At 71.2% G+C, this 229,248-nt stretch carries 188 protein-coding genes, 4 pseudogenes, 1 CRISPR repeat array and 1 riboswitch (2 of these 194 running past the window's edge); of the genes and pseudogenes, 94 read left to right on the top strand and 98 right to left on the bottom strand.

What is annotated here, in order from left to right:
* The 8 genes from ACIO1C_RS14805 to ACIO1C_RS14770 form a co-directional block, all read right to left on the bottom strand.
* Positions 1-926, bottom strand: the 5' end (the start) of a protein-coding gene (locus tag ACIO1C_RS14805; RefSeq protein WP_401862873.1) for a hypothetical protein. Its footprint begins 997 nt before the window's first position; only the first 926 of its 1,923 coding nucleotides appear in the window; it begins with the start codon at positions 924-926; its stop codon lies beyond the left edge, outside the window.
* Between the two features lie 9 nt (positions 927-935).
* Positions 936-1,784, bottom strand: a complete 849-nt coding sequence (locus ACIO1C_RS14800; RefSeq protein ID WP_401862872.1) for a ribokinase — start codon at positions 1,782-1,784, stop codon at positions 936-938.
* Complete coding sequence (locus ACIO1C_RS14795; protein WP_401862869.1) at positions 1,781-2,659, bottom strand: carbohydrate ABC transporter permease; 879 nt, start codon at positions 2,657-2,659, stop codon at positions 1,781-1,783. The genes ACIO1C_RS14800 and ACIO1C_RS14795 overlap by 4 nt, the downstream gene beginning before the upstream one ends.
* Before the next feature lie 2 nt (positions 2,660-2,661).
* Positions 2,662-3,609, bottom strand: a complete 948-nt coding sequence (locus ACIO1C_RS14790) for a carbohydrate ABC transporter permease (protein ID WP_401862866.1) — start codon at positions 3,607-3,609, stop codon at positions 2,662-2,664.
* A gap of 65 nt (positions 3,610-3,674) precedes the next feature.
* Positions 3,675-5,036, bottom strand: coding sequence for an ABC transporter substrate-binding protein (locus tag ACIO1C_RS14785; RefSeq protein WP_401862864.1), 1,362 nt, complete (start codon positions 5,034-5,036; stop codon positions 3,675-3,677).
* Between the two features lie 33 nt (positions 5,037-5,069).
* Positions 5,070-6,074, bottom strand: a complete 1,005-nt coding sequence (locus tag ACIO1C_RS14780; RefSeq protein WP_401862861.1) for a nucleoside hydrolase — start codon at positions 6,072-6,074, stop codon at positions 5,070-5,072.
* Complete coding sequence (locus ACIO1C_RS14775) at positions 6,071-7,393, bottom strand: ADP-ribosylglycohydrolase family protein (protein ID WP_401862858.1); 1,323 nt, start codon at positions 7,391-7,393, stop codon at positions 6,071-6,073. Before ACIO1C_RS14775 ends, ACIO1C_RS14780 begins: the two co-directional genes overlap by 4 nt.
* Positions 7,394-7,407: 14 nt before the next feature.
* Positions 7,408-8,481: a LacI family DNA-binding transcriptional regulator gene (locus ACIO1C_RS14770; RefSeq protein WP_401862856.1), complete on the bottom strand. Its 1,074-nt coding sequence runs from the start codon at positions 8,479-8,481 to the stop codon at positions 7,408-7,410.
* Positions 8,482-8,765: 284 nt separating this feature from the next.
* Between ACIO1C_RS14770 and ACIO1C_RS14765 the strand changes: the two genes are divergently transcribed.
* Both ACIO1C_RS14765 and ACIO1C_RS14760 read left to right on the top strand, forming a co-directional pair.
* Entirely contained in the window at positions 8,766-9,674 is a 909-nt protein-coding gene (locus ACIO1C_RS14765; protein WP_401862854.1) for a LysR family transcriptional regulator, read from the top strand.
* 105 nt (positions 9,675-9,779) lie between these two features.
* Positions 9,780-12,944 carry a discoidin domain-containing protein gene (locus ACIO1C_RS14760; RefSeq protein ID WP_401862851.1) on the top strand — a complete coding sequence of 1,055 codons (3,165 nt, stop codon included), beginning with the start codon at positions 9,780-9,782 and terminating at the stop codon, positions 12,942-12,944.
* An 82-nt stretch (positions 12,945-13,026) separates the two neighbouring features.
* Here ACIO1C_RS14760 and ACIO1C_RS14755 read toward each other — a convergent pair whose 3' ends face one another.
* The 6 genes from ACIO1C_RS14755 to ACIO1C_RS14730 form a co-directional block, all read right to left on the bottom strand.
* Complete coding sequence (locus tag ACIO1C_RS14755; RefSeq protein WP_401862848.1) at positions 13,027-13,506, bottom strand: nuclear transport factor 2 family protein; 480 nt, start codon at positions 13,504-13,506, stop codon at positions 13,027-13,029.
* Positions 13,503-14,888 carry an FAD-binding oxidoreductase gene (locus ACIO1C_RS14750; RefSeq protein WP_401862845.1) on the bottom strand — a complete coding sequence of 462 codons (1,386 nt, stop codon included), beginning with the start codon at positions 14,886-14,888 and terminating at the stop codon, positions 13,503-13,505. The genes ACIO1C_RS14755 and ACIO1C_RS14750 overlap by 4 nt, the downstream gene beginning before the upstream one ends.
* Before the next feature lie 153 nt (positions 14,889-15,041).
* Positions 15,042-17,024, bottom strand: a complete 1,983-nt coding sequence (locus ACIO1C_RS14745; RefSeq protein ID WP_401862842.1) for a BTAD domain-containing putative transcriptional regulator — start codon at positions 17,022-17,024, stop codon at positions 15,042-15,044.
* 7 nt (positions 17,025-17,031) lie between these two features.
* Positions 17,032-18,561 (bottom strand): MFS transporter, encoded by a 1,530-nt coding sequence (locus tag ACIO1C_RS14740; RefSeq protein ID WP_401862840.1) that lies wholly within the window; start codon positions 18,559-18,561, stop codon positions 17,032-17,034.
* 112 nt (positions 18,562-18,673) lie between these two features.
* The gene (locus ACIO1C_RS14735) at positions 18,674-19,426 is read right to left on the bottom strand and encodes an SDR family NAD(P)-dependent oxidoreductase (RefSeq protein WP_401862838.1); all 753 of its coding nucleotides are present in this window, start codon (positions 19,424-19,426) and stop codon (positions 18,674-18,676) included.
* Positions 19,423-20,604, bottom strand: a complete 1,182-nt coding sequence (locus ACIO1C_RS14730) for an alkene reductase (protein WP_401862836.1) — start codon at positions 20,602-20,604, stop codon at positions 19,423-19,425. The genes ACIO1C_RS14735 and ACIO1C_RS14730 overlap by 4 nt, the downstream gene beginning before the upstream one ends.
* A 203-nt stretch (positions 20,605-20,807) precedes the next feature.
* On the opposite strand from ACIO1C_RS14730, the gene ACIO1C_RS14725 reads away from it, so the two are divergent.
* From ACIO1C_RS14725 to ACIO1C_RS14705, 5 genes are all read left to right on the top strand, one after another.
* Positions 20,808-21,374 carry a hypothetical protein gene (locus ACIO1C_RS14725; protein WP_401862833.1) on the top strand — a complete coding sequence of 189 codons (567 nt, stop codon included), beginning with the start codon at positions 20,808-20,810 and terminating at the stop codon, positions 21,372-21,374.
* Between the two features lie 268 nt (positions 21,375-21,642).
* The gene (locus ACIO1C_RS14720) at positions 21,643-23,007 is read left to right on the top strand and encodes an LLM class flavin-dependent oxidoreductase (RefSeq protein ID WP_401862831.1); all 1,365 of its coding nucleotides are present in this window, start codon (positions 21,643-21,645) and stop codon (positions 23,005-23,007) included.
* Between the two features lie 51 nt (positions 23,008-23,058).
* Entirely contained in the window at positions 23,059-23,958 is a 900-nt protein-coding gene (locus tag ACIO1C_RS14715) for an N-acyl homoserine lactonase family protein (RefSeq protein ID WP_401862828.1), read from the top strand.
* Positions 23,959-24,056: 98 nt separating this feature from the next.
* Positions 24,057-24,482, top strand: a complete 426-nt coding sequence (locus tag ACIO1C_RS14710; protein WP_401862825.1) for an SRPBCC family protein — start codon at positions 24,057-24,059, stop codon at positions 24,480-24,482.
* A 36-nt stretch (positions 24,483-24,518) separates the two neighbouring features.
* Positions 24,519-24,977, top strand: coding sequence for a MarR family winged helix-turn-helix transcriptional regulator (locus ACIO1C_RS14705; protein ID WP_401862822.1), 459 nt, complete (start codon positions 24,519-24,521; stop codon positions 24,975-24,977).
* 66 nt (positions 24,978-25,043) lie between these two features.
* Here the strand turns inward: ACIO1C_RS14705 and ACIO1C_RS14700 are convergent, their stop codons facing one another.
* The 3 genes from ACIO1C_RS14700 to ACIO1C_RS14690 form a co-directional block, all read right to left on the bottom strand.
* A complete protein-coding gene (locus ACIO1C_RS14700; protein ID WP_401862819.1) occupies positions 25,044-26,261 on the bottom strand; it encodes a phosphatidylserine/phosphatidylglycerophosphate/cardiolipin synthase family protein in 1,218 nt (405 codons plus the stop codon).
* Positions 26,262-26,421: 160 nt separating this feature from the next.
* Positions 26,422-27,612: an MFS transporter gene (locus ACIO1C_RS14695; RefSeq protein WP_401862816.1), complete on the bottom strand. Its 1,191-nt coding sequence runs from the start codon at positions 27,610-27,612 to the stop codon at positions 26,422-26,424.
* A gap of 38 nt (positions 27,613-27,650) precedes the next feature.
* Positions 27,651-28,994 (bottom strand): peptide ligase PGM1-related protein, encoded by a 1,344-nt coding sequence (locus ACIO1C_RS14690; RefSeq protein WP_401862813.1) that lies wholly within the window; start codon positions 28,992-28,994, stop codon positions 27,651-27,653.
* Between the two features lie 179 nt (positions 28,995-29,173).
* On the opposite strand from ACIO1C_RS14690, the gene ACIO1C_RS14685 reads away from it, so the two are divergent.
* From ACIO1C_RS14685 to ACIO1C_RS14665, 5 genes are all read left to right on the top strand, one after another.
* Positions 29,174-30,403: an NADP-dependent malic enzyme gene (locus ACIO1C_RS14685; RefSeq protein WP_401862811.1), complete on the top strand. Its 1,230-nt coding sequence runs from the start codon at positions 29,174-29,176 to the stop codon at positions 30,401-30,403.
* 30 nt (positions 30,404-30,433) lie between these two features.
* Positions 30,434-31,606, top strand: a complete 1,173-nt coding sequence (locus ACIO1C_RS14680) for a 3-deoxy-7-phosphoheptulonate synthase (protein WP_401862808.1) — start codon at positions 30,434-30,436, stop codon at positions 31,604-31,606.
* A 40-nt stretch (positions 31,607-31,646) separates the two neighbouring features.
* Positions 31,647-32,297, top strand: coding sequence for an isochorismatase family protein (locus tag ACIO1C_RS14675; RefSeq protein WP_401862805.1), 651 nt, complete (start codon positions 31,647-31,649; stop codon positions 32,295-32,297).
* Positions 32,294-34,174: an anthranilate synthase family protein gene (locus ACIO1C_RS14670; RefSeq protein ID WP_401862804.1), complete on the top strand. Its 1,881-nt coding sequence runs from the start codon at positions 32,294-32,296 to the stop codon at positions 34,172-34,174. The genes ACIO1C_RS14675 and ACIO1C_RS14670 overlap by 4 nt, the downstream gene beginning before the upstream one ends.
* A 191-nt stretch (positions 34,175-34,365) precedes the next feature.
* On the top strand, positions 34,366-36,891 hold the full coding sequence (locus ACIO1C_RS14665) for a LuxR C-terminal-related transcriptional regulator (RefSeq protein WP_401862801.1): 2,526 nt from the start codon (positions 34,366-34,368) through the stop codon (positions 36,889-36,891).
* A 73-nt stretch (positions 36,892-36,964) separates the two neighbouring features.
* Here the strand turns inward: ACIO1C_RS14665 and ACIO1C_RS14660 are convergent, their stop codons facing one another.
* Genes ACIO1C_RS14660 through ACIO1C_RS14640 form a run of 5 tightly spaced genes read right to left on the bottom strand, consistent with a single transcriptional unit; the run spans position 36,965 to position 43,082 of the window.
* Positions 36,965-38,509 (bottom strand): cellulose binding domain-containing protein, encoded by a 1,545-nt coding sequence (locus tag ACIO1C_RS14660; RefSeq protein ID WP_401862798.1) that lies wholly within the window; start codon positions 38,507-38,509, stop codon positions 36,965-36,967.
* On the bottom strand, positions 38,506-40,083 hold the full coding sequence (locus tag ACIO1C_RS14655; protein ID WP_401862795.1) for a beta-N-acetylhexosaminidase: 1,578 nt from the start codon (positions 40,081-40,083) through the stop codon (positions 38,506-38,508). Before ACIO1C_RS14655 ends, ACIO1C_RS14660 begins: the two co-directional genes overlap by 4 nt.
* A gap of 13 nt (positions 40,084-40,096) precedes the next feature.
* Positions 40,097-40,930: a carbohydrate ABC transporter permease gene (locus ACIO1C_RS14650; protein WP_401862793.1), complete on the bottom strand. Its 834-nt coding sequence runs from the start codon at positions 40,928-40,930 to the stop codon at positions 40,097-40,099.
* Positions 40,927-41,838, bottom strand: a complete 912-nt coding sequence (locus ACIO1C_RS14645) for a carbohydrate ABC transporter permease (RefSeq protein ID WP_401862791.1) — start codon at positions 41,836-41,838, stop codon at positions 40,927-40,929. The genes ACIO1C_RS14650 and ACIO1C_RS14645 overlap by 4 nt, the downstream gene beginning before the upstream one ends.
* Positions 41,835-43,082: an extracellular solute-binding protein gene (locus ACIO1C_RS14640; protein ID WP_401862789.1), complete on the bottom strand. Its 1,248-nt coding sequence runs from the start codon at positions 43,080-43,082 to the stop codon at positions 41,835-41,837. The genes ACIO1C_RS14645 and ACIO1C_RS14640 overlap by 4 nt, the downstream gene beginning before the upstream one ends.
* Before the next feature lie 239 nt (positions 43,083-43,321).
* Between ACIO1C_RS14640 and ACIO1C_RS14635 the strand changes: the two genes are divergently transcribed.
* On the top strand, positions 43,322-44,149 hold the full coding sequence (locus tag ACIO1C_RS14635) for a GntR family transcriptional regulator (RefSeq protein WP_401863204.1): 828 nt from the start codon (positions 43,322-43,324) through the stop codon (positions 44,147-44,149).
* A 47-nt stretch (positions 44,150-44,196) separates the two neighbouring features.
* Here the strand turns inward: ACIO1C_RS14635 and ACIO1C_RS14630 are convergent, their stop codons facing one another.
* The gene (locus ACIO1C_RS14630; RefSeq protein ID WP_401862786.1) at positions 44,197-46,851 is read right to left on the bottom strand and encodes a hypothetical protein; all 2,655 of its coding nucleotides are present in this window, start codon (positions 46,849-46,851) and stop codon (positions 44,197-44,199) included.
* Positions 46,848-48,290 (bottom strand): hypothetical protein, encoded by a 1,443-nt coding sequence (locus ACIO1C_RS14625; RefSeq protein WP_401862784.1) that lies wholly within the window; start codon positions 48,288-48,290, stop codon positions 46,848-46,850. Before ACIO1C_RS14625 ends, ACIO1C_RS14630 begins: the two co-directional genes overlap by 4 nt.
* A gap of 132 nt (positions 48,291-48,422) precedes the next feature.
* Here ACIO1C_RS14625 and ACIO1C_RS14620 point away from each other — a divergent pair, with 132 nt between their 5' ends.
* The 8 genes from ACIO1C_RS14620 (at position 48,423) to ACIO1C_RS14585 (ending at position 58,025) form a co-directional block, all read left to right on the top strand.
* Positions 48,423-49,049, top strand: coding sequence for a hypothetical protein (locus ACIO1C_RS14620; RefSeq protein WP_401862781.1), 627 nt, complete (start codon positions 48,423-48,425; stop codon positions 49,047-49,049).
* An 85-nt stretch (positions 49,050-49,134) separates the two neighbouring features.
* On the top strand, positions 49,135-51,387 hold the full coding sequence (locus ACIO1C_RS14615) for an ATP-binding protein (protein WP_401862779.1): 2,253 nt from the start codon (positions 49,135-49,137) through the stop codon (positions 51,385-51,387).
* Positions 51,388-51,621: 234 nt separating this feature from the next.
* Positions 51,622-52,953, top strand: coding sequence for a GTP cyclohydrolase, FolE2/MptA family (locus tag ACIO1C_RS14610; protein WP_401862777.1), 1,332 nt, complete (start codon positions 51,622-51,624; stop codon positions 52,951-52,953).
* A complete protein-coding gene (locus ACIO1C_RS14605; RefSeq protein WP_401862774.1) occupies positions 52,940-53,629 on the top strand; it encodes a TauD/TfdA family dioxygenase in 690 nt (229 codons plus the stop codon). Before ACIO1C_RS14610 ends, ACIO1C_RS14605 begins: the two co-directional genes overlap by 14 nt.
* Entirely contained in the window at positions 53,626-54,693 is a 1,068-nt protein-coding gene (locus tag ACIO1C_RS14600; protein WP_401862771.1) for a hypothetical protein, read from the top strand. The genes ACIO1C_RS14605 and ACIO1C_RS14600 overlap by 4 nt, the downstream gene beginning before the upstream one ends.
* The gene (locus ACIO1C_RS14595; RefSeq protein ID WP_401862768.1) at positions 54,680-56,278 is read left to right on the top strand and encodes an aminotransferase class III-fold pyridoxal phosphate-dependent enzyme; all 1,599 of its coding nucleotides are present in this window, start codon (positions 54,680-54,682) and stop codon (positions 56,276-56,278) included. The genes ACIO1C_RS14600 and ACIO1C_RS14595 overlap by 14 nt, the downstream gene beginning before the upstream one ends.
* Entirely contained in the window at positions 56,272-57,066 is a 795-nt protein-coding gene (locus tag ACIO1C_RS14590; protein ID WP_401862765.1) for an SDR family NAD(P)-dependent oxidoreductase, read from the top strand. The genes ACIO1C_RS14595 and ACIO1C_RS14590 overlap by 7 nt, the downstream gene beginning before the upstream one ends.
* A complete protein-coding gene (locus ACIO1C_RS14585) occupies positions 57,063-58,025 on the top strand; it encodes an S-4TM family putative pore-forming effector (RefSeq protein ID WP_401862762.1) in 963 nt (320 codons plus the stop codon). The genes ACIO1C_RS14590 and ACIO1C_RS14585 overlap by 4 nt, the downstream gene beginning before the upstream one ends.
* Positions 58,026-58,170: 145 nt before the next feature.
* Here ACIO1C_RS14585 and ACIO1C_RS14580 read toward each other — a convergent pair whose 3' ends face one another.
* Positions 58,171-59,355: a zinc-dependent alcohol dehydrogenase gene (locus ACIO1C_RS14580; RefSeq protein WP_401862759.1), complete on the bottom strand. Its 1,185-nt coding sequence runs from the start codon at positions 59,353-59,355 to the stop codon at positions 58,171-58,173.
* A 262-nt stretch (positions 59,356-59,617) separates the two neighbouring features.
* Here ACIO1C_RS14580 and ACIO1C_RS14575 point away from each other — a divergent pair, with 262 nt between their 5' ends.
* Positions 59,618-59,920, top strand: coding sequence for an ArsR/SmtB family transcription factor (locus ACIO1C_RS14575; RefSeq protein ID WP_401862756.1), 303 nt, complete (start codon positions 59,618-59,620; stop codon positions 59,918-59,920).
* On the top strand, positions 59,917-60,309 hold the full coding sequence (locus ACIO1C_RS14570) for a VOC family protein (protein ID WP_401862753.1): 393 nt from the start codon (positions 59,917-59,919) through the stop codon (positions 60,307-60,309). Before ACIO1C_RS14575 ends, ACIO1C_RS14570 begins: the two co-directional genes overlap by 4 nt.
* Positions 60,310-60,374: 65 nt before the next feature.
* Here the strand turns inward: ACIO1C_RS14570 and ACIO1C_RS14565 are convergent, their stop codons facing one another.
* Together ACIO1C_RS14565 and ACIO1C_RS14560 are read right to left on the bottom strand one after the other, a co-directional pair.
* Entirely contained in the window at positions 60,375-60,731 is a 357-nt protein-coding gene (locus ACIO1C_RS14565) for an STAS domain-containing protein (RefSeq protein WP_401862751.1), read from the bottom strand.
* The gene (locus ACIO1C_RS14560; protein WP_401862748.1) at positions 60,728-62,056 is read right to left on the bottom strand and encodes a PP2C family protein-serine/threonine phosphatase; all 1,329 of its coding nucleotides are present in this window, start codon (positions 62,054-62,056) and stop codon (positions 60,728-60,730) included. The genes ACIO1C_RS14565 and ACIO1C_RS14560 overlap by 4 nt, the downstream gene beginning before the upstream one ends.
* 226 nt (positions 62,057-62,282) lie before the next feature.
* Between ACIO1C_RS14560 and ACIO1C_RS14555 the strand changes: the two genes are divergently transcribed.
* The 3 genes from ACIO1C_RS14555 (at position 62,283) to ACIO1C_RS14545 (ending at position 68,063) form a co-directional block, all read left to right on the top strand.
* Positions 62,283-66,428: a SpoIIE family protein phosphatase gene (locus ACIO1C_RS14555; RefSeq protein ID WP_401862745.1), complete on the top strand. Its 4,146-nt coding sequence runs from the start codon at positions 62,283-62,285 to the stop codon at positions 66,426-66,428.
* On the top strand, positions 66,428-66,715 hold the full coding sequence (locus ACIO1C_RS14550) for an STAS domain-containing protein (RefSeq protein WP_161307310.1): 288 nt from the start codon (positions 66,428-66,430) through the stop codon (positions 66,713-66,715). Before ACIO1C_RS14555 ends, ACIO1C_RS14550 begins: the two co-directional genes overlap by 1 nt.
* A 127-nt stretch (positions 66,716-66,842) precedes the next feature.
* Positions 66,843-68,063 (top strand): metallophosphoesterase, encoded by a 1,221-nt coding sequence (locus ACIO1C_RS14545; RefSeq protein WP_401862742.1) that lies wholly within the window; start codon positions 66,843-66,845, stop codon positions 68,061-68,063.
* A gap of 71 nt (positions 68,064-68,134) precedes the next feature.
* Here ACIO1C_RS14545 and ACIO1C_RS14540 read toward each other — a convergent pair whose 3' ends face one another.
* Positions 68,135-68,545 (bottom strand): VOC family protein, encoded by a 411-nt coding sequence (locus tag ACIO1C_RS14540; RefSeq protein ID WP_401863201.1) that lies wholly within the window; start codon positions 68,543-68,545, stop codon positions 68,135-68,137.
* Between the two features lie 256 nt (positions 68,546-68,801).
* On the opposite strand from ACIO1C_RS14540, the gene ACIO1C_RS14535 reads away from it, so the two are divergent.
* The gene (locus ACIO1C_RS14535; RefSeq protein ID WP_401862739.1) at positions 68,802-70,019 is read left to right on the top strand and encodes a hypothetical protein; all 1,218 of its coding nucleotides are present in this window, start codon (positions 68,802-68,804) and stop codon (positions 70,017-70,019) included.
* A gap of 9 nt (positions 70,020-70,028) precedes the next feature.
* Here ACIO1C_RS14535 and ACIO1C_RS14530 read toward each other — a convergent pair whose 3' ends face one another.
* Positions 70,029-70,796 carry a class I SAM-dependent methyltransferase gene (locus ACIO1C_RS14530; protein WP_401862737.1) on the bottom strand — a complete coding sequence of 256 codons (768 nt, stop codon included), beginning with the start codon at positions 70,794-70,796 and terminating at the stop codon, positions 70,029-70,031.
* Between the two features lie 974 nt (positions 70,797-71,770).
* Positions 71,771-72,826: a LacI family DNA-binding transcriptional regulator gene (locus ACIO1C_RS14525; protein ID WP_401862735.1), complete on the bottom strand. Its 1,056-nt coding sequence runs from the start codon at positions 72,824-72,826 to the stop codon at positions 71,771-71,773.
* A gap of 1,368 nt (positions 72,827-74,194) precedes the next feature.
* On the opposite strand from ACIO1C_RS14525, the gene ACIO1C_RS14520 reads away from it, so the two are divergent.
* On the top strand, positions 74,195-74,638 hold the full coding sequence (locus tag ACIO1C_RS14520; RefSeq protein ID WP_401862732.1) for an SRPBCC family protein: 444 nt from the start codon (positions 74,195-74,197) through the stop codon (positions 74,636-74,638).
* A 78-nt stretch (positions 74,639-74,716) separates the two neighbouring features.
* Positions 74,717-75,406 carry an acyl-CoA dehydrogenase family protein gene (locus ACIO1C_RS14515; protein WP_401862729.1) on the top strand — a complete coding sequence of 230 codons (690 nt, stop codon included), beginning with the start codon at positions 74,717-74,719 and terminating at the stop codon, positions 75,404-75,406.
* 26 nt (positions 75,407-75,432) lie between these two features.
* Here the strand turns inward: ACIO1C_RS14515 and ACIO1C_RS14510 are convergent, their stop codons facing one another.
* The 6 genes from ACIO1C_RS14510 to ACIO1C_RS14485 form a co-directional block, all read right to left on the bottom strand.
* Positions 75,433-77,046 (bottom strand): glycoside hydrolase family 13 protein, encoded by a 1,614-nt coding sequence (locus tag ACIO1C_RS14510; RefSeq protein ID WP_401862727.1) that lies wholly within the window; start codon positions 77,044-77,046, stop codon positions 75,433-75,435.
* A 136-nt stretch (positions 77,047-77,182) separates the two neighbouring features.
* A complete protein-coding gene (locus tag ACIO1C_RS14505; RefSeq protein WP_401862724.1) occupies positions 77,183-79,726 on the bottom strand; it encodes a carbohydrate-binding protein in 2,544 nt (847 codons plus the stop codon).
* A 185-nt stretch (positions 79,727-79,911) separates the two neighbouring features.
* A complete protein-coding gene (locus tag ACIO1C_RS14500) occupies positions 79,912-80,796 on the bottom strand; it encodes a carbohydrate ABC transporter permease (protein ID WP_401862721.1) in 885 nt (294 codons plus the stop codon).
* An 11-nt stretch (positions 80,797-80,807) separates the two neighbouring features.
* Positions 80,808-81,752, bottom strand: coding sequence for a carbohydrate ABC transporter permease (locus ACIO1C_RS14495; protein WP_401862718.1), 945 nt, complete (start codon positions 81,750-81,752; stop codon positions 80,808-80,810).
* A 1-nt stretch (position 81,753) separates the two neighbouring features.
* The gene (locus tag ACIO1C_RS14490; protein WP_401862716.1) at positions 81,754-83,112 is read right to left on the bottom strand and encodes an ABC transporter substrate-binding protein; all 1,359 of its coding nucleotides are present in this window, start codon (positions 83,110-83,112) and stop codon (positions 81,754-81,756) included.
* Between the two features lie 119 nt (positions 83,113-83,231).
* Positions 83,232-84,251, bottom strand: a complete 1,020-nt coding sequence (locus ACIO1C_RS14485) for a LacI family DNA-binding transcriptional regulator (RefSeq protein WP_401862713.1) — start codon at positions 84,249-84,251, stop codon at positions 83,232-83,234.
* A 289-nt stretch (positions 84,252-84,540) separates the two neighbouring features.
* Here ACIO1C_RS14485 and ACIO1C_RS14480 point away from each other — a divergent pair, with 289 nt between their 5' ends.
* Complete coding sequence (locus tag ACIO1C_RS14480) at positions 84,541-85,401, top strand: hypothetical protein (protein ID WP_401862710.1); 861 nt, start codon at positions 84,541-84,543, stop codon at positions 85,399-85,401.
* Positions 85,402-85,663: 262 nt separating this feature from the next.
* Here the strand turns inward: ACIO1C_RS14480 and ACIO1C_RS14475 are convergent, their stop codons facing one another.
* The 6 genes from ACIO1C_RS14475 to ACIO1C_RS14450 all read right to left on the bottom strand — a co-directional run bounded on the left by ACIO1C_RS14475 (position 85,664) and on the right by ACIO1C_RS14450 (position 90,517).
* The gene (locus ACIO1C_RS14475) at positions 85,664-85,822 is read right to left on the bottom strand and encodes a hypothetical protein (RefSeq protein WP_401862707.1); all 159 of its coding nucleotides are present in this window, start codon (positions 85,820-85,822) and stop codon (positions 85,664-85,666) included.
* 199 nt (positions 85,823-86,021) lie between these two features.
* Entirely contained in the window at positions 86,022-86,747 is a 726-nt protein-coding gene (locus ACIO1C_RS14470) for a GNAT family N-acetyltransferase (RefSeq protein WP_401862706.1), read from the bottom strand.
* A 258-nt stretch (positions 86,748-87,005) separates the two neighbouring features.
* Positions 87,006-87,317, bottom strand: a complete 312-nt coding sequence (locus ACIO1C_RS14465; RefSeq protein ID WP_401862703.1) for a hypothetical protein — start codon at positions 87,315-87,317, stop codon at positions 87,006-87,008.
* A gap of 415 nt (positions 87,318-87,732) precedes the next feature.
* Positions 87,733-88,755, bottom strand: a complete 1,023-nt coding sequence (locus ACIO1C_RS14460) for a hypothetical protein (RefSeq protein WP_401862700.1) — start codon at positions 88,753-88,755, stop codon at positions 87,733-87,735.
* A gap of 645 nt (positions 88,756-89,400) precedes the next feature.
* Entirely contained in the window at positions 89,401-89,862 is a 462-nt protein-coding gene (locus ACIO1C_RS14455) for a hypothetical protein (protein WP_401862698.1), read from the bottom strand.
* Between the two features lie 427 nt (positions 89,863-90,289).
* Entirely contained in the window at positions 90,290-90,517 is a 228-nt protein-coding gene (locus ACIO1C_RS14450) for a hypothetical protein (protein WP_401862695.1), read from the bottom strand.
* Between the two features lie 228 nt (positions 90,518-90,745).
* Between ACIO1C_RS14450 and ACIO1C_RS14445 the strand changes: the two genes are divergently transcribed.
* From ACIO1C_RS14445 to ACIO1C_RS14435, 3 genes and pseudogenes are all read left to right on the top strand, one after another.
* Positions 90,746-91,510 carry a hypothetical protein gene (locus tag ACIO1C_RS14445; protein WP_401862692.1) on the top strand — a complete coding sequence of 255 codons (765 nt, stop codon included), beginning with the start codon at positions 90,746-90,748 and terminating at the stop codon, positions 91,508-91,510.
* Between the two features lie 77 nt (positions 91,511-91,587).
* Positions 91,588-91,773 (top strand): annotated as a pseudogene (locus ACIO1C_RS14440) (recombinase family protein); the annotation flags it as partial.
* A 100-nt stretch (positions 91,774-91,873) separates the two neighbouring features.
* Positions 91,874-92,056 carry a hypothetical protein gene (locus ACIO1C_RS14435; protein ID WP_401862689.1) on the top strand — a complete coding sequence of 61 codons (183 nt, stop codon included), beginning with the start codon at positions 91,874-91,876 and terminating at the stop codon, positions 92,054-92,056.
* Positions 92,057-92,607: 551 nt separating this feature from the next.
* Here the strand turns inward: ACIO1C_RS14435 and ACIO1C_RS14430 are convergent.
* The 3 genes and pseudogenes from ACIO1C_RS14430 to ACIO1C_RS14420 all read right to left on the bottom strand — a co-directional run bounded on the left by ACIO1C_RS14430 (position 92,608) and on the right by ACIO1C_RS14420 (position 95,056).
* A complete protein-coding gene (locus ACIO1C_RS14430) occupies positions 92,608-92,841 on the bottom strand; it encodes a hypothetical protein (protein WP_401862687.1) in 234 nt (77 codons plus the stop codon).
* Positions 92,842-92,956: 115 nt separating this feature from the next.
* A complete protein-coding gene (locus tag ACIO1C_RS14425) occupies positions 92,957-94,195 on the bottom strand; it encodes a PP2C family protein-serine/threonine phosphatase (RefSeq protein WP_401863198.1) in 1,239 nt (412 codons plus the stop codon).
* 256 nt (positions 94,196-94,451) lie between these two features.
* Positions 94,452-95,056: pseudogene (locus ACIO1C_RS14420) on the bottom strand (hemolysin III family protein).
* Between ACIO1C_RS14420 and ACIO1C_RS14415 the strand changes: the two are divergent.
* Both ACIO1C_RS14415 and ACIO1C_RS14410 read left to right on the top strand, forming a co-directional pair.
* Positions 95,002-95,463 carry an SUKH-4 family immunity protein gene (locus tag ACIO1C_RS14415; RefSeq protein ID WP_401863196.1) on the top strand — a complete coding sequence of 154 codons (462 nt, stop codon included), beginning with the start codon at positions 95,002-95,004 and terminating at the stop codon, positions 95,461-95,463. The pseudogene ACIO1C_RS14420 and the gene ACIO1C_RS14415 sit on opposite strands and share 55 nt — an antisense overlap.
* 807 nt (positions 95,464-96,270) lie before the next feature.
* Positions 96,271-97,213, top strand: a protein-coding gene (locus ACIO1C_RS14410; RefSeq protein WP_401862684.1) for an IS5 family transposase whose coding sequence is annotated in 2 segments (ribosomal slippage) — positions 96,271-96,615 and positions 96,617-97,213 — 942 coding nt in all. Because the reading frame shifts where the segments join, the coding sequence is not laid out codon by codon here.
* A 6-nt stretch (positions 97,214-97,219) separates the two neighbouring features.
* Here ACIO1C_RS14410 and ACIO1C_RS14405 read toward each other — a convergent pair.
* From ACIO1C_RS14405 to ACIO1C_RS14395, 3 genes are all read right to left on the bottom strand, one after another.
* Positions 97,220-97,516 carry a hypothetical protein gene (locus ACIO1C_RS14405; protein WP_401862683.1) on the bottom strand — a complete coding sequence of 99 codons (297 nt, stop codon included), beginning with the start codon at positions 97,514-97,516 and terminating at the stop codon, positions 97,220-97,222.
* A 41-nt stretch (positions 97,517-97,557) separates the two neighbouring features.
* Complete coding sequence (locus tag ACIO1C_RS14400; RefSeq protein WP_401862680.1) at positions 97,558-98,238, bottom strand: hypothetical protein; 681 nt, start codon at positions 98,236-98,238, stop codon at positions 97,558-97,560.
* Between the two features lie 203 nt (positions 98,239-98,441).
* Entirely contained in the window at positions 98,442-98,645 is a 204-nt protein-coding gene (locus ACIO1C_RS14395; protein WP_401862678.1) for an HD domain-containing protein, read from the bottom strand.
* 13 nt (positions 98,646-98,658) lie between these two features.
* Between ACIO1C_RS14395 and ACIO1C_RS14390 the strand changes: the two genes are divergently transcribed.
* Entirely contained in the window at positions 98,659-98,799 is a 141-nt protein-coding gene (locus ACIO1C_RS14390; protein ID WP_401862675.1) for a hypothetical protein, read from the top strand.
* 135 nt (positions 98,800-98,934) lie between these two features.
* Here the strand turns inward: ACIO1C_RS14390 and ACIO1C_RS14385 are convergent.
* From ACIO1C_RS14385 to dnaK, 10 genes and pseudogenes are all read right to left on the bottom strand, one after another.
* Positions 98,935-99,139: pseudogene (locus ACIO1C_RS14385) on the bottom strand (HD domain-containing protein); the annotation flags it as partial.
* A 300-nt stretch (positions 99,140-99,439) separates the two neighbouring features.
* Positions 99,440-100,014: direct repeats of the CRISPR family, unit length 29 nt; unit sequence GTCTTCCCCGCCAGCGCGGGGGTGTTCCG.
* Positions 100,015-101,184: 1,170 nt separating this feature from the next.
* Positions 101,185-101,625 carry a DUF1931 family protein gene (locus ACIO1C_RS14380; protein WP_401862673.1) on the bottom strand — a complete coding sequence of 147 codons (441 nt, stop codon included), beginning with the start codon at positions 101,623-101,625 and terminating at the stop codon, positions 101,185-101,187.
* Positions 101,626-101,670: 45 nt separating this feature from the next.
* Positions 101,671-103,350: an FAD-dependent oxidoreductase gene (locus tag ACIO1C_RS14375; protein WP_401862670.1), complete on the bottom strand. Its 1,680-nt coding sequence runs from the start codon at positions 103,348-103,350 to the stop codon at positions 101,671-101,673.
* 93 nt (positions 103,351-103,443) lie between these two features.
* A complete protein-coding gene (locus ACIO1C_RS14370) occupies positions 103,444-103,707 on the bottom strand; it encodes a UBP-type zinc finger domain-containing protein (RefSeq protein WP_401862667.1) in 264 nt (87 codons plus the stop codon).
* Complete coding sequence (gene trxA, locus ACIO1C_RS14365) at positions 103,707-104,237, bottom strand: thioredoxin (RefSeq protein ID WP_401862664.1); 531 nt, start codon at positions 104,235-104,237, stop codon at positions 103,707-103,709. The genes ACIO1C_RS14370 and trxA overlap by 1 nt, the downstream gene beginning before the upstream one ends.
* A complete protein-coding gene (gene clpB, locus ACIO1C_RS14360) occupies positions 104,237-106,861 on the bottom strand; it encodes an ATP-dependent chaperone ClpB (RefSeq protein ID WP_401862662.1) in 2,625 nt (874 codons plus the stop codon). The genes trxA and clpB overlap by 1 nt, the downstream gene beginning before the upstream one ends.
* Positions 106,852-107,241, bottom strand: coding sequence for a chaperone modulator CbpM (locus ACIO1C_RS14355; protein ID WP_401862659.1), 390 nt, complete (start codon positions 107,239-107,241; stop codon positions 106,852-106,854). The genes clpB and ACIO1C_RS14355 overlap by 10 nt, the downstream gene beginning before the upstream one ends.
* The gene (locus ACIO1C_RS14350) at positions 107,238-108,215 is read right to left on the bottom strand and encodes a DnaJ C-terminal domain-containing protein (protein ID WP_401862657.1); all 978 of its coding nucleotides are present in this window, start codon (positions 108,213-108,215) and stop codon (positions 107,238-107,240) included. Before ACIO1C_RS14350 ends, ACIO1C_RS14355 begins: the two co-directional genes overlap by 4 nt.
* A gap of 7 nt (positions 108,216-108,222) precedes the next feature.
* Entirely contained in the window at positions 108,223-108,798 is a 576-nt protein-coding gene (locus tag ACIO1C_RS14345; protein WP_401862655.1) for a nucleotide exchange factor GrpE, read from the bottom strand.
* Between the two features lie 9 nt (positions 108,799-108,807).
* The gene (dnaK, locus tag ACIO1C_RS14340; RefSeq protein WP_401862653.1) at positions 108,808-110,718 is read right to left on the bottom strand and encodes a molecular chaperone DnaK; all 1,911 of its coding nucleotides are present in this window, start codon (positions 110,716-110,718) and stop codon (positions 108,808-108,810) included.
* Between the two features lie 247 nt (positions 110,719-110,965).
* On the opposite strand from dnaK, the gene ACIO1C_RS14335 reads away from it, so the two are divergent.
* The 3 genes and pseudogenes from ACIO1C_RS14335 (at position 110,966) to uvrA (ending at position 116,035) form a co-directional block, all read left to right on the top strand.
* On the top strand, positions 110,966-112,828 hold the full coding sequence (locus ACIO1C_RS14335) for a PucR family transcriptional regulator (protein ID WP_401862651.1): 1,863 nt from the start codon (positions 110,966-110,968) through the stop codon (positions 112,826-112,828).
* A gap of 212 nt (positions 112,829-113,040) precedes the next feature.
* A pseudogene (locus ACIO1C_RS14330) lies at positions 113,041-113,490 on the top strand (transposase); the annotation flags it as partial.
* 76 nt (positions 113,491-113,566) lie between these two features.
* Positions 113,567-116,035 carry an excinuclease ABC subunit UvrA gene (gene uvrA, locus ACIO1C_RS14325; RefSeq protein WP_401863193.1) on the top strand — a complete coding sequence of 823 codons (2,469 nt, stop codon included), beginning with the start codon at positions 113,567-113,569 and terminating at the stop codon, positions 116,033-116,035.
* A gap of 256 nt (positions 116,036-116,291) precedes the next feature.
* Here uvrA and ACIO1C_RS14320 read toward each other — a convergent pair whose 3' ends face one another.
* The gene (locus ACIO1C_RS14320) at positions 116,292-116,714 is read right to left on the bottom strand and encodes a secondary thiamine-phosphate synthase enzyme YjbQ (RefSeq protein WP_401862648.1); all 423 of its coding nucleotides are present in this window, start codon (positions 116,712-116,714) and stop codon (positions 116,292-116,294) included.
* Positions 116,715-116,807: 93 nt separating this feature from the next.
* Here ACIO1C_RS14320 and ACIO1C_RS14315 point away from each other — a divergent pair, with 93 nt between their 5' ends.
* From ACIO1C_RS14315 to ACIO1C_RS14290, 6 genes are all read left to right on the top strand, one after another.
* The gene (locus tag ACIO1C_RS14315; RefSeq protein WP_343234701.1) at positions 116,808-116,891 is read left to right on the top strand and encodes a putative leader peptide; all 84 of its coding nucleotides are present in this window, start codon (positions 116,808-116,810) and stop codon (positions 116,889-116,891) included.
* A 152-nt stretch (positions 116,892-117,043) separates the two neighbouring features.
* A complete protein-coding gene (locus ACIO1C_RS14310) occupies positions 117,044-117,919 on the top strand; it encodes an ABC transporter permease (RefSeq protein ID WP_401862646.1) in 876 nt (291 codons plus the stop codon).
* Between the two features lie 5 nt (positions 117,920-117,924).
* On the top strand, positions 117,925-118,674 hold the full coding sequence (locus ACIO1C_RS14305) for an ABC transporter ATP-binding protein (protein ID WP_401862643.1): 750 nt from the start codon (positions 117,925-117,927) through the stop codon (positions 118,672-118,674).
* On the top strand, positions 118,664-119,710 hold the full coding sequence (locus tag ACIO1C_RS14300; protein WP_401862640.1) for an ABC transporter substrate-binding protein: 1,047 nt from the start codon (positions 118,664-118,666) through the stop codon (positions 119,708-119,710). Before ACIO1C_RS14305 ends, ACIO1C_RS14300 begins: the two co-directional genes overlap by 11 nt.
* Positions 119,710-120,885, top strand: coding sequence for an LLM class flavin-dependent oxidoreductase (locus ACIO1C_RS14295; protein ID WP_401862637.1), 1,176 nt, complete (start codon positions 119,710-119,712; stop codon positions 120,883-120,885). Before ACIO1C_RS14300 ends, ACIO1C_RS14295 begins: the two co-directional genes overlap by 1 nt.
* 39 nt (positions 120,886-120,924) lie before the next feature.
* A complete protein-coding gene (locus tag ACIO1C_RS14290; RefSeq protein ID WP_401862634.1) occupies positions 120,925-122,049 on the top strand; it encodes an NAD(P)-binding domain-containing protein in 1,125 nt (374 codons plus the stop codon).
* A gap of 19 nt (positions 122,050-122,068) precedes the next feature.
* On the opposite strand, the gene mltG is transcribed toward ACIO1C_RS14290, so the two are convergent.
* Positions 122,069-122,917, bottom strand: coding sequence for an endolytic transglycosylase MltG (mltG, locus tag ACIO1C_RS14285; RefSeq protein ID WP_401862632.1), 849 nt, complete (start codon positions 122,915-122,917; stop codon positions 122,069-122,071).
* Between the two features lie 76 nt (positions 122,918-122,993).
* The gene (locus ACIO1C_RS14280) at positions 122,994-124,871 is read right to left on the bottom strand and encodes an ABC transporter ATP-binding protein (protein WP_401862629.1); all 1,878 of its coding nucleotides are present in this window, start codon (positions 124,869-124,871) and stop codon (positions 122,994-122,996) included.
* An 89-nt stretch (positions 124,872-124,960) separates the two neighbouring features.
* On the opposite strand from ACIO1C_RS14280, the gene ACIO1C_RS14275 reads away from it, so the two are divergent.
* The 3 genes from ACIO1C_RS14275 to ACIO1C_RS14265 all read left to right on the top strand — a co-directional run bounded on the left by ACIO1C_RS14275 (position 124,961) and on the right by ACIO1C_RS14265 (position 129,130).
* Positions 124,961-125,404, top strand: a complete 444-nt coding sequence (locus ACIO1C_RS14275) for a MarR family winged helix-turn-helix transcriptional regulator (RefSeq protein WP_401862626.1) — start codon at positions 124,961-124,963, stop codon at positions 125,402-125,404.
* A gap of 121 nt (positions 125,405-125,525) precedes the next feature.
* A complete protein-coding gene (locus tag ACIO1C_RS14270) occupies positions 125,526-127,352 on the top strand; it encodes an ABC transporter transmembrane domain-containing protein (RefSeq protein ID WP_401862625.1) in 1,827 nt (608 codons plus the stop codon).
* On the top strand, positions 127,349-129,130 hold the full coding sequence (locus ACIO1C_RS14265; protein WP_401862622.1) for an ABC transporter ATP-binding protein: 1,782 nt from the start codon (positions 127,349-127,351) through the stop codon (positions 129,128-129,130). The genes ACIO1C_RS14270 and ACIO1C_RS14265 overlap by 4 nt, the downstream gene beginning before the upstream one ends.
* A 211-nt stretch (positions 129,131-129,341) precedes the next feature.
* Here ACIO1C_RS14265 and ACIO1C_RS14260 read toward each other — a convergent pair whose 3' ends face one another.
* On the bottom strand, positions 129,342-130,277 hold the full coding sequence (locus tag ACIO1C_RS14260) for an SDR family oxidoreductase (RefSeq protein ID WP_401862620.1): 936 nt from the start codon (positions 130,275-130,277) through the stop codon (positions 129,342-129,344).
* 112 nt (positions 130,278-130,389) lie between these two features.
* Between ACIO1C_RS14260 and ACIO1C_RS14255 the strand changes: the two genes are divergently transcribed.
* On the top strand, positions 130,390-130,956 hold the full coding sequence (locus tag ACIO1C_RS14255; protein WP_401862617.1) for a TetR family transcriptional regulator: 567 nt from the start codon (positions 130,390-130,392) through the stop codon (positions 130,954-130,956).
* Between the two features lie 562 nt (positions 130,957-131,518).
* Here ACIO1C_RS14255 and ACIO1C_RS14250 read toward each other — a convergent pair.
* Positions 131,519-132,310, bottom strand: coding sequence for a metal-dependent hydrolase (locus ACIO1C_RS14250; protein WP_401862615.1), 792 nt, complete (start codon positions 132,308-132,310; stop codon positions 131,519-131,521).
* A 120-nt stretch (positions 132,311-132,430) separates the two neighbouring features.
* Here ACIO1C_RS14250 and ACIO1C_RS14245 point away from each other — a divergent pair, with 120 nt between their 5' ends.
* Positions 132,431-134,956: a DEAD/DEAH box helicase gene (locus tag ACIO1C_RS14245; RefSeq protein WP_401862614.1), complete on the top strand. Its 2,526-nt coding sequence runs from the start codon at positions 132,431-132,433 to the stop codon at positions 134,954-134,956.
* Positions 134,957-134,994: 38 nt separating this feature from the next.
* Positions 134,995-135,873 (top strand): acyl-CoA thioesterase, encoded by an 879-nt coding sequence (locus tag ACIO1C_RS14240; protein WP_401862612.1) that lies wholly within the window; start codon positions 134,995-134,997, stop codon positions 135,871-135,873.
* A 22-nt stretch (positions 135,874-135,895) separates the two neighbouring features.
* Here ACIO1C_RS14240 and ACIO1C_RS14235 read toward each other — a convergent pair whose 3' ends face one another.
* Positions 135,896-136,144, bottom strand: a complete 249-nt coding sequence (locus ACIO1C_RS14235) for a DUF6011 domain-containing protein (protein ID WP_401862610.1) — start codon at positions 136,142-136,144, stop codon at positions 135,896-135,898.
* Between the two features lie 132 nt (positions 136,145-136,276).
* Here ACIO1C_RS14235 and ACIO1C_RS14230 point away from each other — a divergent pair, with 132 nt between their 5' ends.
* Positions 136,277-136,765 (top strand): glutathione peroxidase, encoded by a 489-nt coding sequence (locus ACIO1C_RS14230; protein WP_401862607.1) that lies wholly within the window; start codon positions 136,277-136,279, stop codon positions 136,763-136,765.
* A 73-nt stretch (positions 136,766-136,838) separates the two neighbouring features.
* Here ACIO1C_RS14230 and ACIO1C_RS14225 read toward each other — a convergent pair whose 3' ends face one another.
* A complete protein-coding gene (locus ACIO1C_RS14225) occupies positions 136,839-138,068 on the bottom strand; it encodes an acyl-CoA dehydrogenase family protein (RefSeq protein WP_401862604.1) in 1,230 nt (409 codons plus the stop codon).
* A gap of 167 nt (positions 138,069-138,235) precedes the next feature.
* On the opposite strand from ACIO1C_RS14225, the gene ACIO1C_RS14220 reads away from it, so the two are divergent.
* On the top strand, positions 138,236-138,880 hold the full coding sequence (locus ACIO1C_RS14220; RefSeq protein WP_401862601.1) for a TetR family transcriptional regulator: 645 nt from the start codon (positions 138,236-138,238) through the stop codon (positions 138,878-138,880).
* 69 nt (positions 138,881-138,949) lie between these two features.
* Here the strand turns inward: ACIO1C_RS14220 and def are convergent, their stop codons facing one another.
* Entirely contained in the window at positions 138,950-139,495 is a 546-nt protein-coding gene (gene def, locus ACIO1C_RS14215) for a peptide deformylase (RefSeq protein WP_401862598.1), read from the bottom strand.
* 116 nt (positions 139,496-139,611) lie between these two features.
* Between def and ACIO1C_RS14210 the strand changes: the two genes are divergently transcribed.
* The 7 genes from ACIO1C_RS14210 (at position 139,612) to ACIO1C_RS14180 (ending at position 145,087) form a co-directional block, all read left to right on the top strand.
* Positions 139,612-140,850, top strand: coding sequence for a MurT ligase domain-containing protein (locus tag ACIO1C_RS14210; RefSeq protein ID WP_167034684.1), 1,239 nt, complete (start codon positions 139,612-139,614; stop codon positions 140,848-140,850).
* 45 nt (positions 140,851-140,895) lie between these two features.
* Positions 140,896-141,624 (top strand): type 1 glutamine amidotransferase, encoded by a 729-nt coding sequence (locus ACIO1C_RS14205; RefSeq protein ID WP_401862595.1) that lies wholly within the window; start codon positions 140,896-140,898, stop codon positions 141,622-141,624.
* 197 nt (positions 141,625-141,821) lie between these two features.
* A complete protein-coding gene (locus tag ACIO1C_RS14200; RefSeq protein WP_161307468.1) occupies positions 141,822-142,847 on the top strand; it encodes a 6-phosphofructokinase in 1,026 nt (341 codons plus the stop codon).
* Between the two features lie 120 nt (positions 142,848-142,967).
* Positions 142,968-143,921 carry a cytochrome c oxidase assembly protein gene (locus tag ACIO1C_RS14195; protein ID WP_401862592.1) on the top strand — a complete coding sequence of 318 codons (954 nt, stop codon included), beginning with the start codon at positions 142,968-142,970 and terminating at the stop codon, positions 143,919-143,921.
* A 61-nt stretch (positions 143,922-143,982) separates the two neighbouring features.
* A complete protein-coding gene (locus tag ACIO1C_RS14190; RefSeq protein ID WP_401862589.1) occupies positions 143,983-144,138 on the top strand; it encodes a hypothetical protein in 156 nt (51 codons plus the stop codon).
* A 149-nt stretch (positions 144,139-144,287) separates the two neighbouring features.
* The gene (locus ACIO1C_RS14185; RefSeq protein ID WP_401862586.1) at positions 144,288-144,749 is read left to right on the top strand and encodes an SRPBCC family protein; all 462 of its coding nucleotides are present in this window, start codon (positions 144,288-144,290) and stop codon (positions 144,747-144,749) included.
* Positions 144,746-145,087 (top strand): ArsR/SmtB family transcription factor, encoded by a 342-nt coding sequence (locus ACIO1C_RS14180; RefSeq protein WP_401862583.1) that lies wholly within the window; start codon positions 144,746-144,748, stop codon positions 145,085-145,087. The genes ACIO1C_RS14185 and ACIO1C_RS14180 overlap by 4 nt, the downstream gene beginning before the upstream one ends.
* 91 nt (positions 145,088-145,178) lie before the next feature.
* On the opposite strand, the gene ACIO1C_RS14175 is transcribed toward ACIO1C_RS14180, so the two are convergent.
* Together ACIO1C_RS14175 and ACIO1C_RS14170 are read right to left on the bottom strand one after the other, a co-directional pair.
* Complete coding sequence (locus ACIO1C_RS14175) at positions 145,179-146,429, bottom strand: SPFH domain-containing protein (protein ID WP_401862581.1); 1,251 nt, start codon at positions 146,427-146,429, stop codon at positions 145,179-145,181.
* A 42-nt stretch (positions 146,430-146,471) separates the two neighbouring features.
* Entirely contained in the window at positions 146,472-146,693 is a 222-nt protein-coding gene (locus tag ACIO1C_RS14170) for a hypothetical protein (RefSeq protein WP_202532365.1), read from the bottom strand.
* A gap of 406 nt (positions 146,694-147,099) precedes the next feature.
* Here ACIO1C_RS14170 and ACIO1C_RS14165 point away from each other — a divergent pair, with 406 nt between their 5' ends.
* The 4 genes from ACIO1C_RS14165 (at position 147,100) to ACIO1C_RS14150 (ending at position 152,897) form a co-directional block, all read left to right on the top strand.
* Positions 147,100-148,761, top strand: a complete 1,662-nt coding sequence (locus tag ACIO1C_RS14165) for an ABC transporter ATP-binding protein (RefSeq protein ID WP_401862578.1) — start codon at positions 147,100-147,102, stop codon at positions 148,759-148,761.
* A 98-nt stretch (positions 148,762-148,859) separates the two neighbouring features.
* Positions 148,860-150,611 carry an ABC transporter ATP-binding protein gene (locus ACIO1C_RS14160; protein ID WP_401863191.1) on the top strand — a complete coding sequence of 584 codons (1,752 nt, stop codon included), beginning with the start codon at positions 148,860-148,862 and terminating at the stop codon, positions 150,609-150,611.
* A gap of 104 nt (positions 150,612-150,715) precedes the next feature.
* The gene (locus ACIO1C_RS14155) at positions 150,716-151,795 is read left to right on the top strand and encodes an iron-siderophore ABC transporter substrate-binding protein (protein WP_401862575.1); all 1,080 of its coding nucleotides are present in this window, start codon (positions 150,716-150,718) and stop codon (positions 151,793-151,795) included.
* A gap of 193 nt (positions 151,796-151,988) precedes the next feature.
* Positions 151,989-152,897 carry a TIGR03621 family F420-dependent LLM class oxidoreductase gene (locus tag ACIO1C_RS14150; protein ID WP_401863189.1) on the top strand — a complete coding sequence of 303 codons (909 nt, stop codon included), beginning with the start codon at positions 151,989-151,991 and terminating at the stop codon, positions 152,895-152,897.
* 101 nt (positions 152,898-152,998) lie between these two features.
* Here ACIO1C_RS14150 and ACIO1C_RS14145 read toward each other — a convergent pair whose 3' ends face one another.
* A complete protein-coding gene (locus ACIO1C_RS14145; protein ID WP_401862573.1) occupies positions 152,999-153,202 on the bottom strand; it encodes an MbtH family protein in 204 nt (67 codons plus the stop codon).
* A 26-nt stretch (positions 153,203-153,228) separates the two neighbouring features.
* Positions 153,229-172,497, bottom strand: coding sequence for an amino acid adenylation domain-containing protein (locus ACIO1C_RS14140; RefSeq protein WP_401862570.1), 19,269 nt, complete (start codon positions 172,495-172,497; stop codon positions 153,229-153,231).
* A gap of 175 nt (positions 172,498-172,672) precedes the next feature.
* Here ACIO1C_RS14140 and ACIO1C_RS14135 point away from each other — a divergent pair, with 175 nt between their 5' ends.
* From ACIO1C_RS14135 to ACIO1C_RS14120, 4 genes are all read left to right on the top strand, one after another.
* The gene (locus tag ACIO1C_RS14135) at positions 172,673-173,698 is read left to right on the top strand and encodes a FecCD family ABC transporter permease (RefSeq protein ID WP_401862567.1); all 1,026 of its coding nucleotides are present in this window, start codon (positions 172,673-172,675) and stop codon (positions 173,696-173,698) included.
* 2 nt (positions 173,699-173,700) lie between these two features.
* Positions 173,701-174,807, top strand: coding sequence for a FecCD family ABC transporter permease (locus tag ACIO1C_RS14130; RefSeq protein ID WP_401862564.1), 1,107 nt, complete (start codon positions 173,701-173,703; stop codon positions 174,805-174,807).
* A 4-nt stretch (positions 174,808-174,811) separates the two neighbouring features.
* Positions 174,812-175,711 carry an ABC transporter ATP-binding protein gene (locus tag ACIO1C_RS14125; protein ID WP_401862561.1) on the top strand — a complete coding sequence of 300 codons (900 nt, stop codon included), beginning with the start codon at positions 174,812-174,814 and terminating at the stop codon, positions 175,709-175,711.
* Positions 175,712-175,784: 73 nt separating this feature from the next.
* A complete protein-coding gene (locus tag ACIO1C_RS14120) occupies positions 175,785-176,060 on the top strand; it encodes a hypothetical protein (RefSeq protein WP_401862560.1) in 276 nt (91 codons plus the stop codon).
* 100 nt (positions 176,061-176,160) lie between these two features.
* Here ACIO1C_RS14120 and argB read toward each other — a convergent pair whose 3' ends face one another.
* Together argB and ACIO1C_RS14110 are read right to left on the bottom strand one after the other, a co-directional pair.
* Positions 176,161-177,030, bottom strand: coding sequence for an acetylglutamate kinase (gene argB, locus ACIO1C_RS14115; protein ID WP_401862557.1), 870 nt, complete (start codon positions 177,028-177,030; stop codon positions 176,161-176,163).
* On the bottom strand, positions 177,027-177,974 hold the full coding sequence (locus tag ACIO1C_RS14110) for a methionyl-tRNA formyltransferase (protein ID WP_401862555.1): 948 nt from the start codon (positions 177,972-177,974) through the stop codon (positions 177,027-177,029). The genes argB and ACIO1C_RS14110 overlap by 4 nt, the downstream gene beginning before the upstream one ends.
* A 76-nt stretch (positions 177,975-178,050) precedes the next feature.
* On the opposite strand from ACIO1C_RS14110, the gene ACIO1C_RS14105 reads away from it, so the two are divergent.
* Positions 178,051-179,415, top strand: a complete 1,365-nt coding sequence (locus tag ACIO1C_RS14105) for a lysine N(6)-hydroxylase/L-ornithine N(5)-oxygenase family protein (RefSeq protein WP_401862552.1) — start codon at positions 178,051-178,053, stop codon at positions 179,413-179,415.
* A 100-nt stretch (positions 179,416-179,515) separates the two neighbouring features.
* On the opposite strand, the gene ACIO1C_RS14100 is transcribed toward ACIO1C_RS14105, so the two are convergent.
* The 5 genes from ACIO1C_RS14100 to ACIO1C_RS14080 all read right to left on the bottom strand — a co-directional run bounded on the left by ACIO1C_RS14100 (position 179,516) and on the right by ACIO1C_RS14080 (position 185,745).
* Positions 179,516-180,697 carry a PP2C family protein-serine/threonine phosphatase gene (locus tag ACIO1C_RS14100; protein WP_401862549.1) on the bottom strand — a complete coding sequence of 394 codons (1,182 nt, stop codon included), beginning with the start codon at positions 180,695-180,697 and terminating at the stop codon, positions 179,516-179,518.
* A gap of 141 nt (positions 180,698-180,838) precedes the next feature.
* The gene (locus tag ACIO1C_RS14095; protein ID WP_401862546.1) at positions 180,839-181,510 is read right to left on the bottom strand and encodes a response regulator; all 672 of its coding nucleotides are present in this window, start codon (positions 181,508-181,510) and stop codon (positions 180,839-180,841) included.
* Positions 181,507-182,859: a histidine kinase gene (locus ACIO1C_RS14090; RefSeq protein WP_401863186.1), complete on the bottom strand. Its 1,353-nt coding sequence runs from the start codon at positions 182,857-182,859 to the stop codon at positions 181,507-181,509. Before ACIO1C_RS14090 ends, ACIO1C_RS14095 begins: the two co-directional genes overlap by 4 nt.
* A gap of 46 nt (positions 182,860-182,905) precedes the next feature.
* Positions 182,906-185,119, bottom strand: a complete 2,214-nt coding sequence (locus tag ACIO1C_RS14085) for an MMPL family transporter (RefSeq protein ID WP_401862544.1) — start codon at positions 185,117-185,119, stop codon at positions 182,906-182,908.
* Between the two features lie 260 nt (positions 185,120-185,379).
* A complete protein-coding gene (locus ACIO1C_RS14080; protein ID WP_401862542.1) occupies positions 185,380-185,745 on the bottom strand; it encodes a YybH family protein in 366 nt (121 codons plus the stop codon).
* Positions 185,746-185,849: 104 nt separating this feature from the next.
* Here ACIO1C_RS14080 and ACIO1C_RS14075 point away from each other — a divergent pair, with 104 nt between their 5' ends.
* The 6 genes from ACIO1C_RS14075 to ACIO1C_RS14050 all read left to right on the top strand — a co-directional run bounded on the left by ACIO1C_RS14075 (position 185,850) and on the right by ACIO1C_RS14050 (position 190,764).
* Positions 185,850-186,770: a LysR family transcriptional regulator gene (locus ACIO1C_RS14075; RefSeq protein ID WP_401862539.1), complete on the top strand. Its 921-nt coding sequence runs from the start codon at positions 185,850-185,852 to the stop codon at positions 186,768-186,770.
* Positions 186,767-187,339 (top strand): isochorismatase family protein, encoded by a 573-nt coding sequence (locus tag ACIO1C_RS14070; protein WP_401862536.1) that lies wholly within the window; start codon positions 186,767-186,769, stop codon positions 187,337-187,339. Before ACIO1C_RS14075 ends, ACIO1C_RS14070 begins: the two co-directional genes overlap by 4 nt.
* Positions 187,340-187,503: 164 nt before the next feature.
* Positions 187,504-188,103, top strand: a complete 600-nt coding sequence (locus ACIO1C_RS14065) for a hypothetical protein (protein WP_401862534.1) — start codon at positions 187,504-187,506, stop codon at positions 188,101-188,103.
* A 61-nt stretch (positions 188,104-188,164) separates the two neighbouring features.
* On the top strand, positions 188,165-188,794 hold the full coding sequence (locus tag ACIO1C_RS14060) for a class F sortase (RefSeq protein ID WP_401862531.1): 630 nt from the start codon (positions 188,165-188,167) through the stop codon (positions 188,792-188,794).
* 207 nt (positions 188,795-189,001) lie between these two features.
* On the top strand, positions 189,002-189,781 hold the full coding sequence (locus ACIO1C_RS14055) for an SDR family NAD(P)-dependent oxidoreductase (RefSeq protein WP_401862528.1): 780 nt from the start codon (positions 189,002-189,004) through the stop codon (positions 189,779-189,781).
* A 101-nt stretch (positions 189,782-189,882) separates the two neighbouring features.
* The gene (locus tag ACIO1C_RS14050) at positions 189,883-190,764 is read left to right on the top strand and encodes a LysR family transcriptional regulator (protein WP_401862526.1); all 882 of its coding nucleotides are present in this window, start codon (positions 189,883-189,885) and stop codon (positions 190,762-190,764) included.
* 30 nt (positions 190,765-190,794) lie between these two features.
* Here the strand turns inward: ACIO1C_RS14050 and ACIO1C_RS14045 are convergent, their stop codons facing one another.
* The 6 genes from ACIO1C_RS14045 to ACIO1C_RS14020 form a co-directional block, all read right to left on the bottom strand.
* Positions 190,795-191,709: a carbohydrate ABC transporter permease gene (locus tag ACIO1C_RS14045; protein WP_401862523.1), complete on the bottom strand. Its 915-nt coding sequence runs from the start codon at positions 191,707-191,709 to the stop codon at positions 190,795-190,797.
* Positions 191,706-192,632, bottom strand: coding sequence for a carbohydrate ABC transporter permease (locus ACIO1C_RS14040; RefSeq protein WP_401862521.1), 927 nt, complete (start codon positions 192,630-192,632; stop codon positions 191,706-191,708). The genes ACIO1C_RS14045 and ACIO1C_RS14040 overlap by 4 nt, the downstream gene beginning before the upstream one ends.
* Complete coding sequence (locus tag ACIO1C_RS14035) at positions 192,629-194,011, bottom strand: ABC transporter substrate-binding protein (protein ID WP_401862518.1); 1,383 nt, start codon at positions 194,009-194,011, stop codon at positions 192,629-192,631. The genes ACIO1C_RS14040 and ACIO1C_RS14035 overlap by 4 nt, the downstream gene beginning before the upstream one ends.
* 38 nt (positions 194,012-194,049) lie before the next feature.
* Positions 194,050-195,147 carry an enolase C-terminal domain-like protein gene (locus ACIO1C_RS14030; RefSeq protein ID WP_401862515.1) on the bottom strand — a complete coding sequence of 366 codons (1,098 nt, stop codon included), beginning with the start codon at positions 195,145-195,147 and terminating at the stop codon, positions 194,050-194,052.
* A 67-nt stretch (positions 195,148-195,214) separates the two neighbouring features.
* A complete protein-coding gene (locus ACIO1C_RS14025; protein WP_401862513.1) occupies positions 195,215-198,460 on the bottom strand; it encodes a discoidin domain-containing protein in 3,246 nt (1,081 codons plus the stop codon).
* 168 nt (positions 198,461-198,628) lie between these two features.
* Positions 198,629-199,459 carry a FadR/GntR family transcriptional regulator gene (locus ACIO1C_RS14020; RefSeq protein ID WP_401862510.1) on the bottom strand — a complete coding sequence of 277 codons (831 nt, stop codon included), beginning with the start codon at positions 199,457-199,459 and terminating at the stop codon, positions 198,629-198,631.
* A 270-nt stretch (positions 199,460-199,729) separates the two neighbouring features.
* On the opposite strand from ACIO1C_RS14020, the gene ACIO1C_RS14015 reads away from it, so the two are divergent.
* Complete coding sequence (locus ACIO1C_RS14015) at positions 199,730-200,068, top strand: L-rhamnose mutarotase (RefSeq protein ID WP_401862507.1); 339 nt, start codon at positions 199,730-199,732, stop codon at positions 200,066-200,068.
* 77 nt (positions 200,069-200,145) lie between these two features.
* A complete protein-coding gene (locus ACIO1C_RS14010; RefSeq protein WP_401862505.1) occupies positions 200,146-200,832 on the top strand; it encodes a formylglycine-generating enzyme family protein in 687 nt (228 codons plus the stop codon).
* Between the two features lie 45 nt (positions 200,833-200,877).
* On the opposite strand, the gene lpdA is transcribed toward ACIO1C_RS14010, so the two are convergent.
* Positions 200,878-202,290, bottom strand: a complete 1,413-nt coding sequence (lpdA, locus tag ACIO1C_RS14005) for a dihydrolipoyl dehydrogenase (protein ID WP_401862503.1) — start codon at positions 202,288-202,290, stop codon at positions 200,878-200,880.
* Positions 202,291-202,502: 212 nt separating this feature from the next.
* Here lpdA and ACIO1C_RS14000 point away from each other — a divergent pair, with 212 nt between their 5' ends.
* From ACIO1C_RS14000 to ACIO1C_RS13990, 3 genes are all read left to right on the top strand, one after another.
* Positions 202,503-203,225, top strand: coding sequence for a lysophospholipid acyltransferase family protein (locus ACIO1C_RS14000; RefSeq protein WP_401862501.1), 723 nt, complete (start codon positions 202,503-202,505; stop codon positions 203,223-203,225).
* A gap of 91 nt (positions 203,226-203,316) precedes the next feature.
* Positions 203,317-204,354 carry an NAD-dependent epimerase/dehydratase family protein gene (locus tag ACIO1C_RS13995; RefSeq protein ID WP_401863184.1) on the top strand — a complete coding sequence of 346 codons (1,038 nt, stop codon included), beginning with the start codon at positions 203,317-203,319 and terminating at the stop codon, positions 204,352-204,354.
* Positions 204,351-204,848 (top strand): YbaK/EbsC family protein, encoded by a 498-nt coding sequence (locus ACIO1C_RS13990; RefSeq protein WP_401862499.1) that lies wholly within the window; start codon positions 204,351-204,353, stop codon positions 204,846-204,848. Before ACIO1C_RS13995 ends, ACIO1C_RS13990 begins: the two co-directional genes overlap by 4 nt.
* Before the next feature lie 117 nt (positions 204,849-204,965).
* On the opposite strand, the gene ACIO1C_RS13985 is transcribed toward ACIO1C_RS13990, so the two are convergent.
* The 8 genes from ACIO1C_RS13985 to ACIO1C_RS13950 form a co-directional block, all read right to left on the bottom strand.
* Positions 204,966-206,555, bottom strand: coding sequence for an alpha/beta hydrolase (locus tag ACIO1C_RS13985; protein ID WP_401862497.1), 1,590 nt, complete (start codon positions 206,553-206,555; stop codon positions 204,966-204,968).
* 147 nt (positions 206,556-206,702) lie between these two features.
* Positions 206,703-207,461, bottom strand: a complete 759-nt coding sequence (locus ACIO1C_RS13980) for an urease accessory protein UreD (protein WP_401862494.1) — start codon at positions 207,459-207,461, stop codon at positions 206,703-206,705.
* A complete protein-coding gene (ureG, locus tag ACIO1C_RS13975) occupies positions 207,458-208,138 on the bottom strand; it encodes an urease accessory protein UreG (protein ID WP_401862492.1) in 681 nt (226 codons plus the stop codon). Before ureG ends, ACIO1C_RS13980 begins: the two co-directional genes overlap by 4 nt.
* A gap of 179 nt (positions 208,139-208,317) precedes the next feature.
* A complete protein-coding gene (locus tag ACIO1C_RS13970) occupies positions 208,318-208,992 on the bottom strand; it encodes an urease accessory protein UreF (protein ID WP_401862489.1) in 675 nt (224 codons plus the stop codon).
* A gap of 43 nt (positions 208,993-209,035) precedes the next feature.
* A complete protein-coding gene (locus ACIO1C_RS13965; RefSeq protein ID WP_401862486.1) occupies positions 209,036-210,757 on the bottom strand; it encodes an urease subunit alpha in 1,722 nt (573 codons plus the stop codon).
* Positions 210,750-211,061 carry an urease subunit beta gene (locus ACIO1C_RS13960; RefSeq protein WP_327237742.1) on the bottom strand — a complete coding sequence of 104 codons (312 nt, stop codon included), beginning with the start codon at positions 211,059-211,061 and terminating at the stop codon, positions 210,750-210,752. Before ACIO1C_RS13960 ends, ACIO1C_RS13965 begins: the two co-directional genes overlap by 8 nt.
* Positions 211,062-211,075: 14 nt before the next feature.
* Positions 211,076-211,378 carry an urease subunit gamma gene (locus ACIO1C_RS13955; RefSeq protein WP_401862483.1) on the bottom strand — a complete coding sequence of 101 codons (303 nt, stop codon included), beginning with the start codon at positions 211,376-211,378 and terminating at the stop codon, positions 211,076-211,078.
* A gap of 182 nt (positions 211,379-211,560) precedes the next feature.
* Positions 211,561-211,854: a type II toxin-antitoxin system Phd/YefM family antitoxin gene (locus tag ACIO1C_RS13950; RefSeq protein WP_401862480.1), complete on the bottom strand. Its 294-nt coding sequence runs from the start codon at positions 211,852-211,854 to the stop codon at positions 211,561-211,563.
* A 59-nt stretch (positions 211,855-211,913) separates the two neighbouring features.
* Here ACIO1C_RS13950 and ACIO1C_RS13945 point away from each other — a divergent pair, with 59 nt between their 5' ends.
* The 3 genes from ACIO1C_RS13945 to ACIO1C_RS13935 all read left to right on the top strand — a co-directional run bounded on the left by ACIO1C_RS13945 (position 211,914) and on the right by ACIO1C_RS13935 (position 213,861).
* Entirely contained in the window at positions 211,914-212,573 is a 660-nt protein-coding gene (locus ACIO1C_RS13945) for an ATP-dependent Clp protease proteolytic subunit (protein ID WP_401862477.1), read from the top strand.
* A gap of 7 nt (positions 212,574-212,580) precedes the next feature.
* Positions 212,581-212,889: a hypothetical protein gene (locus tag ACIO1C_RS13940; protein ID WP_401862474.1), complete on the top strand. Its 309-nt coding sequence runs from the start codon at positions 212,581-212,583 to the stop codon at positions 212,887-212,889.
* Positions 212,890-213,212: 323 nt separating this feature from the next.
* Positions 213,213-213,384: riboswitch (cyclic di-AMP (ydaO/yuaA leader) on the top strand.
* Positions 213,385-213,387: 3 nt separating this feature from the next.
* A complete protein-coding gene (locus ACIO1C_RS13935; RefSeq protein ID WP_401862471.1) occupies positions 213,388-213,861 on the top strand; it encodes a C40 family peptidase in 474 nt (157 codons plus the stop codon).
* Between the two features lie 81 nt (positions 213,862-213,942).
* Here ACIO1C_RS13935 and ACIO1C_RS13930 read toward each other — a convergent pair whose 3' ends face one another.
* Entirely contained in the window at positions 213,943-214,374 is a 432-nt protein-coding gene (locus ACIO1C_RS13930; protein ID WP_401862469.1) for an ATP-binding protein, read from the bottom strand.
* Between the two features lie 278 nt (positions 214,375-214,652).
* Positions 214,653-215,741, bottom strand: a complete 1,089-nt coding sequence (locus tag ACIO1C_RS13925; RefSeq protein WP_401863181.1) for an 8-amino-7-oxononanoate synthase — start codon at positions 215,739-215,741, stop codon at positions 214,653-214,655.
* A gap of 326 nt (positions 215,742-216,067) precedes the next feature.
* On the opposite strand from ACIO1C_RS13925, the gene bioB reads away from it, so the two are divergent.
* The 4 genes from bioB to ACIO1C_RS13905 are packed head-to-tail and all read left to right on the top strand — an operon-like array spanning position 216,068 to position 219,746.
* Complete coding sequence (gene bioB / locus ACIO1C_RS13920) at positions 216,068-217,243, top strand: biotin synthase BioB (protein WP_401862467.1); 1,176 nt, start codon at positions 216,068-216,070, stop codon at positions 217,241-217,243.
* Entirely contained in the window at positions 217,236-218,540 is a 1,305-nt protein-coding gene (locus ACIO1C_RS13915) for an adenosylmethionine--8-amino-7-oxononanoate transaminase (protein WP_401862465.1), read from the top strand. The genes bioB and ACIO1C_RS13915 overlap by 8 nt, the downstream gene beginning before the upstream one ends.
* A 1-nt stretch (position 218,541) precedes the next feature.
* Positions 218,542-219,390: a dethiobiotin synthase gene (bioD, locus tag ACIO1C_RS13910; RefSeq protein WP_401862462.1), complete on the top strand. Its 849-nt coding sequence runs from the start codon at positions 218,542-218,544 to the stop codon at positions 219,388-219,390.
* Positions 219,391-219,395: 5 nt separating this feature from the next.
* Positions 219,396-219,746 (top strand): VOC family protein, encoded by a 351-nt coding sequence (locus ACIO1C_RS13905; RefSeq protein WP_401862461.1) that lies wholly within the window; start codon positions 219,396-219,398, stop codon positions 219,744-219,746.
* Between the two features lie 73 nt (positions 219,747-219,819).
* Here ACIO1C_RS13905 and ACIO1C_RS13900 read toward each other — a convergent pair whose 3' ends face one another.
* A complete protein-coding gene (locus ACIO1C_RS13900; protein ID WP_401862458.1) occupies positions 219,820-220,305 on the bottom strand; it encodes an RrF2 family transcriptional regulator in 486 nt (161 codons plus the stop codon).
* A 155-nt stretch (positions 220,306-220,460) separates the two neighbouring features.
* Between ACIO1C_RS13900 and ACIO1C_RS13895 the strand changes: the two genes are divergently transcribed.
* The 7 genes from ACIO1C_RS13895 (at position 220,461) to mug (ending at position 227,218) form a co-directional block, all read left to right on the top strand.
* Positions 220,461-221,192, top strand: a complete 732-nt coding sequence (locus ACIO1C_RS13895) for an SDR family oxidoreductase (protein WP_401862456.1) — start codon at positions 220,461-220,463, stop codon at positions 221,190-221,192.
* A 53-nt stretch (positions 221,193-221,245) separates the two neighbouring features.
* Positions 221,246-221,665: a GNAT family N-acetyltransferase gene (locus tag ACIO1C_RS13890; RefSeq protein WP_401862454.1), complete on the top strand. Its 420-nt coding sequence runs from the start codon at positions 221,246-221,248 to the stop codon at positions 221,663-221,665.
* Between the two features lie 181 nt (positions 221,666-221,846).
* The gene (locus ACIO1C_RS13885; protein WP_401862451.1) at positions 221,847-223,256 is read left to right on the top strand and encodes a hemolysin family protein; all 1,410 of its coding nucleotides are present in this window, start codon (positions 221,847-221,849) and stop codon (positions 223,254-223,256) included.
* A complete protein-coding gene (locus ACIO1C_RS13880) occupies positions 223,253-224,266 on the top strand; it encodes a hemolysin family protein (protein ID WP_401862448.1) in 1,014 nt (337 codons plus the stop codon). The genes ACIO1C_RS13885 and ACIO1C_RS13880 overlap by 4 nt, the downstream gene beginning before the upstream one ends.
* Before the next feature lie 81 nt (positions 224,267-224,347).
* Positions 224,348-225,139, top strand: coding sequence for an SGNH/GDSL hydrolase family protein (locus ACIO1C_RS13875; RefSeq protein ID WP_401862445.1), 792 nt, complete (start codon positions 224,348-224,350; stop codon positions 225,137-225,139).
* Between the two features lie 59 nt (positions 225,140-225,198).
* Positions 225,199-226,641 (top strand): adenylosuccinate lyase, encoded by a 1,443-nt coding sequence (gene purB, locus ACIO1C_RS13870; RefSeq protein WP_401862442.1) that lies wholly within the window; start codon positions 225,199-225,201, stop codon positions 226,639-226,641.
* 19 nt (positions 226,642-226,660) lie between these two features.
* A complete protein-coding gene (mug, locus tag ACIO1C_RS13865; RefSeq protein WP_401862439.1) occupies positions 226,661-227,218 on the top strand; it encodes a G/U mismatch-specific DNA glycosylase in 558 nt (185 codons plus the stop codon).
* 22 nt (positions 227,219-227,240) lie between these two features.
* Here mug and ACIO1C_RS13860 read toward each other — a convergent pair whose 3' ends face one another.
* The 3 genes in view from ACIO1C_RS13860 to ACIO1C_RS13850 are tightly spaced (at most 58 nt apart) and all read right to left on the bottom strand, a layout consistent with a single transcriptional unit that may run on beyond the window.
* A complete protein-coding gene (locus tag ACIO1C_RS13860; RefSeq protein WP_401862436.1) occupies positions 227,241-227,651 on the bottom strand; it encodes a hypothetical protein in 411 nt (136 codons plus the stop codon).
* Positions 227,652-227,709: 58 nt separating this feature from the next.
* Positions 227,710-228,447, bottom strand: coding sequence for an ABC transporter permease (locus ACIO1C_RS13855; RefSeq protein ID WP_401862433.1), 738 nt, complete (start codon positions 228,445-228,447; stop codon positions 227,710-227,712).
* Positions 228,448-228,449: 2 nt separating this feature from the next.
* Positions 228,450-229,248, bottom strand: partial view of an ABC transporter ATP-binding protein gene (locus tag ACIO1C_RS13850; protein WP_401862430.1) — the 3' portion only. It continues 143 nt past the right edge of the window; the window shows 799 of its 942 coding nt (coding positions 144-942); its start codon lies off the right edge, out of view; it ends in the stop codon at positions 228,450-228,452.

The following is a 229,248-nucleotide window of genomic DNA, read 5'->3' as shown; positions in this document are numbered from 1 at the left end:
TGGTCGATCGTGATGTTGTTCTTGTCGTGGTCGAAGCCCTCGATCTCGACCGCGCCGCCGTCCGCTCCGTACGGGCTGTCGGTGGAACGGCAGTTGACGAACTGGTTGTAACTTACCTGGGCGTCGCTGTTGTTGATCGAGACACCGACGGCTCCGTAGGAGGTCTCGGTGCCGGAGTCCACGCCCCGGAAGGCGATCTTCAGGTCGTGGAACGAGTTGTGGTCGATCCGGGTGCTGGTGGCGTAGGTCTTGACCCCGATGCCGACCTGGGTGAACTCGTTGTCGTGGAGGTGCGCCGACGTGGCCGGGTCGGTGACCGCGATCGCGCCGCTGAGCTTGTACTTGGGGCCGGTGATGCCCTGTCCGTCCGCGTTGTCGAAGACAACACCGTTGGCGAACCGCAGCTGGGAGACGTCGATGTGCGTGCCCGCCAGCTGGAGCATGTTCCAGCCCGTGGGGTTGGACAGGGTCGGCGCGGCCCCGCTGCCGAACGCGGTGACGGTGATGGGGGCGGCGGCGGTGCCGGAGCCGTTCACGGTCGCGCTGCCGGTGAACGTCTGGCCCCGGCGCAGGGCGACCACGTCACCGGGTGACAGCGAGGCCGTGGTGACCCGGTTCAGTGTTTTCCAGGCGGTCGCGGTGGTGGTGCCCGCCGCGGTGTCGTTGCCGGACTGTGCGTCCAGGTAGTAGACCTTCCCGGTGCCCACGGGAGTGGGGTTGCCCGAGGTCTGGAGCCGGGCGCCGGTGGTCGGGGGCGGTACGGCCGCCGCCAGGGCCGGGGCCGGCGCGGCCTTCTTGGGAGGGGAGGTGGTGTCGGCGTGGGCCGGGACGGTCGCCGGGAAGGTGGCGAGAACGGCGACGACGAGACCTGCCGCGGTGTTCTGAAGGTGGCGTATACGGCGTGGTGCGTCGGCTCTGACGTGCACGCGATGCTCCTATCGGCTGGACCTTGGTGTCTGAATGGCCTGAGCTGCTGCCTGGGTTGCGTGGTGTGCGGCCTCGACCAGGCCGGTTCCGCGGGCGAGACGGGCCGCCGTGACGCCGGCGAACATGTCGCCCGCTCCCGTGGTGTCGGCCACCGCTGTGAGCCTCGGTGCGGGGAGGTGGGTCGTACGCCCGTTCTCCACGACGAGGGAACCGTCGGAGCCGAGGGTGATGATGACCGAAACACACTGCTTCGCAAGGATCTTCGCGGCGTCCGACGGTGTGTCGGTGGCCGTCAGGAAGTGTGCTTCGGTGAGATTTACCACGAGGGGGTCCGCCGCGGCAAGGACCTCTTCGGGCAGGGCCGCACTGGGGCTGGCGTTGAGCATCAGCCGTGCGCCGTGGGTGAGCGCCCACCGTGCCGTGGCCCCGGTGGTCGCGAGGGGGATCTCCTGCTGGGTGAGGACGACCTGGGGCGCGAGGACGTCGAGGGCGCGGGTGACGTCGTCCGGCAGCAGCAGGTAATTCGCCCCGGGCAGTACGGTGATGCTGTTCTCGCCGTCGGGCGTCACCGTGATCAGGGCGTGGCCGCTGGGTCCTTCCATGGCGAGGAACCGGGACGTGTCGACCCCGCGCCGTACCAGCTCGGCCTCCAGCAACCGCCCCGCGTCGTCGGATCCGCGGCGGCCGACGAACGACGTGGGTGTCACCGTGGCCGCCGCGGCGGCCTGGTTGAGGCCTTTTCCGCCGGGGTGCTGGAAGTAGCCGGTGCCGAGGACGGTTTCACCCGGGGCGGGGCGGCGCGGAGTGTGGGCGACGAGGTCGAGATTCGCGGATCCGACGACGGCTACGCGGGTCAATTCTTGCTCCCAGTGGTGGCGACCGATGCGACGAAGTAGCGCTGGAGACCGAGCAGGATCACCGCGGGAATGACCGCCAGCACCGCCGTCTCGGCGAAGACGCGGCCGTAGTCCGAACTGAACGCGGCGAAGGTCTTGGCGATGGCGACGGGCGCCACGTCATTGCCGTCGCTGGTGGTGACGAGGATGGGCCACAGATAGGCCTGCCACTGGAAGAGGAACAGGATGAGACCCGTACCGATGAGCGCCGGGCGTGTCAGGGGGAGGTAGATCCTGAGGAAGATGCGGGGCCACCCGGCCCCGTCCACCCGGGCGGCCTCGGCCAGCTCCGACGGGATGCCCAGGAAGAACTGACGGAGTGTGAAGATCGCCAGCCCGTTGCCGAGTCCGGGCAGGATCAGGGCGGGCATGTTGTTCGTGAGGCCCCAGTCGCTGAACGTGTGCGCCAGGGGGATGGCGATGGCCTCGAAGGGGACGAGGAAGCTCAGGACGACCATGCCGAAGACGATCTTCCGGCCCGGGAAGTCGACCACCGCCAGCGCGAAGGCGGCCATCGCCGAGATCACGATGCCGAGCACGACGGTCACCGCCGCGACGATCACACTGTTGGCGAGGTTGCGCAGGAAGCCGTTGTCGATCGCCGAGTGAAGGTTCTCAAGGGTCCAGTGAACGGGCCACAGCATGTGCCAGTTCATGGACGAGCTGTTGGCGAAGGTCTCCGTCGAGCTGCGGAACGTACTGGCGATGAGCCACAGGACCGGCAGCAGGAAGGCGAGCGCCACGACGAGGGCGACGGCGGTCAGGACAACGCGGCCGGTACGGCCGCGCTTCCGCGCCACGTACGCACCGGGGTTCGGAGGCGGGGTGCGGTTCATGATCAGCTCTCCTCGGCGCTGCGCAGCAGCCGGAACTGGACCGCGACGATGACGATCATCAGAACGAGCAGGACGAGGAGTTCCGCCGCGGCGGTGTGCGGGTCGGACAGCTCGAAGCTGTTGTGGAAGATGTCGTACATGAGGAAGTTCGACTTTCCTTGCGGTCCCCCGTCGGTCAGGATCTGCATGGGCGCGAACAGGACGAAGTTCGAGACGGTGTCGGCGACCAGGACGAACAGCAGGGGCCGGCGGAGCAGGGGAAGGGTCACCGACCAGAAGCGGCGCAGGGGGCCCGCCCCGTCGATCGCGGCCGCTTCGTAGTACACGGTCGGTATGTCGTTGAGCCCGGCGATGAGGAAGATCATCCAGTATCCGACGCCGATCCAGCTGGCGATGAGGATGATGCTCCCGAGGACCTGTCCCTGTCCGGTGAGGAAGGGCTGCTGGTGGATGCCGACGGAGGTGAGGGCCGCGTTGACGGGGCCGTCCGGGCGCAGTGCGATGCCCCACACCACCGCGGAACCGGTCATCGGGACCGCGGCGGGCAGGAAGACCAGGGTGCGCCAGATGCCGGTGGCGGGGAGGTTCTGGGTGAGGAGCACCGCGAGGGCCAGCGCCAGCGCGATCTGGAGCGGGTTCACGATGACGTTGAAGATCAGCGTCTGCTGCACCGAGGACCAGAAGGCGTGGGACGAGAACAGGGCGGTGAAGTTGTCCAGCCCCACATAGCGCGGCGGCAGTGTGCTGCCGGGCAGACTCGTGTGGGTGGCGTCGTTCACGGCCTGGATGACCGGGATCAGCCGGAGTACGACGATGAGCGCGAGCGCGGGGGTCAGGAAGATCGCCGCCGCGCTGAGGTTGCCCACGAACCTGCGCCGCTGAAGTGTGCCCTTGGGGAGCGGGGGCGGTTTCGCCGCGCCGCTCTCCGGATGGTGTGTTGTCAGTGTCATTGCGGGTTGTCCCTCTCGCCGGCCGGGGCTCCATCGGCTCGCCCCGGCCGGTCGGCTCGCATGGGTCAGCGGTACTTCGCCCACGCCTGATTGATCGTGCTGGTGGCCGACGACAGCGCGCTCTTCGCCGAGGCGCCGTTACTGATGTCGTCGAAGGTCTTGGACAGCGTGTCCTCGAACTCGACGTAGCCGGTGGTCCTGGCACGCAGGGTGGCCGTGTTGGCCAGTTCGTACTTGGTCAGGTCCACGGCGCCCGCCATGCGGGGGTCCTTGAAGATCTTCTCGTCGTAGAAGCTCGCCGTACCCGCGGTGTTGGAGGGCGGTACCGCCAGGCTCGGCATGTACTGGGCGAAGCCGCCCTTGTCGAGCCCCATGAACTTCATGAAGATCTCGGAGGCGACCGCCTTCTTGCTCGCGGGGTTCAGCCCGAGGGACCAGCCGCCGGTGGGGGTGACCGCCTTGCCGCCCTTGAAGTACGGGTACGCGGTGACGCCGAAGTCCAGCTTGGAGTTCGCGGCGAACTTGGGGCCCCACCAGGGGCCGCCCGGGAAGAACGCGACCTGGCCGGAGGCGAAGAGGTCGGGGGTCTGTGCCACCGGTACGCCGCGCGGGGAGATCTTGTCCTTGAACAGCGACCCGTACCAGTCCATCGACTTTTCCCAGCCCGCGGTCCGGAGCGCGGGGGTCAGGTTCTTGTCACCACTGGCGCCCGAGCCGCCGCCGAGACTCTCGGCCAGGGGCTGCAACTGGTAGTACCGGTTGACCTGGTCGAAGACCAGTCCGTACTTGGCGCCGGACTGCTGGGTCTTCTTGGCGTCGGCGGTGACCGCTTCCCAGGTCAGGCGGTCGTCGGGCTTCGCCGAGGGGAAGGCGACGCCGGCCTTCTTGAGCAGCGCCTTGTTGTAGTAGAGGAGCTGGCTCGACGTCTGGTACGGCATGGTGACGAGCTTTCCGTCACTGGTCGCGGCGTCCAGGGAAGCCTTGTCGACCTGTCCCGCCAGGCCGGGGAACGCCTTGGACAGATCGGTGAGCCAGCCACGTGCCTGGTACGCGTCGGTACGGGGCATGTCGACGTCGTACACGTCGAGGGTCGCGTCCTTGCGGCTCAGGCGGGTGCTGAGGACGCTGTTGAACTGGTCGAACGGAACCGCCTGGTAGTTGACGGTGATGTTCGGGTGTTCCTGGTGGAAGGCCGCGAGGACCGGCTTGATGTCGTCGGCCGCGTAGGCGGCGCCGGCGTAGTTGATGGTGACCGGCGTGGTCGGATCCTTGAGGCCGCCGGCCGCGGTGAGACCCGCGGGCTGCTGGGTGCCGCCGGAGGAATCACCACCGGATCCGCAGCCGGTGATCAGCAGGGCCACGGCGATCGCGCCGCCGACGAGTGGTGTGGTCGCCCGGAGGGGGCGGGTAAGGACGGGGAACTTCATGACGGTCCTCTCTGACGGTCATGGGGATCGCGGTCAATCGCCGGCAGGAGTACCGGTAAGGCGATCGAGGAAGAGGCGGCCGAAGCCAGGCACGTCGGTGTCGACGGCGACCGAGGCGTTGGGGGGTCCGGGGGGTGGGGCGAGGGCGAGTCCGCGGTCGGCCACGACCAGGCCCCGGGCCAGCTCGCTGGTGGTGTCGGTGACGACGTGCGCGTCGGCCCACGTACAGAGGGACGGGTCGAGGAACGCCGCCACCACGAGGGGATCGTGCAGGAAACACGCGTCCCGGTGTTCTTCGCGCAGCGGGAAGGCCCTGGACAGGAAGTCGATCCAGGCCAGCGCGCACTCGCCGGCCCAGCGGCCGAAGGAGTCCCCGCGCGACAGGACCGCGGCGTCGTCCCGGGTGAGCCGCACGCGGGAGGTCTGGTCGATGCCCACCATACGGAGCGGGGCGCCACTGGCCAGGACGATCGCGAGGGCCTCGGGGTCGACGTAGGCGTTGAAGTCGCCGACGACGGTGATGTTCTGGGCGTACCCGGTGGCGGAGCCCGCCATCATGATGATCTCCGCCACGTTCCCGGCGAATCCCGGGTCGAGGCGCAGCGCCAGCGCGAGGTTGGTCATGGGGCCGATGGCGACCACCGAGATCTCGCCGGGGTACGTGGCCACCAGCTCCACCAGGTACTCGGCGGCCGTGACGTCGCTCGTCGGTCCGATCCGGTCCTCCGCCGCCGTCCGGACCGGATGGTCTCCGGCCACGTCGTCGAACAGCGCCCGGACGGGAGCCATGTCGCGCAGCAGCGGACGGTCGGCGCCGCGCAGGACCGGCAGGTCAGGGTGGCCGAGGCGCTCGACGAGACGCCTCGCGACATCGACTCCCGTGTCGACGTCGACGTTGCCGTTGACGACGGTCAGCGCCTCGACGGTCAGTTCCGGCGAGCGCAGGGCGAGCGCGATGGCCAGGCCGTCGTCGATGTCGGATCCGGGTTCGCCCAGACCGGGGTCGGTGTCGATCACGATCCTGCGGGTGGCGGTCATGCGAGCACTTCCTGTTCGAAGGCGACACGGACGGCTTCTGTCCGTGCGGCGAGTTCGGCGACGGTGATCCGGTCGAAGCCCTGGACGGCGCTGCGGACCACTCCACCGGTCGGTTCCACCAGCCGGGCGGGGACGGCGCCGGGCCCGTGCAGGGCGCCGAACACACTGCCGACGGTGGCCGCGGTCGAGTCGGTGTCACGACCGGCGCCGACGGCGAGGGCGACCGTACGGACGAAGTCGCCCTCGCCCCACAACAGTGCCGCGGCGATGATGGCGGCGTTGTTGACGGTGTGGACCCAGTTGTAGCCGCCCAGCTCCTGGTCGATCCAGTCCTGCGCCGCCTGGGCGGTGGCACCCTCGTCGAACAGGCGCAGCACCCCGGCCTGGCTCGCGTGGAGCCGGGAGCGCGGGGGGACGACGGTGAGGGCGGCCCGCAGGGCGTCGGCCGGCTCGGTGACGACCAGGGCCTCGGCGACCAGTGCGGCCGACCACATCGCGCCGTAGATCCCGTTGGCGGTGTGGGACAGGACCGCGTCGGTCAGCGCCATCCTCGCCGCGGCACGTGGGTCGCCCGGCTGGACGTAGCCGTAGATGTCGGTACGGATCAGCGCACCGATCCACTCACGGTACGGGTTGTCGTGCGTGGCCGTCTCCGGTGTCCGGAGGCCGTGGATGAGGTTGCGGTACGCGGCGCGCTCGGCCGTGAAGGTCTGGGTGAAGGGGATGCGGTCGAGCCACTCGTGGCCGATGTCCTCCGTCGTGAGGCCGCGCCCGTACGTCTCCAGCAGGTGCAGGCCGAGGATCGTCCAGTCCAGGTCGTCGTCCCGGGGGACGGCGTCGAAGCGGCCGGCCGCCGCGAAGGGGGCTGATTCGTGCAGGTGGCTGACCCCGGCGGGCAGCTCGTCCAGCAGCGGGATGAAGCCGGTCTGGGGCCACTGACCGGTGGCCCGCAGGTAGATGCCGACCTCGTCCCGGGTCAGTCCCTCGACGGGCTTGCCCATCGTGTTGGCCACACACCGTCCCAGCCAGGCACCTGCCAGGCGGGTGGGGAGCTCTCCCCCGGCGACGGGCCGGGCGGGCGCCGTCGGCGGGGCGAGGGCCGCCCATATCTCCTCGGCGTCGGACGGTTCGTCGAAGTCCCAGCCCGGGGAGCGCCGCAGTGCGGCGAGCGCCTCCGCGAGGGAGGCCAGTTCCGCGAGGTCGTCGGCCGCGGCGGCCCGGCGGGCCGCGTCCAGCAGCTCTCCGGCCGCGTACCCCGAGGACAGAAGCTGTTCGGCTTCGTCGGGGACGAGATCGCGTGGGTCAAGTACGTCGTGCACGAGCGGTGAGCTCCTCAGGCAGATTCGCGATGAACGAGGTGGTGCTGGACCAGAACGCGGCGGGGCGTCTGGGACGGAGCGTCTATGCGGGCGAGCAGCAGCTCTCCCGCCACCCGCCCGATCTCCTGGGCCGGGACCCGCACGGTGGTCAGGGAGGGGCTGACGAGGCTGGCCGCGTCGATGTCGTCCACGCCCAGTACGGCGACGTCGGAGGGGACCGACAGGCCGAGCGCGCGGGCCGCGTCGAGCGCGCCGATCGCCATGAGGTCGTTGGCGCAGAACACCGCCGTGGGCCGTCGCTCCAGGTCCATCAGCTGGTGCATCGCCTTGGCCCCGGACTCCCGCGTCCAGTCCCCCACCGCCTCGGCGGCCCGCAGCGGCCGCAGGCCGTGGTCGCGCAGAGCCTGCCGGTAGCCGTCGAGGCGCGCGGAACCGGGAGCGACCCTGACGGGCCCGGAGATGATGCCCAGCGTCCGGTGGCCCTGACCGTGCAGGTAGGCGACCGCGTCGGCGGCGATCCTCTCGTCGTCGGAGGACACCACGTCGGTCGACGTCCCGTGCCGGGGTGAGCCGACCGTCACCACCCGTGCGCCCGAGGCGAGCAGGGGTTCCAGCAGCCGGTCCGGTACGTCGACGGCGGCCACGACCACTCCGTCGACACGGCGCTGAACGGCCTCGTTGAGGAAGGCCTCGATCGGTGGTGTGCCGGCGCCGACGTCGGCCAGCAGGACGACGTAGTCACGCCCGCCGACCGCTTGCTGGAGCCCCCGGGCGAGAGCGGGGTAGAACGGGTTGGTCAGGTCCTGGACGACCAGGGCGACGGTCTGGCTGCGGCGTCCCGACAGGCCGAGTGCGAAGAAGTTCTGCTGGAACCCCATCTCCTCGACCGCCCGTGTGACCTTGCGGCGTGTGGCCTCGGAGACGGGGCGCCGGCCGGACAGGACGTGCGAGACGGTCGTCTTGCTCACCCCGGCCCGGGCGGCGACGTCGGAGATGGTCGCGGGCCCCTTAGCGGGCCCCTTTGATCTCTCGCCCTCCAAACCGGTTTGCGTGGGGATCCCCGCAGGCGCACCGCCCGTCTCCGTCATCTGTGCTCCTTCGATGCAAACCGGTTTGCGTACGAGAGCAACAGTCATCCAGATCCGGCCAGGAAGTCAAGAGGTGTGCTGTCTGAAATTCGACAATCAGGCTCATCGCGCGGTGTCCGAGAAGCGCGCGGTGTCCGAGAAGGTGGCGAGGCTCATGCCGTTTCCCTTCCTCCGGTGGCATGGTGGGGCAAGCTCCCCCCTCTCTCACACGGTCACACCGCACCGTCATCACGGCCAGCGATGTCTCGTGATGGGCATCAGCAGCGTGTGTGATACTCAGGGTCATGGAGCTACGCCACCTCGAATACTTCCTCGCGGTCGCCGACACCGGCAGCTTCACCCGGGCCGCGCGGGCCCTGCACGTGGTCCAGTCGGGGGTGTCGGCCACCGTCAAGGCGCTGGAGCGGGAGCTGGGCTCCGCCCTGTTCGTCCGGAGCTCCCACGCCGTCACACCGACCGCCGCCGGACGGGCCTTCCTGCCCCGGGCCCGGGAAACAGTCAGCGCCGCGAGCGCGGCCAAGGACGCCGTGCACCGGACCCGGGGGACACTTCAGGGCGAGGTGACGGTCGGCACGCTGACCTCGATCGACGTCACCGATCTCCCGGAACTGCTGAGCGTCTTCCGGGACAGGCACCCCGCGGTCACCGTACGGCTCAGGGCGGCGTCGGCGGGGTCGGCCGGGCTGGCGCGGCAGTTGCGCGACGGGCAGCTCGACGTGGCCTTCCTGTCCCTGCCGGGACCGGCCCCGGTCGGCCTGGACACCCGGCTGCTCGCCACCGCGCCTCTCTTCCTGTACGTGCCCCGCACCCATCCCCTCGCCGGGACGGGCCGGGTGTCGCTGGCCCAGCTGGGCGAGTTCCCCTTCGTCGACTCCCCGCAGGGTTTCGGCAACCGCGTCCTGGTCGACCGGGCGTTCGCCGCCGTGGGGGTCGAGAGGGAAGTGACCCTGGAGGTCGCGGACATCGGCACCGCCGTGCACTACATCCGCGCGGGGCTCGGGATCGGATTCCTCAGCCGCTTCCTCGTCGGCGACCACTCGGGCCTGGACGTCCTGGAGGTCGCCGACCACGAACTGCGCTGGCAACTCACGGTCGCCACCGCCGCGAACCGGCGCCCCAGCGCGACGACGGAAGCGTTCCTGGACCTGCTCAGGGAGCGCAATCCGGCACCGCGGGAACTCACGGGCCGATAAGACCGCCGCGGTCCCGTGCCGGCCGGACTCCTTGACGTCCCGGCGAAGGGGTCTAAGAATGAGCGCGCTTGACAACGTTGTCGAAGCCTCGTGCCCAGGAGGTGCATGCGCGTGACCCCACGACCGGCCGAACTCAACAGGCGCCGTTTCGCCCAACTCGCCGGCCTGACCGCCGCATTGACCGCAGTGCCGCTCTCCCTCGCCGAGGCCGGACCCGCCATGGCGTCCGGTCATCACAGAAAGAAGTCCCACGCCGCGCCGCCGGACGAGGTCGCCGCCGCGTACCACAAGGCGCTGCTCACGCACACCCGCTGGTCCGAGACGCAGTGGGACGCGGCCAAGGGCTACTACACCGCCAAGGACTTCGGGTTCGCGGTGGTCCTCGGCCATGCCGTCCTGCTCACCCGGGGCACCTACGACGCCGCGGAGACGGGCGTCGACAAGGAGACCCTGCGCTCGCGCACCCTCGCCACCCTCACGCACTTCGCCGCGTCGAACCGCCTGACCGGCGGCTCCGAATGGGGACGTACCCTCTTCTTCGACACCACGTTCCAGCTGTACTTCGTGCTCGCCGCCCGGCTCCTGTGGGACCAGCTGGACGACACGACCCGTAGCAACATCGACACCATCGTCCGCGCCCAGGCCGAATACACCACCGCGCTCGGCTCGGCCAACGACCCCGCCTCGGGCGGCTGGACGCCCAACGGCCTCACCGGCGGCCACGTGGGCGACACGAAGCTGGAGGAGATGGGCGTCTACGCCCAGTCCCTCGCGCCGGGTCTCGCCTGGGCCTCCGACGACGCGCGGTACAAGGCCTGGAGCGACGCCTTCGGCCGGTGGAGCCGCAACGAGGCGGGCCTGCCCGCCGCGGACCGCGCCAATCCCGCCCTCGTGGACGGTGTCGCGGTCAGCGCGAACACGGCGCAGAACCTGTACGACACGTTCATCGTCGAGAACCACAACTCCTTCGGACCGCACTACCAGGAGGAGCTGTGGCGTACGTCGGGGCGTAACGCGGCCCACTTCATCACCGCCGGGCGTCCCCTCCCCCAGGTCCTCACCGCGCAGCCCAACGCGGGGCCGCTCTGGGACACACTGCTCACCGTCATGAGTGACGCGGGCGAACCGCTGATGCCCATGGTCAACGACCGCGAGCACCTGTACGGGCGTGACGTCATCCCGATCGCCTTCCTGGCCCAGGTGCTGGGGGACCGGGCAGCGGCCCGCTCCGAAGCCGCGCTCGCCGAGCGCCTGGCCGCGTACCAGGCGTACGCGCCGGCCTACCGGCTCACCAAGTTCTCCGGCGAACCCAAGTACGAGCCGGAGGCCCGCGCCGAGGTCGCCATCAGTTATCTGCTGCACGAGTGGCGGGCCGCGCACGGCACGGCGGTCCGTCCCCTCACCGACGCGGAGCTGTTCGCGCGGGCGAGCGGGGTGAAGGACTTCGGCACCGGGCCCGGGCTGGTGGCACACCAGTCCCCCGCGGCCTGGGCCGCGGCCGTCAGCAAGCAGGGCTTCCTCAAGTTCTGCTGGCAGCCGGCGCACGACGACTGGCTGTTCTCGCTGAGCGGCACCACGCCCATGTTCCTGCCGTCGGTCGCGGGCGGTACGACCACACGTTCCGTCGCCACGTACCGCGAGGTCCGGGACGGATTCGACGGCAGTGCCTCGGTGTTCACCCTGGGCACCGGCTTCGCCGGATTCACCACCCTGCCCACCGGTGACGTCGTCTACGCGTCCAGTGGGGTCGCGGCGGGCGAGGGGCACATCGAGGTGTGGAACCTGACGATGCCGGGCGTTGCCGGGCTGGACGGCAGCCGTACGTACACGACCGCCGAGGGCAGCGTCAGCGTCACGGCCAAGGACGCGGGCACCGCGCCGCCGTCCACGACGGGGCGTACCGACGACCTCACCTTCACCCGGGCGTCGTACCGTCACGTGCGGGTCCAGGGCATCAGCCCCGATCCCCGGTACGGATACTCGCTGTTCGCGGTCGAGATACGCGACGGCGAAGCCGGCACCGACCTCGCACGGAGCGGTACGGCCACGGCCTCCTCCGCCGACCCCGGCAAGGGCGCGCCCCTGGCCGTGGACGGCGATCTCACCACCCGCTGGGCGGTGTCGCTCGCCGACCGTCCGAAGGCGGACAGCTGGCTCGCCGTCGATCTGGGCGCGGAGCGGAGCTTCGACCGGGTCACCCTGCGCTGGGAGGCGGCGGCCGGGCGGGGTTACGTGGTCCAGGGCTCGGCGGACGGGAAGGCGTGGACCGATCTCGTCAGGTATCCGCGCCCCCACCTCACCAGCAAGGGCGGCTGGGTCGACGTCGACGGCCGGGCCGGCTTTGTCGTGCGGGGTGCGAAGAACCCTCTCACGGTCTCCGACGACATCCTCGTCCTGTCCGACGGACCGGCCGAGCCGGTTGTCATCGAGGGGTACGTGAAGAAGACGGTGGCCGACGTGAAGGCCGCCGCCGCCCGCCCGGCGCCGGTCTCCGCCAGTACGGCGGTCAGGGCGAGCGTCGCCGGAGGACACCTGAGCCTCTTCAACCTGTCCGCCGCCGCGGTGAAGACCACCGTGTCCGTGGCACAGGACACGCGTACGGTCCACCTGTACGCGGGGATCCAGACCGTCACGGCGACCGGCACCGACCATGTCGCCCAGCTCGCCGCCGCGTCGGCCGTGATCGCACCCGCCCGGTTCACCCTGCGGCCGGGCTCGGGCACACGCGTCCCGGTGGGCGTGCGCGCCGAGGTGGTCGACGCGGCGACGGTCGCGTTCTCGGGGCCGTCCTGCCAGCTCGTCCTGACCGCCGCGAGCGGCCAGGTCGTCCATGTCACCGTGCGGAGCGGGCGCACCGAGCGGGTGTCGGTGGCGGGCGTCACCGCCTATCCGCTCAACGACCTCGCGCTCGGGCGGATCACGTTCCCCACGGCCCCCCTGCCGTCCGGGATGTCCGATCCGGCGGCCGCGGTCGACGGTGACACCCACACCGCCTGGAACCCGGGCGCGGCGGGCCGGATGGTCGTGGACCTGGGCGCCGTGATCCCGGTCAGGGAGGTGCGGGTGGCGTGGACGAGCGGCCGGATCCCCACCTCCAAGGTGGAGTTCAGCACGGACGGGCTGACCTACACACCGGCGGGAACCCCGCGGGTCAGGAGCCGTACCGGCACACTGGCCACCTCGGCCGGCGCGCGCTATGTGGCGTTCGCCGTCCAAGGACGGGGTGCGAACGACGCCCGGGTGGTCTCGGTGTCCGTGCTCGGTTCGTGAACCACTGAGGCGTACGGCCCCGGGGTGGGCCCTCCCCGCGAACGGGAGGGCCCACCCCGGTGGCACTGCGTCGCGTGGACGGTCACTCGCCCAGGAGGACGGTCGGGTCGCCGGAGAACCACGCGCTGTCGATGGTGAGGCGCCTGATGCGCCAGATCTCGCCGTCGCGTACCAGGTCGGCGTCGTAACGGTTCATCATCAGCGCCTGGCGGGTGCGGTCCGGCTTGGGCCCGTCGCCGGGCGGGAAGTGCTGGGCCATCGCGTACGCCCGGGCGTTCGCGGTGTCGCCGTCCACGGTCGTACGGATGTTGCTGACCACATGGCTGGTGTCCAGGGGACCCACCGCGGGGATCAGCACCCCCACCACGGTCTCGCGCGGCGCCAGCACGGGGAAGTCCAGGCCGATCTTTCCCGTGGCGGGTGTCAGGTCGACCGTGGCGTCCTCGGTCAGCGAGGAGGTGAGCAGTTCGGCGTCGTTGAGGTCAAGCCCTGCCGTGTAGCGGTGCAGTGTGTCCGCGATGGCCGCGCGGTCGGCGAGGAGCTGGAGCGTGTGGTCGGTCATTCCGTGGCCTCCGAGGGCGGGATGTTGTGGTTGAGGCGGAACAGGTTGCGGGGGTCGTAGCGGCGCTTGACCTCGCGCAGGCGGCGGTAGGCGGCCTCGTCGTAGGAGGCACGCACGGCCGGTACGGAACTGTTGTGCGCGGCGATGAAGTTGAGATAGCGGCCGCCGGTCGACCAGGGGCGCACCTGGGCCAGCAGCGCGTCGGCGTAGGCGTCCTGGGCCCTGAGGTCGCCGGGTATGCCGATGGCCACGATCCACAGGGCGTACCGCGCGTTCCGGTTGCCGACGGCGTTGTCCGCCGGGCGGCCGAGCGCGCCGCCGAGGTGGCGCAGCTCGACGAACTGCACCGGGCAGTCCGCGTCCGGGCCTGCCGCCGCCAGGATCGCGTCGAGCGCGCCGGGCGTCAGCGCCGACAGCAGGGTCGTGTACTCCGAGAACGGCGCGGGGTCGACCGGGTCGGAGTGGATCCGGGCGAAGTCCTCGTACGGGATGAGACCGACGGTGTCCAGGAGGAGCGGGGCCGCCGCGCGCAGCGGCGCGAGCAGCCGCTCTCCGTCCTCTTCACCGCCCAGGTAGGAGATCCGGACGTGGAGGGTGAACTTCCCGGCCAGCAGCTCGGGGATCCCCGGCAGCGGTGGCAGCCGCAGCAGGGCGATGGAGGAGCTGAGGGCTTCGGGGGCGGTGGCGGTGAGGTCCGCGTAGGCGCGCAGGACCGCTTCCGTGTGGTCCCCGGAGAAGAACAGCCCGCCGGCCCACAGGTGGGTGACGGGGAACAGGGCGAACTCCATGGCCGTGACCACGCCGAAGTTGCTCTTGCCGCCCCGCAGGGCCCAGAAGAGGTCGGGTTCCGTGGTGGCGTCCGCGTGGCGCGGGGCGCCGTCCGCCGTGACGACGTCGATCGAGGTGACGTGGTCGCTCGCCCAGCCGTAGGTCCGGCCCATGGTCGGGCTGAGGCCGCCGCCGAGGGTGTAGCCGACGACCCCGACGAGCGGGGAGGAGCCGTTGAGGGGGGCGAGCCCGTGGGGGGTGGCCGCGTCGACCACCTGCTGCCAGGTGGCTCCCGCCGCGACCCGTACGGTACGGGCCCGCGGGTCGACGCTCACCTGGGCCATCCGGCCGGTGGTGATGAGGACGGCACCGTCGGCCGGGACGATCGCCTGGTGTCCGGTGGCCAGGACGGCGACCGGGAGGCCGTGTGCCGCCGCGAAGCGGACGGCGGCCTGGACGTCGGCGCTGTCCACCGCGCCCACCACCACGGCGGGACGGTGGGTAACGGCAAGGTTGTAGGGCGCGCACTCCTCGGCGAACCCGTCGTCCTCCGGCCCCAGGACGGGGCCGGTGACCTGGGCGACCAGTATGTCGCGCTTCGATGAACTCAGCATGGGGCCATACGACAGGAGGCCTGTCGACGTGGTGTCGACGAACCGCCGACGGACGGTCGATCGACGCCGTCACCGCTCCCGGATGGCGTCCTGGGGCGTGTCCGCGAAGGGGCGTCGTTCGCCCGCAGGGCGTTGCGGACACGCCCCCGGCGGTCAGCGGTCCCGCGTGGCGCCCTGGACGGTGACACCCTGCCCCGGCGGACCGCCGCGCCGGTACGTGTGCCGGTGCCGCTCCACCCGCTCCGGTACGAGCACCGGCGCCGCGTCCAGGAGGCCGGCGGCCTGGTCCCGTACCGCCCGTACGTCCGAGGTGGCGGCGGAGCCGTCCGCCGGATAGTGGCGCAGCAGGCGCCGGAGCGCCCGCGCGAGCTGTGCGCGGCCCAGGCCGGCCAGGGCCTGGCGCCGGGCGAAGGCCTTGACGAGGCCGAGGTAGTGGTAGCCGCCGGGCCCTGTCTCCACCACGTGCAGGTCCACCAGCGACTCCATCAGCGCCTTCGCCCGGTCGGCGGGCAGGTCGAGCAGGGCCGCGGCGGCGGCCGGGGAGAGCTGGTGGCAGTCGGGGAAGGCCGCGAGGTGGAAGGCGGCCCGCTGGCGGGTGTCCATACGCGCCTGGGCGTCCCGGAAGGGCCGGTCGACGATCGCGCAGTCCTCGTGCATGACCACCGGCTGTCGCAGGTCGTCCTCCAGCTGGGCGAGGATCTCGTCGATCGTCCAGGACGGCCGGGCGGCGAGCCGGGCCGCCGCCACCTCGACGGACAGCGGGTGGTGGGAGCAGGCGGCGACCAGCCGCTCGGCCGCCTCGCGCTCGGCGAACACCCGCCGGGGCCCGGAGATCGTGGCCAGCAGCTCCAGCGCCTCGTGCGGCGGGAGGACCCCGAGCCGGTGCCAGTGGACGCCCGGCAGGTCGATGATCCGGCGGCGGGCCGTCACCAGGACGGCGCATCCCGGTGAGGCCGGCAGGAGCGGGCGGACCTGCTCGGCCCCCTCGGCGCTGTCCAGGACCACCAGGAGTCTGCGGCCCGAGACCGCCGTACGCCATTGCGCGGCTCGTTCCTGGAGGGTGGCCGCCGGCCGCTCGACGCCGAGCGCGCGCAGGAACCGGCCCAGGACGTCGGCGGGATCCGCGGGGGTGTCGTCCCCTCCGAGGCCGGCGTAGAACTGGCCGTCGGGGAACCGGTCCCGCAGGAGGTGGGCGACCCGGACGGCGAGGGTGGTCTTGCCCGTGCCGCCAAGGCCGGTGATGCCGGCGACCGGCGTCCCTGACGTGTCGTGGAGCACCGCCGTCAGCTCCGCGATCTCCGCCGCGCGGCCGGTGAACGCCGAGAGGTCCGGGGGCAGTTGGGACGGGACCGGAGGGGGCGGGGCGGCTGTGGCCTGCCGCGCGGTCTGCCGCGTGTCCAGTGACGGATCGGTGTGCAGGATACGGCTGTGCAGCCGGGCGAGACCGGCACCGGGGTCGACGCCCAGCTCCTCCCGCAGGACCTTCCGGGCCTCGCGGTACGCGGCCAGGGCGTCGGCGCGGCGGCCGGAGCGGTAGAGGGACAGCATCAGCTGCTCGTGCAGGCGTTCGCGCAGCGGGTGCGCCGCGACGGCGGCACGGAGTTCGGCCGTCAGGCCCGGCCGCTCGCCGAGTTCGAGTTCGGCGGCGTGCAGCTCCTCCAGAGCGGCGAGGCGCCGCTCCTCCAGCCGGTCGCGTTCCGACTCGAAGAAGATCCCCCGTATCCCGGCCAGCGCCTGCCCGTGCCATGCGCCGAGGGCCTGTCGCAGACAGCGGGCCGCGCCCCCCGGATCGCCGTGGCGGCCGGCTTCGTACGCCTGTTCCGTCAGCCGCTGGAAGCCCGTCACGTCGAGGGTCGCGTCCCGCAGGGTCAGGACGTAGCCGTTGCTGGTCGACTCGATCGCCGCGGCGGCGCCGAGGAGCGGGCGCAGCCGGTAGACGTAGGTACGGACGGTCCCCCGCGCCCCGCGCGGTGCCCGCTCCCCCCACAGGACGTCGAGCGCCGTGTCCGTCTCGACCAGGCGCCCCTCGTGCAGGAGGAGAAGCGCCAGGAGTGCTCGCTGCTGCGGGGTGCCGAGGCCGACCTCCTCGTCGTCCCGCCAGGCCCGGACAGGGCCGAGAAGCTCGAAGCGCATCATCAGACCATTATCCGCCGCTCCGGCCGTTGCGGACGGTCTGTCTCCCGGAGCCCGGTCCGGGCGGTCCGGCCCCTCCGGGCGGTCCGGCCCCTCCGGGCGGTCCGGGCGGAGGGGCCGTGTCCCCCGGCGGTGGTACGGGCGGCGTGGCGGCCACGGCACGGGCCGACGCGCGTGCCCATGTGGTGGTCGACAGGAGGCCGAGGAGGAGCACCCCGGCCCCGTAACCGGCGTTGAGCCACCATCCGGTCCGGATGCCGCCGGTGCCCACGCCGCCGCTGCCGGCGAGAACGGCGCCGGCCACGGCGACGCCGAGGGTCGCTCCGACCTGGCGGCTGGTGGAGCTGATGCCGGTGGCGACGCCGATCCGCTCGCGCGGCATGCCGGCCACGGCGGCCTGCGAGATCGGCGCGCCGACGGCCGCGTTGCCGATCCCCATCACCGTGTAGCCGAGCAGCAGCCACCAGACAGGGGTGGTCGTGCCGACCACGGACAGCATGACGCCGGTGGCGCCGATGCCGGTTCCGGCGACGGCCAGGGGGATGCGGGGTCCTCGTACGGCCAGGACGCGTCCGCCGACCGGTCCGAGGACGATGCTGACCGCCGCGAGCGGGAGGACGAGGAGTCCGGAGGTGAAGGCGGAGTACCCGCGTTCCCGCTGGAGGTAGAGGCTGTTGAGGAAGAGGAAGGAACCGAGCGCCGCGAAGGAGAGCACGGCCATCAGGTTCGAGGCGGCGAAGGGGAAGCTGCGGAAGAAGCCCAGTTCGACGAGGGGCTCGGCGCGGCGCGGCTCGTACAGGAGAAGTCCGGTCAGACAGAGGGCCGCGACGGCGAACGCGGCCGTGATCGGCGCGGAGAGCCAGCCGAGCGTGGGGCCTTCGATGATGCCGATGGTGAGGGCCGCGAGGCCCGCGGTGACGAAGATCTGGCCGAGCGGGTCGAAGCGGCGGGGGAAGGGGGAGCGGGACTCGGGGATGTGGCGCCGCGCCAGGAGGATGGCGGCGAGCCCGATCGGAACGTTGATGAGGAAGATCCAGCGCCAGCCGAGCGGGGAGTCCACGAGTGTGCCGCCGACGATCGGCCCCAGCGCCAGGGAGAGGCCGATCACGCCGCCCCAGACGCCGAGAGCGCGGGCGCGCTCGGCGGGTTTGGTGTAGACGGTGCCGATGATCGCCATGGCGACGGGGTTCAGGGCCGCCGCGCCGAGTGCCTGCGCCACCCGGAAGACGATCAGCCAGCCCAGCGTCGGTGCCACGGCGCAGAGGGCGGAGCCGGCCACGAAAACGGAGAGTCCGAGGACGAAGATCCGCCGGCGCCCGAACCGGTCCGCCGTCGAGGACGCGAAGAGGAGGAAGGCCGCCAGGGTGACGGTGTAGGCGTCGACCACCCAGGACAGGCCGCTGGTGCCGGCGTGGAAGCGGGTGCCGATCGTGGGCAGGGCCACGTTCACGCCGGTCATGTCGATCCCGACGAGGAGGACGCTGGCACAGCACAGGGCCAGCAGCAGGTTCTTGCGCAGGGGAGTCACAGGGGTGGTCATCTCGGTCCTGTCGGTCCTGTCGGTCCTGTCGGTGCTGTCGGTCCTGACGGGTCTGCCGGTCCTGACGGGTCTGCCGGTCCTGACGGGTCTGCCGGTCCTGACGGGTCTGCCGTCAGATCTGCGCGTGGCCGCCGTCGACGAACAACTCGGCCCCGTTGACGAAGCTCGACGCCTCCGACGCCAGGAACACCGCCGCTGTGGCGATCTCCGCCGGGTCGGCGACCCGGCCGAGCGGGATCCTCGCCGCGAAGGAGTCGAGGAACTCCTCTTCCCGGCCCGCCTGGGCCAGCCCGAGGAGGCCCGGAGTCCTGGTCGGCCCCGGCGTCAGTACGTTGATCCGTATGCCACGTCCCCGCAGGTCGACCGCCCAACTGCGGGCGAGGCTCCGTACGGCGGCCTTGCTCGCGGCGTAGACGCTGAACCCCGGCCCGTCGACCTTGACCGAGGTGGTGGATCCGATCAGGATCACCGACGCGTCGCGCTCCATCAGCGGGAGACCCAGCTGCACGGTGAAGAGGAGGCCCTTGACGTTGGTGTCGAACGTGGCGTCGTACTGCTGCTCCGTGATCGTCCCCAGCGGCGCGCCGCCCCCGCCTCCCGCGTTGGCGACCAGGATGTCGAGCCTGCCCTCGCGGTCCTTGACGGTACGGAAGAGCGCCTCGATCGCGGACAGGTCGGCCGCGTCGGTGCGTACACCTGTGACACCCGGCCCGATCTCCGCCACCGCGGCGTCCAGTTCGGGCTGTCTGCGACCCGTGATGTACACGCGGGCGCCTTCCGCCACGAACGCGGCGGCGATGGCCCGCCCGATACCGGAGGATCCCCCGGTGACGACGGCGATTCTGCCTTCGAGCGATGCGGTCACAGCGATTCTCCGTGGTGTTCCGTGGTGGCGGCGGACGAGGTCACGGCCGGGGCGGCCAGGACACCCGCGGCCGGCGGGTAGTCGGTGTAGCCACGGGGGCCGCCCTGGTAGAACGTCTCGCGGTCGCCGTCGGCGAGCGGGAGACGGTGTTCGAAGCGTTTCGGCAGGTCGGGGTTGCTGATGAACAGCGCCGCGAAGGACACCAGGTCGGCGAGGCCCTCGCCGATGACGGCGTTGCCCGATTCCTGGTCGAGGCCGGCGTTCGCGATGAGCGTCCCCCGGTACAACGGCCGGAAGAGTCCCAGCGATTCGAGCCGCTGCTCCGCGGTCACCCGCACGTTGGGCTGCCGGGTCATCATCAGGTGCAGATAGGCCAGCGGGTGGTCGTTGAGGCGGGCGGCCACGTACTCGTGGACGGCCAGCACCTCGGGCGACGCCTCCGCCGACTCGCCCAGCACCTGGTGCGGGGCGAACTTGACGCCCACCCGACGCGGCCCCCAGACATCCACCACCGCCTCGATCACCTCGAACAGGAACCGTGCGCGGCCCTCGGCGGTGCCGCCGTAGTCGTCCGTACGGAGGTTGAGTGCGGGGTTCAGGAACTGGGCGATCAGATAGCCCCGTTGGGCGTGCAACTCCACGCCGTCGAACCCGGCCAGTTTCGCGTTGACCGCCGCCGACCGGTACTGCTCCACGACGTCCGCGATCTGCGACACGCTCAGCGCGCGGGGCGTGACGACGTGGGTGAGTCCGTTCGGCGTGAACACCTTGCCGCCCGGGTTGACCGCGGAAGGGGCGACCGGCAGGTGGCCCTGGTGGAAGTCAGGATGCGAGGCGGCTCCGGTGTGCGCGAGCTGGGCGAAGATGGCCCCGCCCTCGGCGTGCACCGCCGAGGTCACCTCGCCCCACGCACGAGCCTGTTCCTCGCTGTACATGCCGGGTACGTGCACCGCCCCGATCGCTCCCGCGCTGATCCAGGTGCCTTCCGACACGATCAGACCGGCGCCGGCGCGCTGCCGGTAGTACTCGCTGTGCAACTCCGTCGGGGCCAGCTCCGGATTCTCGGCCCGGGCCCGGGTCATCGGGGCCATGACCACGCGGTTGCGCAGGGTCAGGCCGTCGCCGAGATCGTACGGATCGAGCAGTGGCTGCTTCGCGGTGCGCAGCGGGAGGGACATCCCCGCCTCCTCGTCATGACAGATGGATCAGGCTGGTCCGTCCACTGTCGCCCGGACACACTCATCACGTCCAACGATCACTCGTGATGAGCATCAGCATCATCCGTGATGGGCCGGAGCCCCGAGAAGGCGCTACCGTCGCAAGTGAGGGGGAACGACCCACCCACCCACTTCACCCGTCCACGGGGAAGGAAGAACCTCACATGAGCGAGCACACGAACGAGAACAAGGTGCTGACCGATCTCGTCCTCTCGGACTCGACGGTCCACGCGACCATCAGTGCGCCCTTCGACCAGGTCGACCTCGCCGACTGGTTGGGGAATCTGTCGGACGACGAGTACCAACGCTGCGCGCCGGGCGAACACAAGGCCTGCGCGCACGGCATCACCGACGACGGCCGCCCGGAAACGCTGAATGTCGAGATGATCGGCACCACCCTGACCATCCAGCACGCCGTGCACGACGTCTTCGAGAAGCACCACCTCCGCCTGGTGTCACTTTCTGACGCGCTGACACCGAACGGCTGGACCACCTCGCAGGGCATCTGGGAACTCAGTGTCACGGACAACGGGGACGGCACCTGCCGGTTGAGCAACGGCATCCTCGCCCATCCGACCACGGAGGGGATGGAGTTCTACGAGGCGAACGGCATCACCTTCGAACAGGCCGCCACCGCACGCCAGGAGGCCTCGGACGCCCACAACCACCGGGAGACCCCGAACTACGCCGCCAGCATCGCGCGCAAGGCGCTGACCTCCCGGGGCGCCTGACCGCCGGCAGGGGCAGGGGCCGGCCGGTCCGTGTGTTCCGGCCGACCCGTGTGTGTCGGCAGCGCTGTGTGTGTCGGCAGTGTGAAATCTCGTGGTCGCCGCTCCCGGACCTCGAAGCGCTGTGGTCGGGCGCTGCCAACGCCCGCGCGCCGTAAACACACCGACTGACGCCGTGTGAGGCGTGTCACCGCCGTTCCCCACCGTCCGGAAAGGGGGCTACCGTCTGCCGCACACCCCCAACACCCCCTCAGCGACCGGGAAGTCTGCCGTGACCCAGCTCCTTTTCAACGCGTTTCTCATGAACACCGCGTCCCACTATCACCATGGCCAGTGGCGCCAGCCGGTCGCACGCCAGGCCGACTTCAACGACGTCGACGTGTGGATCGATCTCGCCAAGCGGCTGGAGGCGGGCCTGTTCGACGGCATCTTCTTCGCGGACCAGGTCGGCGTACAGGGCCCGGCGGACGGCGACTTCAGTGGGAACGTACGGGAAGGGCTGCACATACCCAGCAACGACCCGGCGGTCCTCCTGTCGGCGCTGGCCGTGCACACGGAGCACCTCGGTCTCGCCTTCACCAGCTCGATCGTCCAGGAGCATCCCTTCGACTTCGCGCGCAAGGTGTCCACGCTCGACCACATCTCCCGTGGCCGCGTCGCGTGGAACATCGTCACGAGCGCCGTCGAGAACACCGCGCGCAACTTCGGCCTCGACCACCTGCCGGAACGGGAGGAGCGCTACCGGTGGGCGGCGGAGTACGTCGACGTCGTCTACAAGCTGTGGGAGGGCTCCTGGGACGAGGGAGCGGTCCTGAAGGACCGGGAGCGGGGCATCTACTCGGACCCCGCGAAGGTCCACCGGATCCATCACGTCGGTGAGCGCTACCGCGTGCTCGGGCCGCACCTGCCCTCGCCGTCCCCGCAGCGCACACCGGTGCTCTTCCAGGCCGGCGCCTCGGGACCGGGCAAGGCGTTCGCCGCCAGGAACGCGGAGGCCGTCTTCATCGCCGCCCCCACGCCCGAGGTCGCCAGAGCCGTGATCGCGGAGACCCGCGCGCTCGCCGTCGAGGCGGGCCGGCGCGCCGAGGACATCAAGTTCTTCCAGGCGCTGACCTTCGTGATCGGCGACACCGAGGAAGAGGCCCGCGCGCAGGAGGCACACCTGGAGAGCTTCATCAGCCCCGGGGGCTATCTCATCCAGCTGAACTACGGGAACCGCCCGGACGGTACGCCGTACCCGCTCGACACCCCGCTCTCCGAGGTCAGGACCACCGGAAGCCAGGCCGTCCTGGACTGGACGCGTATGGGCGTCACCGAGGAGAACCCCGTGGTCGGCGACCTGGCGCGGATCCTGACGCGCCGTAACCGGGTGGTCGGTCCGCCCTCCCGGGTCGCCGACATCCTGGAGGAGTGGCAGGCCGCGGGCGTCGACGGCATCAACGTCACCAACTGGCACATCCCCGGTTCGTACCAGGAGGTCATCGACAAGCTCCTGCCGGAGCTGCGCCGCCGCGGCCTCGCCAAGACCGCCTACACCCCCGGCACCCTGCGCACGAAGCTCTTCGGCGCCGACGCCCACCTCAACGACCGGCACCCGGCCGCGGCCTACCGGGGAGCGTTCGCGACGGGCGCGTGAGAAGCGCCGACATTACTTGACACGACATACGTGTCGTGTCATCTTTCTTCTATGACGACTCACACGAACGCCGCCCCCGTCCAGCGCGTCTCCGTGGTCAGCACCGGTGAGGTGAGGATCCGCCCCGAGCACCGGGCCGCGACCCGCAAGCCGATGTACTGGTGGCTGGCCACCTCGCGGCGCTGGACCGAGCCGCTGCCGATCAATGTGTACGTGGTCGAACACCGCGACGGACTCGTGCTGTTCGACACCGGCCAGGACCGCGCCTCGGTGACCGACCCGGCCTACTTCCCCGGCGGCCCGGTCGGGCTGGTCTACAAGCGGCTCGCCCGCTTCGACATCGCCTCCCACCAGACCCTCACCGCCCGACTCGCCTCCATCGGGTACGACATCCGCGATGTCACCACCGCCGTCCTCTCCCATCTGCACCAGGACCACATCGGCGGTCTGCGCGAACTGACCCACGCCGAGATCGTCGTCAGCCGCCGCGAGTGGGAAACCCTGGACGAACCGGCCCCCGAACAAAAGGGATTGCTGCGCTCCCACATCCGGATCCCCGGCCTGCGCTGGAAGTACATCGATCCCCGGCCGCTCACCGATCCCGCCCTCGCCCCCTTCACCACCGGACACGACCTGTTCGGCGACGGCGGCATGGTTCTGCTGCCCACGCCCGGCCACACCCCGGGTTCCCTGTCGATGCTCGTCCGCGGGTCCCACCACCCGCCGCTGCTCATGGTCGGTGACGTCACGTACGACTCCGCCCTGCTCGAAGCGGGACACGTCCCGGGTGTGGGCGAGAAGAGGCGCCTCATGGACACCACCGCGATGATCAACGAGATGCGCCGGCGCAACCCCGGCCTGACCGTACTGGCCGCCCACGACCCCGGCGCCGCCGCCGCTCTCACCGCCGCCACCCACGGGACCCGGCTCGCCGAAGCGGCCCGAGCCTGAGCGAGCGCGGGCCCGGGCCCGCCCCCCGTACGCCTCCCCGACAGCCCCAACGGCCTGGACACAGCCCGGACACAGCCCGGACAAGAAAAGGACCTGACATGACCACCCAGCAAGCCACCCGTCTCCTCGGCGCCTCCCCCGCCCAGGTCCGCCACGCCCTCCTGGACCCCCTTGCCCTGCGCGACTGGAACCCGGCGTTCAAGCGCGTCGACGGGCCCGCCCGCGCCGCCACCGGAGTCCCGTACGCCCTCACCGTGATCGGCGGACTCACCGGGACCTGGCAGTACACCCGTATCGAAGAGCGGGAGATCGACTGCGCCTGGCAGGTCCCCGGCTTCCAGGAGACAGGCACCTGGCGCCTGCGGCCCCACCTCGACGGCACCCTGGTCACCCACGCGTTCACGCACGAAGGGCCGCTGGCCCGCGCGCTCGCCAAGGCGTACCGGGGCGTGGCCGAGCTGCGCCTGGACCGTCTCACCGAACGCTCGGCCCACCCGGGACTCCTCGCCGACGCGGCCGTATGAGCGAATCCGCCGTCACCGATCAGGGAGAATGCCGCCATGCCCGCCATGCGTCCCGCCGAGGAACTCCGCTACCTGATCCTGGCCGCCCAACGTGAAGGCAACCGGCTGCTCGGCCAGGCCCTCAAGCCCCTGGGGGTCACCACTTCCCAGGCAGAGGTCATCCGCGTCCTGGAAGAGCGCCAACCGCTCACCCTGAACGGTCTGGGCGAACTCCTGGTCTGCGAGAGCGGCAGCCCCAGCCGCCTCGTGGACCGGCTGGTCTCCGCCGGCCTGGTCACCCGCGAGTCAGCCGCGCACGACCGCCGCCACATCGAGATCGCGCTCACCCCGTCCGGCGCCCAACTGGCCCGCCAGGTCGCGGAGATCGAGGAAAGCCTCTACCGGTCCATCGACGCCCTGACCCACACGCACGACACCGGACAGCTCACGGATTTCCTCCGCGCCTTCGTGGCCGGCCTCCCCTCGGGCCAGGCCCTCGTCAACCGCATGGCGTGACGCCGGCCGGGTGTCACGCGGCACTGCCGCGCACACCTCGGACACCTCGGACACCGCTTCGGAGCCCTACAGGAAACGGCGGATGGGGGTGACGGCCGCCTCCCGCAGCCGCTGTGCGGTCGGGCGCCGCTTCCAGCGCCCCTTCTCGATCCGCTCGCTGACCGTCAGGTCCTCGTCGAAGTGGCCGTCCAGGGTGGCGGTGAAGTCCTCGTCCAGGACGGCGAGCATCACCTCTTCGTCGTGGTCGAGGGAGCGGCGGTTGAAGTTGGTCGAGCCGATCAGGGCGGCGATCCGGTCGACGGTGATGACCTTGGCGTGCATCATCGTCGGCTGGTACTCGAAGATCTTCACTCCGCAGGCGAGGAGGTCGTCGTAGTGGTTCTGGCCCGCGAGCTGGCAGACCCGCTTGTCGGTGTGGGGGCCGGGCAGCAGGATCTCCACCTCGACGCCGCGCCGGGCCGCCGCGCACAGCAGCTCGATGAAGTAGGTGTCGGGGGCGAAGTACGCGGTGGCCAGGCGGAACCGTTCCTGGGCCGACTCGATCATGACGCGCAGGAGGGTCTGCATGTCCTGCCAGCCGAAGCTAGCCGAACCGCGGACGACCTGGACCACGGCGTCCCCCTGCGGCTCGTGGCCGGTGAAGCGGTCGTGCGCGTCGAAGAGGGTGTCGTGGCATTCGGCCCAGTTCTGCGCGAAGGCCGCGGCGACGCCGTCGACCGCGGGGCCGCGTACCTGGACGTGGGTGTCGCGCCACTCGTTCGCGTTGTTCGCGTTGCCGCACCACTCCTCGGCGATTCCGACCCCGCCGGTGTAGGCGACGCGTTCGTCCACGACGAGCACCTTGCGGTGGCACCGGTGGTTCTGCTTCAGCGGCGAGAGGTACAGCGGCTTGCGGAACCACTCCACCTCCGCGCCCGCCGCCGCCATCAGATCGAGCAGATCCTTCTCGATCAGCCTGCTGCCGAAGCCGTCCAGCAGCAGCCGTACGCGCACCCCTTCGCGCGCCCGGTCCGCCAGGGCCGTCGCGAACCGGCGGGCTATCTCACCCCGCCAGTACACGAACGTCATCATGTCGATGGTGTACTCGGCGCCGCGGATGCTCTCCAGCATCGCCGCGAAGATCTCGTCCCCGTTGCGCAGCGGAAGCAGCGAGTTGCCTTCCGTGGCGGCGATCCCGATCAGCCGTTCCAGGCGGCGCCGCATCCGCTGCTTCCGCTCCGGTACGGATCCGGGCCGGTCGGGGACGTCCTGAACGGGTTCGAGTTCACTGCGTGCGCTTGTCATACGGTGCCGCCGTGCCGGGAAAGGCGACACCTCCGCGTTTCCGGCGACCGCTGAGGCGACTGCGAGCCGATGGGAAGGGGTGGCCGGCGCAGCTCGACCAACAGTCTGGCCGCGAACACGGTTCTCAAACCTGGCCGGGGGCCGCGCCATGGCCGTTCCGTCAGGGGCCGTGGTCCGCCTCGGCGAAGGCGGGCGACTCGGTGGAGGCCCGGGGGGCGGAGGGGCGTTCGGCGATGGCGCTGACAGCGGTGATGAGAAGGGTGATGGCGACACCGCCGAGGATCGCGACCGAAGGGGTCGCCAGATTCAGCGCCACGGCGGACAGGGACGCGGTGAGGCTGTAGCCCACCCCCTGGACCGCGTACATGACGGAGTACGCGGCGGCGTGGGCGTGTTCGGGCAGGCGTTCCCGGAGGCTGAGGTTGCGGGTGACCATGACACCGGACTGGAAGACGCCCGCCAGGAGAAGGCCGGCGGCGATGCCCGGCAGACCCGGCAGGAACGCGACCAGACAGACGCAGCCGGCGGTGACCGCGAGGAACACCAGGCTCTGGACCCGTACGGAGCCGGGCCAGTTCCGCAGGCCGTAGCAGAACGCGCCGGCGGCGCTGGCCAGCGCGAATCCGGCCAGCAGCGGTCCTGCCCACCCGACGGCGACGTCCCGGTCCTCGAGGAGGGCCGGCAGGACGAGTTCCGCCGTGGCCAGCATCGCCATGGCGGCGGCGCTGGTGAGGTAGACGGGCCAGCCGGACAGCAGGGTCCGCGTCATCGGCGCCGCGCCCCGCTCGGCGGGTTCGGGGGCCTGGGGTTCGGGGAGCCGCAGCAGGAGGAGCGAGCCGGCGGCGGCCAGCAGCGCGCCCAGGATCAGCGGGGCTCCGGGGTGCACCTGGAGGGAGAGGAGGACCACCAGGCCGGGCGCGGCGGCCCAGGTGATCTGGGTCAGGGTGGCCTCGGCGCTCAGTGCGCGTGGTACGGCGTCGTCGGCCACCAGCCGGGTCAGCATGACGCGGATGCCGCCGGGGCAGGCGGCCGGGGCCGCGCCGGCCAGGAAGGCGAGGCCGATCAGGACGGGGGACGGGGCGGACGCCGCGAGCGGCAGGGCGCAGAAGGCGAGGGCTCCCACCATCAGCCCGGCCGACAGCTGGGGCCTCATCCGGCCGCGGCCCAGGCGCGTCCCGAGCACGGGGGCGCCGACAACCTCTCCGAGGACGTACGCGGAGGCCAGGATCGCGCCCAGGGTGTAGCCCCCCTGGCTCTCCCGGCTCAGGAACACCACCGCCAGTGGTGCCATGGCCACCGGGGCCTTGCTGGCCAGTGCGACCAGCGCCCAGAGAAGGAGCTCACGGGTCATCAGGTCCCGGTAGCGGGGTTTTGCGACGGACAACTCGATCAGCCCTTCGCACAGAGGGGGGCGAGCAGGTCCTCGACGGCCTGTTCCAGTTCCTGGGCGTGCCCGGCGTCCCGCGCCACGACGCAGTACTCGCCGAAACCGCCCGACGCGCTGCTGTCGTCCACGGTGATCAGCACACCGGTGCGCGCGGCGGGGTCGTAGGCCAGGCCGTGGTCGGCGAGGGCATGGACGGTGACGGGGAAGGGCGGGAAGGTGCAGCGGCGCAGCTCGACCAGGATCCGCTCCTCGAAGTAGTCGTCGCCGACGACGCGTTCGCCGATGCGGTGGATGTGGGTGGAGCCGCCCGTACGGCAGTTGAACTCGTTGATGAGGATGTTCTGGGCGGGCGTGACGATGGCGTCGATGCTGACGATGCCGCGGTAGCCCATCGCGTGGATCGGGTGGCACAGGCGTCGTACGGCGTCCAGGAAGCCGGGGAAGGCCGGCAGTTCCGCCGAAGGGGCGGGCACGATCAGCCCGTTGAGCACGGGCTTCATCCGCATCTCCCCGTGGCCCGTGAACTCCGTGCCGTGCTCCTCGATCCGGACCTCGGCGTAGATCGGGGCGGAGTCCGGTACGTACTTCTCGATCACCACGCGGTTGCGTCCGCCGTCGGTGAGCCAGGACCAGCGCTCGGTCAGGTACGCGGTGAGGTCCGCGCGGCTCGTGGTCACCACGGCGCGCTGGGCGCCGAGCGGGTCGACACCGGGCACGGGGCTGACGATCTCGTTGCCGAATCCCGCGACGTGGAAGTCCTGCTTGAGGATGGCGGGATGGCCCTGGGAGAGCAGTCGTTCCCAGAGGTAGTCCTCGGCCTCCTCCCGGGTGGAGAACACTCCGCCGGGCGGCACGGGCGCGCCGGCGCCGCCGGCCAGGGCGCGGAAGGTGGCCTTGCTGTTCAGCAGCCGTCCGCCGCTCTGGTCGAGGAAGCCGAAGCCGGGAATCGTCTTGTCCAGGCCGAGCGTCCGGGTCAGTTCGGCCACGGAGCTGTCGAAGTGGAAGGGCAGGACGCGGTCGACGTCGTGCGTCTGTACGGCGTCCCCCAGGGCGGTGAGGAATCCCTCGTCGGTGAGCCGGTCCTGGGACAGCACCCCCTCTCCGAAGCGGCCGGGCGGCGGTACGAGCACCTGGACCGAGTCGCGGGGGATCCCCAGGGCAGCGGTGACATAGCGCAGGAATTCCTCGTGCACCGGCATGGGGAGGACGAGCACATCGCCCTCCTGGAGGCACCACGCCATCCGCTGCGCCTGATTCCCGACGTACAGCCGGTATTCCGGGTCGAGTAATTCGAGGTCGCCCACCATTTCCTCGGTTCGCTGATTGCTGATGATCAGTGTGGTCATTTCGGCGCTCGCTTTCCGTGCGGCTCGGGAATTTCGCCATTGTGTTGCCGCCGCTTCGGGAATACCACTACTCACGCGAGTAGAACCGGCGGCCAGCGCTCTTACCGGGTCGGGTAGTGCGGCCGGGACGAGCGTCCGGCTAGTGTCCAGGTGACCTTGCCGAGGAGAGGGATTTCACCATGACCGCTATCGGGGTCAACAGCCCTGTGACGGACGCCGAGGTGTTCGCAGCTCATGAAGGTGGAAAACTGAGCGTGGGTGTCACCACCGCATTCCACGACTCCCGTGCGCTGTCCATCGCCTATACCCCGGGCGTAGCGACGGTCAGTAAGGCGATCGCGAGGGAACCCGCTCTCGCGGACCGCTACACCTGGGCCGGCCGGCTGGTCGTCGTGGTCACCGACGGCACCGCGGTGCTCGGCCTGGGCGACGTGGGACCGGCCGCGGCCCTGCCCGTCATGGAGGGAAAGGCCGCCCTGCTCAAGGAGTTCGGCGGGCTGAACGCGATACCGCTGGTGCTGGACACCACCGACGTGGACGAGATCGTCGAGACGCTGGTGCGGCTGCGGCCGTCGTTCGGCGCGGTGAGCCTGGAGGACGTCGCGGCGCCCCGGTGCTTCGAGTTGGAGGACCGGCTGGTCCAGGCACTGGACTGCCCGGTGATGCACGACGACCAGCACGGTACGGCCATCGCGGTGCTGGCGGCGCTGCGCAGCGCCTGTACGGTGGTCGGCCGCGCCGTGACGCGGCAGCGCGTGGTCGTCTCCGGCGCCGGCGCGGCCGGGGTCGCCTGTGCCCGCATTCTGCTCGCGGCCGGTGTCACCGATGTCACCGTGCTCGATTCGCGCGGCATCCTTGTCCCCGGACGCGCCCACATGAATCCGGCGAAGACCGCGCTGGCCGCGGCCACGAATCCGCGCGGGCTGCGCGGCGGTCCCGCCGGGGCGCTGCGGGACGCCGATGTGTTCGTGGGGGTGTCCAGTGCCACGGTGCCGGAGGAACTGATCGCTTCGATGGCCCCCGGCGCGATCGTCTTCGCGCTCTCCAATCCCACACCGGAGATCCACCCGGAGGTGGCCGCGCGGTACGCGGCGGTGGTGGGGACGGGAGGCAGCGACCATCCCAACCAGATCATCAACACCCTGGCCTCACCGGGGATCTACCGCGGTGCGCTGGACGCGGGCGCCCGGTGGATCACGGAGGGGATGAAACTCGCCGCCGCCGGGGCGATCGCGGAGGTCGCCGCCGCCGATCTGGCCGCGGACCGCATCGTCCCGCACTCGCTCGACCCGAGGGTGATGCCCGCGGTCGCCTCCGCCGTGGCCCGGGCGGCCCTTGAGGACGGGGCGCTGGAGAAGGAACGTCCCGACGCGTGCCACCTGTCGCCCGGCACCTCGCTCTCGTACTGACCCCCCACACGCGGACGGAGCCTCGACGGCATGGCCTCAGTACAGGATGTGATCGCTTCACTGCCCGCCTTACAGCAGCCCGACTGGGCTGATCCCGAAGGGATCGAGCGGGTACGGAAAAGACTCCGGACCGCGCCGCCGCTGGTCCACGCGGAGGACGTGGCGGCCCTGCGGGACCATCTCGTGGTGGCCGCGGCGGGCGAGTTGCAGATCGTCCAGTCCGGCGACTGCGCGGAGGACTGGGCCGAGTGCACCCCTGACGACCTCGCCCGCAAGGCGGGTCTGCTGGACGTCCTGGCCGGCACCATGGCCATGGCCGCGCGCCGCCCCGTCCTGCGGGTGGGCCGGCTGGCCGGCCAGTTCGCCAAACCGCGCTCCAGGCCCACCGAGACCGTGGGCGGGGTGGAACTGCCGGTCTACCGCGGCCACATGGTGAACTCCCCCGAACCCGACGCCGAGCTGCGCCGCCCGGACCCCGCCCGCCTGCTGACCGGGTACCAGGCCTCCAAAGGTGTCATGGACCTGCTCGGATGGCGGGGCGGGCCCCACCGGTCATGGTCCGGCGCACCGGTGTGGACGAGCCATGAGGCGCTGCTGCTGGACTACGAACTGCCTCTGGTACGAAGGCAGCCGGACGGACGGCTGCTGCTCACCTCCACCCACTGGCCGTGGATCGGCGAGCGCACCCGGCAGATCGACGGCGCCCACGTGGCCCTGCTCGCCGCCGTGGCCAATCCGGTGGCCTGCAAGGTCGGCCCCGGCATGACCCCGGACGACCTGCTGGCGCTGTGCGAGCGGCTCGATCCCCGGCGCGAGCCGGGTCGGCTCACGCTGATCGCGCGGATGGGCGCCGGGGCCGTGGGCGACAGGCTGCCGCCGCTGGTGTCGGCCGTCGGCGCGGCGGGGCATCCCGTCGTGTGGCTGAGCGACCCGATGCACGGCAACACCGTGACCGGCCCCGGCGGCCTGAAGACCCGGCTGGTCACCCATGTCGCCCAGGAGGTCGAGGAGTTCCACTCCGCCGTGACGGGCGAGGGCGGGATCACGGGCGGACTGCATCTGGAGACCACACCGGACCCGGTGACCGAGTGTGTGGCCACGCGGGACGACCTCCAGGAGCTCGGCACCAAGTACACCAGCCTGTGCGACCCCCGCCTGAACCCGCGGCAGGCGGTCGCGATCGCCTCGGCCTGGCGCGGCTGACCGCCCGGGCCGGAGAGAGAAGAAGGACGAGAGACATCCGATGGCAAGTATTCCCCCCATCACGCCGTATCCGATGCCCGCGCAGGGCGAACTGCCCGCGAACACCGCCGACTGGACCGTGGACCCCGGCCGGGCGGTCCTGCTCCTCCACGACATGCAGCGTTTCTTCCTGCGGCCCTTCCCCGCGGGCGCGCCCGGTGACGACCTGGTGCGCAACGCGGCCTCGGTCCGCGACCGCTGCGCCGCGCTGGGCGTACCGGTCGCGTACACGGCACAGCCCGGCCGCATGACACCCGAACAGCGCGGTCTGCTCATGGACTTCTGGGGTCCGGGCATGCGCGCGGACACGGCGGACCGGGAAGTCGTCCGGGAGCTGGCGCCCGCCGCCGACGACTGGCTGCTGACCAAATGGCGCTACAGCGCGTTCTTCAAGACGGATCTCCTGGAACGGATGCGTGCCCGCGGGCGTGACCAGCTCATCATCTGCGGCGTGTACGCCCACGTCGGGGTGCTGATGACCGCCGTGGAGGCGTTCACCCACGACATCCAGCCCTTCCTGGTGGCCGACGCCGTCGCCGACTTCTCCGAGTCCCACCACCGGCTGGCGCTGGAGTACGCGGCCGGGCGCTGCGCTCTGGTCACCACCGCCAAGTCCCTGCTGGAAGGGCTCGGCGGAGGTGAGCCCGGATGACCGGGGATCTGCTGGCACAGGTGCTCCAGGGCCGGCCGTCCGCGTACGCGCTGCTCCACCGCCCCGAGAGCGCGGGTGACACCTTGGAGGTACTGCTCGGCGAGATGTCCACGGAGGACACGCTCGCGGAGATCCCCCTCCCGGACCCGGTGCCGCCCGTTACGGGGCGCCGGCACGACATGCTGGTGATCGTCCCCTACCGGCAGGTCGGGGAACGCGGATTCGCCGCCCCCGACGACGGCGCGCCGCTGCTCACCATGGCCGTCGCCGCCCAGGAGCGGCTGCCGCTGCGCGAGGCGCTGCGCCGGCTCCCCGACGACGCCGTCACCCTCACCGGCGGGCACTTCGAGCCGGACGACGAGCGCTACGCGGGCATGGTGCGCAGGGTCATCGACGAGGAGATCGGCCGGGGCGAGGGGGCCAACTTCGTCATCAGGCGTTCCTTCGTCGCCGACATCACCGGATACGGTCCGCACAGCGCCCTGTCGTTCTTCCGACGGCTGCTGGAGCGCGAATCAGGGGCGTACTGGACCTATCTGGTCCATACGGGGACCCGTACCTTCGTCGGCGCCAGTCCGGAGCGGCACATCAGTGTCCAGGACGGCACCGCCGTGATGAACCCGATCAGCGGCACGTACCGCTATCCCACCTCCGGACCCGCCCTGTCCGGGGTGATGGACTTCCTCGCCGACCGCAAGGAGTCGGACGAGCTGTACATGGTGGTGGACGAAGAGCTGAAGATGATGGCCCGGATCTGCGACACGGGCCTGCGGGTGGTGGGGCCCTATCTCAAGGAGATGGCCCGGCTGGCCCACACCGAGTACTTCATCGAGGGCCGCACCGGCCGTGACGTACGCGAGATCCTGCGCGAGACGCTGTTCGCGCCGACGGTGACCGGCAGCCCGCTGGAGAGCGCCGCCAAGGTGATCGCCCGGTACGAACCGGAAGGGCGCGGCTACTACAGCGGCGTGCTGGCCGTCATCGGCCGGGACGATCACGGCGACCGTACGCTCGACTCGGCCATCCTCATCCGTACCGCGGACATCGACGCCGCCGGGCGGCTCCGGGCGGGGGTGGGCGCCACGCTCGTACGCCACTCCGACCCGCGATCCGAGGTCGCCGAGACCCGGGCGAAGGCGGCGGGCCTGCTCAGCGCGCTCCAGCCCCTGGTGCCTGACCGCTTCGCCGACCATCCGGAGGTCCGCCGGGCGCTGGCACGGCGCAACGACACCATCGCCGGGTTCTGGCTGGGTGACGGCCGCGAACCCGGGCACGCGGTGCCGGGACTGGCCGGACGCAGGGTGCTGGTCGTCGACGCCGAGGACACCTTCACCTCGATGATCGACCATCAACTCCGGTCCATGGGACTCGCGGTGACGGTCCGGCGCTTCGACGAGCCGTACCGCTTCGACGAGTACGACCTGGTCGTCCTCGGCCCCGGGCCCGGCGACCCGCGCGACGGCGGCCATCCCAAGATCGCCCGGCTGCGGTGGGCGGTCGACACCCTGCTGCGGGAGCGGCGTCCCTTCCTCGCGGTCTGCCTCAGCCACCAGGTCCTGAGCACCCGCCTGGGCCTGGACGTGGCCCGCCGTACCGTACCGAACCAGGGGGTCCAGCAGGAGATCGACCTGTTCGGGCGCCGGGAACGGGTCGGCTTCTACAACACCTTCGCCGCCCACGCCGACGACGACACGATCGGCCATCCCCTGCTGGGCAGCGTGCGGTTCAGCCGGGACAAGGAGACCGGCGAGATCCACGCGATGCTCGGTCAGGGCTTCGCCTCCCTGCAATTCCATCCCGAATCCGTCCTCACCGAGGACGGCCTGCGCATCTTCGGCGGGTTCCTGACGGAGGTGCTGCGCGAACGCGTGGGGTGACCGTACGGCAGGTGTGACACGCCGCGGACCGGGTACCGGCCACCGTAACGGAACAAGACAATCTGGTGCGGCAGTGATGGACATCACCGCGCCCGGCCGCCGGGTGGGGCATCGTTGCGAACCGGTCCTTCGGTCCGGGCGGTCCCCAGTCGGCGGGCTCGCGTATCTCGGTGTCGTCAACGGGAGAGCACATGTCCGAAGCCGTCAGGTTGCACGGACGCGAGGACGAACAGCGGCGCCTGGGGGGCTTCCTCACCCGGGCCGGGAGCGACTCACCCGATGTCCTGGTCGTCGACGGACAGCCCGGTATCGGCAAGAGCCGGCTGCTGCACGAGGCGGCGCACCGCGCCCGGCAGCGGGGCCTGGCCGTCCGTCACCACTCCATGGCCGATCTCAGGGCACTCGTGTCCACCGGCATGGCGCACCGGCCGGGCTCCCCCGGCCACCACACGCTCATCGTCGTGGACGACGTGGAGACGCTCACCGCCGGAGAGTTGAACGCCCTGGTCCGTTTCACCCGGCGGGACCTGCCCGTGGCACCGGCCCTGCTGCTCGCCCGGGACGCGAAGACCCGGCGCGCGCCGTTCGAACAGCCCCTCCAGGCGGCCGGCGGTGCCCCCGTGGACCGGCTGGAGCTGGTCCCGCTGACCGGCGCGGCGGTGCGTGGCCTGGTCCGTGATCTCATCGGCGTACCGCCCAAGGCGGGGCTGCTGGACGTGGTGAACTGCGCCAACGGCAATCCCCGGCTGATCGTCGAGCTGGTCGAAGGCCTCACCGAGGAAGGGCGCATCGGCCCCGAGGGAGAGCTTCTGCGCCTCACTCCGGGGCGGCTCCCCATCCGCGTACAGGGCCTGATCCACGACCAGCTGCGCCAGTTGTCCAGGGAGTCGGTGCAACTGCTGCGTGTCGGTACGATCCTGGGCCGCACCTTTCCGCTGTCGGGGGCCGCGGTCATGCTGGGGACCGGTACCGCCGGGCTGCTCTCCGCCCTGGAGGAGACCGCGGCCGCCGGGCTGCTGACCTTCGCCGACGACGGGGTGAGCTTCCAGCACCCGCTGGTGTGGCGGGCCGTGTACGAGTCGATTCCCGAAGGCGTACGCGCCACCCTGCACCACGAGGCCCAGCGGCTCACCGTCCGGCCCGCCGCTCCCGTCGAGGACTTCGCCGAGCCGTTACGCCAGGAAGGGACGCCGGAGCGGTACGGCACGGGGGCGCCGGGCGGCACGAGGACGGTGGGAGCGGTCCGCACCCTCCTGCGGACCGGCCACGTCGAAGCGGCCGTCCTGCTCGTCCGCGGCGTCCTCGACCGGCGGCTCCCGGCGCACGAGGAGATGGTCTTCAAGCGCCTGATGACCGACATCCTGCTGAGCAGCGGACACGCGGGAGCCCTCTTCGCGGCCGGCCCACCCCGTGCGCAGACCGGCCCCTACCCGCTCACCCACCCGTTCACAGACGCCTGGGCCGATGCCGCGATCGGCCAACTGGCAGGTGCCGGCCCCGAGGCCGCGCGGGTGGCGGCGGCGGCTCTGTCCGGCCTGGAGTGGGCCGAGGGTCATACCGCGCAGGCCCTCCACTGGGGGCGCAGGGCCGTCGACCACCTTCCCACGCCCAGCGCGCCGGCCCGCCACGCCTACCACCGGCTGTCACTGGCGGCCAAACTCATCCCGCTGGGCGGCCTCCAGGAGGCGGAGAGCCTCCTTCGCCAGGTCCGGGGGGAGCAGTCGGCGGGCGAGGACCGCGCGGTGTTCCTCCTCTCCGCGGATCTCGTCGAGGCGGCGGCGCGTCTGCGGACCGGGGATCTCGACGCCGCCCGGCAGCGCGCGCGGGACGCCCTCGCCGTCGCGTCGGCCGGCAGGCTGCCCGGCCTGGCGGCCTGGGCGTCGGCCACCCTGTGCCGTACCGAACTGCTCGCGGGCGACACCGATGCGGCGGCCCTGCACCTCGCCCGCTGCCGGGAGCACGGGGACACCCTGGAGGCGGTCCCGCACCTGGCCCCGTACTGCCGGTGGCTCGACGTCCTGCTGCACGCCGCACGGAACGACGTCCGCGAGGCGGCCGGCCTGCTCACCACCTCCGCCGGGCACCTGCCGTCCCTGCGCCCTCTGCTGCTCGCGGAGCCGGGCGCGGCGGCCTGGTTCGTACGCTTCTCCCGCCGCGTCGCCGACCGCACGCTCGCCGACACGGCCCTCAAGGCCGTGGAATGGCTGGCGGCCGACAACCCGGACGCTCCCGCCGTCCAGTTGGCCGCCCTCCACGCCCGCAGCCTGTACGAATGTGTCCCGGACGGGATCGCGCGGGTCGCGGCGGAGCATCAGGACGCATGGGCCAGGACCTGCGCGGCCGAGGACCTGAAGGCGCTGCTGGACGAACGGCAGGTGGCCCAGGGGGCCCTGCCCGAGCCGTCCTCACCCCGGCAGGGCACGTGGATGGCACGGCACCATGTCGGCAGAATGACCGTCGTCGAGGCCGCGGACTACCGGCGGAGCCCCACTCCGGAGCCGGCCACCGACGCGCTGAAAGACATCGAGTGCACCATCGCCCGCCTTGTCATCGAGGGCTTGACGAACCGTCAGGTGGCGCAGCGCGTCCACCTGTCACCGCACACGGTCAACTACTACCTGCGGCGCATCTACGGAAAACTCGGCATCCGCTCCCGGATCGAGCTCGCCCGCCACCTCCACGACCACGGCTTCGGGTCGGCGTGCGAGGGCATGTGAGCGCGCGAACGGGGCAGGGAGCGAACGCCCGGCCGGCGTTCACCCCCTGCCCGACTGCCGCCCGGTCCGGCGGTCACTGAGTCCCGGGCACCGTGTCCTCGAAGACCTTGCCCGCCGCGCGGTACGCGCCGACCTTGGCGTTGACCTGAGCCGGTGTCAGCATCTGGTCCTTGACGTGCAGCACGTAGTCGACCTTCTGGTCGTAAGCCCGGGGCGTCGTGCTCGTCTGGCCCGCGAGGTCGATCAGCCACTGGTTGAAGTTGATCGACATGGGCCGCTCCGGCAGATAGCGGGCGTCGTGCGTGCCGAACGGCTGTCCGTCGACGTAGTAGGTGATCGCCGTGTTGTCGATGGTGACCACCAGATCGTGCCAGCCCGCGTAACTGGTGCGGGACTCGGAGTGCTGGTTGACCGCCTCCCAGGGATCGGGGCGGTAGGTCTCCCAGGAGGTGGTGTACAAGATGTTGGACGGCTCCTCCCAGCCACCATTGGGAAGGTACTCGAAGTCGTACTCGGCGTAGTCGTCCGCCATCGGCGCCTTGAGGTCGTTGATGGTGAAGAACGTCTGCACCAGACGGTCCCCGTCGGGCCCCGACCGCGGTGTGTCCGAGAACTTCACCCGTGCCGCGTACGTACCGTTCCTGAACTTCGTGGCCTTGGTGAGCACTTCGGTCTGTTCCGTCGTGGCGGCGGTGCCGGCCGTCGACGTCTCCAGGTTCATGACCGAGTTGGTCCCCTCCTTGGCGAAGGTGACGTTGTCGGCCGCCCAGGCCGCGCCCGGCACCCCGGGGCCGCCCGCGTTGGACCGTACGTTCCAGCCGTGGGCACCGATCAGCGGATCCGTGTACGAGGTGTAGGTGAAGTCGTCGAAGAGGGCCGCGCCGCCCGTGGCCGGGTCCGTCGGGGGGCCGGTCGGCGGGTCGGTCGGCGGGTCGGTCGGGCCGCCCGGGTCGTTGCCCGCCGGGGCCGTGCCCCAGACCGTGGTGCCGCCCACCGTCGCGGTCGCCCTGGTCCAGTCCCCGTACGTGGTCTGCGCGGGGCCGAAGGAGTAGTCGTCGCTCTGGTTGAGCGCCGCCCAGTTGGAGCGGTAGAAGCGCAGTTGCAGGTCTCCGGTGTCCGCCCCCGCGGCGAGGCTGCCCGCCCCCGCCGTGAAACCGATCTCCAGATAGCGGTCGGCGGTCGCGGTGGGGTGGGCGAGGGTGCCGAAGGTGCCGGTGACGTTCGCGCAGCCCTTCACCGCCCAGGAGCAGGCGAAGGTGTACGAGGCGCCGGCCTCGGCCCTGAAGTAGTAGCGCACCTTGACGCCGGTGAGCGCGACCGAGGAGCCGGAGGTGTTGACGACCTTGAACCAGGGCTCCGCCTGGTCGGATCCCGTCGAACTCTGGCGGTACCGCACCTTCACGGTCGGATCGGCCGCTCCGGCGGGGACCGCGGTCAGTGCCGCGCAGCCGAGTCCGGCCGCCACCACCAGGGCGACAGCGGTACGGAGACGTACGGCGGACCGCCCCGTGGCCGTGCGCCCGGCGGATCCACCTCGTTCGGTGGTGCCTGTCCCTCCGGCGGTGCCTGTCCCTTCGGTGGTCCGTGTTCCGTCGGTGGTGCTCTCTCGTCTGGTCATCGACCGGATTCCTCTCCTGGCGGGGGGATGTGCGGGGAGTGGCGCGGGCCGTGCGGGTCGTGCGGCGGTCGGTCCGGCACACCGAGCGTGTCGAGCCGGGTTCTGTGGTGGGCCAGCCGGCGCTGGAAGCCCGGCCAGTCGCGGTGGGCGGACCAGGCCGTCTCCGCGAGGGCGCAGAGCCGGGGGAAGGCCAGGTACTCGGCGTGGGCGGCCGTGGGGACGTACTCGCTCCACAGTTGCGCCTGGGTCCCGAGGACGCGGGCGGAAGCGGCCGCCTCCCAGGTGGCGGGCGCCGGGTCGAGGTCGTACACGTCCCGCAGGGTCACCGGGCCGCCCGGCTGTCCTGGCGGCTCCTCGGGCCGCCCGCTCTGCGGGTAGTCGAGGTACGTGGAGCGGTGGGGCGCCATGATGATGTCCTGGCCCCGTCCCGCCGCGACCAGGCCGTGCGCGGCGTCCCGCCACGGCAGGGCGGTGAAGCCGAGGGGCAGGTCGCGGCCGCTCTCCGTCCAGCCGAGGGGCGTGCGGCCCCGCTCCGCGAGGAAGCCGCCGATCCGGTCCATGAACCAGCGGTGCAGCTCGCCGGGGCCGCTGAGGCCTTCCCGCGCCGCCCTGCGCAGGGCCTCGCCGGACCGCTCCCACTCGACGATCGGGCACTCCTCGCCCCCGACGTGCACATACGGCGAGGGAAAGACGTCGGCGACCTCGTCCAGCACGGCACGGCAGAAGTCCAGGACCTCGTCGTGCACCCCGAGGATCGTGTCGCAGACCCCCCAGCGGTTCCACACCTCCAGCCGGCGCGAGGGGTCGTTGCCCAGTGCGGGATAGGCGGCGAGGGCGGCCCGTACGTGGCCGGGCATCTCGATCTCGGGGACGACCGTGATCCCGCGCGCGGCGGCGTAGGCGACCAGGCCCTCCAGCTCCTGCCGGGTGTAGGCCCCGCCGTGCGGCTCGCCGCCCACGGTGGTGAGGCGCGGATAGGCGGCGACGGGCATGCGCCAGCCCTGGTCGTCGGTGAGGTGCAGATGCAGCACGTTGAGTTTGTGCAGGGCGAGCAGGTCGACAAACCGGCGGAGGAAGGAGACGGGCCGGAAGCGCCTGGCCACGTCGAGCATGACGCCGCGCCAGGCGAAGCGCGCAACGTCGGTGATCTGCACGCACGGCAGCGTCCAGTCCGTGCCGCGTACGGGCTCCGCCGACAGGGCCTCGGGGGGCAGGAGTTGACGGACCGTCTGTACGGCGTTGAGCAGGCCGTCCGGGTGCGCGGCGCGCAGCAGCACGGCGTCGGCGCCGACCGTGAGGCCGTAGCCCTCCCGGCCGAGACCGGCGAGGGCGGGGTCGACCACCAGGACGACAGCGCCGTCCGCCGCCGCGGGCAGGGGCAGCCCGGTGGCGGGAGCGAGGAGGGTACGGAGCAGGTCCCCGGCGGCGATGGCGCCGGCGCCGGCCCGTATCGCGGTGTGCGCGTCGAGCGTGAACCTGCCGGGCAGGGTGGTCAGCTGGGACGGGCGGGGGATCAGGGGTGGTCCGCCCCGCCGGGTGGCGGGGTCGGCTGCGGGGTGCGCGGGTGCGGTCATCCGGTGTGTCTCCCTATCCCTTGACGGCGCCGCTGGTCATCCCGGCGGCGACCCGGCCCTGGAGGACCAGGAAGAGCAGCAGCACGGGCAGGGCGAAGAGAGTGGAGGCGGCCATGGTGGCGCCCCAGTCCGTGCCGAAGACGTTCGAGAAGGAGGACAGCCAGACGGGGAGGGTCCGGTCGTCCTGGTTCTTGATGATCAGCATGTTGGCGAAGGCGAACTCGTTCCAGGCGGTGATGAATCCGAAGAGCGAGGTGGCCAGCAGGCCGGGTGCGAGCAGCGGCAGGGTGACCCGGCGGAAGGCGACCGCCCGGGTGCATCCGTCGACCTGCGCGGCCTCTTCCAGTTCGACCGGTATGGCGGTGAGGAAACCCCGCAGGGTGACGATGGTGAAGGGCAGGGTGATCATGAAGTAGATCAGCGTCAGGGTGGACAGCCTGTCGAGCATGTCCGTGTCCCGGGCGATGACGTACATCGGGATCAACAGCGCTTCCCAGGGCGCCACTTGCGCGATGAACACCATGAGGATGAAGCCGCGGCGCCCCTTCCACCGCAGCCGCGCCACGGCGAACGCCGCACCGAGGGCCACGATCAGGGCGAGGACCACACAACTGACCGTGACGATGAGGCTGTTGCGCCAGAAGAGCCAGAAGCCGTCGGCCTCGAAGGCCTTGGTGAAGTGGTCGAGGGTCACCGAGGTGGGCAGGAAGACGGGGGTCTCGGACTGGATGTCCGCGGTGGGCTTGAAGGCGGTCAGCACCATCCAGTACACGGGGAAGGCGGACAGGACGAAGATCAGCAGGGCGGCGGCGTGGAGCGGGACGCGCCGGGCCCGGGACCGGCTCACAGTTCGGCCTCCTGACGGAACATCTGCCGGAAGTAGAGGACGAGCACGGCCAGGAGCAGCAGGACGGTGACGGTCGAGACCGCCGCGCCCAGGTCGTACCGGTGCAGGGACTGGGCGACGCGGTAGGCGTAGACGGGCAGGGTGGTGGTGGCGTCGCCGGGGCCGCCCTTGCTGATGGCCCAGATCTGGGCGAAGCAGCGGAAGACCCAGATGACTTCGAGGCAGAGCACCAGTCCGAAGATCGGGCGGAGGAGGGGCAGTGTCACGGAGCGGAAGATCCGTGCCGCGCCGGCGCCGTCGAGCCGCGCCGACTCGTACAGCTCCGCGGGGACGGTGAGCAGGGCGGCGTGCAGCGTGATGGCGGCGAACGGGACGGACTGCCAGACGACGACGATCACCAGGATGGTGAAGGTGGCGCGGCCGTCGGCGAACCAGGAGTAGTTCTCGTACGACGTGAAGCCGAGCCGTACCAGCAGCCAGTTGACCACTCCGAGCCGGGACGAGAAGAGCCACTGGAAGACGGTGGTGGTGGCGATGACGGGGCTGGCCCAGGCGAGCACCAGTCCGCTCAGCACCAACAGCCGCGCCCGGCGGCCGAGTTGCTGGAGCAGGAGGGCGACGAGCGTGGCCAGGACCATGATCAGGAAGACGTTGACGGCCGTCCACCAGAGAGTGCGGCGTACAACCTCCCAGAACTCGTCGTCCCCGAGGATGTCCCGGTAGTTGGAGAGACCCGCGAACGAGGCCCCGCCGCGGACGAGTTCCCCCATTCCGTACTGCTGGAAGGAGATGACGAGGTTGCGGACCAGCGGGTAGAGGAGCAGACCGGCCGCCCCGAGGACCGTGGGAGCGACGAGCAGATACGGCCAGAAGGCCCTGGGGAGGGCCCTCGGGAGAGCCCGGTTCATGAGCCGAGCGTCTTGGTGATGCTGTCGGACGCGTCCTCGGCCGCCCGCGCGGGGTCGGCTCCGGTCAGTACGGCGGTCATGTACTGCTTGATGGGATTGGTGGCCTCGACGGCGGCCCACTGCGACGAGTTGGGGGTCGCCCGCCCCCGCGCCGCGCCGGCCGCCATCGCCGCCGTGCCCTCGTCGCCCTGGACCGCCGAGGCGAGGGAGGTCCTGTTGGGTACGTAGCTCATGGTCCTCGCCATGTCCTTCTGCCAGGTGTCGCCGGTGAGGGCCTTGATCACCCGATAGGCGCCGTCCTGGTGGCCGGAGGCCTCGGGGACGACGAGGTCGGAGCCGCCGGTGAAGACGGATCCGGGGACGCCGGCGGTCCTGCCCGGCACCGGGAAGAAGCCGATCTTCCCCTTCAGCGCGGGATTGGCCTCCTCGACGATCTTCGCCCCGCCGGGGACGGAGATGATCTGCGCGACGCCCCCCTCGGCGAAGACCCCGGCCTGCGGCGGCTTGGCCTCGTCGGAGTCCTTGGGACCCTTGCCCAGCGCCTGGAGGCGACGGTAGAAGTCCATCCCGGCCAGGGCCTGCGGGGTCTCCAGGGCCCCCTTCCAGGTGTCGCCGGACCGGGTGGCGAGGTCCCCGCCCTGGTCCCAGATGAATCCGGCGAGGGTGTACCAGTTCTGCCCGGGGAGGTAAATGCCCTGGGTGGCGCCCTTGTTGAGCTTCGCCGTGGCGGCGAGCCAGGCGTCCTGGGTGGCGGGCGGCCCGGTGATCCCGGCGTCGGCGAAGAGGTCCTTGTTGTAGAGCACGACCCGGTTGGCCGCGTACCAGGGGATGCCGTACTGCTTGCCGTCGATCCTGCCGGGCTCGGCGAGACCGGGCAGCCAGTCGCCGCCGGAGAGGTCCCCGGTCCGGTCGGTGAGGTCCTTGACCCCGCCGCTGGCCGCGTACTGCGCGACCTGGGTGTTGCCCACCTCGATCACGTCGGGGGCGTCCTTGCTGGCGAGGGCCGCCGTGACCCTCTCGCCTATGCCGTCCCACTCCTGGATCTGGATGTCCAGGGCGAGGTTCTCGTGCCGCCGTTCGAAGTCCCGGGTGAAGCGGCCGAGGAAGTCGGAGGTGACGCTGTCCTTCATGATCCAGACAGTGAGCTTCTCGGGCCCCGCGGCGGTGTCGGAGGAAGAGCTGCAGGCGCTGAGCGCCATGGTCGTGGCGAGAGCTGCGATACCGGCGATGAAGCGGATCTTCACGGACCACCTCGATGAGAGATTTACCAATTGGTCAACTGGCAAGACGCGGTGACCAGAAGGTGGCATGGACCAATGAAGCCGTCAAGCCCGGAAACAAAGGATTCACTTGCGCCCGACGGCCACGGCAGCGGCTAGAATGGTGCAGAATGGCCCTTACCAGTTGCCCAGTAAGTTGCCCAGACAGTTAACCAGTGGGATCGATCGACGCAGGATCGACGCGAGCGAAAGAGGTCACCTCCATGGGGAGCGGTTCGTCGGGCGGGGTACTCAAGCGCGAGCGGGTCAGGGACCACCTGCTCGGCCTGATCGAGACGCGCCACGCGGGCGACGCGATCCCCTCCGAACGCACCCTCTGCGCAGAACTGGGCGTCTCCCGCCCGACGTTGCGCTCGGCCGTGGACGAACTCGTCGCCACCGGCCTGCTGGTACGTGAGCACGGCCGCGGCATGTTCGTCGCCCCGGCGAAGATCACCCAGGAACTCACCGCCGACGACACGGCGTTTGTCGTCCCCCGGGCCTCCGGCGCCTGGTCGAGCCGCATCCTGGAACGCAGCACCTCACAGGCCGGCGCCAGGATCGGACGCAAGCTCCGCGTCTCCCCGGCCGCCGAGCTGATCTACATCGCCCGCCTGCGGCTGGTGAACGGTGCCCCGATCGCGATCGAGCACCTGCACATCCCGGCCGGGCTGGCTCCCGGGCTGACACCGCAGGAGCTGGAGTCGGGCGAGCTCTACGACCACCTGCGGGAACACCACCAGGTGTACGTGCACGAGGCCACCCAGTCCATCGAACCCACCGTCGTCAACGAGGCCGAGGCCTCCGTCCTGGACGTTCCGGTCCTCTCCCCCGCCCTGCTCATCGAGCGGCTGACCCTGGACACCTCGGGCCGCCCCGTCGAATACGTGCATTCCCTCTACCGGGGCGACCGCTACCGGATCGTCTCCCGCCTGGCCCTCGGCACTTCGTCGCCGCACCCGCGCCCCCAGGGCCACCATCCCGGCATCCCCCCGGGCGACTTCGCACACGACGGCATCATCACGTCGTCCACGACGGGGGACGCCTACTGACGCCGCCCGGGAGGCTCGGGCGGACCTGACTCCACCCGTACGGATGGTCAGTCGCGGAAGGTGCCGATCGGGAGCAGCGGTGCCCAGTCCCGGAGGGGCCAGGTCCACATGCCCTGCTCGTTCATGATCGTTCCGGTGGCGCGGTGGACGGCCTCGCTCGCCGTCACCCCGGTGCCGTCCAGGGACGCGAGCACCCACTGCGCGAACTGGTCCCCCACCGGGGTGTCCCCGTACTCCCCCACCGTCGCCAGGATCTCGGTGGAGCCCCTGGCCAGGGCCAGGGTGGCGATACTGACGGGATCGGTCATGGCCTGGCCGGGGACGCCGGCTCCCCAGCAGGTGATCAGGTAGAGCCGTACGGGCGGAGTGGCGACCAGCACGTCGGAGGGGAGCAGCCAGGTCCCGGTGTCCAGTTCGAGGTAGTGACCCGGCCCCTCCGACAGCCGGCCGTGACACACCATCACGACCGTGTGTGCCCCGTCACCGAGGCTGCTCTTGGCCTGCCATGCCTCGGGCGGTGTCTCGAAGGTCCACCGGGGGTCCTCCCGCAGCGCGGTCATGTCGAGGCTCTCCATCACCGGGCTGCGCCAGAAGCAGGTCGGCCGGTCGACCGGACGGGCCGGACCGCGTCGGCGCAGAACGCGCTGGAGGACCAGCGAGGGGCAGACGACGTACTCGACCGCCTGGCCGAGGACCAGTCCGGTCCTGAGCGGGACGGCTCCCCACGGGATCAGCCACAGGTCCCCCACCGGCAGAAGGAGCAGCCGGGAGGCGCCGCCCCCGGCCATCGCCTCCCGCAACGGGTCGGGCAGCAGACCGGCCAGGGCCGTCAGCCCTTCGGGCCGCAGCTCACCGCGTTCCTGGCTGTCCTCCCGCAGGACGGCCAGGACCCTCAGGCACGCGGCGGACAGTTCGACGCTGTCGACGCGGACGGACCCGTCCTGGGCGCGCCAGAGGCGGTGCAGCAGCGCGTGGTCGACGGGATCACGCACCAGTTGGAGGGCGTGGCACCCGGCGGGCAGCATGGCCAGCAGATCGGCTCCGTCGTCGGCGGGCGGCAGATACACCGCCGCGAGCAGGTCGTCGACGGCCTCCTCGGCGGGTTCCCGCAGTCCGCCCCGCAGTCCCACCACGCCGAGCATGCGGTTGATCCGCTCCTGGCGCGAGATGCCCGGGGGGAGCCGCATCCCGCCCGTACCGCCCGGGCGGCTCTCCGCGATCCACCGTTCGTCGGCGCTGACCAGGACGTGCTGAAGGAGGGTCAGGTGGTCGGTCACGCCGGGAGGTATCGCCGCCTCGGCCAGCCCGGCCAGCCGCCGGCCGGCGAGGCCGTCGGCGACGACGGCGAAGGCCTCGGGGTTCCCCGCCGACACCGCGGCGCGCAGCGCCGACGCGTACACCCCGGCGAACCGGCCGCGGTACTCCTGCTGGGCCCCGGCGTCACGGTTCGCCGCGCGGTACTCCTCGATCGCGAAGACCGCGTCGACCCGGTCCCCCAGCGCCTCCTCCACCCGGCCCAGCCGCTCATGGCTCTCGGCGAGCTTCGCCAGCGCCGTGCACACTCCGAGGAGGTCGCCCTCCTCGCGGTAGGCGGCCACGGCCTCACCGAACAGCCCGACCGCCGCCGGCCAGTCCGCGCGGCTCCTGGCGAGCCGGGCGAGATTCTGCGCCGCGTGGGCCCTCGCGCCGCGCAGACCGCGGTCGACGGCGATGGAGTGCGCGGCGCGAAACTGGACCTCCGCCGCATCCGGGTCTCCGACGTCGAGCAGGATGTCGCCGAGGCCTTCCAGGACATTGGTCATCCCCACGGCGTCGTTGTCCTCGGCGAAGTCCTGCGCGGCCCTGACGAGCCAGTCCCGGGCGAGGTCGAGACGGCCGGCGCGGTGGTACAGCGCGCCGGCGCGCTGGGCGGCGTGCGCCTGACCGGTCAGGGTGCGCACCCGGCGGAACGACGCGTAGGCCCGCTCGTAGCCTTCGAGTGCCCGGGCCGTGTCGCCCGACCGTTCGTCGCACTCGGCCAGGCCCTGGACGGCACCGGCGAGGTAGACCTGATCGTCCAGGGCCCCGGCCAACTCGGACGCCCGCGCGAACAGCGCCCTGGCCCGTACGACCGAGTGGTGTGCCAGCGCCAGATGGCCCAGCGGGAGCAGTGCCCGCAGGGTGCCGAAGCGATAGCCGGCTCCCTCCGCGGCGCTCAGGGCGGCCTCGTACTCCTCGACCGCCCGCTCGACCTGGTTGCGGGCGCGGTGGACATCACCCAGCCCGACGCGTGCGTTGGCCACCGCGACGGCGTCGGAGCGGCTGTCGGCGAGCGACTCCCGGAACAGCTCCGCCGCCCGGTCGAAGTCCCCGGTGCGGACGGCGTCGTCCCCCTCGGTCTCGATGACGAGCAGCCGGTTCCATACCGCGAGGTCCGGTCCCGCCTCCACCGGTGGGGCAGGGACCGGTCCGGCCTCCGCCCGTTCCCCACCGGTGTGCGTACGTGCGGTGTCGAGGAGATGGCGGTAACGGCAGCGCAGGGCGATCGGGCCCGGCGAAGGCTCGGCGGCCAACGCCCGTACGGCTTCGGGGTCGCCGCCCCGCCAGGCCGTGAAGAGGGCGCCCGCCAGCCGGTGTGCGGTGATGTCACCCCGGTAGGAGTCGCCCGAACCTGTCGTGGACACGCGCGGCCGGTCGTGTGCGCCCTCCTCCTCGACGGTCACGCACCGTCCTCCGGAACCCGCCGGCCGTCGGCGGCGGGGCGTGGGCCTCCCAGCCTGCCCGGCAGGATGCCGTCCAGCCTCAGTCGCGTGTACGGGGGCGCCGCGTCGCGGGCCTGCCCGGACACCTCGGGGGCCGGGGCGGCCGGCTCCGTACCCGGGGCAGTGGCCGCCGTGCCGCGGGCGGCGGTGGCACCGAAGGGATTACGCAGCCGCAGCACCGGGCCGTCGCCGACGGGAACCTTCCGGCTCGTGAAGTGCTCCTTCGCCGCCCGGCACGCCAGCCGCACGAACCACCACCGCAGTTCCGGGCCCATGTCCTCGAAGGTCGTGAACCGCAGCGCGGTGGCGGCGAGGGCGAGCACGTACTGCTCGTGCCAGGCGTCGGACCAGTTCCTCTCCGCCACGGCGCGCAGGGTGGAGTGGAAGACCGCGTCGACCAGACCGGCCAGCAGCGGATCCTGGCGCGGGTGTCCGTCACGGTGGGCGCGGGGGATGTCGTCCAGCAGGGCCTCGCGCTGATCCGGCGACAGGCTCGGCCAGAAACGCGCGACCGCCGAGAGCAGAAGGGTGAGCTGATCCCTGGCCCGTGGGGCGGAGGCGGAGTACGTGGACAGATCGATGAGCCGGAAACTCTCCGGGTCGGCGCCGCGGTCGTCCACCAGCAGGAAGATGTTCCCGAGGTGCAGATCGCCGTGGCCGTGCCCCTCCAGCACCTGGATCTTCCGCTCCGGCAGCCGTGGGTGCCCCATGGCCAGCAACACGGGGTTGGGCATGGCCTCTTCGCCGTCCGCCGTGGTCACCCACGGGACGGAGCGGTCGTCCAGACCGAACGCCGTCGCCCAGCGGTCGACCGAGCCTTTCCCGCTCAGCGGATGGTGCAGTTCCCGGTGCGCGAAGGCCGCCACGGGCACCGGCGCCCCGGAGGTGCGGACGGTGGTGTTCCACTCGGTGGCGAGGCTGTGCGAGACCGCCTTGCAGAGCGCGACGAGCGCTTCGGCGTCGTCCGTCGGCGACAGCGTCGACGCGGGGCGCTGACGGTTCGTACCGCCCGCGACGTCCTGGAAGTAGACCGCCTTCGCGCCCCCCACCGGGACGGCCCCGAAACGGAGTTGGACCAGACGCCGCGCGGCGAAGCGGGGCGGCGCGTCCGCGACGGCGGCCCGGTGGGCCTTGATCTCCCGGCGATCGGCGGCGGGGACGATCTTGGCCACCAGGTTCCAGTCCCCCTCGGCCCGCGCGTAGGACCTCATGCCGCCCACGACGACGGAGAAGACGAGGGCGTCGGTGTAACCGGCCGCTTTCCAGGGGTCGTCGGGGAGGGTGACCGTACCCCCGTCGTCATCGGCCCAGAGCGTCAGCGCCTCGGCGACGTCCCGATGCCCCGGCCCGAGGAAGCCGGCCAGCGCGTCGGCACCGGGGTGAGGGGGAACCGCGGTCATGCCGCCTCCACGTCGTTCGGTTCGCGTCGTTCGGTCCGCACGGAGCGGTTTCAAGTCTGTCACGCCCGGCTCCCCCCGGCACGATCCGAGGGACACCGCCCTAAGCTCGGCGGACACGTGCGGAGGAGACCGATGACAAATGTTCCTGACGGCCGGCCGGCGGCGGCCGAGCCGGAGATCGCCGGACGCGAGGGGCTCTACGCCCGGATCCCGGTGGCGGGAAGAGACAGCAGGCTGGAGCTCCAGAGCGAGATCGAGTTCGGCAGGGCGACGGTGATCGCGCCGGACGCGTACACCCTGGACCAGTTCGCCGCCCAGGTCGACCGTGACCACTGGGACTACTCCTACGTCTGGTTCCCCTTCGACCTGCGGCCGTTGGAGCACGGGCACTACGAAAGCGTCCGGATCACCACGACGTTCGCCGAACCCGGCATCGTCGCCAAGTATCTGGCACCGTCGCCCGGCAGCAAGGACGTCGAGTTCGAGGGGCGGGCCACCGTCTGGGGACTGGGGATGCCGGCCATGAGCTGGGAGCTGGAACCCCCGGAGGGCAACGAGCGGCTGCGCCCCCAGGGACACCATGTCGTCTGTCTGCTCCAGCGGCCCAAGGCGGTGGAGCAGACGGACGTGGTGATCGAGGTGGCGGCGACCGTCGTGCGTACGGTGGTGGTGCGTCAGGTCCGCAAGGCGGCCACAAAAAAGCCCTGTCGCTACCGGCTCTCCTTCACCGAGGGCACCTTCGTCCGGCTGCCGGGCTGATGCCGGGAGGCGGGGATCACGAGGGCGGGCGTGGACCATGGGGTAAGCGGAAGTCGTCCGATCGTCCCCGGAGCAGGTGGTGGTGATGGACTCCCTCGCACGGCCCGGTGGCACGGCGCCCGAAGGGAACAGCTTCGGCGCCGAGTTACGCAGGATGCGCCAGGCCGCGGGCATGTCGCTCGGCCGGCTCGCGGCGGCGGCGAACTACAGCAAGAGCCAGCTCAGCAAGGTCGAGAACGGGGTGGCCCGCCCCCACCACGACCTCGCCCGCGCGTGCGATCTGGCGCTCGGTACGGGAGACGCCCTGCGGAAGTTGCTTCCCGGCCCACGGGAGGACGGCCGCAGGTCCCGGCCGCGCACCGAGGGTTTCTTCTCCGGGCTGCCACGGGAAACCCCCCATTTCACCGGGCGCGAAGCCGAGTTGACGAGGCTGGTCGAGCTGCTGGCGCCGCCGGTACGGCCGGGTCCCTCCCCCCGTATCTCCGTCCTGCACGGGATGCCCGGTGTCGGGAAGACGGCCCTGGCGGTACGGGCCGCCCATCGGCTCCGTCCGCTGTTCTCCGACGGGTGCATGTTCATCGATCTCCACGGCTACACACCGCAGATGCGTCCCGTCCCGGCCATGGACGCCCTGGACCGTTGTCTGCGCAGGCTCGGGGTGTCGGGCGAGCACATACCCCACCATGTCGACGACCGGGCGGGGTTGCTCCGGGACCGGCTGGCGAACCGGGACATGCTGCTGATCCTGGACAACGCTGCGGAGGCCGCCCAGGTCGAGCCGCTGCTGCCCGCCACCGCGGCCTGTGCCGTACTGATCACCAGCCGCAGCCGGCTGGTCGCGCTGGACGACGCCGACCGGGTCGGGGTGGACGCGCTGTCCGTGGACGACGCGATCACGCTCTTCCGCTCGGTCAATTCGACCGGGGTGTCCGATCCGACCGTCGGTCTGATCGTCCGGCGGTGCGGTCTGCTGCCCCTGACGATCCGGGTGGCCGCCGCCCGGTTCGCGGACCATCCCGACGCCGAGGTGGCCGCGTTCGCGGAACGGCTGGCCGCCGACGGCGCGAGCCGACTGAGCGAGCTCGACGACGGCGAGCGCGCGGTCCTGGACGTGTTCGAACCCTCCGTACGTACGCTGTCGCCCCCGGAGCGGGCCGCCTTCACCGCGCTGGCCCGGCATCCGGGCGCCGACTTCGACGTACCGGCCGTGGCCGCGATGACCGGTACCCCGCGTTCGGCCGCCGACGCGGCCCTCGACCGGCTCGCCGACGCGCACCTGCTCATGCGCGGCCCGGACAGACGGTTCCGGTTCCATGACCTCCTCCGTGAGTACGCCGTGGGCCTCTCGGCGTCCGGTGACCTCGAAGCGCCGCGCCGGCTGGCCGGCTTCTACGCCGCGACCGCCCGCCGGGCGGACCGCCGGATCGCGCCGCACCGCTATCACCCGCCGCCCGGCCCCGCGCGGCCCGACGGCGGCGGGCCGGAGATCGCCCTGGACACCAGGGACGCGGCGGTGCGCTGGATGACCACGGAGTTCGACAATCTGGTGGCCGTCTGCCGGCTGAGCGGTGAGCTGGGCCTCGACGAGCACTGCTGGCGGATCGCCCACGCCCTCCAGGGATTCTCCTTCCTCACCAAGACGTGGGACGCCTGGAGGTCGGCGCACTCGACCGGACTCGCGGCGGCGCGGCGGATCGGTGACGGCGAGGCGGAGGGGTATCTGCTCAACGGTCTCGGTCTCGTCCACCTCGAACGCCATGACGTGGACCGGGCGGTGGAGTCGTTCCGTACCGCGTACGCCCGGTTCGAGGCCCTCGGCGACGAGCGGGGACTGAGCAACACCACGGGGAACTGGGCCTGGGTGCACCACCATCGGGGCGACTACGAGGAGGCGCTGCGCGCGCACCACCGCGCCCTGCGGTTCCAGGCGCGGGCCGGAACGCCCGTCGCCGCGGCCGTCATCCTGCGGGGCATCGCCGTCGCCGAGGTGGGGCTGGGCCGGTTCGACGCCGCCGTCGGGCATCTCACCGAGGCCCTGCGCACCTTCGACGAGCACGATCTGCCCTTCGACCGGGCCATGGCGCTCAACTGCCTCGGGGAGACGCACCAGCACCGGGGGGAGCCACGACCGGCGGCGGCGGCGTACCGCACGGCCGTCAGGACCAGCCGGGCGTGCGGCAGCCGGTACGAACTGGCGCGTGCGCTGGAGGGGCTGGCTTCGGTGGCGGACGACCGGGATGCCGCCGTCGACTGTCTGGAGCAGGCCGTCTCGCTGTACGCGGAGCTGGGCGCCCCGGAGGTCTCGCGGGTCCGGCTGGCGCTCCGTACCGCGCCCTGACCGTTACTCCCTTACTCCCTGCCTTTGCCCCCGCAGGTGTGTTGTCGAGGCGGGGGTGTTCCGTAACGCCGATGTGTTCCGTAACGCCGGAGTGTTCCGTAACGCCGGAGTGTTCCGTGACTTCGGTGTTTCCCGGGCCCTCCGTTTCGTCAACGGGAAACGCGTTGTCGCACCTCCGAGGGGTTCGCAAGATGGGCTCACTGTCCCGCCCGTCTCGCAGGAAGCGGAGTTGTCATGTCATCCCCGTTCACCCGATCCACCGAGGCCGTCCCGGCCGCCCGGCCAGTGGTCCCGCACGGTCCGGCGGCCGCCCGTCGGCCACCGGGCGCACGGCTGCGCCACGATGTGGAGAGCCTTCTCGAAGAGACCGGCGAGGCGCTGCGGGACGAGGGCACGCCCTGCCACGTCCTGGACGCGCCGGGAACCGCCGATGACCCGGTGTTCCCGTGGACGCTGTTCCGCGCGGCCCTGGCGGCCTCGGCGGTCTGTGCCCTCCAGCGGGGGGAGTCCGCGGACGCCTGGGCCCGCCGGCAGAACCGACGGTGGGGCGCCCCCGGCGCCGTCGCGGCCGCGCTGGCGGCGGCGGAAACCGACCCGGAGGGCGTCTGGGAGGATCTGGCGGCCTTCCCCGTCGGCCAGGTCCTCCCCTCCGGTCAGGGGATGGGTGCCGTTCCGCACAGCCTCTCCGGGGATCCCCGCACCGACATACCGGCGGCGCCCGCGCGGTCGGAGTGCCCCACCTGGGCGGGCATCGGTGATCTCGACCTCGCGCTACGGCTCGCCCCGTACGCGGGCCGGTCGGTCGGCGCCTCCGCGAAGATCATGATCCTGCTGCCCGTCGGCCAGCGTGGGGCGCACATGAGCAGACTTCAGGAGGCCGTGATCTCCTGTGAGCAGGAGACCTTTCCCTCGGTCCTGGCCGGTGCCCGGCGGCTGGCCGTGGAGGTGCTGCGTACCCAGCCCGCCACCGCCGCGACGGTCGTGGTGCGCGGCCGGCGCAAACTCCCCACCGTCGCTCGTCACTCCGGCAGACCGTCCGCCGTTCTGGTCGATGTCGAGTCCGAGTCCCGTGTCACCGCGACGGGGGGTGACACGGCGAGCGTGTCGCTGACCGTGGGCATCATGACGGCGTGCCCGTGCACCCTGCGTTACTCCCGGCTGCGGGCGGAGGAGGCGGTGGGCACCGAGGCGGCGGACCGGCTCCCGCCGACGTTCAGCCACTCCCAGCCGGGCCGGCTGACCGTGACGGCCCGTGGTCCGCGTGCCCTCCTGCCCGCCGAATCCGTCCTGTTCGACGTGTGTGCCCAGGTGGCCCACCTGCGGGAAGCCGTGCTCAAACGTCCCGACGAGCACGATCTCGTCGAACGGTCCCACCGCAGGCCGCAGTTCACCGAGGATCTGTGCCGCGCCGCCGCGGCGGCCCTGGCTTCCCGGGTGGACGGCGACGTGCGGGTGCGTGTCACCACACGGCTGCTGGAGTCGATCCACCCCCACAGCGCGGAGGCCGAGGTCGAGGGCCCCGCCGCCTCGTTCTGGGAGGAGGGCGGACCGGATGCGGACCGCTGACCTGAGGTCCGCCGCCCGGGAGGTGACACTCCGGGGCTGGGCGGTCTTCCACGACGAGGACGTGGCCGCCGGTGACACGGCGGCGATGGACTCCCTCGCCCGTGCGTGCGGCAGACCGTCCGCGCGGGACGGGGGGCCGCTCTGGCCGGTGGCCCCCCGCGCCGCCACGGGCACCTTCTCGGTGACCAGTGCCGACACGGGACTGCACACCGACGCGCAGTACCACGAGCGGCCGGAGTCCCGTTTCCTGTTGTTCTGCGTCAGGCCGGCGTGGTGCGGAGGCGGTCTGAGCCGGCTGCTGCGCACCGCGGACCTGCTCGACGGCCTGTCGGAGGCCGGGCTCGACGAGAACGACCCGGCGCTGCTGGAACGCGGCGTCTGGCGCTGGCGTACTCCCGAGGTCTTCCGCGCCGCCGCACGTGCCCCGAGCGGCGCGCATGCGGTCATCGGCCGTCGCGGGAAGGTGCGTTGGCGGTACGACAACCTCGTCGCCACGGAGAGCGGCCTCGCCGGGACCGCCCGGCGGTTCCACCGCCACGTCGAGGACCACCCGGCCACCGAGACGGTGTCCCTCTCCGCCGGCGACGTGCTGTACTGCGACAACAGCCTTGTCCTGCACGGCAGAACCGCCTTCCGCGACCCCGGACGGCTGCTGTACCGGACACGGCTGTGGTGAGCCGCCGTACCGCGTTCTGGGAGGGGGCCGCGCAAGCGGCGGTGGACGTTCCCGCCGCCGGCGGCGAACGGGCCTCCTGGGTGACCCGGAATCTGGCCGAACTGGCGGTCATGATGGAGGTGGCCGACGGGCCGGTCGAGCTGCTCGACCTGGTCACCGGACAGTCGGACCTCCGGGGCGCCGATCCACGGTTCGCCACGCGGCTGCGCCTGCTGCGCGCACGCCGCGGTGAGGTGCCCGGCTGGTATCCGGAAGGCACACGGTTACGCGCGGAGCGGGGAACGCTCTCCCCCCGGTCCCGTGGCGCCTGCGAGATCCTGCTCCACTTCGCCGCGCGGCTGCACGGCGGCCCCGTGGGCACCACGACCGCGACGGGCGCGCGGGAGGAGGTGAGCGCTGTTGAGGGCGGTGGAGCGGCCGCCCTGGCGCGCCGGGCGCGGTGGCGGCCTCTGCCCTCCGCGGCGGGCGGTCACTCCGTCGTGGCGGTGGACGTGCCGGCGAGCGCGCTGTGGCGGGCGTGGATGACCCTGCCGGACCGGGGCATCGTCCGTGTGGTCGCCGACGAGCGCCTCAGCCGGGAGGACATGGACGTCTGGTGGGGTGTGCATGACGGCACCCATCTCGATCACCTGGCGTCCTTCGGCACCGCCGGCCTCACCCCCGTGGAGTTCGGCCGGGGTCTTCTGGTCACCGAGGCACTGGCCATGGCCGCCGAACTGCTCGCCGCCGCCGAGGCGTTGGCGGACGGTGAGGGCGCGGTCCAGGCGTCCGTACGCTCGGGGCTGGTCGAGCGGGTGGCGAGACTGCCCGTCGCCGTGAACCCGGCGCACGCCCTGCTCCCGGAGGGGACCGGTGCCGAGTTCGGCCGGCTGCCGACGCTGGCACTCGCCTACGTGGTGGGCCCCCTGCACCTGCTGGCCACCGGGTTCCGGCACGGCCTGATTCCCCGTCAGGTCGCGGACGGCTTCCGCGACCGCTGGCACCGGGCCGGGCAAGGCCACCCGGCCGTAAGGGCATTGATCGAGCAGACCGACGAATGGTGGGCACGTCATGACCGGTGTTGAGCGGCTGCTGTCCCTGAGCGGCGACAGCGGTGTCCGGGCACTTCTCGACGCGACGGCGGCCACCTCCTCGCCGCCCGGCGCGGTGGCGGTGAGCGGACTGGTCGCCGCCGTCGCCGCCGCCGTGGGCGAGGCGGGCGCCCCGGCGCCGGCCGCGTCCTTCCGCCGGCTGACGGACCGGGCCCTGCGGGTCGCGGACCGGGACACGGAACACTACTGGTCCTCCCCGCCCGCCCCGGAGGCGACGACGGACGGCCCCCGGGCGGTGGCGGGCGTGGCGGCGGCCGTCGCCGCGCTGGCGGGCTCGACGCGCACGGGCAATCGCACGGGCAATCGCGCGGACCTGGAAGCGGCCCGGCTGCTGGCGATCGGCGCGGCCGCGGCGGCCGAAGGCATCGCCGCGCGGAACGCGAAGGGCCGGGCCGGCGCGGACCCGGCGCCCCGGACCGGCCGGGTCCTCCTCGCGGCCGGATCCGTCGGCGCTCCGCCGATGCTCCGCGCCGAACGCGCGGCGGAGTGCCATGTCTTCGACGAACAGGGGCGCGACTGGTTCGACGCGACCTCGGGAATGTGGAACGTTCCCCTCGGGCACGGACACCCCGAGCCCGTCATCGGGCTGCTGCGGCAGAGTGCGGAACTCGCCGCGGTCAACCCGTTCCAGGCCGGCACCGCGATCGCCGACTCGGTCGCGGACACCCTGCTGCGCCTGCTGGGCCGGTCCGACGCCTTCGTGTTCTTCGGATCGTCGGGCTCCGAGGTCGTGGAGGCCGCGCTGCGGTTCGGGCTCGCGGCGCTGCCGGCGGACGCCCCGGTGTGGTCCCTGCCGTCGGCGTTCCACGGCTCGACCGCGGGGGCGGCGGGGCTCTCCGATCTCCCCCTGGTGTGGGGACCGCTGCCGGCCGCCGCCCGGCTGCCCCGGGCGGCGCCCGCGCACACGTGGTCGGCGCCCGGTCTGGCGTTCGTCGAGCCGGTACGCGCCGCCGACCGGTGTCTTCCGCTGACACCGGAGACCGTACGGGCGGTCCGCCGCTTCCAGCGGGCCGGCGGTCTCGTGGTCGTGGACGAGATCGCCGCGGGGCTCGGCCGGGCGGCATGGCCGACGGCGGGCAGCGCCCTCGGGCTCCGGGCCGACATCACCCTGCTCGGCAAAGGGCTCGGCAACGGCGCCGCCCCGGTCTCGGCGATGGTCGTCGAGCGGCGGGTCGCGGAGAAGGCGACGGCGTCCGGTCCCCTGGACTTCGGCCATACGCACTCGAACCACCCCGCCTCGCTGGGCGCCGCCGCGGCCTGTCTGCGGGTGCTGGGTTCGCTCGACCTCCCGGCCAGGACGGCCGCGCTGGACGGTGTCCTCGGCCGCGCCGGTATCGGGACCACGGGTGCGGGGTTCCTGCGCGCCGTGCACGGGCCGGCCCGGTCGCGGGCGGAGGTGATGACGGCGCTGCGCGGGGCCCGGCTGCTCTGCCACGTCCCCAGCATGGTCACGGCCGTCGGCCAGTTGGTCCTGGCGCCTCCCCTCACCGCGACCGGCGCCCAGCTGGACGATCTGGCGGACCGGGTACGGCGGGTCGCGGGCGCGCTGCGATGGTGAACCGACGGGTACTCGTGGTGGGCGCCTCGTCCGGCCTGGGCGCCGCGCTGGCCGTGCTCCACCGGAGGGCGGGGGACGAGGTGGCGGCGGTGGCCCGACGGGCCCACCGGCTGGACGAGTTGGAGCGGTACGGCGCGTCCGACGGGGCCGGCCGGTGGGAGTCCGTGGAGCTCGACCTGCTCGGTGAGGACGCGGTGGCTCTCCTGCGCGAGCGCTGGAACCGGTTCCGCGCGGGGCGGCCCGACGGCGTCCCGTCCCTGGTGTATCTGGTGGCCGCGACGGGCGACGACTCGGACCTCGCCGCGCTGGTCACGCTGAACTTCCGGCGGCCGGTGGAGCTGATCCGTACGCTGGCCGCCCCCGGCACCACGATCGTGGCGATCTCGTCGCTGGCCGCGGTGGTCCCGTTCCCCGGGCTGGCGGCCTACTGCGCGAGCAAGGCGGCGCTGGAGGCCTGGGTCACCGCCCACCGCGAGGACCACGACACCCCACTGGTCCTGGTACGGCCCGGGAAGTTCGACTCGGAATTCACGGGCGCCGCTTCGGGGTTGGACCCCGGCGCCCTGCCGTGGGAGACGGCCCGTCGTGTCATGACGGGAGCGGGGGGACGCTCCGCGCTGATCACCCTGGGCGGCCGGCGGGACCGTACGGCCGCACGGCTCGCTCCGGTGATCGGAGGCCGGCGGGCGAGACGCCTCGTACTGCCCGCGGCGCCGGCGGGCCGGTGGGGCCGAGCGATCCGTGGCGCGTGGACGGCCTGTTCCGGAAGGCGGGGGGTCCTCCGGTGAGCCGGCCCGTCACCGCCGGCACGGACATCCCGCGGGGAGTGCCGGGGCGGCCGATCCATGAGCGTCAGCTGGACGACGACATGCTGCGTCTGCAACGCGCCGCCGCCGCCAACCACCGGCAGGGGCAGCGGGTCGAGGCGGTACGGACGGCCGTCGCGACCGCCCTGTCCGTGGCCGGAGTTGTGGTCATGCTGACCGGCCGGGGCAGTACGGCGGTGTCGATCGCCGGGTTCCTGTGGTTCCTCGTCTCCTCCGTGATCCTCGGGCGGATCGCCTCGGCCACGGCGCTCCGGAGCGCCCTGCTCCAGGAGATGTTCGACACCACGCTCTTCCATCTGCCGTGGCGCACCACGGTGGCCGGCGCGCCCGTGCCCGACGCCGAGGTCCACCGGCTCGCGCACCGGCTCCGGCCCGGCGGCCCCGTGGACCGACGGATCACGGAAGGCTGGTACCACCCGACCGGTGGGGTCCACCATCCCTACGACGTGTTCATCGCCCAGGAACAGAATCTCGCCTGGGACGCGCGAATGCGCCGCCGCTACCACCGCCTGGTCCTCTCGGCCGCCCTCGGCTGGAGTCTGCTCGGCCTGCTCGCGGGCCTGGTCACGGGCGCGCCCCTGTCCGGCGTCCTCCTCGGATTCTTCGTGCCCTCGCTGGCGGCCTACCAGATCGCCCACGACATCTGGTCGACCCAGCAGCGCGTCACGGCCGAGCGCGGCCGGCTGGCCGAGATCGTCACCGCCGAACTGCGCACGGCACGCGCGCGCCGGATCCCGGGCCAGGAGTGGCACCGGGTGCGCGAGGTGGCCAGAGACGTCCAGGACGGGGTTCTGCGGACCCGCCTCGAAACGGCCCGGGTGCCGGAGTGGTTCTACCGCCGTTTCCGCGACAGCGACGAGCGCGACTTCACGGCCTCGGGAGAGGCGCACCGTCGCAGGCTCGCGGAGGGGGAGGGGTGACGGCCCCCTGGGCGGTCTGGCGACGAACATCGTCCCCGACCACGCGGGGGGGCTCACGGGAACGCGTTCGGCCCGCTCTTCCGGGCGTCTGTCATGGCGTCTCCGCGCGTCTCCTCGGGGAGCCGGGCGTCCCGAGGGGACGAACTCATGGGATGAGCAGCGTCTTGACCATGCCGTCCTTCTTTTCCTGGAAGGTCTTGTACGCCTGCTCCGCCTCTTCCAGGGGAAGCCGGTGCGTGGCGAAGTCGTCGACTCCCAGGGGGTCGTTCTCGTTCAGCAGCGGGAGGATGTCGTCCACCCAGCGTTTGACGTTCGCCTGGCCCATGCGCAGCTGGATCTGTTTGTCGAAGAGGGTCATCATCGGCACCGGGTCGACCGCTCCGCCGTAGACCCCGATGATGGAGATGGTCCCGCCGCGCCGTACCGCGTCCACGGCGATGGTGAAGGCGCCCATGTCGTCCAGTCCGGCGCGCTCCATCAGCTTCTGGCCCACGGCGTCGGGAAGAACGTTCGCGAGCTTCTGCGCGGCACCGGCGGCTCCGGCCCCGTGGGCCTCCATGCCGACCGCGTCGATGACGGCGTCGCTGCCCCGCCCGCCGGTGAGGCGCCGGATCTCGTCGGCCGCCCCGTCGCCGAACTCGTTGAGGTCGAGGGTGTGCACACCCCGCGCGCGTGCCCTGGCCAGCCGTTCGGGGACGAGGTCCACGCCGATGACCTGTCCCGCTCCGCGGTGCAGGGCGATCCGGGCGGCCATGTCCCCGATGGGGCCGAGTCCGAGGACGGTCACACTGCCGCCCGGCGGGATCGCCGCGTACTCGACGGCCTGCCATGCCGTCGGCAGGACGTCGGACAGGTAGACGAACCGGTCGTCCGGCGGGCCGTGTTCCACCTTGACGGGCAGCGTGTTCCCGAAGGGGACCCGCAGGAACTCCGCCTGGCCGCCCGGGACTTCTCCGTACAGTTGGGAGAAGCCGAAGAGTGCGGCTCCCGTGCCGCGCTCGTGCACCTGTGTCGTCTCGCACTGGGAGTGAAGCCCCTGGCCGCACATCCAGCAGGTGCCGCAGGAGACGTTGAACGGCACCACGACCCGGTCCCCCGCCGACAGCGCCGTGACCCCCGGGCCGACCTCCTCGACGATTCCCATCGGTTCGTGGCCCAGGATGTCGCCCGGTTCCAGGTAGGGCCCCAGGACCTCGTACAGATGCAGATCCGATCCGCAGATGCCGGTGGCCGTCACCCGGACCACGATGTCCGCCGGATCCTCGATCCGCGGATCGGGCACCGTCTCGACACTGACGTCGCCCTTGCCCTGCCAGGTCAAAGCCCTCATCACGCCTCCAAACGTTCCGGTCCCCCAGGCATACGGACGCATTTCCCCCGTCTCTTCCGGTATACGCGACCCCTGGGGGAACGGCGCGCGGAGTACGGGACCACCGCGGCGCCGCCGCCGGCCGGACCGGTCGCCGGGTGGGGTGCTGGAGCGGGCGAGCTGGGCCGTACCACCGCCCGGGTCGGGCCGGCCCGGACGCTCCAGAACCCGGATGTGACGGCATCGCTTGATAGGCAAGCGACAACTTGCCTATCCTGTGGTCGTGGCCGACGACCTGTTCAAAGCCCTGGCCGACTCCACCCGCCGCACCATCCTGGACGAGCTCGCGGAGAAGTCCGGACAGACACTGTTCGAGATCTGCTCGCGACTGAGCATGAAGCATCAACTCGGCATGTCGCGCCAGGCGGTCTCCCAGCACCTCGCCCTGCTGGAGGCCGCCGGGCTCGTCGAGACCAGGCGGGAGGGCCGCTACAAGTTCCACGACCTCAACACGGCCCCGCTGCGGCGGATCGCCGAGCGATGGCCCCTGCCCGACACCCCCGGACCGGAAGAGAGCACCCCGTGAAGATCCATCTGACCAGCGTCTTCGTCGACGACCAGGCCAAGGCCCTGCGTTTCTACACCGAGATCCTCGGCTTCGTGAAGAAGTACGACGTGCCGTTGGGCGGGGAGGACCGGTGGCTGACCGTCGTCTCGCCCGCCGAGCCCGGCGGCACCGAACTCCTCCTGGAGCCCGCCGGCCACCCGGCCGTCAAGCCCTACCGCGACGCGCTCGTCACGGACGGCATCCCGGTCCACCAGTTCGCCGTAGAGGACGTACAGGCGGAGTACGAGCGGCTGCGCGGCCTCGGCGTCGTCTTCACCCAGGAGCCCCTGGAGATGGGGCCCGTCACGACCGCCGTCTTCGACGACACCTGCGGCAACCTGATCCAGATCGCGACGCAGCCGGGCTAAGGGCCTGTCCGGCGGCCGACGCGGCCCACGCGTACGGGCGTCAGCGACCCCGCAGGTCCATACTCCTAGGCACGAAGGGCGTCGACAGCGTCTTCGAGGGTGGGCTGGAAGCTGAAGAGCTGGTCCAGGCCGACGATGCGGAAGACACGCGTCAGGTCGGCGTTCAGCCCGACGAGGACCAGCGGAGTACCGGCCTGCTGGGCGTGGTTGTAGGCGGCGACAAGAACGGTGAGGCCGGTGGAGTCGCAGTAGGTGAGACCCGTCAGGTCGATGATCACGGGAGCGTCGGAGCTGAAGGGGGCCTCGTCCACGACGTGGCTGAGCTCCCGGGCGGTGTGGTGGTCGAGTTCGCCCGTGACGGCCAGCACCGTGGCGCCCGCGGGGTGGGGTCGTCGGGTCGCGGTCAGAGTACGGTCGGTCACCTGTTCTCCTGTACGGGTCGGTCGTGGGTACCCAGGGGGACGGAAAGGGCGAGCAGCGCGGTGTCGTCGCTGACTCCCGTGCCCAGGTCGGTGAAGAGGGTGTGCAGCATCGCGAGCAGAGCGTCGGCCCCCTGGGCGGGATGCTCGGACAGGTGGCGGGCCAGTCCGTCCTCGCCGAGCATCGCGCCGCTCGCGGTGCGCGCCTCGCTGAGTCCGTCGGTGTACAGCAGCAGCGCGTCCCCGGGGGCGAGTCGGGTGGTGGTGCCCACGAAGTGCGGATCGGGCAGCAGTCCGATCAACTGGCCGCCCGTGGTGGAGATGGCCTCGACGGTGCCGTCCGCGCGCAGCGCCAGGGCCGGCGGGTGGCCGCCACCGGCCAGCGTGACGGCGAACGACCCGTCGGCCAGGGCGTCGAGCACGCCGAACACCGCGGTGCAGAACCGCGGGGTGCTGCCCTGGTACTCCCCCTTGAGGACGGTGTCGAGGTTCGCCAGGGCGGTGCACGGGTCGGGGTTGTAGATGGCCGCGGCGCGCAGGGTGTAACGGGTCAGCGACGTCAGGGCGGCGGCATCGGCCCCCTTGCCGCACACGTCACCGAGGAAGAACGCCCAGCGGCCGTCGTCGAGGGGGAAGAGGTCGTAGAAGTCGCCGCCGACCTCGTCGACGGAGGCGGGGTGATAGGCCGCCGCCGCGTCGAGGCCCGGAACAAGAGGTAAGGCCGGCGGCAGGAGAGTGCGCTGCAGGGTGCGCGCCAGCCGTTCGGCGTCGGTTCGCCGCTCGCGCTCGGCGGCGACGGTACGCAGCGTGGACAGGCGCACTTCCAGTTCGTCCATGACGAGTGCGGCGAGGTCCTGCAGTGCTTCGAGCTGACTGGAGGTGGGATGTCGCGGCCTGGTGTCAAGGACGTTGACCGTGCCGAGCCGGTGGCCGTCGGCGGTGGTGATCGCCGCGGCCGCGTAGAAGCGGATGGCCGGACGGCTCCGTACGAGAGGGTGCACGGTGGCCCGGGGGTCGGTCCGGGTGTCGCTGATGACGTAGGGCCCGCTGTGCAGGATGGCGGAGGCGCACAGGCCCGGGGCGCAGCTGGTCTCGCTCATGTCCTTCAGGCCGTGGGCGGCCTTGAACCACACCCGGTCGCTGTCCACGATCGTCACCGTGGCCATGGGTGCGTCGAAGATGCGCGCCGCCAGGGAGGCGATCTTGCCGAAGGCGCCGTCGGGCGCGCTGTCGAGGATCCGGTAGCGGCGCACAGCGGCGAGGCGTGCCCGCTCATCCGGCGAGGACTGTCCCGCGTCCGGATGGAAGGCGTCCTGGGTCGCCGTCATAGTGTCTCCCCCGCTGCCGGCAACCGGAACGCCGGCCCGAGGGCGGCTGGCTTATTCTACGGAACGCGTCCCATGAGCTACCCCGGGGTGGCTCGAAGCAGTCCCACGGCGAGCGGCACGCGGTCTGTGGCGTGCGGTCCGTGGCATGCGGTCCGTGGCATGCGCTCACCGGCACGCCGGAAGAGGCCGGCATGGAAGGGACTGACGTGAACGGAAAGGTGGAACAGTGACAGGTTCCGAGAACGCGGGGCTCGACGTGTCTCCCGCGGCAGGCGCCGCCGTGTTCACGGCCGATGAGGAGATCGGCCGCGATCTGGCCCGCGTGGACTGGGCGGCCGTACCGCTCGGGGATCCGGCCGGCTGGCCGCAGAGCCTTCAGACAGCGGTGAGCATCCTGCTGTCGTCGCGTTTTTCCATGTGGATGGCGTGGGGTGAGGACCTGACGTTCTTCTGCAACGCCGCGTACCGCCGTGACACCCTGGACCGCAAGTACCCCTGGGCGCTGGGGCGTCCGGCCAGTGAGGTGTGGGAGGAGATCTGGGACGACATCGGCCCCCGCATCCACACCGTTCTGAACACCGGCAAGGCGACCTGGGACGAGGCGCTGCTGTTGTTCCTGGAACGCTCCGGCTACACGGAGGAGAGCTATCACACGTTCTCCTACAGTCCTCTGCGCGACGACGCGGGACGTGTCGTCGGCATGCTGTGTGTGGTCATCGAGGAGACCGAACGGGTCATCGGCGAGCGCCGCATGGGCACGCTGCGCGATCTCGGCTCCGACCCGAGCGTGGTGCGCACCGAGCAGGAGATGCTCGACTTCACCAGCCGGCAACTGGAGGGCAACCGGCACGACCTGCCCTTCACGCTGACCTACCTCTTCGACGACGACGGCGGCGCGCACCTGACCGCGGCCACCGGAATCGCGCCGGGCCACCCTGCCGCCGCCGAAAGCCTCCTCCCCGCCGACGAGAGCGTCTGGCCGACGAACTCCGTCGCCGACGGGCAGTCCGTGGTGGTGCCGCTCGACGGCGACGCGTTCCCGGACCTGCCGACCGGGGCGTGGGACGAGCCGCCCGTCAAGGCGGTGGTGGTGCCGCTGCTGCAACAGGGCGGCGCACCGTACGGGTTCATGGTGGCCGGCCTGAACCGCTACCGGGCGTGGGACGACGACTACCGCGGATTCGTGGACCTGGTCGCCGGCCATGTCGCCACCGGAGTGGCCAGCGCCCGCAGCTACCAGGCGCAGCAGCGCAGGGCGGAGGAACTGGCGGAGCTGGACCGCGCGAAGACGACGTTCTTCTCCAACATCAGCCACGAGTTCCGTACCCCCCTCACCCTGATCACGGGCCCGGTCCAGGAACTGCGGAACCGGCTCTCCGGCGCGGACCCGGAGGTACGTGAGGAACTGGAGCTGATCCATCGCAACGGGCTGCGGCTGAGCAAGCTGGTCAACACCCTGCTGGACTTCTCCCGCCTTGAGGCGGGACGGATGCAGGCAAGCTACGAGCCGGTCGACCTGGCCGCGGTCACCGGGGAGTTGACCAGCGTCTTCCGTTCCGCCATCGACAGGGCCGGCCTCGACTTCCATGTCGACTGCGCGCCGCTGCCCGAGCCTGTCTACATAGACCGGAGCATGTGGGAGAAGGTGGTCCTGAACCTCCTCAGCAACGCGCTGAAGTTCACCTTCGACGGCTCGATCCGGGTCAGCGTGCACGCCGCGGACACCGCGGCGGAGGTGGTCGTCGTCGACACCGGGATCGGTGTCGCGGCCGAGGAGATGGACAGGCTGTTCGAGCGCTTCCACCGCATCGAGAAGGCCCGCTCCCGCTCGAACGAGGGCAGCGGTATCGGCCTGGCCCTGGTCAAGGAACTGGTGGGCCTGCACGGCGGTACGATCACCGCCGCGTCCACCGAGGGCGAGGGCACCCGCTTCACCATCCGCCTGCCGTTCGGATCCGCGCACCTGCCCGCCGACGCCCTCCTGCGGGAGAGCGGCACGGAGGCGATCCCCGTCGCCACCGACCCGTTCGTACAAGAGGCCCTGAGGTGGCTTCCCGGCGAACAGGCGCCACCGGTCCCCGCGGCGATGAACGAACCGGGGTCCGACCCGGGGGGCCCGGCCAAGGTACTCGTCGCCGACGACAACGCGGACATGCGCGAGTACCTCACCCGCCTGCTGCGCGGCGCCGGCTACACCGTCAGCACGGCGCGCGACGGCCGGCACGCCCTGGAGGCCATCCGCGCCGAAACCCCCGACCTGGTGGTCAGCGACGTCATGATGCCCCGCCTGGACGGCCTGGCCCTGGTCGAGGCGCTGCGGGGCGACTCGCGCACCGCCTCCGTACCGGTGCTGCTGCTGTCCGCCCGGGCCGGGCAGGAGGCGTCCATCGAGGGCCTCCAGGCCGGCGCCGACGACTACCTGGTCAAACCGTTCGCCGCCGCCGAACTCCTCGCCCGGGCCCGGGCGGCCATCCGGCTGGCGCGACTTCGCGGCCACCACGCCCGCTGGCGCACCGCGTTGATCGAGTCGCTCCAGGAAGCCTTCTTCGTCTGCGACGAGGACGGCGCCGTCATCGAGATCAACGCGGCGTTCACCGACATCCTCGGTTACGGACCCGAGGGGCTGCCCTACTCGCCCCTGCAACCGTGGTGGCCGAACGCCGACAGCGATCCCGAGGCCCACGAGAAGGTACGGAACGCCTTCGACCGGCTGGTCGGCAACCCGAAGGGCAGCTACACCGTCCCCCTCACCCACCGTGAGGGACACCGGATCTGGGTCAGCGCCACCTTCAACCAGGTCCAGGACCCCGACACCGGCCGCACCGTGATCGTCGGCACCTTCCGGGACGTCACGGCCGAGCACTACGCCATCCAGCGTGAAAGCGCCCTGGCCGCCCTGGGAACGTGCCTGTCCCGGGCCACCAGCCTGTCCGAGGCGCTGGCCGGCGCGCTGGACGAGCTGAAGAAGCGGTGGCGTGCCCAGGGGGTCATGGCCGCGGTCTTCGACCATGGCGACGAACCCACCATGACCGCCACCGCCCAGGGCGTCACCTGGCAGGACCTGCCCCCGAGCAGGCGCCAGGCGCTCGCGGGGCTGCGCCGGCACCCGGTGCTCGCCCCGGTGACCGAACCGTCGGGGGCGGGGGTCCTCCTGGAGCATCCCGACGGGCCGCTCGCCCTGTGGATCGACCTCGGGGAACAGCGGCCCTTCACCGGGGAGGACCAGCTCCTGCTGTCGCTGCTGGCCGGTCACCTCGCGCAGGGCCTGGCGCGTGCCCACCAGATCGACCAGCAGCGTGAGACCGCCATCGCCCTGCAGCGTGCCATCCTGGGCCCCTCCCACCTGCCCGACGGTTTCGCCGTCCGCTACGAGCCCGCCACCCGGCCCCTGGAGGTCGGGGGCGACTGGTACGACACCGTCCCCCTCCCCGACGGGCGTATCGGCATCGTCGTCGGCGACTGCGTCGGCCGCGGCCTGCAAGCCGCCACCGTCATGGGGCAGTTGCGCAGCGCCTGTCGCGCCCTGCTGTTGCAGGACGCCCGCCCGGCCCAGACGCTGATGGCCCTGGACCGGTTCGCCGCCGGCGTCCCGGGCGCGGTCTGCACCACCGTCTTCTGCGGGGTCCTCAATCCCGAGAGCGGGCAGCTGACCTACTCGAGCGCGGGACATCCGCCCGGCATCCTCGTCCAGCCCGACGGGACCACCCGCCTTTTGGAGGAGGGCCGTTCCCTGCCCCTCGCCGTCCGCCCCGGCACACCTCGTCCCGAAGGTACGTGCACCATCCGGGCCCGTTCGACCCTCCTGCTGTACACCGACGGGCTCGTCGAACGCCGCCGCCGTCCGCTCACCGCGGGCATCGACGAGGCGGGGCAGGCTCTCCGGGACGGCCGGAACACCGCCATCGACGACCTGGCCACCGACGTGATGGCCTCGCTCGCCCCGGCCGACGGCTACGACGACGACGTCGCCCTGCTGCTGTACCGCCACCCGGCCCCGCTGGAGATGTCCTTCCCCGCCGAATCCGCCCAGCTCGCCCCCGTCCGCAAGACCCTGCGCGGCTGGCTCGACCAGTGCGACCTTCCGCCCAACACCGTACAGAACGTCCTGGTGGCCGCCGGCGAGGCATGCGCCAACGCCATCGAGCACGGCCATCGCGACGCCCCTGGGGCCCCCGTGTACTTCCGTGCGGAGGCATTTGTCGACAACCTGCACCTGACCATCACCGACACGGGCCGCTGGAAGACTCCCCAGCCCGAGCTCAACGCCCACCGCGGTCGGGGCATGGGCCTCATGCACGCCCTGATGCACGACGTCACCATCACCTCCGGCCCGACCGGCACCACCGTCGACATGCACACGAGGATCGCCTGATGACCACACCTCTCACCCTCACCTCCGGCCGTCGGCCCGACGGCACGGCGCTGTTGACCGCGGTCGGCGAGATCGACCTGAGCAACACCGAAGTCCTCGCCTCCGCCCTCGACGGCACGAGCGGCCTCCTCGTCCTCGATCTGACCGGTGTCGAGTACCTCGACAGCGCGGGCCTCAGCGTGCTGTTCCCCCACGCCGACCGGATCGAGCTCATCGCCACCCCCCTCCTGAAACCCGTACTGACCATCTCCGGTCTCGCCGACGTCACCACCATCCACGACGCGTGACCGCGGGGGCCTTCCACGACGCGTGACCGCGGGGGCCACGCGTGACCGCGGGGGCCCTTCCACGACGGTGGACGATGGGCTCTCGAAGAGGCTCCGGCGGTTGAGGCCGGAGCAGAGAAGGGGAAACGTGACCGAGACCAGCGACACCCGATCCGCCACCGGTGAAGCGCGGGAAGCGTCACGGGGCCGGCTGTGGCGCCTGATGCGCCACCTCCCCCTGATCGCGCCCGTCCTGCTCTGGGCCGTGCCGTGCTGGGTCCTCCTGTACGCCGGTCAGCACTGGCCGCTGCCCGTCACCCTGACCAGCACCGCACTGTTCGCCCTCGGCCTGATCGGTATGCCGCTCGCCATGGCGCGCGGCCACGGCCGGCGCCAGCAGGACCGGGCGGCGATCGCCGGGGACACGCTGCTGGGCGGCAGCTGGGTCCTGTTCACCTGGTCCGTCCTTCTCGGCGTCCTCCTGCGGCTCGCCCTGACCGTGGCCGGTGCGGGTGACGGACAGGACCGGGCGCGCATCGTCACCTGGGCCGTCCTCGGCCTGTCCGCCGTGCTGCTCGCCTGGGGGTACGCCGAGGCCCGGCGCGTGCCGCGCGTGCGCCGACTCGACGTGCGACTCCCGCGTCTGGGAGCCGGGTTGGACGGCACCCGAGTGGTCCTGATCACCGACACCCACTACGGTCCGCTCGACCGCGCCCGTTGGTCGGCACGGGTCTGCGAAACGGTGAACACCCTGGAGGCCGACCTGGTCTGCCACACCGGCGACATCGCGGACGGCACGGCCGAACGCCGTCGCGCCCAGGCCGCCCCCCTGGGGACCGTGCGGGCGACCCGGGCCCGTGTCTACGTCACCGGCAACCACGAGTACTACAGCGAGGCCCAGGGCTGGGTCGACCTGATGGACGAACTGGGCTGGGAGCCGCTGCGCAACCGCCATCTGCTGCTCGAACGCGGCGGTGACACCCTCGTGGTCGCCGGCGTCGACGACGTCACCGCCGAGTCCTCCGGACTGGCGGGCCATCGCGCCCACCTCGCCGGCGCCCTCCAGGACGCCGACCCCGGCCTCCCCGTCCTCCTCCTGGCCCATCAGCCCAAGTTCGTCGACCGCGCCGCGGCCCACGGCGTCGACCTCCAGCTCTCCGGCCACACCCACGGCGGCCAGATCTGGCCCTTCCACTACCTGGTCCGCCTCGACCAGCCGGCCCTGGCCGGCCTGAGCCACCACGGCCCCCGCACGCTCCTGTACACCAGCCGAGGCACCGGCTTCTGGGGCCCGCCCTTCCGCGTCTTCGCCCCCAGCGAGATCACCCTGCTCGTACTCCGCTCCCCTCAGCGGTCCACCCCGGCCTGACGCGGCGGGCGGCCCGCGTTTGAGTGGTCGCGAGCGGTCGGCGAGCGCAGGACGGACTGACTGCGTGTGGCTCAGGCGTTGGACCACGCGCGCGTGCAGAGCACGAGCCGGTAACCGTCCGGGTCCTCGACGGTGATGCCCCAGGCGTTCCAGTACGGATTGGGAGACGGGACTCGCCTGCCGCCGTGTGTATCGAGACGCGTTACCAGTTCGTCGGGTACCGGCCCGTCGAGATAGATCACGAGCAGGTCTTCCACAGTGGGCTGCGGCTCGACGAACCCGGCGTCCCCGTGGACGAGTTCGAGATGCCAGGAGGCGTCGGGCCGGCCGACCATCAGCAGATCGTGCTCCCCGGGCGCATCGCCGCCCTCGGCCCGGTACAGCACGCTCAGCCCGAGACCTCGAACCCAGAATTCCTCCGCCGCAGCGAGGTCGCGCGACGGACGGGCGACGCGGATGTGGCTCTGACCGTCGGCGGGCACGGGCATCTCCTTCGTCATGGCATGTCTGGTGGCGTGCCAACGGTCACGGCGTCCTCCGTGACGGACCGTTTCGGTCAGCGTAGGTACGAGGCATTCTCGCCACATCGGTCGCGGGCCCATGCCTTTCGGCCCGAAGCCCGTACGACCGCGGACCTAGGCCGTCGACTCCAAGGGAACGGCTGCGCGGCCGCCCGACCCGTACGCGCCTCCGTGATCAGCACCGCGACCTCGCGCAGCCGCCACGGACGGCGTCTCGTTGGACGACCTGACCAAGCGCGCCGCCCTGGTGTCCGAGACGTTGCTGCTGTCGCACGGGCACGGCGGAACGCCGCACCGCGTCGGGTCGTCGATGTGGGCGCCGCCCGGCGCGAGCAACGGAGCGCAGGGGGACGGCATGGGATGGCGTTACTCGACGACCGAGTACGGAATCTACTGTCCCGACCTGGACCGGCTCGGCGGATGGATCCTGGACGCCGAGGATCTGCTGAGGGCCGGACCGGTCTGGTACATGCCCGAGTGCTGGACAACGAGCCAGTACATCCGCGGGACAGAGCAGCCGGATCCGCACCGCGCACCCCTGCCTACGGGCGTCATCGACTACCTCGTCCGGGACGGCAGGGCCGTGGACGCGTCCGGGGAACAGCCGCTGAAGAGCCAAGTCGTCCGGCCCGTCCTGCGGATGGACCTGCCCTTCGTCGAAGGCGTCGACCTCAAGACCTTCAGCAGGATCACGGTCGAGGAGTTCGATTCGTACACGGCCTTCCGCGACTTCCTGCGCCAGAGTCTCCTCGACATGGACGAATCCCTGAACGCCGTCCAGTCGGAGCGTGAACTCGTGAAACCGGGCCTGCACATCAAGGATCAGGTCCGCGGCATGCGGGCGGAGCTGCTCAAGGCCCGCAGGAAAGGAGCCGTGGCAGCGAGCGGTGCCCTGATCGGCTCGGTCGGAGCTGTCCTCGTGGCCGTGTACGGGCCCCGGCCCTGCAGGCCGCCATCGCGGCTGTCGGCGCGGGGGGCGGCCTGTGGGGGGTGGTCCACGCCCTGTCGGAGAACGAGGCCCGCCATATCCGCGGCGACAAGTGGTACTTCGTGTGGGTCCTGGACAAGAGCCGCCGATGCGACTGACAGCCTTGACGCGCAGTCCGGTCCGGCGGTCCGCGCTCCTCCGCGCTGCGGGCGGGCATCCCGCCGGTTACGGATTCATCCGGCTGGGGCCCCGTCGTCGTCGTTGGCTCTCGTCACGGGCTTCGTGCGGGTCGCCATTCCCGTGGTGCGGGGCTGGTTTTCGCAGTTGTTGCGATACCTCGCCCACGGCAGGAAGTCAGTGAGGTCGTCGGGGCTGAGCCGTCCTTACCGAATCGCGCTGATGCCCGCCACGGAGGGGCATACGCCTCGCTCATCAAGCGGCGGGAAGAGAGCCGGGGAACGCTACCGCACGGGCCCGGCTCAATACACATGCTGGCTTAGGCGATAGGGAGCATCTTCAAAGTCCCGCCTGCAAGGGGGGGAACTCCGTCGTACCGCGTCGCGCTACGAACACGAGCTCCCTGCCCGGCCGGTCGGGTGCGTCGCGTACATCCTCGACGGCGAAGCCGTGCTGCTGCAAGTCCTGCTCGATCTCTGTACGTTCGCGGAAGCGCAGTACCGATTCCGAGGTCAATACGTGCCCGTCCGCCGCGAACACGTGGGTACCCCGGAAGGTCACCAACGGCAGGCTCACGTCCGTCAGCTCGCCCCATGTCTCGACGTGGCCGACGCCCGGGATGTCCATCGCGCGGTAGGTGGTCTCGCGCGACCACTCCGCCCACTCCTCCCACACGCGTTGTGCCGGATCGCGTGTCTCAAAGACAAGAAGCCCGCCCGGACGCAACGCCCTGTACGCGCCGCGCAGCGTCGTACGCCACATGTGTGGGTCGGTGATCGCCTGCGCAACGTTCGCGGTCATCGTCACCAGATCGGTCCGCAGGGGCGGCAGGTCCCCGGCGTCGGCGTCGATCCAACGCACTCGCTCCGCGCCCGGCTTGCTACGCGCGACGTCGACCGACGCCCGCGCGGGATCGATTCCGGTGACCTCGATCCCGCGTTCGGCAAGCAGCAGCGCGAACACGCCCGTACCGCATCCGATGTCCAGCACGGACCGCGCCCCGCACTCCCGCGCTATGGCGAGATACGCATCGAGATCGCCGCGGTCGGGATTGAACAGGTCGTAAAGGGCGGCGAGGCGCGGATGCCCGAAAGCTGCGTCAACCATGGAGAAAGACAATCACACTCTCGCTCAGTCGGGGGCAGCGAACTGACATCGCTCTCGCACATCTGCGTCCCGCATTCGCTCGGATGGTTCCACGCCGCCTTCACCGACTGCCCCGGATCGACTCCGTACGACGGCGACCGTGCCCGTTCACCTGTCACTCGTCCGAGGAAATCACGGGGCGACCCGTCCCGGCGGCCACGGATGGTCCGATCTACGGACCCTCCTCGCGAACGGTCGAAGTCACCTCGCCTGAACGCGGATCGAGTTCCTCGGGATCCGGCGCATCAGCCAACTCGTTGGACGCTTCCTGGCCGCGAGGGACGAGTGGGGTCTGGGCGAGGACAAGGTCCACCGCTGTCCGGGCAGCACCGGCAGTCCAGCGTGGCGCTGCGAGCAAGACGGGAGGGCTCGGACACGTTGTGCCCCCCGCGTTACTGACGCTTCGTTGGCCATGCCCCTTTCGACCTCACGCACCTACTCCGAATTGACGCTACCCCGCGTACGCCTGGGTCCGTGTCTCCGCGATTCGTGCTGCGGCCGGAGACCGAATATGCGACTTCTTGACGGGCCGCCACCTGGCCAATCGGCAGGGAATCCGAATACAACGAGTTGCGGGCGCCTTCCGCTCCGGCTCGCCGAACGACGCGTCGGCCGGAGCAGTGCCCAGCATGTTCGCCCCCCAGCACCCACTGAGCGGTCCGGCCCCACCTCAAGGCCGGAACACTGAGCTGATGAAGGGAAGTTGTCGCGAGTCGCGGATATGCGGGCCCTCGACGTCGTGGGCCCGACCAGCCCCGTCCAGTTCGGCCAGGAGCACGCGATCCAGCTACTTGAAGACGTCGGCCCGCTGCCGGCGTTCTTGGCACCGCCAACAGTTCCGTGGGTCGCCGCTCAGCGATGACGTCGCATTCATGGTGCTCCGCTTCGGCTTGCCGGGACGAAGCCTCGCCGTTCGCAGGGGCCCGCCCTGCCGGTCAGCTCTCCGCAGTGTTTGCCGCGCTTTCTCGGACAATCAATTCGGGCGTGAGAAGGATGTGTTCCGGGTCTCGCTGCCGTTCCTCGATTCGGGCTGTCAGCAGTTGCACACAGGCGTGTCCGGCCTCCCGCAATGGTTGATGGAGACTGCTCAGGTTCGGCGAGACCAGCTCGGCGGCAGGAGAGTTGTCGAAACCGATGACGGCGACATCGCGACCGGGCACAAGGCCGCTGTCCTGCACCGCCTGGTAGCAGCCGAAGGCCAATGTGTCACTCGCGGCGACCACTGCGGTAACAGCCCCCGGGAAGAGTCCTCCGGCCGCTTCCCGTGCGGCGTCCACATCGTCCTCTGAGCTCACTCGCATCCCGCGCACGGGAAGTTGATGGCGCCGCATCGCATCCCGCCAACCCTGTTCCCGGTCGTCACCGACTCCAGATCCCCGAGGCCAGCCGAGGAAGGCGATTCTTCGGTGCCCGAGAGTGACCAGATGGTCGACGGCAGCTGCTGTTCCGTGAGCGCCATCCACGTCCACCCAGTCATCCTGGTCGCGAGCCGACCAGCGGCCGAAGGTGACGAACGGCGTGCCGCGCTTACGCAGCAGCTTCGGACGGTGGTCGCCCCGGCAGGTATTCGTCAGGATAAAAGCGTCGACGAACCGCTCACGGGACAGTTCGGCGTAGCGGTCCAACTCCCCGTTCCCACTGGTGGACTCAGTAAAGAGGAGTATGCCATATCCGGCATTTATAGCGGATTCTGACACCGCATGAAGGAAGTGCTCCGCGACGGGCCCGAAGACACCATAGGCGGACAGTTGAACTTCGAAACCGATGAGTCGGCTTGACTTGGTACGCAGTGAGCGCGCGGCCCGATGAGGCCGGTAGTCCAGCTCCTCGATCGACCTGCGGACACGCCGCAGAGTCTCTGGCGCAAGCAAATCCGGGGAATTCAGCGCATTGGACACCGTCTGGGGCGAGACACCCGAATGTCGGGCGACCGATGCTAAGGTCGCAGGCTCGCCGCCACGCCACCCGCCCACGTTGGAGTTGCGCGCCACTACTCCCCCTCCTCGCAATGCTGTTCACAGAAGAAACGAAGGTCCCTCAACAGCAGGAACATGAAGATCATTTTTTCGCATGATCCCAATGCGGCAGATCTCCGTCAAGCCGACCGGCTGCCCTGGGCCGGCCGAGGACACCGCGCGCTGCCTTGCTTGCGCCCGCTCGGCCCTCGTGTTTATTGATAGTTGGCGAAGTGGATCGGTAGTTGGCAGTAAGCCAATCCGTAAGCCGTCCGTCGTGTCGGCCTGAACCTATGGTCAGCAGGAGCCGGCTCACCCGCACGGTACGCCCTGCGACGTTACGGCCGAGACGGTCCACGGCCGAGGCCACCAGGCCGTCGTACGGCCCGCGCTCGTCACGGAGCCACGGGCCGGGTTTCGGCCCGGTGGCGGGACGGCGGTCTTGCTCAGCCCAGGAGACTCAGGCGGACCTGGCGGTTCGGATTGTCCCTGTTGGTGTCCACCAAACTCCGCTAAGGCAACCGTCAAGGTACCCGATCCGGCCTCTACACAGTGCGTCATCGGAAACATGTCACCCTGGACACAGGCGGCAAAACAGCAGGTCAGAGAGCTGTTCTGGTCTCGAACGAGGGCCAGCAGGTGCTCGGAGCGTCAAACGAGCGTCACGGCCGCAAGAAGGACCGATGCCTGCGCGTGCGTTCCAGGGTGGTCACTGCGGCCCAGCCCCCGGCATCCCCACTGCCTCGCCGATCTTCTTGGCGGTCTTCCCCATCCTCATCCCGTGTTGGGGGTAATGGACCGCTTCTCCCCAGTCATAGATGACAGGGCCGTTTTACGCGGCGCCCGAGGACGTTGCCGCAGGCGCCCCGCCCCCCCTCCTCACACGGCACCGACCAGAACATCCAAACAGCCCCCACTGACAATCACCCTGACCTGCAACGACGTTGCCATCCGCCTCCCCTCACCACCGGAGGCGTTAGGCTCAGCAGATGACGACCAGCAACCCGAAGCAGCAGGCCAAGGAATTGCAAAGCACCGCCTAAGCTGCAGGTCAGGAAGAGTCCTCCCCGCCAGCGCGGGGGTGTTCCGTTGACCTGCGCGACCAGGCCGGCGACGGGGGTGTCCTCCCCGCCAGCGCGGGGGTGTTCCGACGGTCTCGTTGTCGCCGCCGACACCCCGCCCGGCCCCGGTCCGATAACCGCCTGAGCCTGAGGGAGTGTTGTTCTCCGGCCGGTCTCTCTCAAGCCTTGCGACCAGTCCAGCGCATGATGGTGTGCCTCGTATCTTTCGACCTGGTGGACGAGGAAGCGCGCCCTGCCGGTGATGCGGGGGGCATTGAGCGGGTATCCGTTGACTTGCGATGACCGCCGCGAGAGCCGGTCCCCCTACAGACAGGTGCCCACCATGGTTCACGTCGTCCGCTCGATGACCGTCAACAGGCCGCTCGGCCCCGTGGTCGCCTACCTCGCCGACTTCTCCAACGCCCTGGAATGGGACCCGGGCACGCGTGAGTGCACGCGCCAGGACCACGGTCCGCTGCAGGTGGGCTCTCTCTGGCACAACGTCTCCGAGCTACGCGGCCGGCGCACCTCCTTGACCTACCGGCTCACCCGGATGGACTCGGACCGGCTGACGTTCGTGGGCAGCAACGACACAGCGACCTCCACCGACGACCTCACCTTCAAGGACCACGGCGCGGCAACCCTCGTGGTCTACGAGGCCACCGTTACGTTCAACGGTCTGGCCAAGCTCGCCGACCCCTTCATGCGCCGTGTATTCGAAGGCCTGGGGGACGAACTCGTTCGCTCCCTGCCAGCCGCGGTCGAAGCGCGCGTGACACCCGCCTGAGAGCCGCGCCCTCGGACCGCGGGCCCTCCTCACCATCCTCCCCAAGCACCGCCGGATTGCCGCGGGAAGCCGCAGGCCGTGCGGATCGAGGTCGTGCAGGCCGACCGCCGGCCTGCGGGCGGCGGGGTGTTCGCGCGAGAGCACCGCGTGATCCTCGGCGTCGCGAAGATCCTGCGTTTCGCGGCCAAGGAGCGGCAGCGGGAGTGGCTGCCCCGCAGTCGCGGCCGGCGAGTGCCTCCCTACGATCGCGGTCACCGAAACAGTCCTCCGGCAGGCACGTCCTGGGCATGGAGGACCACCGGAAGGCGCAGCCACCGCGACCACGTCATCAACGGGCGGAAGACCTTCGTCGGCAACAGCCACGCCGGCGATCTGCACGACGCCGCCGACCTCCTGGACCACGGTCTGCCCTGCGATCCCGAGCTGATCAACGCGAAATACGTGGGTTCGGTGGTGGCCCAGGAGTCCACTCGTACCGCCCTACTGCTCGCCGGCGCCCCGGGGCTCTGCCGCGCCCTGCCCTTCGGGCGCTCCCGGCGGGACGCGCAGCACATGGACGCCCCTGCCGGGACCGGCGACATCCGGATCGCCGCCTGGCGGAGGGGGCCCTCGGCATCGCCAAAAGCCCCCAGTGGTCGCAGCGGTTCGCCCACCTCCTCGCCCGGCCGGGCCCGCGCCCGGCGGCGACGGCGTCATGAACGGCGGGACTCCCCGCTCCGGGGTACCGGCGGACTGCTCCGGACCCTTTGTGGGTGCCCGCGCGGGTGAGGTGTGGTCTCCGCGCGGGCCGGGTGTCAGACGGTACGGAGCCAGACGCTGGTGTCGTTGGGCAGCTGATTGCCGTTCAGGGGGTGGGAGGCCAGCAGTACGGCGTGGTTGCCGGGCAGCTCGACCGGTGTGCCGGACAGGTTGACGAGGCAGGTGAAGTCCGTGCCGCGACGGTAGGCGAGGACGCCCTCGGGGGCGGGCAGCCACTGGATGGGGCCGTCGCCGAGGTCTTGGCGCTCTGCTCGCAGGGCGAGCGCGGCGCGGTAGAGGTTGAGCATGGAGGCGGGGTCGGGCTCCTGTGCCGCGACGCTGAGCCCGGCCCAGGCGGCGGGCTGGGGCAGCCACGGGCGGGCGGCGTCGTCGGGGCTGAAGCCGTAGGGGGCTTCGGTGCCGGACCAGGGCAGGGGGACGCGGCAGCCGTCGCGGCCGGGGTCCTTTCCACCGGTGCGGTGGTAGATGGGGTCGTCGCGGCGGTCGGCGGGAATGTCCTCGACCTCGGGGAGTCCGAGTTCCTCGCCCTGGTAGATGTAGACCGCGCCGGGCAGGGAGAGCGTGAGCAGGGCTGCGGCGCGGGCACGGCGCCGGCCGAGATCCTCGTCGACGATCGGGTTGTACTGGCGGATGCCGGCGGCGGTGCTGGTGTCGGGGCGGCCGTAGCGCGTGACGTGGCGGGTGACGTCGTGGTTGGACAGGACCCAGGTACTGGGGGCCGCGACCGTCGCGTGGATGCTGAGTGTCCGGTCGATGACGGTGCGGAGGGCGGAGGCGTCCCAAGCGCATCCGAGGAAGTCGAAGTTGAAGGCGGCGTGCAGCTCGTCGGCGCGGAGGTAGCGCGCGAAGCGTGCGGAGTCGGCCAGCCAGACCTCTCCGATCAGGGCCCGGGAGTCGGGGTAGGAGTCGGCGACGGCCCGCCAGCCCCGGTAGATGTCGTGGTTGATGTCGAGGTCGACGTAGGGGTGGGGGTCGGGCAGGCCGGAGTGGTCGAAGTCGGGCAGCTCGGGGTCCTTGCCGCACATGGCGGCGGAGTCGACGCGGATGCCGTCGACACCGCGGTCGAACCAGAAGCGCAGGATGTCCTCGTACTCGCTGTGGACGAGAGGGTTGCGCCAGTTGAGGTCGGGCTGCTCGGGAGCGAAGAGGTGGAGGTACCACTGGCCATCGGGCAACCGGGTCCAGGCGGGGCCGCCGAAGATGGACTGCCACTCGTTGGGGGGCAGCTCGCCGTTCTCGCCGCGGCCGTCGCGGAACCAGAAGAGGTCGCGCTCGGGTGAGCCGGGGGTGGCGGCGAGGGCCTTGAGGAACCACTCGTGCTCGTTGGAGACGTGGTTGGGGATGACGTCGACGATGATGCGGATGCCGCGCTCGTGTGCCTCGCCGATGAGGGCGTCGGCGTCGGCGAGGGTGCCGAAGCGGGGGTCGATCTGCCGGAAGTCGGTGACGTCGTAGCCGGCGTCGGCCATGGGGGTCAGGTACCAGGGCGAGAACCAGATGGCTTCGATGCCGAGCCCTTTGAGGTAGTCCAGGCGGTTCCGGACGCCGGTCAGGTCGCCGATACCGTCGCCGTTGCCGTCCGCGAAGCTGCGCGGGTAGACCTGGTAAATGGCTGCGTGACGCCACCAGTCGGTGGTGCGCGGGGTCATGGGACCTGCCTTCGTGAGTGTGGTGGAACGGGCGCGCGGGCCCGGCAGCGGGGTTGGGCCGGGCCGCGGGTCTGCGTGTCCGGTCGACCGCGGGCCCGGGCGGTCAGGAGGCAACCGGGCCCGCGGTCGGCCGTGGCTACCAGCCGGAGTTACCGGTTCCGCGCTGGATGGCGAATCCGCCGGTCATGTTCAGGGGCGCGCCGGCGGTGGAGGTGACCTTGGTGTTGGAGAAGCTTCCGCTGCCCGCGGCGTTGCCCTCGATGCCGTGGAGACCGGTCTGGTTGATGGTCAGGCCGTTCACGCGCAGGTCGGAGACCACCCGCTGCCAGCTGATGACGAGGCCGCTGTAGGTGGAGTCCTCGACCGTGTTGTTCGTCAGGACGACGGGCTGGGTGATGTCGTAGCGGTCGGCGTAGACCCACAGAGCGCCGAGCTTGCTGTTCCAGTTGACCTCCATGCTGCCGGTGCGGCGCAGGAGGTTGCCGGAGACGGTGGTGGTGCCGCTGAAGGGGTCGCCGAAGCGTGTGGAGACGGTGATGCCCGCGGCGGCCACGACGGTGTCGGAGATGAGGTTGTTCTCGACGCTGTTGCCGCTGCCGCCGTAGACGGCGGCGCCGTTGGCCAGGGTGGGGAGCTGGACGGTGTTGTTGCGGAAGGCGCTGTTGGTAACAGCCGCTCCGTCCGACCACATGGCCAGGGCGTCATCTCCGGTACCGCGGAGGCTGCTGTTGGAGATGACGGTGTTCCTTACCGCGCCGTGCAGGTTGACCCCGTCGGCGAAGGTGTTGCGGATGCGCAGGTCGCTGGCCTTCAGGCCGTCGGTGGGCGCGGAGATCCACAGGCCGACCTTGGTGTGCTGAATCCAGACGTTCTTGATCACCGATCCGGTGCCGAAGTCGCCCTCGACGCCGGCCTGGCCGGCCGCGTCGTCGCGGACGTTGTTCTGCCCGTCGATCATCAGGTTCTCGACGGTGCTGGTGCCGCCTTGGCCGAACAGTCCGCCCTTGAGGCCGGTGCCGCGCAGGACGGTGTACCAGACACCCGCGCCGCGCAGCTTCACGCCGCTGAGGTTGACGTGGTCGGAGATGTTGTAGGTGCCGGCGGGGAGGAACAGGCCCCTGCCCTGGCTCTTGGCCGTGTTCAGGGCGGTGTTCAGGGCGGCGGTGTCGTCCTGGTTGTCGTTGGGCGTGACACCCAGGGTGCCGGCGGAGACGTAACCGCTGGGCAGTGTGCCGGCCGCGCCGGTCTCTTCCGCCTCGATCAGGTCGATCGTGTAGGAGGCGGCGGTGTCTCCGGTGTCCTTCTGCAGCCGCAGGACTGTGCCCGCCGGCAGGGTGCGGCCGAAGGAGGCGCGGCTCTCGTCGAAGAAGCGGTGGGCCTGGCCCTCGCCCGGGTTGTTCGTGTACGGGTACGCGCCGTAGACCCAGGCGTAGCGGGAGGTCAGCTGGAGGTCGGGCAGGGCTGTGCCGTCCGCGTAGGCGCTCAGTGTGGCGTCGATGCCCCTGCCGTCGCCGCTGTTGGGCAGGGAGTAGCGCAGGTTGATGGCGTTGGCGGGCTTGGTGAGCTTGACCTCGACGTAGTCGCCGGCCTGGGTCAGGTTGACGGCCTTGCGGCCGGAGGCTTCCGAGGCGACGGTGAGGTAGGTGCGGTCGGGGCCGATGGACGAGCCCTTGAAGGTGCCGGACTCGGCCTCGTAGGTGGTGAAGGGCAAGGTGGCGCCCACGCCGCTGGGGGCCGGGGGGCCGGGGTCGGTGGGCGTGGTGGGGGTGTTCGCCTTGACGCTGTCGATGTTGACGTTGCCGCTGTCGTTGTTGGTGAAGGCCAGCGTGAGGGTGTTGGCGCCCTGGGTGAAGGTGACGGGCACGTCGATGGTCGCCCAGCTCGTCCAGCCGCTCGTGGCGGGGAGATTGACCCCCGAGGCGGTTCCGCCCGCCGTGAGGGTCAGCGTCTTGGCCGCGCCGTTGCCGTTGGCATAGCGGACGGTGACGGTTCCGGCACCGGCGTAGGCCGACTGCACGGTGGTGGTGAGGGACGCGCGGCCCCTGTTGGCGTCGGTCAGTCCGCCGACGTAGCCGGTGCCGGTGTAGCCGGCGTGCTCGTTCTCGACGATGGCGCCGCCCGCGAGGACGGCGCCCTCGGCCTCGGAGGAGCCCGGCTGCGTCGTGGTGTCGGGCGTGACGGCCGTGAGGCTGTCGACGTTGACGTTGCCGCTGTCGGCGGCGCCGAACTTCAGGGCGAGGGGGTTGGCTCCCTGGGTGAAGGCGACCGGCACGTCGATGGTCGCCCAGGTCGTCCAGCCGCTCGTCGCGGGCAGGGTGACCTGCTGGGAGGCGGTGCCGCGGACCAGGGTCAGTGTCTTGGCCGCGCCGTTGCCGTTGGCGTAGCGGATCTTCACCGACCCGTTGCCCGTATGCGTGGACTGCACGGTGTAGGCCGCGGTGGCGCCCCGGTTGGCGTCGGTGTAGCCGCCGACGTAACCGGTGCCGGTGTATCCCGAGTGCTCCGTCTCGACCCGGGCACCGCCCGTGAGGGTCGCGGTCTCGGCCTGAAGGAGGGCGGTGGCGGCGTGCGCCGGGAGGGGGGCGGCGATGCCGTAGGAGGCGGCGCCGGTGAGCGCGAGGAGGAGGGCCGCTGTCACGGCGGAGTTTCTGGGGCGCGGGTTGGCGTGGTGGATCGACACAGCGTTGTGTCCTTTCGGGGCAGGGGCGGCTCAGCCCTTGGGGGTGTACCGGCGGGGGCCGGCGGTGGGCGCCGCCGGGCAGGCGGAGGCCAGTCGGCGGTCGGGCGACCGGTGCGCGGGATTCGTGCGAGGAGGCGCCGGTCGGTCGGAGGGGATGTGCTTCTCGCCGGGCCGGGCGGGCTGGTTCAGCCCTTCAGGCTGCCCGCGGTCAGACCGGCGATGATGTGCCGCTGGAAGATCAGGAAGATGACCAGCAGGGGGACGGAGGCCATGACCATGCCGGCGAGGAGCTGGTTGGCGGGCATGAACTCGGCGAGACGGTTGAGGGCCACGGTGATGGGCTGGCGTGCAGGGTCGGGCAGGACCAGCAGGGGCCACAGGAAGTCCTTCCAGACCCCGACGACCGCGAAGATCGACACGACGGCCAGGACCGGCCGGGACAGCGGCAGGACGAGCGACCACAGGATCCGCACGGGGCCGGCGCCGTCCAGGCGGGCGGATTCCAACAGCTCGCCCGGGATCTGGTCGAAGAACCTCTTCAGGATGAAGATGTTGAAGGCGTTGGCGCAGGCCGGCAACCAGATCGCCCAGGGGGTATTGATCAGGTTGGCGTGGATGAGGGGAACGTCCGTGACCGTGAGGTAGGTCGGGACCAGGAGCGCCGAGACCGGCAGCATGAGCGTGGCCAGCATCATGCCCAGGACGACGTTGCCCAGTACCGGCCGCAGCCGGGACAGGGCGTAGGCGGCGGCGACGTCGACGATGACCTGGGTGAGCCAGGCGCCGACAGCGAGGAGCAGGGTGTTGAGGAAGTACTGGCCCAGGCCGACGTTGGTCCACGCCTCGCTGTAGGACTCCGGGTGCCAGCTCTGCGGCAGCAGCGTCGGGTTCGGGTCGGCGAGTTCCGCGGAGGACTTGAGGGCCCCGCTGGCCATCCAGTACAGCGGGAAGACGAACGCGAGGGTGAAGCCGACGACAGTCAGGACGAGGACGAACCGGTAGAGGAGCCGGCCCGCACGGCGGTTCATCTCAGTGGGGGCGATGAGGGTGCGTTCCGCAGGGGCGGACATGGTGGTTCCTTTCAGCCCTTGCTGCGGGTCAGCCGCAGGTAGACGGCGGCGAACAGGCCCAGGACGATGAAGAGCACGGTGCTCATCGCGCTGGCCATGCCGAAGTCGTTGTAGACGAACGCGTACCGGTACAGCAGCAGCAGGACGGTGACGGTGGCGTCGTTGGGGCCGCCGCCGGTGAGCACGTAGGGCTCGACGAACACCTGCATGGTGCCGATGATCTGCAACAGCAGGGTGATCATGAGGATGAACCGCGTCTGCGGGATGGTCACGTGCCACAGCCGCTGCCGGATGGAGGCGCCGTCGAGTTCGGCCGCCTCGTACAGTTCGCCCGGGATGGAGCCGAGGGCGGCGAGGTAGATCAGGGTGGTGGTGCCCATGTTCGCCCAGGTGGAGACCAGGACCAGGGAGACCATGGCGAGGTTCTCCGACTCCAGCCACTGCTGGGCCGGCAGGTGGAACATCTCCAAGACGTTGTTGAACAGGCCGGGGCCCGGGTCGTAGAACCAGCGCCACAGCAGCATGGTCACGATCGGTGGCAGCATTACCGGGAGGTAGACGGTCATCCGCAGGTAGGACCGGGCGTGCCGGAACTCGTTGAGGACGACCGCGGTGGCGAACGGGGCGACGAAGCCGAAGACGAGGGCGAGGAGCGTGAAGTAGCCGGTGTTCTTCCACGCGGTGGCGAACAGCGGGTCGTCGAAGAGGCGCTGGTAGTTCTCCCAGCCCACCCAGGTCGCCGGCCGGGCGAAGGTGACCTGCTGGAATCCCAGCAGGATGCCCCGCACGATCGGGTACCAGGAGAACAGGGCGAAGCAGATCAGCCCCGCGCCGAGGAACGCGTAGGCGGTGAGGTTCTCGCGGATGCGGCGCCGGAGCCTGCTGGGGTTGTCCACCGAGTACTTCTGCGGCTTGGCTGTGCGCTTGGGTGCCCTGGTCAGGGTCGGAGCCGCCATGTCACTTGACCGTAGCGAGGATGCCGTCGACCTTCTTGGCGGCATCCGCGAGCAGTTGGTCGATGTTCGAGTCCTTCTTGGTCAGTACCGCCTGCATCAGCCCGTCCAGGACGGTGTAGATCTGCTGGGCGTTCGGCGGCTCGACCTTCTGCTCCAGCTGGGCGTTGCGCTCGATGAAGGGCTTGTAGTTGCCCTGCGGGACGTTGGCGTACGTGCGGTGCGCGGCGTCCTGCTTGGCCGCGGCGCCACCGGTGAGGAGCCTGTCCAGCGGGAGGCCGATCGGGACGTCGTTGCTGGAGGCGCGCTTGTCCTCGAACTCGGTGCGGTCGGGGTTGAGATACTTCCACTGGAGCCACTCGATGCCGGCCTTGATCTTCTCCGGCGACGCCTTCGGATTGAACATGAAGCCGCTGCCGCCGCCCAGGGTGGCGTTGTCGTTCGGCATGCCGGCGACGCCGTAGTCCTCGTACTTGCGCTCGAACTGCTTGACGATGGTGGGGATGTTGTCCGGCCCGGCCATGTACATACCGAGCTTGCCGGCGCCCATCATCTTCTGCACGTCCTCGATCTGCAGGAGCTGACGCGTGCCCATGGTGTTGTCGGTCCAGCGCATGTCGTGCAGCATCTGGAGTGCCTTGCGGCCGGCGTCGCTGTTGAACGCGGCCTTCCAGCGGCCCTGCTCCTTGACGGCGATGTCGCCGCCCATGGAGTAGACCCAGGCGGTGTAGTGCCAGCCGCCCTGGTTGTTCTTGCTGTAGTCGGCGTAGCCGACGGTCCCGTCGCCCAGCGCCGAGATCTTCTTCGCGGCCGCCCGGACCTCGTCCCACGTGGTCGGCGGCTTGTCCGGGTCGAGGCCGGCCTTCTTGAACAGGGCGCGGTTGTACACCAGGCCGAGGGAGTACTGGCCGTTCGGCAGCCCGTACAGGCCGCCGTTGGGGCCGGTGAACACCTTCAGGTAGTCCTTCTTGATCTGGTCGTAGTACGGCATGTCCTTCACGTACTTGCTGATGTCGGCGCCCTGGCCGCGCTGTATCAGCCCCGAGGGGTCGGTGAAGTACACGTAGTAGACGTCCTCCAGCTGGCCACCGGCCAGTTTCGCGGAGAAGGTCTTGGGGTCCATCTGGCCCTCGCGGGCGTCGATCCTGATCTTGGGGTGCGCCTTCTCGAAAGCCTTGATGTCCTCCACGAAGTACTTGTGGTCCACAGGCTGCGTCTTGGGCGGCATGCCGTTCACCGTGATGGTGACGACGCCGTCTTTGCCGACTCCCGTGGTCTCGCTACTGCATGCGACGAGACCCGCGGAGAGGGCACAGGCGATGCCTGCGGCGATGAGCCGGCGGCGGCTCTGGATTCCAGCCATGAGAGGTCAGCCTTCCTGCGATACACCCGCGTCCGTGGGCCCCGTCGCCCACAGCTCCAGCGGACACGCAGAACGTAGAAGCCTGTCATGTAAGAAGTCAATGACTGTGCGCAAAACTTCTACTGGATTGCTCCGGCGGGCGGCCTGCCCGTGGAGCCGCGAAGGAGCAGCTGGGTCTGGAAAAGGGTCACGCCTGGGGCGATCTGCTGTCCTTGCATCTGTTGCGCGAGCGCCTCCACGGCCGCGTCCGCCATCCGCGCCACGGGCTGCTGACACGTGGTCAGCGGCGGGTCGACGGCCACCATGAACACCGAGTCGTCGAACCCCGTCACCGAGACATCACGGGGCACGTCCAGGCCCAGGCGGCGAACTCCACGAATCGCCCCCAGCGCCAGTTCGTCACTTCCGCAAACAATCGCGGTCGCCCCGTCCCGTACGAGCCTCACCGCGGCCGCAGCGCCCCCTTCCAGTGAGAACAGAGCGTGCCCGACCAGCGGCATCCAGTCCTGCGAGGGGACCTCGCGGGCCTTCCAGAAGGCCGCGAAGGCCGCGAGCTTGCGGGCGGACGGCACGTGCCCCGCCGGGCCGATCAGCAGCCCCACGCGCTGATGCCCCACCCAGGTCAGATGGGTGAGGGACTGGACGACGGCATCCGCGTCATCCGCACTGATCCGCACCGACCCCTCGTTCTCGTCGGCAGGGTTCACCAGCACCATCGGCACCTTGCGATCCCTCAGCGCCCTGCCCTGCTCCGGTCCGGCGTCGGCGTAGCTGGACCCGATGAAGACGATTCCGCCAATGTTCTGTTTCAGCAGCATCTTGATGTAGTTCGCCTCGGAAACCCCATCCGATGTGCGAGTGCACAGCACGGGTATGAGCCCCCGCTTGTTGAGGCGGCCGGCGATCGCCTCCGCGAAGGCGGGGAAGACCGGATTGCGCAGATCCGGCACCACCACGCCCACCAGCGGGCTCCGCTCGACCTCGGTCGCAGCGGGCCGCGGCAGACCCAGCACGTCCAGAGCCCTCAGCACCCGCTCCCGCGTCGCGGGGGCCACCGCCGGATTGCCGTTCAGCGCCCTACGGACCGTCCCCTCGCTGACGCCTGCGAACTCCGCGACATCGCTCAGCTTTTTCTTCATACGCGCACCGTACATTGAGAGCGCAAGAAATGATCAGAAAAATGCAAAGATTCTGCAATCGCAAGCCCGGACCGGAGGCGTCTCTCCGCACTCGACGATCTCCACCGCGAGGCCGCCGCCAGGCGGTCACCCCGGAGCAGCACCCGCACTGAAACGATCGGCAAGGCGGGGCCGACCACGCCCCGCCGCCTCCTGGGGATGCCGGGCTCTCACGGCACATGCGCGCACGGGCCCGCGTGGGATCACGGGAAACTTGGACCTCGTGGGACCAGTCACAGGACCGGGCGCAGTGGCCGAGGATGTGGTCGTACCCCCTGTCGGCCGGCTGGTGGTCCGCCGGGAGCTGTTCGACCGGCTGCGGGGTCCGGCTCAAGTCACCGTGGTGTCCGCGCCGCCCGGTAGCGGCACGAGTGTGTTGCTGCGGTCGTGGAGTGAGCGGGCCGCCCCGGCCGGGCGAGTGGCGTGGTCGGCGGTCGCGGGTGAGGAGCGGGACGGGCAGGGCTTCTGGCTGTCGGTCGTCGACGCGTCGCGGAGGACGGGGCCGGGCTCGGAGCTGGTGCAGGCGGTGTCGGCGGCCCCGGACTTGGACGGGTGGGCCCTGGTGGAGCGCCTGCTGAACGACCTGGCGCCGCTGGACGAGCGGGTATGGCTGGTTGTCGACAATGCGCACCAATGGGAGTCGGCGGTGCTGCGTCAGCTGGAGCTTCTTGTGCTGCGGGTTCCGCCGCTGCCGGCCTTCGTTCTGGCCTCCAGGCACGACGTGCCGCTGAGGCTGCCCCGGCTACGCCTTGAGGGTGGCCTCTGCGAAATCCGCGAAGGCGACCTGCGGTTCAGCTTGGCCGAGACACGGCAGCTGTTCACGACCGCCGGGCTGGATCTGCCGGAAGCGGCCATGCGTCTCTTGCACGAGCGCACGGAAGGGTGGGCGGCGGGTTTGCGGCTGGCGGCGCTGTCGCTGTCCGGCCGCCCGGACCCGGAGCGTTCCGCCCTGGATTTCTCCGGCAGCGAACGGACGGTCGCGGAGTATCTGCTGGCCGAGGTGCTGGGACGGCAGAACGAGCGGGTGCGGCGACTGCTGCTGCGTACCAGCGTGCTGGACCGGGTCAACGGGGAACTCGCCGACTGCTGGCCGGAGATGGCGGAGCCGTGAGCATGCTGCAGGATCTGGAGCGGCAGAACGCGTTCGTGTCGTCGCTCGACACGGCATACTCGTGGTTCCGGTACCACCAGATGTTCGTGGACCTCCTGCGACTGGAGCTACGCCGGACCACTCCTCAAGCCCGGCATCCTCCAGACCGCCGTCGACGCCGGCCAGGTCACCGCTGACGGCAACCTCGATGCCTTCGCCACCCTCACCGGGCTCCTGGACAGCTTCTCGCCCTACTTCGCCCTGACCAATTCCAACGCCTGACTCACGCGGAGTTGCAGTCGTCGCCGGGGTGGAGCCGACCCGTCGGATGGCGGCTCGATCCGGGTGACAACCCGGCCGCCAGCGAGCAGTACTTCGTGGTGGTGGAGGGCCGCACGGTGCTCTCGGCCCAGGCGGCCACCACCTCCTCCGGGGCGCTCATAACCTGCTGCCCTTCACCGCGGCCGCAGTATCCAGCCACGCGGTGAGCGCGGTCGTGGCGGCGGGGTCGGCCGAGGCGAGGGCGTCCAGGATGCCCTGGACGGTGTCGCTTCCTGCGCCTCAAGGAGTGGCGTGGTGTGGAGGAGAGGGGCGCGGATGAGGGCCCGCTCACCGGGATCTTCGGCGCAGACGGCAGAGGGTCAGCGGTGGGGGCGCCATCGGGTGAACACGCGCTCGTTCGGGCCCGCGTGGACCCCGAAGGGCAGGCCGATGGAATCGAGGGTGAAACCCTCGCCGGGGGCGAGGACTGTGTAACCGCACCGGGTGTAGAGGGGGCCCAGCTCGCGTTCGGTCGCGTACGAGCCGTACAGAAGAAAGTAGCCGAGTTGCTCATGAACCTGCCAGGCCATCCTGAGCAGGGCAGAGGCGATTCCCTGGCCGCGGGCGGCCTCGGCAACCGCCAGGCCGTGGATCTTGGCGACGGCCACGCCCAGAGTCAGGGCCCTCGGGGGGTCGTAGCCGCTGTCCAGTGCCTTGTTGATGATGCTCCCGGGGGCAGTGACGGACAGCACTCCGAGGACTTGGTCCTCGCCGTCGGCGGCAATCAAGGTCATGCTGATGCCGGACATCGACTCGGCCATGGACTGCGTGACGAACGAGCGGGCGGCGGCCTTGAAAAAGGCGTTGGTGGTGCCGCCCAGACCACCCAGGAGGATCGAAGCGGCCGTGCCGTCCTCGATGGCGGAGCGCAGGGCGGGGGTGAGGCGGACCCCGGCCATCCCCAGCAGAGCGTCAGCCGCATCCGTGTCCTGTGCTCGTGCGAGGCGGATGCGGGCACTCCCGGGGGTCGGCGGCCAGCCCTCGCGCAACCGGTCGGCGGACACCGGCGCGGGGCGCGCGCCCTTCTTCGTCGTGCGCTTGCCCATGGACAACCCCCTGGTGATCGAGTGCGGAGCATCGGTGGAGCGGCTGATAGCAAGAGAATCTTGTCCCTTTGCCGGGCGGCTCAGCGACCATCTCCGATCACAGCCATGATGAAGGCCTGCCGGCGCAGGCTCTGCGCCGGCGACAGGAAGGGCCGATTGCTGTGTCCGTACGTACCCGATCCTGCGGTGTGCGTGGTTCGGAACCTCCGGCGACAGCCCAGGATTTAGCTCGGGCAACGAACCACCGCGCGGAGACTGCTACTGGCAGTCCACCAAGTCGGACTTGAGGATGAACACCGCCTGGGGCCCGGAGTCGAGGTCGCCCGCGTACCACTCCCCGTTTTCCTGCTGGACGTCGAAACGGGTGTCCTCCGCGGTCGTTCCCTCGTAGTGCTCGTCGTCGGGCCAGCTGAAGTATTTGGTGCCCTCAGGTGCCGTGCAGGACGCGGGGAGGTCTTGGGAGTGGTGGGTTGCGGTGCGCGGGGCCGCGGTTGCGGCCGTCGTGCCAGCGAGCGTGAACGCGGCGGTGGCGGAAATGAGTGCCGCCAGGACGCGGGGTGTACGGGACAACGCCGTCTCCTTCTGGAACAGGTTCTGCCGACGTGCGCCGACAGGCAGAGCGATAGCCACATGAGCGGCACACACCCAGACCCATCCCATCGCTGAGAACCCATCACCGCCAGGAGAAAAACGTCCGAGCAGCCACTGACTCGGCGGACAGGAGTTCGATCCGCCCTGGCTCCGGAGAGATGTTCACGCCCGAAGTCGTCTCAGGAAACGGTCAGTCAGGGATGTTGAAGCACCAGGGTGCGGGCCCGGAGCGTGGCGTCGGCACCTGGTCGCCGCCGGTCAGGGCGGCGAAGTCGGTGTCGGGTAGCACGAGAGATTTCAGTGCCCAGGTCTGTGACCTGCGCACTGAAATGTTTCGTGCGATGTCGCACGGCGTCTCGGGTGCACCAGATACTTCAGTGCCCGGTGGACGAGGTCAGCGTTTTACGCGGTTGCGGACGGCCAGGACGGCGAGCGCCAGGAGGAGGGGCTCGGTCAGGCGGGAGGTCATCTCGATGTAGGTGCCGGCGGTGGTCAGGTCCTGGCCGGAGGAGCGGAAGACGACCGAGTTGAGGGTGACGTTCAGGGCCTTTTCGAAGCGCTTGCCGGCGAGCCGGTTCCCGGTGGGGTTGGCCGGATCGTCCTTGTCGATCTCGAAGGTCACCCGCCCGCCGCCAGCGGGTATGGTGCCGTTCGCTTCCTGCTTCGGATCGTCCTTGGGCAGTCCGAAGCCCATCAGTAGCACGATGGTGACGAGCAGGGCGGCGGCGAGCCAGCCCAACGCCCGGGAGGCGCGCAAACCGTAGCCGGACAGCAGCCAGTAGCCGTGCAGCAGTCCGCGTTCGGCACGGGTGGTGCCGGTGCGGTCGTGGCGCCGCATCTCCATCTCGCCGTAGTAGAAGTCCGCGGCGCCGGGTTCGTTCTTGCTGTCCTCGAACGATTTGCGCAGCGCCCGGTACACCGGGGCGAGCTGCGCCGGCCCGACGTGCCCGGCGCCAACCCCGCCCGCGTTCCAGCCCGGTACGGCAGTCGTCCGGCTCGCGCGCCAGTGGTGTTCCTCGGCGAGCGTGCGGCGCGGGGTGAACCGCACGAGGTGCCCGTCGCGGGGAGGGACGGTGTCGAAGGAGCAGGTGCCTTCCAGGCGGATCTGGTCGAGGTGCACGGTCCCGGTGAACACGCATTCCTCAAGTCCGACGTCGGCCAGGACCAGGTGGGCCGCGTCCACGCCGCGCAGCGAGGCGATGCGTACAGCGGCGTCGGACCCGCCTAAAACTGGATCCTCTGCCACCTGCCGGCCGTCGGAGAGCACAAACGGATCGGGCTCTGCCGCGATGGTGAGGGGGTATTCGAAGACCGCGTGGGCGAAGTCCACCGTGGTGTGGCGCAGGCGCAGCTCGGCCGTCGAGGACCAGCGGGTCCGCCGGCACTCCAGGCGGCGCGTGGCAAACGCAAGGGTCACCGGGCCGCCGAACACCGCCTCCGACAACAAGACCCGCCCGGCACATGCCAACGGCCCCAGGCTTAGGGCCTTCCCGAAGGTCGCCGACGTGAACCCGGCGTTGCCCGTGAAGGTTGCCGACTCAAACGTGGCGTCACCAAGGCGTCGGTCCCCGGTGGCAGGGTCGTAGAGGACAGCGAGAAGGGCGCCAAGGAGAGGTTCAGTGATGGTGGTGCCGCGGTGGTCGACATCGGCGCCGGGGGACAGGCTGGCCAGATAGGCGTTGCGGGCGGCAGCATCCAGGTGGGCGAGGCACTCGGAGTAGCCCGAGACGTGGATACCCCGGCAACCGACCGGGTCCTGCGGAGTGGCGCCGTGGCCGCAGTGCGGCCAAGCAGGCGGAGTTGGGGACGGCGTAGGACTCAGGTTCGGCATGCCTGAAGGACGACCGGCACGGGCCGATGGTTGCCCAATCCTCTCCACGCCCGGGGCCGCGCTGCGGAACTGAAGGACACACTGAAATGAATCGTGCGCTACTGAAAAATTCGGCGCTGTCCGACAGTCGGGGTGGGCCTGCTCGACGGCTTCGGGATACGCCTCGTGCTTGGAAAACGCCGGACGCCCCGCTCCTCCTGGCCGTGGAGGGCGGGGCACTGGCACGGCAGGTCAGGTCTGGCACTGGGACGTTGCGGCGCTGGACCAGTTGCTCCAGGCGCCTCCCGCCGGCCGGACGTGGACGCGGATCGTGATCTTCGCGTTGACGACGAAGCAGACGCGGGTGGAGCTGGCGATTTCGATGGGGCCGACGGTCGAGCGGCGCTGGACGAGGGTGCGACCGCTGCCCATCTTGGTCCAGTCGTCGCCGTCGCCGGCGACGTGGAGGAAGGCTTCGTATTCGACGGTGGCGGCGTGGGCACGCGTGTTGTTGATGACGGTGTGGGCCTTGATGTCGCGGAAGAAGATCTTTCCTTCCTTGAACCTCTCGGCGCTGATGCAGCCGTTGGCGGAGATGCTCTGGGTGGAGACGGAGCCGCCGCAGGCGACGGCGGCGGCATGGGCGTCGGCGGTGGGCAGGAGGACGACGAGGGCGGTGGCGGCGGTGAGGGCTGCTGTCTGTCGCAGGCGCACGGAGTGTCCTTGTCTGTGGGGGTTCTGAGGCTATCCAGGAACGGGTGGGAACGCGTTGTTTCCGCGAACGTGTCCTCGGGCCCACAGCAGCGCACCGCGCTCTCGCCTGCACCGTCGCCCAGTACGACGCCTCCCGTTCCCACCGCCTCATGAACGTGCCCCGGCCTTGGCCCTCGGCCTCTGCCTGATCGGGGGCCACGTCGGCCGCCGGCCGGGGCCGCCGCTGGCCGGTCGCCGCGGCTGCGGCTGCGGCTCCGGTGCGTGGCGCCGGCACCTGCTCGCCGCCGAGGGCCCAGACGCCCCCGGTCGCTCGGTGAACATCGCATATGCGGATGGTCTAGTCCAAACACCGCGTGACCTGGCCCTGTTCTCGTATAGCTACGGCCAGGTGGCGTGTAGCGCAGAGTAATGCTCTAGACCGCCGACCTCACGCGCCGGCAGGCGTACGGGTCGGCGTCTGCCCGTACAGGATCTTCTCGGCCGCGACCTGCTCGTCCACCCACACCTTTCCCTGGCCGTGACAGTCCTCGCACGTCTCCCAGCGGAGGTCGGGCATATCGGTGGCTTCGTCGAGCATGCCGTGGAGGACCTGCACGGAGCCGTCTCCGTCGCACTCGTCGCACTGGAACTCGTACTCGCCCTCAACCAACGCCATGACGCGCCCCCCTGACCAGCAACGGATGTGAGGGCTGTGATCCTATGCGCCCGACCCCGCCCTGAGCATCACTCTGCGCTACACGCCACCCGGCCGTAGCTATACGAGAACAGGGCCTCGCCCCTTGGGGACCACCGGGGCAGCCGTTGGCACCAACGGCTGCTTCGCGCCGACTGCCGATCGCGGTAAATCGGGGCTATACCCCCGGCTGGCGGCCATGATGACGGAATGCAGATTCAGCGCGCACTCCAGTACGCCCGGTGTGCCGCCGTCCTCGACAGCGATCCGGACGTGCCCAGCGAAGGCACGTACGACCAGGCCCTCACCAACGGCCTCGCGGCGATCGTCGCCCACGAGTGGCCGGGCGAGGAGGCCAACGCCAAGGGCCGAATGCACGCCGCGAACACCTTGCTCGATGTCATTGAGCAGCACGCGGTCGCACAGCCGGACGGCTCGCGCCTCATACCGTGGGTGAGATTCGACGGTTCCCCCGCCGGAACCCGTGTCGACGTGGCCGCGCTCCGCCACGGCGTAACCGAGACCCAGGGTGTACGCCACGCCCGAGGCACAGGAACCCTCGAACGTGCCCACGTCGATGCGCTCGTCGCCCTGGACGATCATCCCGCACTCCGTCGGATCGGCGAAGTGACGAGTGATGGCCAGTGGGTCAACGCGAAGATCGCCGATTCCTACGAGCAGCAGCGCGCCGAGGAGTACCTCATATTCATCGGCGATGAGGAAGCCGACGAGCGGGCTGAACGCGCACCCGATCGCCTTGAGCCGTACCACCCCAGGCACAACCCGGACAGGAATGGTACCGAGCTGGGCTACTGCCCGGTGTGTCACCGCGAAGCCTTCAAGCTTGACACCCCCGACGAGGAATACGGCATGAGCATCGGCGCATGTCTCGTGTGCTCGTACACACGCTCCCCCCAAGTGTCCTACTACCTGACGCTGACCGCCGAGATGGAGGCCACCTTCCCCACCGACTGAACCCGCCCGACAGCCGGTTTCCTACCGGCGGGTTACTTGTTCCCCGGTGTCTGGGCTAGGACTTCGGGGCCGACTACCTGCGCGAGGGCGACACCCTCGTCGTCCCGTCGCTGGACCGGCTCGGCCGCTCCATCCAGGACCTCATCGCGATCGGGTCCGGCCTGTGCAAGCGCCGCGTCGGCTTCACCTCGCTGCACGAGGCGCTCGACACCACCACTCCCGGCGGCCGGCTCGTCTTCCACGTCTTCGCTGCACTGGCGGAGTTCATCCGCGAACTCATCGTGCAGGGCACCAACGAGGGCCTGGGCGCCGCCCGCGCGCGGCGCCCGGCTCGGCCGCCCGCCGGTGATGACCGAGGAGCAGGTGCGTCACGCCCGCGACCTACTCGCCCGCCCGGAGAACACCGTCACCTCGATCGCGAAGCTCCTCGGCATCTCCCGCAACACCATCTACAACTACGTGCCCGAACTCAAGGGTGGTCGCCTCGCACTCGCTGGGGCGACGAGCACGCCGGAACTGCCCCAACCCGGCAGGTCAGAGGACTGATCACCGCCGTTTGCGGCTGGTGACAGCGTTCTTACCGGCACCCTAACTTCCTGCCGCGCAGGGACGTTAAACAACAAGCTGAGCCGAGACGGAAGCCGGACAGCGCCCGGGATGGAGATTTCTCCCCCTGGGCGCTGTCCGTTCGGGGCTGAATGTTGCAAGTAGCGAACCCGGCTAAGGAACGATGCACCGGTGGAGTCGACCGTGCCCGCTCACCTTCGGCGGCGTCGGCGCGCACGTACGGGCCACCTCGGCTTGGGCCGGCCCGTGGGGTACTGGCGGGAGCGGCGCCGGTCCGGCTTCGGCGGCGGATACAGCGCCGCGCACAGCCGGGACGCTTCGGCAAGCTGCTCCAAGCGCTCACGTCGCTGTGGCGAGAGGTACAGGGGAATCGGGGCAACCATCGAAGCCTCCGCGCTCGAGGAAAGTCGGCCTCCCGCACTCTCCATCCTCTCCATCCTCTCCGTCGGCCCCACGACGGAGCCACCAGGCACGTCCCGACCGCTGGCGCAGCGACTTCGTCGTCCGTCCCGCCTGACGGCCGCAGCGGATCACGGTTGAAGGCCCTGACCGGGGCCTTGGCCCGGCTGCTGGTGCTGCTGCTCGTGCTCCTGGCGGCGACGGTCGACCGGTTTGGCCGGGCCGGCGGCCGGGTGCGACACCTCCCGGTCCTCAAGGGCGCGGCGGCGGGCCTCGGCCGCGCGGGTGATGGCAGCGAGCCGGTCCAGGTGCTCCGGAGTGCGCAGCCACGTCGCCGGATCGGTCGTACGACCCTCCAGCGTCACGTCGGCCCACTTCCGATGCGAGGCGCGCGCGGTCGCCCCACACGTCTTGGAGCTGTCCCGGACGACCGGGATGCCGTGCAGTCGGGGCGGTTCTGCATCAGGTGGCTCGCCCGAGTCATTGCCCGGGGGCGGACCATCCCCTCCTTGACGGTTGTGAGGCGTCGGTGAGGTCGGCGCCGGTGGCGGCGTCCCGCTGGAGGTGGCCGGTGCCGTGCCAGTCCAGGCACATGACCGTCGCGTCGTCTTCCAGGTGACCCTGGCTGGCGCCGACGATCGCCCCGATGAGAGCCCGAGCGGCTTCACGGGGATGGAGCGCGCGTGTACCGACGATCAGGTCGGACAGGTCCAGGTTCGTGGCGTTGCGTTCGAGCATGCCGTCGGTCAGCATCACCAGCCGATCTCCCGGCCGCAGGTCGAGGGACTGCACCCGGTAGGTGTGCGGATACCGGACGCCGAAGGGCAGATCGACCTTCGGAACGATCTGCCGCACCTGGCCGTCGCGCATCAGCAGCGGCCAGGGGTGCCCGGCGTTGATGAACTCCGTTCCGCCGTCGAGCAGGCTGATCCGCAGCAGCTGGCCGGTGACATAGCCCTCGCGTCCGTGCTCCCGCATCGCCTGGTCGGCTTCGTCGGCCTGCTCCAGGAGGCTCGCGCCGGCCCGCCTCGCCCGGCGCAGGGCACCCACCACGAGGGTGGCCAGCAGCGCCGCCTGGACGTCATGACCCATGGCATCGGTGACGGACAGTTGGACGGCGTCCCGGTCGATCACGTAGTCGAAGGTGTCACCCCCGACATGGTCGGCGGGCTCCAGCGCCCCGGCGACCGCGAACTGCGCCGCCTCGCACGCCAGCGACGCCGGGAGCAGCCGGTGCTGGATCTCCGCAGCCAGGCTCAGCGGGCTGGTGCGCCGTCCCCACTGGTAGACGTCGGTGAAGGACCGGTTCGCGATGACGATGTACGCCAGCGCGTGCGCACTCTCACCGATCTCCCGCATCACCTGCTCATCCGGCGCCGCGGGCAGGAACAGCTCCAGGAGCCCGATGGCGTCGCCGCGGTTGGTCACCGGGGCGACGACCCGCACCAGCGCCCCGTGCCGGCTGTCCTCGACGGCCGGCTTCTGGGTGCGGATCACGTCGTCGTACACGGTGCCCCGCAGTGTGATGCGCCGGGCCGGCTCACCGGTCTCGACACTGCCCGCCGCCCCCAGCCGTACGACCGAACTGCCGGTGAAATCGGTGATCAGAAAGGACACCGACCTGGCCCCGAGCTGCTCCTTGAGTATCCGCGCGACCACGTCGAGCGACTCCACGGGGGCTGCGGCTTCTGCCGCCTCCAGGACTCCGGCCAGTGAGATCGCCGTGCGGTGGTTCCCGTTCCCGGAAAGGCGGGAGGCTCCTGCGCCGTTCCCGTCCGGCCCCGCTGCTGTCACGACGACTCCCCACTGATCCATGGCACTCAAGGCTTCACACGCTGGTGCCCGGCCCGGTACCAAACATCATGGTGCACCACGCATCCGGGCCCTACGACCACTCGGCCCGCCCGCTCTCTCGGACCGGGTGCGGTCAGAGCTGACTTCTGGCGCCCGGCGCTTCAAGAGGCGCGGGCGCCGGTCAGGTGGCGGCCAGGACGATGGCCGTGTAGTACGCGGCGAAGGCGGCGAGTGTGAAGGCGTGGAAGACTTCGTGGAACCCGAACCAGCGCGGCCAGGGGTCGGGGCGCTGCAGGCCGTAGGCGACAGCGCCCGCGGTGTAGAGCAGGCCACCGGCGATGACGAGAACGGCGACCGCAATGCCGCCAGTGCGTGCGAAGCCGGGCAGGTAGAACACCGCTGCCCAGCCCAGGGCGATGTATCGCAGGGTGTACAGCCAGCGCGGCGCCCCAATCCACCAGATCCGGAACGCGACACCGGCCGCGGCCCCGGTCCACACCAGAGACAGCAGCACCACCCGCTGGCGGCCGTTCAGCAGGAGCACCGCCAGAGGCGTGTAGTTCTGGCGATGATGAGGAAAGTGTTCGCGTGGTCCAGCCGGCGCAGGACCGCCTCCCCCCGCGGGCCCCAACTGCTTCGGTGATAGACCGCGCTCGTGCCGAACAGCAGCAGCGCCGAGGCCGCGTACGGGTGTCGTCTACTTCCCCCGATACAGCACCCCAACCAACCAGCTGGACGACCGCACCGCCCTCGTGCTGAGCAGCATCGGCCTCCCGGACACGGAATGGTTCATGTCCAAGGCCAGCCTGCGCGCCGACGACTCCATCAACCTCACCCAGTGGTACGGCGACAAGGGAACGGTGCCCAAGGAGTGCGCCGACTGGCTGGTCCTCGGCATGTTCGCCGACACCACGCTCGCACTCGCCCCGGACACCGGCACGGTCTACGCCCTCGGCGACGGCGAGACCGAGCTCCTCTACACGCCGATCCACCGTGACGTCGAATCGCTCGTCTACGCCCTGACCAAGTTCCAGATCCTTCAACAGGAACTGGAGGACCACGACGACGCGGACGCGGAAGACCGGATCGACACACTCCGCGCGGAGATCACCGAGTTCGATCCCCTGCCGTTTGAGGACGAGAACTCACAGTGGCACGTGACCTTCGAGGAAGTCATCGACGGCATCTGGTAACTGTTCGCTGACGGGAGCCGAGTCGAGCTCAATCCTCACGCACCCGGTGCTCCGCCGGCAGGCCGGAGCAGGGCCTAAATGGTTCCCGTCGCCCGGTCCCTCGAAATGGCCACGGCTACAGGGCAGTCAAGCCCCGCCGCAGCGCCGCCACCTGACGCACTTGCCCACCTGGGCATGAGCTCCTGTCACGACCACGACGCCCGCGCCAATCACCAGGAGAAGCGACTTCTCAGTCGCATCAGCCCGGGCCACGCCGTTCCGGGTCCGTGGGGGCTCCATCCCTTCAGATATGGTTCAAGCTCCTCCGTCGTGGGTTCACGTGTAGGAGGCATACCTGGGAGTCCAGCCAGAGGGTCTATCGACCGTGCGTATTCTCTTGCCCACTCCAACCAACGTCGCGCTGAGTCCAGTGCCGACTCGTCCGCGGTGGCCTGCAGTTCTCGGATACGGCGTTCCAGCGCCGTGCAATACGCGCTGAGAGCAGCTGCTTCTTGCCAGCCTCTCATTTCTTCATGCAGCGCCTGGGAAAGTTGCTCGCGAACAGCTTGTTCCTTCGCCACGTCCAAGGCCGTCTGCCAACGAGCCACGCGTTCTGCCCTGGCTCGCTGTTCGTCCCGCTGGCGCTGAGTGTCCTCCGCAGCTCGCGCCTCGATCTCCCCAAGGATCACGCCCAGAGCTTCTTCGAGTGTCCGGCTCTTCCGATCCCGCCAGCGACCGGGCCGGTCGGTCAGACCGTGCGCAAGTCCACGACTAGGAGCTGTCCGGGCGATCATGTGACTGGCTGTTCATCCGGTCGTTGTCCAGGGTATGGGTGGGGATCGGCGTGGTGAGCTGTCGGATGCCGAGTGGGAGCGGCTGCGGCCGTTCCTGCCGGTGAGCAATGGTCGGTGCGGGCGGTGGCGTGACCATCGTCAGGTGATCGACGGGATTCTGCACCGGGTGCGGACCGGGGTGCACTGGCGTGATCTCCCGGAGCGGTTCGGGCCCTGGAAAACCGTCTACGAACGCCACCGGCTGTGGTCGGCGGACGGTACCTGGGAACGTCTGCTGCAGCAGGTCCAGGCCGCGGCCGACGCGGCCGGAGAGATCGACTGGGATGTGTCGGTGGACTCCACCAGCGTGCGCGCCCACCAGCACGCGGCCGGCGCCCGGACGCTCCACCGCCTGTCCCGGGCAAGTCAAAGGGGGCCGAGGCCGTGGAACACCAGGCCGAATTGCCGTGGCAGAGTCTGGTCGCCCGGCTGGTGGAGGTGGTGCGGGAGGTGAGGGCCTGGGCCGCTCGCGGGGAGGCTTCACCAGCAAGATCCATCTGAGCGCCGACGGCCGCTGCCGCCCGCTGTCCCTGATCATCACGCCCGGACAGCGGGCCGGCTGCACCCAGTTCGCGCCGGTACTGGAGAAGATCCGGGTTCCCCGCCAGGGGATTGGTCGGCCCCGCAAGAAGCCGGACAGCGTCGCAGCCGACAAGGCATACAGCAACGGGCCCTGCCGTCAGTGCCTGCGGCAGCGCGGCATCCGGCACACCATCCCGGAGAAGGCCGACAGCCAGGCCGCCCGCCAGCGCAGAGGATCGCGCGGCGGGCGGCCACCTGGCTTCGACCGGGACCGGTACAAGAAGCGCAACACCGTCGAGCGGGCCATCAACAAGCTGAAGAACCACCGTGCAGTGGCCACTCGTTATGACAAGCGCGGCTACGTGTTCCTCGGTACCGTCGCGGCAGCATCCGTCGCCATCTGGCTTCGTACGTGACCGCGTTCAGCTCACCGAAGCACCCGGCGCCAGCGTCAGACCAGAGGCTGCGAGGAAGACTTCAAGGCTGGTGACGCCACTGTCGGTACCGTCGTCCCATTCGACCAGGAGCGCCGAGAGGCCCTCATCCCAGGTGTCCCGTGTGTCGATATCAGGGCCAGGATGCCGCTCAACGCAGCCTTCGCCGTGCCGGTACCGGAGGTACAAGTACTGCCCATCTGCCGTCCAGGCATCCCACTGCGAAGGATAGCCGGAACTCGTCTGCACCACCCTCACCAGCAGTCCGCCCTCAACGTCACTCATCCAGTGATGGTGACGCACCTTCACACCTTGGGCAATCGACTTCAGACCTCGATACAGACGCTCCAATCAGCTGTGATCGCCCGGACAGCTCCTAGACGAGCAGCGCGCTCCGGGTTCGTGGACTCCGGGAACTCCTGCCAGGCGGAAACCGTGTACGCGAAGCTGCTGACGGCGATGTCCACTCCGCCCTCGCGACGGGAAAGGAAGGAGCCCGTCTTCCGCACCTCATACCCTCGCCTTACCGCCTCAGCCGCCAGCCCCTGGAGCAGCAGAAGCGACCTGCGACGCAAAGCAGACGGCATCACCAGCCGGCTCTCGCTGTCTTTGAGCGCAGCCACCACCGGATGCAGACGTCCCAGCCATGAGGGGACCGGGACCGGCGCTCCTGCCGCCTTCGGCCGCTGATTCCGCGCGTTGGGGTGTGCGCCCTCCGCGAGGAACAGCTCCAGCCCCGGCCCGCTATCAGGGACCTTCTCGATGCGTTTACCCGCCGGCTCCAGGCCGTGGCGCTTCGCGTAGTCGATGACGCGCCGCCACTCCGCGACCTCGTCGGCATCCGGTTCGGCGATGCGGACGCGCCCCTCGACGACGAGCCGCTCGATCAGTTCCCGTGCCTTGGCCCGCCGGGCGCGCGCGATGGGCCGCTCGCTGTAGGGCGCCCGAGGTTCGGAAGGCACCGCCGGCTCAGCGCCTCGGACTTTCCCGGAGTCGTTGTCGATCATCAGGAGGCAACGATCCCGCATCCCAGCGGGCGAAGGCCAGCCACTTGACACCACGGGTCGAGGACCTTCGTGGACAGCGGGGTTCTCAGGTCGAGTCAAAACGAGGACTCCACGGACCCACGCGAACGTGCCTGAGCGGTCAGATCCTCATGTTGGGCGTCCCGCGGACCGCGTACTACGGTAGGCGCCCTGTTTGCTCGTCGTCATGGTCGGCAGTACGGTCCGGGATCACCCACACCAGGCCCGCCTCGTCGACCAGCCCGGGCGTGGCAGTCGAAGCCCGCACGAAATGATCTTCCGCAGTAACCACGGGCTCTCGGCCAGGGCTTCCAGTGGTACTCCTGGCTCGCCAGCCAGTCCGCCAAGATCACCAGGCCGGCGACCAGAAAAGCAACTTGGGGGTACACCTTCTCCGGCGCCGTGGGACACCCAGCAGACGGCGGGCACACCTACATCTTCCTCGCACAGTCGCCCCCACCCCCGCCCGCCAAGAACATCGTCGGCTCCGGAGTCACCTACCGGCCTGACCCGGTCAAGATCCACCGCCTTGAAACGCCGTGATGCCCGCCGCGAATCTGCGCCACCCGCACTCCCGGCTCGCTCACGGTGCCGACCGCGTACCCAAGCACCGCCAGCAGACCAAGTGAAGTGCATGGACGCCCGTTCATGCCGCGTACCGTCGACCTCACCGACATCATCCCGCAGAACCTGACTCACCTGCGCGTACGCCTCGGCCACGCACCGCTGGAAACCCGGCGTCAGCTTCCCAAGATCACGCAACCCAGCCCAGAACGCCATCAGAGGCCATGCTTCCCCCTGGATCCACTCCCAGACCCTCAGCGATCGCCGCCCGCTGGTTCGGCGCCAGAAAACGGTCCCAGAAATCCAATGCCACCACAGCGGTGTCCAGCAGGTGAAACAGCATCGGATACGGCACCAGAGAGGACGACCATCCCGCCTTGCCCCGCGAAGTCAAGTCCTCCACGTGCCCGGCCTGCCTGTTCACTCATCCCGTCCCCATCACTCCCTCACCTGGCACCGACGGGCACATCCAAACAGCCGCCATTGACAATCGCCGCGACCAGCGCCGATCCCGCCATCGCAACTACCCCACGGGCTACGATCAGCGGATGACGAGGGACGCCACAGAAGGCCGAGTCAAGGCATTGCAAAGCCCTCTATAAACCGCAGGTCAGAAAAAGTCTTCCCCGCCAGCGCGGGGGTGTTCCGAGCGTCAGCAGGGTCACGCTCTTGCCCGATCCGTCTTCCCCGCCAGCGCGGGGGTGTTCCGCAACTCCGTGCCAACGGCGTCTCGCTGGACATGTCTTCCCCGCCAGCGCGGGGGTGTTCCGGAGCCGTTCTGGCGGCCCCGTATGACGGCGGCGTCTTCCCCGCCAGCGCGGGGGTGTTCCGTTGCGTTCCGTTGTTGAGTCTTCGCGGCTCGCGTCTTCCCCGCCAGCGCGGGGGTGTTCCGGCGTGGTTCGCGGAGATGCTGACCGTGCCCCGGTCTTCCCCGCCAGCGCGGGGGTGTTCCGGAATTTCATCGAGCTTATTTCCTCGATCGTGTGTCTTCCCCGCCAGCGCGGGGGTGTTCCGCTGCCCCAGGGTGTCCGGGTACTTGGTCGCCAGTCTTCCCCGCCAGCGCGGGGGTGTTCGTTCCTGCCCGGTGATCCCGAGAGCGTGCGCGAGTCTTCCCCGTCGGTAGGGGGTGTTCCGACCACGAACGCATCACCTGCCCGTTGCCCCTTGTCTTCCCCGCCAAAAATAAGGGGGTGCTCCTGAGAACCCTCGAACCGTGTCCCAGGCCGAGCGGTTCACCCGGCCAGCGCGAGGTTGTTCTGCTCGCCAAACCTGCGGAGATCAAAGAAGAGGGTCCTCGATAACGAGACAGCACCAGCGCGCGGCACCCGTTCCCCCTACGGCTTTGGACCACCGCCTGGCACTGCGAAGTTCGAACAATCTTGCTCGATCGGATGCCATCTCCACGTACCCTGACCAGCGCTCCAGAACACCTGACGCTCCATCAGAACGAGCGTCAAGATACCTCTGGGAGCGTCATTTCAGCGTCAAGACATCGCCCTTAACGCACATAGGGAACGTCATGCGCACCCGCCCAAGCCGCAGGTCAGCGGCCCTTTGCGGCAGGTTCCAGGATCGCCACGCACTCCACGTGGTGCGTCATCGGAAAGATGTCGGCCTGAGCGAGTCGCGGAAAATACTCGGCGGCCTCGCGGACGGCGACGGGAATCCCGAGGACCGCTGGCCCCTGCTGGCCGAGCGTCTCAACGGCGGGGCCGAGAGGGTCGGAGCCAGTCAGGTGGACGTCGTGATGTTGTGCGAAGTTGTCGACTGGCGCCGACGGCCACAAGCAACTCGCCCGGGCAACAAGCGACTTGGGCCTTGATGCGGCGCCGCCCGCCCCTTCCCGGAGTGGCTTGGGAACCAGCCTGCTCCACCGTCGCGAGGTCCTCGGCCCTTGGGTGCGTCACAACCCAGACTTCGCCCAGGAAGCCCTACACGGGTTCGCCGTGACGAGCTTCGGTATCCCCAGGCTGCCGGCACCGCTCACTTTCGTTCTCTTCCACTTCACCCCGATGTCTGCCTGCGGCTACAAGTACGGCCCCTTCGTCGCCCTGGGTGGCGACGCCAACCATGCCCCCGCCTCGGACGCCCACCCGCCGCCCCACACCACCCGGATGAGGCCCTACGACATCGGCTCCCGCATGCACCTGCCGGACGGCGACTTCGTCCCCGGCCAGGAGCTGAAGCCGAACCGCGACGTCACCCGCAAACTCGCCCAGAACGGCTACGTTGACATCGCTTGGCACCTGCTGCGGCCCACGGCCACCGACGACCGCATCGACCAGGCATGGGTCTCCGGCGCTCCGGCCCCCGCCGTCTCGGACTTTCAGCTTCCTGACGAGCCCGCCGGAACGAATTCCTCGCTCAGATCAGGAGATCGAAGAGTTCGAAGGCCTCGTCCCACTGGTCGGTGGAGGGGTGGCGGGTGTCGTGGGCGATGGTTTTGAGAGCGCGGGCGAGGGCGACACTGAGGCCGCCGGCCAGGTCGGGCAGCCGCTGCTGGGTGTCCTCGGCGGCGTCCATGCCGAGGTCGGGGCGGGCGCCGAGCTGGTCGAGCAGGGGGCGCAGTTCGATGCCCTCCTCCAGCTTCTGGAAAGCGTGGATGCTCTCCTGAAGACCTTTTGTGACCGGGAGGTCCTGCGGCTCGATGATGTCCCGGTCGTTGGCCTTGGCATCGGCCCTGCCGATGAGGAAGAGGTCGTAGAGCTTGGAATCCACGAAGTTGTTGTAGCGCTTGAGGTCGTTCTTGTTGACGTCGAGGCCGGCGGCTGCCCGGAAGAAGCGCTCGAACTTGGTAACTCCCATGACGGGCATCTCATTTCACCTTCTCGCGTTGTGGATGGGCCGAGGTCATCGGATGGCTGGTGGTCCCACCTCCCCGAGGTGCTCGTGTGCCAGACGGGTGGCCATGGCGCCCTCACCCACTGCGGAGGCCACCCGCTTGACCGAGCCGCTGCGGATGTCGCCGACGGCGAAGACTCCCGGCAGGCCGGTCTCCAGCGCGAGCGGGGTGCGGGCCAGGGGCTCCCAGACGTCCGCTGTTACCTGGGCCACGTCCTGGCCGGTCGGAATGAAGCCGCGCCGGTCCAGGGTGACGGCGTCGGCGAGCCAGGAGGTGGCGGGACGCGCGCCGATGAAGACGAACAGGGCGCGGGCTGCCAGCACCTGCTGCTCGCGGGTGCGGTTGTCCTCGACGACAACGGATTCGACCCGGTCCTCGCCGGTCACCTCCCGGACTTCGGTATGCAGCCGGACATGGATCCGGGGGTGCCGCTCGATCCGGTCGATCAGGTAGCGGGACATGCTGTGTTCCAGGTCTCCGCCACGGACCAGAACATGGACGGCGGGCGATTCGCGCGCCAGGAACAGGGCTGCTTGGCCTGCGGAGTTGCCGCCGCCTACGACGGCCACCGTGTCAAGGCGGCAGGTTCGCGCCTCCCAGACGGTGGCGGCGTAGTGGACCCCGAGTCCTTCGAACCGCTCGACGCCGGGGGCGGTCAGCCGCCGGTAGCGGGCGCCGGTGGCCACCACGACGTTGGTCGCGGTGACCGTGCCGCCGTCGGCGAGTCGCACCACGCTGTTCCCGCCGCGGTGTTCGAGGCCGGCGGCCTCGGCGGGGACGTCGATCCGGGCGCCGAACCGGTTGGCCTGTACGACGGCGCGTTCGGCGAGCTCCATGCCGGAGATCCCGGCGGGGAAACCGAGGTAGTTCTCGATCCGGGAGGAGGTGCCGGCCTGGCCGCCGGTCGCCACGGCGTCCAGGACGACGGTGGAGAGTCCCTCGGAGGCGCCGTACACCGCGGCGGCCAGGCCACCGGGTCCCGCGCCGACCACCACCAGGTCGCAGACGGCCTTCGCGGCGGTCTCTGCCCGCAAACCGATGACCTGGGCGAGTTCGACGTTGGAGGGATTGCGCAGCACCCGGTAGTCGTGCCAGACAACGATCGGGGTCTCCTCGGGAGCGATACCAAGACGCGTCAGCAGCGCCTCGGCCTCGGTGTCCTTCTCCAGATCCGCCCAGCGGTGCGGAAGGCGGTTGCGGGCGGCGAACTCCAGCAGACGCCGAGTGTCGGAGGAGAAGGCGGAGCCGATGACGCGGAAGCCCGTGCCCGCGCCGGCCAGCATCGTACGGCGCAGCAGATAGGCCCGCAGGATCACGTCGCCGAGCGCGGGTTCGCGGCTGAGCAGGTCGCGCAGGGCGGCCGAACCCACGGCCAGTACCTCTCCGGGTCTGTTCACCACCGCGCTGACGAAGGCGGTCTGGCCCTCCAGTACGTTCAGTTCGCCGAGGAAGCTGCGCGGACCGTGCCACTGGACGACGTGCTCCTGGTCGTCGTGGCCTTCGACCACGGCCACCGTACCGCTGAGGACGACGAAGAACTCGTCACTGCGTTCGCCGGCCCGGAAGAGCTGTTCCCCCTCGCAGACCTGCCGTTTCTGTCCGCAGGATCTCAGGATCTCGATCTGGTCGTCCGTCAGCCGCGGGTAGGCACCGTCGTCGACGTCGGCCGTCGGGGTGAGGGTCGGCACGGTTCGCTCCCTTCGTCGGAAACAGACGCGGAGGCGGAGAGCACGGTTGGGAGGACAGCCGGAGCAGCGGCGCCGGAAAAGGCGCCGGCCTGCTCAGACCATCGCCTCGTGTACGAAACACCATCGCCAGTCCTCGCCGGGTTCGAACGACCGGACGATCGGGTGCCCGTCGGTCGCCGCGTGGGCGCGGGCGTGCCGCATCGGCGAGGAGTCGCAGCAGCCGACGTGGCCACAGGTCAGGCAGAGGCGCAGATGCAACCACGGAGTCCCCATGCGCAGGCAGTCCTCGCAGCCCTGCGGTGTTCTGGGCGCCACGGCCCGGATCATGGAAAGGTGCGGGTCGGGAAGAGTGGTCATCACGGCCTCCGGGAGGCGGGATCGGCTGGTCCGTGGGACGTCGACAGCGACTCGTCCACCCACTGGCGCAGCGCGTTCGCGGGCGCGGCGCCGGTCTGGCGGGCGACGGGCCTGCCGTGGTCGAGAACCAGCAGGGTGGGTACGGCCTGGACCTCGAACCGCCGTGCCAGGAGCGGGGACTTGTCGACGTCGACCTTCACGAGCTTGATCCGGCCGGCCAAGTCCTCGGCGACCTGTTCGAGAACTGGGCTCACCATGCGGCAGGGGCCGCACCAGGTGGCCCAGAGGTCGACCAGCACGGGCAGGCTCGCCTGCTCGGCGACCTCCCCGAAGTCGGCGTCGCCCGCTTCTGCGATCCACGGCAGCGGGGCCCGGCAGTTTCCGCAGCGCGGGCTGCCCTCCGCCGCGGCGGGTACGCGGTTGGTGCGGCCGCAGTTGGCGCAGGCGACCGTCCGCACCAAGGTCTCGGTGCCGTCGGCACTGCCGTCACGGCCGCCGCGGTAGGCGCGGCCTTCCGGAGAAGTACTCATCACGGCTCCTGCGGCTCGTCTTGGAGGGTGACGGTCAGTTCGCCGCCCGTGGCGTCGACCAGGATGGTCACGCCTTCGCGTGCCTCGCCGCTGAGCAGTGCGCGTCCGATCCTGGTCTCGACCTCGTGCGAGATGAAGCGGCGCAGCGGCCTGGCCCCGTATACGGGGTCGTAGCCCTCGGCGGCGATCAGGTGGCGGGCCGGCTCGGTGAGGACGAGCGTGATGCGCTGCTCGGAGAGGCGGTCGCGCAGCTCGTCGAGGAGCAGATCGACGATGCGCTCGATCTGCGCGATGCCGAGCGGGTGGAAGAGGACGATGTCGTCGACGCGGTTGAGGAACTCGGGGCGGAAATGGCCGTTGAGCTCGGTCATCACCTGCGCCCGCGCCTCGGGCTTGATCTCGCCGGCCTGGGTGGCGTCTTGGAGCAGGTACTGCGACCCGAGGTTGGAGGTCATGATGATCACGGTGTTGCGGAAGTCGACGGTGCGTCCTTGCGCGTCGGTGATCCTGCCGTCGTCCAGCACCTGGAGCAGCGTGTTGAAAACATCGCCGTGCGCCTTCTCGATCTCGTCGAACAGGACGACGGAGTACGGCTTGCGGCGCACCGCCTCCGTGAGCTGGCCGCCCTCCTCGTAGCCTACGTATCCGGGGGGCGCGCCGACCAGGCGGCTGACGGTGTGGCGTTCCTGGTACTCGCTCATGTCGAGGCGGATCATGTTGCTCTCGCTGTCGAACAGCGCTGCGGCCAGCGTCTTGGCCAGCTCGGTCTTCCCGACGCCCGTCGGGCCGAGGAAGATGAACGAGCCGATCGGCCGGCGCGGGTCGCGTACCCCGGAACGGGCCCGTATCACCGCGTCGGCGACGAGCTGGACGGCCTCGTCCTGGCCCACGACCCGCTCGCGCAGGATCTCGTCCAGTTTGAGCAGCTTCTGCCGTTCGCCCTCCTGAAGGCGGGTGACGGGGATGCCGGTCCACGCGGAGACGATCTCGGCGATCTCCTCGGCGGTCACCACCTCGCGCAACAGCCGACTCTCGCCCTGCTTGCCGGCGAGCTGTTCCTCCTCGGCTGCCAGCCGGCGCTCCAGCTCGCTGATGGTTCCGTAGCGCAGCTGGGCGGCCCGGTTGAGGTCGTAGTCGCGTTCGGCCTGCTCGGCCTCCTGCCGGGCGCGTTCGAGTTCCTGGCGCAGTTCCTGGACCTTGCGGATGGCCTGGCGCTCGGCCTCCCACTGGGCGTGCTTGGCGTCCACCTCACCGCGCAGGTCGGCCAGTTCACGCCGCAGGTCCTCCAGGCGGGCGCGGCTGGCCGGGTCGGTCTCCTGGTCCAGCGCGGCCTCCTCGATCTCCAGGCGGGTGGCCCGGCGGGTGAGTTCGTCGAGTTCGGCGGGCATGGAGTCGATCTCGGTCCGCAGCCGTGCGCAGGCCTCGTCGACCAGGTCGATGGCCTTGTCCGGGAGGAAGCGGTCGCTGATGTAGCGGTGGCTGAGGGTGGCGGCGGCGACCAGGGCGTTGTCCTGGATCTTGACGCCGTGGAAGATCTCCAGTCGCTCGCGGATGCCTCGCAGGATGGAGATGGCGTCCTCGACGGTCGGTTCGTCCACCTGGACGGTCTGGAAGCGGCGCTCCAGGGCGGCGTCGGACTCGATGTGTTTGCGGTACTCGTCCAGCGTGGTGGCGCCGATCATGTGCAGCTCGCCGCGGGCGAGCATCGGCTTGAGCATGTTGCCCGCGTCCATCGCGCCCTCGGCAGCGCCGGCCCCGACGACGGTGTGCAGCTCGTCCACGAACAGCAGGATGCGGCCCTCGGCGCCCTTGACCTCCGACAGAACGGCCTTGAGGCGTTCCTCGAACTCGCCGCGGTACTTGGCTCCGGCCACCAGCGACCCCATGTCGAGCGAGAACACCGTCTTGTCCCGCAGCCCTTCGGGCACGTCGCCGCGCACGATCCGCTGGGCCAGGCCCTCGACGATGGCGGTCTTGCCGACGCCCGGTTCGCCGATCAGGACGGGGTTGTTCTTGGTCTTGCGGCTGAGGATCTGGATCACCCGGCGGATCTCGGCGTCCCGGCCGATCACCGGGTCGAGGCGGCCGGTGCGGGCCTCGACGACGAGGTCGCGCCCGTACTTCTCCAGGGCCTCGTACGCTTCCTCAGGAGTGGCGGAGGTGACCCGCTGATTCCCGCGCACCGTGGTGAGGGCGGCGAGGAAGGAGTCCTTGGTGACGCCTTGTTCGCCGAGCCGCCGGCCGGTCGCGGTGGTCGAACCCTCGTCCACCAGGGCCAGCACCAGGTGCTCGGTGGAGACGTACTCGTCCTTGAGCCGTTTGGCCTCCTGCTCGGCGGTGTCGAGCAGCCGGGACAGCCGCTGGGTGACCATCACCTGGCCGGGGGCGGCGCCCGGACCGGTCGTGCGGGGCCGTTTGGCAAGATCGGCCTCGACTGCGGACCGCAGAGCGGCCGGGTCGGCGCCGGCGTCGGCCAGCAGACGGGTGGTCAGGCCATCCTGCTGATCGAGCAGAGCGAGTAGCAGGTGCTCCCCGTCGACCTCGGTCCGGCCCATCCGTACCGCGACGCTCTGCGCTTCCTGCAGCGCTTCCTGGGATTTCTGGGTGAGGCGGTTCATGTCCATGTTGTGGGCTCCTTGGCGGCTCGTTCGCTGTGCCGCAGTGCGATTTCCAGGCGTTCGATGCGGTTGAGCAAGTCCAGGACGACGCCGATAGCCGCGTAGTTGAGGCACAGTCCGGTCCGCAGCCGCTGCACTCGGGCGATGGCCGACGGCGCGCTCGGCCGGAACCACAGGCCGCCCCGGGCGTCACGCTCGGCGTCCACCAGCCCGAGGGCGACGAAGCGGCTGACGAGTTCGGGCGGCAATCCACTCCGGCCGGCCACTCCGGCCATGGAGAGCTGGTAGGGGCTGGGACCGGTCCGGTGGACCCGCACCAGGGGGTACGCAGCCGTGGTGCCGGGCTGTCCGGGGCCTTTGGCGGGAGAACGGTGTTCGGCTCTCATGTCTGCTTCCTCGGGTCGAAGGAGGAGACGGCGGACAGTTCCTCGAACAGCTCGCGTTCGCGCGGGCTGAGCGAGGGCGGCACCATCACCTGGATTTCGGCGTAGAGGTGACCGGGGGAACCTCTGGGGTGGGGCATCCCCTCGCCGCGCAGCCGCATCCGCCGGCCGGTGGAGGTACCGGGCGGCACATGCACCTTGACGGTCCCGCCCGGACCGGAGACCGGCACCGTCGCCCCCAGTGCGGCCTCCCAGTCGGTGACCGGCAGATCAACGTGGATGTCGCGCCCAACGAGCCGGTAGCGGGGATGGGGGGCGATGCGGACCACCAGATAGAGGTCCCCGGCGGAACCCGGGCCGCGGCCCCGGCCGCCCTCTCCCGCGAGCCGGATGCGCTGCCCGTCGACAACGCCGGCCGGGACGGTGACGTCGTAGCTGCGCTCCCCACCGGGCCCGCCAAGGGTGATCTTCCGCCGGCCGCCGCGGTACGCCTCCTCCACACTGAGCGTGAGTTCGGCCTCCTGGTCCGCGCCGGGGATCGGGCTGCCCCGCCCGGCGCCGCCCGCCCGGCCGCCGAACATGCCTCCGAAGAGATCTTCGAAGTCCACGCCAGAGGCATCGAAGTCGGTCTCCGTCCAGGTCCGGGCACCTGCCCGGTCGGCGCCTCGGGTGCCTCCGAAGGGACTGCCGCGGTACGCGCCGGCTCCGCCGCCGAAGCCCTGGCCGGCCGCGGCACGCTCGTCGTAGTCCTCCGGAATCTGCCGGAAGTCGGGGCCGAAGCGGTCGTAGCGGGACCGGGTGTCGGGGTCGGACAGCACGCTGTACGCCTCGTTGATCTGCTTGAAGCGTTCCTCTGCGGCCGGATCGCGGTTGACGTCCGGGTGGTAGCGGCGGGCCAGGGTACGGAACGCCTGCTGGATCTCGGCGGCGTCGGCGGTGCGGGGAACGCCCAGCACCTCGTAATAGTCCTCTGCCATGGCGGCCTCACTCCTGCTTGCGGCTGACCGCTACCGCGGCCGGCCGCAGCTGGTGACCGGGTTCGCCGTACCCGGGCCGCAGCACCTGGACGACGGTGCCCGGAGCGGTGTCCGGTTCATCCACCACGGACATCACCTCGTGCTGCTCGGGGTGGAAGGGGACGCCGGTCTCCTCGTAGCGGGGGTAGCCGAGGTTTCGGAGCACCTCGACGGCCTGGTCGCGTACCGCCCGGACTCCGCCGACGATCGCGCCGGGGTCGTCGGCGCCCGCGTGGGTGAGGGCCAGTTCGAGGTTGTCGACGACCGGGAGGAACGCCGCAGCCACCTTGGCCCGCTCGGCCTCCCGTTCCCGGGGAAGCTCACGGGCGTAGCGCTTACGGAGATTGTCGAGGTCGGCGAGGGCCCGTCGCCACCGGTCCTCCAGCTCTTCCACCTCGGGGCTGCGGCGTGCAGGTGCCGCCTCCTGCTCCCCGGCTTCGGGCCGCGGGGTCGTCCGCGGTGCGGGTGTCCGTTCGGGCGACGTCTGCTCGGACTCGGGCGGGGGGCGGTCCTCGGCGGGACGCGTCTGTTCGTGATCCGACATGTCGCCGCCTCAGCTCTTGTCGAAATCGGCGTCGATGACGTCGTCGTCGCCCCTCGGGGAGCCGCCCTCGGGACCCTGGCCGGGCGCCGCGCCGGGCTGGGCTTCACCCCCGGCTCCGCCCGGTCCGGCGGCGTGGGCTGCCAGCGCCGCGTGGATCTGCTGGAGTTCGGAGGTCAGGCTCCGGGACCGTTCCGCCGGCGCCTCCTCCTCGACGGCGGTACGCGCCTCGTCGACGAGCAGTTGGGCGCGGGCGCGCTCGTGCTCCGGTGCGGCGTCGCCGAGGTCGTCCAACCGGCGCTCCACCTGGTACGCGGCGGCGTCGAGCTCGTTGCGGGCGTCGACGGCCTCGCGCAGGGCCAGGTCGCCGGTGCGGTTGCTCTCGGCCTCGTTGATCATCCGCTCGACCTCGGACGGGTCGAGGTTGGAGCCCTCACTGATGGTGATCGACTGCTCGGCGCCGGTGTCCCGGTCCTTGGCGCTGACCTTGAGGATGCCGTTGGCGTCGATGTCGAAGGTGACCTCGATCTGGGTCTCCCCGCGCCGGGCCGGCCGCAGGTTCTCCAGCCGGAAGCGGCCCAGCACCCTGTTGTCGGCTGCCAGTTCGCGTTCGCCCTGGAGCACCACGATGTCCACGGCCGGCTGGTTGTCCTCAGCTGTGGAGAAGGTCTCGGACCGGCGAGCGGGGATGGTGGTGTTCCGCTCGATGATCTTGGTCATCACGCCGCCGGCCGTCTCGACGCCCAGCGACAGCGGGGTGACGTCCAGCAGCAGGACGTCCTTGACCTCGCCCTTGAGCACGCCGGCCTGGATGGCGGCGCCCAGCGCCACCACCTCGTCCGGGTTGACGCTCATGTTCGGGTCCTTGCCGCCGGTCATCCGGCGGACCAGGTTCTGCACGGCCGGGATGCGGGTCGAGCCGCCGACGAGGATGACCTCGTCGATGTCGTTGTCGGTGACCTTGGCGTCGCTCATCGCCGTTTTGACCGGGTCGAGGCAGCGCTCGACCAGGTCCGAGGTGATCTGCTCGAAGGTGGAGCGGCGGACCGTCTCGGTGAGATGCTTCGGCCCGGAGGCGTCCGCCGTGATGAACGGCAGGCTCACCTGGGTCTGGCTGACCGAACTCAGCTCGGTCTTCGCCTTTTCGGCTGCCTCGAACAGGCGCTGGAGAGCCTGCGGGTCCTTACGCAGGTCGATGCCCTCGACCTTCTGGAAGCCATCCGCCAAGTGGTCCACCAGCCGGCGGTCGAAGTCGTCGCCGCCCAGGTGGGAGTCGCCCGCGGTGGCGCGGACCTCCACCACGCCGTCGCCGACGTCCAGCAGACTGACGTCGAACGTGCCGCCGCCGAGGTCGAAGACCATGACCGTCTCATGGCCCTTCTTGTCCAGCCCGTAGGCCAGCGCCGCGGCTGTCGGTTCGTTGATGATCCGCAGGACTTCGAGGCCGGCGATCTTCCCGGCGTCCTTGGTGGCCTGGCGCTGGGCGTCGTTGAAGTACGCCGGTACGGTAATGACCGCCTCGGTCACCTTCTCGCCGAGCGACTTCCCGGCGTCGTCGGCGAGCTTGCGCAGCACCTGCGCGCTGATCTCCTCCGGCGCGTACTGCTTTCCGCTCACCTCGAAGCGGGCCACCCCGCCGGGCCCCTCGACCACGTCGAAGGAGACCGCCTTGGCCTCGTCGGAGATCTCGTCGTAGCGGCGTCCGATGAACCGCTTCGCGGAGGTGATGGTCCCTTTGGGATTGAGGATCGACTGCCGGCGCGCGAGCTGTCCGACCAACCGCTGGCCGTCGTCGGAGAAGGCGATCACCGACGGGGTCGTCCTGGCTCCCTCCGCATTCGGGACGACAGAGGGCTCACCACCCTCCCAGACCGCGATGACCGAGTTGGTGGTGCCGAGATCGATGCCTACTGCCTTCGCCATGAGAATCTCCTCCGTCGCGACGCGGGACCGGTCGGCGGGCTGCCAGGCGTACGGAGCCGGGGCGTACCGCACCTATGGGCAGCCTCGCCCGGTACTCCGCGCGCTTCCTCGCCCTGGCAGGACCAATCCGCGCTGACGTTCCGGCCCGCGAGGACGGGGACGCGACACGGTTCGCAGGTGAGACCCCGTGCCGAGCGGCGTAACGTGAAAGGTGGGAAGCCGCTGTCGAGCCGCGAATGGACCTGCGATGGACGCTGTTCCCTTTCCGACCGCCGGGCCCCTGCACCCGCAGTCGGGGGTCGCGCGACACGCATTGCTGCGGCTGGTCATGGTCATGCTCGACGGCGAGGACGAGCGCGAGGTGCTGTGGGGGGCCATGGCGGCGATCGCCGCCACCGGTCCTTTCACCGCCGAAGCGGCCTACACCGTGCACAACGGTCTGGCGCGGCGCTGTCCACCGCGCAAGGTTGCCGCCCCCGCCGTTGCCCGGCCGGGAAATACGGCGGCGCGGGAACCGGCGGTGGGCCCCACCCGCGAAGCTCCGGCCGAAGCAGCCGGCGCCGACGTGGTGGCCGCCGACCGGCTCGACCGGCGGATCGACGCTCTGGACGGCCGCAGCCGGCACCTGCACGAGCCGGGTGCGCCGTGGGCACGAGCCATCGCTCTGCGCTACCGGGACCACTGCCTCGGCTACCTCGTCGTCCGATCCCTGACCACGCCCTCGGCCGAGGAGACCGCCCTGACCGACCTGCTCGCACAGCAGACCGGGATCGCCCTCGCCTGGCTCACCGGGCACCTGGCAGAGCCGGCCCGCGTCGGGTCGGAGAGCATGCCGGGGATCGGGGACCTGCCACAGGCCGGGAACCTGCTGGGGACCGAGGGCGGCCCACCCACCCCAGGAGTCGGCGTGCCCGTCTCCGCTCTGGCCTCGCGGCTCGCCACCCAGAACGCGCTCTCCCGCGCCGCCGTCTCCGGCAGAGGCGAGCAGGGAATCCTGCAGGCCCTGCACGACCACACGGGATTCACGGCCTTCACCGAAGACCGCTTCGGCAACCCGCGGGCCTGGGCCGGTCCCCGCCGGGGCGAACCCCGGACAGGACAGAGCAGTGGACCGCGCCCGGAGTCGGACACCCGGCACAGGGACGCCCTGATACGCGGCGCGCGACGCTTGCCCGGCACCGTCCGGGACCGGGACCGGCTGATCGTCCCCATCGAGATGGCCGGCGATCTGCTCGGCGTGGTCGCGCTGGTCGACCCGGACCGGCGGGCGGCGGAAACGGACACCTCGGCGCTCGAACAGGCCGCGCTGGTGCTGGCTCCCCAGCTCGCGCACGAGTGCAGGCTGGCCGAGCTGGAACACCACCTGAGACGCGACCTGGTCGACCGGCTGATCTCAGGTGAGGCGACCGGCGACGTCTTCACCCAGGCGGCAACACTGGGCCACGACCTGCACCGGCCGCACCAGGTTGCCGTACTGGAATGGCCCGGCACGGCCGAGAGGGCCGCGCTCGGGGACGCGGTGGTGCGGGCGGCCGGGCGGCTGCGCCGGAACGTGCTCGTCGGGTCTCGTGGCGAGACCACGGTCGTCCTGGTGGCCGATGAGGACCGGCGTGATCCGGGAAGCGAGCTGCACCGGGCCCTCTCGGACGAACTCGGCACCGGGGCCGGGACGATCGGGGTCGGCGGCCACTGTGACGTCTTCACCGATCTGCCGCACTCCTACGACGAGGCGGTCCGCGCCCTCACCGTCCGCCGCCGGTCCCAGGACCCGTACGGCAGTACCGGCTTCGAGGAGCTGGGCCTGTGCCGCATGATGGGCACCGGCGACGGCGAACGGGAAGCCGACCGCTTCGTCCGCGAGTGGCTGGGCCGACTGCTGGACTACGACGACCGCCACCACACCGAGCTGGTGACGACGCTCTCGCGCTATCTGGAGAGCGGCGGCAGCTACGACACGACCTCGGAGACGCTCCTCATCCACCGCAGCACCGTCCGCTACCGCCTCCAGCGCATCCGCGAGATCACCGGGCACGACCTCAGTGACGTCGAGACCCGCCTCAACATGCACGTCGCCACCCGCATCCGCAACGGGCTCGACGCACCGCGCTGAGTCGATATCCGTGTCTGCCGTCCCCGCCGCAGGTGTTCGGGCAGTTGCGCCAGGGCGAGTCGGGCGGTCTCGATGTGGTCGGCGGCGGTGTGGGAGCCCGTGTTGCCTGGCCGCAGCAGCGTGGCCACTGCCCCCGGACCCCGATGGCCGTGGTTGATGAGCCGGGAGACAGTGAGGTCGGATGCCACCGGGCCGAACACGTCAGGCACGCCGACGGCACCGAGCGGCCCGGCGCCTGGGTCGCGGAGATCACCGACATGCCCGACCTGAGTACCTGGCCCAAGGGCATGCGGCTGATCGTGCGCGAGGAACGCCCGCACCCCGGCGCCCAGTTGCGCTTCACCGACCTCGACGGACTGTGGCTGACCTGCTTCGCGACCAACACCCAGGGCGGCGAGTTCGCCGACCTCGAACTGCGCCACCGACGGCGGGCCCGCTGCGAGGACCGCATCAGAAACGCCCGCGACACCGGCCTACGCGACCTGCCCTTCCACGACACCGCCCAGAACCGGATCCGGCTGGAGATCGTCTCCCTCGCACTCGACCTCCTCGCCTGGATGCCGACGCTCGCCCTGACCGGCCAGACCCGCCGACGGAAATCCAAGAAACTCCGCCTACGCCCGTTCTCCGCCGACGCCCAACTCGTGAACACCGGCCGCCGCCCGGACACTGGTGTGAGCGAGGCCCGGTGGCGGCGCCTGTCGCGCGGTTTCCAGCGTCATGAGGTAGTCAGGAGTGGTGGACAAGGACGCGACCGACCCCTTCGTACATGTCAGGGGCGCCAGTGAGAACAATCTGCGGAACATCGATCTCGACGTTCCGCGGGACGCGATGGTCGCCTTCACCGGCGTCTCCGGTTCGGGCAAGTCCTCGCTCGCGTTCGGCACGCTCTACGCGGAGGCCCAGCGGCGCTACTTCGAGTCCGTAGCACCGTACGCCCGAAGGCTGTTGCAACAGGTCGGCGCACCGCACGTGCAGGAAATCACCGGACTGCCACCGGCCGTGGCCCTGCAGCAGCGACGCGGGTCGCCCAGCTCGCGCTCGACGGTCGGCACCATCACCACACTGTCCAATCTGCTGCGCATGCTGTACTCCCGCGCCGGCACCTACCCGCCCCGAGCCGCACGGCTGGAGGCCGAGTCGTTCTCACCCAACACCGCGGCCGGCGCCTGCCCGGAGTGCCACGGGCTGGGCGTCGTGCACGACGTCGCCGAGGACCTGCTTGTCCCGGACCCCTCGCTGAGCATCCGCGAGGGGGCGATCGCCGCCTGGCCGGGCGCCTGGCAGGGCGCCAACCTGCGCAGTGTCGTCAACGGCCTGGGGATCGACATCGACCGACCGTGGCGAAGGCTCAGGAAGAAGGACCGGGACTGGCTGCTGTACACGGACGAGCAGCCCTCCGTGTACATCGAGCCGGAGGAGGACCGCGTCGACTACGGCTACCAGGGCACGTTCTGGAGCGCGCGCAAGCACGTCATGCACGTCCTCGCCGACTCCAAGAGCGACAAGACGCGCGAACGGGCGCTCCGGTTCGTCAGGAGTGTGCCCTGCCCCGAGTGTCACGGCAGCGGACTGCGGCCCGAGGCGCTCGCCGTGACCTTCGCCGGACGTTCCATCGCCGAGATCAACGCGATGCCGCTCCCCGAGGTCGTGGCGCTGCTGCGGCCCGTCGCGGGGCGGTCCGAGGTCGACGCCACCACGTCGACCGCCCGATCCGGGGAGACGACCGAGGTCGCAGTCCGAATCTGCGGCGACCTGGTCGAGCGGGTCGACGTACTGCTCGAACTGGGCCTTGGATATCTCAGCCTCGGGCGCCGCTCCACGACCCTGTCGCCCGGCGAGGCGCAGCGCCTGCGGATCGCCACCCAGCTGCGCTCGGGGCTGTTCGGCGTCGTCTACGTCCTCGACGAACCATCCGCGGGCCTGCACCCGGCCGACGCGGAACCGCTGCTGGACGTGCTGGACCGCCTCAAAGCGGCGGGCAACACACTGTTCGTCGTCGAGCACGACATGGACGTCGTACGGCGGGCGGACTGGGTGGTCGACATCGGCCCCGGCGCGGGCGAGGGCGGCGGACGCGTGCTGTACAGCGGCCCGGTCGCCGGTCTTGAGCAGGTCGGGGAGTCGGCCACGAGCCAGTACCTGTTCGGGCGCGCCCGGCCACTCGATCACCGCCCGCGCACACCGCACGGCTGGCTGCACCTGAGCGGCGTCTCCCGCCACAATCTGCACAACGTGTCCGTCGACGTACCGCTCTGCGTACTGACGGCGGTGACGGGCGTGTCCGGTTCCGGAAAGTCGACGCTGGTGACGCAGGTGCTCGCCGAGGTCGTCCGCGGCCACCTCGGACTCGTACCCGAGGAGCCCGACGAGGCGCAGCTGGAGGTCGACGTCCAGGACGCGTCGGGGGTCGAGTCGTTCGACCGGCTGGTCCGGGTCGACCAACGGCCCATCGGCCGAACTCCCCGGTCCAACCTGGCCACGTACACCGGGATGTTCGCCGCGGTGCGCAAACTGTACGCGGGGACGGACGAGGCCAGGGCTCGCGGCTACTCGGCCGGGCGGTTCTCCTTCAACGTGCCCGAAGGGCGGTGCGGGACCTGCCAGGGCGAAGGATTCGTCGCGGTGGAACTGCTGTTCCTGCCCGGCACCTACGCGCCGTGCCCGACCTGCCAGGGCGCCCGGTACAACGCCGAAACGCTGGAAGTCACCTATCGCGGCAAGAACATCGCGCAAGTGCTGGGGCTGTCCGTCGACGCCGCCGCCACGTTCCTGTCCGCCGTCCCGGCCGCCTCCCGCAGTCTGGAGACGTTGCGCGAGGTGGGACTGGGGTATTTGCGGCTGGGGCAGCCCGCGACGGAACTCAGCGGTGGTGAGGCGCAACGCATCAAACTGGCCACCGAACTGCAGCGAGCCCGCCGCGGGCACGCGCTCTACCTGCTCGACGAGCCGACGGCGGGACTGCACCCCTCGGACATCGCGCTGCTCCTGCGACAGCTGCACCGGCTCGTCGACGCCGGCAACACGGTCGTCCTCGTCGAGCACGACCTCGACACGATCGCCACCGCCGACTGGGTCATCGACCTCGGGCCGGGCGGCGGCGACGCGGGCGGGCGGGTGGTCGCGGCGGGCACGCCGGCCAACGTGGCGAAGGCCCGCCGCAGCGCCACCGCGCCCTATCTCGCGACCCGGCTCGCCCGCTCCTGACGACGGCGCGTCTGATCGTTGGTCTGGGTGCTGTTGACCGACGCGCAGTGGGCGCGGAGCGAGCCGTTACGGCCGGACCGGACGCCCAGGCGGGGTGGTCGGTGGCGGGATCACCGCGAGGTGTCGCTGGACTCCACAGGACCGTGAACGGGTAGCCGGAAGATAGCGGTGTTCTGCCTTACGAGTGGCGACTACACCACCGGCTTCGAACACGCAGGTTACGGAGAAAGCGCGGCCGCCCCCTGGGCGATCTTGCTCAGCCCAGGAAACTCAGGCGCACCTGGCGGTCCGGGTTGTCCCTGTTGGTGTCCACCAGGCAGATCGACTGCCAGGTGCCGAGTTCCAGGCGGCCGGCGATCACCGGGACGGTGGCGTGCGGGGGGACCAGGGCCGGGAGTACGTGGTCCCTGCCGTGGCCCGGGGTGCCGTGGCGGTGTTGCCAGCGGTTGTCCGCCGGGAGGAGCGTGTGCAGGGCCGCCAGCAGGTCGTCGTCGCTGCCCGCTCCCGTTTCGATGATCGCCACGCCCGCCGTGGCGTGCGGGACGAAGATGTTGAGCAGGCCGTCGCGGCCGGCCGCGGTGTCGTGGAGGAACCGTTCGCAGGCGGCCGTCAGGTCGGACACGGTCTCCTCCGGGCCGGTGCCGATGTTCAGGATCCTGGTGGTGAAGGCGTCTGGCATGGGTCCATCCTGCCCGCTCGCGCCCTGAGATCGCGCGTCCGCGTGCCGAGACACCATTGACCGCGTCCGGAGACGCTCGCTACGTTCGGCGCCATGTTGCGTTCAGCTCTGCTCACCACGCGCGGTCACATCGACCTGCTGCGGGTGGCTTCCGCCGCGTGTTGTCGCGGCTGCTGACCTTCTTCCTCCGTATCGCCGCTGACACTCGGTGCGGCGTCCTGTCCCGCCCGCGGCTCCGCTGACCCCGCACGTCGTCGTGCGTGGTCCTGTGCGGACGTCGGGGCGTTTTCCCGTACGGCCCTCTCCCCCCACCTGCCCGTGGAGCCGTCATGACCGTCGATCACGCCCCACCGGACATACCCGTCGTCCCGTCCGGGGAACGGCCCGCCGAGCTGGAGGCGGTCGTCCCCGCCGCCGGCCCGGGGAAACGTTCCTCCCTGCGCGCCGTCCCCCGCTGGCTGCGCAGGACCGTCGGGCCGCTGCTGCTCCTCGTCACCTGGCAGGTGCTCAGCTCGACCGGCGTCCTGCACCCCGACACCCTCGCCTCGCCCGGGACCGTCGCCCGGTCGGCCGGGGATCTGATCGCGGACGGCACCCTGCCGACCGCGATGGGCGTGTCGCTCCGGCGGGTCGCCGTCGGACTGCTGCTCGGTGGAGTCGCCGGGACCGCCCTCGCCCTCGCGTCCGGGCTCTCGCGGCTCGGCGAGGACCTGATCGACGCGACCGTACAGATGCTGCGGACCGTGCCGTTCATCGGGCTGATCCCGCTCCTCATCATCTGGCTGGGCATCGGCGAGGCGCCGAAGATCGCGCTCATCGCCCTCGGCGTCGCCTTTCACCTCTACCTGAACGTGTACGCCGGAATCCGGGGCGTCGACGAGCAACTCATCGAGGCCGGGCAGTCGTTGGGGCTCGGACGGTGGGGTCTCGTCCGGCACGTCATCCTGCCGGGCGCCCTGCCCGGCGCGATGACCGGACTGCGGTACTCGCTCGCCACCGCCTGGCTGGCCCTGGTCTTCGGTGAGTCCATCAACGCCGACGCCGGTATCGGCTTCCTGATGAACCAGGCCCGGGAGTTCTTCCGTACCGACGTGATCGTCGTCTGCCTGGTCGTCTACGCCTTCCTCGGCCTGCTCGCCGATGCCGTCGTCCGCACTCTCGAAAGGCTGTTGCTGCAATGGCGACCCACCTTCAAGGGCCAGTGAGCCGCGTGAGCGGCGACACCGCCGTGCGGGTCACGGGGCTGACCCGGGCCTTCGACAGCCGTCCGGTGATCGACAAGCTCGATCTCACCCTGCGCGCGGGCGAGTTCACGGCGCTCCTGGGCCGCAGCGGCTGCGGCAAGTCGACCCTGCTGCGGATACTGGCCGGGCTCGATCGCGACATCGAGGGGACCGTGCTCGTGCCCAAGCGGCGCGCGGTCGCGTTCCAGTCGCCGCGGCTGATGCCGTGGAAACGGGTCTGGCGCAATGTGCTGCTCGGTCTGGACGGCAGGCCCGGACGGGCCGTCGCCGAGGGCGCGTTGGAGGAGGTCGGGCTCGGGCACCGGTCCGGCGCCTGGCCCAAGACCCTGTCCGGCGGTGAGGCCCAGCGCGCCTCGCTGGCCAGGGCGCTCGTACGGGAGCCCGATCTGCTGCTCCTCGACGAACCGTTCGGCGCGCTCGACGCGCTCACCCGGATCAAGGCCCAGCAGTTGGTCGCCGAGTTGTGGCGGCGGCGCGGCTGCGCGGTGCTGCTCGTGACCCATGACGTGGAGGAGGCGCTGTTGCTCGCCGACCGTGCGCTCGTGATGCGTGACGGTGTGATCGCGTACGAGACGGAGGTCGGCCTGGACCGGCCGCGCTCCGTCGGTGATCCCGCCTTCGCCGCGCTGCGTTCGCGGCTGCTCACGGAGTTGGGCGTCGACGAACCGGCCGCCATCACAAGGACGAGCGATGCCGGGACGAGCAATGCCGCGTAAGCCGCGGGGGCCGGCCCTCGCCCTCCTCCCCGTCGCCGCCCTCGCCCTTCTCCTTTCCGCCTGCTCCTCCGCCGACGGCGGCGGCGGCGGCGGAAGCAACACCGACGGCAAGGGATCCGTGACCCTCAACGTCGGTGACCAGAAGGGGGGTTCGGAGGCCGTCCTGCGCGCCGCCGGTGAACTGGACGACCTCCCCTACCGCGTCGAGTGGTCCACGTTCACCTCGGGGCCGCCCATGCTCGAAGCCGTCAACGCCGGTGCCGTGGACATCGGGAGTGTCGGGAACACCCCGCCCGTCTTCGCCGCCGGCGCCAAGTCGAAGATCACCGTCGTGGCCGCCACCCACGGCGACTCGGCGGGCGAGGCCATCCTCGTCCCCAAGGACTCGCCGCTGAAGGAGACGAGTGACCTCAGGGGCAGGACGGTCGCGGTCGCCCAGGGCAGTTCGGCGCACTACCAGCTGATCGCCTCGCTCAGGAAGGCCGGTCTGACGCCGGACGACATCAAGGTCACGCTGTTGCAGCCGGCCGACGCGCTCGCCGCCTTCACCAGCGGCAAGATCGACGCGTGGGCGGTCTGGGACCCGTACACCTCACAGGTCCTGAGCGGCGGCAAGGGGCGGGTGCTGACCACCGGGCGCGGGGTGGTGAACGGCCTCAACTTCCAGGTCGCCGCCCCCGCCGCGCTCCAGGACAAGGAGAAGGAGCGGGCGATCGACGACTTCGTCACGCGGCTGCGCCGGGCGCAGGACTGGGTCTTCGAGCACCCCGAGGAGTGGGCGAAGGTCTGGGCGAAGGACACCGGACTGCCGTACGACGTGGCCCTCGACGCGGTGAAGCGGAGTTACGGCACCCGCGTGCCGGTCGCCCTTGACGAAGCCGCGATCGCCTCCGAGCAGCAGATCGCCGACAGCTTCGCCGATCTCGAGCTCATCCCGGGCCGCTTCGACTTCGCGGACTTCGTGGACGACCGCTTCAACGACACCCTGCCGCCGTCGACCTCCCCGGCGCGCAGCTACGGAAAGGCCCCCTCCTGATGAGCATCCATCTGCACTGGTTCCTGCCGACGGGCGGTGACGGCCGGACCCTCGTGGACCGTCACGCGTACACCGACGGAGGCATCACACGCTCCGGGAACACCGCCGTGACCGGGATCCGCGCGCCCGACATCGACTATCTGGCCCAGATCGCCAAGGCGGCCGAACGCCTGGGCTTCGAGGGCGTGTTGACGCCCACGGGCACCTGGTGCGAGGACGCCTGGCTGACGACGGTGGCGCTCTCCCAGCACACCGACCGGCTCAAGTTCCTGGTGGCGTTCCGGCCCGGGTTGATCTCCCCCGTGCTGGCGGCGCAGATGGCGTCCACGTACCAGCGCATCACCCGTGGCCGGCTGATGCTCAACGTGGTGACCGGCGGCGACTCCACCGAGCAGCGGCGCTTCGGCGACCACCTCGACCACGACCGGCGCTACGCGCGGACGGCGGAGTTCCTCCAGGTCGTACGGGGCGTGTGGGGCGGGCAGCCGTTCGACTTCGACGGGGAGCACTACCAGGTCAAGGGCGGGCTGACGGCACTGCCGCCCGACCCGCTGCCGCCGGTCTTCTTCGGCGGCTCGTCGTCGGCGGCGGGCCCGGTCGCCGCCGCGCACACGGACGTCTACCTGACCTGGGGCGAGCCCCCGGCGCAGGTGAAGGAGAAGATCAACTGGATCCGGGGGCTGGCCGAGGAGCAGGGCCGTACGGTCCGCTTCGGTATCCGGATGCACACCATCTCGCGGGACTCCGCGAAGGACGCGTGGGCCACGGCGAACCGGCTGCTGGACGACCTCGACCCGGAGACGGTCGCCGCCGCGCAGAAGGCGCTCGGCAAGAGCGAGTCCGTCGGCCAGCAGCGGATGCTCGCGCTGCACGGCGGCACGCGTGACCAGCTGGAGATCGCGCCGAACCTGTGGGCGGGGGTCGGGCTGGTACGGGGTGGGGCCGGGACCGCGCTGGTGGGCAGTCACGCCGATGTCGCCGACCGGATCGAGGAGTATCACGAGCTGGGGATCGAGCACTTCGTGCTGTCCGGCTACCCGCACCTGGAGGAGGCGTACTGGTTCGGGGAGGGAGTCACCCCGGAGCTGGCGCGGCGCGGGCTGCTCGCGGAGCTGGCGCCCCTGCCCGGCGCGGCGGCGGGCGGGGCGCCGCTGCTGGTGTCCGGGGGTCGCTGAGGCGGGAAGATCCCCCGCTCCCGGGCTGTTGGCACAGGCGTGAGCGACTTCGGCGTACGGGACATCGATGTGGTGGTCATAGGCGCCGGGCAGGCAGGTCTGTCCGGCGCCTACCATCTGCGCCGGTCGGGCCTGGAGCCCGACCGGGACTTCGTCGTGCTCGACCACGCCCCGCGGCCGGGCGGCGCGTGGCAGTTCCGGTGGCCGTCGCTCACGTACGGCAGGGTGCACGGCATGCACTCGCTGCCCGGCATGGAGCTGACCACGGCGGTGGCCGACGACCACCGGCCCTCCTCCGAGGTGATCGCCGCCTACTTCGCCGCGTACGAGAGCCGCTTCGATCTGCGGGTGCACCGGCCGGTGGATGTCTCGGCGGTACGCGAGGATTCTGCGGCACGCGAAGGTTCTGCGGCACGCGAGGGCGAAGCGGGGCGGCTGCGGGTCGAGACGTCCGAGGGCGTCTGGTCGGCGCGGGCCCTGATCAATGCCACCGGCACCTGGGACCGACCGTTCTGGCCCCGCTATCCGGGCCAGGAGACCTTCCGGGGACGGCAGTTGCACACGGCGGACTATCCGGGCCCCGGTGAGTTCGCCGGGCTGCGGGTGGTGGTAGTGGGTGGCGGCGCCTCCGGGACCCAGCATCTGATCGAGATCGCGAAGGTGGCGGCGGACACGACGTGGGTGACCCGGCGGCCGCCCGTCTACCGCGAGGGCCCGTTCGGCGAGGAGCAGGGCCGGGCGGCCGTCGCCCTCGTGGAGGAACGGGTCCGCCAGGGGCTTCCCCCGCAGAGTGTGGTGTCCGTGACCGGGCTGCCGGTGAACGAGGCGATCACGAAGGCGCGCGAGGAGGGGGTGCTGGACCGGCTGCCGATGTTCGACCGGATCACCCCGACCGGTGTGGCCTGGGACGACGGGCGGACGGTCGAGGCCGACGTGATCCTCTGGGCGACCGGCTTCCGGGCGGCCGTGGACCATCTGGCACCGCTGCGGCTGCGGGAGCCGGGCGGCGGCATCCGCGTCGAGGAGACCAGGGCCGTACGGGACGAGCGGGTCCATCTGGTGGGGTACGGGCCTTCGGCCTCGACGATCGGCGCGAACCGGGCGGGCCGGGCGGCCGTACGGGACATCAGGCGGCTCCTGGCGCGGGTGCCCGAGTCGGTCTGAGGATCCCGAGGACCGCCCCTCAGCCGGTACGACTGGCCGCCCGGCGGTTCTCGTTGAACTCCCGCACGTTCCGCCGCTGCTCGGCGAAGCTGTCCGTGAATCGGGTGTCCCCCGGTGACACGGTGACGAAGTAGAGCCAGTTCCCCCGCGTCGGGTGCACGGCCGCGTTCAGCGCCTCGTCCCCCGGGTTCCCGATCGGGGTCGGGGGCAGGCCCTTGCGTTCGTACGTGTTGTACGGGCTGTCGATGCCCGTGTCCTTGTACGTGGTGTCCAGGCTGCTGCGGTTGAGCGCGTAGTTGATGGTCGAGTCCATCTGGAGCGCCATGCCCCGGGCGAGCCGGTTGTGGATGACCCGGGCGACCTTGCCCATGTCGGGCGCCGTGGCGGCCTCCGCCTGCACGATGCTGGCGATGGTGACGGTCTGGTAGACGGTCACGTGGTTGAGCTGGGCGCCGGAACTGATGTGGTGGTCCCCCAGCCGCTGGTTCGCTGTGTTGACCATGAAGCTGAGCATGCTGGCCGGTGTGCTCTCCGAGTCCACCGGATAGGTCGCCGGGAAGAGGTAGCCCTCCGGGTTCTCCATCGCGTCGAGCGGGAGGTCGAGCGGCACGGACGCGGCCTTCTTGCGCGTGGTGCCGGCGGGCACGCCGAGGACGCGGTCGACAGAGGCGTACACCTGGCCGGTACGCCACCCCTCGGGAACGACGAGCGTGGCCGGTCCTGGGCCGTCGGACCCCCGCTCGACCAGGACGGGCACCAGCACCGCGACGGCGATGACCAGGACGGCGCCCATCATGAGGACCAGCCGGCCCCGGCGGGTCAGCCGGGGACGGCGCCCCGGCCGGCGCCTCGAAGGGTCGTACGTCATAAGCGCACGCTAACCCGGGGTGATCACTGATCACGGCACGTGGCGGGCGGCGACACGGCATGACGCAAGACGTGTTCTAGGGCGCGAGCGCCGCCAGGTCCTCCGCCGGGGGCAGGCTCTCCTCGGCCCCCGCGGGCCGCGTGTCCCTGCGGACCAGGGCCGCGTACCGGCCGTCCTCCCGCAGCAGCTCCTCATGGGTGCCCCGCTCCACGATGCGCCCCGCGTCCAGGACGACGATCTGGTCCGCGTCCCTGATCGTGGAGAGGCGGTGGGCGATGGTGAGGGTGGTACGTCCTTCGGAGAGCGCGTCGATGGCCTGCTGCACCGCCTGTTCCGTACGGGTGTCCAGCGCGCTGGTGGCCTCGTCCAGGATCAGGACGGGCGGGTCCCGCAGGATCGTACGGGCGATGGCCAGGCGCTGCTTCTCGCCGCCGGAGAAGCGGTACCCGCGTTCGCCGACGAGGGTGCCGTACCCGTCGGGCAGCGAGGCGATGTGGTCGTGGATCTGGGCGGCCCTGGCGGCCGTCTCCATCTCCTCGTCCGTGGCGTCCGGCTTGGCGAACCGCAGGTTCTCGGCGACCGACGCGTGGAAGAGGTACGTCTCCTGGGAGACGACGCCGACCGCGCGGGCGAGGGTGTCGAAGTCCAGGTCCCGTACGTCCACCCCGTCGAGGAGGACCCGGCCGCCGGTCACGTCGTACAGCCGGGGCACCAGATAGCTGAGGGTGGACTTGCCGGATCCCGTGGGCCCGACCACGGCGAGGCTGCCGCCGGCCGGAACCGTCAAGTCGATGCCGCGCAGCGTCCGGCCGCCCTTGTCCTCGTAGCTGAAGTCGACGCCTTCAAAGCGCACCTCGCCACCGATCTTGGTGAGGCGGACGGGCTCGTCGGGCTCGGTGATGTCGACCCGCAGGTCGAGGTATTCGAAGATGCGCTGGAAGAGCGCCAGGGACGTCTGCATCTGCACCCCGGTGGAGAGCAGGCTGACCGCCGGGCGGAAGAGGCCCTGCTGGAGCGAGACGAAGGCGACGAGCGTGCCGATGGAGACGGCGGTGCCGCTCTCGTGCAGCGCGAGGCCCGCGACCCAGTAGATGACCGCCGGCATGGCGGCCATCACGATCCCGATGGTCGACATGCGCCAGCGCCCGGCCATGTTCGACCGCACTTCCAGGTCGACGAGCCGCTCGGACTCGTCGGCGAACGCCTTCGTGAGCGAGTCGGCCCGGCCCATCGTGCGTCCCAGGAGGATGCCGCTGACGGAGAGCGATTCGGTGATGTTGGCCGCCATCGTGGCCATCTGGCGCTGGCGGTGGGTGGTGATCTTCTTGCGCTCGCGGCCGACGCGGCGGCTGATCCAGACGAAGACCGGCAGCAGGAGCAGCGAGACGAGCGTGAGCCGCCAGTCCAGCGCGAGCATCGCGACGACCGTGGCGATGACGGCCGTGAGGTTGGAGACCAGGGAGGTCGCGGTGGAGGTCACGGTCGCCTGCATGCCGCCGATGTCGTTGGCGATGCGCGACTGGACCTCGCCGGTCCGTGTCCTGGTGAAGAAGGCGAGCGGCATGCGCTGGAGCTGCGCGTACACGCCGGTGCGCAGGTCGTGCATGACGCGCTGGCCGACGGTGGTGGAGATGAGGGTCTGGAGCACGCCGAAGACGCTGTTGACGACGGCGGTGAGGATCATGCCGAGGGCGAGCAGGCTCAGCAGGCCCGTACGCCCTTCGGGGATGGCGGTGTCGAGGATCTCGCGCAGCAGGAACGGTGAGGCGACGGAGACCAGTGACGAGGCGCCGACGAGCAGCCCCACGACGGCGAGACGGCCGCGATAGGGGCGGAAGAGACGGAAGATGCGCCGCAGCTCGGCGGGTGGCTCCCGGCCGGGCGCCTCGGCGTCGGGATCGGGGCTGGGACCGGGGCTGGGCGAGGGTTTCCAGGTGGAGGCGTGCGGGTTCATGGGCTCCTTCGAGAGGTGTCGATATTTCCCTGAGCATAGCCGACTGTTACCTATGCTCACAATGAGCGTGGTCCTGATATTATTCCGCCATGGACACCCCCGATCCCGACGGCATGCTGGCCGAGCAGCTGTTGCGTCTGACCCGGCGGCTCCACCGCCTCCAGAAGCGGCAGCTGGAACCGATCGGTATCACGCCCGCGCAGGCGAGACTGCTCCGTACGGTCGCGATGTACGACACGCCGCCCCGCATGGCCGATCTGGCCGCACGGCTGGAAGTTGTCCCCCGCGCGGTCACCACCCTGGTCGACGGGCTTGAGGCGAGCGGCTGGGTCCGCCGCGCCCCGGACCCGACCAATCGCAGAGTGGTACGGATCGAGCTGACCGACACCGGATCGGCCACGCTCAAGTCGCTGCGCCTGGCCCGCCGTTCGGCCGCCACGGAGATCCTGGCCCCGCTGACCGGCGAACAGCGCGAGACGCTGGGCGGGCTGCTGGCCGCCCTGGTCGACGGGACGGCCGGCCACCGTTGCTGACGCCGTCCCCGACAGGGCGGATGGCTCGATTCCGCTCGTCCCGGGGAAATTCGATTGCTCCGGGCCGGGCGCGAGGGCGAACCTTGCACGGTTTGGGCCACTCCACCAGTCATGGGACATCATGCAGATTCGCGACCTTCCGTATCCCGATCCAGGGGTTCCCGACGCGCGGTCGGGCCCTCGGTTCCTGCTGTGGCTCGGACGCAACCAGCTCGGCGGGCAGCTCAAAGCGGTGGCCTGGGGACTGCTGCACCACATGGGCATCGCCGGTCTCCCGGTCGGCGCCGGGCTCGCCGTACAGGCCGTGGTGGACCGCTCCGGCGGGCGCCTCGCGTGGGCCGGCGGCCTCATCGCGCTGTGCGGCGCCGCCATCGCCGTCGGCGACACGATGCTGCACCGCACCGCCGTCACCAACTGGATCACCGCCGCCGCGCGCGTCCAGCAGCTGCTCGCCCGGAAGACGGCCGAGCTGGGCTCGGCGCTGACCCGCCGGGTCGCCGCGGGGGAGGTCGTGGCGGTCTCCACAGGTGATGTCGAGAAGGTGGGCTGGTTCGTGGAGGCGCTGTCGCGCTTCCTGGCCGCCGCCCTCGCGATCATCCTGATCTGCGTGGGGCTGACGCTCTACCTGCCCGAGCTGGGCTGGATCGTCGCCGCCGGTGTGCCGGTGCTCGCGCTGGCCGTCCTGCCGCTGCTCCCCGTGGCCACCCAACGCGCCGACATCCAGCGCGAGAAGGGCGGCAAGGCCACCGAACTGGCCTCGGACACCGTCGCGGGACTGCGCGTCCTGCGTGGCATCGGCGGCGAGGAGCTGTTCCTCGGGCGCTACCGCGCCGCGTCCCAGGAGGTCAGGAAGGCCGCCGTCCGCAGCGCGCGGATGTGGTCGCTGATCTCGGCCGTCCAGGTCCTGCTGCCGGGCGTCCTGCTGATCTCGGTGGTCTGGTACGGAGCCCACCTCGCGCTCGACGGGCGGATCGGCGTCGGCGGGCTGGTGACCGTCTACAGCGCGGTGACGCTGCTGCTCTTCCCGCTGGGCCAGTTCGAGGAGATCGCCATGGCGTACTCCTTCTCCCGGCCCTCCGCGAAGCGCGCGGCGCGGGTGCTGTCGCTGGAGCGGACGTCGTACGACGACGAGCGCGGCGGCCTGGACGACGCGCGGCCGACCGGGGACCTCTACGACCCGGCGACCGGCCTGCTCGCCCCCGCCGGTCTGCTGACCGCCGTGGTGTGCGGCGACCCGGACGCGGCGGGGCGCCTCGCCGAACGCCTGGGCGGGCACGCGGCCGAGGAGGAGAAGAGCCCGTCGGTGCTGCTCGGCGGGGTGGCGCTGGACGACCTTCCGCTGGACGCGGCGCGGGCCAGTGTGCTCGTACAGGACAAGGATCCGGTGCTGCTGTCGGGCACGCTCACCGAGCTGCTGGACGTGCCGGCCTCCGGTGCGGTCGACGCGGGGAAGGCGCTGGACGCCGCGCAGTGCGCGGACGTGCTGGACGCGCTCGCGCAGGCCTCCGTGGACGGCAGCGGCGACCCGATGTCGTCGCGCATCACCGAGCGCGGGCGCTCACTGTCCGGTGGGCAGCGCCAGCGGCTCGCGCTGGCCCGTTCGCTGGTCACGGACCCGGAGGTGCTCGTCCTCGACGAGCCGACGTCCGCCGTGGACTCGCACACGGAGGCCCGGATCGCGCAGGGCGTCAAGGAGTTGCGGGCCGGTCGTACGACGATCGTGTTCGCGTCCTCGCCGCTGCTGCTCGACAGCGCGGACCGCGTGGTGTTCGTCCACGAGGGGGCGGTCGCCGCGGTGGGCGGCCACCGTGAGCTGGTGCGGACCGACGCGCGGTACCGCGCGGTCGTGACCCGCGAGACGGAGCCGGAGAGCGAAGAACTCTCCGTATCTGACGCATTGACGCCGGCGTCCGTGCGGGCCCTGGAAGAGATCGAGGAATCGGCATGATCGGCCTGTCTCCCCCGGCGTTCGATCCGGCGGCCCCGGAATCGGCGACCACCCTGCCCGTCGGGACGCCCGCGACGGTACGGGCCTACGTGGGTGAGCTGCTGCGGCGCCACCGCCGGGCGTTTGTCCTGCTCGTCACGGTCAACGCGGTCTCGGTCGTCGCGTCGATGACCGGCCCGTACCTGCTCGGCTCGCTGGTCGAGGATCTCTCCGAGGGGACGCGCGAGCTGCACCTGGAGCGCGTCGCCGTGGTGTTCGCGGTGGCGCTGCTCGTCCAGACCGTCTTCACCCGGCTGGTACGGCTGCGCGGGGCGATGCTGGGCGAGGAGATGCTCGCCGACCTGCGGGAGGACTTCCTCGTCAGGGCGGTCGGGCTGCCGCCGGGCGTGCTGGAGCGGGCCGGGACGGGCGATCTGCTGTCCCGGATCACCACCGACATCGACCGGCTGGCGAACGCGATGCGGGAGGCCGTACCGCAGCTGGCGATCGGTGTCGTGTGGGCGGCGCTGCTGCTCGGCGCGCTGACGGTCACCGCGCCGCCGCTGGCGCTCGCGGTGCTGGTCGCGGTGCCGTTGGTGGTGGCGGGCTGCCGCTGGTACTTCAAACGGGCGCCGGCCGCGTACCGTTCGGAGGCCGCCGGGTACGCCGCGGTCGCCGCGATGCTCGCCGAGACCGTCGACGCGGGCCGGACGATCGAGGCGCACCGCCTCGGCGCGAGCCGTGTCGCCCTGTCGGACCAGCGGGTGAAGGAGTGGACGGCGTGGGAGCGGTACACGCTCTGGCTGCGGTCGGTGCTCTTCCCCGTCATCAACCTCACCCATACGACGATCTTCCTGTCCGTCCTGATGATCGGCGGGGTCTTCGTCCTCCAGGACTGGATCACCGTCGGACAGCTGACGACGGGCGCGCTGCTGTCGCAGATGCTGGTGGAGCCGGTCGGGCTGATCCTGCGGTGGTACGACGAACTCCAGGTCGCCCAGGTCTCCATCGCGCGGCTCGTCGGCGTACGGGACATCGAGCCGGACGGGGGCGACGAGTCGGTGGTCCCGGACGGCAGGACCGTCAGCGCCGACGACGTGCGTTTCGGCTACCGCGCGGGGGTGGACGTCCTGCACCAGGTGACGCTGGACGTCCGGCCGGGCACCCGGCTCGCGCTCGTCGGCCCCTCGGGGGCCGGCAAGTCGACGCTGGGGCGGCTGCTCGCGGGCATCTACGGGCCCCGGACCGGCACCGTCACGCTCGGCGGGGCGGAGCTGTCCCGGATGCCGGCCGAGCGGGTGCGGCGGCATGTGGCGCTGGTCAACCAGGAACACCACGTGTTTGTCGGGTCGTTGCGCGACAACCTGCTGCTGGCCCGCACGGGCGCGACGGACGCCGAGCTGTGGGCGGCGCTGGGCGCGGTGGACGCGGACGGGTGGGCCCGGGGGCTCGACGCGGGCCTGGACACGGAAGTCGGGTCCGGCAGCACGGCGCTGACCCCGGCCCAGGCCCAGCAGGTCGCCCTGGCCCGCCTCGTCCTGGCGGACCCGCACACCCTGGTCCTGGACGAGGCGACCTCCCTGCTGGACCCGCGGGCGGCCCGGCACCTGGAGCGCTCGCTGGCCCGGGTGCTGGACGGCCGTACGGTGGTGGCGATCGCCCACCGCCTGCACACCGCGCACGACGCGGACGTCATCGCGGTGGTCGAGGAGGGCCGGATCACCGAACTGGGCAGCCACGACGAGCTGGTGGCGGCGGACGGGGCGTATGCGGCGCTGTGGCGGTCGTGGCACGGCTGAGGGCGGGGCTTGCTTCGCGGCGCGGGTGCGGTCGCGTGTGCGCGGCACGGGTGCCGGTGCGCGGCACGCCCGGCCTGGCGGCCGGGCTGTTGTCCTCAATCGCCGGACGGGCTTGATCGTGCCCGCTGCGGGCTTGGGGTGAGTCGGCGAAGTGGGGTTGTTCGCACAGACTCCGCAGGCCGGGCGGCACTTTGCCGACACACCCGGGGTGTCAGGCCGCCGGGCCGGTGAAGTAGTGGCCCTCGTCGAGGTCGTCGAGGAGTCCGGGGTGGGTCGGCCGCCAGCCCAGGAGGTCGCCGGTGTACGCGCTGGAGACGGGGCTGTCCAGGGCGACGAAGGGGGCCAGCCAGGTGAAGTGCGCGGCCGCGTCGTCCGGGGGGACCGAGACCACGGGCAGGTCGAGGTGGCGCCCGATCACCTCGGCGACGGCCCGGATCGGCACGCCCTCGTCCGCGACGGCGTGCAGGACGGAGCCCGCGGGGGCGTTCTCCAGCGCCAGGTGGAAGAGGTGTGCGGCGTCGGCGCGGTGCACGGCGGGCCAGCGCTGGGCGCCGTCGCCGACGTAGCCGGAGACGCCCCTTTCGCGGGCGATGGCGACCAGGGTGGCGAGGAAGCCGTGGTCCCCGTCGCCGTGGACGGTCGGGGCCAGCCGTACGACCGACGAGCGCACGCCCCGGTCCGCGAGGGCGGTCGTGGCCTGCGCGGTCGCGAGCCGCCTGGCCGGGCCGCCGCTTCCGTGGGCGCCCTCCGCGGCGGGCGCCCGGCCGTCCTGCTCGGTGCCGACCCGCCCCGGCGCCAGGCCGAGCGTGCCGGAGGCGATGAGGAGCGGGCGGCCCGATCCCGCGAGCGCCTCGCCGAAGGTGTCGACGGCCCGCCGGTCCGCGTCGGCGGCGTCCTCGAAGCCGCCGCTGAACGCGATGTCGTGCTTGAAGGCGAGGTGGATCACGCCGTCGGACTTGTCGGCGGCGTCGCGCAGGGTGTCGAGATCGTCGAGCGTGCCGCGGAGCACGTCGGCGCCGGCCCGGGTGAGGACGTCGGCCGCCGCGTCGGAGCGGGCGAGGCCGAGGACGTCGTGGCCGGCGCTGAGGAGTTCGGGGACGACGGCGGAGCCGATCCAGCCGGACGCGCCGGTGAGGAACACACGCATGGGGAGACCTCCAGGGTCTTCTCGGTTCGATGCCAGTCACTATCGATGTCAGCCACTGCCATCACCAACGTAGCACTCGATGTCAGTCACTGCCATCACGTAGGATCAGGGCATGAGTCGATGGGAGCCCGACGCACGCGGGCGGCTGGAACGGGCCGCGCTGGAGCTGTACAGCGAGCGGGGCTTCGAGCAGACGACGGCGGCGCAGATCGCGGAACGCGCGGGGCTTTCGGAGCGGACGTTCTTCCGGCACTACGCCGACAAGCGCGAGGTGCTCTTCGGGGGCGCGCATCTGCTGGAGGGGGCCTTCGTGGAGACCCTGGCCGCGGTTCCTTCGGCGGTCGCGCCGATCGACGCGATGGGTTTGACCCTGGAGGCGGTCTCGGCGTTTTTCGCGGACCGGCACGACTTCGCCCGACAGCGTCAGGCGGTCATCGCGGCGAACGTGGAGCTACAGGAGCGCGAGCTGATCAAGCTGGCGTCACTGTCCGCGGCGCTCGCGAAGACGTTGCGGGGGCGTGGCGTGAGCGACGCGGCGGCGAGCCTTGCGGCGGAGGCGGGGATCGCGGTCTTCAAGGTCGGCTTCGAGCGGTGGGTGCGTGACGGGTCGCGTTCGTTGGCCTCGTTTTTGCGCGAGGCGCTCTTGGAGTTGCGGGTGGTGGTGGGCCCGTCGCGGTGACCGCGTTGCGGTCACTTCTTGTCCTCAATCGCCAGACGGGCTTGGTTGTGCCCGCGCGCCCGGTGCCGGGCGCGGGTTACTGATGTCCTCAATCGCCGGACGGGCTTGGTTGTGCCGCTGCGGGCCGCGTTTTTGGGTGCGGGGTTGTCGCCGGGGGCCGGGCAGGGGTCGTGTCCTGCACTGCATGTTTTACGTCGCGTTCAGCCAGTCGTATTGCGTGACGTTCGCCATGCGACACAAAACACGCTCTACGTTCCGGACACGACCCCTGCCCGTCCCCCTTCCAGGCCCGCGCCAAAACCCGGCCCACCCCGGGGCGGGAGGAGTCGTTCAGTCTCCCCGGCGGCGTGAGGGGGGCGGGGTCGGAGGAGGCAGGGGTGTCCGGACGTAAAGCGTCGCAACTCGCGCGAAGCGCGGTGACCACGCGGCGGAGCCGCATATGGATTGCAGCGCAGTCCGGACACCCCTGCCTCCGGAGGCCCCACCCCCCGCCACCACGACAAACCAAGCCCGTCCGGCGATTGAGGACATCAGTAACCGCAACCAAACACCGGGCGACACGCTAAAAGACCCCAAGCGCCGACGCCGCCCCCACCGCTCCCAGGATCATGAACACCGGCGTCAGAACCTTCAGCTCCACCCAGCTACCCGCGCGGAAGCGCATGGGCTTCGGGGGGCCCAGCGCGTACCACCGCTTCCGCCCCAGGGGTATCGGCCACAGGATCGGGCAGCCCGAGACCGTCAGCGCGTCGCCGATGTCGTGGACCAGCGCGCCCAGCACGATCGGCAGGCCCAGCCACAGGTACTCCTGGCCGGGCGCGTTGAACAGCCAGTCCGAGCCGTTGCCCGGCTGGTCCAGAATGCCCGCGAGATTCCACGCGGACGTCGCCCCCAGGAGCCACACCAAGATGTCGCTAGACATCCTCGCGGCCTTCCACAGCAGCCCCTCCACCGCGAGCACCAGGTGCACGAAGAGGATGAAGAGCACCGCCCAGCGCCCGCCCACGAGCGCCAGCCCCGACGCGCCCGCGCCGATCGCGACGGCCCACAGCCAGGTGTGCGTGAGGGTGCGGTGCCCCCCGCTCCTGCGGGGATCGCCGGGCTTCTTCGTCGACTTGTAGACGGCGTACGACAGCTTGTCGACGATCTCGCAGAGCCGCTTCGAAACCGGGCCGAACGCCCTCGATATCGTCGCGGCCTTGTGATCCAGGTCGGGTGCCAGCGCGGCCCCCGCGGTGATCAGCGCGCCGACCACCAGAACAGGCCACGGCATGCTGTGGCCGGCGGCGGCCGCCGCGGCGCCCACCCCCAGCCAGGCCGCAGCCCCTGACAGTGAGTGTGCCGGTCCCATCATGCGCGTACCCGCCCCATTGCAGTTGTGGTGAAGCTCAGTTGACAGGGCAGAGTACCGCTCATGATCTTCGGCCGGACGGCCGGTTCCCGCCGGAGGGCGTGAGACAGGCAAGATGGGGTGGTGACCCTCATTGATCAGCTGCCGCCGACCGCCGACCCCGATGCCCTTTTCGAGGCCTTCACCACCTGGGCCGAGGGCGAGGGCATCACGCTCTACCCGGCTCAGGAAGAGGCGCTGATCGAGGTGGTCTCCGGGGCCAATGTGATCGTTTCGACCCCCACGGGCTCCGGGAAGAGCCTGATCGCGGCGGGTGCGCACTTCGCCGCGCTGGCGCAGGACAAGGTCACGTTCTACACCGCGCCGATCAAGGCGCTGGTCTCGGAGAAGTTCTTCGACCTGTGCAAGCTGTTCGGCACCGAGAACGTCGGGATGCTGACCGGCGACGCGTCGGTCAACGCCGACGCGCCGGTCATCTGCTGCACGGCGGAGGTGCTCGCCTCCATCGCGCTGCGGGACGGCAAGCAGGCGGATGTCGGCCAGGTCGTGATGGACGAGTTCCACTTCTACGCGGAGCCCGACCGCGGCTGGGCGTGGCAGATCCCGATCCTGGAGCTGCCGCAGGCGCAGTTCATCCTGATGTCCGCGACCCTCGGTGACATGTCGCGGTTCGAGGAGGACCTGACACGCCGTACGGGCCGGCCGACCACGGTCGTCCGGTCGGTGACCCGGCCGGTGCCGCTGTACTACGAGTACAAGCTCACGCCCATCACGGAGACCCTGACCGAGCTGCTGGAGACCAAGCAGGCGCCGGTCTACATCGTGCACTTCACGCAGGCCGCCGCCGTCGAGCGGGCGCAGTCGCTGATGAGCATCAACATGTGCAGCCGCGAGGAGAAGGACAGGATCGCCGATCTGATCGGCAGTTTCCGCTTCACCACCAAGTTCGGCCAGAACCTCTCGCGGTACGTACGGCACGGGATCGGTGTGCACCACGCGGGCATGCTGCCCAAGTACCGGCGGCTGGTGGAAAAGCTGGCGCAGGCGGGGCTGTTGAAGGTCATCTGCGGTACGGACACCCTCGGCGTGGGCGTCAACGTGCCCATCCGTACGGTGTTGTTCACCGCCCTGACCAAGTACGACGGCACGCGGGTACGGACGTTGCGCGCGCGGGAGTTCCATCAGATCGCCGGGCGGGCGGGCCGGGCCGGATTCGACACGGCCGGGCTGGTCGTCGCGCAGGCGCCCGAGCACGTCGTGGAGAACGAGAAGGCGCTCGCCAAGGCGGGCGACGACCCGAAGAAGCGCCGCAAGGTGGTCAGGAAGAAGGCGCCCGAGGGCTTTGTCGCCTGGTCGGAGACGACCTTCGACAAGCTGATCGGCTCCGACCCCGAGCCGCTGACCTCGCGTTTCCGGGTCACGCACACCATGCTGCTGTCGGTCATCGCCCGGCCGGGCAACGCCTTCGAGGCGATGCGCCACCTGCTGGAGGACAACCACGAGCCGCGCAGGCAGCAGCTGCGGCACATCCGCCGGGCGATCGCCATCTACCGCTCGCTGCTGGACGGCGGGGTGGTGGAGCGCCTGGAGACCCCGGACGCGGAGGGGCGGATCGTCCGGCTCACCGTCGATCTCCAGCAGGACTTCGCGCTCAACCAGCCGCTGTCCACCTTCGCGCTGGCGTCGTTCGAGCTGCTGGACCCCGAATCCCCGTCGTACGCGCTGGACATGGTGTCGGTCGTGGAGTCCACGCTGGACGATCCGCGGCAGATCCTGGCGGCCCAGCAGAACAAGGCGCGCGGCGAGGCGGTCGGCGCGATGAAGGCCGAAGGGATCGAGTACGAGGAGCGGATGGAGCGGCTCCAGGAGATCACGTACCCGAAGCCGCTGGAGGAGCTGCTGGTCCACGCGTACAACGTGTACCGCACCAGCCATCCGTGGGTCGGCGACCACCCCGTCTCGCCCAAGTCCGTGATCCGGGACATGTACGAACGGGCGCTGTCCTTCACGGAGTTCACGTCCCACTACGAGCTGGCCAGGACCGAGGGCATCGTCCTGCGCTATCTCGCGGGCGCGTACAAGGCGCTGGAACACACCATTCCGGACGATCTCAAGTCGGAGGACCTGGAGGATCTGACCGCCTGGCTCGGTGAGATGGTCCGTCAGGTGGACTCCAGCCTCCTCGACGAGTGGGAGCAGCTGGCCAACCCCGAGGTGGAGACGGCCGAACAGGCGCAGGAGAAGGCCGACCAGGTACGGCCGGTCACGGCCAACGCGCGCGCCTTCCGGGTCCTGGTGCGCAACGCGATGTTCCGCCGGGTGGAGCTGGCCGCGCTGGACCGCGTCAACGATCTGGGCGAGCTGGACGGCGAGACGGGCTGGGACGCGGACGCGTGGGGCGAGGCGATGGACGCGTACTGGGACGAGTACGACGACCTGGGCACGGGGCCCGACGCCCGCGGGCCCAAGCTGCTGGCCATCGAGGAGGACGCCGAGCACGGCCTCTGGCGGGTCAGGCAGACGTTCGCCGACCCGAACGGCGATCATGACTGGGGCATCGGCGCGGAGGTGGATCTCGCGGCCTCCGACGAGGAGGGCCGGGCCGTCCTGCGCGTCACGTCGGTGGGCCAGCTCTCCGCGGTGCGCTGAGATCCGGAGACCGAAGGCGACAAGGAGCACACGACACCATGACGAACCCCGCCGAGCGGCTCGTCGACCTCCTCGATCTGGAGCGGATCGAGGTCGACATCTTCCGCGGCCGCAGTCCCCAGGAGTCCCTGCAACGGGTCTTCGGCGGCCAGGTCGCGGGCCAGGCGCTGGTCGCGGCCGGCCGTACGACCGACGGCGACCGCCCGGTCCACTCGCTGCACGCGTACTTCCTGCGCCCGGGCCGTCCCGGCGTCCCGATCGTCTACCAGGTCGAACGGGTCAGGGACGGGCGGTCGTTCACCACCCGCCGGGTGACGGCCGTGCAGGAGGGCCGGACGATCTTCAATCTGACGGCTTCCTTCCACCGCCCCGAGGAGGGCGGGATCGAACACCAGCTGCCGCCGCGCCTGGACTTCCCCGACCCCGAGTCGCTGCCGACGGTCGCGGAGGAGGTACGGGAGCATCTGGGCGTGCTGCCGCAGTCGTTGGAGCGGATGGCCAGGCGCCAGCCGTTCGACATCCGGTACGTGGACCGGCTGCGCTGGACGCGGGAGGAGATCAAGGACGCGGATCCGCGCAGCGCGGTGTGGATGCGCGCGGTGGGACCGCTGGGCGACGACCCGCTGGTGCACACCTGCGCGCTGACGTACGCGAGCGACATGACCTTGCTCGATGCAGTGCGAATCCCTGTTGAACCTCTCTGGGGCCCGCGTGGCTTCGACATGGCCTCCTTGGATCACGCCATGTGGTTTCACCACCCGTTCCGCGCCGACGAGTGGTTCCTGTACGACCAGGAGTCGCCGATCGCGACGGGCGGCCGGGGGCTGGCGCGCGGCCGGATCTACGACCGGGCGGGCACGCTGCTGGTGTCGGTGGTGCAGGAAGGTCTCTTCCGGCGCCACGCCGTGGAGAAATAGCAAACAGCCACGGGCCTCCGGGTCAGAAGCCGGGGATCGGGTCCTGGTCCGCCTCGCGCCGCCGGGTCCTGATGTCCGGCGCGGGCGGGTGCAGCTTGGCGTCACAGTTGGGCCCCAGACCGCTGCGCCGGGATGCCGTACCCCTCAGCGGGCGCCCGCACATGCGGCAGCGGACCAGGCGGCCGGCGGGCTCCGGCACGGCGCCCGGCAGGGGCGAAGAGGCGGCGGGGCCGTCCGGCGGGAACAGGTCCGGCAGCGGGGAATCGGGCATGTCCCACCTCTACCACCCCGGCCGCCGCGCCGGTACGGCCGGCCCGGTGCGCGACCACCCGACCCCCTGATCACCGCGTGGCCGGCGGGTCCACAATGGGAGAGCCCACCGCCTGCACCAAGGAGACCCAGGATGACTCTGTACGACATTCCGCTGCGCACTCTCGCCGGTGAGCCCACCTCGCTCGCCGCGTACGAGGGCAAGGCCGTCCTGGTGGTGAACGTGGCGTCCAAGTGCGGTCTCACCCCGCAGTACACCGGCCTGGAGCGGCTCCAGAAGGAGTACGGCGACCGGGGCTTCACCGTGCTCGGGGTGCCCTGCAACCAGTTCGCCGGGCAGGAGCCGGGCAGCGCCGAGGACATCCAGACGTTCTGCTCGGCGACGTACGGAGTCAGCTTCCCGCTCCTGGAGAAGACCGAGGTGAACGGTGATGATCGTCACCCCCTGTACGTGGAGCTGACCAAGACGGCCGACGCCGAGGGCGGCGCGGGCGACGTGAGCTGGAACTTCGAGAAGTTCCTGCTCTCCCCGAAGGGCGAGGTCGTGGCCCGCTTCCGGCCCACCACGGAGCCCGAGGCCCCGGAGTTGGTCGCGGCCGTCGAGGCACAGCTGACCGCCTGATCGCCGACCGTCGTACAACCGCCCCCGCCGTGAGGCCCCGGCGGGGGCGGCCGGGCGTGTGGGCGGACACCCCCTAGCGAATCGGCATGCCCGACAGGGTGCGGGCGATGACCAGGCGCTGGATCTCGCTGGTCCCCTCGAAGATCGTGTAGATCGCGCTGTCGCGGTGCATGCGCTCCACCGGGTACTCCCGGGTGTAGCCGTTGCCGCCGAGTATCTGTACGGCCTGCGCCGTGACCTCCTTGGCGGTCTCGCTGGCGTACAGCTTCGACATCGAGCCCTCGGCCGCCTCGAAGGGCCGCCCCGCCGCCGCCATCCAGGACGCCCGCCACACCAGCAGACGCGCGGCGTCTGTCCGGGTGCGCATGTCTGCCAGCTGGAAGGCGATGCCCTGGTTGTCGATGATGGGGCGGCCGAACTGGGTGCGGGTCCTGGCGTAGTCGAGCGCGACCTCGTACGCGGCCCTGGCGGTGCCGACCGCCATCGCGCCGACCGCCGGGCGGGAGGCCTCGAAGGTGGCCATGGCCGCGTTCCGCACCCGCTCGCCGCCGGGCGCCGCCGCGCGCTCGCGGGCCCGGGCGAGCCGTTCGTCCAGCTTCTCCTTGCCCCCGAGGAGGCAGTGGCCGGGGATCCTGGCGTCCTCCAGGACCACCTCGGCGGTGTGGGAGGCGCGGATGCCGTGTTTCCTGAACTTCTGGCCCTGGGAGAGGCCCGGGGTGCCGGGCGGTACGACGAAGGAGGCGTGGCCCTTGGTGCCGAGGGCCGGGTCGACGACGGCGACCACGACGTGGACGTGGGCGATGCCCCCGTTGGTGACCCAGGTCTTGGTGCCGTTGAGGACCCATTCGTCCTTGGCCTCGTCGTAGACGGCGCGGGTCCGCATGGCGGCCACGTCGGAGCCCGCGTCGGGTTCCGAGGAGCAGAAGGCCGCCAGTTTCACGTCGTCGGCGTCGCCGTACATCTGCGGCACCCACGTGCCGATCTGCTCGTCCGTACCGTTGGCGAGGACCCCGACGGCCGCCAGGCCCGTACCGACGATGGACAGGGCGATGCCCGCGTCGCCCCAGAACAGCTCCTCCATCGTGAGGGGGATGCCGAGGCCCGTGGGGTCGAAGTACTGCTGGGCGTAGAAGTCGAGGGAATAAATTCCGATCTTGGCGGCTTCCTGGATGATCGGCCAGGGCGTCTCCTCACGCTCGTCCCACTCGGCGGCGGCCGGGCGGATGACGTCCGCGGCGAAGCCGTGGAGCCAGTCACGCACCTGCTTCTGGTCGTCGTTGAGTTCGAGCGTGAACTCGGCCATCGTGCCCCTCCGGTACTGTGTCGCTTGCGTTTGTTACTGGCGGTAACCGCAGTCTGTTACCCGCAAGTAGCCCATGTCAACCGGCCAAGGAGCGGGCGGCATTGCCGGGCGGCGGGGTGTTACGTTGCCCGGGCGTCACGGATATCGCAGGGCGGGGAGAGAACACGATGGAGACCACACACCAGGCCGAGCAGCAGCGATCGGCGCAGCAACGCCGGCGGCAGCTGCTGGAAGCCGCGGACCGGGTGGTGCTCCGGGACGGCCCCCAGGCCTCCATGAACGCCATCGCCGCCGAGGCCGGCATCACCAAGCCGATCCTGTACCGGCACTTCGGTGACAAGGGCGGCCTGTACCGGGCGCTGGCCAAGCGCCACACGGACGCGCTGCTCGCCGCGCTGCGGGCCGCGCTCGACGCGCCCGCGGAGCGCCGCGAGCGGGTCGAGGCGACCCTCGACACGTACCTCGCCGCGATCGAGGCGAGGCCGCAGGTCTACCGCTTCCTGATGCATCCGGCCGAGGACACCCAGCCGTCCGAGCAGGGCTTCGACGTGGGCCGGCACTCGGTCCCGCTGCTGCGGCGGCTGGGTGAGGAATTGGCCAAGGTCATCGAGGAGCGGGTCGACCTCGGTCCCGGCAGCGAGCAGCTGGCGCGGGTCTGGGGCCACGGCATCGTCGGCATGATGCACGGCGCGGGCGACTGGTGGCTGGGCGAACGCCCGTGCCCGCGCGAGCAGTTGGTCCACAGCCTCGCGGACCTGCTCTGGGGGCGGCTGGCGGTCGCGGGCGACCGCACGGGCGGACCGGCGTTCTGAGGTGCCCCCGACCAGGACGAGGGCGGTACGGGCCGGTGCCGTACGGGCCGGGGCGCCGCGAACCGGCGATCAGACGGTACGGCCGCCCAGCACCCGGCGCCCCGCGCGCAGCGCCCTGGACCTGCGCCACCCCGTGAGCCGGTCGGTATACACCGTGCCCTCCAAGTGGTCACACTCGTGCTGGAGGCAGCGGGCGAAGAACCCGGTGCCCTCGACCCGTACCGGCTCGCCGTCCAGGGTGAATCCCTCCACGACGGCCCGGTCGTACCGCTCGGTTCCGGCCTCGACGCCCGGCAGCGAGAGACAGCCCTCGGGCCCGCGGAGGAGAATGCCGTCCGCCTCCGTCAGCCGGGGATTGACGAGGTGCCCGAGATGACGGACGTCGTCGTCGTCCGGGCAGTCGTACACGAACACCCGCTGCCCGACACCGATCTGACTGGCCGCCAGGCCGACACCCCGGGCGTCGTACATCGTCGCGAAAAGGTCCTCGACCAGCGCGGCGAGCGGGGGACCGAAGTCCGTGACGGGTTCGCAGGGGGCGTGCAGCACCGGATCGCCCAGCAATCTCATGGCTCGTACTCGCCCGGAACTGCCGGGGATCGGACGGTTTCGCATGACGCTCAGGGTACGGTCCAGCGTGACCCCCGCCTTCTGCCCGGTGCCGCGGTTCGGGGCCCTGGCCGGATCTCGATAGGCTGACCCACGGACCGACGCAAGGAGGATCAAGGACGATGGCAGGCAACACGGAGCCGCTGTCGCCGCGGGCCAAGTTGGCCGTGACGGCGGGCAAGGCCGCGGCGGCGGTGTCGCGCGCGGCTGGCCGCGGCAGCGGATCGGTGATCGGCGGGAAGGTGGCGCTGAAGCTCGACCCCGATCTGCTGGGGCGGCTGGCGCAGCACCTGGACGTCATCCTCGTGTCGGCGACGAACGGCAAGACGACCACCACACGGCTGATCGCCGAGGCGCTGGGCGCCGCGGGACCCGTTGTGTCGAACGCGCTCGGCGCCAACATGCCGGCGGGGATCACCTCCGCCCTGGCGGGTGGCTCCGACGCGAAGTACGGCGTGATCGAGGTGGACGAGAAGTACCTCGCCGGTGTGGCGCGGGACACCACGCCGAAGGCGATCGCGCTGCTGAACCTCTCCCGCGACCAGCTCGACCGCGCCGCCGAGACGCGGATGCTCGCCGAGAAGTGGCGTGAGGGCCTGGCCGGTACGAAGGCCGTCGTCATCGCCAACGCGGACGACCCGCTGATCGTCTGGGCCGCCTCCTCCTCCCCGAACGTGGTGTGGGTGGCGGCGGGCCAGGAGTGGAAGGACGACGCCTGGTCGTGCCCGTCCTGCGGTGGTGTGATGCAGCGCCCCGGGGACGACTGGTTCTGCGGCGAGTGCGGTTTCCGCAGGCCCTCGCCGAGCTGGGCCCTGCACGGCGACCACGTCCTCGACCCGCACGGATCGGCGTGGCCGATCCACCTCCAGCTGCCGGGCCGCGCGAACAAGTCGAACGCGGCCACCTCCGCCGCCGTCGTGGCGACCTTCGGGGTACCGCCGCAGGTGGCGCTGGAGCGGATGTACCAGGTGCAGGCCGTCGCCGGACGGTACGACGTGGTGTCCTTCCACAACCGCGACATCCGGCTGCTGCTGGCGAAGAACCCGGCGGGCTGGCTGGAGACGTTCTCCCTGATCGACCCGCCGCCGACCCCCGTCGTGCTGGCCGTCAACGCCCGGGGCGCCGACGGCACCGACACCTCGTGGCTGTGGGACGTGGACTACACCCGGCTCGCCGGGCATCCGATCTTCGTCCTCGGGGACCGCAAGCTCGACCTGGCCGTACGTCTCGAAGTGGCCAATCTCGACTTCCGGGTGTGCGAGACGCTGGACGAGGCCGTCCAGCTGGCACCGCCGGGACGGATCGAGGCGATCGCCAACTACACCGCGTTCCAGGACCTGCGCCGAAGGGTCGGTAACTGACCGATGGACCCCCGGACCCAGAGAGCTTCGGAAAGGCGAGCGAACATGAGCGAGAGCAGCCTGCGGCTGGTGTGGATCTATCCCGACCTGCTGAGCACGTACGGCGACCAGGGCAACGCGCTGGTCGTGGAGCGCCGTGCCAGACAGCGCCGCCTGGGTGTCACGCGCGTGGACGTCCGCAGTGACCAGCCGATCCCGACCTCCGGCGACATCTATCTGATCGGCGGCGGCGAGGACCGGCCGCAGCGGCTGGCCGCCGAGCGGCTGCGCCGGGACGGCGGGCTCAGCCGTGCCGTGTCCAACGGCGCGATCGTCTTCTCGGTCTGCGCCGGCTACCAGATCCTCGGCCACGAGTTCATCAACGACCTGGGCGAGCGCGAGGCCGGCCTCGGGCTGCTCGACGTGGTCTCCACGCGCGGGGAGGGCGAGCGGTGTGTCGGTGACGTCCTGGGCGACATCGACCCGCGGCTCGGCCTGCCGCAGCTGACCGGCTTCGAGAACCACCAGGGCGTCACCCACCTCGGCCCGACGGCCCGGCCGTTCGCGCAGGTCAGGCTGGGCAAGGGCAACGGCACGGGAGACGGTACGGAGGGCGCGTACAACGACACCGTCTTCGGTACGTACATGCACGGCCCGGTCATGGCGCGCAATCCGCACATCGCGGACCTGCTGCTGAAGCTGGCACTGGACGTCAACGCGCTGCCGCCGACCGACGACCGCTGGTACGACGCGCTGCGCGCCGAGCGCATCTCCGCGGCGGCCCAGCCCGCCTGAGGCCTGCCTGAGGCCCGGCTCACGGCCCGCCCGGCGGCCCGGACGTACCCCTCGCGGGTCCGTCGCGCGGCCCCGGGCGGCTGTCCAGCAGTCGGACGGCAGGTTCGGTCCTGACACGCCTCGCCGGTAGGGTGGCGACGATCGGGCCGGACAGAGTGGTGCGGCCTTCAGCCCACGTTGCAAAGGTATTCCGGGCCATGCGAATTGGTGTGCTCACCTCGGGCGGGGACTGCCCCGGCCTCAACGCCGTCATCAGGTCCGTCGTACACCGCGCCGTCGTCGACCACGGCGACGAGGTGATCGGCTTCCACGACGGCTGGCGGGGCCTCCTGGAGTGCGACTACCGCAAGCTCGACCTGGACGCGGTGGCCGGGATCCTGGCCCGGGGCGGGACGATCCTCGGCTCCTCACGGGTCCAGCCGGCGCACCTGCGGGACGGGGTGGAGCGGGCCAGGGGCCATGTCGCGGACCTCGGTCTGGACGCGATCATCCCGATCGGCGGCGAGGGCACGCTCAAGGCGGCCCATCTGCTGTCCGAGGCGGGGCTGCCGATCGTCGGGGTGCCGAAGACCATCGACAACGACATCCCCTCGACCGACGTGACCTTCGGTTTCGACACGGCCGTGGGGGTCGCCACCGACGCGCTCGACCGGCTGAAGACCACCGCCGAGTCCCACCAGCGGGTCCTGATCGTCGAGGTCATGGGCCGCCACACCGGCTGGATCGCGCTGCACTCCGGCATGGCCGCCGGGGCCCACGCCATCGTCGTGCCCGAGCGTCCCTTCGACATCGGTGAGCTGGCGGCGCTGGTCGGCAAGCGGTTCTCGGCGGGCAAGCGGTTCGCGATCGTGGTGGTCGCCGAGGGCGCCAAGCCGCGTGAGGGCTCGATGAAGTTCGACGAGGGCGGCACGGACGTGTACGGCCACGAGCGCTTCGCCGGGGTGGCCGGGCAGCTCTCCGTGGAGCTGGAGCAGCGGCTCGGCAAGGAGGCCCGTCCGGTGATACTGGGCCACGTCCAGCGCGGCGGCACGCCGACCGCGTACGACCGGGTCCTCGCGACCCGGTTCGGCTGGCACGCGGTCGAGGCGACCCACCGGGGCGAGTTCGGCATGCTGACGGCGCTGCGCGGCACGGACATCGTGATGGTGCCGCTGTCCGAGGCCGTGGCGACCCTCAAGACGGTCCCCGCCGAGCGGTACGCCGAGGCGGAGTGCGTGCTCTGAGCTTCCGTACGTCCGACGGACACCGCCCCCGGTCGCAGTCGCGGCCGGGGGCGGTTCTAGTCTGGTGCGGACAACCGGCACGAATCGCCGCGGCACCACTCGCCACTCGGGAGCACACGGATGGATCACAGCGGGCACGGCATGACCATGGATCTGCCGCCGTTCACGCTGGGACGGGCGCTGGAGTACTCCCCCGACTACTTCTTCCTGACGGGCTGCCTGCTCGCGCTCGCGCTGTACGGCTGGGGGGTGGTGCGGCTGCGCCGGCGCGGCGACAGCTGGCCCGTCGGCCGGGCCGTCGGGTTCACGCTCGGCGTGCTGACCGTGGCGCTGGTGATGTGCACGAAGCTGAACGACTACGGCATGGTCATGTTCAGCGTGCACATGGTCCAGCACATGGTGATCAGCATGGTGTCCCCCATCCTGATCCTCCTCGGCGCGCCGGTGACGCTGGCCCTGCGGGCCCTGCCGGTGGCGCGGCGCCGGGGTCACAAGGGGCCGCGTGAGCTGCTGCTCGCGGTCCTGCACAGCGGTTTCGTACGGGTCGTCACACACCCGGCCTTCACCATCCCGCTCTTCATCGCGAGCCTCTACGGGCTGTACTTCACCCCGCTCTTCGACTTCCTGATGGGGTCCAAGGCCGGGCATATCGCGATGATGGTGCACTTCCTCACCGTGGGTCTGGTCTTCTTCTGGCCGATCATGGGCATCGACCCGGGGCCGCACCGGCCGGGTTATGTGATGCGGATGCTGGAGCTGTTCGCCGGGATGCCGTTCCACGCGTTCTTCGGGATCGCGCTGATGATGGCGAGCGAGCCGATGATCGGCGCGTACCGTACGCCCCCGGCGTCGCTCGGCATCGACGCCCTGAGCGACCAGACGGCGGCGGGCGGTATCGCCTGGGCGTTCAGTGAGATCCCGTCCGTGCTGGTGCTGGTCGCCCTGGTCTTCCAGTGGTACCGCTCGGAGCAGCGGGTCGCGACCCGCTCCGACCGGGCCGCCGACCGGGACGGGGACAAGGAGCTGGTGGCGTACAACGCCTATCTCGCTTCGCTCCAGACACGGGGGCAGTAGCGCGAACCACCCGTCCGGGGCGACGATAGCCCTCACGGCCACGGCCGGGAGGAGGACTTACATGTCCGGTTCCACAAAAACGATGGGTGGCATCACCGTCGGTTCGCTGGTCCTGGTGACCGCTTATACGGCGGCGCTGGGCAGCAACGGGTGGCTCTGGTTCGGGTGGGTGGTACTGGGCCTGCTCACGATCGGAATGGCCGCCTCGCGCTCCTGAAGCCCCTGAGGAAGAGCGCCCGCCAAAGGCACCGCTACGTGTGTAGCGGTGCCTTTGGCGTGCAACCGGCGGGTTGCACTTCCATGGGCGTAGTGCAACCATTGAGTTGCGCGTCTGAACGAGTCAGTCGAACCACCGGAGGTACTGCCATGTCGGAAACCGATGACCGCATCGAACGGGAGATCACCATCGAGGCGCCGCCGGAGCGCGTCTGGGCCGTGCTCACCGAGCCCGCGCACGTGGGAAGTTGGTTCGGACAGGGGCAGCCCACCCCCGTCGACCTGCGCCCCGGTGGCACCATGTACCTGGACCACGGCGCGTACGGCCAGTTCCCTACGACGATCGTGACGGTCGATCCGCCGCGCCGCTTCTCGTACCGCTGGGCGAGCGCCTACCCCGGCGAGCAGGCGACGGAGGGCAACTCGACCCTGGTCGAGTTCACGCTCGCGGCGGAGGGCGAGGGCACCCGGCTGCGTGTGGTGGAGACCGGCTTCGCGGATATCGTCATCCCCGAGGACCGGATCGACACGGCCTCCAAGAAGAGCCACACCGAGGGCTGGACGGAAATGGTCGTGAACCTCAAGAAGTACGCGGAGCAGCTCGCGGCATGACGGCGGACGCTGACCGGGACACCGTCGGGGACGTGCTGTCCGCACTGGCGGACCCGACCCGTCGGCGGATCCTCGACGCCCTCGCCTCCCACGGTGAGGCGACCGCGACGGTCCTGGCGGCGGAGCTGCCGGTCAGCCGCCAGGCGATCGTCAAGCACTTGGCGGTCCTGGACCGGGCGGGGCTGGTGGCCGGCCGCCGGGCGGGGCGTGAGGCGCGGTACGCGGTCAGGCCGGCCGGACTGGGCGCCACGGCGCGGTGGATGGACCGGATCGCCGACGAGTGGGACGGCCGGCTGTCCGCGATCAAGCGGCTGGCGGAAACCGACGATCCGGCCTGAGCGGTCACGCCGCCGACACCAGCGGCCCCCGCACCCGACCGGGTCAGGTCGGGTGCGGGGGCCGCCGGCGTGCCGAGCCGGGGAACCGGTCCTACTTGGTGTCGGAGGTGGCCGGGGCCTTTCCGTTCACGCTCGGGGGTGTGGGCGCGGTGCCGTTGCCGTTCGCCGGGCCGGTGGTGCCTGCTGTGCCCTGCGCGCCTGTCGCGCCGGGGCGCTGGAGCGAGTTCAGGATCGCCAGGCCCTGGCTCACCAGACCCGCCACCATCTCGTTGAGACCGTCGGTCCCGTTGAGGACGGTCAGGTTGGCGCCCGCCATGCCCCGCGCGGCCGCGTCGGCCAGGGCGGGCAGATTCTCCACCGTCCGGTTGGCGGCGATGAGTTCCTGGTTGCCGTTCTTGAGGGACTCGGCGCGGGCGCTGTTCGCGTCGGCCTGGGCCTGGGCGAGCGTACGTTCCGCGTACGCCGAACCGTCCGCCTCGAACTTCGCCTGGTCACGCGAGGCTTCGGCCAGCGTGCGCTGCCGGTAGGCCTCGGCGTCCGCCGGGCGCCTGACCTCGGCTTCGAGGCGCTGCGCGGCCAGGAGTGCCTGGCGCGTCGCCAGCGAGGTCTGCTCCTCGATGACTTCCTGGGAGGCCCTGGCCTCGGCCAGCGGTCCCGCCTGCGCGGCGCGGGCGTTGACCTGCTCCGTCTCGGCGTGGAAGCCCGCGCGCTTGATCGCGGTGTCCCGTTCGTACTCGGCCTTCAACGCGGCGGCCTGCTGCTCGCGTTCCGCCGCTTCCTGGTCGGACTTCGCCTGCGCGATCCGGGCCTGGCTCGCGACGGCCGCCGCGTGCGGGGCGGCGAGGTTCTGGATGTATCCGGTGGCGTCCTCGATCTCCTGGATCTGCAGGGCGTCGACCACGATCCCGAGCTTCTCCATCTCGCTGTGGCTGCCCTGCTTCACCTCCTGGGCGACCCGGTCACGCTCGCGGATGATCTGTTCGACGGTCAGTCCGCCGATGATGGAACGGAGGTGACCGGCGAAGATCCGGCCCACCAGCTCCTCCATCCGGTCCTGCTCGGCGAGGAAACGCCGGGCCGCGTTGGCGATCGACACCGCGTCGTCGCCGACCTTGAAGACGGTCACCGCGCGCACGTTCAGCCGGATGCCCTGCTGGGTGACGCAGTCCTCGACTATCTCCGCCTCCCGCAACGCGAGGGAGAGCATGCGGGCCTTCTGCTTGATGGGCATGACGAAGCTGCCGTGCCCGGTGACGATACGGAACTGCGTGTCCTGCGCCTGGCGTTTGGAGCCGGAGATGAGCATCGCCTCGTTGGGCGCGGGAACATGCCAGAACAGCATGGTGGGACTCCTGTCGTACCGCGTGGTGCGTGAGTGAATTACTCAGGAGGGAAAGGGCTCCACGATCACCGAGCGGGCCGAGATCGACTCGACGACGATCACGCGGAGGTTCCTGCCGATCGGCCGGTCCGACCAGGCCGCGTAGGCCTCGGACCCGCCCCGTACGGCGACCAGTACTTCGCCCGGACCCTCGGCGGGGATCGGAACGGTCACCCTGCCGATCGCGCCGACCGGGCTCTGCGCGGAGTCATCTGCAACGGACATACGTCGTCGCCCCACCCGTTTCCCTGGCGCGGGGCTCCCTGGCGCCGGGCGCCGCTCCGCGCTTCCGCACAGCCGGTGTGTCAGCCGCGATCATGAGCGACCACGCCTTCCGGAGGACCGTGCCTCCGACGTCGTTCCTCGTCGAGGACGCCACCGGCAGAACGGCCGATGACGACAGGTCCTCGATACCTTTCACAGTACTCCGCGAAGCGTCAGGAAAGGCTCACTGTCGGCGATGTTCCCCGGCCCCGCCCTGGGGTGCCCCCGGGGTACCCGCGGAAAGGAACTTAGTCTAGCCTTACCTAAGTTTTGCGCCCGGTCCGTGGGCGCGGGCAGGGATTCCGGAGGGGCGCGGTGGAGTGCGGTGGGGGCTGAAGTCCCAGCAGGGCGGGACGTCCTGAGGCGAGTGGTCACCGGACAGCGGCGCGATGTGCTCCTCGCCTCGCTGCTGGCGGCCGGACACCAGGGAGGCGAGGCCCTCGTCCCCGTCCTGGTCGGCGTGGTGATCGACCGGGCCGTCGCCGAGGACGACGGAGCGGCGCTGGGTCTGTGGATCGGTGTGCTGGCCGTCGTCTATGTCGGGCTCTCGTTCAGCTTCCGGCACGGCGCCCGGCTCTCCGAGCGGGCCGCCGTGGTCGCCGCGCACGACCTGCGGACCGCCCTGGTGGCGCGCGTGCTGGAGCCGGGGGGCGGGGCGGAGGCAGGACGGCTGCCGGGCGCGCTCACGAACCTCGCCACCGAGGACGCCAAACGGGTCGGCGCCATCACCGTCGCCGTGATGGAGGCCGCCGCCGCGCTCACCGCGCTCACCGTCAGCGCCGTGGCCCTGCTCTGGATCTCCGTCCCCCTCGGACTGGTCGTCCTGCTGGGCACCCCGCTGCTGCTCGGGCTGGGCCATCTGCTGAGCAAGCCGCTGGAGCGGCGCAGCGAGGCCGAACAGGAGCGTGCCGCGCACGCCTCCGGGGTCGCCGCCGATCTGGTGGCCGGGCTGCGCGTGCTCAAGGGCATCGGCGCCGAGTCCGCCGCCCTCGCCCGCTACCGGTCCACGAGCCGCGCCTCGCTGGGCGCCACACTGCGGGCCACCCGGGCCCAGGCGTGGCAGAACGGCATGACGCTCGCCCTGACCGGGGTCTTCCTCGCGCTGGTCGCCCTGGTCGGCGGCCGGCTGGCCGCCCGGGGGGACATCAGCCTGGGCGGGCTGGTCTCGGCGGTGGGTCTCGCGCTGTTCCTGCTCGGGCCGCTGCAAGTGGTCGGCTGGGTGAACGCGGAGCTGGCCCAGGGCCGGGCGTCCGCCGCGCGGATCGCGGAGGTGCTGTCCGCTCCCCCGGCCGTGGTGCCGGGGCCGGGTGCGCCGGCTCTGCCCGTACGGGGACAGGTCCGGCTGCGTGAGGTGTCGTACGGCGGGCTGCGGGGCTTCGAACTGGACGCCGCGCCGGGTGAGTTGCTCGGAGTGGTCACGACGGATCCGGCCGACGCCCTGGCGCTGCTGCACTGCCTGGGACGGGTGGCCGACCCGGACTCGGGATCCGTGGAACTGGACGGTACGGCCCTCGCCACGCTCGATCCCGCGCTGGTCAGGGACGTGTTGCTGGTGGCGGGCCACGACGCCGACCTGTTCGAAGGGACTCTCCTGAGCAACGTGTCGGCCTCGGCGCCCGACCCCGCCGACACCGGACACCTCAGGCGGGCGATGGCGGCGGCGGGCGCGGACGAGGTCGCCGACACCCTGCCGTACGGCGTGGACACGGCGGTCACCGAGCGCGGACGCTCGCTGTCCGGCGGGCAGCGCCAGCGCGTGGCACTGGCCCGGGCGCTGGCCGCCGAGGCGCCGGTGCTGGTCCTGCACGATCCGACGACGGCGGTCGACGCGGTCACGGAGGCCCGGGTGGCGGGTGCGGTACGGGAGTTCCGGCGCGGCCGTACGACGATCCTGGTCACCGCGAGCCCCGCCCTGCTGGCCGTCACCGACCGGGTGGTGCTGGTGGACCGGGGGCGCGTCACGGACACGGCCGCGCACGCCGACCTCGTACAGCGCCACGAGTCCTACCGGACGGCGGTCTTCGCGTGACGGACACCTTCGGGACACCACCGGCCGACTCCGGTGCGACGCCGGCCGGCTCCGGTACGACTCCGGCCGCCGCGCCCGCCGGGGCGGACAGCCGGACCCTGCTGCCCACCGCCTCCGTCCGGCGCACCCGCGCGGCCGTACGGGAACTGGTCCGCCCCCACCGGGGATTGGCCCTCGCCGGACTGGCCACGATGGTCGCCGCCACCGCCGTCGGGCTGCTGATCCAGCCGACGCTCGGCCACATCGTCGACGCGGTCACCGAGGGCCGGCCGGCGGGCGCGCTGACCGCTCCGGTGGTCCTGCTGGTCGTGGTCGCCCTGGTCCAGGGCGCGGCGACCGGGCTCGGGCTCTCCCTCGTCTCGCGGCTCGGCGAGACCGTACTCGCCCTGCTGCGCGAGCGGTTCGTGGACCGCGCGCTGCACCTGCCCCTGGAGCGGGTGGAGGGCGCGGGCTCGGGCGACCTGACGGCGCGGGTCACCGGAGACGTGTCGCTGATCGCCGACGCGGTCCGCAACGCCCTGCCCGAGCTGGCCCGTTCGGTCCTGGCGATCGTCCTCACGCTCGGCGCGCTGGCGCTGCTCGACTGGCGGTTCTTCCTGGCCGCGCTGCTCGCCTTTCCCGTCCAGGCGCACACCGCGCGCTGGTACCTGCGCAACGCGGCACCGCTCTACGCCGAGCAGCGCATCGCCAACGGGGCCCAGCAGCAGCAACTGCTCGACACCATCGGCGGCGGGCCGACCGTGCGCGCCTTCCGGCTGGAGAAGGAGCACACCGGGCAGGTCACCGCACGGTCGTGGTCGGTCGTCGAGCTGACGATGCGCGGGGTCCAGCTGATCCTGCGCTTCTACAGCCGGCTGCACCTGGCGGAGTTCACCGGTCTGGCCGCCGTGCTGGTGGCCGGCTTCCTGCTGGTACGGGCCGACGCCGTGTCGATCGGTACGGCGACCGCCGCGGCCCTCTACTTCCACAGCCTGTTCACCCCGGTGAACTCGGCGCTGATCCTGATCGACGACGCCCAGTCGGCGACGGCGGGGCTGGCCAGGCTCATCGGGGTGGCCGATCTGGCGCCGCCCGTACAGCCGGAGCGGCCGGCCGTACCGCAGGACGCGTCGGTCACCGTCCGGGGGCTCACCCACGCGTACCGCACCGGCCACCCCGTCCTGCACGGCGTGGACCTGACGCTCGCCCCCGGGGAGCGGGTCGCGCTGGTCGGGGCGAGCGGGGCGGGCAAGACCACGCTGGCCAAGATCGTCGCGGGCATCCACCGGCCGCGGGAGGGCACGGTCCTGATCGGCGGCGCGGACCTGGACGCGCTCGGTCCGGCGGCGGTCCGCCGGGCCGTCGCGCTGATCACCCAGGAGGTGCACGTCTTCGCCGGCCCCCTCGCGGACGACCTGCGGCTGGCGCGCCCCGGCGCGACGGACCCGGAACTGCGCGAGGCGCTGGACCGGGTGGACGCGCTCACCTGGGCGGACCTGCTGCCGGACGGACTCACCACGGTCGTCGGCGAGGGGGGCCACCGGCTCACCAGCGCCCAGGCCCAACAGCTCGCCCTCGCCCGCCTGGTGCTGGCCGACCCGCCGGTCGCGGTCCTCGACGAGGCCACCGCGGAGGCGGGCAGTGCCGGGGCGCGTGCCCTGGAGAAGGCCGCCGCGCGGGCCGTGGACGGCCGTACCGCACTGATCGTGGCCCACCGGCTGACCCAGGCCGCGACCGCGGACCGGGTCGTCGTCATGGACGCCGGCCGGATCGTCGAGTCGGGGACGCACGACACGCTGCGCGCGGCGGGCGGGCGCTACGCCGCGCTGTGGGAGGCGTGGTCGGACAGCCGCGAGGCGGCGGGGCCGTGAGCTCACCGCGCGGCAGGGCCGTGACCGAACTTTTTCGAACGCACCACCCAACCCCCCGCGTCCACCCACCAGAGAAGCACCACCGATCACGAAGGACCCCTTTGATGGCCCGCACACTCCGTGCCGACCGGCTCGCCGCCGCGTTCGCCTCCGTCCTGCTGCTCTTCGCCACCGTCGCCGCCTGCGGCTCGGACTCGGAATCGGGCTCCGGCTCGAAGCCGGGCTCGGCGGCCGACGGCAAGGACTCGGCGGCGGCGGGGTCGTACCCCGTCACGATCGCCCACAAGTTCGGCAGTACGGTCGTGAAGTCCGAGCCCCGGCGGATCGTCACCGTCGGCCTGACCGACCAGGACGCCGTGCTCGCGCTGGGCGAGGTCCCGGTCGGCACGACGGAGTGGCTGGGCGCGTACAAGGGCGCGCTCGGTCCCTGGGCGACGGCGAAGCTGGGCGGCGGGGCCGTACCGACGCTCCTCAAGGACCCCGGCACCGGGCCGCAGACCGAGCGGATCGCCGCGCTGAAGCCCGATCTGATCGTGGCGCTGTACTCGGGGCTCACCAAGGAGCAGTACGAGACGCTCTCCAAGTTCGCGCCCGTGCTGGCGCAGCCGAAGCAGTACAACGACTACGGCATCCCGTGGGAGCTCCAGACCGAGACGGTAGGGAAGGCGCTCGGCAAGGAGGCGGAGGCCAAGAAGCTGGTCGCCGGGGTGGAGGCGAAGTTCGCCGCCGCGCGCGAGGCGAATCCGGAGTTCACCGGGGCGACGGGCGTGATGGCCACGCCGTACGAGGGCATGTTCGTCTTCGGCAGCCAGGACCCGCGCTCGCGGCTGCTGACGTCGTACGGCTTCAAGCTGCCGACGGGGCTCGACAAGGCGATCGGGGACCAGTTCGGCGCGAACATCAGCAAGGAGCGGACGGATCTGCTGAACCAGAAGGTGGCGGTGTGGTTCGTGGGCGACCCGGTCAAGGACGCGGAGAAGCTGCACAAGGATCCGACGTACGGGGATCTGCCGGTGGTGAAGCAGGGGCGTGAGGTCTTCATCAAGGAGACGAGCGACTACGGGAACGCGCTGTCGATGGGGACGGTGCTGAGTCTGCCGTACGCGCTGGACCGGCTGACGCCGCAGTTGGCGGCGGCGGTGGACGGGGATCCGGGGACGGTGGTGGCGCAGCCCGCGTCGTGACCGCGCCGGCCAGGCAACTCCGCAGGCGTCCCCCGCGCCACCGTCCCCACCGGTGGCGCGGGGGACGCCCGCAGCGCGTCTCAGGCGGGTCCTCCCGTCCGTCCGTCGTCCTCGCGGTGAGCCCCCCCGGCGGAAGGGGGGGGTGAACCTCTCCCATGTCACGCTCGTGTGTTATTCCGGTAGATACGGGTCGATGAGTGTATCCACCACTCAGACGGCTTCCCCATCCGCAACCGCTGGACCAGCACGAAGGGCTGTCATGAGTAACCATCCGTTCCGTTTCGGCGTAAGTCTGATCAACGTCGGTTCCCGGTCTGCCTGGCGTGATCGTGTGCGCGAGGTGGAGGACCTGGGGTACGACGTGCTCCAGATGCCTGATCATCTGGGCATGCAGTCGCCCTTCCCGGCTCTGGTGGCCGCCGCCGACGTGACCAGCATGCGACTGGGCACGTACGTGCTCAACGCCGGCATCGCCAGCCCCGCCTACCTGGCACGGGACGTCGCCGACACGCAGCGCCTCACCGACGGCCGCCTGGAGCTGGGCCTCGGTGCGGGATACATGCCGAACGAGTTCGAGGCCGTGGGCCTGCCCTTCGGTACCGGAGGAGAACGCCTGGGGAAGCTGAAGGCCACCCTGGCCGCGACGCGTGAGCTGCTGGCGGCGGAGGCCGACCAGCCCGTGCCGCCGATCATGCTGGCGGGCTCCGGCGACCGCATGCTGCGCTTCGGCGCACGGGAGGCCGACATCTTCAGCTTCTCCATCATGGCCGGGGTGACGGAGGGCGTGCCCCCCGAGGAAGCGTTCGCGCGCCGCGTCCGCGTGCTGCGCGAAGCCGCCGGCGAGCGGGCCGACAAGATCGAGCTGAACCTGTTCGTCGCCGCGGTGGGCGAGAGCGCCGAGAAGCTGGACCTCGCGATCATCCGCCAGGCCAGCGGTCTCGACGACGCCTCGCTCAATCAACTGCCCGGCGTGCTCATCGGTTCGCCGGGCGAGATCGCCGACCGGCTGCGGCGGTACCACGAGGAGTACGGCGTCAGCTACATCAGCGTGCTGGAGCCGCACCGGGTCGCGTTCGCGGAGGTCATCAAGCACCTGCGGTGACGGCCCTGCGCGGACCGTTCACGCCGGGGCTCCGCCCCGGACCCCGGTCCTCCCTCGACCGGACGGGCTCATTGGCCGCCCGTCCGGTCGAGAGAGGGCTGTCAGAGGGTCAGGCTCTTCGGGCGGAGGTCCGTCCAGTTCTCCTCGATGTGGGCCAGGCACGACTCGCGGGTCGTCGGGCCGTGGGTCCGCGTCCAGCCCGCCGGGATCTCCGCGAAGTCCGGCCACAGGCTGTGCTGGCCCTCGTCGTTGACCAGGACGGAGTAGACGCCCTCGGGGTTCTCGAACGGGTTGCTGCTGCTCATGCCAGATTCTCCTCAGGCTGCTCTTGTTACGAACGTGCGCCGGCGCGTGCCACCAGCGCTTCCAGGGCCCGGAACCACGTCTCCGCGAGATCCCTGACATCTTCCTCGTCCAGCACTCCGGCCGGCCAGGACCAGTGTGCCGCGAGAACCGGCCCTTCGGGGCGGTCCTCCGTGACGACGTTGATGCCGAGGGCGTGGCCCTCGCGCATCGACGGTTCGGAGCCGATGTCGGCCGCGTCCTCCTCGGGCGCGTACGACCAGTCGGTCGCCTCGGGGATGCTGAAGCGTCCCAGGTAGTTGAACTCGATCCGCGGCGGCTCCAGCGCGGCGAGCACCGGGGCCGTACGGGGGTTGAGGTGGCGGAGCATGCCGTAGCCGACGCCGTTGGCCGGCAGCCCGCCCAGGTGGCGCTTGACCCGCTCCAGCGCCTCGTCCACCGCCGGGCCGCCCGCGAAGGCGTCGGCCAGGTCGACGGGGCCCGGGTCGAGGCGGACCGGGAAGACGCTGGTGAACCAGCCGACCGTACGGGACAGGTCCGCGTCGCCGGTCAACTCCTCCTCGCGGCCGTGGCCTTCGAGGTCGACCAGCACCCCGCCCGTCGTACCCCGGCGGCGGAGCCAGTCCGTCAGCGCGAGTCCGAGGCCGGTGAGCAGGACGTCGTTGACCGTCGCGCCGAGGGCGGCCGGGGCCGTGGACAGCAGCGGGTCGGTGTGTTCCGGCGGGAGGCGCAGCGCCACCTCCCGTACGGTGCCGGTGGTGTCGCGCTCCGGGTCCAGCGGGCGGAGCAGCGGGAGCGGCTCGGCGCCGTCCAGGATGCCGGTCCAGAAGGGGAGTTCGGCCTCCCGGGCGGGATCCTGCGCCAGCTCGGTGAGTTGGTGCGACCACTGGCGGAACGACGTCTCCACGGGAGCCAGTTCGGCCGGCCGGCCCTCGACGACGTCCTGCCAGGCCGCCGCCAGGTCGGGCAGCAGGATCCGCCAGGAGACGCCGTCGACCAGCAGGTGATGGGCCATCAGGAGCAGTCGGCCGGGGCGGTCGCCCGTGTCGAACCAGACGGCCTTGACGGCGTCGCCCGTCTCGGGGTCGAGAGCGGCCCTGGCGGCGTGGGCCCGGTCGGCGACGAGGGCGCCGAGGGCGTCCGTGTCGTTCGCGTCGAGCCCGGTCGCGTCGATGCGTTCGATCCAGCGGTCGGAGTCGAATCCGTCGGCCGGCGGGACGTCCAGGGTCCAGTGCGGGGTGTGTGTCGTGACGGTCGGGTTGGTCGTGCGGGTCGTGCCGGTTGTCGCGGTGGTGGCCGTACGGACCAGGCTCGCCCGCAGCATGTCGTGCCGGCCCGCCAGCGCCCGCAGGACGGCCGCCAGCTTCGGGCGGTCGAGTGCGGCGGGGGTCTGGACCAGGGCCGCCTGGTGGTAGCCCTCGAAGGGGCCGCCCAGTTCGCGCAGCCAGTGCATGACGGGGGTCGGCGGGACGCCGCCCGTGCCGTCGTCCGGAGTACGGGCCACCGGGGCCGCCGCCTGTTCCGTGGCGACGGCGCACAGGCCCGCGACCGTACGGTGCCGGAAGACCAGGCGCGGCGTGATGCGCAGCCCGGCCCCCCTGGCCCGGCTGACCAGTTGCATGGCCACGATGCTGTCGCCGCCGAGGGTGAAGAAGTCGTCGTCGGCGCCGACCTGTTCGAGGCCGAGGACGTCGGCGAAGACGGCCGCCAGGGTCTTCTCCTGGGGGGTGGCGGGCGGCCGTCCCGTGGAGAGGGCGGTGAAGTCGGGCGCGGGCAGGGCCGCGCGGTTGAGCTTGCCGTTGGCGAGCTGCGGCAGCCGGTCCAGCAGGACGACGGCCGCGGGCACCATGTAGTCGGGCAGGTGCTGGGCGGCGTGGCCGCGCAGCCGGGCCGCGTCGGGGGTGCGTCCGGCCACCGGGACGACATGGGCGACCAGTTGCTGGCGCGGTCCGTCCTGACGGGCCGTCACCACGACCTGTGCCGTGTCCGGGTGGCGGTCGAGGACGGATTCGATCTCGGCGAGTTCGACGCGGAAGCCACGGATCTTGACCTGGTCGTCGGCGCGGCCGAGGTAGTCCAGCATCCCGCCGGGGGTCCAGCGCGCGAGGTCGCCCGTGCGGTAGAGCCGGGAGCCCGGGGTGCCGAACGGGTCGGCGACAAACCGTTCCGCGGTCAGGGCGGGGCGGTCGAGATAGCCGCGCGCCAGGCCGCCGCCGGCGAGGTACAGCTCGCCGGTGACACCGGGGGGTACGGGCCGGAGCCGGTCGTCCAGCACATAGGCCCGGGTGCCCGCCACCGGGCGGCCGACCAGGGGCCGGTCGCTGTCGCGGACCCGCGCCACCAAGGCGTCGACGGTCGACTCGGTGGGCCCGTACAGGTTGAAGACCTCCGTGCCGCGCAGCCCCCGCAGCCTGTCCCACAGTGCCCGCGGTACGGCCTCCCCGCCGACGCCGACCACCGCGAGGGGGCAGGTGTCGCCGGAGACCAGGCCCGTGTCGGCCATCTGGGCGAAGAACGAGGGGGTGACCTCCAGGAAGTCGAAGCCGTGGGTGACGACGGCCGCCGCGAGCAGTTCGGGGTCGCGGCGGGTCTCCTCGGACACGACGTGCACGCAGTGGCCGTCCAGGAGCCACAACTGGGGCTGCCAGGACGCGTCGAACGAGAACGACCAGGCGTGCCCGGCCCGCAGATGACGCCGGCCGGTCGCGGCGACGGCGGGTGCGTAGAGGGTCTCGCGGTGGCTGTGGAAGAGGTTGCCGACGGTCTCGTGGGTGACGACCACGCCCTTGGGGCGGCCGGTGGAGCCGGAGGTGTAGATCAGGTACGCCGGGTGGCCCGGGGTGAGCGGTGCGGTGCGGTCGTCGTCGGTGAGGTCCCGTCCGTCCGCCTCCGCGAGGCGGGTGACGGTCCCGGGGGCGTCGAGCTCCAGGACCGGCACCTCCGACTCCGGCAGCAGTGGGGCGAGTTCGCGGGTGGTCAGGGTCAGGACGGGCCGGGCGTCGGCGAGCAGGTCGGCGGTGCGGGCGGCGGGGGCGTCGGTGTCGACGGGCAGGTACGCGGCCCCCGCCTTCTGCACGGCCAGGATCGCCGCGAGGTAGTGGGCGGAGCGGGGCAGGGCGAGCGCGACGAACCGCTCGGGTCCCGCGCCCTGTTCGACCAGCAGGCGGGCCAACCGGTTGACGTACGTGTTGAGTTCGGCGTAGGTCAGTTCGACGCCGTCGGACGCGACGGCGGGCTCCCCGGGAGACAGCCGTACCTGCCGCTCGAACAGCGCGGGCACGGTGGTCGGCGGGGCCGGCAGGGCGCGGGCGTTCCACTCGTGCAGGATCCGGTGGCGCTCACTGTCGCCGAGGATGTCGATCCCGCCCAGCGGCTGGTCGGGGTCGGCGGCGACGGCGCGCAGCAGGCGGTGCAGCCGGTCGGCGAGGGCCTGCGCCGTCGACCGGTCGTACAGGTCGGTGCTGTATTCGAGGACGCCGTGCACCCCGCCGCCGTCGGCCTCCTCCACGAAGTCGAAGGAGAGGTCGAACTTGGCGGTGTCCTGGCCGGTCTCCTCCTCGCGGAGGTTGAGTCCGGGCAGCGCGGGGCCGCCGGAACCGGCCGCCAGGTAGACGACCATGACCTGGAACAGCGGGTGCCTGGCGAGCGAGCGCGGGGGGTTGAGCACCTCCACCAGCCGTTCGAAGGGCACGTCCTGGTGGTCGTACGCGGCGAGGTCCGTGTCCCGGACGCGGGCCAGCAGCTCGCGGAAGCCGGGGTCGCCCGAGGTGTCGGTGCGCAGGACCAGCGTGTTGAGGAAGAAGCCGACCATGTCCTCCAGCGCCTCGTCCGTGCGCCCGGCGATGGGGCTGCCGAGGGGGATGTCGGTGCCGGCGCCGAGCCGGGTGAGCAGCGCCGCCACGGCGGCCTGGACCAGCATGAACATACTGACCTCGCCGCCGCGCGCCAGTTCCCGGAGGGAGCCTGCGAGTTCGGGGTCGAAGGTGAGGTCGACTGACCCGCCCCGGTAGCTGGCCTCCTGCGGGCGCGGCCGGTCGGTGGGCAGGGCGAGTTCCTCGGGCAGTCCCTCCAGGGCCCGCTTCCAGTGGGCGAGTTGGCGGGCGGCCAGGCTGTCGGGGTCCCGCTCGTCGCCGAGGGCGTCCCGCTGCCACAGGGTGTAGTCGGCGTACTGCACGGGCAGCGGCGCCCACTGCGGGGCGAGTCCGGCGGCCCGGGCGGTGTAGGCGGTGGTGAGGTCGCGGGTCAGGGGCAGCTCGGACCATTCGTCACCGGCGATGTGGTGGACGAGGACGAGGAGGACGTACTCGTCCTCACCCAGCTCGAACACCGTGACACGCAGCGGGGGTTCACGGTCCAGGGCGAAGCCGTGGGACGCGGCGTCGGCGAGCAGGCCCGCGAGGCTCTCCTCGTCGGTGGGGACAACGTCCACGGCGAGGTCGTACGAGCCGGGGGTGAGGATCCGCTGGTAGGCGGTGCCGTCCTCGTCGGGGAAGACCGTGCGCAGCGTCTCGTGCCGCTCCGCCAGGTCGGCGACGGCGGCGCGCAGCGCCGTGGTGTCCAGCGCGCCGGTCAGCCGCCAGACGGACGGGATGTTGTACGTGGAGCTGGGCCCCTCCACCTGGTGGAGCACCCAGAGCCGCTGTTGCGCCGACGAGAGGGGCAGCCGGTCAGGCCGGGTCCTGGGGACGAGCGGGGGCCGGGGCGCGCCGCCCTCCCCGTCGGTCGCGGCGGTCCGCCGGGCCAGTTCGGCGACGGTGGGCGCGTCGAAGACCGTACGCAGTGAGATCGGCGTACCGAGCGCGGAGCGGATCCTGGCGACGAGCCGCATCGCGAGCAGTGAGTGCCCGCCGAGGGCGAAGAAGTTGTCGTCGACGCCGACCCGTTCGACGCCGAGGACTTCGGCGAACTGCTCGCAGAGGATCTCCTCGCGCGGGGTGCGGGGGCGCCGGCCCTCGGGCACGGCGGTGACGTCGGGGGCGGGCAGGGCGGCGCGGTCCAGCTTGCCGCTGACACTCCTGGGCAGCGCCGTCAGCGGGACGAAGGCGGCGGGCACCATGTGGGCGGGGAGCGCGGAGGCGACGTGGGCGCGCAGTTCGGCGGAGCCGGGGACGCGCGCCGCGTCCGCCGGGACGAGGTAGGCGACCAGCCGGCGGACCCCGGGGGTGTCCTCGCGGACGATCACGGCGGCGGCGGCCACGTCGGGGTGTGCGGCGACCAGGGCCTCGATCTCGCCCAGCTCGATGCGGAATCCGCGCAGTTTCACCTGGTCGTCCGCCCGGCCCAGGAATTCGAGCGTGCCGTCGGCGCGGCGCCTGGCCCGGTCGCCGGTGCGGTACATCCGGCTGCCGGGGGCGCCGAACGGGTCGGCGGTGAAGCGTTCCGCGGTGAGGGCGGCCCGGTGCAGGTAGCCGCGGGCGAGTCCCTCCCCGGCGAGGTACAGCTCTCCCGCCACGCCGACCGGGACCGGCCGGAGCACGGCGTCGAGGACGTGGGCGCGGATGTTGGCGAGCGGGGCGGCCCACGTACCGCTGTCACCGCCGCGCCCGCCGTCGTTGCTGTGCCCGCTGCCGCCGCTGTGCCAGCCGTAGGCGTCGACGGCGGACTCGGTGGGTCCGTACAGGTCGTGCACCACCGTGCCCGGCAGGGCGCGGAGCTGTTCCCACAGGGGGGCGGGGGTGGCCTCGCCGCCGACGGCGAGGACCGAGGGCACATGACCGCCCGGTGCCAGGAAGCCGTGGTGGGTCAGTTCCTTGAGGTAGGTCGGGGTGACGTCGAGGAAGTCGATGTGCGGGTCGGCGAGTTGGGCGAGGAGGGCGGCCGGGTCGGTCATCGTGGTCTCGTCCACGACGTGCAGTTCGTGTCCGGCGAGGAGCCAGAGCAGCGGTTCCCAGGAGCCGTCGAAGCTGAACGAGGCCGCGTGCAGGGCGCGCAGGACGGTCCGTCCCGCCGCGCGCTCGGCGGGCAGGATCAGGTCCTCGTGGTGGGAGGCGAAGAGGTTGCTGAGGCCTCGGTGGGTGCCGATGACACCCTTGGGGCGGCCGGTGGAGCCGGAGGTGAAGATGAGGTAGGCGGCGCTCGCGGGGTGGGGGGCCGGCGCGGTCAGGGGGCCACCGTCCGTCTCCTCCGCCTCCTCGGCTTCCTCCGCCTCGTCGGCGAGGAGGGTGTCCAGCAGGACGTGCGCGTGGCCGGTCTCCGGCAGCCTCGCCGCCAGGTCCTCGGTGGTGAGGACGCACAGCGGCGCCGCGTCGGTCAGCATGAACTCCAGCCGGCCGGCCGGGTATTCGGGGTCGAGCGGCAGGTAGGCGGCGCCCGAGGCGAGGACGCCGAGGATCGCCGGCACCATCTCGGCCCTGGGCAGGGCCAGGCCGACGACCGTCTCGGGGGTGGCGCCGCGCCGCAGCAGGGCGCGGGTCACGGCGCCGGCCTTCGCGGACAGCTCGGCGAAGGTCAGCCGCCCGCTCGCGGTGACCAGGGCGGTCGCGTCGGGACGGTTCCGTACCGCCGCCGCGAACAGCTCGGGGACGCTGCGGGTCTCGATCGGCCGGTCCGTGTTGTTCCAGGTGGTCAGGGCCGCCGCGGCCTCGCCGTCGGTGAGCACCCGCAGGGCTCCGACGGCCTGTTCCGGCGCCTCGGCGACCTGCGCCAGCAGGCCCACCAGGCGTTCGGCGAGGCCGGCCGCCGTGCCGGGGTCGACCAGGTCGGCGGCGTACTCCAGGAGCAGCACGAGCGACCGGTCACCGCCGTGGTCCACGAAGGTGAAGTCGAGGTCGAACTTGGCCATGCCGGTGTCCATGTCGTACCACTCGGTCTCCAGGCCCAGCAGGTCCGGATCGCCGTCGGGACGGTAGTGGTAGCCGAGCATGACCTGGAAGAGCGGGTTGCGGTCCGCCACGCGCGCCGGGTTGACCGCCTCGACGACCCGGTCGAAGGGCAGGTCCTGGTGCTCGAAGGCCGCGAGCGCGGATTCCCGTACCCGCGCGAGCAGTTCGGCGAAGGTCGGATCGCCGGTCAGGTCCGTGCGGAGCACGAGCGTGTTGACGAAGAAGCCGACGAGGTCGTCCACGGCCGCGTCCGTGCGGCCCGCGATGGGCGCGCCGAGCGGGATGTCGTCACCGGCGCCGAGGCGGTGCAGCAGGGTGGCGGTGGCGGCCTGGAACAGCATGAACATGCTGACGCCCTGGGCGCCGGCCAGCTCCCGCAGGGCGCTGCCCGTCCGGGCCGGCAGTTCGACCCGTACGACTCCGGCGTGGCCGGTGGCCTGTGCGGGGCGGCCGCGGTCCAGCGGCAGGACGAGGTCCTCGGGCAGGTCGCGCAGGGTCGCGGTCCAGTAGGCGAGCTGCCGCTCCCCCACCTCCTCCAGGAGGCGGTCCTGCCAGAGGGTGTAGTCGGCGTACTGCACCGGCAGGGGGGCCCAGCTCGGCGCCTGCCCCTCGGTCCGTGCCGCGTAGGCGGTGTTGAGGTCGGCGAGGAACGGGCGGTCGGACCACTCGTCCGTGGTGATGTGGTGGAGCACGACGGCCACCACCTGGTCGGCGGGGCCGAGGCGCAACACCTCGGCCCGCAGCGGCAGTTCGGTGCTCAGGTCGAAGGGGCGGCGCTGCGCCTCCTCGACCCGCGCGGCCAGTTCGGCCTCGGTGCAGTCGGAGACGACCAGAGCGGGACGGGCCTCGCCGGCGGGGACGATCCGCTGGTACGGCTCGCCCTCGTGCTCCTCGAAGCGTGTACGGAGGGCTTCGTGACGCCCCGTCACATCGTGCAGCGCGAGGCGCAGCGCGTCGAGGTCGAGGGTCCCGCGCAGCCGGAAGACCAGCGGGAAGTTGTAGGCGACTCCGTCACCGGTGATCTTCTCGACCAGCCAGAGCCGCCGCTGGGCGGCCGACAGCGGGACGCGGCCGGGGCGTCGCGCGGCGGGTTCCAGGACCGGGCGGGCGGGCTGCCGGCCGTCGGGCCGGCCGGCGAGGAGCTCCGGGGTCGGGGCCTCGAAGAGGTCGCGGATGGCGAGTTCGGCGCCCAGTTCGGTGCGGGCGCGGCTGATGAGCCGGGTGGCGAGCAGCGAGTGCCCGCCGAGGTCGAAGAAGTTGTCCTCGGCGCCCACGCCGGGCAGTCCGAGCACGTCGGCGAAGAGCCGGCACAGGATCTCTTCGCGGGGGGTGCGCGGGCCGCGGCCCTCTCCCCGGGCGACGGCGGGCTCGGGCTCGGGCAGCGCCCGGACGTCGAGCTTGCCGTTGCCGGTCATCGGGAGGCGCGGCAGGACGGCGAAGGCGGCGGGCACCATGTAGTCGGGCAGCGACTCCTTGAGGTCGTCGCGCAGCTGCCGTACGAGACCGCCCGCGCCGCGGGTGGTGGCCGGGGTGTTGGCGTAGGGCGGGGTGCCGCCCTGGGGGCGGTGGAGGCCGGCGGTCAGGCGCGGGGCCGGGCCGTCGTCCCGTACGAACACCGCTTCGTAATGGCCGAGTTCGGCGGACCAGGTGGTGAGGGTGAAGTACCCGGGGCCGGCGGCCAGATCGCGCAGCGCTTCGGGCTCCACTCCCCCGGCCGGTACGGCGTGCGGACGGCCGGTGTCCAGGGCGCGCAGGGCGGCCAGTTCGCCGGCGGTACGGGCGTCGGGGATGCCGGTGACGCGCAGGTGACCGGGGCGCCGGTCGCGCAGGTGCCGTACGAGGGTGTCCTCGTCGGTCCAGCCGGTCACGGGCGCGTCGGTGAGCCGGAGGGGGCCGTCCGCGCCGGGCGACTCCGGGTCCGCGCCGGGCGATTCCCGGTCGGCGCCGGGCGCTTCCCGGTCGGCGCCGGGCGATTCCCGGTCGGCGCCGGGCGATTCCCGGTAGAGGACGGCGTCGTAGCGGTGGCGGGTCAGTTCGTTCTGGTGGCGGCCCGCCTTGGTACGCAGGTCGACGCCGAAGCCGAGGGTGCTGAAGTAGTCGGGGTCGACGAGGAGTTCCTTCTCCAGCGCGATGCCCCGGTCCACGGCCCGCCGTACGGTCGCGGCGTCCGTGCCCTCGTCGGCGCGGGTGAGCTGGATCGCGGCCTGGAAGGCGCGGGCGAGGCGCAGGTTGCGTACGTCACCGACGAACAGGGCGCCGCCGGGGACGAGGAGGTCCATGGCGCCGGTGATGACCTCGGTGAGGTGGTCGACGCTCGGGAAGTACTGGATGACGGAGTTGATGACGACGGTGTCGAAGAAGCCGGTGGGCAGCCCGTCGGTGATGTGGGCGGCCTGGGCCCGCAGTTCGACCTTGGCGGCCAGCTCCGGGTCCTGCCGCAGGTCCTCGCCGATCTTGCGGATGACGGGCGCGGCGAAGTCCGTGGCCCAGTACGCCTCCGCGTCCGGCGCGAGCTGCGAGAGGAGCAGCCCGGAGCCGACGCCGATCTCCAGGATGCGGCGGGGGCGCAGCGAGCGGATGCGCTCGACCGTGGCGGCCCGCCACTCGCGCATGTCCTCCAGCGGGATGGGGGCTCCGTCGTACGAGCTGTCCCAGCCCGCGAAGTCCTCGGTGAACACGGCGGTGTTGATCTCGGTGTACTCGGCGGAGTAGATCTCCTGCCATTCGCCGATCTGCTCGCGTTCCGCCTCTTCCTTCGCGGCGCCGGTGAGTTCGGCCGGGACGACATAGCCGATGAGGCGCTGGGTGCCGGGCGCGGACGGGTCGTCGCGGGCGATGACGGCGGCCTGGGCGACCTGCGGGTGCCGGTCGAGCGCGGCCTCGATCTCGCCGAGTTCGACGCGGTAGCCGCGCACCTTGACCTGGTCGTCGGTACGGCCGAGGAAGTCCAGGTTGCCGTCGGGGCGGCGGCGTACGAGGTCGCCGGTGCGGTACATCCGCTCGCCGGGCTCGCCGAACGGGTCGGCGACGAAGCGTTCGGCGGTCAGGCCGGGGCGGTCGAGGTAGCCGCGGGCGAGGCCGGCCCCGGCGATGTACAGCTCGCCGGGGACACCGTCCTGGACGGGCCGCAGCCAGGCGTCCAGGAGGTGGGCGCGGGTGGCGCGGATCGGGCGGCCGACGGTCGGGGTGGCGCTGTCGTCCGTACCGCCGCCGAGGGTGTTGATGGTGTATTCGGTGGGGCCGTACAGGTTGTAGCCGTACGTGCCCTCGGTGTCGCGCAGCCGGTTCCAGACGGTCTCGGTGACGGCCTCGCCGCCGAGCAGGACCAGCGGGGGCCGGTGGCCCTCCAGCAGGCCTTCCTCGATGAGGAGATGGGCGTAGGTCGGGGTGACGTTGACGACGTCGATCCGCTGTTCCTCGCAGTACGCGACGAGCGCCTCGGCGTCGCGGCGCAACTCCTCGTCACAGATGTGCACTTCGTGGCCCTCGACGAGCCAGAGCAGTTCCTCCCAGGACATGTCGAAGGCGAAGGACACGGTGTGCGCGATCCGGAGCCGCCGGCCGCCGGCCGAGGCGATGGCGGGGCCGAAGATCTCCTTCTGGTGGTTGAGCCGCATGTTGGTCAGGCCCCGGTAGGGCGTGACGACGCCCTTGGGGCGGCCGGTGGAGCCTGAGGTGTAGATGACGTACGCCGGGTGGTCCAGGGCGAAGTCGACGTGCACCGGTTCCGCGGGGAGCGCGGCGAGTTCGGCGACGACCTCGGGGTCGTCCAGCAGGACACGGGGAACGTCGCCCTCCAGCGTCCCTGACACGGCGGCCGTGGAGAGCAGGAGGAGCGGCCGGGCGTCTTCGAGCATGAGCGCGAGGCGGTCGGCCGGGTGGTCGAGCTCCAGGGGGAGGTACGCGGCGCCGGTGCGCAGGACGGCGAAGAGCGCGACGACCATGTCGAGGGAGCGCGGCAGTCCGAGCGCCACCACCCGCTCGGGAGCGGCGCCCCGGGCGATCAGCAGCCGGGCCGTCCGGTCGCAGCGCGCGTCGAGTTCGGCGTAGGTGAGCGTGCGGGTGCCGAAGACGAGCGCGGTGGCGTCGGGGGTACGGGCGGCCTGGGCGGCGAGGAGGTCGGCGACGGTCTCGTCGGGGACGGGCTGGCGGCTCGCGGCGTTCTCCCGTACCAGCGTGGCCCGTTCGGCGGGCAGCAGCGGGTCGAGGCGCCCGACGGGCGCGGCGGGGTCGGCGGTCAGACCGTCCAGGAGCTGCGTGAAGCGGGCCAACAGGGTTTCGGCGTAGGGGTGTTCGATGAGGTCGGGGCGGTAGGAGAGGGTGATCCGCACCCGATGTCCCGGCGTGACGACGAGGTTGACCGGGTAGTGCGTGGCGTCGACGTTGGCGACGGCGGTGGCGCCGTGCAGGTCGCGCAGTCCGGCGAGCCGCTCCTCGGTGTCGGCGTTGCGCAGCACGAACAGGGTGTCGAAGAGCCTGCGGTGGCCGGTCTCGGCCTGGAGGACGCCGAGGCCCAGGTATTCGTGCGGCATGAGGGCGAGCCGTTCGCCCTGGATCCGGCGGAGCAGGTCGAGGACCGGTTCGGCCGGGTCGAAGGCGATGCGGGCGGGCACGGTGTTGAGGAACATGCCGATGACGTTCTCGACGTCCGGCACCTCGCTCGGGCGGCCCGCCACCGTCGTACCGAACACGACGTCGGTGCGGCCGGTGGCGCCGGCGAGGGCAAGACCCCAGGCGGCGTTCAGGACGGTGTTGAGGGTCAGGCCGTGGCGGCGCGCGGTGTCGCGCAGCCGGTCGCCGGCCTCCGCGGTCAGGTCGGTGTCGAGGCTCCGCGGGATGACGGGTTCGAGCCCCCGGTCGGCCGCGGCGGGGACGAGCAGGGTGGGCTCGTCCAGTCCGTCGAGGGCGGTGCGCCAGGCGGTGGTGGCGTCCTCCTCGTCCTGCTGGTCCAGCCAGGTCAGGTAGTCACGGTAGGAGCCGGGGCACGGCAGGCCCCGGGCGTCGCCGCCGTTCTCGTACAGGGCGAACAGCTCGTCCAGGAACAGCCACGCGGACCAGCCGTCCCAGAGGATGAGGTGGCGGCCGACGACCAGCCGGTCGCCGCGCTCCTCGCCGAGGCGGATCAGCAGCATCCGGAAGAGCAGCGGGCGGGTGAGGTCGAAGCGGCGGGAGCGCTCCTCGTCCATCAACGCGCGCAGCCGCACGTCCTGTTCGGCGGCCGGGAGGGCGGCGAGGTCGACCTCTTCGAGGGGGATCGCCGGGTCCTTGACGATGAACTGGACGGGCTGGCGCAGCCCTTCACTGGTGAACCCGGCCCGCAGGCTGGGGTTGCGGGCCAGCAGCACCTTCATGGCGGCGCGCAGACGCCCGGTGTCGACGCGGGCGGCGAGGTCGAACGACTCGTGGACGGTGTAGACGTCCAGGGCGCTGTTGTCGTACGTGGAGTGGAAGAACAGGCCTTCCTGGAGCGGCGCGAGGGGCCAGATGTCCTCGACGGCGCCGGGGGCGATCCGCTCGACGCGGGCCGTCTCCTCGGGGGTGAGCGAGAAGGAGTCCGTACGGTCCCGTTCGGCCCGCTCGTCCGTCGTCGCCTCGGGGTCGAGGGTCGCGGCGGCCGCCGCGAGGGCGGCCGGGGTGCGGTGCTCGAAGATGTCGCGGGGGCTCAGGCCGAGGCCCGCGCGCCGGGCGCGGCTGGAGACGCCGATGGAGCTGATGCTGTCGCCGCCGAGGAGGAAGAAGTCGTCGTCCACCGAGACGTCCGCCACTTTGAGGACGGCCGCGAAGATGTCGGTGAGCGCCTGCTCCCGGGCGTCCTTCGGGGCGCGGGCGGCGGCGCGGACGGTGGTCGGGGCGGGCAGGGCGGTGCGGTCCAGCTTGCCGCTGGGGGTGAGGGGCAGGGCGCCGAGGACGACGTAGGCGGTGGGCACCATCGGGGCGGGCAGGGCGCCGGTGAGGAAGGCCTGGAGCGCGGGCGCGTCCAGGTCGTGGCCCGTCGCGGGGACCACGTACGCCACGAGTGTGTTCTCGCGGACGGTCACGGCGGTCTGGGAGACGCCGGGCGCGCCGAGAAGAGCGGCCTCGATCTCGCCGGGTTCGACGCGGTTGCCGCGCAGTTTGACCTGCCGGTCGGTGCGGCCGAGGTACTCGACGGTGCCGTCGGCGCGGCGCAGGACCAGGTCGCCGGTGCGGTACATCCGGGTGCCGGGCGGGCCGTACGGGTCGGCCGTGAAGCGCTCGGCGGTCAGCGCGGCGCGGCCGTGGTAGCCGCGGGCCAGCTGGACGCCGGTCAGGTACAGCTCGCCGGGGACGCCGGCCGGGGCGGGGCGCAGGCAGGCGTCGAGGACACGCAGGCCGGTGTTCCAGACGGGCTGCCCGATGGGCACAGTGGTGCCGGCCTCAGCGTCGTCCGCGTACGCGTGGTGCGTGACGTCGACGGCCGCCTCGGTGGGGCCGTACAGGTTGTGCAGAGGCACGCCGGTGAGCGCGTGCCAGCGGCGCGCGGCGGAGACGGTCAGGGCCTCGCCGCTGCTCAGGACGCGGCGCAGGGTGGTGGCCCAGGCCGGGTCGCCGGTGACCTCGTCGGCCGCCAGGAACGCGTCGAGCATGGACGGCACGAAGTGCATCGTGGTGACGTGCCGGTCGCGGACGAGCGCGGCGAGGTAGGCGGGGTCGCGGTGGCCGTCGGGCCTGGCGAGGACAACGGCGGCGCCCTCGGTCAGCGGCCAGAAGAACTCCCACACGGACACGTCGAAGCTGGACGGTGTCTTCTGGAGCACGCGGTCGTCGGCGCGCAGGCCGAACTCGCCCTGCATCCAGGCGAGTCGGTTGACGATGGCGCGGTGGGTGACCACCACGCCCTTGGGCCGGCCGGTGGATCCGGAGGTGTAGATGAGGTAGGCGGGGTCGTCGGGTCCGGCGGCGAGCGGGGTGGCGGTCCCGGCCCGGGTGACGGTTTCGGCGGGCGCGTCTTCGTCCGGCGCGTCGAGGACCAGCGGGGTCACGCCCTGGGCCGCCGGCAGCCGGGCGGCCGACGCGGCGGTGGTGACCACCGTGGCCGCCCCCGAGTCGGTGAGCATGTGCGCCACCCGGTCGGCCGGGTAGTCCAGGTCGAGCGGAAGATAGGCGGCGCCGGACTTGAGGACGCCGAGGAGGGCGACCATCAGCTCGGTGGAGCGGGGGACGGCGACCCCGACCACCTGGTCGGGTCCGGCCCCCCGTACCCGCAGGCGCCGGGCCAGCCCCTCCGCGCGGGCGTCCAGCTCCGCGTAGGTCAGGTGCTCGTCGCCGAAGACGACCGCCGTGGCGTCCGGCGTACGGGCGGCCCGGTCCTCGAAGGCGGCGGAGAGGGTGGTGGCCGGTATCTCGCGTTCGGCGCCCGTGAGGTGAGCCTGTGACCGCTCCGCCGGGGAGAGCAGCTCGATGCGCGCGGCGGGCTGCGCGGGGTCGTCGGCCAGCGCCTCCAGGATCAGGGCGAGCCGGCCCGCGATCGCCCGGACGGTGTCGCCGTCCAGCCGCTCGGCGTGGTGCTTGAGGCGCAGGTCGAGCCGCCGGCCCGGCTTCACGATGAGGGCGAGCGGGTAGTGGACGGCGTCGTGGAACTCGTGGCCGGTGATCCGGACCGTGCCCGAGGGGTCGCGCAGGTCGGTGTCGGCGGGGTAGTTCTCGAACACCAGCAGGGTGTCGAAGAGTTCGCCGCCGCCCGCGAGGCCGGTGAGGCGCTGGATCTCCGCGAGTCCGAGGTGCTGGTGGTCCAGGAGTTGCGCCTGCTCGTCCTGGAGCCGTCCCAGGAGGGCCGCGAGGGTGTCGGCGGGGTCCCAGGTGAAGCGGGTCGGCAGGGTGTTGATGAACAGCCCGACCATCGACTCGATGCCGTCGACCTCGCCGTCCCGGCCGGAGACGGTGGTGCCGAACACCACGTCCTGGCGGCCGGTGAGCCGTCCGAGCAGCAGTCCCCAGGCGCCCTGGACGACCGTGCCCAGGGTGACACCGTGTTCGCGGGCCCGGGCGGCCAGCCGTCCCGTCGTCCGCTCGGACAGCTCGACACGGACCTGTTCCGGCCGCATCGGCGTACCGTCGGCGGGGGTGGTGACCAGCCGGGTCGGCTCGTCGAGACCGGCGAGGGCGGTGCGCCACGTGGCGCGGGCGGCCTCCCGGTCGAGACCGGCGAGCCGGCGCAGGTACGCGCGGTACGGAGCGACGCCGGGCAGCGGCGCGGTGCCGGGCCCGGAGCCGTACGACGCCATCAGCTCGCGGTGCAGCACCGGCAACGACCAACCGTCCGCGACGATGTGATGGAACGTCAGGATCAGTGCGGCCCGCTCGGGCCCGAAGCGCACGAGCGCGCAGCGCAGCAGCGGCGGCCTGGCCAGGTCGAAGCGGCGGGCGCGTTCGTCGGCGGCGACGGCCTCGGCGAGGGAGTCCCGTACGGACACGTCCTGCGCGGTCAGGTCGATCTCGCGCCAGGGCAGCGTCAGTCCGCCGGCGATGATCTGCACGGGTGCGCCGTCCGGGCCCTGCCGGAAGGCGGCGCGCAGGGGGGCGTGCCGGTCGAGGAGGTGCTGCGCGGCGGCGCGCAGGGCTTCGCCGTCGAGGGGACCCGCCAGCTCGACGACCTGCTGGACGACGTACACGTCGCGGTCGGCGCCACCGGCGAGGGAGTGGAAGTAGAAGCCCTCCTGGAGCGGGGTGAGCGGCAGCAGGTCCCGTACGGGCAGCGGGTCGGAGCCCTGGATCTCGGCGAGTTCGGCGGCGGTGACCGCGACGAGCGGTTCCTCGCGGTCGGTGGCGCCGCCGCCCGTGCGGTCGATGGCGACGGTCGCGAGCGCGGCGACCGTGCGGTGCCGGAAGACGTCGCGGGTGGTGAGCTGGATGCCCTCCTTGCGGGCCCTGATCAGCAGTTGGATCGCGGTGATGCTGTCGCCGCCGAGGGCGAGGAAGTCGTCGTCGATGGTGACGGAGCGCAGGCCGAGCACGTCCGCGTACAGGCCGCAGAGCAGCGTCTCCCGTGCGTCCCGGGGAGCGCGGCCCGAGCTGAGGGCGCCGTAGTCCGGGGTGGGCAGGGCCTTTTCGTCCAGCTTGCCGCTGGGGGTGACGGGCAGCCGGTCGAGCGGGACGAACGCCGACGGCACCATGTACTCCGGCAGCCGGTCGGTGGTGTGCGCGCGCAGGGTCTTCATCAGGGTGGTGATGTCACGGAAGGGCACGGGCCGGTTGGCGTGCGGGAAGCTCCCGCCGGGCCGGTAGAGCGTGCCGAGCGGCGCGTCGGGCGCCGCGAGGACGACGTCGAGGCTCCCGTCGTCGGCGTGGCCGTTCCAGGTGACGGCGCAGCGGTAGCCGTGCCGGGCGGCGAGGGTGTGGAACGCCTCGGGGTCGATCCCGGCGGGGGCGGGGCCGCTGCTGTCTTCCAGGGCGCGCAGCGCCGAACTGTCCTCGTCCAGGCGTCCGTTGGGCACACCGGTGACCCGGACCCGGCGGGGGTGTTCACCGAGCAGGGCGGTGAGCGCGTCGAGGCCGCCGAGCGCGGACCAGCGGATCTCCCGTGGTTCCCGCGGGTCCGGAACGGTCGTGGACAGCCCGGTCGCCGTGCCGGCGGGGCGCAGCACCACGTCGTACCGGTAGCGGCTCAGCTCGTTCTGGTGGGTGGCCCGTTTGACGAGGACGTCCGCCTCGTAGCCCGGCAGGGTGGTGAAGTAGTCGGGATCGAGGAGCAGTTCGCCCTCCCAGCGGACGGAGCGCCCGACCGCCGCGCGCAGCGCGGTCTTGTCGCTCTTGTCGTGCCCGGCCGTCCCCCGGCTCTCGACGGCGGCGCGCAGGGTCCGCAGCAGCCTCAGGTTCCGTACGTCGCCGACGAAGACGGTGCCGCCGGGCGCGAGCAGGGCCGTGACCTTGCGCAGCACCTCGGCGAGGTAGTCGGCGCTCGGGAAGTACTGGGCCACGGAGTTGATGACAACCGTGTCGAAGAACCCTTCCGGCAGGCCTTCTGTGTCATGGGCGGGCCGGGCCGACAGCTCGACGCGCGCGGCCAGTTCGGGTACGGCGCCGACCTGCGCGCGCAGCGCCCGTACCGCCTCGTGGGAGACGTCGGTGCCCCAGTACGCGTCGCTGTCCGGGGCGATCCTGGAGAGGATCAGGCCACTGCCGACGCCGATCTCCAGCACCCGGCGCCCCGGGCCGAGCGCGCGGATCCGGTCGAGGGTGGCGTCCCGCCACTCGCGCATCTCGTCGACGGGCAGGGGGGTGCCGTCGTACATGCTGTTCCAGCCGGCGAAGTTCTCGCGGAAGCCCTGGCCCTCGGACCCGGCGGCGCTGTAGAGCAGTTCGTGCAGGTCCTTCCATTCCTCGACCTGGGCGGTCTCGTCGTGGCCCGGCTCGGTGTCGAGCGAGGGGACGATGTACGCGGCGAGCCTGCGCTCGCCGGGGCGGTCCTCGCGGGCGACCACGGCGACCTGGTCAACGGCCGGGTGGCCGCGCAGCACGGACTCGATCTCGCCCGGTTCGATGCGGAAGCCCCGGATCTTGATCTGGGTGTCGGCGCGGCCGAGGAACTCCAGGCGCCCGTCGGCCTTCCACCGTACGAGGTCACCGGTGCGGTAGAGCCGCTCGCCGGGCGCGCCGAAGGGGTCGGCGACAAAGCGCTCGGCGGTGAGGGCGGGCCGGCCGAGGTAGCCGCGGGCGAGGCCCGCGCCGCCCAGGTACAGCTCCCCGGGCACGCCGGCCGGGACGGGTCGCAGGCGCGCGTCGAGGACGTAGGCCCGGGTGCCCGGGTCGGGGACGCCGATGGGAACGATCGTGCCGGCCGGGGTGTCGGGGTCGCAGAGTCCGAGGGTCGAGTTGGTGGTGGCCTCGGTCGGGCCGTACGCGTTGAACATCATGCGGCCGCGTGCGTAGCGCCCGACCAGTTCGGGCGAGACGCGCTCGGTGCCGGCCAGCAGGGTTGCGGCCGGGGGGAGTCGCACGTCGTCGGGCAGGGCGGCGAGCAGGGCGGGCGGCAGAATCATGAAGGTGATGCCGTGGGCGTTCGCGTAGTCGGCGAGGGGGGCGCCCGGCACCCGCAGTTCGCTCGGTACGACGACCAGTCTGCCGCCGGAGAGCAGGCCGAGGCAGAGGTCCCAGAAGGCCACGTCGAAGCTGGGCGAGGCGAATTGGAGCACCCTGCTCCGCGGTCCGATGCCGAAGCGCTCGCTCTGGGTGGCGACGAGCTTGGCGACGCCGGTGTGGGAGAGGACAACTCCCTTGGGGCGGCCGGTGGATCCGGAGGTGTAGATGACGTACGCGGCGTTCAGGACGGTGAGTTCACCGCCGCGGTCGGCGTCGGTGGGGTCGTGGGCGGGGCGTCCCGCCAGTTCGGTGGCGGTTTCCGGCAGGTCGAGGAGGAGCGTGGCGATCCCGTCCGCCGCGTCTTCCGCGTGCGCCCCGCCTTCCGCGTGCGCCGCGCCTTCGCCGTCGTCAGGGAGGAGTTCGGCGTCGGCCGTCGTGACCAGGCAGACCGGTCGCGCGTCCGCGAGCATGTACGCGATGCGGTCGGCCGGGTAGTCGCGGTCGACTGGCAGGTAGGCGGCGCCCGACTTGAGGACGGCGACCTCGGCGACGATCAGGTCGGCCGAGCGGGGCAGCGCGAGGGCCACGACTCGCTCGGGTCCGGCGCCGCGCGCGATCAGGGCGTGTGCGAGGCGGTTGGCCCGTTCGTTCAACTCGGCGTAGGTCAGGCGCTCTTCCCCGAAGACGAGCGCGGTCGCGCCGGGGCGCAGGCGGACCTGTTCGGCGAACATCGCGGGCCAGGTGGCGGCCGGGACGGAGTGCTCGGTGGCGTTCCATTCGACCAGCAGCCGGTGGTGCTCGTCGGGGGTGGTCAGGGCCAGTTCGGCGACCGCCGCCTCCGGCCGGGCGAGGCCGTCCGCCAGCAGGGTCTCGTAGTGGCCGAGCAGCCGGTCGACGGTCGCGTCGTCGAAGAGGTCGGTGCGGTACGTCGCCTGCACCTCGTCCGGGACGACGTCCAGCGCCAGGTCGAGCGTGCCGGGTATGTCCTCCTCCGTGCCCGCCGACCGCACCGGGGCTCCCGTGCCGGGGCCCGCGTCGAAGGCGGTGTTGAAGAACAGTCCGCCGCCGCGCGTCGGCGCCGGGCGCAGGGCCTCCACCAGCGCGCGCGGCGGCACCCGGTGCTCGCGGGCCGCCGCGAGGGCGTCCTCCACGCGCCGTACCAGCTCGCCGAAGGTGGGACCGCCGCCGAGGTCGACGCGTACCGGCAGGTTCTCGTACCCCACGGTGAGGTCGGCGGCGCCGCTGTACCGGTGCAGCAGGGCGAAGTAGGCGGCGAGCCGGGTCTCGGCCACGGCCACGGTGTCCGTGCGCCGGGTCCGTACCGACCGGTCCCCGGAGGGGGACACCGGGTAGGGGCGGTCGGCCGGCAGCGCCGTCTCGGGTGAGAGCGGTGCGAGCACGTTCCGCCAGTAACCCACTGCTTCTTCGATACCGGACACGGTGGCCGCGCCTCCCCAGGCAGGTCGGTCCCCGGTTCGGTGGAGCCCGGGTCGGGGGCCATACTAAGGTAAGGGTTACCTAATAAAAAGCACCACCCGCCCCGAGGCGCCCCAAGGCCCCTGCACTAGAGTTAAGGCCTGCCTAACCTAAGGACGTTGACGTGGAGAGAGTTCGGTGACCCGGGCGAAAGCCCCTCGCGCGGTGCTGCTCGTGGCACTGCCCGGCGCCGCCCTTCTCACTTTGTGCCTGCTGTCGATCGCGTTCGGAGCGCTGAGCGTTCCGCTCGGCCAGGTCGTGGAGACCCTGTTCGGCCACGCGCCCAGCGCGCGGATCGATAGTGTCATCTGGTCGGTACGGGTACCGCGTACGGCACTCGGTCTGGCGGCCGGAGCCGCCCTCGGGCTGTCGGGCTGCCTGATGCAGGCCCTGACCCGCAATCCGCTGGCCGACCCCGGTGTGCTCGGGGTCAGCGCGGGCGCGGCCTTCGCCATCGCGGTCTCCGTCGGGGTGTTCGGCCTCGGGTCGGTCTACGGCTACATCTGGTTCGCCTTCGCCGGGGCGCTGTTCGCGAGTGTGCTGGTGTATCTGCTGGGCGGGCTCGGGCGATCCGGTTCGACACCGGTCAAACTCGCCCTCGCCGGGGTCGCGATCACCTCGTTGCTCTCCTCGCTGACCAGCGCCATCGTCCTCACCGACGCGGACGCGCTGAACCGCTTCCGCTTCTGGGAGGCGGGGTCCCTCGCCAACCAGAACGGCGACACCCTCGTCCAGGTCCTGCCGTTCCTCGCGGTGGGCGCGGTCCTCGCCCTCGCCTCCGCGCCGGCGCTCAACAGCCTTGCCCTGGGCGACGACGTGGCGGCCTCACTGGGGCTGCGGCTGGGGCTGATACGGATCCAGGGCGTGCTCGCCGTGACCCTGCTCACGGGCGGGGCGGTGGCCGTCATCGGCCCCGTGGTCTTCGTCGGACTGGTCGTCCCGCACGTCGCGCGGATCCTCACCCAGGCGGCGGGCATCGGCCCCGACCACCGGTGGCTGCTGCCGCTGTCGGCGGTGCTCGCGCCCTGTCTGCTGCTCCTCGCCGACATCGCCGGACGTCTGATCGCGCGCCCGGTCGAGATCCAGGCCGGCATCCTGGTCGCCTTCATCGGCGGCCCGTTCTTCATCGCGATGGTCCGCCGCCGACGACTCGCGGAGCTGTGAACATGACCGGTCCGCTGCCCACCCGCACCCCGGCCGCCGCCGTGCCCGCGCCATTTCCGCGCCGTACCGCCGGACGTGTCCCGTTCCGGCTGGCCTTTCCCCCCGTCTCCGGGGTGGTACGGCCCCGGCTGGTCGGGGTCTGCGCCGGTCTCGCCGTCGCCACCTTCCTGGTGTTCTGCTGGGGCATGTCCGTGGGCGAGATCCCCCTCGGCCTGTCCGACGTGGTGCGGGCGGTGCTGGGCACGGGCGATCCCGGCACCCAGCTGATCGTCCAGGAACTCCGGCTGCCGCGCGCGACCACCGGGCTGCTCGTCGGGATCGCCTTCGGGATCTCCGGCGCGCTCTTCCAGACCATGACGCTCAATCCGCTGGCCAGCCCCGACATGATCGGCATCACCCAGGGCGCGGGCGCGGCGGTCGTCGCCGGTCTCGTCCTCGGCTGGGACGCGGGGCTGAGCACCCAGTCGCTGGGCCTGGCGGGCGCGTTGGCCGCCGCCCTGCTCGTGTACGTCCTGGCGTGGAAGCGCGGGACCACCGGCTACCGGATCGTGCTCGTCGGGATCGGCATCTCCTGGATCTGCACCAGCGTCACGGACTATCTGATGGCCCACGGCGGGCAGTTCCAGGCGCAGGCCTCGCTCGGCTGGCTCGTGGGGAACCTCAACGGCCGCGGCTGGAACGAGGTCAGGCCGCTCGCCCTCGCGATGGCGGTGCTCGTACCGGCCTCGCTCCTGCTGGGCCGCCGGCTGCGCACGATGCAACTGGGCGACGACGTGGCCAAGGGCCTCGGCACCGCCGTGCAGCCCGTGCGGCTGGCCACGCTGCTCACCGGTGTCGGGCTGGTGGCGTTCGGTACGGCGGCTGCGGGACCGGTCGCGTTCGTGGCGCTGGCCGCGCCGCAGGTCGCCCAGCGGCTGGCCCGTACCGCCTGGCCCCCGCCGGTGGCCGCCGGTCTGACCGGCGCGCTGATGGTGCTGGCCGCGGACCTGGCCGCGCGGGAGCTGATCCCCGATACGGAACTTCCCGTCGGCGTGGTCACCGGGGTGCTCGGCGCGCCGGTGCTGCTCTGGCTGCTCGTCCGCGCCAATCGCGTCGGCTCAGGAGGCTGAACCCATGTCATCGAAATCCGCGCCCGACACCGACCCGACGGCCACGCCCGCGTCCACGCCGACGCCGACGCCCACCGAAGCCGCTGTCGCCAACGCCGGCGCCGGTCCCGACCTGCGGGCCGAAGGGGTACGGCTCGCGTACGACAACCGGATCGTGGTCGACCACCTGGACGTGGCGATCCCGCCCGGCCGGATCACGGCGATCGTCGGGGCCAACGCGTGCGGCAAGTCGACCCTGTTGCGGGCGCTGGCCCGGCTGTTGTCCCCGCGCGAGGGTACGGTCCGGCTCGACGGCCGCTCCCTCCACTCCATCCCGACGCGGGAGTTGGCCCAGCGGCTCGGCATCCTGCCGCAGGGGCCCGTGGCGCCGGAGGGCCTGACGGTCATCGACCTGGTGGGGCGCGGCCGTTCACCGCACCAGACGTGGTGGCGGCAGTGGTCCAAGGGCGACGAACAGGCCGTGCACGACGCGCTGCGCGCGACCGCCATGACGGACCTCGCGGACCGCCCGGTCGACGAACTCTCCGGCGGCCAGCGCCAACGCGCCTGGATCGCCATGGCGGTGGCCCAGGGCACGCCGGTACTGCTGCTGGACGAGCCGACGACGTATCTCGACCTCGCGCACCAGATCGACGTCCTGGACCTGATCACGGACCTCAACCGGCACGAGAACCGCACGATCGTGATGGTGCTCCACGACCTCAACCAGGCCTGCCGGTACGCGGACCACGTCATCGCCATGAAGTCCGGCACGATCGTCGCCGAGGGCCCCCCGGCCGAGGTCATCACGGCGAAAACGGTGGAGGAGGTCTTCGGCCTGCGCTGCCAGGTCACCGAGGACCCCGTCAGCGGCACCCCCATGATCATCCCCATGAGCCGCCACCACGAGCCGGCGCTGCCTTAGCCTGCTCTTGTGGGCCGAACCGCCTTGAAAGCGCGCGACAACGCCGGTCCAGCTCCTGAGTAGGGTGGTGGCCATGGCCAAGGGAAGTGGGCGGCACCCCCAGCCGGATCCGGACAGCGGCGTCGAGGACGTGACGATGCTCATCCTGGAATGGCTCGGCGAGCAGGGCGTGGACGCCATGATCAGGGTCGACGCGGAGCGTGTACGTGAAGGTCGGACGGCGTGGACGTTCGCCGCTTCCGGTGGGCCGCTGGACGGCGGGATGAGGGCCGACGGGGCCTCGGCCGCCGCGTGCATGGGGAGCGCACTGGAGCGATTGCGACAGGCCGGCCTGGCCGTTCCCTTCTGAAGCCGTACCCGGCGTCCGGCTGCTCCGTCCGGTCCTCGACCACGCGGCGGACCGGCGCCGGACGGGCCGTCGGGCCCGTCCGGCGATCCCGCCGGGTGTCCTACGCCCGCGCGTCCGGCAGGACCGTGGTGCCGGAGGAGCCCGGGTCCAGCAGGGCCGTCCACAGGGCGTGGCGTACCCGGCCGTCCAGGATTTGGGCCGTGGCCACTCCCGCCCGTACCGCCTCGCGGCACGCCTCCATCTTCGGGAGCATGCCTCCGTCGAGGCCGGGCAGCAGGAGGTTCACGTCCCCCGCCGTGAGGCGCTCCACGACGCGGTCGCTGTGCGGCCAGTGCGCGTACAGGCCCGGCACGTCCGTCAGGACGACCAGCGTCTCCGCCTCCAGCGCCGCCGCGATCGCGCCCGCCGCCGTGTCGGCGTTGACGTTGTAGATCTCGCCTCCCTCGCCGCGCGCGACCGGCGAGACGACCGGGATGTGGCCGTGGTCCAAGAGGACCCGTACGGCCGCCCCGTCGACCTTGGTGATGGTCCCCACCATGCCGATGTCGACCGGCTCCCCCGCCACCCGCGCGTAGTGCTTCTCCGCCGTCAGGGTGTGCGCGTCCTCGCCGGTGAGCCCGACCGCGTACGGGCCGTACTCGTTGAGCAGGCCGACCAGTTCGCGCTGGACCTTGCCGGAGAGCACCATCCGTACGACGTCCATCGCCTCCGGCGTGGTCACGCGCAGCCCCGCCTCGAAGCGGGACTCCAGCCCGTGCCGGGCCAGTTGGGCGCTGATCTGCGGGCCCCCGCCGTGCACGACGACGGGTTTCACCCCGGCCCGGCGCAGGGCGACGACGTCGTGGGCGAAGGCGCGCTTGAGCGCGTCGTCCACCATCGCGTTCCCGCCGAACTTGACCACGACGATCCGGCCGCGCAGCCGCTCCAGCGCGTCCGTACCGGCGCCGGCCGGCGCGAGGACCCCGCTCACGGACGAGCGGTCAGGTAGCCGCCCATGGTCCGGAAGTAGTCAGTGGCCGGGTGCTCGACGCCGTCCTCGGTCCGCACCCGCTTGATCACCAGGCCCTTGCTCCGGCCGAAGCGTGCCTCCGTACCCGCCACGATGACCACCCCGTCGCCCTCGCGGATGAAGACGCGGCCGGGGGTCCCTCCGTAGTTCGCCCGCGAGAGCGCCGCCGAGACGATCCGTATCCGCTCGCCCCGGTGGTACGTGAAGGCGTTGGGGTACGGGTCCGACTGGGCGCGTACCAGCCGCTCCAGGTCCTCTGCGGGCCACGTCCAGTCGATCCGGCTGTCCTCGACGGAACGCTTGTGGAAGAAGCTGGCCCGGCTCCGGTCCTGCGCGACCCACTCCGCGGTGCCCGACTCGATCCGGTCGAGGGAGTCCCGCACGATCGGCCCGATGAGGTCGACCGTACGGTGGAAGAGGTCGGTGGCCGTGTCGGTGGGGCCGACCGGGACGGAACGCTGGAACACGACGTCCCCGGCGTCCAGTTCGCCATCCATCCGATGCGCGGTGACACCCACCTCCCGCTCGCCGTTGATCAGCGCCCAGATCAGCGGCGAGAACCCCGCGTACGAAGGCAGCAGCGAGTCATGGACGTTGAGCGTGCCGTGCGGCGGCAGGTCGAAGATCTCCGGTGGCAGCCACGTACGCCAGTTGTTGGCGACGATGATGTCCGGCGCCGCCTCGCGCAGCGTCCGGAGCAGTTCCTCGTCGTCGGGGCGGTTGCGCAGCAGCACCGGTACGCCGTGCTTCTCGGCGAGTTCGGCCACCGAGTCGTCCCAGATCTTCTCGTAGACGTGGTCGCTCTTGGGGTGGGTCACCACCAGCACCACTTCGTGAGTGGAGTCGAGCAGCGCTTGGAGCGTGCGATGACCCCAGGTCTGGTAGCCGAACATGACGACCCGCATGGTGAATCCTCCTCAGACGTTGCAAGGTAAGGCTAACCTTATCTAACATGTGCCTGCTTAGGGAGGCGATGACGCGGTGAACCCACTGCACAGTGAGCCGGGCTCGGTCCAGGACACCCATGACATCCATGACGTACTGGGCATCGGCTTCGGGCCGTCGAACCTGGCGCTCGCGATAGCGATCCAGGAGCACAACGCACGAGTCCCCGACGACGAACGGATACGGGCCGGGTTTCTGGAGAAGCAACCGCGTTTCGGCTGGCACCGGGGCATGCTCATCGACGACGCCACGATGCAGGTCTCGTTCCTCAAGGACCTGGTCACGATGCGGGATCCGACGAGCGACTTCAGCTTCCTGTCGTACCTGCGCGAGCAGGGCAGGCTGGTGGATTTCCTCAACCAGAAGACGCTGTTCCCCCTCCGTATCGAGTTCCACGACTACTTCGAGTGGGCCGCCGCCCGCGTGGACGACCTGGTGGAGTACGGCTCCGAGGTCGTCTCCGTGGAGCCGGTGACGGTGGAGGGCGAGGTGCGCTGGTTCGACGTGGCCAGCCGCGACCCCGCGGACCCGGAGCGGCGGATCGTGCGCCGGGCGCGCAACCTGGTGGTCGCCACGGGCCTGGAGCCGCATCTGCCGCCCGGGACCGTGCTGTCGGACCAGGTCTGGCACAACAGCCAACTCATGCCCCGGGTGGCGGAGTTGGCGCGCAGCGGCAAGCAGGTGCGCCGGGCCGTGGTGCTGGGCGCCGGGCAGAGCGCCGCGGAGGCGGTCGACTACCTGCACCGCAGCTTCCCGGAGGCGGAGGTCTGCTCGGTCTTCTCCAAGTACGGCTACACCCCCGCCGACGACAGCCCCTTCGCCAACCGGATCTTCGATCCGGAGGCCGTCGACATCTACTACAACGCGCCGCGCGGCGTGAAGCAGTCACTCTTCGACTACCACCGGGCCACCAACTACTCGGTGGTGGACATGGACCTGATCGAGGCCCTCTCCCGGACCATGTACCAGGAGAAGGTCCAGGGCCGGGAGCGGCTGCGCATGCTGAACGTCTCGCGCATCCGTGAGGTCGAACCGCGCGGGGACCGACTGGACATCACCGTGGAGTACCTGCCGACCGGGGAGCGGGAGGTGCTCACCGCGGACGTCCTCGTCCACGGGACGGGGTACCGGCCGCAGGATCTCGGCGAGCGCCTGGGCGGCGTCGGAAAGCTGTGCCTGCGCGACGACGAGGACGCGCTCCTCGTCGGGCGTGACCACCGCGTCGTCACGGCCGCGAACGTGACCGCGGGGATCTATCTCCAGGGCGGTACGGAGCACACCCACGGGATCACCTCGACGCTGCTGTCGAACACGGCGGTACGGGCCGGCGAGATCCACGAGGCGCTGCTCGCGGAGCGGGGGAGCCGGGGGCCCGCCCCGGTGAGGGCCGGCACCGTCTGAGGACGGGCCGGCGGGGGGCCGGACGGCGGTGTACGGAACCTGGGTCCGGCGCCCGGGACCGGCCCCGGAGGCGGCCCGGCGCCCCTATGGCCCCCGCGCCTCAGGCCGCCGGCAGGTCCGACTGCTCCCGCAGCCGCTCCAGGGCGACCAGCGCCACATCGTCCTCCAGCCGTCCTTCGACGTGCTCCAGCAGATCCTTCACCAGGCGCTGGAGCAGCTCGTCGGGGTCGCACCAGAGCAGGGCGTCGAAGCGGTCGTGCGCGGGGTAGAACGCGCCCGTGCTGTCCCGGGCTTCGAGCAGGCCGTCGGTGTGCAGGAGGAGCGTGTCCCCGGACTCCAGCGGGAAGCTGTCCAGCTGGTAGTCCTCGACGTCCCCCGCCAGGCCCAGCGGCGGCGCGGGGTGCGGCGAGCGCAGCAGCGTCGTGACCCCCCGGTGGGAGCGCAGGGGCGGCGGATGGCCGCAGCTGATCATCCGTACCACCGGGGCGTCGTCCGGGATCTCCAGGACCAGGGCGGTGATGAACCGCTCGCCGCTGTCCCGGTCGGTCTTGCCGACCTCCCGCAGATGCCGGCCCACGCTGCCCTCCAGCGAGGCCACCAGCTCCGGCAGGGTGGCGTCGCGGTGGGCGGCCTCCCGGAAGGCCCCCAGCACGGCCGCGGCGTCGTCGACCGCCGGCAGGCCCTTCCCCCGTACGTCCCCGATCATCAGGCGGACCGCGCCGGGGGTCCGCTCGGCCGCGTACAGGTCACCGCCGATCTGCGCCTGCGCCGCGGCCGAGCGGTACACGGACGCGATCCGCAGCCGTCCGATCCGGCGTGGCAGGGGGCGCAGCACGGCGCGCTGGGCGGCGTCCGAGACGGATCTGACCTGGACCAGCGCCTTGAAGTCCATGTCCCGCAGGCGCCAGAACAGCACGACCAGGCCGCAGACCACCAGCAGGTCGATCAGGTGGATCGGCAGGATCGGTGAGTCCATGAGCCCGTCACGGATGTCCAGCGCGGCGGCGGCCACACACGCCAGGGCGGTGATGAGGGCGGTGAACCGGGGACCCACCAGACCGGCGGTCAGCGCCGGCACCGCGACCAGGAGCGACGCCAGGTGGATGTCGACGGGGACCAGGAACCCGACCACGGTCACCGCGCACAGCACCGCCAGCGGCAGGACCGTGGGCGCCTGCCACAGCAGTCGGAGCAGGAAGGTCTTGCCCGCCGTGGCTCCGGACCAGCGCGCCAGGGGGCCCGGACGGGCACGCGTGGCGGTGGGAGTTGTCCGTTCTCTCACAGGGATGCCTCAAGCGGGGAGCGGGAGCGGGTCGGTCGCGGAGAGGGGTCTTTGATCAGCGATTGTCCTGATTTTGACCTCGACCAACTGTACGCGTATCGCACAGAACGTCCAGAGCCGTGTCCCGTCAGGCGGATCCCGTCAGGCCGATCCCGGCTGGACGATGCCGGACTCGTACGCCAGGATCACCACCTGCGCGCGGTCCCGGGCCCCGAGCTTGGCCATCGCCCGGTTGACGTGCGTCTTCACGGTGACCGGGCTGACGTACAGCTCGGCGGCGATGTCCTGGTTGGACAGCCCCCTCCCCACCCAGGTGACCACCTCCCGTTCGCGCGGGGTCAGGCCGGCCAGCCGCTCCGCCGCGTCCGGGTTCGGCCGCTCGGTCTGCGCGAGGAAGCGGGAGATGACGCTCTTCGTGGCGGCGGGCGAGAGGAGCATGTCTCCGGTGGCGATCACCCGGATCGCGTCGAGGAGTTCGTCGGGGTTGATGCCCTTGCCCAGGAAGCCGCTGGCCCCGGCCCGCAGGGCCTCCGCCACGTACTCGTCGTTCTCGAAGGTGGTCAGGATCAGCACCCGGACCCCCGCCAGATCCTCGTCCGCCATGATCAGCCGGGTCGCGTCGAGGCCGTTCATGCCGGGCATGCGGATGTCCATCAGGACCACCTCGGCCTGGCTGCTGAGGGCCAGCCCGACCGCCTCCCGGCCGTCCGACGCCTCGGCGACGACCTCCATGTCCGGCTCGGAGTCGATGAGCAGCCGGAACGTACCCCGCAGCAGTGCCTGGTCGTCGGCGAGCAGCACCCGGATCGTCATGCCCGGCCGCCACCGAGGAGGCGCACGCCGGTGATGAGGCAGGGGGTGGTGGGTTCGGCGGGGCTCGGGATCCTGCCGGTGGGGCCGGTGGGGCCGGTGCCGGGCAGAGGCTCCGGGGCGCTGTCGCCGGGGCCCACGGCACCGACCACGCCCGCCGCCGGGGACGAGGCGGTCGCGGGCGGGGCGGCCCCGGCGCTCAGCGGCAGTTCGGCCGTGACACGGAACCCCGCCTCCGGGGCCGGCCGCGCCCCGGCCGTCACGGTGCCGCCCGCCGTCCGCGCCCGCTCGTGCATCCCGATCAGGCCGTACCCGATGCCGTTCCCCGCACCGGCGTCCCGTCCGTCGTCCTCGACGGTGATCCGCACCTGGGCCGCCGTGTAGTCGAGACGCACCCGGGCGCGGGCGCTCCCCGCGTGCTTGTGGGTGTTGGTCAGGGCTTCCTGGATGATCCGGTACGCCGTGAGGTCGGCCGTCGCCGACAGCGCCCCCGGCTCCCCCGCGCACACCAGCTCCACCGGCAGCCCGGAGTGCCGGAACCGCTCCAGCAGGTCGTCCAGGTCGGCCAGCCCCGGCGCCGGCTGCGTCGAGGGCGCCTCGCCGGGCTGGCGCAACAGACCGACCGTGGCGCGCAGTTCGTCCAGCGCCGACCGGCTGGTGTCCCGGATCCGTTCGAGGGCCGTGTACGCGTGCTCCGGGTCGGTGCGCATCAGATGGTGGGCCACCCCGGCCTGGGCGTTGACCAGGGTGATGTGGTGGGCCACCACGTCGTGCAGCTCGCGGGCGATCCGTACCCGCTCCTCCGTCACCCGGCGCAGCGCGACCTCCTCGCGCGTCCGCTCGGCGCGCTCGGCCCGTTCCGTCGCAGCCGCCAGGACCTCCCGGCGGCTGCGGACGCCGTCGCTGATGGCGACGGGCAGGCAGGTCCAGGGGAGCACGCCGAGGTTCATCGGCAGGTTGTCCACCCCGGGCCGGGCGAACAGGGCGACGGCCGTCAGCGCGAGGACGACCACCCCGGCGACCCGCCACGCGGTACGGCGGCCGGTGTGCGCGGCCATCACGTACAGCGCGATCACGGTCGCGGTGGGGTACGTCTTCTGGAAGTCCGGCTCGATCAGGAACAGCCGGGTCACGTCGAGGGCGGCGGTCACCAGCACGACGGGCACCGGCCAGCGGCTCCCGGCGAGCAGCGGCAGACAGGTCATCACCACCAGGCCCGCCGGGACGGCGATGGCGGAGTCCGACGCCCTGAGCGCGACGCTGAGGGTGATCGACAGGAGGACGACGACGGTCCCGAGGGCGACCACGGCGTCATGCAGCGCCGGGCGCGCCCTGACCCGGCTCCACACCATCGGGATCACTCGTCCTCCTTCGCCGTACCGGGGGCCCGCCGGGGACTCAGCGCCCGACCGGCACATCCTGCCTGTCGTTCCGGTCCTGCCGGTCCGCCGCCGTGTCCGGCACGTCGTCCGGTGTCCCCTCGATGGAGAGACGCGGCAGCAGCTTGTCCAGCCATCGCGGCAGCCACCAGTTGCGCGCGCCGAACAGATGCATCAGCGCGGGCACCACAACCATACGCACGAGCAGCACGTCCAGAAGGACGGCGAGCGCCAGGCCCAGGCCGAACTCCGCGACGATCCGCTGGCCGCTGAACATGAAGGCCGCGAACACACACGCCATGATGACGGCGGCGGCCGTGATGATCCGCCCGGTCTCGGCCTGCCCGATCCGTACCGCCCGCGCGTTGTCCCGGGTCAGCGTCCATTCCTCGTGCATACGGCTGATCAGGAACACCTGGTAGTCCATGGACAGGCCGAACAGGATCGCGATCATCATGACCGGCGCGAACGCCTCCACCGGTCCGGCGGCTCCGGCGCCGAGCGCCTCGGACAGCCAGCCCCACTGGAAGGCCGCGACCACCGCGCCGAAGGCCACGCCCATGGTCAGCAGGTTCATCACCACACCGATCAGCGGGACCAGCACACTGCGGAACGCCACCATCATCAGCAGGCAGCCGAGGCTCACGATGATCAGGATGAACAGCGGGAGTTTGGAGACGATGACGTCGGAGAAGTCGACCCCGCTCGCCGTGCTGCCGCCCACGTAGACCTGGAGGTCGGTGTTCTGCTCGGCCCGCGGGACCACGGTGTCCCGCAGGTGCGTGATCAGGTCGGTGGTCTGCACGGACTGGGGCGAGCTGGTCGGGACGACCTGGATCGTGCCCACGTCCTGGCCGGGGGCGAGCGGCGGGGCCACCACCTGCGCGACCCCCTTCACGCCGGAGAGGTCGGCGGCCAGGGACTCCAGCGCCGTCTTGTCCTGGGCGTGCGGTGCCTGGGCCACCAGCAGGAGCGGCCCGTTGAAGCCGGGCCCGAAGCCGTCCGCCAGCAGGTCGTACGACTGGCGGCTCGCGCTCGACGAGGGGTCGTTGCCCGCGTCGGCGCTGCCCAGCCGCAGGGAGAACACCGGCAGGGAGACCACCACCATCACGAGCAGGGCCAGCAGCGCCTTGCCGCGCGGCTTGGCCAGGACGGCGGAGGCCCAGCGGCCCCACACGCCCCGCTGCTCGTCGTGGACGGGACCGTGTTCGCGCAGGGTCCGCCGCTGCTTGCGGCTCAGCACCCGGTGTCCCATGAGTCCGAGGAGGGCCGGGAGGAGGGTGATCGAGGCGAGCACGGTGAGGGCGACGGTGAGCGCGGAGGCGGCCGCCATGCCGTTGAGGAAGCCGATGCCGAGGGCGTACTGGCCCAGCAGGGCGACCACCACGGTCAGGCCCGCGAAGATCACCGCGCGTCCCGAGGTGTCCAGGGCCCGCGCCGCCGCGTCCTCGACGGAGGATCCCGACATCAGCCCCTTGCGGTGCCGGTTGACGATGAACAGCGCGTAGTCGATGCCCACACCGAGCCCGACCAGGGCGGCCACCGTGGTCGCCACGTCCGGGATGGAGAGGGTGTGGCTGAGCACCCCGGTGCCCATGATGCCGGCGCCGACCCCGGCGACGGCGGTGAGGATGGGCAGGGCGGCCGCCCAGAGCGAGCGGAAGATCAGCAGCATGATCAGGAGTGCCGCGATCACACCGACGATCTCACTGGTGGGTTTCAGCTCGTTCTCGGCCGCCTTGAAGGCCTGCCCGCCGTACTGCACGTCGACCGTGTCCGTACGGGCCTGCTTCACGAGCGAGATGACGTGCTCGACCTGCGCCTTGTCCACGTCGTTCGCGGCCTTGTCCAGTGTCACCGCCGCGTACGCGGTCGCCCCGTCCCGGCTGATCTGTCCCGCGCCGCCCTTGGCGTACGGACTCGCGACCGACGCCACCCCGGGCGCCCTGGATATCCGGTCCAGCACCCCCGTGAGGTCCTGGCGCACCGCGCTGTCGGTCACCTTGCCGCCGGTGGTGTGCCACACGACGGTGTCCCGGTCACCGGAGGCGGCCGGGCTGCTCTTCTTCAGCAGGTCCAGGGCCTTGCTGGACTCGGTGCTCGGCGCGGACAGCGTCGTACTGAACGCGCTGCCCACACTGTTCGACACCGCGCCCAGTCCGACCAGCACCCCCAGCCAGATCAGTGCGGTCAGGAGCCGGTGCCGGTAGCACCAGCGGGCAAGGGCGGACATCGGTCCTCCAGGAACAACGTGCGGCTGAGAATACGGAAAGCTGCGGAGAGAGCTGCGCGGACGCAGCGGGCGCCCGGCAGGCTCCGCGCTGAGCCCACCTCGCGCCTGTCCCACACTTCCTCAGGAAGGTCCGTACGTCGTCCTGCCACCGCAGGCGCCCCGCCTGCTGCGAGCGCAGCAGGCAGGGACGCGTCAACCCCCGCGCCGATCCCCGTCCCCGGCACCCCCGGCCCCGTCCCCGGCACCCCCGGCCCCGCTCCTCAGCGGGTGGGCGGGTTGAACTCCGGCTGGTCGAGGAGGCGCAGCCAGGTGCCGTCGGGCTGGCGGCGGACCACCTGCGCGCGGGCTCCCGAGCCGTCCTTCGGCGGGGTGGAGGTGAGCGCGATGTCACCGCTGACCAGGGTCGGCAGCGGCGGCTCCGGCTCGAACTCCGGGGCGTGCGCGAGCACCTCCTCCCACAGCAGGCGAATGGCCTCGCGCCCCTCCGTGACCCGGCCCGGCGGGTAGGCCATGACGGCGGACTCCTCGTAGAGCGCGGCGATGCCGGCCGCGTCACCGGCGTTGGCGCGCTCGACGAACAGCCGGGTGAGGTCTTCGGGCTTCAGGGCCTTCTCGTTCTCCGTCATAGGAGGTCCTTCCGTGCGTGGCCGGGCTTCTGGCTCCTCCAGTCTCGAACGCCCCTATGCATAAGTCCAATCAATCGATCCGATCAGTGCCATAATCAGGAGCTATGGAACTCAGGCAGTTGCGGTACTTCGTCGCGGTGGCGGAGGAGTCGAACTTCACGCGCGCGGCCGAGCGGCTGCACATCAGCCAGCCGGGGATCAGCACCCAGATCCGCCAGCTGGAACAGGACCTCGGGGCGGCCCTGATCGACCGGTCGGGCCGTGGGGCGAGCCTGACCCCGGCCGGGGAGGCGGTGCTGCGCCACGCCCGTGCGGCGCTCGCGGCCGCCGAGGCCGCGCGGCACGCGGTCGCCGAGGTGAACGGGCTGCTCCGGGGCCGGCTGGTGGTGGGCATGATCACCGCGTGCACCGTGACCCCGCTGTTCGACGCCCTGTCCGCCTTCCACCGGGACCACCCCGGGGTCGAGATCAGCCTGTTCGAGGACAACTCCGACCGCCTCATGGAACGGGTGCGTGGGGGTACGGCGGACCTCGCCCTGATCGGCACGGCCGACACACATCCGCCGGGCCTGGAGGCCCTGCCGATCGTCAGCGAACGGCTGATCGCGGCCGTGCCCCCGGGCCATCCGCTGACCGGGCAGGCGCGGGTCACGCTGGCCGACGTCAGCGCGTACCCGCTCGTCTGCCTGCCCGGAGGCACCGGGATCCGGGCGGTGTGGGACCGGGCCTGCGCGGCCCGGGGCGTCCGGCCGGACATCGCGCTCCAGGCGAGTGCGCCGAGCGCCGTCGCCGATCTGGCCGCGCGCGGGCTGGGCGTCGCCGTGCTGTCCGAGTCCATGGTCGTACGGGACGACGGCCTGGAGGCCCGCGTCATCGACGACATCGAGACGCGCGCGATGCTCGCCCTCGTCCACCGGACGGACGGGAGCGCCGCGCTCCGGGAGCTGCTGACGCACTGCCACCGCGCGTTCGGGGGAAATTGGAATGGAGGCGCCCCGGCGGCGAAGGTCATCATGGCCGGATGAACCCTCCCGCGCTCCCCGCAGACGCCCTGATCGTGGTGGACGTCCAGTCCGCCTTCGTCTCCGGTGACGGGGCGGTGCCCGGCGCGGCCCGGCTCGTGGACCGTACGACGGACCTGATCGCCCGGGCCCGCAGGAGCGGCGCGCTGGTCGTCCACGTACAGAACGACGGAGCGGTCGGCGCGGACGACGAGGCCGGCACGCCCGGCTGGGAACTCCACCACCCCGTCGAGGCGGGGCCCACGGAGGTCGTGATCCGCAAGAAGAAGGACGATGGCTTCGACGGGACGCCGCTGGGAGGCCTGTTGACCGACTCGGGGGTACGGGCGCTCGCCGTCTGCGGCGTGATGTCCGAGATGTGCGTCCTGGCGACGGCTCGTACCGCCCTGGCGCTGGGATACCGGGTGGTCCTGCCGCACGACGCCCACGCGACGCAGGACATCCCGGCGAAGCCCGGCCTCGGCGACCGCGTCCCGGCCGCGACGGTCTCCCGGGTCGCCGAATGGGCGCTGGGCGCCGGGGCGGAGATCCTCCCGCACGCGGCGGACGTCACGTTCGCACCCCTCCCCTGAAGGCAGCGAGAAGGGGGCGGTGACGGGAGCGGCCCGTCCGTTGCGCCACTCAGGGCATCTTGACGGTTTCTCGGCGTTTCGCCGCCAGGTTTTGTCGGATATGTGACATTTAGTCAGATGATCGCATGCAGTACGACAATCATCCCGGCTTGAAGGAGCCTCCCATGCCCACGTCGCCCTCCCTCCGCTCCGCCCGCTCCCGTTCCGCCGCCGTCCTCGGCGCGTTCGCTCTCGCCGGCGCGTCCCTGGCCGGGGCGTCGGCCGCGGTCGCCGCTCCCGGCGACAGCGGGGACGTGAGGATCCACAACGCCGGGACCCCCGCCGGCAACACCGGGGACGCCCTGAAGGTCTGCAAGTTCAACCTGAGCGCCTTCAACTTCGAGACCGTCCCGCTGGTGACCTTCACCATCACCGCCGAGCCGCCCACCCCCGCCCTGCCCACCCTGACCGGCGCCATCACGCTCGCGGCCGGGAAGGGGAACACCTCGGACTACTCGCTCCCCAACGGCACGTACCAGCTCAACTGGACCTTCCCCGGCGGCGTGCCCAAGAAGAAGCTCTTCAAGGTCGAGTGCCCGCTGGGAAGCGGCGAGCTCCCCCTGCCGGTCGGGGCCGTGGCCGCGGGCGGCGGCGGGGTCGCGAGCCTCGAAGGCGGCAACGACTCGTCCACGGGGCTGACCCCGTGGCTCGTCACCGGTGCGGTCGGAGCCGCGGGCCTGCTCCTCGTCCGCCGCGCCCGCCGCCGCGGCCATGGCGCCGCGTAACACCCGACATCGACGCCGGAGAGGGCCGAGCCGCGCCTGCCGCCTCACCCTCACGCTGAGTGTGACCGCCTCGCTGGTGACCGGTGTGGTGTGGGCGTGCGGCGACGCCCCCGCCGATCCACCGTTCACCGGGACCGTCGTGCTCGCCGCCCCCGCCGCGGAGAGCGCGAAGGGCGCCGGCCGGCGGCCGGGGCGGGCGGCGGCGGTCCCGCGCCCGCCCCGGCCCCTGCCGCCCTCGCCGGCGGTACGGCTCGCCGTCCCCGCCCTCACGATCGAGGCACCGGTCATCCAGGTGGGTCTTGACCCGCTCGGCCACCTGGGCACTCCCCCGCTGGAGCGGCCCCGGCAGGTCGGCTGGTACCGGGGCGGTCCCACGCCGGGCGAGGCGGGGACCGCTCTGATCGTGGGCCACCGGGACACCCGTACCGGTCCGGCCGTCTTCCTCAACCTCAACGCCCTGCGCCCCGGCGACCTGGTCAACATCGCCCGGGCGGACCGGCGGACGGCGGTGTTCAGCGTCGATGCCGTGAAGACGTACCGGAAGGACAAATTCCCCGACCAGGAGGTGTACGGCAGGACAGGGCGCCCCGAACTGCGCCTGCTGACGTGCGGCGGGAGCTTCGAGAAGAAGACCGGCTACGCGGCCAACATCGTGGTGTTCGCGCACCTGACGGACGTCAAACGTACGTGAGGGCGGTACGTGACCCAGGGCGTACGGGCCCGGCGGCACCCTCGCGCCGCCGGGCCTCCGCGCGCAGGTCACCGCGTGCCGCTTATGGCCGCCAGCAGGAACGCCGATGGGCCGGCCGGAAGGCCCGGGGCGGCCCGCTCCTTGTACCGGGTACAGCCGCGCGACACCGCACGCGGCGTTCCGTACCGCTTCAGGAGATGCCCCGTCATGACTGTCAGAAACGAAGAGCAGGCCGCCCGCCAGGAGAAGTCGTCGGGCGAGCTGACGGACCAGGTCGCTCTCATCACCGGCGGCACCGCGGGAATCGGCCTGGAGGCCGCCCGCCTCTTCATCCGTGAGGGAGCCCACGTCGTCATCTCCGGCCGCAGCCCCGAGCGCGGCGCCAAGGCGATCGCCGACCTGCCGGAAGGCCCCGGCACCGTGCGCTTCGTCGCGGCCGACCTCGCGGACCTCGACTCGGTCCGCGCCCTGGCGGAGGAGGCCGGCGCGGTCGACATCCTCGTCAACAACGCCTCCGCGTTCCCCGTCGCACCGACCGTGGAGCAGAGCGTCAGCGTGTTCGAGCGACTGTTCGACACCAACGTCCGCGGCGCCTACTTCCTCACCGCGAGCCTGGTCCCCGCCATGCTTGAGAAGGGCACGGGCAGCATCGTCAACGTCAGCACCATGGCCGCGTCGATGGGTGTCCCGGGTGCCTCGGGCTACAGCGCCACCAAGGCCGCGCTGAGCTCGTTGACCCGTACGTGGGCCGCCGAGTTCGGCCCCAGTGGCATCCGGGTCAACAGCGTCGCCCCCGGCCCGACCATCACCGACGGCGTCCTGGTCGAGTGGGGTGACGGAGTGGCCGAACTCGGCAAGACCCTGCCCCTGCGCCGTACCGCACGGCCCGCCGAGATCGCCGAGGCCATCCTCTTCCTCGCCTCACCCCGCTCCAGCTTCGTCACCGGCGCCACCCTCGCGGCCGACGGCGGCGCCACCGCCGTCTGAGGCCACCGTTCCGGCCCGCCGGGCTCGTTGCCGCTACTGTCCGGTTGTCCGGAACGCGTGACACAGGAAAGGGGCTCTCCGCGGCGATGGAGATCCGGGAGATGCGTGCGTTTGTGACGGTGGTGGACGAGGGCGGGCTCTCGGCGGCGGCCCGCGTCATGCACGTCAGCCAGTCGGCCCTCTCGCAGACGATGCGCTCACTCGAACGCCAGGTCGGTGGTCAACTGCTCGTCCGGGGCCCCGGCGGCGCACACCCCACCGAACTCGGCGCGGCCCTCCTCGGTGAGATCCGTTCCCTCGTCGAGCGGCACGACCGGCTGATGAGCACCATCAACCAGCCGGCCGTGCCGCCCGAACGGGTGCGCGTCGGAGTGCCGCTGGAACTCCCCCCGGATCTGCTGCCGACGGCGATCGCCGAGGTGAGCGCCACGCACCCGAACACCTCGATCGTCCTCCAGCACGCCAGGAGCACGGCCCAGCTCACCGCCCTGCGGGCCGGTGAGCTGGAAGTGGCTCTGGTACGTGACCACCCCACGGACCCGTCCCTCGACAGCGTGCTCGCGGTGGAGGAGTCGATGGGAGTGGTTCTCACCGCCGCCCGCGCGGAGGAACTGACCGACGCGGGGAGCGTACGACTGCACCGGCTGAGCGGCATGTCGTGGGTGAGCTTCGCCCGGGTGGACGCGCCGGCGTGGCACGACCAGGTGATCGCCACCTTGCGCAGCCACGGCGTCACCGACACCTACAGCGCGAGCGAGGAGGGCCGTCCGGTGCCCCGGGAGGTGAAGTTCGCCGCGGTGAACGGCCCGCGGACGTTCGCCTTCGCGTCACCGGGCTGGGTCCACCCGCTGCCCGAAGGGCTGGTGTGGCATCCCCTGACCGGCGATCCGCTCGTCCGCCACACCTGGGCGGTCTGGCGGGCCGACGCCACCCAGCGGGGACTCGCCGCACTGGTCGCCGCACTGGACCTCACCGCCCGCTGACCGTACCGGCGTTCCTCACTCCTCAGCGGATCACTCCTTGGTGGATCCGGCGAGCATCCCGGAGACGAGCGTCCGCTGCGAGAAGAGGAACAGCACGAGCACCGGCAGGATCGCGATGATGATGGCCAGCGCGAGTTCGGGGATCGTGATGTTGAGGCCGGCCCCCGCCACGGGGTTGAACGACGGGGTGGACGACAGGAGTTGGTTCAGTCCCACCTGGACGGGGAACTGGTCGCTGTTCGGCAGCACGAGATACGGAAGGAAGAAGTTGTTCCAGTTGCCGACGAAGCTGAAGAAGGCGACCAGTCCGATGACGGGCTTGGCCAGCGGCAGCGCGATGAGCTTGAAGATCTGCCATTCCGAACAGCCGTCGATGCGCGCCGCCGAGAGGATCTCGCGGGGCAGGCTGGTGGCGAAGTAGATGTAGACCAGGTAGACGCCGAACGGGTAGAAGGAGAAGGGCAGGATCACCGACCAGGCCGTGCCGATCAGGTGGAACCGGTTGAGCTCCAGGAAGATCGGCAGCACCAGGGTGGCCGACGGCATGATCATCGTGACCAGGGTGACCGTCAGCAGCAGCTTGCGCCCCCGGAACCGCGTCAGCGCCAGGGCGTACCCCGCCGGCACACTGGTGAGCAGGGTGAGGATCAGCGAACCGCCCGAGTAGACGGCCGAGTTGCGCAGCCACAGGAGCAGCGCGCCGTCCTGGAAGTCGACCAGGTGGTGCCAGGCCGTGCCGATCTGGGCGAAGGAGCCGAAGGAGAGCGGCGAGTCGTGTGTCATCTGCCCCGCCGTCTTCGTCGGCGCCAGCAGCAGCCAGACGACCGGCAGGACGAAGAAGACGAGCAGCGCGGTGAGCAGCACGCAGACGACGAGGACCGACAGGGCGCGGGAGGGCTTGCCGCGTTGCGGGCGGGTGGGTGAGCCAGATGCGGTGTAGGTCATTTCTCATCCAACGTGAACATGTCCGAGCGCCACACGAGCAGCCCGGCGACGATGACACCCAGGGCCAGCAGGAAGACGGAGATCGCCGCGGCGCCGTTGAAGTCGCCCTGCTGGAAGGCGAAGACGTACGCGAGTTGGTTGGGTGACCAGGTGGGGCTGACCCGGCCGAGGCTGGCCGTCTGGAGCAGTTGCGGCTCGACGAAGAGCTGGGTGCCGGCCGCGAAGGCCAGGATCGTCATGTAGGCGATCCACTGCCTGATCATGGGGATCTGGATGTGCCAGGCCGTTTTCCACGGGCCGGCGCCGTCCATCCTGGCGGCTTCGATGACCTCGTCGGGGATGTTGTTCAACGCCCCGTACATCACGACGATCCAGCCGCCGGCGCCGGTCCAGAAGGCGATCAGGACAAAGATCACCGGAAGGTCGCCGGGGCTCAGGACGGCGGCGAAGCTGTCCTTCCCCATGGCGTCGAGCAGCCAGGAGACGGGGCTGACCGCCGGGTCCAGCATGAACAGCCACACGAGCACACTGGCGACACCGGCCAGTGCCCCCGGGATGTAGTAGAGGAAGCGGAAGACCGCGGACAGTCCCGGCTTCATCCGGCCGCGCAGGACGACGGCCACCAGGACCGTCAGGACGACCAGGACGACGAGCCACATCACCAGGTAGAACAGGATGTTGGTGAAGGCGGGGACGAACCGGTAGTCCCCCATCACCTTGGTGAACTGGTTGATGCCGGTGAACTGGCCCTTGTCGTTGGTCAGGGACAGGTAGAACGAGTAGACGGTGGGGAAGACCCCGAAGGCGAGCAGCAGGATCGCGTAGCCGGCGACGAACAGGTAGCCGGCCACCCCTCCCCGCCGCCGCGACGCGGCGCGGCGGCGGGGAGGGTTCGTGACGTGCTGAGTGTCCAGCACGGTCATTTCGTGGTCACCTTGTATCCGACGGCCTTGGCCTCGTTCGCGATGGCCGTCTGCCAGGCGGGCAGGGTCTCCGACAGTGTCTTGCCGGAGGTCAGCGCGGGCAGGACCACGCTCGACCAGGCGGTCGCGTCACTGAACTTGGTGTTGGACCAGCCCGTCCACACCTGGCCCGCGGCCGTGCGGAAGACGTCGCTGATGTCGTCGGCGAAGTACTTCTTGTTGTCGGGGTTGGCGAGCCAGGCGTCGGCCGCGGGGGCGTACGCCGGGTAGGTCGGCGCCTTGGCCTGGTTCTCGTCGGACGTGGTCAGCCAGCTGACCAGGTCGGTGGACGCCTTGAGGTTGGCGCTGTGGGAGGAGACCATCCAGAGCCCGCCGCCGACGTTGCCCGTCGAGGCGGTGGTCTCACCGGGCCAGGTCAGCGGGGCCCCGGCGGAGATCTGTCCGGCCGGCGTCTTGAAGGCGGCGTTGAACAGGTACTGGCCGTACCAGGACGGGCCGTACGCCATCAGGACCTTGCTGCCGCTGTCCTTGGCGAAGCCCTGGCTGAAGAAGCCCTGGGTGCTGACGGTCTTGTTGGCGATGAGGGTGTCCAGGAGCGTGGACATCCGGGTGCACTTCTCGTCCCCGAGTGCCACCCGCAGGGTGTTGGGCGCAGTCAGGTTGAAGGCGGGGCACTGGCTGGACCAGAAGTACGACTCCTGGGAGTTGGTGTCACCCACCGAGCCGACCAGGTAGCCGGGGTGGTCCTTGGCGAGCTTCTCGCCGATGGCCTGGTACTGCTCCCAGGTGGTGGGCACCTGGTAGCCGAACTGGTCCATCAGCTTCTTGTTGTACCAGAGGACGACCTGGGCTATGTCGTTGCGCATGCAGTAGGTGTGGCCGTCGACCTGGCACGGCGCGAGCGAGCCCTTGGCGAAGTTGTCCAGGGTCTTCTGCGGGACCAGGTCCTGGTCCAGCGGCGCGGCGAAGGCGACGGCACCGGGCTTGGTCGGCTCCGCGGCCCACGTCACGTCGGTGGGCGAGCCGAACACGACGTCGGGCCAGCCCTTGCCGGTCCGGTCGAAGAGCTGCACCTTCGTCTGGAGGTACGTCGATCCGTCGGCGCCTCCGTCGTAGGTGACGACGTTCAGCTTCGCGTCCGGGTGCTGCTTCTGGTACGCCTCCACCTGCGGCAGCCGGGTCGAGTCGGTCCAGACGGTGATCTTGGACGCGTCGTCCTGCTTGACCGGCTTGAAGGCCTTGGCGGTGTCCGACGACGAGGACTGCGTGGCGTCGGCGCAGCCGGCCAGCAGGGTGACGGCCGACAGGGCCAGGGCCGCGACCGCCTTCCGGGTGATGGTGCGGCGGATGCCGGCTCCCGAACCTCTTGAAGACGTCATTGTCTTGCCTTTCTGCTTTCTTACGTGTGTCACGTGTGTCACGAGTGCTGCTCGACAAAGGGGTGGAGGGCGCTGCCGTACTCGAAGTCGAGCGGCAGCGCGATTCCCGGACCGGTGGGTGCGTGGACGAGTCCGTGCTCGTCCACGTGGCGTTCGCGGGTCACCGTCGTCCGGGTGACGAGGGACTCGTAGTAGGTGGTGTTGGAGATCGCCATGCAGAGGTGGTGGTTCGGGATGTCCGAACCGTGCACCTCGGCGCGGAGCAGGTGCGCGTCGGCGAGGTGGGCCGTACGCATGGCTCCGGTGATGCCCCCGCGCAGGGTGGTCCCTGTGCGTACGCCGAAGGTCGCCGCCCCCGAGGCGATGAAGTCGGCGGAGTTCATGTGGGCGCCGTCCGAGGTCTCGGCGACGAGGAGCGGGACGGAGACCGCCTGGCCGAGCCGCCGGTAGGCGCCGACGCTGAATTCGCGCATCGGCTCCTCGTACCAGAGGTAGTCGGCCTCGGAGAGGGCGCGGCCCAGGCGGATGGCGTCGGGCAGGTCGAACCCGGCGGACCCGTCGTACATCAGCGGGACGTCGCTCCCGACGTGTTCGCGCAGCGCCAGGCAGAGCGCGGCGTCCTTGCGGGCGTCGCCCCAGGCGTGCAGCTTGATGCCCTGGTAGCCCAGCTCCAGGCACTGGTCCGCGACGTCGAGGAACTCCTCGGTGGTCGCGAAGGTGGTGGTGGAGGCGTACGCGGGTATCGCGTCGCGGAATCCGCCGAGGAGCTGCCAGACGGGCTGGTCGCTCACGCGTCCCGCGAGGTCCCACAGGGCGATGTCGATCAGGCCGAACGCGGGCAGCGGCAGCTCGTGGATGCGGTCCAGTTCCCAGACACGGTGCCAGAGCCACTCCCGCCGGAACGGGTCCTGCCCGACGAGTTCGTCCCGGAACACCCGGTCCACGAGGTCGGCGAGGAGGACGGCCGCGCCGGGTCTCGCGAACACCGCCACTCCCTCGGCGCCCTCGTCGGTGCCGATCCGCAGGACCGCGCCGTCGCCGGAGGCGGGGCTGCCGGCCAGGCCCTGCCGCCAGCTGAACGGCGGGTCCGCGGCCGGGACCCGGATCGGATGGGCTTCCACATGCGTGATCTTCATACTGGCTTTCGTTTCGGTGGGAGGGGGAGACGGGCGGGGCGCCCGGCTCCCCCTCGGAATCGCGGGATCAGAAGTCGCCGTACGCCTGGAGCTCGTACAAGCTGCCGCCGTTCCAGTTGGACCCGGTGACCGTGAGCCGGAGGTAGCGGGCGGAGACCGGCGCGTCGGGAAGGGAGATGTTCGTCCGTCCCGAGGTGGCCGCGGCGGTGTGGTCCTCCAGCGTCGACCAGGTGGTGCCGTCGGTGGAGTACTCGATCCGGTACTTGTAGCCGTTCTGGAGCTCGAACGTGGTGACCACGCCCGAGACGGAGGCGGTCCTGCCCAGGTCGACCTGGATCCAGGACGGGTCCGGGAGGCCGAGGCCCTGGGCCCAGCGGGTGGAGAGGTCACCGTCGACGGCGAGCCCGGGGGTGTTGGGCTCGGAGTACGAGGACACCGTGACCGGCTTGTTCAGGGCCAGGTTGACGTAGGCCGGGAGAGTCACGTCGGCGGCCGGGCTGGGTGCGGAGGCGTTGAGCGCGCCGTCCACGGCGACCACCGTGAAGCTGTACTTCTGTCCGGAGGCCAGATCGGTGAGCCGCAGGCTCGTCTTGTCGGTGACGGCGATCCGCCTGCCGTCCTGGAAGACCTCGTAGGTGGCCACACCGACGTTGTCGGCCGGGGCCGTCCAGGTGAGGTCGGCCGTGCCGGGCACCAGCGGGGAGATCTTCGGCGCGGCGGGCGCGGCCGGCGCCTGGGTGTCGGTGTTCGGCGGCTGTACGGAGCCGTAGGCCTGGAGCTCGTAGAGGCTGCCGCCGTTGCCGTTGGAGCCGGTGACCGTGAGCTTCAGGTAGCGTCCCGCGGTCGGCTTGGCGGCGGACGAGTAGTTGGTCGCCTCGGTGGTGGCCGCGCCGGTGTGGTCCTCCAGGGTGACCCAGTGCACCTCGTCCGGGGAGACCTCGACGCGGTACTTGTAGCCGCCGGCCTTCTCGAAGGTGGTGATCGCCCCGGTCAGGTCGTACTGGGCGCCGAGGTCGACCTGGATCCAGGAGGGGTCGGAGAGGCCGAGGCCCTGGGCCCAGCGGGTGGAGAGGTCGCCGTCGACCGCGCGTGCGGGGGTGTTGGCCTCGGAGTACGAGGAGGCCGTGACCGGCTTGTCCTTGGCGACGTTGGCGCCGGACGGCATGGTCACCACGGTGGGCCTGCTCGCCCTGGACTCGTTGCCGGCGGCGTCGCGGGCGGTCACCGTGAAGGTGTACTTCTTGCCCGCGGTGAGGCCGGTGACGCGGGCGGTGGGCTTGGTGGAGGCGCTGACGACCTTGCCGTCGAGGTACACCGCGTACCCGGTGACGCCGGTGCTGTCCTGCGACGTGGCCCAGCTGAGGTCGGTGACGGTCGGGAAGCCGGCCTTCACGGTCGGGGTGCCGGGCGCGGTGGGCGCCGTACGGTCCGTGGTGGCGGGGTCGGGGTCCAGGTGGCGGTACTGCGGCTGGAGCCCGGCGTTCTCGACGATCGAGGCGGGCAGCTGGGCGCAGCCGTCGACCTTGGTGTTGTCGGCGACGTAGGTGCCGATGGTGTTCGCCTGGGTCGTGTAGTTGGGCTGCGTGGTGAAGTTGCGGTCCGCGGTGATGTCCAGGCCGTGGTTCATGAGCAGCCACTGGTACGAGACGTCACAGAACGCGTTCTGCGTGGTGTGGAAGTACTGGCTTCCCTCGTCGTGGTAGATCGCGCCGTAGGCGGGCTCGGGGACACCCTTGATGTAGTTGCCCGAGACGACACTGCCGGGGTTGGAGCTCAGTGTGTAGATGGCACCCCCGTCGGCCTGGAGCTTCATGATGTCGCTGATCTCGTTGTCACTGATGACGTTGTTCTTGGCGGGTGTCGGTGTGTCGTAGACCGGGACGCCCGAGTTGCCGGGGTAGTTGGTGTCACCGCCCTTGTCGGTGAGGCCCCAGCCCCAGCCGAGGGAGATTCCGCTGTACGGGAGGTCGTAGACCTTGTTGTGCGTGATGACGGTGTGGTCGGTGTAGCTCGCCATGATGCCCAGCGAACCGGTGTACTGGTCCGCCACGTTGGTGACCACGTTGTTGCTGACCGTGGTGTTCTTGGTGATCGACCGGGGGTCGCCCGGGTGGTGGTCGATGACGTCGGTGCCACCGATCTGGATGCCCGTCCCGGCGATCTGCCGGAAGACGTTGCCGGTGATCGTGGTTCCCTGTGTACCGGTGTTGAGGTTCAGCCCGACGGCGCCGAGGTGCGTGAAGGTGTTGTCCAGGAACGACACGTCGTGGCCGTAGCTCACGTTGACCGCGCCGGGCGTCTTCTGCCAGTGCAGCCGGGTGGAGTCGAAGTCCGGGTTGTCCTTGCCGACCATGCGGAAGCCCGCCTGGCCCTCGATCAGTCCGTCGTCCGAGCTGGGCGCGAGCCACGTCGAGTAGGAGAACGTGATGCCCTTGAACGTGACGTCGGTGACCGGCTCGGAGAGGGTGCCGTTCAGGTCCACCAGGTCCTGGACGCGCGGCACGGTCACCTTCGCGGTCGCGAGGTCCTGGCCGGCCTTGGGTATGTAGAAGACGTCGCCCGCGCTCTTGTCGAGGTACCACTCCCCCGGGGTGTCCAGCAGCTCCCGGGCGTTCTCCAGCCAGGTCGGGTCAGTGATCTCCTGGCCCTGCTGGAGGTTGGCGTTCTTCCAGCACGGCTGCTGCATCGTCACCGTGGTGCCGACGATCGAGTCGACCGGGCAGCGCATGAGCTTCCAGCCCCAGCGGCTGGCGACTTCCAGGTCCGACTGGTTCTTCCAGTCGGCGAGGCTCGTGTCGGTGACCTTGTAGCCGGTCGCGGTCTTGGTGAAGCCGCCGGGGTCCTTGGCGCCGCGGGCGCGGGTGGCCAGTTCGCCGTTGACGTACAGCTGCCGGGTGTCGATGTCCCCGACGTGGGCCTTGTAGACGTTCTTCGCGGCGTCGGCGACGGTCCAGCCGGTCACGGACGTGCCGCCGCTGATCACGGGGTGGGCGCCGGGCGCGGCCTCGTACGTGATCGTGTGCCCGTTGGTGCCCGAGTCCGCGCTCGTCAGCTTGAAGGTGTCGGTGAGCTGGTACGTACCGTCCAGCAGCTCGACCTTGATGTCACGCTTCATCCTGTCGTTGAGCTCGCGCACCTGGTCCCTGGCGTGCGTCAGGGTCTTGTACGGGTGCGAGGCCGTGCCGGAGCCGGCGTCGCGGCCCTTGCCCGGCGAGACGTAGATCTTGAGCGGGGCCGGCGCGGACTTCGCCGTGCCGGCCGAGGCCAGGCCGACGGGCATCGCCACGGTGACGACCAGCGCGAGGCCGGTCATGAGGGTCATTCTCCGCTTCACGGTGCGGAGAGTGCCGGGAAATTTCGACACTGAAATTCCAATCGACTGCCAGGGACGAATGGGGTGGTGGCGTACGGGGCCGGAGGGGTGCTCCGGGTCGTTCCTGCGGGGTTTCTGACGGCCTGCGCGCGTCGTGCGAGACGTCCGCTACGAGGCCGAAGTCTGTTGTCGCTCCCCCGGCGCCGGCGGTGTGACCGCCGGGCCGGTGGTGTGAGCCGGCTGGTTGAAGAGCCTGTCGCGGATCTTGCGTTCGAACTGGGTCTGGGTGGTGGAGATGTGCTCGGCCATGAGCCGCACCGCGGTGTCCGCGTCGCCCGAACCGATGGCCTCGGCGATGGCGAGGTGCTGCGCTCCCGCGATCTGGAGGGAGCCCGGCACGTCGCCGTGGAAGAGCAGGACGTCCGACTGCGAGGCGAAGCTGCGGATGTTGGCCACGCTGGAGCGCAGGAAGACGTTGTGCGCCGCGATGCCGACCGCGTCGTGGAACAGTTCGTCGGCGTGGGCGAACGCCTCGGCGTCGACCGCCTTCCCCGCTTCCAGGGAGGTGTTCGCCGCCTCGCGGATCGCCCGGACCTCGATCGGGGTGGCGAGGGTCGCCGCGCGTCTCGCCGTCTCGGACTCGATGAGCCGGCGGTAGTCGAGGAGCATGAGGACGTGTTCCATGCTCGTCGGCCGGAAGTGGGCGAGCCGGTCGTCGCCCAGCGCGCCCGGTGAGGACGCCACGAAGATGCCGGCTCCCCTGCGCACGCTCAGCCGGCCGATCGCCGCGAGGACCTTGACGGCCTCGCGGGTCACGTTGCGGGTGGCCCCGAGGATCTCCGCCAGGCCTTTCTCGGTCGGCAGCCGGTCACCCGGAAGCAGGTTCTGCTCGGCGATGTGGTTGAGCAGCTGTTCCGCGACGAGTTCGTACCCCGGGCGGTAGCGGTCGGACGTGTCGTCCGTACCGCCGGACGCGGGACCGGCAGGGCCTGACACCACGCAACCTCCTCAAGTTCAGATGAATCAGATCTATCGGCGCGGTCACTATGACACCGGCGCAGGGCGAAGGGAAGGTTTGCGCCAAACTCTGTGCGGAGAGTGGCTGATTCATTTGATGAATCCGTACAAAACACCCATGTACGTCGCAACCGTTGCCCGTTGGCCCGCCCATACGTAGGGTCCATCCAGCCCGATGAACCAGATACATCAACTCGGGCCGGAGACAACTACTCTCGATGCCACTGTCACCGCACCCAGGGAGGACGGGCCGTGCCCCAGCCCACCACTCGGCGATTCGCCTCCGTCATCCGCCTGCGCCCGGAGAAGGAGGCCGAGTACCGCGCGCTGCACGCGGCGGCCTGGCCCGGCGTCCTGGCGGCGTTGAAACGCGCCCACATCGCCAACTACTCGATCTTCCTGCGCGCCGGGGTGCTCTTCAGCTACCTGGAGTACACCGGGGACAACTACGAGGCCGACATGGCCTCGATCGCCGCCGATCCGGTCACGCGGGAGTGGTGGGAGCGCACCGATCCCTGCCAGCAGCCCGTCGAGGACGCGGCGGAGGGTGAGTGGTGGGCGCCGGCGGAGGAGGTCTTCCACCTCGGCTGACGGGGGCGGGCGGCCCCGGCGTGCGGCTCCCGGGCGGCCCCGGCACGCGGCTCGCCGGCAGCTGAGATCATCCGTTCATGGACCCGCGCACGGAACACGAGACGACCACAGCCGTCCCCCCGGGGCGGGTGACGCTGTCCGACCGGCGGACGCGGCGCAGTTGGCCGGTCGAGGTGGGGCCGTACCGGCTCGGGGTCTTCGCCGTCACCCAGGCGTCGTACGCCGAGGTCACCGGCCTGGCTCCGAGCACCGCGCGGGGCGGCCGGCTGCCGGTCGAGGGTGTGTCGTGGTGGGACGCGGTCCGCTACTGCAACGCGCGTTCGGAGAAGGAGGGGCTGACGCCCGCGTACGACCTCCCACCCCTCCCCGGCGACACCGGGACCGTCGCGTGGGACACCTCCGCCGACGGGTACCGGCTGCCGACCGAGGCCGAGTGGGAACACGCGTGCCGGGCGGGCACCACCGACGCGCGGTACGGGCAGCTCGACGACATCGCCTGGCACCGGGGCAACTCGCTCGACCGCGTGCACGAGGTGGGCGGCAGGCGGCCCAACGCGTGGGGCCTGTACGACATGGTGGGCAACGTGTGGGAGTGGTGCTGGGACCTCTACGACGCCGAGGTCTACGCCTCGTACCGGGTGCTCAGGGGCGGCGGCTGGTTCGACGAACACTGGAGCTGCCGCGCCTCGGTGCGCCGCCGCAGCCACCCCACGTTCCGGATCGACGACGTGGGATTCCGCGTGGCACGGACGGTGGTGGGCTGACACGCGGCCGTACCGGCCCGCCACCGGCCCACCACCGGACCCGCTCTACAGGTTGATCATGTGCCCGGACAGCCCGTGGACCGCTTCCTGGATGGCCTCGCCGAGCGTCGGATGGGCGTGCACGTTGCGCGCGACCTCGTGCACCGTGAGGTCCCACTTCTGCGCCAGGGTGAGTTCGGGGAGCAGTTCGGTGACGTCGGGGCCGATCAGGTGCGCGCCGATGATCTCACCGTGGCGCGCGTCGCTGAGCAGTTTCACGAAGCCCTTCGGATCCCCGAGGCCGTGCGCCTTCCCGTTCGCGGTGAACGGGAAGGTCGCCACCTTCACGTCGAATCCCCGCTCGCGCGCCTGCGCCTCGGTCCAGCCGAAACTGGCGATCTGGGGCTGGCAGTAGGTGGCGCGGGGGATCATGACGTAGTCGAGCTCCATGGTCTCCGCGTCGGCGAGGGTCTCGGCGGCGATGACCCCCATCGCCTCGGCGGCGTGCGCGAGCATGAGCTTGGCGGTCACGTCGCCGATGGCGTAGATGTGCGGCACCGAGGTCCGGCAGCGGCCGTCGACGTCGATCGCGCCGCGCTCGGTGAGTGCCACTCCGGTCGTCTCCAGGCCGTAACCGTCGACGTTCGGCACAAATCCGATGGCCTGGAGAACCTTGTCGGTCTCCAGCACCCTGGACGATCCGTCCTTCGCGGTGACCGTGACCTGCACGCGCGGCCCGGATTCGTCGATCCTTTCGACCCGGGTCGACGTGAGGACCTCGATGCCCAACTGACGGTAGCGCTTGGCCAGTTCGCCGGAGATGTCCACGTCTTCCAGCGGCGCGATCCGGTCCAGGAACTCGACCATCGTCACCTGGACGCCGTAGTTGCGCAGCACGTACGCGAACTCGATGCCGATCGCCCCGGCCCCGGCGATCACGATCGACTCCGGGAGCTGGTCGCTGAGGATGAGTTCCTCGTACGTGACCACACGGTCGCTCACGGCGGTCCCGGGAAGCAGACGGGTGGAGGCACCGGTGGCGATGACGCAGTTGTCGAATCCGATGACACGCTTACTGCCGTCCGACTGGGTCACATGCAGGGTGTTCGGGCCGGCGAACGTGCCGTGCCCGTCGACCTCGGTGATCCCGTTCTTCTTCATCAGGTAGTGCACACCCTTGACGCGGCCGTCCGCCACCCGCCGGCTGCGGCGGTACGCCTCGCCGTAGTCGAAGGACACCTCGCCGTCGACCCGGATGCCGAAGGTCTTCGCCTCCCGCGTGACGATGTGCGCCAGTTCGGCGTTGCGCAACAGCGCCTTGGTGGGGATGCAGCCCACGTTCAGACAGACACCGCCCCAGTACTTCTTCTCCACGACCGCGACGCTCCGGCCCAGCTGCGCGGCCCGGATGGCAGCCACGTAACCGCCCGGACCCGCCCCGAGTACGACGACATCGAAGTGCTCGCCCTGTTCGTCCATGAGGTTCACCGTAGACCAGATCAATCGAAGCTTTCACGTCCCGTTACGCCGACCTGCCCACGACGCCGAAGCGGCGCGGACACCTTTCGCCGGCCTCGTCGCGGACGCTTTCCCGTGGGGGCGGGTGTGCATACACTGACCCCCGCCGGGGCACCCGCTGACCTGGGGCAATGCCGCCCTGGGGCCGGTCGGAGCAGTGAGGGGCGTATCCCATGTTCTATTACGTGCTCAAATATGTGCTCCTCGGGCCCCTGCTGCGGCTGCTGTTCCGCCCCCGGATCGAGGGGCTGGAGCACATCCCCGCCGAAGGCCCCGCGATCGTCGCGGGCAACCATCTCTCGTTCTCCGACCACTTCCTGATGCCCGCCATCCTCAAACGGCGCATCACCTTCCTCGCCAAGGCCGAGTACTTCACCGGGCCCGGCGTCAAAGGGCGGCTGACCGCCTTCTTCTTCCGCAGTGCCGGGCAGATCCCCGTGGACCGGTCGGGCAAGGAGGCCGGGCAGGCGGCGATCCGGGAAGGGCTCGGGGTGCTCGCCAAGGACGAGCTGCTCGGGATCTATCCCGAGGGCACCCGCTCGCACGACGGACGGCTCTACAAGGGCAAGGTCGGCGTCGCGGTGATGGCGATCAGGGGGAAGGCCCCGGTCGTGCCGTGCGCGATGGTCGGTACGTTCGAGATCCAGCCTCCCGGGCAGAAGGTCCCCCGCATCAAGCGGGTCACCATCCGCTTCGGTGAGCCGCTGGACTTCTCGCGGTACGAGGGCCTGGAGGACCAGAAGGCCGCCATCAGGGCCGTCACCGACGAGATCATGTACGCGATCCTCGCGCTGTCCGGTCAGGAGTACGTCGACCGGTACGCGGCCGACGTCAAGGCGGAGGCCGCGAAGGCCGAGGCCAGGGGCGCGAAGAAGTTCCCCCGGCTGCGCCGCTGACAGCGGATCCGCCACCGGCGAAACCCTCTGGGATGCCGGCCACCCGGCGCTCTAGCGTCGCCCTATGAACGGGACCAGGGGAAAAGCAGTGGTGATCGGCGCCGCCGGGCTCATCGGCCGCGTCGCGGTGCCGGCGCTCGCTCGGGACGGCTGGGAGGTGGTCGCCGCCTCGCTGGGCGGTGGCAGGGACGAGCGGTGGCCGGAGGACGTACGGGCGGTACGGCTCGACCGCGGCGACGACGCGGCGCTCGCCGCCGTGGTGGGCGACGGCTGCGACGTCCTGGTCGACCTGGTGGCGTACGGGCGGACCGAGGCCCGCCAGCTGACCGGGCTCCAGGACCGGATCGGCTCGGCGGTCGTGATCTCCAGCGGTGCGGTGTACGAGGACGACCGGGGCCGCGGCTTCGACACCCAGGGCGAAGCTGACGGCGCCCCGCACTACCCCGTACCCATCCCGGAAACGCAGCGGACCGTGGCCCCCGGCGACGCGACGTACGCCACGCGCAAGATCCAGCTGGAACGCGACCTGCTCGCGGCGGGCGAGTCACTGCCGGCGACGCTGTTGCGGGCGGGCGCGATCCACGGACCGTACTCCCGCACCCCCCGGGAGCTGTTCTTCGTCAAGCGGGCGCTGGACGGGCGCCGCCGGCGTGTCCTGGCGTACGGCGGCAGGAGCCGCTTCCACCCCGTCCACACGTCCAACGTCGCCGAGCTGATCAGGCTGGCCGCGCTGCGCCCCGGCTCCCGGGTGCTCAACGCGGCGGACCCCACGGCGCCGACCGTCGCCGGGATCGGCCGGGCGATCGACGCGGTGATGGGCCATGAGAGCGAGACGGTCCTGGTGGAGGGGCCCGCCCCGGTGGGCCTCGTGGGGTCGACGCCGTGGTCGGGCGCGCACCCGATCGTGTACGACATGACCGCCGCCGAGCGGGAGTTGGGCTACCGGCCCGTCACCGACTACGCCGAGTCCCTCCCGGCGACGGTCGAGTGGCTGGTCGCGCGGCTGCGGGAGCGGGAGTGGCAGGATACGTTCCCCAAGCTGGCCGCGCAGTTCGCTCCGTTCGGCGGTCTTTTCGACTACGCGGCGGAGGACGCCTGGCTGGACGCGTACGAAGAGGGAGCGCAGTGAGCGAGACCCACGAGACCTACGACAAGTTGATCGGGCTGCTGGATGAGCACGGGGCGGTGTACCGGGTCATCGAGCACGCCGAGCAGGGCGCGACCGAGGAGGTCAGCGCGTTGCGGGGCAACACCCTGCGGCAGGCCGCCAAATGCATCGTGGTGATGGTCAAGACCGGGAAGAAGACGAAGCGTTACGCGCTGGCCGTCGTGCCGGGCGACCGCCGGGTGGACCTGGGCGCGCTGAAGGCCCTGTGGGGCGGTACGTACGCGGGCTTCGCGACGCCCGAGGTGGCGGAGCGGCTCGCGGGCAGTGTCAGCGGGACGATCCTGCCGTTCTCCTTCGATCCGGAGCTGGAGCTGGTGGTGGATCCGGCGCTCCTGGAGGAAGAGGAGATCTTCTTCAACGCGGCACGTCTGGACCGGTCGTTGGCGCTGCGTACCGCCGACTACCGGACCGTCGCCGCGCCGCGGACCGCCGCGATCTCACAGCCGGCGGGCTGACCCGGCCGGACACGGGTACGAAGAACACGGGTACGAAGAATACGAAGAAGGGGCGGCCGGTGGATCCGGCCGCCCCTTCGTGTCGATCAGTCGCTCAGCTCAACCTCGCCTGTCGCCCTACGGCTTGGGCGTGGCGTGCGGACCGCAGGTGACGTCCTTGCCGCCCACCGCACCGGTGAGCAGGTACGCCTCGACCCGGTCGTTGACGCACGGGTTCACCAGGTTGGTGATGCCGTGCGAACCGGCGTCCTTCTCGGTGATCAGACGCGAGCCCTTGAAGCGCTTGTGCAGCTCGACCGCGCCGGGGTACGGCGTGGCCGCGTCGCGCGTGGACTGCGCGATCAGCACGGGCGGCAGGCCCTTGCCGGTCTTGACCTCGACCGGGGTCTGCTGCTTGACGCCCCAGGTGGCGCACGGCAGGTTCAACCAGGCGTTCCCCCACGTGAGGAAGGGGTAGTCCTTGTTGAGGCGGGTGTTGTCCCGGTCCCACTTCTGCCAGCTGGTGGGCCACTTGGCGTCGGTGCACTCGACGGCGGTGTAGACCGCGTTGCCGTTCTCCGAGGCGATGTTGCCCTTGGTGTCCGAGAGGTCGGGGGCCGCCGCGTCGACGAGCGCCTGCGTGTCACCGGCGAGGTACTTGCTCCAGGTCGAGGCGACGGGCACCCAGCTGGAGTCGTAGTACGCCGCGCTCTGGAACAGGCCGTCGAGCTCGGCCGGGCCGACGAGGCCCCCGAAGGGCGCCTTCTTGGCGGCGGCGCGGAGCTGGTCGTACGCCTGCTGGACCTTGGTGGCGGTGGAGCCGATGTGGAAGGTCGCGTCGTTCTGCGCCACCCACTTCTTCCAGTCCAGGAAGCGGCCCTCGAAGGCGACGTCCTGGTCGAGGTTGGCCTCGTACCAGATCTTGTCCTTCGACGGGTTGACGACACTGTCGACGACCATGCGCCGCACGTGCGTCGGGAAGAGCGTGCCGTAGACGGCGCCGAGGTACGTGCCGTACGAGACGCCCACGTAGTTCAGCTTCTTGTCACCGAGCGCGGCGCGGATGACGTCCAGGTCGCGCGCGGTGTTCGCCGTCGTCATCTGCGGGAGCATCCAGCCGCTGCGCTTCACGCAGCCGTCCGCGTACGCGGCCGCCAGCTTGCGCTGCGCCTTCTTGTCCGCCTCGCTGTGCGGGACGGGGTCGAGCTTGGGCGCCTTGACGAACTCCTGCGGGTCGATGCAGGAGATGGGCGTCGAACGGCCCACCCCGCGCGGGTCGAAGCCGACGAAGTCGTACGCCTTGGCCGCGTCGGCCCAGATGGCGTTCTTGGTGACGACGCGGCGCGGGAACGCCATGCCGGAACCGCCGGGACCGCCCGGGTTGTAGAGCAGCGAACCCTGGCGCTCGCCCTTGGTGCCGGTGTTGCCGATGCGGTCGACGGCGAGCTTGATCTGCTTGCCGTCGGGCTTCGTGTAGTCCAGCGGGACGCTCACGTAACCGCACTGGATGGGCTTCTCCAGCGACCAGTCCGCCGGGCAGTCCGCCCAGGCGATGCCCTTCTTGGCGGCCCGGTCGGCGGCGACCTTGGCGCCGTAGGACGCGCTGTGCGACGAGGAGTTCCCCGTCTGCCGGGCGTCGGCGGTGGCCGCCGGTGCGGCGACCGCGCCCGCTATGAGCGCGCCGGCGAGCAGAGTGCCGGCCGAGCCGAGCACTGCTGTGCGTCTCAAGTGGAACCTCCCCCTGTGTGATGCGCTGTCTGCCTGCGACAACGCGTTCGATCGGACTCTCCGGGATCCTTACGCCTGTGAGTCCGCTGAGAACAGGCCTCATGGCCCATTCTTTACCTAACCAATAACCGGTGTCCGCGGTCCCGCTCAGCGGTACGCGGTCAGGCGCAGCGCCTCGTCGAGCACCCGGCGCAGTGCCAGGGCGTCCGCCGCGACGGCGGTGACGAGCACGCCTGGCCCGGCCAGCGGGGTGAGGACGGCGGTGTCGCCGAGCAGCAGCGGTTGCGCGGGCTTCTCCTCGAACTCCGGTCCCGCGACGAGGAGTTGGCCGACGGCGCGGTGTCCGCCGAGGACCGCTCCGCCGTCCCAGCCACCGGGCGCGCCGGGCCCGTGGCGCAGCTCCTGGTCGAGGAGGGGGCGGCCGGCGCGGCGGACGGTGAGGCGGGTGAGGAGGGTGCCGGGCTCTTCGCCGTGGCGGCCGAGGATCTGTTCCTCGCGGAGCACCAGGCGGGCGGTGGCGGCGAGTTCGACGGTCGTCCGCATGCGCAGGTCGCTGCCCCGGGCCGAGACGAGCTGTTCGGGCAGCCAGTGCAGCTCCCCGCCCTCGTCCACGGTGAGGCGCAGGTCGTAGTGGGCCGGTTCTGCGGTGTCCGCGCCCGCCGGGATCCGGGCGGGCAGCGCGATCGTCGCCGCCGCCGCGTCCACGGTCAGCCGGGCCCCGTCCCGTACGCGCACCTCGATGGCGAGCCGGTCGCCGCCGAGGGGCGCGCTCATCGCGCCGACGACGGTGACGCGGTGGCCCGTGCCGGTCGCGCGGGTACGGCGTACCGCCAGCGGCCCGTCGCTCGCGAGGACGGGCAGTCCTTCGCGGGTCGCGACGATACGGGTGGTGGCGCGGACGCTCATGCGGTCCAGGCGGCGAGCCGCGCCCGCACCCACGCGGCGACCGGCTCGACGCCTTCCTCACCGGCCCTCAAGGAGGTGAAGACGACAGGGAGTTCGCCGCGCTGCTCCTTGGCGTCGCGGGCCATCCGGCCGAGGTCGGAGCCGACGTACGGCGCGAGGTCCGTCTTGTTGATCACGAGCAGGTCGGCGGTGGTGACGCCGGGGCCGCCCTTGCGGGGGATGTCGTCGCCGCCGGCCACGTCGATGACGAACACCTGCGCGTCGACCAGTCCCTTGGAGAAGGTGGCGGTGAGGTTGTCGCCGCCGGACTCGACGAGGATCAGGTCGAGCGGTCCGACCGCGTCCTCCAGGTCCTCCACGGCCTCCAGGTTGGCGGAGATGTCGTCGCGGATCGCGGTGTGCGGGCAGGCACCGGTCTCGACGGCCTGAATGCGCTCCGGGGGCAGCACGGCGTGCCGGAGGAGGAATTCGGCGTCCTCGCGGGTGTAGATGTCATTGGTCACGACGGCGAGGGAGAGCTGGTCGCGCAGCGCGCGGCAGAGCGCGGCGACGGTGGCGGTCTTGCCGGACCCGACGGGCCCGCCGAGACCGATGCGCAGGGCGCGCCGCGTGCCGTCGGGGCGGGCGGCGTCGGCGCTGACGGCGGCGGGGCCGGGGAGGCTGTGGTCGAGGTGCATGGGGCGACTCCTTGGCTGCTGGCCCTTGAGGGGCTTCTGGCCTCTGGGGGCTTGTGGTCCCGGTGGGCTTCGTACCCTTGAGGGCTTCCTGTCTCCGGGGGTGGCCGGTCCTGTGTCTGGGGGTGGCCGGTCCTCTGTGTCTGGGGGTGGCCGGTCCTGTGTCTGGGGGTGTTCGCCCCTCAGGAGGCGAACAGTCTGACCGGCCAGGCCGCGTGGGCCTCCGCCGCGATGTCCGCCAGGGGCCCCGACGCGGCGGGCAGCGCGTCGAGGCCTTCGTCCGCCGCGCGCGCCGCGTACGCGGTGGCCCGCGCCGCGACCTCGTCCAGCTCGGGTGCGAGGCGGGCCAGGACGGCGGTCGCCTCGAAGGGGTTGAGGCTGAGGAGGCGTACGGCGGCGCTGGCCGGGCCGCTGACGGTCTCGTACGCCGCACAGTGCGCGGCGTCCCCGGGCGTGAGTCCGGCGGAGCGTGCGGTGACGCCCAGGACGACCGGTTGGTGCGCGCCGCGCGGCCGGGCGGCGGCGAGCGCGTCGAGTTCGCCGCCCGGCCAGGTGGCGCGGGCCGCGCGCATCAGCTGGCGGCCGAGTCTGCGGGCCGTGGCACGCAGGGCGGGTGAGGGGGTACGGGCGTCCGCCGCCTCGTCCAGGCCGAGCGGGTCCACGCCCCCGGCGGCGGCCGCGGCCAGCGCCGCCGAGGTGAGCCCCGTGGTGTGCAGCCGCCCCTGGCAGAAGGCGGCCAGATCCCGGGCGTCGCGGATCCGTCCCGCCTTGACGGCGGCCTCCGCACCGCCGGAGTGGGCGTGGCCGCCGGCGGGGAACCGTCCGTCGGCGAGGACGAGCAGGGCCGCGTGACTCATCCGGTGCTCCTCTCGGTCGGGTTCAGGGCCGGAAACACGGACGTCAGAACAGGAAGTACCGCTGCGCCAGAGGCAGTTCCGTGGCCGGGGCGGGCTCGACCGGTTCGCCGTCGATCGTCACCGTGAACGTGTCCGGTTCGACCTCCACCCGCGGCCGGGCGTCGTTCTCCCGCATGTCGGCCTTGCTGAGCCCCCTGGTGTTGCGGATGGGGACGAACCTCTTGCCCAGCGCGAGCCGTTCGGGCAGTCCGTCCTCGATCGCCGCCTCCGCCACGAAGTTGAACGAACCCGCCGCCGCGGCCCGGCCCAGCGCGCCGAACATCGGCCGGGGCAGCACCGGTTGGGGGGTGGGGATGGACGCGTTGGCGTCGCCCATCTGCGCGTACGCGATCTGCCCGCCCTTGATGACCAGTTGGGGCTTGACGCCGAAGAACGCCGGGTCCCAGAGCACCAGATCGGCGAGCTTGCCCGTCTCCACCGAGCCGATCTCGCCGTCGAGGCCCTGGGCGACGGCGGGGTTGATCGTGTACTTGGCGACGTACCGCCGGACCCGGTGGTTGTCGGCGCGGCCGTCGCCGGGCAGCGCGCCCCGGCGCTTCTTCATCACGTGCGCGGTCTGCCACGTCCGGATGACCACCTCGCCGACCCGCCCCATGGCCTGCGCGTCGGAGGAGATGATCGAGATGGCTCCGAGGTCGTGCAGTATGTCCTCGGCCGCGATGGTGGAGGGCCGGATCCGGGACTCCGCGAAGGCCAGGTCCCCGGGCACGGCCGGGTTGAGGTGGTGGCACACCATCAGCATGTCGAGGTGTTCGTCGATGGTGTTGACGGTGTGGGGCCGGGTCGGGTTGGTGGAGCTGGGCAGCACGTACGGCTCGGAGACGACCGTGATGATGTCCGGGGCGTGCCCGCCGCCCGCGCCCTCGGTGTGGTACGCGTGGATCGTACGGCCCGCGACGGCGGCGAGGGTGTCACCGACGAACCCCGCCTCGTTCAGGGTGTCGGTGTGGATGGCGAGCTGGGCGCCGCTCTCCTCGCAGACCCGCAGGCACGCGTCGATGACGGCGGGGGTGGCGCCCCAGTCCTCATGGATCTTGAACCCGAGCGCCCCGCCCCGGAGTTGGGCGTGCATGGAGTCGCTCGACATGGTGTTGCCCTTGCCCAGCAGCCCGATGTTGACGGGGAAGGTCTCCAGCGCCTCGAACATCCGGGCGAGGTGCCAGGCGCCCGGGGTGACGGTGGTGGCCTTCGTGCCCTCGGCCGGTCCCGTGCCGCCGCCGACGAGGGTGGTGACACCGCTCGTGAGCGCCTGGTCGACGATGGTCGGCGAGATGAAGTGGACGTGGGCGTCGATCGCGCCCGCCGTGAGGATCTTCCCGTTGCCCGCGACCACTTCGGTCTCGGGCCCGATGACCAGGTCGGGGTGGACGCCGTCCATGGTGTCGGGGTTGCCGGCCTTGCCGATCCCGGTGATGCGGCCGTCCCGGATCCCCAGGTCCGCCTTGACGACGCCCCAGTGGTCGATGATCAGCGCGCCGGTGATCACCGTGTCGGGGGCTCCTTCGGCCCGGGTCGTACGGGACTGGCCCATCGACTCGCGGATCACCTTGCCGCCGCCGAACACCGCCTCGTCACCGGCGCGTCCGGGGCCGCCGCAGCGGTCCTCCTCCACCTCCACGAACAGGTCGGTGTCGGCGAGGCGGATCCGGTCGCCGGTGGTGGGGCCGAAGAGATCGGCGTACGCGGCGCGGGAGATGTCAGTCATCGAGGGGACCTCCGGTCTCGCCGCGCAGGCCGGGGACGACCCGCAGACCGGCGAGGGGGACGAGTGCGACGGCGACGGGGATGCCGGGCTCGAAGCGCACGGCGGTGCCCGCGGCGATGTGCAGGCGCTTGCCGCGCGCGGCGGCGCGGTCGAACTCCAGCCCCGGGTTGGCCTCGGCGAAGTGGTAGTGCGAGCCGACCTGGACGGGCCGGTCGGCGGTGTTGAGGACGGTCAGACGGGTGACCTCGCGGCCCTCGTTGAGGACGATCGGCCCGTCGCCGTGCAGGATCTCTCCGGGAATCATCGGCGGCCCGCCCCTCAGACGATCGGGTCGTGGACGGTGACGAGCTTGGTGCCGTCCGGGAAGGTGGCCTCCACCTGGACGTCGTGGATCATCTCGGGGATCCCCTCCATGACGTCCTCGCGCCCGAGCACCGTGCGCCCCGACTCCATGAGTTCGGCGACGGTACGGCCGTCCCTGGCGCCTTCGAGGAGGTGCGAGGTGATCAGCGCGACCGCTTCGGGATGGTTGAGCCTCAGTCCGCGGTCCCTGCGCCTGGCCGCCACGTCCGCGGCCACATGGATGAGCAGGCGTTCCTGCTCGTGCGGGGTCAGTTGCACGCTTCCACCTCACAGTGTCGGCCCGGTGACGGCTCCAGGGTTCCTGGCACGTTAAGGCCGAAGTTTTTCGGGCGCGTTAACTGGAGCCCTCGACAGGGCCGTGGGAGTGAGTGCCGTATACAACGGCGACACACAACGGCGGCGCGGGCTCACGTCCCCTCCCGCCCCCTCCCGCCCCGCCGTCAGCGGCTGTGGGGCGGTTCGTCGTGGTGCCCGCGCAGCTCGGCCGCGATGCCGAAGCGCGCGTGTTCGCCCGGAGCGGACGACAGGGGCCTGACCGACGTGACCGACGTGATCACCCGCTCCTCGGCCGCCTCCTGCTCCTTCTCCAGTCGTTCCAGGTCAGCGGCGGACACCAGCGCCACCAGCGGCTTGCCGTGGCGGGTCACGACCACCCGCTCGCCGCCGTACACGACGCGGTTGATCAGTTCCGCCAGCTCCGCCCGGGCTTGCGTCACCGGAATCTCGTAGGCCATGCTCCCCAGGGTACGGGACGTACGTCCTGTACATTTTTTACAGAAAGGGAGATCACGTGATGTCCGGCCTCTCCGCCCCCGGCCTTTCCGCCCGCTATGTACTGCCGGAGTTCAACGAGCGGACCAGTGGCGGGACCCGCACGCTCGACCCGTACTCCAAGCTCTTCGAGGAGCGGATCATCTTCCTCGGCACCCCGGTCGACGACACGGCGGTCAACGACGTCATCGCGCAGTTCCTCCACCTCGAGTACGCCGCGCCCGACCAGGACATCTGCCTCTACATCAACTCCCCCGGCGGCACGGTCAGCGCCATGACCGCCATCTACGACACGATGCGGACGGTCATGTGTGACGTGGAGACGACCTGCCTCGGCCAGGCGGTCTCGACCGCCGCCGTCCTGCTCGCGGCCGGCACACCCGGCAAGCGGATGGCACTGCCGGGCGCGCGGGTCGTGCTCCAGCAGCCGGGCGTGGAGGAGCCCGTCCGGGGCCAGCCGTCCGACCTGATGATCCAGGCCGACGAGCTGCTGCGGACGCGCGACCTGCTCGGGTCGCTGCTGACGCGCCACACCGGGCAGAGCGAGGAGCGGGTACGGGACGACCTGGAGCGGGACACCATCTTCGACGCCGCCGGGGCCCAGGCGTACGGCCTGGTCGATCACGTGGTGCGGACCCGCAAGACCTCGCTCGGCCTCGCCGGCCAGGCCGGCGGGCGGTGACCCGCGGATGCTGCCACCGGAGCTGCCGCCCCTGCCCGCGCTGACCCGCGCCGAGGGCGAGTTCGTCGACGCCTTCCTCCACGTGGTCGATCTGCTGGGGCGGATCAACCCGGCGCGCGAAAATGACACGTACAGCGCATTGCGTGCCGCCCAAGCGCTCCCCTCGCGCGCCGCCGAACTGCGGGACGCCCTGACAAAGATGCACGCCAGGGGGGAGACCGAGGTGCACGCCGGGACCCTGGCGCGGGCGTTGCGGGTGCTCGACGGGGAGCGCCGCGTGGGGCGTGTCACCATGCCGCCCGGGCCGCCGACTTGAGGGGGTGTTCCCGTACGGGCGCGTCCGTACGGGAATGCCTCCCCCGTTCGGCGTAGGAGCAGACTGGACAACTCAGGGGACGCGAGTTGCGCAAAGTGACCATACGCGCAACGAGGGGTGACGCTCCGTCGCAGGTACGGCCCTCGTCGGGCCCCCGCCGTCCGGACCAAAACTCTCGCGTCCACCCGTATGGGTCAGACGTGATGAGATTCACATATCGTCGTTTCGCCTCGGAAATCCCTCTGATCCGCGTCAAGATCCCTGGGACGACAAGCCCCCGCCACCCACGGCGGGGCGGTCCGGGCGGACGCCGAGTCCTGCCGCCGCTCCGGATGCCTGGTCGACACGAGTGGATCGGCAGGAGTGGAGGACCCGAGCAGTACGGGCCGGCCCGCACATGGGTCGTCCCTCGGGGTGAAGCCGCTGACGCGGCCGGGCGACTTCGCCAGCCCGAACCCGACAGGTCATCCTTCACAGGCGGCTGACGAAGGGTTGCGCATGACTGCGCAGACACATGTCCCGTCCTTGTTCTCCCGGGCGGGGGCCGTCTCGGCCCTCACGCTCGCCGCGGTCGGCGGCTCGCTGCTGGTACCGGGCGCCGCGTCCGAGGCCCAGGCCGTGCCGCACGCGGCGACGGCGCTCAAAGTGGCCGCCTCCAAGAAGGGCTCCCCGTACAAGTACGGGGCCTCGGGACCACGCCGCTTCGACTGCTCGGGGCTGACGGTCTATTCGTACAAGAAGGCGGGCAAAAAGCTGCCTCGTACGGCCCAGCAGCAGTACAACAAGACGCGCCACGTCTCGGCGTCGAGCAGGAAGAAGGGGGATCTGGTGTTCTTCCACTACGGGAGCAGCGTCTACCACGTCGGGATCTACGCGGGCAAGGGCAAGATCTGGCACTCGCCGAAGCGCGGCTCCGTGGTGCGGCTGGAGCGCATCTGGTCCAGGAGCGTCTGGTACGGCCGGGTCCGCTGACGGGGCCGGGGCGGGGGACGGCGCGTCAGCCCAGGGCGGTACGGGGGCGGGGACAGGGCTCCCGGAGCCGCAGGGGCAGGCTCAGCTCTGCACCGGCGCCGTCCAGGGCAGGGCGATCCAGACCGTCTTCCCGCCCTCCGCCGTGGGGGTCACGCTCACCCGTCCGCCGCACTCGGCGGTCAGTGAGCGGATGATGACCATGCCGCGGCCGTTGTCCTGCTGCACGGCGGCGGGCAGCCGCCGCGGCCACCGCGGATGGCTGTCGGTGACGCCGACACGCAGCCGCTCGTCGCGCTCCAGCCGTACCTCCACGGTGAACGTCGGGGACTTGCCGAAGGTGTGCTGGACGGCGTTGGTGGCCAGCTCCGAGACGATCAGCCGGACCGTGTCCGCCAGATCGGCCTCGCCCGGCAGCCCCCATTCCACGAGAAGGTCCGCGACAAATCTTCGGGCCGCGGGGACGGAGGCCGCATCGCTCGGCAGGGTGACGGATGCTTCCTGATGGTCTGCCATGGCGACGCTGTCCCTTTCCCGCCGGGCCGGACTTCGGCACAGAGCTGATGCTGCGCCGGCGGCCTCGGACTGTGCTTCGCGCCAGAGTGCCACTTATCGTGCCGTTCGGGGCGCTGATCCACCGAGATATGTGGAATTCTGTCGCTCGAAGCGGTGAACTCTGCTACGCCAGAACGTATTTGAGGGCTCTTGTCCGGAGGCCCCCGACCGGGGTCTTTGTCCGGGCCCTTGTCCGGGCCCTGTCCCGGGCCTTCGTCTTTTCGGGGCCCCGGGCGGTCTCAGCCCACCGGGGCCGCCGTCGCGATGATCGTCTCCACCGCCGCGTCGAGCTGACGGTACGTCATGTCGGCCCGTGCCGTGAGCCTGATCCGCGAGACGCCGTCGGTCACGGACGGCGGGCGGAAGCATCCCACGGCCAGGCCCGCCGCACGGCAGTCCGCCGCCCAGCGGACGGCGGCCTCCGCCGAGGCCGCCCTGACGGACACCACGGCGGCGTCCGGCCGCACGGCGCTCAGCCCGGCCCCGGTGAGCCGCCCGTACAGCGTCAGGGCCACCTCCCGCGCCCGCGCCGCCCGCTCGGGCTCGCGGCGCAGCAGCCGCAGGCTCTCCCGCGCCCCGCCCACCGCCGCCGGCGCGAGTCCGGTGTCGAAGATGAACGGACGCGCGGCGTTGACCAGGTGGTCGATGACCCGGGCCGGGCCGAGGACGGCGCCGCCCTGGCTGCCCAGGGACTTGGAGAGCGTGACCGTGGCCACCACACCGCCGGCCCCCGCGATCCCCGCGGCCGCCGGTGCGCCGCGCCCGCCCGCGCCGAGCACGCCCAGTCCGTGCGCGTCGTCGACGACCAGGGCCGCGCCGCGGGTACGGCAGACCTCGGCCAGCTCGCGGAGCGGCGCGGCGTCGCCGTCCACCGAGAACACCCCGTCGGTGACCACCAGGGCCCGGCGCCCCGGATGCGCGTCGAGTGTCTTCCGTACGGCGGAGGGATCGGCGTGCGGGACGACGAGCGTCTCGGCGCGCGAGAGGCGGCAACCGTCGATGATCGAGGCGTGGTTGCCCGCGTCGGAGACGATCAGCGAGCCGGGGGCCGTGAGCGCGGTCAGGGCGGCGAGATTGGCCGCGTAGCCGGACGACAGGACGAGCGCCGCCTCGAAGCCGCAGAACTCGGCCAGCTCGCTCTCCAGTTCGGCGTGGAGCGCGGTGCTGCCCGTGACCAGGCGGGAGCCGGTGGCGCCGGCGCCCCAGCGCAGGGCCGCCTCCGCCGCGGCGGCGGTGACCGAGGGATGGCGGGCGAGACCCAGGTAGTCGTTGCTGGCGAGGTCGACCAGGGGCGAGTCGGCCGCGCGGGGGCGGAGCGTACGGACCAGGCCCGCGCGTTCCCGGCGGCGCGCCTCGGCCTCGGTCCAGTCGAACGGATCCGCGGGCGGCGCGGACGCATGACCGGCCGCCGGGTGGGCAGGGTCGACCGGTGCGGGCGTGGGGCCGCCCGTCCCGGGGCGCGGATCCAGCGGGTCCTGGCGATCCTGCGGGTCCTGGCGGTTCTCCTGCACGGAAGGGTCCTTTTGTAGGCTGCGCACAGACCCTAACCGGGACCGGATCGGGTCAGGATGTGGCCATACACACACTTCGATCGGGTGGTGTTGTCGGGTTCCTCCCTGGCACCGGAGCCGCGCCGTGCGCGAGGATCAGCGGCATGGATCTGCTGAAGACGCTGGTGGAGAAGGGCCTGCGGCGTGAGCTGCCGACCCGCGAAGAGGCCCTCGCCGTACTGGCGACCTCCGACGACGAGCTGCTCGACGTGGTGGCCGCGGCGGGGAAGGTGCGCCGGCAGTGGTTCGGGCGGCGGGTGAAGCTGAACTATCTGGTCAACCTCAAGTCGGGTCTCTGCCCGGAGGACTGCTCGTACTGCTCGCAGCGGCTCGGGTCCACGGCGGAGATCCTCAAGTACACCTGGCTGAAGCCCGACGAGGCGTCGAAGGCGGCGGCCGCGGGGGTGGCCGGCGGGGCGAAGCGGGTCTGCCTGGTGGCGAGCGGCCGGGGGCCGACGGACCGCGATGTCGAGCGGGTCTCGGGCACGATCAAGGCGATCAAGGAACAGAACGAGGGCGTCGAGGTCTGCGCCTGCCTCGGGCTCCTCTCGGACGGCCAGGCCGAGCGGCTGCGGGCGGCGGGAGCCGACGCGTACAACCACAACCTCAACACGTCCGAGGGGACTTACGGGGACATCACCACGACGCACACCTACGCGGACCGCGTGGAGACCGTGAACAAGGCCCACGCGGCGGGCCTTTCGGCCTGCTCGGGTCTGATCGCGGGCATGGGCGAGAGCGACGAGGACCTGGTCGACGTCGTCTTCTCGCTGCGCGCGCTCGACCCGGACTCGGTGCCGGTGAACTTCCTGATCCCCTTCGAGGGAACGCCGTTGGCGAAGGAGTGGAACCTCACCCCGCAGCGCTGCCTGCGGATCCTCGCCATGACCCGGTTCGTCTGCCCGGACGTGGAGGTACGGCTCGCGGGCGGGCGTGAGGTGCATCTGCGGACGATGCAGCCGCTCGCGCTGCACCTGGTCAACTCGATCTTCCTCGGCGACTACCTCACGAGTGAGGGCCAGGAGGGCAAGGCGGACCTGGACATGATCGCCGACGCCGGGTTCGAGGTGGAGGGCGCGGGCACCACGACGCTGCCGGAGCACCGGGGCGGCGGGGGGTGCGCGCCGTGCGGCGGGCCGGACGAGGGCGCGGGTACGGGCGGGTGCGCGGGTACGGTCCCGGCGGCGCGGGCCGACGTGGCCCCGGCGGACGCGGTACGGACGGATCTGGTGGCCGTACGGCGCCGGGGAGCCGGTACGGATCTCGCCCCGAATGCCTGAGACCGCGCCGTCCGCGCCGGACCCGGACGAACTGCTCGCCCTTGACCGGGCCCACGTCTGGCACCCGTACGGTCCCATGCCGGGCCGTACGGAACCGCTGGTCGTGGAGTCCGCGTCGGGGGTACGGCTCCGGCTGGCCCGACCCGCCCACGGGCAGCGCGAGTTGGTCGACGGGATGTCGTCCTGGTGGTCGGCGATCCACGGCTACAACCACCCCGTCCTCAACGACGCGGCGCACGGCCAGCTGGACCGGATGAGCCATGTCATGTTCGGCGGGCTCACGCACGAGCCCGCCGTACGGCTCGCGGCCAAGCTGGTCGAGATCACCCCGGAGCCGCTGCGGCACGTCTTCCTCGCCGACTCCGGTTCGGTGTCGGTCGAGGTCGCGGTGAAGATGTGCCTCCAGTACTGGCGTTCGGTAGGCCGGCCGGCCAAACAGCGGCTGCTGACCTGGCGGGGCGGGTACCACGGGGACACCTGGCAGCCCATGTCGGTGTGCGATCCCGACGGCGGGATGCACGAGCTGTGGTCGGGGGTGCTCCCGCGCCAGATCTTCGCGGACGCGCCGCCGGTCGCGTACGACGAGGCGTACGCGCGCGCTCTGCGTGACCTGATCGGCCGTCACGCCGGTGAGCTGGCGGCGGTGATCGTGGAGCCGGTGGTGCAGGGCGCGGGCGGGATGCGCTTCCACTCCCCCGCGTACCTGCGGGTGCTGCGGGAGGCGTGCGACGCGCACGACGTGCTGCTGATCCTGGACGAGATCGCGACGGGTTTCGGCCGTACGGGCACGCTGTTCGCCGCCGAGCAGGGCGGGATCTCGCCCGATGTGATGTGCGTGGGAAAGGCGCTGACCGGCGGCTATCTCACGATGGCGGCGACGCTGTGCACGACGCGGGTGGCCGAGGGCATCGCGCGGGGCGACGTACCCGTACTGGCCCATGGCCCGACCTTCATGGGCAACCCGCTGGCGGCGTCCGTCGCGCTCGCCTCGATCGAACTGCTCCTCGCCCAGGACTGGCGGGCGGAGGTCGAACGGATCGGGGCGGGGCTGCGCGAGGGCCTCGCCAAGGCGGCGGGCCTGCCCGGCGTCCTGGACGTGCGGGTGCTGGGCGCGATCGGGGTGGTCCAGCTGGACCACGAGGTGGACATGGCGGCGGCGACCCGTGCGGCGGTGCGCGAGGGTGTCTGGCTGCGTCCGTTCCGCGACCTCGTCTACACGATGCCGCCGTACGTCACGGGCGACGACGACATCACGAGGATCTGCCGCGCGGTGGTCGCGGCGGCGGAGGAGGGCTGACATGCCGGTGCTGATCGTGACGGGGACGGGCACGGAGATCGGCAAGACGATCGTCACGGCGGCCGTCGCCGCGACGGCGCTCGCGCGCGGCCTCACGGTCGCGGTACTCAAACCGGCCCAGACGGGCGTCGCCCCCGACGAGCCGGGGGACGTGGCCGAGACGGCACGGCTGGCGAGCGGGGCCCGTGACAGCGCGGGCGGCGCGGGCCGTGCCGGGTCGTTGACCGTGGTGGAACTCGCCCGGTTTCCCGAGCCGTTGGCGCCCGCGACGGCCGCGCGGCGGGCGGGGCTGGCCGCGGTGTCGCCCGACGAGATCGCCGACGCGGCGCTGAAGCTCGCCGTGGAGCACGACCTGGTGCTCGTCGAGGGCGCGGGCGGACTGCTGGTGCGGTTCGACGAGGCGGGCGGGACGCTCGCGGACGTGGCCCGGTCGCTGGGCGCGCCGGTGCTGGTCGTGGCGGCGGCGGGCCTCGGCACGCTGAACGTCACCGCCCTGACGACCGAGGCGCTGCGCGCCAGGGGCGTCGAGCCCCTCGGGGTGGTGATCGGCAGCTGGCCCGCCGCCCCGGACCTGGCGGCGCGCTGCAACCTGGCGGATCTCCCGGAGTCGGCGGGGGCGCCACTGCTCGGCGCCGTACCGGCGGGGGCGGGCGCGCTGGCCCCGGCGGACTTCGGGGCGCTGGCTCCCGACTGGCTGGCCCCTGAGCTGGGCGGGGGGTGGGACGCGGCGGCCTTCGGCGCGCGGCACGCGGCTCCGTACCGCTCCGAAGGTACGGAGGACACGCGCGGCGACACCGTGCGCGCGCACGGCGCCGAAATCCCCCGGGGCGCCCGCCCCGCCGTAGGGTGAGCGGCATGCGCGCGCGTATCGAGGAGATCGTCTTCGACTGTGCCGGGCCCGCCGGACTGGCGCGGTTCTGGGCGGCCCTGCTGGGCGGTGAGCCGGTGGACCGTACCCCCGACTGGTCGTACGTCGACCCGCCCGGGTTCGTCCGGATCGCCTTCCAGCTCGTGCCGGAGGGCAAGGTCGCGAAGAACCGCCTCCACCTCGACCTGGACGCGGGCGACGTCGAGGAGGCGACGGCGGAAGCCGTACGACTCGGCGCGGTCCCGGTGGGCGGCGTGACGAACGATCCGTACGGCCGGTTCCAGGTGCTCCAGGACCCCGAGGGCAACGAGTTCTGCTTCGTGGGACAGGGGAGTTGACGGCGGGCAGCCGACCGGCTCGGACAGGCCCCAAGACCGTGAAGGCGGAGCGCGCCCGCCGGGGGCGCTGCTCTCACCCCTCCGAAGCCGTCAGCCAGGAGCCCATTCCGGCCAGCGCGCCGGCCCCGCTGCCCGGCGGATCCACCCGCGCCGCCAGATCGGCGATCGAGACGGCCGCGAGCGAGTCCCGCCACGCCGCCTCCGCCACGGCCATCGCGTGCGCGATGCCGCAGGGCGCCGCACAGGACTCCGGCGGACTCGCCAGCGGTCCCCGCTGCCGGATCTCGGTACAGACGAACGCCGGACCGGCCCCGTCGACCGCCTCCACGACGTCGAGCACCGTGATCGAGGCCGGATGCCGGGTGAGGACGTAACCGCCCGACTTGCCCTGCACCGCGCGCACCAGGCCCGCGCGGGAGAGTGCCTGCATCTGCTTGGCGAGATACGTGGCCGACACGTCGTGCAGCCGGGCCAGCCGCGCCGCGGGGACGGGCTCCTCCACCGCCGTGAGCACCACACAGCAGTGCAACGCCCACTCCACCCCACCGGACATCTTCATCCGGCCACTTTAATCCACCCGGCCTTGACCCGGACACGATGCATCCGGGTATTGTCTCGGGAGAAGCGGACAATAAGTGTCCGGGTTTGTGCGTACGGCCCGTTCACGGGCATGTATGTCACCCGTCCGACACCTCCCGAGCGGAAAGGCATGTCATGAAGGTCGCAGTCATCGGCGGTACGGGGCTCATCGGATCGCAGGTCGTGAAGAAGCTGAACGCCGTCGGCCACGAGGCGGTGCCGCACTCGCAGTCCACCGGCGTCGACGTCCTCTCGGGCCAGGGCCTGGACGAGGCGCTGGCGGGCGCGGACGTCGTCGTCAACCTGACGAACTCCCCCACCTTCGACGAGGCCTCCCTGGCCTTTTTCCAGACCTCGATGGACCACCTCCTGACCGCCGCCGAGAAGTACGGCGTCGGCCACTTCGTCATCCTCTCGATCGTCGGCGTGGACCAGGTGCCCCAGCTGGACTACTACCGGGCGAAGGCCCTCCAGGAGGACATCCTCACGGCCGGGCCGATCCCCTACTCGATCGTCCGCGCCACCCAGTTCATGGAGTTCATGGACGCCACCCTGTCCTGGACCACCAGCGGCGACACCGTCCGCCTGCCCCCCACCCCCCTCCAGCCGATCGCCGCCGAGGACGTCTCCGACGCGGTCGCCGGCGTCGCGGCGGGCCCGCCCCTCCAGGGCATCCGCAACATCGCGGGCCCCGACGTCCTCCCCCTCGACGAACTCGGCCGGATCACCCTGGCCGCCCACCCCGACGGCCGGAGCGTCGTCACCGACAAGACGGCCGGCCTCTTCGGCGCCGTCCAGGGCGACGTCCTCGTCGCCAGGGGCGACGCCCACCTCGCGCCCACGCGGTACACCGACTGGCTCGCCTGAGCCCGCGCGAAAACCGTTCGCCGGGCGGGTCGGCGCCCTGGTTGGCTCGCCCCATGAGTGATCTCCTCATCCGGCACGCCGATCCCACCGACGTCGACGCCGTCCTGCTGTTCTGGCGCGCGGCCGCCGAGGGGGTGAGCATCAGCGACGACCACGACGGAGTGGCCCGGCTCCTCTCCAGGGACCCCGAATCCCTCCTTCTCGCGGAGCGCGACGGGGTTCTCGCGGGCACGGTCATCGCCGGTTTCGACGGCTGGCGGTGCTCCGCGTACCGGCTGGCCGTCCACCCCGGCCACCGCAGGCAGGGGATCGCCACGGCCCTGACGGAGGCGGCGGAACAGCGGTTCACCGCACTCGGGGGCCGCCGCGTCGACGCCATGGTGCTGGAGGCCAATGACGGGGCGCACCACGCGTGGGCGGCGGCCGGGTACCACCGCGAGGATCACTGGCGCCGCTGGGTGAAACCGCTGTAGCGGGGGCGGCGGCGCGCGGCCGGGGCCGTACCGTGAAGCCGGGCCGAGGCCTCCGGGTAGGACGCCGGGTGGGTGAACCCGGAGTCCAGACGTGTGAGCGCCCCGCCACGGGCCACCCTCCCTGTAGCGATCTGTGGCGATCCGGCCGGTCGCCGACCGATCATGGGACGGAGGTGAACCGATGACCGAAGCGCTCCTGCTCGTCGTGGCGATCGTGCTGTCGTTCGCCTGTGGCGCCTTCGTCGCGGCGGAGTTCTCCCTCACCACCGTCGAGCGCGGTGAGCTGGAGCGGGCGGCGGAACAGGGACAGCGGGGGGCCGCCGGCGCCCTGAAGGCCGTACGGAGTCTCACCTTCCAGCTCTCCGGCGCCCAACTCGGCATCACCGTCACCAACCTGGTCGTCGGCATGCTCGCCGAGCCGTCGCTCGGCAAGCTGCTGCGCGGCCCCGTCGAGGCCGCCGGCCTGTCCCGTTCCGTGGCGTCCTCGGTGGCCCTGGTGATCGGCACCGCCCTGTCGACGGTCTTCCTGATGGTCATCGGCGAACTGGTCCCCAAGAACTGGGCGATCTCCTCCCCGCTCGCCGTCGCCACAACGGTGGGCACCCCCCAGCGGTACTTCACCCTGGCCTTCCGGCCCTTCATCTCCCATCTCAACAACACCGCGAACCGCGTCGTGCGCGCCCTCGGCCTGGAGCCGACCGAGGAGCTGGCGACCGCCCGCAGCCCGCAGGAGCTGGTCGCCCTGGCGCGGCACTCCGCGAAGGAGGGCGCGCTGGAGGCGGACACGGCCGAGCTGTTCGTACGGACCCTGAGCCTGTCGTCGCTGACGGCGGAGAACGTGATGACGCCCCGCGTGCAGGTGATCGCCCTCGACGTGCGGGCGACGGCGGAGGACGTCGCGAACGCCACCCGTGCCACCGGGCTCTCCCGCTTCCCGGTCTACCGGGACAGCCTCGACACCGTCGTCGGCATCGCCCACATCAAGGACGTCCTGGCCGTCCCGGCGGAGGAGAGGCCCCGGCGGCCGGTGTCCGAACTGCTGCGCGAGCCGCTGCTGGTCCCGGAGTCCCTGACGGTGGACCAGCTCCTCGACCGGTTGTCGGCGGGGATGACGATGGCCGTCGTGATCGACGAGTACGGGGGTACGGCCGGGGTGGCGACGCTGGAGGACATCGTAGAGGAGGTTGTCGGCGAGGTCAGGGACGAGCACGATCCGCACGAGACCTCGGACCTGGCACCGGTCGGCGAGGACGCGCGCGGGCGGCGGCTCTGGTCGGCGGACGGCGCGGCCCGCTCCGACCAGCTGGAGACGATCGGGCTGCGGATGCCCGAAGGGCCGTACGAGACACTCGCCGGGCTGGTGGCGGCCTCGCTGGGGCGGATCCCGGCCAGGGGCGACCGGCTCGACGTGGCGGAGTGGCAGCTGGAAGTGGTGGACGACGCGGGCCGCCGGGCGGCACGGCTGCTGCTGCGGGCGCCGCTTCCTACGGAGGGTGGCCCCACGGAAGGTGACACCACGGAAGACGACGCGAGCGAAGGCCCCCGCACCGGCGGAGACCCCCGGACCAACGGCGAGCGAGGTGGCCGATGACCGCCGTCCAGCTGATCGTCGGACTGCTCACGATCGCCCTCAACGCCCTCTTCGTCGGCGCCGAGTTCTCCCTCATCTCCGTACGGCGCAGCCAGATCGAGCCCGAGGCCGAGTCGGGGAACCGCCGCGCGCGCAGCGTCATCTGGGGGCTGGAGCACGTGGCCGCCCTGCTGGCGGCGGCGCAGCTCGGCATCACCCTGTGCACGCTGGTGCTCGGCATCGTCGCCGAGCCCGCCATCGCCCATCTGCTGGAGCCGCTCTTCGACGCGGTGGGCCTGCCGCACGGACTGGTCCACCCGTTCTCCTTCGCGATCTCCCTCATCCTGGCGACCTACCTCCACATGCTGCTGGGCGAGATGGTGCCGAAGAACATCGCCCTGGCGAGCCCCGTCCGGCTCGCGCTCGCGCTCGGGCCGCCACTGGTCGCCATCGCCCGGGGGCTGCGTCCGGTGATCTTCACGGTCAACGCCTTCGCCAACAGCCTCCTCAAGCTGCTCAAGGTGGAGGTCAAGAGCGAGGTCGCGGCCACCTACTCGGACGACGAGCTGTCCCGTCTGGTCACGGACGCAGGTCACGCCGGGGTGCTCGACGAGCGGTCGGCCGAGCGGTTGCACGACGCGCTGGAGCTGGGACGGCGGCCGGTGCGGGACGTGGTGCTGCCGCTGGAGCGGGTGGTCACGGCGGAGGCCGGCGTCACGCCCGAGACGCTGGAGGGGCTCGCGGCCGAGTCGGGGTTCTCGCGCTTCCCGGTGGTCGACGCCTCCCGGCGGATCCTCGGCTACCTCCATGTGAAGGACGCGCTGGACGCGGCCCCGCGCGACACGCCCTTCGCGGTCTCGGCGATGCGGGCGATCGCCCGCGTGAAGGACACGACCCCGATGGACGACGTCCTGAACGCGATGCGCCGCAGCCGTACGCACCTGGCGGCCGTCCTGGACGAGGAGGGCAAGCTGGAAGGGCTCGTGACCATGGAGGACGTGCTGCGGGAGCTGGTCGGACGGCACGCGTAGGGCGGGAAGCGGCGCCCTCGCACGCGCCGTACGGGAGACGCCGGAAGAGCCCGCCGTACCGCGCGGTACGATCGCTCCGCCATGGAGATGAATGCCAGCTACACCAGCCTTGTCACGGTCGGTGACTCCTTCACCGAGGGCATGTCCGACCTGCTGCCCGACGGTTCCTACCGGGGCTGGGCGGATCTGCTCGCCGCCCGCTTCGCCGCCCGTGACCCCCGCTTCCGGTACGCGAATCTCGCCGTACGCGGCAAGCTCATCGGACAGATCGTCGAGGAACAGGTGGAGGTCGCCGCCGCGATGTCCGCCGACGTGGTGACCCTGGTCGGCGGTCTGAACGACACCCTGCGGCCGAAGTGCGACATGGGCCGGGTGCGCGGGCTGCTCGAAGAGGCCGTCGAGAAGCTGACACCGTCCTGCAAGCAGCTCGTGCTGATGCGCAGCCCTGGCCGGAACGGCCCGGTGATGGAACGGTTCCGCCCGCGCATGGAGGAGCTGTTCGGCTTCGTCGACGAGCTGGCGGAACGGCACGGCGCGCTGGTCGTGGACCTGTACGGCGCCCCCGCGCTGGGTGATCAGCGGATGTGGGACGTGGACCGGCTGCATCTGACCCCCGAGGGCCACCGCCGGGTCGCCGAGGCCGTCTGGCAGACGCTGGGGCAGGCCGCCGAGGACGACTGGCGTACGGAGCTGCCCGCCGCCGTGCCGGTGCGCTGGCCGGCGAGGCGCTCGGGCGACGTACGGTTCGCCCGGCAGTACCTGGGGCCGTGGATCATGCGGCGGCTCACCGGCCGTTCCACCGGGGACGGACGCCTCCCGAAGCGGCCGGAGCTGCTGCCGTACGGGACCGTGGACGACCACCGGCTTCCGTAGGAAGCCACAAGAACGGGCACGGCGTCGGCCCGCGGGATCCGCCAGTAGAATCAGGACACGTGACTGTCGCGTCTGAGAAGCCTCGTATCCCCAACGTCCTCGCCGGCCGCTACGCCTCGGCGGAGCTGGCCGTGCTGTGGTCCCCCGAGCAGAAGGTGAAGCTGGAGCGCCGGCTCTGGCTGGCGGTGCTGCGGGCACAGAAGGACCTCGGCATCGAGGTGCCCGAGACCGCTCTCGCCGACTACGAGCGGGTGGTCGACCAGGTCGACCTGGCGTCGATCGCGGAGCGCGAGAAGGTCACGCGGCACGACGTGAAGGCGCGGATCGAGGAGTTCAACGCCCTCGCCGGCCATGAGCAGGTCCACAAGGGCATGACGTCCCGCGACCTGACGGAGAACGTCGAGCAGCTCCAGATCAGGCTCTCGCTGGAGCTGATGCGGGACCGTACGGTCGCGGTGCTGGCCCGGCTGGGCAAGCTCGCGGGTGAGTACGGCGAGCTGGTCATGGCGGGCCGTTCGCACAACGTGGCCGCGCAGGCCACCACGCTCGGCAAGCGCTTCGCGACCGCCGCAGACGAACTGCTGGTCGCCCACGGCCGGCTGGAGGACCTGCTGGGCCGCTACCCGCTGCGCGGCATCAAGGGCCCGGTCGGCACCGCGCAGGACATGCTCGACCTGCTGGGCGGCGACACCGCGAAGCTCGCCGACCTGGAGGGCCGTATCGCGGGGCACCTGGGCTTCGCCCGGGCCTTCACCTCCGTCGGCCAGGTCTACCCGCGCTCGCTCGACTACGACGTGGTGACCGCGCTGGTGCAGCTGGCGGCGGCGCCGTCGTCGGTGGCGAAGACGATCCGGCTGATGGCCGGGCACGAGCTGGTCACCGAGGGCTTCAAGCCCGGTCAGGTCGGCTCGTCCGCGATGCCGCACAAGATGAACACCCGCTCCTGCGAGCGCGTCAACGGCCTGATGGTGATCCTGCGCGGCTACGCGTCGATGACGGGCGAGCTGGCGGGTGACCAGTGGAACGAGGGCGACGTCTCGTGCTCGGTGGTACGGCGGGTCGCGCTGCCCGACGCGTTCTTCGCGTTCGACGGGCTGCTGGAGACGTTCCTGACCGTCCTGGACGAGTTCGGCGCGTTCCCCGCGGTCGTGGCGCGTGAACTGGACCGCTACCTGCCGTTCCTGGCGACGACCAAGGTGCTGATGGCGGCGGTACGGGCCGGGGTGGGCCGGGAGGCGGCGCACGAGGTCATCAAGGAGCACGCGGTGGCGTCGGCGCTGGCGATGCGGGAACAGGGCGCGGAGCGCAACGAACTGCTGGACCGGCTCGCGGCCGACGAGCGGATGCCGCTGGACCGCGCCCAGCTGGACACGCTGATGGCCGACAAGCTGTCCTTCACGGGCGCGGCGGAGGACCAGATCGCGGCCGTGGTCGCACGGGTCGAGGAAATCCTCAAGCGGTACCCGGAAGCGGCGGCGTACGCCCCCGGCTCGATCCTCTGAACAGGACCCGGTCAGACCGATGAAGTCCGAGGAGCTGGAGGCCGCCCGCGACCGCGTCATCCCCGACGTGGTCGCGGAGGGGCTGCGCGTGCTGTTCTGCGGCATCAACCCGGGCCTGATGTCCGCCGCGACGGGCCATCACTTCGCCCGCCCCGGAAACCGTTTCTGGCCGGTGCTGCATCTGTCGGGCTTCACACCCCGGCAGTTGAGGCCGGCGGAACAGGACGAGTTGCCGGCGTACGGCCTCGGCATCACGAACGTCGCGGCGCGGGCGACCGCGCGGGCCGACGAGTTGAGCGACGAGGAGTACCGGGAGGGCGGCCGGCTCCTGGTCGCGAAGGTCGAGCTGCTGCGGCCGCGGTGGCTCGCGGTGGTCGGTGTGACCGCTTACCGCATCGCCTTCGGCGACAAGAAGGCACGGATCGGCCCGCAGGAGCGGACCATCGGGGACACCCGGGTCTGGGCGCTGCCGAACCCGTCCGGGCTGAACGCGCATTGGACGACGCAGACCATGGCGGAGGAGTTCGGCCGCCTCCGGGCGGCGGCGGACTCCCCCTCTCCGGCTCCCCCGGGCTGATCCGACGCGTCCGGCCCGGGTGTCACGGCGGGTCAGTCTCCGTTGTCGCCGCCAGGAGGCGGAAGGGCTGGTGCTCCGCCTCCCGCGTCACCCCCAGGACGAGCCAGCGACGCTCCGTCCACCACACCCGTACGTACGCCACGCTGGTGCACAGCTCCCACCAGGGCTCCGGTATCTCCTCCCCCTCGCCGCCCCGTACCCGCAGGCTCCAGAGGCTCACGTGGTGCGGTTCGCCGAAGCGGTGGGTCAGGATCTCCGCCAGCGCCCCGCCCTCCGCCTCGCACTGGTCCGCGCCGGAGGGCCCCTCCCCCCGGGACAGCTCCGCCAGGTGATACCCCGGCCCGCTCGTCCCGACCCCGGAGAGACCGCGGGTCGCGGGGTACGCATGGGCGCACAGCAGCTCGACCAGGGCGAGGTGCTGTGCGGTACTCATGAGTCCAGTAAACCGTCAGGGACTGACATCTGGCTTGCTGTCAGGCGACTGTGAGGCATCAGGCGTCCCGGCGCCTGACGGCGAGCCATCCGGCCAGTACGGCCGCGGCGGTCCACGCCCCGGTGACGGCGAGCCCGGTCCAGGGGCCGATGGCCGCGTCCGGGTACTGGTGCAGGGCGATCTGTCCGGCCCGGTCGGGCAGGAAGTCCGCGACGGCCGACTTCATGTCCCCGATCACGAACGACACGATGAGGATGAACGGGATCAGCAGGCTCATCACGGCGACACCGCTGCGCAGGAGGGCGGTGAGACCGGCCGCGAGCACCGCCATCAGCGCCAGGTAGACGCCGCTGCCGACGGTGGCGCGCAGCGCGCCGGGATCGCCCAGGCCGATCGCGTACGACCCCATGCCCGTCTGGCCCGCGAAGAAGGTGGCGAAGCCGGTGACAAGTCCGACGACCAGGGCCGCGCCGGCGATCGCCGCCATCTTGGCGGTGTAGAAGACGGCCCGGCGCGGCACGGCGGTCAGCGAGACGCGCAGCGCGCCGTTGTGGAACTCGGTCGAGAACGCCGCCGCCCCGAAGGCGATCGCCGCGATCTGGCCGTAACTGATGCCGTAGAACGAGAAGAGAACGGGATCGTAGTCGGGTCCTCCGGCCTCGCCCGTACCGACACCGGCGCTGATCAGCGCCCCGATGCCCGCGCTGACCACGAGGATCGCCAGCAGCGGGCGGAACGTGCCGCGCACGGACCGGATTTTGAGCCACTCCGAGTGCAGGATCGCGGTGGACGGCATGGTCAGACCTCCTGGGGGCTGGGCGAGCCGTGCGGGCCCTGGGCGGCGAACTCCGCCTCGCTGGTGGTGAGATCGAGATACGCCTGCTCCAGGGAGCCCCGGTCGTCGTTGAGTTCGAGCACGGGGACGCCTTCCTGGGAGGCGAGGCGGCCGATGTCCCCGGCGCGCGCGCCGTCGACGCTCCAGAGCCCGTCGTCGCCGCGCACCGCGACATGTCCCGCCCGGGCCAGGGCCTCGCGCAGCCGCTCCGGTTCGGTGCTGCGGAACCGTACGCGCGGGGTGCTGCGGGAGGTGATGAACTCCTCCATCGGCAGGTCGGCGAGGAGCCTGCCCCGGCCGAGGATGACGAGGTGGTCGGCGGTGGCCGCCGTCTCCGCCATCAGGTGGCTGGAGACGAGGACGGTCCTGCCCTCCTTCGCGAGGCGGCGGGTCAGCTCCCGGATCCAGATGATGCCCTCCGGGTCCAGGCCGTTGGCCGGTTCGTCCAGCATCAGGACCTCCGGGTCGCCGAGGAGCGCGGCGGCGATGCCGAGGCGCTGGCGCATGCCGAGCGAGAAGGTCTTGATCCGCTTGCGGGCGACGGCGGCGATGCCGGTCTCCTCCAGCACCTCGTCCACCCGGGCGGGGCGGATCCGGTTGCTGGTCGCGAGCACCCTGAGGTGGTCGCGTGCGGTACGGGCGCCGTGCGCGGCCTGCGCGTCGAGCAACGCGCCGACGTGGCGCAGGGGTTCGTCGAGGTCGGCGAAGCGGCGTCCCCCGACGGTGGCCGTGCCGGACGTGGGCCGGTCGAGGCCGAGGACG

Source organism: Streptomyces sp. NPDC087420 (genome assembly GCF_044744165.1).
Taxonomy (GTDB): Bacteria; Actinomycetota; Actinomycetes; order Streptomycetales; family Streptomycetaceae; genus Streptomyces.
This window is presented reverse-complemented; position numbering and strand designations above follow the sequence as displayed.

Excerpts from the sequence above, each read along its gene's own strand:
- ACIO1C_RS14155 (WP_401862575.1), top strand. The coding sequence starts at position 150,716 with ATGGCCCGCACACTCCGTGCCGACCGGCTCGCCGCCGCGTTCGCCTCC.
- ACIO1C_RS14780 (WP_401862861.1), bottom strand. The coding sequence starts at position 6,074 with ATGACCGCCACCCGCAGGATCGTGATCGACACCGACCCCGGTCTGGGC.
- ACIO1C_RS14530 (WP_401862737.1), bottom strand. The coding sequence starts at position 70,796 with ATGGTTGACGCAGCTTTCGGGCATCCGCGCCTCGCCGCCCTTTACGAC.
- ACIO1C_RS14125 (WP_401862561.1), top strand. The coding sequence starts at position 174,812 with ATGTCATCGAAATCCGCGCCCGACACCGACCCGACGGCCACGCCCGCG.
- ACIO1C_RS14705 (WP_401862822.1), top strand. The coding sequence starts at position 24,519 with ATGCCCGCCATGCGTCCCGCCGAGGAACTCCGCTACCTGATCCTGGCC.
- ACIO1C_RS13860 (WP_401862436.1), bottom strand. The coding sequence starts at position 227,651 with ATGAGTACCGCACAGCACCTCGCCCTGGTCGAGCTGCTGTGCGCCCAT.
- clpB (WP_401862662.1), bottom strand. The coding sequence starts at position 106,861 with ATGGACATGAACCGCCTCACCCAGAAATCCCAGGAAGCGCTGCAGGAA.
- ACIO1C_RS14580 (WP_401862759.1), bottom strand. The coding sequence starts at position 59,355 with ATGAGGGCTTTGACCTGGCAGGGCAAGGGCGACGTCAGTGTCGAGACG.
- ACIO1C_RS14350 (WP_401862657.1), bottom strand. The coding sequence starts at position 108,215 with ATGGCAGAGGACTATTACGAGGTGCTGGGCGTTCCCCGCACCGCCGAC.
- ACIO1C_RS14205 (WP_401862595.1), top strand. The coding sequence starts at position 140,896 with ATGAGCGAGAGCAGCCTGCGGCTGGTGTGGATCTATCCCGACCTGCTG.
- mug (WP_401862439.1), top strand. The coding sequence starts at position 226,661 with ATGAAGTCCGAGGAGCTGGAGGCCGCCCGCGACCGCGTCATCCCCGAC.
- ACIO1C_RS14295 (WP_401862637.1), top strand. The coding sequence starts at position 119,710 with ATGAGCATCCATCTGCACTGGTTCCTGCCGACGGGCGGTGACGGCCGG.
- ACIO1C_RS14635 (WP_401863204.1), top strand. The coding sequence starts at position 43,322 with ATGGGGAGCGGTTCGTCGGGCGGGGTACTCAAGCGCGAGCGGGTCAGG.
- ACIO1C_RS14700 (WP_401862819.1), bottom strand. The coding sequence starts at position 26,261 with ATGACAAGCGCACGCAGTGAACTCGAACCCGTTCAGGACGTCCCCGAC.
- ACIO1C_RS14475 (WP_401862707.1), bottom strand. The coding sequence starts at position 85,822 with ATGAGCGCCCCGGAGGAGGTGGTGGCCGCCTGGGCCGAGAGCACCGTG.
- ACIO1C_RS14250 (WP_401862615.1), bottom strand. The coding sequence starts at position 132,310 with ATGATGGGACCGGCACACTCACTGTCAGGGGCTGCGGCCTGGCTGGGG.
- ACIO1C_RS14510 (WP_401862727.1), bottom strand. The coding sequence starts at position 77,046 with ATGACCCCGCGCACCACCGACTGGTGGCGTCACGCAGCCATTTACCAG.
- ACIO1C_RS13960 (WP_327237742.1), bottom strand. The coding sequence starts at position 211,061 with ATGATTCCCGGAGAGATCCTGCACGGCGACGGGCCGATCGTCCTCAAC.
- ACIO1C_RS14230 (WP_401862607.1), top strand. The coding sequence starts at position 136,277 with ATGACTCTGTACGACATTCCGCTGCGCACTCTCGCCGGTGAGCCCACC.
- bioB (WP_401862467.1), top strand. The coding sequence starts at position 216,068 with ATGGATCTGCTGAAGACGCTGGTGGAGAAGGGCCTGCGGCGTGAGCTG.
- ACIO1C_RS14275 (WP_401862626.1), top strand. The coding sequence starts at position 124,961 with ATGGACACCCCCGATCCCGACGGCATGCTGGCCGAGCAGCTGTTGCGT.
- ACIO1C_RS14045 (WP_401862523.1), bottom strand. The coding sequence starts at position 191,709 with ATGACCTACACCGCATCTGGCTCACCCACCCGCCCGCAACGCGGCAAG.
- ACIO1C_RS13900 (WP_401862458.1), bottom strand. The coding sequence starts at position 220,305 with ATGAAGATGTCCGGTGGGGTGGAGTGGGCGTTGCACTGCTGTGTGGTG.
- ACIO1C_RS13880 (WP_401862448.1), top strand. The coding sequence starts at position 223,253 with ATGACCGCCGTCCAGCTGATCGTCGGACTGCTCACGATCGCCCTCAAC.
- ACIO1C_RS14450 (WP_401862695.1), bottom strand. The coding sequence starts at position 90,517 with ATGGCGTTGGTTGAGGGCGAGTACGAGTTCCAGTGCGACGAGTGCGAC.
- ACIO1C_RS13965 (WP_401862486.1), bottom strand. The coding sequence starts at position 210,757 with ATGACTGACATCTCCCGCGCCGCGTACGCCGATCTCTTCGGCCCCACC.
- ACIO1C_RS14265 (WP_401862622.1), top strand. The coding sequence starts at position 127,349 with ATGATCGGCCTGTCTCCCCCGGCGTTCGATCCGGCGGCCCCGGAATCG.
- ACIO1C_RS14495 (WP_401862718.1), bottom strand. The coding sequence starts at position 81,752 with ATGGCGGCTCCGACCCTGACCAGGGCACCCAAGCGCACAGCCAAGCCG.
- ACIO1C_RS14130 (WP_401862564.1), top strand. The coding sequence starts at position 173,701 with ATGACCGGTCCGCTGCCCACCCGCACCCCGGCCGCCGCCGTGCCCGCG.
- ACIO1C_RS14150 (WP_401863189.1), top strand. The coding sequence starts at position 151,989 with ATGAGTGTATCCACCACTCAGACGGCTTCCCCATCCGCAACCGCTGGA.
- trxA (WP_401862664.1), bottom strand. The coding sequence starts at position 104,237 with ATGAGTACTTCTCCGGAAGGCCGCGCCTACCGCGGCGGCCGTGACGGC.
- ACIO1C_RS14345 (WP_401862655.1), bottom strand. The coding sequence starts at position 108,798 with ATGTCGGATCACGAACAGACGCGTCCCGCCGAGGACCGCCCCCCGCCC.
- ACIO1C_RS14670 (WP_401862804.1), top strand. The coding sequence starts at position 32,294 with ATGACCGGGGATCTGCTGGCACAGGTGCTCCAGGGCCGGCCGTCCGCG.
- ACIO1C_RS14270 (WP_401862625.1), top strand. The coding sequence starts at position 125,526 with ATGCAGATTCGCGACCTTCCGTATCCCGATCCAGGGGTTCCCGACGCG.
- ACIO1C_RS14070 (WP_401862536.1), top strand. The coding sequence starts at position 186,767 with ATGAACCCTCCCGCGCTCCCCGCAGACGCCCTGATCGTGGTGGACGTC.
- ACIO1C_RS13980 (WP_401862494.1), bottom strand. The coding sequence starts at position 207,461 with ATGAGCGTCCGCGCCACCACCCGTATCGTCGCGACCCGCGAAGGACTG.
- ACIO1C_RS14180 (WP_401862583.1), top strand. The coding sequence starts at position 144,746 with ATGACGGCGGACGCTGACCGGGACACCGTCGGGGACGTGCTGTCCGCA.
- ACIO1C_RS14715 (WP_401862828.1), top strand. The coding sequence starts at position 23,059 with ATGACGACTCACACGAACGCCGCCCCCGTCCAGCGCGTCTCCGTGGTC.
- ACIO1C_RS13895 (WP_401862456.1), top strand. The coding sequence starts at position 220,461 with ATGAAGGTCGCAGTCATCGGCGGTACGGGGCTCATCGGATCGCAGGTC.
- ACIO1C_RS14010 (WP_401862505.1), top strand. The coding sequence starts at position 200,146 with ATGGACCCGCGCACGGAACACGAGACGACCACAGCCGTCCCCCCGGGG.
- ACIO1C_RS14145 (WP_401862573.1), bottom strand. The coding sequence starts at position 153,202 with ATGAGCAGCAGCAACCCGTTCGAGAACCCCGAGGGCGTCTACTCCGTC.
- ACIO1C_RS14085 (WP_401862544.1), bottom strand. The coding sequence starts at position 185,119 with ATGTCCGCCCTTGCCCGCTGGTGCTACCGGCACCGGCTCCTGACCGCA.
- ACIO1C_RS13915 (WP_401862465.1), top strand. The coding sequence starts at position 217,236 with ATGCCTGAGACCGCGCCGTCCGCGCCGGACCCGGACGAACTGCTCGCC.
- ACIO1C_RS14255 (WP_401862617.1), top strand. The coding sequence starts at position 130,390 with ATGAGTCGATGGGAGCCCGACGCACGCGGGCGGCTGGAACGGGCCGCG.
- ACIO1C_RS14445 (WP_401862692.1), top strand. The coding sequence starts at position 90,746 with ATGCAGATTCAGCGCGCACTCCAGTACGCCCGGTGTGCCGCCGTCCTC.
- ACIO1C_RS14790 (WP_401862866.1), bottom strand. The coding sequence starts at position 3,609 with ATGACACTGACAACACACCATCCGGAGAGCGGCGCGGCGAAACCGCCC.
- ACIO1C_RS13940 (WP_401862474.1), top strand. The coding sequence starts at position 212,581 with ATGCTGCCACCGGAGCTGCCGCCCCTGCCCGCGCTGACCCGCGCCGAG.
- ACIO1C_RS13885 (WP_401862451.1), top strand. The coding sequence starts at position 221,847 with ATGACCGAAGCGCTCCTGCTCGTCGTGGCGATCGTGCTGTCGTTCGCC.
- ACIO1C_RS14470 (WP_401862706.1), bottom strand. The coding sequence starts at position 86,747 with ATGGGCAAGCGCACGACGAAGAAGGGCGCGCGCCCCGCGCCGGTGTCC.
- ACIO1C_RS14685 (WP_401862811.1), top strand. The coding sequence starts at position 29,174 with ATGACCGCTATCGGGGTCAACAGCCCTGTGACGGACGCCGAGGTGTTC.
- ACIO1C_RS14755 (WP_401862848.1), bottom strand. The coding sequence starts at position 13,506 with ATGACCGACCACACGCTCCAGCTCCTCGCCGACCGCGCGGCCATCGCG.
- ACIO1C_RS14030 (WP_401862515.1), bottom strand. The coding sequence starts at position 195,147 with ATGAAGATCACGCATGTGGAAGCCCATCCGATCCGGGTCCCGGCCGCG.
- ACIO1C_RS14520 (WP_401862732.1), top strand. The coding sequence starts at position 74,195 with ATGGTTCACGTCGTCCGCTCGATGACCGTCAACAGGCCGCTCGGCCCC.
- ACIO1C_RS14260 (WP_401862620.1), bottom strand. The coding sequence starts at position 130,277 with ATGCGTGTGTTCCTCACCGGCGCGTCCGGCTGGATCGGCTCCGCCGTC.
- ACIO1C_RS14785 (WP_401862864.1), bottom strand. The coding sequence starts at position 5,036 with ATGAAGTTCCCCGTCCTTACCCGCCCCCTCCGGGCGACCACACCACTC.
- ACIO1C_RS13935 (WP_401862471.1), top strand. The coding sequence starts at position 213,388 with ATGACTGCGCAGACACATGTCCCGTCCTTGTTCTCCCGGGCGGGGGCC.
- ACIO1C_RS14690 (WP_401862813.1), bottom strand. The coding sequence starts at position 28,994 with ATGACCACACTGATCATCAGCAATCAGCGAACCGAGGAAATGGTGGGC.
- ACIO1C_RS14500 (WP_401862721.1), bottom strand. The coding sequence starts at position 80,796 with ATGTCCGCCCCTGCGGAACGCACCCTCATCGCCCCCACTGAGATGAAC.
- ACIO1C_RS13930 (WP_401862469.1), bottom strand. The coding sequence starts at position 214,374 with ATGGCAGACCATCAGGAAGCATCCGTCACCCTGCCGAGCGATGCGGCC.
- ACIO1C_RS14590 (WP_401862765.1), top strand. The coding sequence starts at position 56,272 with ATGGTGAACCGACGGGTACTCGTGGTGGGCGCCTCGTCCGGCCTGGGC.
- ACIO1C_RS13970 (WP_401862489.1), bottom strand. The coding sequence starts at position 208,992 with ATGAGTCACGCGGCCCTGCTCGTCCTCGCCGACGGACGGTTCCCCGCC.
- ACIO1C_RS14695 (WP_401862816.1), bottom strand. The coding sequence starts at position 27,612 with ATGACCCGTGAGCTCCTTCTCTGGGCGCTGGTCGCACTGGCCAGCAAG.
- ACIO1C_RS14280 (WP_401862629.1), bottom strand. The coding sequence starts at position 124,871 with ATGAACCCGCACGCCTCCACCTGGAAACCCTCGCCCAGCCCCGGTCCC.
- ACIO1C_RS14675 (WP_401862805.1), top strand. The coding sequence starts at position 31,647 with ATGGCAAGTATTCCCCCCATCACGCCGTATCCGATGCCCGCGCAGGGC.
- ACIO1C_RS14490 (WP_401862716.1), bottom strand. The coding sequence starts at position 83,112 with ATGGCTGGAATCCAGAGCCGCCGCCGGCTCATCGCCGCAGGCATCGCC.
- ACIO1C_RS14750 (WP_401862845.1), bottom strand. The coding sequence starts at position 14,888 with ATGCTGAGTTCATCGAAGCGCGACATACTGGTCGCCCAGGTCACCGGC.
- ACIO1C_RS14065 (WP_401862534.1), top strand. The coding sequence starts at position 187,504 with ATGCCCACGTCGCCCTCCCTCCGCTCCGCCCGCTCCCGTTCCGCCGCC.
- ACIO1C_RS14745 (WP_401862842.1), bottom strand. The coding sequence starts at position 17,024 with ATGATGCGCTTCGAGCTTCTCGGCCCTGTCCGGGCCTGGCGGGACGAC.
- ACIO1C_RS14310 (WP_401862646.1), top strand. The coding sequence starts at position 117,044 with ATGACCGTCGATCACGCCCCACCGGACATACCCGTCGTCCCGTCCGGG.
- ACIO1C_RS14185 (WP_401862586.1), top strand. The coding sequence starts at position 144,288 with ATGTCGGAAACCGATGACCGCATCGAACGGGAGATCACCATCGAGGCG.
- ACIO1C_RS14625 (WP_401862784.1), bottom strand. The coding sequence starts at position 48,290 with ATGACCGCGGTTCCCCCTCACCCCGGTGCCGACGCGCTGGCCGGCTTC.
- ACIO1C_RS14665 (WP_401862801.1), top strand. The coding sequence starts at position 34,366 with ATGTCCGAAGCCGTCAGGTTGCACGGACGCGAGGACGAACAGCGGCGC.
- ACIO1C_RS14560 (WP_401862748.1), bottom strand. The coding sequence starts at position 62,056 with ATGACGGCGACCCAGGACGCCTTCCATCCGGACGCGGGACAGTCCTCG.
- ACIO1C_RS13890 (WP_401862454.1), top strand. The coding sequence starts at position 221,246 with ATGAGTGATCTCCTCATCCGGCACGCCGATCCCACCGACGTCGACGCC.
- def (WP_401862598.1), bottom strand. The coding sequence starts at position 139,495 with ATGCGAAACCGTCCGATCCCCGGCAGTTCCGGGCGAGTACGAGCCATG.
- ACIO1C_RS13905 (WP_401862461.1), top strand. The coding sequence starts at position 219,396 with ATGCGCGCGCGTATCGAGGAGATCGTCTTCGACTGTGCCGGGCCCGCC.
- ACIO1C_RS14110 (WP_401862555.1), bottom strand. The coding sequence starts at position 177,974 with ATGCGGGTCGTCATGTTCGGCTACCAGACCTGGGGTCATCGCACGCTC.
- ACIO1C_RS14550 (WP_161307310.1), top strand. The coding sequence starts at position 66,428 with ATGACCACACCTCTCACCCTCACCTCCGGCCGTCGGCCCGACGGCACG.
- ACIO1C_RS14220 (WP_401862601.1), top strand. The coding sequence starts at position 138,236 with ATGGAGACCACACACCAGGCCGAGCAGCAGCGATCGGCGCAGCAACGC.
- ACIO1C_RS14075 (WP_401862539.1), top strand. The coding sequence starts at position 185,850 with ATGGAACTCAGGCAGTTGCGGTACTTCGTCGCGGTGGCGGAGGAGTCG.
- ACIO1C_RS14200 (WP_161307468.1), top strand. The coding sequence starts at position 141,822 with ATGCGAATTGGTGTGCTCACCTCGGGCGGGGACTGCCCCGGCCTCAAC.
- ACIO1C_RS14605 (WP_401862774.1), top strand. The coding sequence starts at position 52,940 with ATGCGGACCGCTGACCTGAGGTCCGCCGCCCGGGAGGTGACACTCCGG.
- ACIO1C_RS14050 (WP_401862526.1), top strand. The coding sequence starts at position 189,883 with ATGCGTGCGTTTGTGACGGTGGTGGACGAGGGCGGGCTCTCGGCGGCG.
- ACIO1C_RS14055 (WP_401862528.1), top strand. The coding sequence starts at position 189,002 with ATGACTGTCAGAAACGAAGAGCAGGCCGCCCGCCAGGAGAAGTCGTCG.
- ACIO1C_RS13950 (WP_401862480.1), bottom strand. The coding sequence starts at position 211,854 with ATGGCCTACGAGATTCCGGTGACGCAAGCCCGGGCGGAGCTGGCGGAA.
- ACIO1C_RS14725 (WP_401862833.1), top strand. The coding sequence starts at position 20,808 with ATGAGCGAGCACACGAACGAGAACAAGGTGCTGACCGATCTCGTCCTC.
- ACIO1C_RS14405 (WP_401862683.1), bottom strand. The coding sequence starts at position 97,516 with ATGAGTGACGTTGAGGGCGGACTGCTGGTGAGGGTGGTGCAGACGAGT.
- ACIO1C_RS14120 (WP_401862560.1), top strand. The coding sequence starts at position 175,785 with ATGGCCAAGGGAAGTGGGCGGCACCCCCAGCCGGATCCGGACAGCGGC.
- ACIO1C_RS14740 (WP_401862840.1), bottom strand. The coding sequence starts at position 18,561 with ATGACCACCCCTGTGACTCCCCTGCGCAAGAACCTGCTGCTGGCCCTG.
- ACIO1C_RS14610 (WP_401862777.1), top strand. The coding sequence starts at position 51,622 with ATGTCATCCCCGTTCACCCGATCCACCGAGGCCGTCCCGGCCGCCCGG.
- ACIO1C_RS14615 (WP_401862779.1), top strand. The coding sequence starts at position 49,135 with ATGGACTCCCTCGCACGGCCCGGTGGCACGGCGCCCGAAGGGAACAGC.
- ureG (WP_401862492.1), bottom strand. The coding sequence starts at position 208,138 with ATGCACCTCGACCACAGCCTCCCCGGCCCCGCCGCCGTCAGCGCCGAC.
- ACIO1C_RS14730 (WP_401862836.1), bottom strand. The coding sequence starts at position 20,604 with ATGTCCCTCCCGCTGCGCACCGCGAAGCAGCCACTGCTCGATCCGTAC.
- ACIO1C_RS14090 (WP_401863186.1), bottom strand. The coding sequence starts at position 182,859 with ATGGTGTGGAGCCGGGTCAGGGCGCGCCCGGCGCTGCATGACGCCGTG.
- ACIO1C_RS14175 (WP_401862581.1), bottom strand. The coding sequence starts at position 146,429 with ATGCTGTTCTGGCATGTTCCCGCGCCCAACGAGGCGATGCTCATCTCC.
- ACIO1C_RS14595 (WP_401862768.1), top strand. The coding sequence starts at position 54,680 with ATGACCGGTGTTGAGCGGCTGCTGTCCCTGAGCGGCGACAGCGGTGTC.
- ACIO1C_RS14680 (WP_401862808.1), top strand. The coding sequence starts at position 30,434 with ATGGCCTCAGTACAGGATGTGATCGCTTCACTGCCCGCCTTACAGCAG.
- ACIO1C_RS14315 (WP_343234701.1), top strand. The coding sequence starts at position 116,808 with ATGTTGCGTTCAGCTCTGCTCACCACGCGCGGTCACATCGACCTGCTG.
- ACIO1C_RS14195 (WP_401862592.1), top strand. The coding sequence starts at position 142,968 with ATGGATCACAGCGGGCACGGCATGACCATGGATCTGCCGCCGTTCACG.
- ACIO1C_RS14710 (WP_401862825.1), top strand. The coding sequence starts at position 24,057 with ATGACCACCCAGCAAGCCACCCGTCTCCTCGGCGCCTCCCCCGCCCAG.
- ACIO1C_RS14225 (WP_401862604.1), bottom strand. The coding sequence starts at position 138,068 with ATGGCCGAGTTCACGCTCGAACTCAACGACGACCAGAAGCAGGTGCGT.
- ACIO1C_RS14765 (WP_401862854.1), top strand. The coding sequence starts at position 8,766 with ATGGAGCTACGCCACCTCGAATACTTCCTCGCGGTCGCCGACACCGGC.
- ACIO1C_RS14485 (WP_401862713.1), bottom strand. The coding sequence starts at position 84,251 with ATGAAGAAAAAGCTGAGCGATGTCGCGGAGTTCGCAGGCGTCAGCGAG.
- ACIO1C_RS14335 (WP_401862651.1), top strand. The coding sequence starts at position 110,966 with ATGGACGCTGTTCCCTTTCCGACCGCCGGGCCCCTGCACCCGCAGTCG.
- ACIO1C_RS14645 (WP_401862791.1), bottom strand. The coding sequence starts at position 41,838 with ATGAACCGGGCTCTCCCGAGGGCCCTCCCCAGGGCCTTCTGGCCGTAT.
- lpdA (WP_401862503.1), bottom strand. The coding sequence starts at position 202,290 with ATGGACGAACAGGGCGAGCACTTCGATGTCGTCGTACTCGGGGCGGGT.
- ACIO1C_RS14210 (WP_167034684.1), top strand. The coding sequence starts at position 139,612 with ATGGCAGGCAACACGGAGCCGCTGTCGCCGCGGGCCAAGTTGGCCGTG.
- ACIO1C_RS14300 (WP_401862640.1), top strand. The coding sequence starts at position 118,664 with ATGCCGCGTAAGCCGCGGGGGCCGGCCCTCGCCCTCCTCCCCGTCGCC.
- ACIO1C_RS14760 (WP_401862851.1), top strand. The coding sequence starts at position 9,780 with ATGCGCGTGACCCCACGACCGGCCGAACTCAACAGGCGCCGTTTCGCC.
- ACIO1C_RS14170 (WP_202532365.1), bottom strand. The coding sequence starts at position 146,693 with ATGTCCGTTGCAGATGACTCCGCGCAGAGCCCGGTCGGCGCGATCGGC.
- ACIO1C_RS14025 (WP_401862513.1), bottom strand. The coding sequence starts at position 198,460 with ATGACCGGCCTCGCGCTGGTCGTCACCGTGGCGATGCCCGTCGGCCTG.
- ACIO1C_RS14380 (WP_401862673.1), bottom strand. The coding sequence starts at position 101,625 with ATGGGAGTTACCAAGTTCGAGCGCTTCTTCCGGGCAGCCGCCGGCCTC.
- ACIO1C_RS13855 (WP_401862433.1), bottom strand. The coding sequence starts at position 228,447 with ATGCCGTCCACCGCGATCCTGCACTCGGAGTGGCTCAAAATCCGGTCC.
- ACIO1C_RS14400 (WP_401862680.1), bottom strand. The coding sequence starts at position 98,238 with ATGATCGACAACGACTCCGGGAAAGTCCGAGGCGCTGAGCCGGCGGTG.
- ACIO1C_RS14000 (WP_401862501.1), top strand. The coding sequence starts at position 202,503 with ATGTTCTATTACGTGCTCAAATATGTGCTCCTCGGGCCCCTGCTGCGG.
- ACIO1C_RS14040 (WP_401862521.1), bottom strand. The coding sequence starts at position 192,632 with ATGACCGTGCTGGACACTCAGCACGTCACGAACCCTCCCCGCCGCCGC.
- ACIO1C_RS14240 (WP_401862612.1), top strand. The coding sequence starts at position 134,995 with ATGACGAACCCCGCCGAGCGGCTCGTCGACCTCCTCGATCTGGAGCGG.
- bioD (WP_401862462.1), top strand. The coding sequence starts at position 218,542 with ATGCCGGTGCTGATCGTGACGGGGACGGGCACGGAGATCGGCAAGACG.
- ACIO1C_RS14355 (WP_401862659.1), bottom strand. The coding sequence starts at position 107,241 with ATGAGAGCCGAACACCGTTCTCCCGCCAAAGGCCCCGGACAGCCCGGC.
- ACIO1C_RS14035 (WP_401862518.1), bottom strand. The coding sequence starts at position 194,011 with ATGACGTCTTCAAGAGGTTCGGGAGCCGGCATCCGCCGCACCATCACC.
- mltG (WP_401862632.1), bottom strand. The coding sequence starts at position 122,917 with ATGACGTACGACCCTTCGAGGCGCCGGCCGGGGCGCCGTCCCCGGCTG.
- ACIO1C_RS14370 (WP_401862667.1), bottom strand. The coding sequence starts at position 103,707 with ATGACCACTCTTCCCGACCCGCACCTTTCCATGATCCGGGCCGTGGCG.
- ACIO1C_RS14095 (WP_401862546.1), bottom strand. The coding sequence starts at position 181,510 with ATGACGATCCGGGTGCTGCTCGCCGACGACCAGGCACTGCTGCGGGGT.
- ACIO1C_RS13875 (WP_401862445.1), top strand. The coding sequence starts at position 224,348 with ATGGAGATGAATGCCAGCTACACCAGCCTTGTCACGGTCGGTGACTCC.
- ACIO1C_RS14235 (WP_401862610.1), bottom strand. The coding sequence starts at position 136,144 with ATGCCCGATTCCCCGCTGCCGGACCTGTTCCCGCCGGACGGCCCCGCC.
- ACIO1C_RS14655 (WP_401862795.1), bottom strand. The coding sequence starts at position 40,083 with ATGACCGCACCCGCGCACCCCGCAGCCGACCCCGCCACCCGGCGGGGC.
- ACIO1C_RS14080 (WP_401862542.1), bottom strand. The coding sequence starts at position 185,745 with ATGACGGAGAACGAGAAGGCCCTGAAGCCCGAAGACCTCACCCGGCTG.
- ACIO1C_RS14660 (WP_401862798.1), bottom strand. The coding sequence starts at position 38,509 with ATGACCAGACGAGAGAGCACCACCGACGGAACACGGACCACCGAAGGG.
- ACIO1C_RS13945 (WP_401862477.1), top strand. The coding sequence starts at position 211,914 with ATGTCCGGCCTCTCCGCCCCCGGCCTTTCCGCCCGCTATGTACTGCCG.
- ACIO1C_RS14190 (WP_401862589.1), top strand. The coding sequence starts at position 143,983 with ATGTCCGGTTCCACAAAAACGATGGGTGGCATCACCGTCGGTTCGCTG.
- ACIO1C_RS14795 (WP_401862869.1), bottom strand. The coding sequence starts at position 2,659 with ATGAACCGCACCCCGCCTCCGAACCCCGGTGCGTACGTGGCGCGGAAG.
- ACIO1C_RS14620 (WP_401862781.1), top strand. The coding sequence starts at position 48,423 with ATGACAAATGTTCCTGACGGCCGGCCGGCGGCGGCCGAGCCGGAGATC.
- ACIO1C_RS14770 (WP_401862856.1), bottom strand. The coding sequence starts at position 8,481 with ATGACGGAGACGGGCGGTGCGCCTGCGGGGATCCCCACGCAAACCGGT.
- dnaK (WP_401862653.1), bottom strand. The coding sequence starts at position 110,718 with ATGGCGAAGGCAGTAGGCATCGATCTCGGCACCACCAACTCGGTCATC.
- ACIO1C_RS14320 (WP_401862648.1), bottom strand. The coding sequence starts at position 116,714 with ATGCCAGACGCCTTCACCACCAGGATCCTGAACATCGGCACCGGCCCG.